Here is a 196,280-nt window from a genome sequence, read left to right as displayed (position 1 = left end):
CTTCCGTGTACTTCGATGGACGCCCCAACGGGGGACACCCCTTCCTCTGGACCAACATCCAGTCTCAGGGTGTCCACATCTCAGGGGGAAGCCCAGCCTGCCGTTGTTCGTACCGACGCCGCGGGGCGTGGAGAGATAGGAGGCCCCACATGAAGGATCGCCTGTCGGCGAGTTGAGCCGCCGCACCACCTGAGCGCTTCTGCGGCGCTGTCGGTGGTGAGTCCTGATCTGGTGTGGCTCGGCTTGGCCGTCTGCCCCTGTGTCCGCGCGTTGACCACAGCCTGCTGTGCGGGTTGTGGCGACGCCTGCTGCCCTGGTGCCTGCCCCTGCGCGGGGTCTGGCGTGTTCGTTGACTCGACCATAGTGACCTTTTGTCGTCCCCTGCACGCACCAGGGGTCCGCCCGGCCGGGCGTCACCCGGCAGGGTCGCGCCTGCCCGGAAACCAACCGGAGCCGGGCAGGCGCGACCTGGGACGGAACCCCAACCACCTGAAGTCGAACCCTTCAACCAACCCGTTTGGAGTACGAACGTGACCTCACACATCAACCCCATGGAGGCGGCGGCTGTCGTCGCGGTTCGCCTCCACCCGACAACGCCGAACGCGGCCGTGCACGCGCCGCCTGGATCCAGGTGGTGGGCCGTTGGCGACACCTGACCAGCGACGCTCCGGCTCGCCGGGGCAGGTGGGCGCGAGGCGGGAGCGGTGGGAGAACCGGGCCCAGGTGGCGATCATGCTGTTGATCGGCGGCGCGGCCGGCGCGGCGTCCTTCACGCACGTGCATGACGTCGCCGCCGGACACGGCCAGCCGGGCTGGCTGGCCTGGGCCAACTCCGTCGTACTGGAGCTGATGTCGATCGCCGCCGGGCTGGAGTTGCGGCGCAACCGGCGCCTGGGCAAAAGCGTCGCCTTCCCCGCCACGGTGCTCGTGGTGGCGGTGTCGCTGTCGCTGGCTGCGCAGGTGGTGGAGGCGGAGGCGTCGGTGATCGGCTGGATCGCCGCCGCCCTGCCGGCCCTGGGCTTTCTGGCCATGGTGAAGATCGCCCTCGGCCGCGCCGACCCCGCCCCACCCCACCCGACCGCCCAGCCCGCGCGTGGATCGGCGCTGACCGTCGACGCGTCGGTCCCGGACACCCGCCCGCCGGTCCCCGTCGCCGCTGCCGCGGTCCGGGACTCCGCGACGGCGGTCCCCGCCGTCGCGGACCAGCCTCCAGCGGTCCCGGACCGCCGGGACGACGAGGCGTCGACCGGCGAGTGCGGTCCGGAGGTCGCCGCGCTGGTCCCGGCCGCCCGGACCGCCGCCCGCACCCTCACCGCCGAGGGAACGCCGCTGTCCCGCAAGGCCCTCGCCCAACAGCTCCGCGCGGACGGGCACCAGTTGTCCAACGCCACCGCCTCGGCGCTCGTGCGCGTCCTACGCGCCGAGACCACCCCACCCACACCGGATCTGTCACCGCGGGAGGCCGCGTGACAGAACCACCCCTGCGACATCTGTCAGACCGAGCCGCCGCTGTCAGACCAGCCCACCTGTCTGTCAGCAAGCCCGCGACCTGACAGAACCCGACCCACCTGTCAGCGCGTTCCCGCCGCCCCTCCGATATCCCGCAGCGGCGGCAGGTGCGCCCCCCTCACCCCCACCCACACCCCTGACCAAGGAGCAACAACGATGATCACCCAGCAGAGTGGCCGGCACCTGCACCGCCGGCACCATCACCGGCCAGACTCACAGCGGCTCTCACGGCATCGTCACACAGGATCCGGTGTGGCCGACCATGTCGGTGTCAGCGTGGCTCCCCGTTCTACCGTCCGTCTTGATCCCGACCCCCGAACCGACCCCCGGACTCCGCTCACAGCCCAGGTCAACCCCGCTCACACCGGCTTCGATCGGCTCCAGACACACCCTCATGTGTGGGGTGTCTCCCCAGGGGCCGCCCATGCGTAGTAGATCGCTGCCGGCTCCGGATGCGCTGCTGCGGCTGCAGGCCAGCATCACCGCCCGCGACGACCGGCTCCTCGGCTGGCTCTACGACCACGGCGTGCTCACCACCGACCAGATCGCCGCCGCCCTGTTCCCGTCCCTGGACTTCGCCCAACGCCGGCTGCGCCGCCTCACCGTCTTGCGGGCGGTGGACCGGTTCCGGCCCAACAAGCCCGACGGTGGCTCCTACCCGTACCACTACGTCCTGGACCAGCTCGGCTACGAGCACGTCCACGCCCAACGCGGGCTCGGACCGCCGCGCCGGGACCAGGCCCGCCGCCGCAAGCAGTCCCTGACCTCCCGGCCGGACCTGCCGCACCTGCTCGGCGGCAACCAGGTCTTCATCGACCTCGCCGCTCACGCCCGCACCCACCCCGATGCCAGCCTGGTCCGCTGGCAGCCCGCATCCGCCTACCACGACCCAGGCGTGTTCTACCGCGAAGGCGGCAACCCGCAGATCATGGTCCACGGACCCACCGGACTGCCCCGCCCCGACGGCGCTGGCGTCTGGACCGAGCGCGGACGGTCCGTGCCGTTCTTCCTCGAGTACGACACCGGAGGCGAACGCCTCGACATCCTCACCGAGAAGATCGCCAAGTACGAACGGCTCTACGCCATGAGCACCTGGGCGTGGCCGGTGCTGTTCCACCTCCCCTCCGCCCGCCGAGAGGCGAACCTGCACCACCGCCTCGCCGACGTCCCCGGCCTGGAGACGGTCATCGCCACCACCACCGCCGACCTGCGCACCGCACTTGGTGCCAGCCCCGCCGACCAGGTTTGGCAACTGACCGGCCGCAGCGCCGGCCGTCACCGCCTGATCGACCTGCCCTACACCGACACCCGCCATGACGACGAGTTCCCCACCCACCCCGCGCCGAGCCCCGACCGGCGGGCCGCCTGATGGCCGACGGGACAGGCGGCGCGTCGCGCGGCTGTGCGGCCCACACACCGCCGAACCCGCCCACGCCCGCCCGAGCCCGGGGCGGCGGCTGTCCGCCCGTCGAAACGGCCCACACCGAGACAACATGCCGGACGGCGCGTCGGAGGCGCGGGGGCAGATCCTCGCCATCTCTCACCGGTCTGTCAGCGGTAGTCCTTCGGCGACAGAGCCGGCCACCGTCCCCGCACTCACACCAACCGAGCACCGTGACAGTTCCTGTGAGTGGCCCACGTCTTCACTTCCGAGGCCACCGGAGTTACAGTCCGCGGCCCCCTCCACCCGTCGCCGGCCTGATGCCGCCTGCCCAACGGCACGACCCGGCGATCGATCTTCAGCGAGTCCCTACGTCCGTAAAGGAGATGCCCATGGCCCGACACGTCGACCTCACGCCACGAGCCGTCCTGGGAGGGACATGGCCACACGCCGTGACCAGCAATCACGCGCGACCACACCACACCCGTCGCCGCCGACCCCGCCCACGCGGGCAGCCGACGGCGAGGCCCCGACCGCACACCCCGACACCGAACCTGCAGTCCTGCCGGGAACGCTGTCGATGGCCCGCTACCTGACCGACCCCGAAACCGAGACCGAGATCCAAGCCCTCGCCGCCGAAGCCGGCCTCCCCACCGTCGACCAAGCCACCAAACTCGCCCGCCTCCTCCGCCTGCACCAACCCGCCCCGCCACGCGCCGCCTGACCTGCGCCCGCCCCGCTTGGGCGGGCGCAGCCCGGCTTCCAGCGCCCGACGCCACCGGAACAACTCACCCCGCCCACGCTCCCGGGCCGCAGCAGCAGGACCCAACCCGAGGAAGAACTCGTTAACCACAAAACGTCCAGACACCAGCCCAACGCCACCGGCGCCGCCCGGTCCGCCTGGCGTAGCTGAGCAGTCAACGCCTCCGCCTCAGCCGCGCTCAGCTCGGCTTCTGAGCCGCCGTGCGTAGCGGTTAGGCGCTACCGCCATCCGCTCAGGCGTAGCGGCGTGCCGTCGCGCCAGGCGGCTACGCAGGCGGCGGTGTAGGGGTAGGTGTGGGACGGCAGCATGTCAGCCGGGAACCATTCGATCTTGGCGCACTTGTGCGGTTCATTGTTGACTGGTTCGCCGTGACGGGCCGGGTCGTGCGGGGCGGCGAAGACGAGGCCGACGCGGGCGGCTCCGGCGCTGTTTCGGTGGTGCACCGTGGCGACCATGCGTGCCTCGTCTTGGTCCAGGTGCACGCCGATTTCCTCGGCCGCTTCGCGGACGAGCGCGCTGATCGCGTCTTCGCCGATTTCTAGTTTGCCGCTGGGCAGGTTCCACTGGCCGTCGGCGTATCCGGTGCTGTCCCGTAGCGCGAGCAGAACGTGATCGCCGTCGGTGAGGATGAGCAGCACGTCAACGGGGTGCGTGGGGGCCGGGGTCACGGAGGTCGAGGCTATCGCCGGTGGGGTTGAGCAGGGCGTCGACTCGCCGGGCGAGGTGGGCGACTCGTTCGGCCAGGTCCAGGCCGGGCGGCACGTCGTGCAGCGGCACTCCGGTCTCGGCGCACGCCGCGCGGACCGCGATCGCGGTTTCGTCTTGGAGGTGGGCGACCTTGGCGCGCATCGGGTCGGCCGGGTCGGTGTAGGCGTCGGGCAGGAAGAACACCGCGTCGTAGGTGCGCGGTGCCCATGCCCGGCAGAAGGCTGCCATCGCTTGCAGCACGGCGGCCTCGTGGCTGCCGGGCGGCGTGGCGAGCACGAGGCGGGCGTAGGCGAGGACGTTGATCGCTGTCTTGTCGCAAATCAGCAGGTCGTGGTGGCGGGCGGCGCGCAGCGTGGTCGACAGTTGCGCGCCGAACAGGTCAACTTCGGTGGCGAGGTCGAAGGCGCCCTTGCCGTGGATGACGGTTTCCTCGATGAACGGGCTGGTGCGGGCTGGTTCCGGGGTGCACGCGACGAGCACGCCGCGCGCCCGGTAGTGAGCGGTCAGCGCGTGGACCAGGGTGGTTTTTCCGGCGGCGTGGGTGCCTTCGATGCCGACCACGACACAGGTGCGGATCGTCACGACGGCCGCCTTTCTGGAAGTAGGGCCCGGAAGGTGGGGTGGTCCAGCCAGCCGACTCGCCCGGCGAGCGCTGTTGCGACCATCGTGTTGACGTTGACCGGCTTGGGCCAGGTCAGCTCCCCGGCCGCGCGGAGGCCCACCAGTGCGGTGGACAGGCTGTGGCGCAGGTTGAGCACGGTGATCCGCTCCCGCGCCTGGACGTCGCGGTTGGTGAGCCAGTCGCGGTGCAGCGCGGTCATGGACTTACGGGCGAGTTCGGGTTGGGCCACGTCGAGGTCGAGTTCGCCGCACACGTCGACCAGCCGGCGGGAGCGCCCGAACAGCACGTGATCGGCGTCGAAGCGAGTGTCGAGCACCTGCCGCGCCGTGTCGGTGCGCCGGTCGCGCCACGCCTGCCGCGCCGCGAGCAGCGCGGCTGGGGGGCGGGGGCCGGCGTTGGCGGCCAGCACGGCGAGGTCGCTGCACAGTTGGTGGCCGGTGATCAGGTCGGCGGCCTCGGTGGCGGCGGCGATGTCGGCCGCCGCTGCCGCAACGAGGTCGCCGCGTTCGGCGTCGCTGTCCAAGTAGAGGCTCGTGCAGGCCACCGGCAGTCGGCCGGTGTCCAGGAGCACCGGAGAGCCGTCGCCGATGGGCACGGTGAGCCACACGATCGAGTAGCAGAACGCCTGGTTGCCGTTCTTGATCCGGTAGTTCTTGCTCCACTCCACGTCGATCGAGGCGACGAGCCGGGTTCCGGGCAGCCGGGCTGGCACGCCGCCGGGTCCGTCGAGATCGCTGATCACATGCACAACCGGTCCTCCGCCTGTCGTGGTTGTCCTTCGATGTGTGCCGGGTGGTGCCGGTGGCCGCCGCCCGCGCGTGCGGGCGGCGGCCACCGACGTTAGCGCCGTCTATGTCTCGACGGGGGTAGGCGCTCGCCCGGTCGTGTCGGGCGGCGTGGTCACCGTGTTGGCGGGATCGAGCACGTCCCAGGCGGCCCGATCGATCGCGTCGGCGACGGGAAAGGTTCCCTCCCAGCGGTAGCGGCCGGCGTGGACGGCCGCAGTGAGCCCGATCGCCAGTGCCCGCGCCAACACGGTCCTTGCCGCCGTGGCGGCCCTCGCCGGCTCGTCCGGCATCGGCGCGGGCAGCGGGGCGGTGGGCATGTCCAGTGCCGCCCCGGTCTGGCTCGCCTCCGCCGAGGTGTCGATCATCAGGGCTAGCCCGCGCCCCTTGGCCGACCGGTCGGTCCACGCCTCGGCCACTCCGGCCGCGCCGCGCAGAGGCGTGGTCGACAGCAGCATCATGCGGGTCAGATCCTCACCGAGCGCGTGCCCGGCGAGGATGACCGCGTGCCGACGGGCGCGGGTCAAGGCCCGGTCGGTCAGCGCGAGCAGGTTCGTCGCCTCGGCCAAGTGGTCGAGCACCGCGGCGCGGAACCCGATCTGCAGCGTGTCGCCGCTGATGTCGTAGGCCGAGCCGTGCCTGCGCACCCGCAGGTAGACCGTCGCCGCCGCGACCGGCACCTCCCGCAATCCGGGTGCCTGCTCGGACCAGTCGATGGCGAACGCGGCGAGCATGTCCCAACGCCGGCCGAACGGGCGCTGCTCGGCCCCGAACGGCGCTTCAGGCCATTGCAGGTTGCTGAAGTCACGCACGGGCGTGCCCGCCCGTCCCGGCGGCCGTGCCGGCGTTGGCGACGGTGCGGATGCTCTTGCCGAGGTACTTGGCGAAGTGGTTGCGCTTGAACCGGTACCGCTTCCAGATCTCCGTCACCGGCTCCTCAAGGAGGTTGCCCAGCGGTTCCAGCAGGTCGGGCGCGTCGTAGACCGGCCACGCCGACGCCTTGCCGGTCACCTCCACCAGGATCATGTGGCCCTCGGTCTGCGGCGTCCAGGTCGTCATGCGCAGCGCTGGCCGCCAGTCGTGCACCGCCCGCGCCTCGGTCAGCCGGTCGAAGGTCTGTCCGGCCTCGTCGAGGCTGATGAACTCGTGTTCTTCCAGGTCGAGCGCGTTGCCCTTGCGCAGCGGCAGGATCAGCTTGAGCTTGCCCGCCCCGATCACGTCGGCGATCTGGTACGTGAACGGCAGAGCGTGCAGCGTCGATCGGTACACCACCGCTGACAGCGACAGCGGCAGGCCGTGCTCAAGGAACGCCCGGATACCGGACATCACCTCGTCGTAGTCGCCGCGTACCCGGTTGGTCGTGGCGCGCGGACCCTCCAGGCCGACGTTGACGAACGCGACCTTGCCGACCATCGACTTCGCGTGCTGCAAGCCGCGGGTGGCGTTGGTTGGGATTCCGAGGATGAAGTCTCCGGCGTACATGTCCACGACATCGCCGAAGTCGCGGCGCAGCAGCGGTTCCCCGCCGGAGAGGAACACCCGTTGTACGCCGGCGAGGTTGCCTCGGATCGTGTCGAGTTGCGCCAACGTCGGATCGGGCAGCTGCAACGTCTCGGAGCAGAACGAGCAGTCGAAGTTGCATCGCTTGGTGATCTGCAGGATCACTGACAGCGGCACCGTCGCTGCCTCGGCCAACTCCTCCACGGAAGCGGCGCTGCTTACTGCGAAGTGGTGGCCGGCGGTGAAGGCCACCGGACCGGAGGCGCGCTGCGGCACCGCCGCCGGCACCGCGGGCATTCCAAGCATGGTCATGACGTCGTCTCCTTGCACGGTGTGGTCGAGCAACGGCTCGACCGGATCGAGGGGCAAAGCAAGGTGCGTTGGTGGGCGCCGTATGAGGTCTTCCGGCAGGAGGTCCGCGCGCCCGGCGAGCGGCCCGCGCCGGCCCGCCCCTCACCGCGTCTCCGACGGACCGCCGGGTGACCTGCCGTAGTGCTGCAGCACGGCCGCCGCCCACCGTGCTTGTTCGCATGGCGACGGCACCAGGCGTGACCAACCGGCCAGGCAGCCGCCGCACGCTCCGTCGCCCGGGTACGGATGCGCGTCGAGCACCTCGCGCGCCTGCTCCAGCAACCGGCGCACTCCGGCGGCGTCCGGTTCGGGCGGCTGCACAGTCATCCCGGCCAGCCCGCCCTGACCGGCACCAGGACCCATGCTCCCCCGCACGGGCCTCGCTGCGCCGGTCGCGGCGCGAGGGGTGGCGCGGTCTGCTCGGCCGCCACCTGTTCGCGGTATCGGCGGGTCAGCCAGTCCACGTAGTCGGACACGCCGAGCAACTCGCCATGTGCGGACAGTACTCCGTCGCAGTCTTGCCAGAAAGCACGCGGAACGTTCTGCCGACCCATCTCGACGTTGGCGATCGTGCTCCGCGACCACGGCACCAGCCGGGTAAGACGCACTTGCGTGACTCCGATGGCGCGCCGCCGCGCTGACAGCGTTCGGTCCAGGGCGCGCCGCGCCTCGACCAGCTCGACGGGCGTCAGCACCGGCCCGCCACCAGCTTCAATCGGCGTGAATGCGTTCACCACGAGTGCCGCCGGGGTCACCGGGGGGTCCGCATGTCAGCTCGCCTTGCCGAACCAGCCGGGTTCGTCAGCGCGGCGAACGCCGATCAAGTGCGGTTGCGTCGCGCCAGGCACCCGCCGGGGCAGTCGCAGCGACACCTGGAACACCTTCGCCGCTCGTTCGTGTTGTTCGCACGGTCCGGGCACCCTGCACGCCAGACACAGGCCGTCCGCGCTGGAGACGGCATGCCGGTCCAGCACCGCCTGAGCGTGGTCGACCTGTTCGCCACCGAGATACGTCGTCACGTCTTCCCCTACGTGTCGAGGTGGGTGGGAGCGCCGTGCGGCGTGCACGCCTGGGAGCGCGCGGCGACGCCGCACGGCGCGCCCGACCCGATCACCCGCCTGCCACGGAGTCCGCTGTCGCATAGCGGCGGGGAGTCAACAGAGCAGCATGCGCACCGACCCGCTGTGCGCCGCCCGCCGCGCGCTTCAGCCGCGCGGCGCACCGAATCTCACCAGGACGACGCCGGCCACGGCCCGCAGGCGGGCGTCGGGTACGTCGTAGCGTCGCGGGTCGTCCGAGTACGCCTCGATCACCGACACCGCGTTGCGGCGGGTTCGGCACGGGCTGGACTCGCCGCACGCGGAGCATGATCCCCTGCCGTCGTCGCGATGCTTCCGGTACGCGGCGACGCACACCGCGCGCACCGTCGCCCGCGTCGCCGCGCGTCTCGGTGGCGCTCCACTGCTGTTAGCCACGGTTCGTGATCACCTCCAACGGCAAGGGGACGCATGGGCGCGACACGCTTCCGGTCAATCGACCAGCGGCTGGCCGATGCGCCATCCCATAGACCACCATCGTGCCGCCGCAATTGATGCTTGGCAAGCCGTACCATGCTCACGTGATGCGCCGCTGGATGGCTAGTCCGCAAGCTCACAACATCAAAGTCACGCTCAGCTAGGAAGAGGGGCGCAACATGCGGGAGGATTCAGGCGTGGCTCGCTTTACACCGCCGACTCCGCGCTCACGTCGTCTTGGCCGTGAGCTGCGGAAGCTACGCGAGGCCAAGAGTTGGACGATGGACGAGGCGGGCAAGCACATCGGTTGCTCTACGTCACGGATCAGTCGCATCGAATCCGGCGAGATCAAGCCGCGGACCGGCGACGTCATCGAACTCCTGATGGCCTACGACGTTCCACTGGAGGGAGAACCCGGCAAGTCACTCCTCGCTCTCACCCGAGAACTACGACAGTCCGGCTGGTGGCAGCGCCTCGACGCCCTCACCGGTCGTTACGCCACGTTCATCGCCTACGAGGCCGAAGCCATCGAGCTGCGCAACTTCGAGCCCACCCTCGTACCGGGACTGCTGCAAACCCCGGACTACGCCAGGGCGGTCAACAGCGTCGGACGGGAGACAGACGCCGAGGCCATCGAGCAACGGGTGCAGGCGAGGCTCACCCGACAGGAAGTACTGACCCGGAAACCCTCGCCGCTGCGGCTGCACGCGATCGTCTCGGAAGCGACGCTGTTGTTCGAGGTTGGCGGCCCAGACGTGCTGCGAGCCCAGCTCGACCACATCGTCAGCCTCGCCGGCCTGCCCAACATCACCGTCCAGGTGCTGCGCTTCGCCGCCGGTGCCACACTGGCTGACAGAGGCGGCTTCGCCATCCTCAGCTTCGAACGCGACGAACCACCGCTCGGCTACGTGGAGACGCCAGCCGGCGAGCTGTTCCTGGAGTCGCCGCGCGAGATCGGCCGGCTCACCGCCGTATTCGATCACCTCAAGACCCTGGCCATGTCGCCAGCGGAATCGGTCAAATTCATCAGGGAGCGAGCAAGTGGAACTTAACGTCTGGCGCAAGTCCAGCCGTTCCGGAAGCAACGGCCAGTGCACCGAAGTCAAGGACACCGGCGCCGACGTGCTGGTGCGCGACAGCAAGAACCCCAGCGGCCCCGTGCTCGCCTTCACCCGCGACGAGTGGCGCGCCTTCGTAGACGGCGTGCGGGCGGGCGAGTTCGACATCACCAACTAAGCGCGGGGCACCTGCACCACGCAGGTGCCCACAGCGTCGGGCGCAAACGGCGATATCTCCGTCTTGCGCCGAACATCGTCCACGCCCAACCCACCTCGCACCGACAGCAGCAGCCTGCCTCATGGACGTCGGGGTCGCAGCAGGCTCCCCGACCCCTTGATCGCACCCAACGATGTGCCGATCATGAGCAAGCGCCAACAGGCGGTCCGCAAGAAGCTGCGATCATGTCTCCGTCAAGCGGATGCCAAGCAACCCATTCGGCTCACGGTGCCCCAAAACAACCAGCCCGACCGATGCCCGCTCAAGGTGCCGACCGCACCACGTTCACACCAACGGCGTCTGGCAGGATTCGCTCCTCAACTCGATCCTCGATCACGAGTGGAAGAATCAGCGGGACGCAAGCGGCGCCTAACCTCGATCGTTCACGGCTGATGTCGGCCGCTTCGGTTCCGCGCCTGTGATCGCTGGTGTTCGATGCGATCCGGCCGGGGGCATGGTGAGGGGCCGTCTGTCGCGGCGGTGGGCGTGGTCTCCTTGGATCCTCCGGTCGTCGGGACAGGGCTGAGCTGGTCAGCCGGGGGCGGGGATGGCCGCGATCCGGTGGAAAGCGGCGGTGATCTGGTCTGCCCAGGGCCAGGTCGATGGGATGCGTAGCCGGCGGCGGCGTTGGCCTCGGATCAGGCGGGCGGCGGTGTGCAGCAGGCGGTAGCGCAGTCGTTTCGGTTCGGCTTTGGCCAGGTCGCCGTTGAGGGTGAGCAATTGCAGCCAGGCGATCAGGTCGCAGGCCATGGCCGCGATCTGGCACCAGGCGGCGTTGATGGCGAACTCGCGTGACGGTAGCCGGCGCAGGCCGGTGTCTTTGGCGCAGCGGATCCGGTCTTCGACGCGGGCGTGGGCGCGGTGGCGGGCTTCCAGCCACTGCAAGGCGCCGGTGGTGGTGTTGGTGACGAACGCGGTGTAGCGCCAGCCGTCGCGTTCCTCGAACAGTGACAGCTGGGCGCCGGGGTGCGGCCGTTCGCGACGCACGATCACCCGCATTCCGGGCGGCCAGCCGGCCAAGGCCAGCAGCCCGGTCAGTTCGGCGACCTGCGCGCCGTCGCGGATGCCGCCGTCGGCTGCCAGGGCCGGTGACCAGGCCCCGGCCGGCAGCACACGGATGGCGGCGCGTTCCGCCTCGCCGATCGACCAAACCGAGCGAGTACTCCACGCGTCGGTCGCGCTTGGCGTCCTGCGCGGTCAGCCATTCCAGCACGGCGTGGGTGCCGGCGGCCGAGTCGCCGCGGATGAGCAGGTGCCGCCGGTGCGCGACCGGGACCTGCGCGACCGCCTCGGTCAGCACGGTGAGGTGGTCGGCGGCGGTGTTGGCTCCGGCGTTGCCCGGCCGCAGTTTGATCGTCAACAGTTCGCCGGTGTTGTCACAGGTCACCATGATCGGATGAAAGCCGTACGTGTGCTTGTAGGTGGCCGCCGCGCCGTCCTTGTCGCTGTGCGCGAGCACGATCGTGGAGTCCACATCCAGCACCACCACGCCCTCGCCGAGATCCCGGCCCGCGGCACGAGCAGACGGCACCGACCCGATCAGGCCCCATACCCGGGCACGGACTTTCGCCCGCGTCCTGGCGATCCGCCGCAGCCCGACATCACTGATCTCATCGAGGGCCCGCCAGCACGTCGCCGGCGACGCGACCTGGCCGAACACCTCGCTCTGGTGGCGCAGCACCTCGATATCCGCGATCGCCTCACCGCCATCGGCGATCATCACCGCCAGATCGACCAACACCCGGCCCCGGTCCCGGCCGGGGCTGAACCCGCGCCGGCTCAGCGCGGCCGACAACGCCTGCGTCAGCCCGCTGCGATCAGCCAGCAGCCGCAACAGCGCCGCTCCGACGTGCGAGACCACGCCATGACCGCCGACCTCGACTGACAATCCCTTGGACCACTGGGTAACCTGCACCTACGAAGTGCCTTCCGCGCGGGAACTCTGCACGACTCGACACCGGGCAGTTTCCCTTACGTGGCAGGCACTTCGCCATATCTACCGACCCGCCAGACATCCAAGATCACGGCTGCCGTGAAAGGCCGAGGCTAACCAGGCCGAGTGTCCCAGTCGGTGGCTTTGGCGGCGGTCAGTGCCGCTGACGCTGGGCGCGGCCGGCTAGGTCCCGACGGGAGGCGAGCGCCTTTTTTATCGCTGGTAGCGGGTTGGGGAGTGCTAGCTTGCATTGGGAGCAATTCCTCTGCCGGACGTCTTGGTAGCCGAGTCCACAGTATTGGCAGGTCGCCTGAAGTTCGGTCCGCAATGCTTCCTGTAGGGCCTGTACGATGCCGCTGTGGGTAATATCGGCGTCCGCGATGTGCTCTACTGCGTAGCTTTTAACCAGTGCGTCGTTGTGTTTCAGTCCTTCCGTAAGGATGGCCTGTCGCTCGGGGTCGTTGCGGACCCAAGCCATGACGGCACTGAGTAGCACTGGGTTATCGGCGTGCCGCCACCGCCGCACGAGGGTGTCTCGGTCAAGAAAGAGCGCGAGGTGGGCTGCGAGGAAACGATTTCGGGTGGGCACTGTCGTGTCCGCTGCTGCCATTTCGGCATGGCGGCTCGCTTGTGGCCTGTGTTCGGCGGGGGCCTGCGCAAGGGCAAGCTGTGCTTGTCGCGCGAGCAGATAGCTTGTCTCGAACAAAGTGCCTAGCCAGTCGATTGTTGCCGGGACGTCGGTCCTTTCCCAACGTGTCAGCCGGCAGGAAGGCAGGTCGTGATCGAGTCCGATGCGAAGGTCCTGCGTTATCGCAGGCTCCGCCAATCGCGCAGTGGCTTCCGAGGAAAGCGCGTCTTTGTCGATACCACCGCACTGGACGACGAACGCCATCATCCGTGAGAGGTTGGCCGGATCCGCGGCGATCGCTCTCTCTAGCGCTCCAGCCTCCAGTGTCATAAAGGCAAGGCCGCTGACGAGCATCCCAAGGTTGCCCAACCGGCGCCGCTCCACTGGCCTCAGGCTACGCTGGGTTCCCAACTCCTGTGCCCGCTGAAGTAGCCATTGGTGGGCCGTACGGCTGCGTCCGGCCCAGTCTTCCATGCCTTTCATGTCGTACCGCGAGCCGCGTTTACTGGGAACGTATCCCTGTTCAACCAACACGGCTTGTATTTTCTCGAAAGTGGTATGAGAGCAGCGGCGATAGGCGACTTCTTCGATGGTGTCAGCGATATCGGGCTTCCCGGTCGCAAGGCGGACTGCTGCTCCGAGGACGACCTCAGAGAAGGCGACCTTGTGCGGACTGGTTGTGCCGAGGTCGAGAACCCCTTCCTCGTTGACGTACGGCTGATCAGAGTCATCGACGGGGGGTACAGACATTGCCACCGAGAGGCACGCGGTGAACGCGTGTGGCTCGTTCCACCGGTGCGCCAGCAGCGCCTCCCACGTGGGCAGGTGGTCGGGCGGCACCACTCGCTGCACAAGTGTCCGTATCTGCTCGCTAGACCCTGGAGGGGAGGGAACACGCGCGACTGCTTCGACGATGTCCATCGCGCGTTCCTCGTGTGCGGTCGCCTTCCCTCCCAACTTTGCTATGAGGGCCGCGGTGGCTCGCTCCGGTGCGTCCTTTCGACCGGGAATGCCGCGGGCCAGGGCTAGCAGCAGGTCGACGTCGTCGTTTCGGTCGGCCACGTCAGCAAGTGGGATAAGCAGGTCCGGTTCGAGCGAGACTGCTAGAGACAGAATCTGCGTCATCGACGAATCAGCGGCGGCCTGGAGCAGCAGATCACGGCGCACGGGCTCGGGTGACTCGGCGAGATGACGGGCGGCAGATACCTCAATGACGTTGCGGGCCCGCGGATCGATTCCATCGTTGTCGTCCCGGACGAGCACACCAGCTTCGTCCCAGAAGTCAAGGCAGCCGCCGGAGAGGGCGCGCGCCACCCCCGGCACCAGGCCGTGTTCGGTTTGGAACCGACCCGCGAGCAGGTGGGCGACGCTTCTCTCCGATGGTGGAGACGCCCTCATGACGCTCTCCCAGCCGACTATGGCCAAGGCGTCGAGGAGCGCCTCCTCGATTTGGTTGGAGGGCAGCGTCGGCATGCCGACCCCCCGGCGGCCGGTCCGACGCTCCCAATCGTGCGCCACCCGGCGGATCACCGCGTCCATCAGCGCAGCCGCTCCAGCATGTTTCGCCGACTTCCCGTGCTCAGCCGTCTCGAGCGCTAGAGCCGTGACAAGCAGCGGCGTCTCCCCCAGGTAGGGCGTCTCCCGTATGCGGCCGTCGATCTCCCGCAGGCGGTCGTCAATCCACGCGCCGTCGCGGCCGGCGCGGCGCGCGATCGCCCGAACGATCGGCTCGCTGATCGCCCGTGGCCAGACCGGAGGCAGCACGGTCGCTTCCCGCCAGCCGAGTACAGCCGCGGAGGCATAGGCACTGGTCCGAGTCGCCAGCAGTACATCGCAGTCAGGGTGCAGTTCAGTCAGGAGGCGACGGACCCAGCGGACAACCTCACGCCGGTGTTCGCGCGTCTCGTCAAGCGAATCCAGACACAGCAGCAACCAGCCCTCGTCGGCTGCCCGGTGGATTGCCTCTATCAACAGTCCACGATCCGCCGGTTCAACCATCTCGGCGGCGATCCCCGCGAGCTGCTCGAGTGGGTGTCGCTCGGCGACGAGATCTGGCAAATAGGAACTGCCCGGATCGCCGGAGCGAAGCAGGGACCGGAGGTCCACGAGGACGGGCAGGGTCCACCGGCGTTCCGCCTCCTGCCGCACCATCTCTCGCAAGGCCGTGGATTTCCCCGATCCCGGGGCACCGAGCAGCAGGACCCGCCCGTAGCGCCGGAAGAAGATGTCGAGATCCACCCGGTCGCTATCTCCGTCGGAGGGCCGGACATCGCAACAGATGGAGGCGTCGATAAGCGGCAGGTCCGCGCCGAAGGCGAGTAGATCGATCCCGCTGGAGCCTCCGATGCGCTGGTAGTACCGGTCGATCGCGGCACGCTCCGCGACCCTGCGCGCCGACGCGCTCGCGGCTGAATCACTGACTAGGTCGAACGGCGGGCGGCCGAGACGGTCAATCCACTGATCGAGGTCCAGCCCCGTGCGAAGCGATGCGGATCGGCGATGAGCCTTTGCCAACTCCGAGGCGGCGGCCTCGCCCTGCCCGGCTGCCACCACGTTGCCGTCCAAGAGAGCGGCAGCGACCGGCGGACCGCCCCGCCGAGCATGCCATGGAAAGGTTGCGACTGATGCGCGGGCCAGCACTGCATCCCGAACTTCGGGCGTCACCTGCGACAAGGCGTCGGTCAACTTGGCTAGTGCCTTGTATTCGCTCGGGGAAGGTAGGCCCGCGTGACAATCCCGCCTGCGGTCCAGGGCACCGGCCAGATGCTCGATCTCGTCATCAGCGGTCGCCGCAAGCGCCACCAACGGGGTGCGACCACCAGGATCCGTCGTGACCTGCTCCACCCACTGATCGATCACCTTGCGCAACGGGCTACCGTTCGCCGTGGTCAGCTTCAACGACTTCTTCAGCTGAAGTAGGACCCGCCGTCCATCGGTGAAGGTGACCTCGAGGTCGTCCACCGCCTCGTCGACCTCCGCCCGGATCACACACGGCAACCCATGCGTTCGCTCATCCCCGCTCACCTTGATGCTCATCCCGCGGAGACCGTGAGCGGCGACGTAGGCGGCATAGTCCGCGCGGAAGTCGCCACCTAGCTCGTTCTCGGCACCCCCGCGCGGGCCCCGGCCTGCAACTCCGGTCGGCATGGCGCAATGATGCAGCACGAGGGCGGTGTCGGTCGACAGGCGATCAGCCAGTCCGATCGAGTGCGATGACTGCGGGGTCATCGGTGATCCACCAAGCGGGAGGCTACCCCGGACGAGGAGGTGCATCGGCAACGTGCGATGCCATCCTGACTTTGCGGGCGTGGTGGCATGACGAGTCTCAGCGCCTTGGGCAACGCCACGGTCGCAGTACGTCGAGACGACAGGCCGGAGCGCCGTAGCCGCGGGGGCCGCCAGTTGCCCGACTACCGTCCGCTCTCATCTGGAGCCCGATGACCCAGCGCCAACCAGGTTGCCCAAGGTGCTAAGGATGATGCCGGCGACCAAGAAGAAGGCGGTCAAGCCGGCGCTCAGAGCGGCGGCGCGGCTCACGGCGTACGTGATCAAAGTACGAACGAACTGGAGGTCGTCCATGACCATGTCCGGCTCGACGCCACGCTGGCGTCGATAGTCCGCTAGCTCCATAGCGGCCGTCCTCTCATCCACACCTCCGCCTTCTGCGCCTTGTAGCGCTCGAAGGATTCGCGGAGAACGACCACGCGGGCTCTGGCTTTCCTGTAGCCGAGCCAGCCAGAGACCGTTGCGATAGCGACGGCCGCGAGTTCCAGCACGCCCCTGATGAGCGAGAGCCACATTGCCAAGGTCACGACCTATGGTCACTAATGGAGGCGAATGCTACGGACTCTCGGTCAACGTGCCCGTTACACGCCCCGAGGGAACGGAGGCTGAGGGTCAACAGTGTCGCGCGGCGAGCCAAGGTCAGCTAGCCGCTCCGACGGTCTTGGCAAGGGCAGTTCCCGCCACGTCCACGGCGATGTCCCGGCCAGCGGAACCGAGCCAGTCTGCGGTCTTGCGCAGCCATCCGCGCTTCTCCTCGTCCGGCTCCTGGTCAGCCGCCTGCTGCATGGCTTGAACCAAGCGGTCGGCCAAGGTCTCCGGGGTAGGCCAAGTGCCAACTGTTCTGCGAGCATGCCCGCTTGGTTCGCGGATCAGGCACATGTCGCGTCCGTCAAAATCGCTCGCGTCTTCGTACTTGAAGAGCAGTGGGCGCTCACCAGCGAGAGCAAACAGGGCGACCAGGGTGGTTTCTAGGTCGAGGCCTACACGCTTGGCGACATCCCGCGAGTCCATGTCCCTCGCGCCCTCGTCAGAGATCTCCACGATCGCGCGCAGGACCGGGAGCTCTCGGCTCTCCCAGGTGTCCTTCATCATGGCCCGGACAGTAATGCAGGGGTGCGACAGGGACACCCGTCCGCGTTGGTGCCAGCCTCGGCGTGAACCGGAGGTTTCGGGGCCGTCTGCCCTGCGGGTGGGCGTGGCCCCGACGACCTGGGAGCGTTCCCGTGCCCCGGAGATGAACGAGAGGTAAAGCGCCCGGCTCATCTGGAATCAATCCAGAACTGCAAGTTACTTACTGGTACGCTTCGACTCCACCACGTGATCATCTCTTACGTCCGAGCAAACCGATCGATAAATGCGCAGGTCACGGGCCTATGTGGACCCGAGGGCTCCGCTCCTCCCATCCACCGGCCTGATTAGAACGTGTGTCCAAAATTTGGACGATCGATTTAGAGAGATCTCACGATGCGGAACGTGAAGGGGGTCGATGCAGAAGGCCGCGGCAGCCGCAAGATCAGTGTCGTCCCGTAACCTAGACTCTGATCTCGGCACGTCAACGTGAGGTGCCTGCGCAAATAGACAGACCCCGAGCACGGACGTCCGTGACCGTAGGTCTGAACGTCGAGCCGGGGTCCGTTCTCATTGGCGTGAGGCGGCTACGGTAACAGGCTTCAGTCTTCCAGCGTGGGTGATTGGTCCTTCTCGGCGTTTGGCGCAAACGTTATGAGGAGGTATTGCCTTATGGCAGTCGGAAGGCGAGCGAAGACGGGCGAGCGCTGCCCGGAGAGCGGTGTGTGGAAGGTCGTGGGCACGCCGTCCACGACGGCCCCCATCGCGGTGAACAACGTCATGCCGCCGTACAACGGCCAGGCCGTGACGTGGGAGCTCATCCGCCTCGCGTGATGAGTAAGTGACTCGGGGCCGCCTGCAGATGCGGTGGGCGGCCCCGAGTGCTTTCCATAGAAGGCGTGTCGGCTACGTCCAGCGCCCGTCGTTGCGGCCCGCCTTGGCCATGTCGAGCAGATGGGCCAGGCGGTACCGCAGTACCCGCGCCTGCCCGGTCGACAGGACCGAACTCGCTGCCGCAATCCCCTCCATACTGGTCAGCCGCACCATCGGTTCGGCTGCTGGGTGTAGCGCTTGCACCAGCGCCACGTCGAGGATGAACGTCTCCGGCCCGTTGGTATCAAGGTGGGGGCGCGTGAGCGGTGCTGATCCCCTCCTTGAAGGACGCTGTCACCGCCTCGATCCCGATCACTCCCGGCGGTTCAGCGCAGCAGGACCCGGTCCGGCGTCGATGCGGGTGCGGGACGGGGCGTACGGCTTGCGCCGCAGGTCGCTGCTGGAGTTCTTTGCCGGCCGCGACGCCACCGGCGCCACCCGAGCTGGCAGCGTCGCCGTGGACTGGAACATGCGCAACGTCGCTGCTGGTGCGACATTCCTGCGCGAGCCGTCCGTGCCGACTGACCACCGCGATCAGCCGTGCCGCCCTGCTGCCCGACACCGACGTCGTCGCCGCGGCGATGCGCACCGCCGAGGCCGCCATCGCCGTCATGACCGCCTACGGCGCCGACAACCTGTACCGACCCCGCGCCACAGCCACTGCCGCGCCACCGCCACCACCGCACTGCACGAGGCGATCGCCGACCTCGTCACCACCGTCCAACGACACCTCCACCCCGCCGATCCGCCACCCACGCCCAAGTGGCGGCAATCCTGCGCCGACGCAGGCGATACCCGAGCACCCCGGACGGGCCGCTACCCAGCGACTGGCAGGAGCGCGTATTCGATCAGTGCGAATTCTCAGTGCCGGGCCGCTGAGCCTGGCAGAGCGTCAATCGGCGGATTCCCCGTCATCCTGCTCTGCGGTGTTCTTAACTGCCGGCTCATCCGGCGCCTCAGGCGACCGCACCGGTGCGCCCTCGAACGCTCGGATCACTTCGGCCGGATCAATCTGAACGCCCTGCTCGACGGCCTTTTGCACCACGAACTTGGCGAACGCTCGACGACCGTGGAGGTTGAGGACCGATGCGGTCGCAGCAGCGAGCGCGGCGATGCCACCCGCGGTACCGAGGTGCGCGATTAAGTCGCCGCCTCCGCCGTTGTAGACGTTGGGCCACTCGGGGTGTTTCTCGCGCTCATCCAGGTACTGCTCTACCGCCTGGCGGTCGTTCCAATCAACTGGCCGTGCCCACTCAGGCATCGGACCCTCCGCCAGGGCGTGCATGCTGGCTAGACACTCATCGACCGGTTTCCCGCCAAGGCGGGCCAGGATCGCGCTGGCGAAGCGGAAGTCACGGGCGGTGCCTGAGGTCAAGGCCACGGGACGCCCGCCCTTCCCAGCGCCGAGTAGTTGAAATCCATCCGGTACGGGGATACCCAGCTCGGCCGCGGCGCGGCTGACGCGGGCGGCGTAGTCGGCGGCGCTCTCGGCCTGCGATCCGGTGTCTTCCATAGACGCCATTGTCCTGCGTGCTTGCCGTAGACGAGCGACCTGGGGTGGTGGACTGGCAGGAGTGCAGATCCGACTTGATGCGACTCCCCTGCTGCCGCGCCAAGTTTGAGCTACCGCACATAGTCTCCTCGGCCGCGGTGAGCAGCGTCGCGGCTAGCCTAGCGGGCCTCGTGCCAGGCCACCGCTGGCGCGTACAGAGAGGTCGCGGCCACCGGGCGTGGTCTTGACGCGCAGCGCCAGGACCGCCCGGCATGCCTTGTGGTAGACCACCTTAGTCGGCGCATCGCCGATCGCCACCGCGAACCCGCTACCGCTGATCCGTCCGATCCGGTAATCGGGCGAGGGGAAGAACGCCCGCAGTCGGCGTGCCAGCTCGGCTAGCAGTCCGTCTCCCGCGCTGCGTTCCAATGTCTCGTTGATGAGGCGTAGGTTCTCCAGCCCGATCACCAGAACATGGACCTCGGGACCCTTGAGGTGAGCGATGGAGGCCGTGAAGGACGGACGGTTCAGCAAACCGGTCAGCCCGTCATGTGTCGTGGGCGCCGAACAGCTCGACAGCACCACGAGCAGCAGTGTGCACGGCGGAATCGAGATCTCTTGAGGCCAGCGCGTCGCCAGTGCCGCGTGCCGCTCCCAGGCCCTCCGCTCCTCACCTGTCGGCTCCGCCTGACACCTGACAGTGGTTCCGGCTGAATCGGGACCACCTCCTGAAGCATCGGGCGGTGCTGAGCGTGGAGGACTGGGCGGAGATCCGGCGGCTGCGGCGATCGGAGGGCATGTCGATCCAGGCCATCGCACGGCGGTTGAGGATGTCTCGCAACATCGTGAAAGGCATTGGCCAGTGATGAGCCGCCGCGGTATCGGCGGGCGGCGAAGGGCTCGCTCGTGGACGCGGTCGAGCCGCAGATCAGGGCGTTGTCGGCGGAGTTCTCGGATATGCCCTCGACGGTGATCATGGAACAGGTCACCGGCCATCCGTGCGGCCATTGAGGGGCTGCGCCGGCGGTGAGTTGGCGACGGGCGATGGCTGACCGCTGCTATGGGCGGCGGCGGAATCGACATCCGCCAACTGGCTTCTATCGATGCTTGACTACGGTGAAGAGCCAGACGTCGCACGGTTTGGCCACGTTGCGCCGGCTGCTCGGCGAGCGGGCGGCGGAGCTTGCGCCGGGCAGGGCGCCCGTGGCGCCGACGAGGGGAAGGTACGCGGGATGACTGAGCACGACGACGACCGGGGACTGCTGCGGCTGCTGGACCACGACCCGCCCGGTACGTCCGCTGTGGACGTCCGGCGGGCGATGACGGAGGGCCGCCGGCGGCGCCGGATCCGGCGGGCTTTCACGTACGCCGGTGCGGCCGGGATGAGCATCGCCGTGGTGGCCGGCGGCACGCTCGCCGCCGGCCCGTTGCGGACCGGGACGCCCGACCGGTGGGCGACCGCGCCGGCCGGCGTCGGATCGAGCCCGAGCGACGCGCCACCGCCGGTGGTCACCGGTGACGCGCCGCTGGCGCCGACGCGGTGCGCGATCTCGAAGCTCCCGGTTCCGGATGGCGTGACGATGGCGTTGGTGACCGGCGCCGACCCGAGCGGGCGGATTCTGCTCGGCCGCTCGTACCCGCGGGGCGGCGCGTACCAGGTTCTGGTCTGGGTGGCCGGCGAGCCGACGAAGGTGCGGATGCCGGGCGACCAGACGTTGCGTGACGTCACCACGGACGGGCTCGCGGTGGGCACGACCTACCAGCGGCTCGGCGCCGGCGAGGAGGGGTTCGGGCCGGTCCCGTACGCGTACTCCGGCGGGACGCTGACCCGACTGCGCGGCGTGACCTTCGGTGAGGCGAACGCCGTCAACGAGGCCGGGAAGATCGTCGGGAGGGATGAGCGGACCGACCGCCCGGTGGCTTGGACTTCCCCGGTGAGCGAGGCGGTGCCGCTGCCGCTGCCCGCGGGGGCGAGGAGCGGCACCGCGCACGCCGTCGACGAGGACGGGACGGTGGTCGGCTCCGTCCTCACCGACGGCGGCCGGTCCGGCCGGCCGTACGTGTGGTTCCCGGACGGGACGCACCGTGAGCTGCCGATGCCGACGACCGTGGGAGCGACCGATGGGCGGGCCTTCACGATCCGCAACGGGTGGGCGACCGGTGTGCTCTCGAAGGACCCCGCGAGCAGCCCGTCGGCGGTGCGCTGGAACGTGCGCACCGGCGAGGTACGCGTCTTCCCGGAGTTCAACATCCGGGCCAGCACCGCGAACGCCCACGGGTGGCAGGTCGGGACGGACCGGCAGGGCAGGGCCATGTTGCTCGCCGACGGGGGGCCGGTGACGCTACCGGACCTGGCGAAGCACGAGCCGGGTGGGCTGACCAACATCGCGGAGACGGTGAGCGACGACGGTCGTACCATCGGCGGCCAGTCGGACGACGCGTCCGGCACCATCCGCGCGGTGGTGTGGCGCTGCACCTGATCGGACCGCCGGGGTGTCGTCAACCACTGGTTGACGACACCCCGGCGTCAACCTATGGTTGACGCATGACCGAGCCAGTGCAGATGACAAACGTCGTACGCCTCGACGACCTGATCGAGGCCATCAAGAAGGTCCACACCGACGCGCTCGACCAGCTCTCCAGCGCGGTCGTCGCCGCCGATCACCTCGGCGAGCTCGCCGACCACCTCATCGGGCACTTCGTCGACCAGGCCCGCCGCTCGGGCGCCTCCTGGACGGACATCGGCCGCAGCATGGGCGTCAGCAAGCAGGCCGCCCAGAAGCGATTCGTGTCGAAGTCGAGCGACGCGCCGGTCGACCCGCAGCAGGGCTTCAACCGGTTCACGCCCCGGGCACGCAACGTGGTGATGGCCTCGCAGAACGAGGCCCGGGCGACCGGACACACGGAGATCCGCACCGAGCACATCGTGCTGGGCCTGCTGGCCGAGCCGGAGGCGGTCGCCGCGAAGGTCCTCGTGGCGCAGGGTGCCACGCTGGACCGGGTGCGGGAGGTGGCGACCGCCGCCCTGCCGCCGGCGTCCGGCGACCAGGTGCCGGCGCTGATCCCGTACGACGCGCCGGCCAAGAAGGTGCTGGAGCTGACGTTCCGGGAGGCGCTGCGGCTGGGGCACAACTACATCGGGACCGAGCACATCCTGCTCGCGCTGCTGGAGCAGGAGGACGGCAGCGGGGTGCTGTCGAGCCTGGGCGTCGACAAGGCCGAGGCCGAGGCCGGCATCGCGGCGGCGATCGCCGCAGCCGTCCAGCAGTCGGCCGCCGCCGACTGACTCCGGTACGCCCGCCGCCGACCGGGCTCAGGCCGGCACGACCGGGAAGCCGTACCGGGCGGCGTGCTCCGGGTCGGCCGGGTCGATCTGGCGCAGCCCGGCGTCGGCGAGGCGCTTGTTGACCTCCTCGAGGCGCTCCCGCACCAGTCGGGCCTCCTCCTCGGTGACCCGGCCCCGGTGCGGTCTGCCCGCGTGCTCGATGGTGCCGTAATCGACTCGCTCGGCGGCCCGGCGGGTCTTCGGCGGGCGGACCCGCTCGGCCGTCCTCAGCAGCTGCGCCATCGGCACGTCGGTGGCCATCGCGTCGAACTCGCTCGCGGTCAGCACCACCCGGCGTGGCTCGCCGCCGCCGTGCCGGTCGTGGATCTCGACGACCGCGACGTCCAGGGCGGCGTCGTCGATGCTCTCCACCTCGACCGGGGTGGCGTCCAGCCGCACGGGCCCGGCCACCAGATCAGGGTGTTCCAGGACGACGACGCGGACGGCCTCGTCGTCGGGCTGCAGCACCGTGCCGCTGAAGTCGGAGACGCGGATCGTCTTCTTGCCCATGCGCGGAGCTTCTCCTGTCGTAGACCGGTCGGAGGACCAGGAGACGTTACCCGACAGGTGTGCGAAAGGCCGCGCTGGCTCGCCGCGTACGTCAGCGGGTGTTGAGGTTGCGGGTGGAGGCGCCGGCGGGCAGGCGGTTCAGCTCACCCCAGGTGAGCGTCGAGGCGCGGTTGCCCCGGTACGGCGGCTGGGCCGGAAACCGTCCCGCGACGACCCCGGAGGTGGTCCAGAGCAGGTCGGGGTCGTGCTGGTATCGGTCCTTCGGCTGATTCGGCATGACCATACCGTCCCAAACAAAGTTGTACGTCTATGGAAATAGATATGACGGTCGATTGATCACGTCGGTTCCCGAGGGCGGTCACCGGACATCAGGCCGACATCTCTCATCGATGTGTCCCACCTGTACCCGGCCCTCGGGCATCGCAACCGCCCCGTACGCGACCGGTTGGCCCGCCGCAGTGACCGCCGTCTCTTGGCATATACCCCCATGGGGTATATGGTCGCGCTCATGGTGGACAACAACCTGACCCGGCTGGCGATCAGCGCGACCCTGCACTGCCTCACCGGCTGCGCCATCGGCGAGGTCCTCGGCATGGTGATCGGCACGGCGCTCGGCTGGTCCGATGCGGCCACCATCGCGCTGGCGGTCGGCCTCGCCTTCCTGTTCGGGTACGCGCTGACCGTCGGCCCGGTGCTGCGCTCCGGTGTGCCGCTGCGTACGGCGATCCGGGTCGCGCTGGTCGCCGACACGGTGAGCATCACCGTGATGGAGATCGTCGACAACGGCGTCATGCTCGCCGTTCCGGGAGCGATGGAGGCCGGCCTGGCGAGCTGGCTCTTCTGGGGCAGCCTCGCCTTCGCCCTGGGCGTCGCCTTCGTGGTCACCGTGCCGGTGAACCGGGCGCTGATCGCCCGCGGTCGCGGGCACGCGATCGTGCACCGGCACCACCACGCCGGCCACGGCGACCCGGCGACCGGCGCGCACCAGCATGCCGACGACGGTGACCACCGCGGGCATGCGGCAGGTGCCGCGCACGGCGGGCGTTAAGAAGGGGCCCCTCCTCTACCGGAGGCGTTAAGAAGGGGCCCTTCCTTACCCGCGGTCCGGCGTACGGTGATCGCCGGGCGAGCAGTCGGGTCGGAGGGAGGGGGTCATGGGCGACCGCCGGCTCCACCTGCACCTGGCAACCTGGCTGGGCCAGTGGCCGGCCGGCCCCGGGCTGCACGTCGTGGGCTCCCACCGGCGGGCCCGGCCCGCCTGGGACGGCCGGCTCCGGCCGGCGATCGCCGTCTGCGCCGGGGCGAGCACCGTGCTCTCCGTGGCGCCGGACCGGGTGACCGCCGTCCGGGACCTGGCCGGGGGTTCCGTACGGCGGCTGCTGTCCGGGCTGCCGGCGGCGGTCGGCCACCCGGGCTGGGCGGTGCACGACGACGTGTTCCGGTGGAGTTCGGCTCCCGCGCCGCTGCCGGACGTCGGCGAGTGGGTTCCGCCCGCCGCGCCGGGACTGCCGCCCTGGTTGCGGCTGTTCGACCGGCCGGTGCTCGTGGTGCGCGACGACCGCGGCCGGTACCTGGCCGGGGTCGGTGTCAAGCGGCACGACGCGTACGGCCAGGAGCTGGCCGTGGGGACGGTCCCGGCGGCCCGGGGGCGCGGCCTGGCCCGGCGGCTTGTCGCCCAGGCCGCCCGACGGGTGCTCGACGAGGGCGCGGTGCCGACGTACCTGCACGACCGGCGCAACGCGGCGTCCGCCCGGGTGGCCGAGGCGGCGGGATTCCCGGACCGGGGCTGGCGGTCGTTCGGGGTCTACCCGAGCTAGGCACGTTCCGCGGGGCTGGCAGGGCGCGGACCGGAACTCCCGGGCCGGATCCCCGGTCCGCGCCCTTCCCCCCAGGCCCCGTGCGGTGCCCGACGGTCGGGCCGGGCACCGGATGTACCGATCACGCTACGTATCGACGGGGCCGTCGGCAAGGGGCAGCGGCGCGGGTCGGAGTGTCGAGAAGTGGACTCTGACCTGCGGAGGTGTGACCCGGAGCGGCGACTGTGTCGGTGACGCAGCGTGGAGGCGGGTTAGCCGGCCAGGCCGAGTGTCTCGGCCGCCGCGCGTCCGTTGGCGTGGCTGGCGCCGTACGTGGTGACGAACGCGCGGACCCCGGCCGGACGCCAGCGCGCCGGCCAGCCCATCTCGACCACCGTCACCGGGTGCTGGGCGGCCAGCGCCGTCACCAGGTCGGCGGCGCCGGGTAGGCGGTGCAGATGCCGGCCGACCAGGACGATCGGCCGGTCCCCGGCGAGCCGGCGCAGGGTCGCCGGGTCCGTCTCGGTGGCGACGACCCGCAGCTCCTGGGCGTCGGCGAGGTGCGGGCCGAGACCCCACGGCACCCGTCCCTCGGCGATCGTCGAGGTCGAGTGCAGCTGTACGACGAGGGGCCGGGTCAGTCCGGTCAGCACGCCCTCGACCCGGACCGCCCGGCGGGCGGCGGCGTACCCGAGGTCGGGCGGCGCCGCGTCGACGGCGCCGGTGGCCCGGGTCCAGGCGGCGAGGTCGGCGGCGCGGGCGGCCGCCTCCTCGACCCGGGTCCGTTCCAGCCGGCCGTCGCCGAGGGCCGTGACGATCTCCGCGGCGACGTGTTCGACCAGGTCGGCGTCGACCTTCGCGCCGATGCAGAGGAGGTCCGCGCCGGCGGCGAGGGCGCGGACGGCGGCCGGGCCGACACCACCCGCCGCCACCGCGGCGCCCTTCATCTCCAAGGCGTCGGTGACGATCGCGCCGGTGAAGCCGAACTCGCCGCGCAGCAGGTCGACCAGGACCGCCCGGCTGAACGTGGCCGGACCGTCGCCGGTCAGCACCGGAACCCGGATGTGGGCGGTCATCACGGCCCGTGCTCCGGCGGCGACCACCGCGGCGAACGGGGGCAGGTCCCGCTCGCGGAGGACCGCCAGGGGTACGTCCACCGTGGGCAGCTCGTGGTGGGAGTCGGCGACGGTGGCGCCGTGACCGGGGAAGTGCTTGGCGCAGGCGGCGACGCCGGCGGCCTGCAGGCCGGCCACGGCGGCGGCGCTGTGCGCGGCGACCTTCACCGGGTCCGCGCCGAACGACCGGGTGCCGATCACCGGGTTCTCGTCGGCGCTGTTCACGTCGACGGTCGGGGCCAGGTTCACGGTGATGCCGAGGCCGGCCAGCTCGGCGCCGATCGCCTCGTGCACGCGCCGCGTCAGCGCCACGTCGCCGATCGCGCCGAGCGCGGCGTTGCCCGGGTACGGGCTGCCGGTGGCGTGCGCCAGCCGCGTGACGTCCCCGCCCTCCTCGTCGATGGCGATCAGTACGTCGGAGCGGGCGGCGCGCAGCGCGGCGGTGCTGGCGGCCACCTGCGCCGGATCGTGCACGTTGGTGCCGAACAGCGTGTGCCCCGCCAGCCCGTCGTCGACGAGGTCGACCGCCCAGTCCGGCGGGACCGGGCCCGGGTACGCGGCGAGCAGCGTGCGCAACGCGAGCCGGCGGAGTCCTGGATCCAACCCCACTGATCCTCCCTTTCGGTGCCGTCCGGCACGGACCTCGTACCGGAGGCGGTCGACCGGCGTACCGGGTCGGCCGAACACTCCGGTCCCGGGTGGCCGATACGCTACGGCTACCCGTTCGCAGCCCAACTTACAGTTAGCAAACTTTATAGAATCCTGAGGATGGCATGAGCGCGACCCGGCTCCCCGGCACCCCCCGTCTGTTGCGGGCACTCAACGACCGCGCGGCGCTGGAGCTGCTGTTGGAGCGCGGCCCGCTCACCCGGGCGCGCCTGGGTGAGCTGACCGGCCTGTCCAAGGTCACCGCGTCGCAGCTGGTCGAGCGCCTGGAGGAGCGCGGGCTGGTCACCCGGGTCGGCGAGCAGGCCGGCGGGCGGGGCCCGAACGCCCAGCTCTACGCCGTGCGGCCGGGCAGCGCCCACGTCATCGGCGTCGACGTCGGGGCCGACCGGGTGGTCGCCGCGTGCGCGGACATCACCGGGGCGGTGATCGGCCGGGTCGAGCAGTCGACGCGCGACACCGACGATCCGGTCGGCGTGGTGCACAACGCGGTCGTCCAGGCCGCCAGCAGCGCCCAGGCGCAGCTGTCGAGCGTACGGCGGATCGTGCTGGGCACCCCCGGCCTGGTCGACCCGACCACCGGGGACATCACCTTCGCGTTCAACCTGCCGCGCTGGCACGCCGGTCTGCTCGGCGCGCTCCGGGAGGACCTGCACACCCCGGTGGTCTTCGAGAACGACGTCAACCTGGCCGCGGTGGCCGAGGCGCAGTCCGGAGCGGCGCAGGGCGTCACCGACTTCGTGCTGGTCTGGGTCGACGCCGGCGTCGGCCTGGCGATCGTGCTGGGCGGGCGGCTGCACCACGGCAGCAGCGGCGCCGCGGGCGAGATCGGCTACCTGCCGGTTCCCGGCGCACCCATCCCGCGCGACGTCTCCCGTCGGGCGAAGCCCGCCTTCCAGCAGCTCGTCGGCGGGGATTCGGTCCGTGCCCTGGCCCGCGAGCACGGGTACCCGGACGACACGGCGGCCGGCGCGGTGCGCGCGGCGATCGCCGACGGGGCGGCCGGTGGCCCGATGCTCGACGAGCTGGCCCGCCGGCTCGCGCTCGGCGTGGCGAGCACGTGCGTGGTGCTGGACCCGCCGCTTGTGGTGCTCGCCGGTGAGGTCGGCCGGGCCGGCGGGACCGCGCTGGCCGAGCGGGTGCAGCACGAGGTCGCGGCGATCACCCTGGTCCGGCCCCGGGTGGTGCCGACCGGGCTGACCGAGGAGCCGATCCTGCGCGGCGCCCTGCACAACGCCCTGATGGCCGTGCGGGACGAGGTGTTCGGCTCCACGGTCGGCTGACCGGGTGCCGCCGACGTCCGCCATGTGAAGGAATATTTCACCAGTGGCCCGGATGCTGCAAGGAGTTGCCGCATCCGGGCCGGTTCGACGGACGACCCGACCTCGCGGGACGCCGGTCAGATCAGGTCGCGGCGACGGAATGTGGTGAAGGCCGCCGCCGCCAGGCCCCCGGCGAGCAGCAGCAGGACCACCAGCCCGGCCTGCCAGGTCAGCAGGTACGTCCCGTCGCACGGCCCGGTGGTCGGCCCGGTGCAGGCGCTGGCGTCCCAGAGCTGCACCCCGCCGGACAGCCAGGCGCCCACGTAGCTGGAGAGCATCAGCTGGTCGACGCGGGGGATGTCCAGGATCTGCAGCACCACCTGGGCACCCAGCTCCCAGAACACCGCGTACGCGGCCACCGCGCCGAGCGCGGCCGACGTGTGCCGGCCCAGCGTGGCGATGGCGAAGCCGACGACGGTGGCCACCAGCACCACGACCACGCCGCGCCCCCAGGTGGCGCCCAGGTCGGACCAGAACGCCCCGTCCACCGGGCCGACGTAGCCGTCGAGGAGGGCGATCAACCAGAACGTGACCAGGTACACCGCCGTGGCCACCACGGCGAGCAGCAGTACCGCCGCCAGCAGGGTGCCGAGCTTGGCGGCCAGCACGGTGACCCGCCGGGGCCGCCACAGCAGCAGGTTCACCACCCCGCCCGAGGTGAGGTCGGCGCCGATGTAGGAGGCGCCGACCAGGAAGCCGAAGAGCACCAGGAAGGCGATGAGGATGTACAGCAGCTCGGTCGCGTCGCCGAAGACGAAGACCCCGCTGAGATGGTCGGCGGCGATCGGCATGCGCTCCCGCTGGGCCGGGTCCAGGACGCTGCAGTCCTCCGGGTAGTAGTACTCGTCGCCGAGCGGGTCGGAGATGTCGCGGTGCTCCCGGGCCAGGCACTGGTTGTGCCGCAGCTCCATCTCGCGTATCTCGGCGGCGGCCTTCTGTTGCGCGGTGGAAACTTCGGCGGCGGTGGGCCGGTGGGAGACGGCCACGTTTGTCGCCGCCGTGATGATGAACGCGAAGGCCAGCAGGACGAGCATCAGCTGGACGAAGCGCCGCGCCCCGAGACGCTCCAGTTCGGCACGGACGAGATTCACGCGTCCACTCCTCTGCGCTCCAGGTCGATCATGTCGTGGGGCCCGGTCGTGGACACCGTGGAACCGTCCACCTGCCAGGGCACCGCCGGGTGGTCGCCCGGCCCGGTCAGCTCGAGGAAGACGCTCTCCAGGTCCGGCCGCAGCGGCGTCAGCTCGCGGACCCAGACGCCCTGCTCGCCGAGGGTGCGGCTGACCGTGGTGGTGTCGTCCACGCCGGTCACCACGAGGTGGTCGGCGTGCTCGGTGACCGCGAGCCCGGCCGCGCCAAGCAGCTCCACCGCGCGCGCCGGCTCGTCGACCCGGACCAGGACCTCGTGCTGGTCGAAGCCGGCCAGCACCTCGTCCACGCGGCCCGCCGCCACCCGGCGACCACGCGAAATGATCGTCACGTGGTCGCAGATCAGCTGGATCTCGGCGAGGATGTGGCTGGAGACCAGCACGGTCACGCCCGAGTCGGCAAGCGTCCGCATGAGGTCGCGCATCTCCCGGATGCCGGCCGGGTCCAGCCCGTTCGCCGGCTCGTCGAGGATCAGCAGCTCCGGGCCCTTGAGCAGGGCCGACGCCACCGCAAGGCGCTGCTTCATGCCCAGCGAGTAACCCTTCACCCGCTCGTGGCCCCGGTCGCGCAGGCCGACCTGCTCCAGCACCTCGTCGATCCGGGCCGTCGGCACGCCTCCCGCGCGGGCCAGCAGCCGCAGCGTCCGGTGCGCGGTGAAGTTGCCGAAGAACTGCGGGCTCTCCACGATCGCGCCGACCCGTCCGGCGACGCGGGGCAGGTGCTCCGGGGAATCCTCGCCGAGGACCCGCATCCGTCCCTCGTCGGCGCGCACCAGGCCGAGCAGCGCACGCAGGGTGGTGGTCTTGCCCGAACCGTTGGGCCCGAGGAACCCGTGGTTCTGACCGGACTCCACGAGCAGGTCGAACCCGTCGACCGCGATCCGGCGCCCGCGCCGGAGGCTGTGGAACGTCTTGCGCAGGCCCTCGATCTCGATGACCGCGCTCATCCGCGCGGCTCCGTGCTCGGAACTGGCATCGGTCATCCTCCGGTGGGGGTGATCAACGACACGGTGCCTCAGGGTACGGCGGGGACGCCGCCCATAGGGGGCAGCTCACCGGTGCGTGGTTTGATGGGGCGCGTGAGTGTGGACGCGGATCTGGTGGTCAGCCTCGACAGCGTCGGCGTACGCCGCTCCGGCACGGCCCTGCTGCACGACGTCGGCTGGCGGGTCGAGCTGGACGAGCGCTGGGTCGTGCTGGGCCCGAACGGTGCCGGCAAGACGACCCTGCTCAACCTCGCCGCCGGGCGGCTGCACCCGACCACCGGGGTCGCGCACGTGCTCGGTGAGCGGATCGGCCGCACCGACGTGACCGAGCTGCGTACCCGGATCGGGCTGTCGACCGCCGCTCTCGCCGAACGGATCCCCGCCGACGAGCGGGTCGTCGACGTGGTGGTCACCGCCGCCTGGTCGGTCGTGGGCCGCTGGCGGGAGAGCTACGACAGCAGCGACGAGGCCCGGGCGCGGGCCCTGCTCGGCCAGTTCGGCGTCGGCGCACTGGCCGACCGCCGCTACGGCACGCTCTCCGAAGGTGAGCGCAAGCGGGTGCAGATCGCCCGCGCGCTGATGACCGACCCGGAGCTGCTGCTGCTCGACGAGCCCGCCGCCGGGCTCGACCTGGGCGGCCGCGAGGATCTCGTGGGCCGGCTCGCCGAGCTGGCGTCGGACCCGGACGCCCCGGCCCTGGTGCTTGTCACCCACCACGTGGAGGAGATCCCGCCCGGCTTCACCCACGCGCTCCTGCTACGCGAGGGCGGCGTGGTGGCGCAGGGTCTGCTGGCCGACACCCTCACCGGGGACAACCTTTCCAAGGCCTTCGGCCTGCCACTGCTCGTGGAGCGGCACGGCGGCCGCTACACCGCCCGCGCCGCCTGAGCGCAGGGGTGGGGCGTCCGATGCCGCAGACCCGGGTCGTGGTGGTGGGCAGCGCCAACATGGACCTCGTGGCGACCGCCCCGGCGCTGCCCCGGCCGGGCGAGACCCTGCTCGGCACGGACTTCGTCATGGTCCCGGGCGGCAAGGGCGCCAACCAGGCGATCGCCGCGGTGCGCGCCGGGGCCGCCTGCGCGTTCCTGGGCGCCATCGGCTCCGACTCGTTCGGCGTCACGATCCGCGCCCGCATCACCGCGGCCGGGGTGGACAGCACCGGGCTCCGGGTCGTCTACGGCACCTCGGGGGTGGCGCTGGTGATGGTCAACGCCGAGGGCGAGAACGCGATAGTGGTAAGTCCGGGAGCCAACGCATCGATGACCGGGCTGACCGAGCCGGAGCTGACCGTCGTACGCGAGGCGGACGTGTTGGTCGCCCAGCTGGAGATCCCGGTGGAGACGGTCACCGAGGCGGCCGTCGCGGCGCGGGCGGCCGGCACCCGGGTGGTGCTCAACGCGGCCCCCGCCCGGTCGCTGCCGCGGGAGCTGCTCGACGCCACCGACGTCCTCGTGGTCAACGAGAGCGAGGCGCAGGCGCTCACCGGCCGGGGCCTGGACGAACCGCAGGCCCTGCTGGACCTGGCGCCCCGCGCGGTGCTCACGCTCGGGGCGGCCGGCGCCTGGTACGGCGACCGGGACGGCACGTCGGTGCACGTCCCGGCGGTCCGTGTCGAGGCGGTGGACTCGACCGCCGCCGGGGACGCGTTCACCGCGGCTCTCGCCGTCGGCTGGGGTGAGGGGCGGGACGTCGTGGACGCGGTCCGGTGGGCGGCGGCGGCCGGCGCCGCCTGTGTCCGGCGACTCGGCGCCTCGGTGGCGCTGCCCCACCGAGCCGAGATCGACGAGCTGTACCAGCCGGGCTGAGCCGGCGCCCGCTACGCCGGCCGCTCACCCGCCGTCCCGGTCCGGAAGGCCCGCCGGTACGCCGACGGTGAGGTCCGCATGGCCCGGGTGAAGTGGTGCCGGTACGTGGCCGGCGCGTCGAAACCGACGGCGGCGCCCACCTCCTCCACCGGCGCGTCGGTCGTCTCGAGCAGGGCCAGGCTGGCACGGACCCGCTGCTCGACCAGCCACCGGATCGGGCTGGCGCCGGTGGCCCGGGCGAAGTGCCGCAGGTAGGTGCGGGGCGACATGCGCGCCTGCGCGGCCAGCCGGGCGACGGTGAGCGGCTCGGTGAGGTGGGCCAGCGCCCAGGCCAGGCTGCCGGCGATCCGGTCGTCGTCCGGGTCGATCGCCACCGGCGCCTCGACGAACTGCGCCTGACCGCCGTCGCGGTGCGGCGGGATCACCAGCCGCCGGGCGACCGCGTTGGCGATGGCCGCGCCGTGGTCCCGGCGGACCACGTGTACGCACAGGTCCAGGCCGGCGGCGCTGCCGGCGCTGGTCAGGACGTCACCGTCGTCCAGGTAGAGCACGTCCGGGTCGACGGTGACGCGGGGGTGGCGGCGGGCCAGCAGGTCAGCGTACCGCCAGTGGGTCGTCGCGCGCCGGCCGTCGAGGAGGCCGGCGCCGGCCAGCGCGAACGCACCGGAGCAGATGGACATCAGCCGGGTGCCGGCGGCGTGCGCCCGGCGTAGGGCCGCGACCAGTTCGGGCGAGGGGTCGGCGGTCACGTCGGCCACCCCCGGGACGATGACGGTGGCGGCGCCGGCGAGCACGTCCAGGCCGTACGGGGTGTGCAGGCTCGCGCCGCCGACCAGCGGCACCGGGCCGGGCCGCTCGGCGCAGACCGTGAGCGCGTACCAGTCGACGTCGAACTCGGGGCGGGGCAGGCCGAACACCTCGGTCACGATGCCGGTCTCGAACGCCGACATGCCCGGGTACGCGAGGACGGCGACACTGCGGTCGGCCGGTGCGCGCAGGTGCATGGCGGGATGTTAGCGGAGATCGGCGTTCGTGCCACTCGCGTCCGGGGGCGCGGTGCCCGCACGATCGACGGTATGACGCAGACCTTCGCCGTGCCGGCCGCCGCACCGGACCTGGCCGCCGCCCACCTCCTCGCCCGACTCGCCATGGAGACCGACGTGAGCGACGTGCACGCCGACCTGGAGGCGCGGGTCGCCGGCCTGGTGGTGGTGGACTCGCGGGGTGCCGCCGGGTGGGACCAGGGGCACCTGCCGGGCGCGGTGCACCTGCCGACCGCCCGGATCGCGGCCGACGCCGCACGGTTGGTGCCGGCCGGGTCGCGGGTCGTCACCTACTGCTGGGGGCCCGGGTGCAACGGCGCGACTCGGGCTGCGCTGGAGTTCGCCCGGCTCGGGTACCCGGTGAAGGAGATGCTCGGCGGCTACGAGTACTGGGTCCGGGAGGGGTTCCCCGTCGTCACGGCGACCGGGCTGGTCCGGCGGCCGGTCGACGACCGCACCGCCCCGCGTACCGCCGTCACCTGCGACTGTTGACGCTCACTCCGGCTCGTCGGTGAGCCGTTCGCCGCGGCGGCGCAGCATGTTGAGGCCGGGGATGCCGGCGACGGCGAGTTTGAGGTCGCGGGTGACGTCGAGCAGGTCGTGCAGGTCCGGCCCGACCCGGTCCAGGGTGGCCAGGATGGGCAGGACGTCGGAGGTGAGGTGCTGTCGCAGCTTCGGCAGTTCGTCGACGAGCCGGATCGCGGCGTTCACCTCCTCGTGGCTGAGCTGCTCGACGAAGTGGTTCGCCATCGGAGCGCCCCGGCGCAGCGCCGGCTCGTACGCCGCCAGCAGCTCGGCGGCCTTGGCCGTCGCCTTCGCCGCTTCGCCGACGACCGCGGTCGCGGCCGCCGTCACCTCGGTCGCCTTCTCGATGGCGGTGGCCGCGGCAGTGCTGATCACCGCCACCTCGGTCACGGCGGTCTCGGCGTCGCTGAGCACCCGGTCGGTGCGCTCCAGCGTCTCCTCGACCCGGTCCACGACGCCGTTGATCCTCGTCAGCAGCGCCTCGACGCCGTCCAGGACCGCGAAGGCGCGGGCCGGGATGGCGGCGAACGACGTCGCCGAGCCGAGGGCGGAACGGGTGAGGCCGACCACCGATGAGGGCCGGGGGAGGGGAATCGCCATGGCACCAAGTGTGCGTCGGCCGCGCCCGTGCCGCCTGCCGGGGCGATCCGGGTCCGGAGCGGCGCCGGCGCTGGCACCGAGGGGAGCGGGGAACATCGGGGTGAGGACGGCCGCGCCGGCGACGATGAGCCCTGTCAGCATGGCGGTTACTCCGATCGACAACTATCCATTGAATAGCAAGGAGAGCACCGATCAACCGCGCCGCGCACAGCCCGTTTCGGCAATCATGGCGGTGTTATGACCGGCCGTCCACGTGCCGCTCCACGGCGCGCTGCACCGCCCGGTAGATCTGCCCGAACCGGAGCGCGTCCGGTGTCCGCAGCAGCAGCACCTCGCGGCCGTGCGCCTGCACCCACAACTCGTGCACGCGGTTGCCGCGTTCGTAGGAGCGGTCCAGCCAACTGAGCGGGATCTCCAGGAACGGAGTCAGGGCCAGCGCGACCACCAGGCACGCGACGAGCGCGAGGAGCACCGGCTGCCAGCCCCGCTCCGGCACCGACCAGGCGAGGGCGAGCGCGCAGACCACGGCCACCAGCGGCGGCAGCGACAGCAGCAGCACCAGCACGCCGCGGCCCAGGATCCGCCCCCGGACGGCGAGGGTGCTCCGGCCCTTGGCGTGCCAGACGTACGTCACGTCCGCGATCGCCACCGCCAGCCCGCCGACCCGGATCGACTCGGAGGTCACCTGCACCACGTCGTCCCGGTAATAGACGGCCATCATTCAGCCTAACCGGCCCGGTGGGCCGTGGTGCTGGGCGGATCTGTGGGGGCAGAGTGCTCGTCGGCCGCCTTTGGAACTGAGCAGTCCGGAACATCAGGGGTCCGCCCGTCCGGCGCGGTCCCCGGGCGGCACGGTCACCTGCCGCGATGAGGGTGATCCGCCACCGACATCAGATCCACAGCGGCGTGGCGTAACCCGGGCGTGGGGACCCGGAGAAGAAGGCCATCCGGCAGGCGGCGGCGCGACCGCCCGGCGAGCGGCCCGCGCCGGCCGGACGTGGAGAGCTACGGGTCGGGAACGGCGGTTCGGGACCGCTACGGCCTGCGGGGCCCAGGGCCGCCACCGGACGAGCCGGTGGCGTCGTGAACGGCGCGTCGGGTCGGGACGGGCCGCGGCCGCCGCGCCACCGGCTGGCCGGCCTCGACGGCCCGCTGCACCGCCCGGTAGATCTGCCCGAAGCGCAGCGCGTCCCCGGTGGCCAGCAGCCGGACGGGGCGGCCCCGCCAGCGGGCCCAGATCTCCAGGTGCCGGCTGCCCCGGGCGTACGAGCGGTCGAGGTGTTCGAAGAGGAAGTCGGCGACCGGCCCGACGGCCAGCCCGACCAGCACCGAGGTGCCGATGATCGCGATCGTGACGGTGGGGGAGCGGCCCAGCCAGAGCGCGAACGCGATGCCCAACCCGGCGGCGACCAGGGGGCCGGCCAGGGCCGCGCCGATCGCGCCCCGGCCCGCGAGCACCCGCCAGGAACGGCTGCCGCGGTGGTGCCACACCGCGCTGATCTCGGCCAGGGCGAACGTCCGGCCGTCCACGCGGACGGCGGCGGAGGTGACCTGGACGGACCTGTCGTCGTAGTACGTGACCATCGCGGAACTCCCGGTGGCGGGCCTGACACCAGACTACGTACCCCAACGACCCGCGCCGTAAGGTTGGCACGCGACTTCGACGAGGAAGTGAGGGTCAGCGTGGGCGAGTTCGTGCGGCTGGAGACCAAGGACGGCATCGGCACCATCCGGCTGGAGCGGCCGCCGATGAACGCGCTGAACACCCAGGTGCAGGAGGAGCTGCGCGCGTCGGCGGCGGAGGCCACCTCCGACCCCGGCGTCCGCGCCGTCATCGTGTACGGCGGAGCGAAGGTCTTCGCCGCCGGCGCGGACATCAAGGAGATGGCCGACATGTCCTACGTGGACATGGCCGATCGTGTCGCCGCCCTCTCCAGCTCGCTGGGTGCGATCGCCCGGATCCCGAAGCCGGTGGTGGCGGCGATCACCGGGTACGCGCTCGGCGGCGGCTGCGAGCTGGCCCTCGCCTGCGACTGGCGGGTCGTCGCCGACGACGCCAAGCTCGGCCAACCGGAGATCAAACTGGGCATCATCCCCGGTGCGGGCGGCACGCAGCGGCTGGCCCGCCTGATCGGCCCGGCCCGCGCCAAGGACCTGGTCATGTCGGGTCGGATGATCGACGCGCAGGAGGCGCTGCGCATCGGGCTGGCCGACCGGGTGGTACCGGCCGCCGAGGTGTACGACGCGGCGGTGGCGCTCGTCACGCCGTACCTGAACGGGCCGGTCCAGGCGCTGCGCGCGGCGAAGCTCGCGGTCGACGGCGGCCTCGACATGGACCTCAACTCCGGCCTCGCCTGGGAGAGCCAGCTCTTCGCCGCCCTCTTCGCCACCGAGGACCGGCGCGAGGGCATGGCCGCGTTCGTCGAGAAGCGCAAGCCGGACTTCACCGGGCGCTGAACCGAGAGCGGTTCACATTTTCCCTACCGATGAGTAGCGTGTGACACCGGTCATCCGGATGAAGGGGAACGGCATGTCGGAGCGGATCGAAGGTCACGGCGGGGAGCTCGCGCTCGCGGCGCTGCGCGCGTACGGGGTGCGGGAGATGTTCACGCTCTCCGGCGGGCACGTCTTCCCGCTGTACGACGCCGCGCACAAGGGCGGCTTTCCGATCTACGACGTCCGGCACGAGCAGTCGGCGGTCTTCGCCGCCGAGGCGGTGGCGAAGCTCCAGCGCCGCCCCGGTCTCGCCGTCCTGACCGCCGGTCCCGGTGTCACCAACGGCATCTCCGGGCTGACCAGCGCCTACTTCAACGCGTCGCCGGTGCTGGTGCTCGGTGGGCGGGCGCCGCAGTTCCGGTGGGGCTCGGGCAGCCTCCAGGAGATGGACCATCTGCCGCTGGTCGCCCCGGTGACCAAGCACGCCGAGACGGTCTTCAGCACCGACGACATCCCGCGGGCGGTGGCCGGCGCGCTGACCACGGCGCTCACCCCGCACCGCGGCCCGGTCTTCCTGGACCTCCCGCTCGAGGCGGTCTTCTCGGTGGCCGACGCCGACCTGCCCGCGGTCACCCCGGTCGCCCCGATCGAGGCGGACCCGGAGGAGGTCGCCAAGGCCACCGCCCTGATCGCCGGGGCTCAGCGGCCGGTGATCATCGCCGGTTCCGACGTTTACGCCGGTGCCGCCGTCGACGCGCTGCGCGAGGCGGCCGAGGCGCTCCAGGTGCCGGTCTTCACCAACGGCATGGGGCGCGGGTCGCTGCCGCCGGAGCACCCGCTCGCCTTCGCCAAGGCCCGCCGGGTCGCGCTCAAGGGCGCGGACGTGGTCGTGGTCGTCGGCACCCCGCTCGACTTCCGGCTCAACTTCGGCGACTTCGGCGACGCGAAGGTCGTCCACGTCGTCGACGCGCCGAGCCAGCGCGCCGGGCACGTCCAGCCGGCCGCCGCTCCGGCGGGTGACCTGCGGCTGATCCTGTCCGCGTTCGCCGGGTACTCCGGCGACCGGGCCGACCACGCGGACTGGATCGCGGGTCTGCGTACGGCCGAGGACGCCGCGAAGGCCCGCGACGCCGAGGAGATGGCCGCCGAGACCGACCCCATCCGCCCGGCCCGGGTCTACGGCGAGCTGCGCAGGGTGCTGGACCGCGACGCCATCACCATCGGCGACGGCGGCGACTTCGTCTCGTACGCCGGGAAGTACCTGGAGCCGGCCCAGCCCGGCACCTGGCTGGACCCGGGCCCGTACGGCTGCCTCGGCACCGGCATGGGCTACGCCATGGGCGCGCGGGTCACCCACCCGGACCGGCAGATCTGCGTCCTGATGGGCGACGGCGCGGCCGGCTTCTCGCTGATGGACGTCGAGTCCCTGGCCCGGCAGAAGCTGCCGGTCGTGATCGTGGTCGGCAACAACGGCATCTGGGGCCTGGAGAAGCACCCGATGCGGGCCATGTACGGCTATGACGTCGCCGCCGACCTCCAGCCGGAGCTGCGCTACGACGCGGTGGTGGCGGCTCTGGGTGGCGCCGGCGAGACCGTGGCCAAGGCCGCCGACCTGGGGCCGGCGCTGAAGCGGGCGTTCGACGCGGGCGTGCCGTACCTGGTGAACGTGCTCACCGACCCGACCGACGCGTACCCCCGCTCGTCGAACCTGGCCTGACCGGAACGGCCCGGCCGCCGGCGCCACCGCGCCGGCGGCCGGTCACACCTCGGGGCTCTTCTCCTCGCGCGGCGGCTCGCCGTCGCGGCGGCGGAGGTCGTCCTCGCGCCGCCGCAGGTCGTCCTCCCAGCGGCGGAACAGCTCCTGGTCCTGCTGGCGGGAGCGCTCCTCGATCGAGCGGAGGAACTCGGGGTCGTCGTCCGGCGCCACCGGGCGGCGCCGGCGCTGGGCGAAGCCGCCACCCGCCGGCCGTGGCGTCCGCGGGCGGCCGGCGCCGGACTCGCGGCCGGCCACGAACCAGGCGATCGAGCCGACCAGCGGGAAGAAGAGGATGATCAGCACCCAGGCGATCCGGGGCAGGGCGCGGATGTCGCCCTCCTCGGCGGAGAGGCAGCTGATCAGCGCGCAGACGGCGAGGACGACCTGCGCGAGGAAGATGAGGATGTACAGCCGGGCCATGGTTCCATCATGGCGCACCCGTGCCGACTACCACATCCCACGGATGACGAGCACGGCACCGAGCGTGGCGTACCCGGCCGTGGCCAGCGCGGCCAGCGGGAGCGCCCGGCCGTGTGCGGCGGCGGGACCGGCGCCGGTCGCGCGCCGCCAGCAGAGCCGCAGCGCCGCGCCCCACAGCAGGACCGCCAGCCCGACGACCACCGCGCCGGTCAGGCCCCGGGTGTACGCGAGCCGCGCGGTCAACACCATGATCACGGTCATCGCCAGCGCGGTGCGCTGCCAGGCGAGCCGGGTCCGTTCCGGTTGCAGGCCGGGGTCCCGCCGACCGGCGTCGGTCGGGTCAGTCACGGAAGCCGACCGCTCCGGCCAGCACCGCGGCGACGAGCACCAGCGCGCCGACGCCGACGGAGAGGGCCAGCACCGCCGGGAACCGGGACGGCGGCAGCTCCACGCCGAGCCGCATCGCGCGCTCGGTGCGGGCCCAGCGGTCGAGCGCCCGGACGGCGACGGTGCCACCGAGCAGGAGCAGCGCGACGGCGATCACCTCGCGCAGGTGGGCCCACGACAACGGCGGCAGGAACTGCGCGGCGGCCAGCCCGCCGGCGACCAGCGCCAGGCTGGTGCGCAGCCAGGCCAGGAAGGTGCGCTCGTTGGCCAGGGAGAACCGGTAGTCCGGGGTGGTGCCCACGGAGCGCAGCTCCCGCGGGTCGAACCAGCGCCTGATCGCCTGCCACACGAGGCCGATTATCCGCTTCCGTCCGGTCGTAGCCTGGACCGATGACGGACCTCGACGCGACGACGCTCCGGGACTCCTACGACCGGCACCTGCGCGCCCACGTTCCCGACCCGCTGCCGGCCGGCGTGTCGGTCGAGCGGGACGGCCCCCTGCTGCGGTTCCTCGGCTTCGACGAGGGCGGCTTCCTGACGTACCGGGACCTGGGCGGCCTGACCGGCGACGCGCTGGACGAGCTGATCGGGCGCCAGGTGGCGATCTTCCGGGACCGGGGCGAGCCGGTCGAGTGGAAGTTGCACGGCCACGACGAGCCGGCGGACCTGCCGGAGCGGCTGCGCGCCGCCGGATTCGTGCCGGCGGAGCGAGAGACGGTCGTGATCGGGCCGGCCGCGCCGCTCGCGGCGGCGCTCCCGGTCGTGCCCGAGGGGGTACGGCTGCGCGAGGTGACCGCCCGCGCGGACCTGGACCGGATCGTGGTGATGGAGGAGGCGGTGTGGGGCACCGATCGCGGCCACCTCGCGCCGGGGTTGGCGAAGGAGATCGCGGCCGACCCGCAGTCGATCACCGTCGTTGTCGCCGAGGCCGGCAACGAGGTGGTCTGCGCCGGTTGGGTGCGGTATCTGCACGGGTCCGGGTTCGCGACGCTGTGGGGCGGTTCGACCCTGCCGCAGTGGCGGCGCCGCGGGGTCTACCGGGCCCTGGTGACCTACCGCGCCCGGCTCGCCGTTCAGCGCGGCGCCACGCTGCTGCAGGTGGACGCCTCCGAGGACAGCCGCCCGATCCTTCAGCGGCTCGGCTTCGTCGCGGTCACCACCACCACGCCGTACGTCTACACTCCGTGATCATGGAGCAGCGGTTGACAGCCGACGAGCGGCTGACTCTCAAGACGGGCGCCTTCGGTGCGGTGTTCCTGGTGTCCAACGCCGACCCGGGCATGCTGGCGCTGATCCGGGAGAGCTTCGCCGCCTCCGGCGCGATGGCCGACAGCAGCGGCGTGGTGAAGGAGGCGCTGACCAGCGGCCCCCTGCCGAAGCTGCCTCGTGACTCGGAGCTGGAGATCGCCTCGGTGGTGCTCCCCGCGCTGACCCGGGCGGTGGCGATCCTGCGGGAGAAGTCGCCGCCGGACGTGGCGACCTACCGCGACGTGGTGCTGGCGGCGGCCGACCGGGTGGCCCGGGCGCACGGTGGTGTGACCCCGGAGGAAACGGCCATGATCGAGCGGATCCGGGGTGCGCTCGCCGAGGCGGCCTGAGTGACCCTGGTGAGCTGTGTCACTGTAGGGTCGACGAGAGCCGAAGCTACTTGCGGGTAACATTGCGCCGTGGGCAACGGCACAAGCGCCCGCGGTTGACCGAGCGTTAAGTCACGCGGGAGGCTGCGCCCCAGACCGGGCGAGCGAATCGCAACAACCACAGGAGGGGTCGTCGAAGCGCGATGAACATCGTCGTACTCGTCAAGCAGGTGCCCGACTCGGGCGCGGACCGCAACCTGCGCAGTGACGACAACACCGTCGACCGCGGTTCGGCGAACAACGTCATCAACGAGATGGACGAGTACGCCATCGAGGAGGCGTTGAAGATCAAGGAGGCGCACGGCGGCGAGGTCACCATCCTGACCATGGGTCCGGACCGGGCGACCGAGTCGATCCGCAAGGCGCTCTCCATGGGCGCGGACAAGGCCGTGCACGTCGTCGACGACGCCCTGCACGGATCCTGCGCCGTGGCGACCTCGAAGGTCCTCGCCGCCGCGCTCGGCCAGCTGAACGCCGACCTGGTGCTGTGTGGTGCGGAGTCGACCGACGGCCGCGTCCAGGTGCTGCCGCACATGATCGCCGAGCGGCTGGGCGTCGCCGCGCTGACCGGCGCGCGCAAGCTCACCGTCGACGGGGCCACGCTGACCGTCGAGCGGCAGACCGAGGAGGGCTACGAGGTGGTCTCCGCCTCGACCCCGGCCGTGGTCTCCGTCTGGGACACCATCAACGAGCCGCGCTACCCCTCCTTCAAGGGCATCATGGCCGCCAAGAAGAAGCCGGTGCAGACCCTGTCCCTGGGCGACCTCGGTGTCGCACCGGCCGAGGTGGGCTTCGAGGGCGCGACCAGCGCCGTGCTGGAGCACAGCAAGCGCCCGCCGCGCTCCGGCGGCGCGAAGGTCACCGACGAGGGCGAGGGCGGCGTGAAGCTCGTCGAGTTCCTCGCCACCGAGAAGTTCGTGTGAGAGGTCTGAGTCATGTCTGAGGTTCTCGTCGTCGTCGAAGCCACCCGGGAGTTCGGCGTCAAGAAGGTCACTCTGGAGATGCTCACCCTCGCCCGCGGCCTGGGCGCGCCCAGCGCGGTCGTGCTCGGTGGTCCCGGCGCCGCCGAGGCGCTGAGCGCGAAGCTGGGCGAGTACGGCGCGGAGAAGATCTACGCCGCCGAGAGCGAGGAGATCGACGGCTACCTGGTCGCCCCGAAGGCGACCGTGCTCGCCGAGCTGGTCGGTCGGGTCCAGCCGGCCGCCGTGCTGCTGGCCTCGTCGCAGGAGGGCAAGGAGATCGCCGCCCGCCTCGCCGTCAAGCTCGACAACGGCATCCTGACCGACGTGGTCGGGCTCGACGCCGACGGCACCGCCACCCAGGTCGCGTTCGCCGGCTCCACCATCGTGAAGTCCAAGGTCACCCGCGGCCTGCCGCTGGTGACGGTGCGGCCGAACTCGCTCAACCCGACCCCGGCCGCGGCCAGCCCGGCGGTCGAGCAGCTGTCCGTCTCGGTCACCGACGCCGACAAGCTGGCCACGGTCGTCGAGCGGGTCGCCGAGCAGAAGGGTTCCCGCCCGGAGCTGACCGAGGCCTCGGTGGTGGTCTCCGGTGGCCGCGGTGTCGGCAACGCCGACAACTTCAAGCTCGTCGAGGAGCTGGCCGACCTGCTCGGCGGTGCCGTCGGCGCGTCCCGCGCCGCGGTCGACTCGGGCTTCTACCCGCACCAGTACCAGGTCGGGCAGACCGGCAAGACGGTCTCCCCGCAGCTGTACATCGCGCTCGGCATCTCCGGCGCGATCCAGCACCGTGCCGGCATGCAGACCTCCAAGACGATCGTCGCGGTCAACAAGGACGGCGAGGCGCCGATCTTCGAGCTGGCCGACTTCGGCGTTGTCGGCGACCTGTTCAAGGTCGTACCGCAGGCCGCCGAGGAGATCCGCAAGCGCAAGTGACGGCACCGGGGCGCCGCCTCCGGGCGGTGCCCCACCCCGGCACGTACGACGAGGGGCCACCCGGGAACGGGTGGCCCCTCGTCGTGGTGTCGCGGCCCCTCCCATGCGGGGAAAGGGGAGCTGATCGGCGGGCCGGGGAGCTGAGCCGGCCCGCCGATCAGCCCGTCAGGGTGCCCCTCAACAGGCTGTCGCCGGAGTGGGCGGTGTTGTTGTCGTACGCCTCGGCGGAAACGTCGACAACCGAGTATGCCTCAAGGTCCACGTTCGGTGGCAACGGGAGCAACTCGTCATCTGCGCCACCGAGAACGCCGACCGAGAACATCTCCATGGTGCCCGGGTTGATGAGCCACACCTCGTAGTACCCGGACACGTCCGGGAGATTCGCGACGTGCAGGTGCAGCCGGCCGTTGTCGAACACCCGGGCCTCGCCGTTCGCCTCCGGTGGCGTCGAGCCGTACGCCGACAGCGGCGCCGAGGCGAGCACCTCCCGCTGCGGCTCCGGCTCCGGACCGGTGCCGGTCACGTTCAGCACGGCGAGCGTGCCGACCACGCCGAGCACGGCGGCGGCCACCGCCGTGCCCACGGTGGCCGCCCAACGCGGCACCCGTGCAAGGAAGGGCCCCTTCTTAACGCCTGCGGTAGAGGAAGGGCCCCCTGTTAACACCTCCACCGGTGGGGCGGCCCGCTCGACCGCTGACGTAGCCCGGCGCTGCTCGGCGATCGACGGCAGCTCCTCGGCGGCCCGGATCTCCGCCACGATGCCCTGCCACACGTGCTCCGGCGGGTCGGGCAGGTCCCGCAGGTCCTGGGTGCCGGCGCCCAGGCCGGCTACGTGCCGGAGGGTCGCGATCTCGTGGCGGCAGGGCTCGCAGGTGTCGAGATGGGTGCTCTCCCCGTTGTCCGCCTCGCTCTCACCGAGTGCCAGAAAGACCAGCCGCTCGTGGTCCAGGTGCTGCACCGTCCACCTCCCATCTGCGTTTCAAGCTCTGCATGCCGCGCCGGATGTGACTCTTCACCGTGCCGAGCGGCACGCCGGTCACGGTCGATATCTGCTGGTGGGTCAGGTCGTCGAAGAACGCCAGCTCAAGCATGCGTCGCTGGTCCTCCGGCAGTCGAGCCAGCTCGTCCGCGACGACCAACCGGTCGACCACCGTGTCCGGATTCGGGCCGGCCGGCGCCGGGTCGGGCAACTGCCGGACGGTCTCGACCACCCGGCTCTCCCGGGCCGAGGCCCGCAGCCGGTCGATGACCTTCCGCCGGCCGATGCCGAGCAACCAGCCCAGCAGGGACCCTTTGGCCGGGTCGAAGGTCTCCCGGCCCAGCCAGGCGGCCACGAACGTCGCCTGGGTCACATCCTCGGCGTCGCTGCGGTTGGCCAGCGTGCTGCCGGCCAGGTGCAGCACCGCGCGGCCGTACCGGTCGTACGCCTCCCGCAACGCCTGCTCGTCACCGTCGCGGAAACGGGCGGCCAGATCGTCGTCGGGTGGGTCCGGTGCCTGCCGCAACCCGGTCACGGGGCGGCTCGACTTCCTCGGGGCATGCCCGACTGTAGCGCCCATCGGCCTCGCCCCACCTCTCCGGTCGCGCCGCTCACGTCAGTCCTTCGCTGCGGCGGCCGCCGGCGGATGCGGTCGGGCGACGAAAAAGAAAACTGCCTCCGGCCGCATCCGCCGGGCGCGGGCCGGGCGTAACCCGTTCTGCAAGCCCAAGCCCGACGAATCAGCACCAATCATCAGGAGGCAGACAATGCAGTCCTCGTACTTCCGCCGGGCGGCCGCCGGTGGCGCGGTCGTCGCGCTGGCGTTCACCGGCGTCGGTGCCCTCACCGCGACCCCCGCGTACGCCGCCACGTCGAAGGTCTCGGTGGTGCACGGCATCCCGGACACCCCGGTCGACGTCTACGTCAACGGCGAGAAGACCCTCGACAACTTCGCGCCCGGCGACGTCGCGGGCCCGCTGGACCTCGAGGAGGGCGCGTACGACATCGCGCTGACCAGGCCGGGCGAGCCGGTCGGCAGCGCGATCCTCACCGTGGACGACGCCCAGGTGCCGGGTGGAGCGAACATCAGCATCGCCGCGCACCTGGACGCGAGCGGCCAGCCGAAGATCACGCCGTTCGTCAACGACACGTCGAAGGTCGACGCCGGCAAGGCCCGGCTGATCGTCCGGCACACCGCCGCAGCCCCCGCCGTGGACGTACGGGCCGGTGGCAGCCCGGTGTTCGAGGACCTCACCAACCCGAACGAGGCCAAGGCGGACGTCGACGCCGGCGCCGTCGAGGCGGACGTCGTGCTCGCCGGCACCGAGACCGTGGCGATCGGCCCGGCCGACCTGAACCTGCGCGAGGGCACCGCCACGATCGTGTACGCCATCGGCTCGGCGGAGGCGAACAACCTGCGGGTCGTGGCGCAGACGATCACCGGTCTGCACTCGGCTCCGGCCGGTGTGCCCAGCGGGGACGGCGGCCTCGCCGACACCGGCCTGGGCACGTGGTGGTACGCGCTGGCCGGCGTCGGCGTACTCCTGCTCGTCGGCGGCGGGGTGCGGGCCGCGACCGCCCGGACGGGTCGCAGGTGACGGTGCGCAACCGCGGGGCGCTGGCGGCGATGGCCGCCGGCGCCGCCGCGCTCACCGTCGCCGCGCTGGTGGCCTGCGGTTCGCAGCCGAACGGGACCGTCGGCGCGGACGAGGCGGTCGCCCTCGCCAGCCCCTCCGCGCCGGCCGCCGGCCCGCCGGTGCCGGTGACCGGCGGCGACCTGCCCGCCGGCCCGGAGATCGTCCCGCCGGTGCGGCTGGAGATCCCCGCGATCGAGGTGGCCGCGACGGTGAACGCGGTCGGCGTCAACGAGCGGACCGGCGAGTTCGAGGTGCCGCCCAGCGTCGACCAGGTCGGCTGGTACCGGTTCGGTCCCGGGCTGGAGGCGCCGGCCGGCTCGGTGGTGATCGCCGGGCACGTCGACAGCTCCACCCAGGGCGAGGGGGCCTTCTTCCGGCTCCGGGACCTCGACCGGGACGACCGGATGACGGTGACCGGCGACGACGGGAAGGTGCGTACCTACCGGGTGGTCGCCCGGGAGGAGTACCGCAAGACGAGGATTCCCCTGGAGCGGTACTTCGCCCGGGACGGCAGCCCACGGCTGACGCTGATCACCTGTGGCGGGCCCTTCGACGCGGAGACCCGCCGGTACCGGGACAACGTCGTGGTCACCGCCGTACCGGTGTGACCGCAGCGGCCCGCCGGCATCCGACGGCGGACGGCGCCGCGGCCGGGGCGGACTCCGCGCCGGCCGCGGCGGCCGGGTCGCGTCTCCGGCCGTCGCACTCCGGGGTCCGGGTGCCGACCGGCCGGTCGTAGGCTGAACAGTGATGGCTTACCTGGATCATGCCGCGACCACTCCGATGCTCGACGAGGCACTGGAGGCGTACGTCGCCACCGCCCGCGAGGTCGGCAACGCGTCCTCCCTGCACGCGGCGGGTCGCCGTGCCCGCCGCCGGGTGGAGGAGTCGCGGGAGCGGGTGGCGGCCGCGCTGGGCGCCCGGCCCTCCGAGGTGATCTTCACGGGTGGCGGGACGGAGAGCGACAACCTCGCGGTGAAGGGCGTCTTCTGGGCCCGGCGGGCCGCCGACCCGCGGCGGACTCGGGTGGTCGCCAGCGCGGTCGAGCATCACGCCGTGCTCGACGCCGTCGACTGGCTCGTCGCGCAGGAGGGGGCCGACGTGGGGCTGCTCCCGGTCGACCCGGTCGGGCGGGTCGACCCGGCCCGGCTCCGCGCCGAGCTCGACGCCCACGCCGCCGAGGTGGCCGTGGTGACCACGATGTGGGCGAACAACGAGGTGGGCACGGTGCAGCCCGTCGCCGAGCTGGCGGCGGTCGCCGCCGGGTACGGAGTGCCGTTCCACACCGACGCGATCCAGGCGATCGGCCAGGTGCCGGTCGACTTCGCCGCCAGCGGCGTGTCCGCGCTCACCGTGACCGGGCACAAGCTCGGCGGGCCGGCCGGGGTGGGGGCGCTGGTGCTCGCCCGGGACGTCGCCGCCACGCCGCTGCTGCACGGCGGCGGCCAGGAGCGGGACGTCCGCTCGGGCACGCTTGACGCCGCCGGCATCGTCGCCTTCGCCGTCGCTGTGGAGACCGCGGTCAAGAGCCAGCAGGAGTACGCCGCCCGCGTGGCCGCGCTCCGCGACGAGCTCGTGGAGCGGGTCCGGCGGGCGGTGCCGGAGGCGGTGTTCAACGGCGACCCGGCCGAGCGGCTGCCGGGCAACGCGCACTTCTCGTTCCCCGGCTGCGAGGGGGACGCCCTGCTGCTCCTGCTCGACGCGCAGGGCATCGCCTGCTCCACCGGCTCGGCCTGCTCAGCGGGGGTGGCCCAGCCGAGTCATGTGCTGCTCGCGATGGGTGCCGACGACGCCCGTGCCCGCTCCTCGCTGCGCTTCACACTGGGCCACACCAGCACCGCCGACGAGATCGACGCCCTGATCGCCGCCCTCCCCGCCGCGGTCGACCGGGCCCGCCGCGCCGCCACCCCCCGCACCCCCCGCTGACCCCCACCCCACCCCACCCCACCCCACCCCGTGCCGTCGATCATGGAGTTGTGGTGCCCGAAACATCCGCGTTGCGCATTGTTCGTGCCCACCACAACTCCATGATCGACGGAGGTGGGGCGGGGCGGCTCGCGGGTGGTTACGCTCTTGGGTGGGGTTGAGTGGGAAGGGTGGTGGAAGCGGTGCGGGTGCTGGCGGCCATGTCGGGCGGCGTGGACTCGGCCGTCGCGGCGGCACGGGCCGTCGAGGCGGGACACGACGTGACCGGGGTGCACCTGGCGCTGTCCCGCAACCCGCAGACGTACCGCACCGGTGCCCGGGGCTGCTGCACCCTGGAGGATTCGCGGGACGCCCGCCGGGCCGCCGACGTGATCGGCATCCCGTTCTACGTGTGGGACATGGCCGAGCGGTTCCACGCCGACGTGGTGGACGACTTCGTGGCCGAGTACGCGGCGGGCCGTACCCCGAATCCCTGCCTGCGCTGCAACGAGAAGATCAAGTTCGCCGCGGTGCTGGACCGGGCGGTCGCCCTCGGGTTCGACGCCGTGGTCACCGGCCACCACGCCCGGCTCGGTCCCGACGGGCTGTTGCGGCGCAGCGTCGACCTGGCCAAGGACCAGTCGTACGTGCTCGCCGTGCTCACCCGCGAGCAGCTGGACCGGTCGATGTTCCCGCTCGGGGACTCGACGAAGGCGCAGGTACGCCAGGAGGCGGCGCGCCGCGGGCTGGCCGTGGCCGACAAGCCGGACTCGCACGACATCTGCTTCATCGCCGACGGCGACACCCGCGGCTTCCTCGCCCAGCGGCTCGGCGAGACACCCGGCGACGTGGTCGACGCCACCACCGGCGCCGTCGTGGGCACGCACGCGGGGGCGTACGCGTACACCGTCGGCCAGCGTCGCGGCCTGCACCTGGAGCGGCCGGCGCCGGACGGCCGCCCCCGCTACGTCCTGTCGATCACGCCGAAGACCAACACCGTGACGGTCGGTCCGGCTGAGGCCCTGGAGGTCTCCCGGGTGCACGCCGAGCGCCCGGTGTGGACCGGTGGGGTTCGCCCGGACGGGCCGGTGGAGTGTGAGGTGCAGTTGCGTGCCCACGGCGACGTGGTGCCCGCGACCGTCGCGGTGACGGCCGACGGCCTGGACGCCGAGCTGCGCCGGCCGGTCCGGGGGGTGGCCGCCGGGCAGGCGATCGTGGCCTACCGGCCCGACCCGGCCGGCGACGTCGTGCTCGGCTCCGCCACCATCGCCGGCTGATCGCCCGGACCCGTGCGGACCTGCGCCGACCCGCGCAGACCTGCACCGACCCGCGCGGACGTGCGCCCACCCGCCCCGACCTGCGCGGACCCGCCCCGACCCGCGCGGACCCGCCTCGATCGGCGGCCCGGTCCGGCGGTCCGGGCGGCCCCGGTCCGCGTACCCGATAGTCTTCCGCCGTGACTGATCAGGCGTGGCCGTGGCCCGCGGGCGCGGCGACCGGCATCGGGTCGCTGCCCGGCACCGACATCGCGGAGGCCCAGCGGATCGTCCTCGGTGAGCTGCCCGCCCTCCCGCACCTGCCGGAGCTGCCCGCCCGCGGTCCCGGCGCGGAGCTGATCGGCCGCACCGCCGGCCTGCTCGTGGAGCTGCCCGTCGAGCTGTACGCGGCCCGCTGGCGCGTCGCCCCCCGTCCTGGCCGGGACCTGCGCCGGGCGCGCGACCTGATGGAGCGGGACCTGGACCAGCTCGCCGAGCAGGCCGAGACGTACGCCGGGCCGGTCAAGGTCCAGGTGGGCGGGCCGCTCACGCTCGCCGCATCCCTGGAGCTGCCGATCGGGGGGCGGATGATCCGTGACCCGGGGGCGGTGCGGGACCTGACCGGGTCCCTCGCCGAGGGGGTACGCGAGCACGTCGCCGCCGTCGCGCGTCGCCTGCCGCAGGCGTCGGTGCTGCTGCAGATCGACGAGCCGTCGCTGCCCGCGGTGCTCGCCGGACGGGTGGCGACCGAGAGCGGCTTCGGCACGTACCGGGCGGTGGAGCCCGGCGTGGCCGCCGCCCTGCTGGGCGATGTCGTCCAGGCCGCCGGAGTGCCCGTCGTGGTGCACTGTTGCGCGCCGGAGGTGTCGCTCGAGGTGGTCCGCCAGGCCGGTGCGGTCGGCGTGGCCTTGGACCTCGGGCTGGTGACCGACCTGGACCGGCTGGGCGAGGCGATCGACGCCGGTCTGGGCCTGCTGGCCGGTGCCGCGCCCACGCAGCCGCCGTCGGCCGGTCGCGCGCCGACGTCCGCCCAGGTCGCCGACCGGGTACGCCAGCTCTGGGACCGTCTCGGGTTTCCCCGCCGCCGGCTCGCCGAGCAGGTCGTGGTCACCCCGGCCTGCGGGCTGGCGAACGCCACCCCACAGCATGCCCGTTCGGTGCTCGCCGCCTGTCGCGACGCCGGCCGGCGGCTCGCCGAGGAGTGAGGTTTCCTGCCGCACCGCCTGGGCACCATGACGGCATGATTGGACAGCTGCGTTCGGTGGTGATCGACTGCCCCGACCCGCGGGCCCTGGCGACGTTCTACTCGGAACTGCTCGGCCTGCCGCTCGACGAGAAGGGCTCCTCCGGTGACGGCTGGGTGGTGATCTCCGGGGCCGGGCACCGACTCGCCTTCCAGGAGGCGCTCAACCTGCGCCCGCCGACCTGGCCGGAGCCGGTGGTACCCCAGCAGTTCCATCTCGACGTGCAGGTCGACGACGTGGAGGCGGCCGAGAGGCAGGTGCTGGCGCTCGGGGCCCGGCGACTGCCGGGCGGCGGCGACGACTTCCGGGTCTACGCGGATCCGGCCGGCCACCCGTTCTGCCTGGTCTTCGACGTCGACTGACCATCGCGGGAGGCTGCCGGTGCGGGGTTGCCGGCGGGCGGCATGATCGCGGCATGATCGACCCCTCGCTCCGGCGGGCCGCGGGCTCGCTCTTCGGCCTCGCCTACGGTGACGCGCTCGGCAAGCCGACCGAGTTCCTGACCGTCACCGAGATCCTCCGGCGCTACGGTCCGGCCGGTCCGCGCGAGCTGACCGGCGATCCGGCCCTGGTCACCGACGACACCCAGATGGCGCTGGCGGTCGGCTGGGCGCTGCACGAGGCGCCGAAGCTCACCCCGGAGGCGGTGGAGCCGTTGCTGCGACGTCGCTTCGTCGACTGGTCGGTCAGTCCGGACAACAACCGGGCCCCCGGCATGACCTGCCTGCGGGCCTGCGCCGAGCTGGCGCGGGGCGTGCGCTGGCAGGAGGCGACCGTCGCCGATTCGAAGGGCTGCGGGGCGAACATGCGGGTCACCCCGGTCGGGCTGCTCGACGTCGACCTCGACACGCTCGCCGGCCTGGCTCAGCTGCAGGCGGGGCTGACCCACGGCCACCCGACGGGCCTGGCGGCCAGCGAACTGACCGCGTACGCGGTGCGGCTGCTGTGCGACGGAGCCGCGCTGGTCGACGTGCCCGCAGCGCTCGTGGAGCGGGCCCGGGAGCAGCGCGGGATCTACCGGGAGGAGTGGCTCGGCGACCTGTGGCGGGTGGCCGGCGCCGCCGGTCCGGTGGCCTTCATCGCGCCCGGCTGGGACGAGTGCGCCGCGATCCTCGACCGGCTCCGGGTGGCACTGGCCGCGCCGGACGACGGCGGTGACCCCTGCCGGCTCACCGGCGAGGGCTGGGTCGCCGAGGAGGCGCTCGCCACGGCCCTGTACTGCGCCGTCCGGCACGCCGGCGATCCGGTCACCGCGCTGGCCCGGGGCGCCACCACCGCCGGCGACTCCGACTCGATCGCCGCGCTGGCGGGCGCGTTCGTCGGCGCGGCCCTCGGCATGCCCGCCTGGCCCGCCGGCTGGGCCGCCCGCATCGAGTACGCCGACCAGCTGGCCGCCCTGACCACCCCCCGAACCCGCTGACCCCACCCGAACGCGCCGCCGCCCGGGCCCCGCGCCCGGTGATCAAGAGGTTTTCGGGCCGTCGTGGCGGTGTCGAGGACGAAAAGCTCTTGATCAACTGGGTGAGGGCGGGGATCGGGGCGGTCAGTGGGGGAGGCGGCGGAGGCGGCGCCAGAGGGCGGGGTCGCAGGTGCCGGCGTGGTCGGCGAAGGCGGCGAACGGGATGCGGGCCGGCTCGGCGAGGTTCAGGAAGCTGTCCTGGTCGGCGTCCGGGTCCCAGTCGCGGGTCGGGATGCGCACGTGGTCGTCCCGGTCACTCTTGTCCCGGCTGGTGATCTTCAGGACGTCGGCGCCCCGCGCGTCGACGTGCAGCACCAGGCAGGGGCGGACCTTCGAGCCGGTGCCGTCGGCGTACGGCACGTCGGCCCACCAGATCTCCCCGGGGCGCGGGGTGGGCACCTCGCCGGCCGGGCGTGGACGGGGCGCCGTGGTGGCCCGGGCCCGACCGGAGCGGGTACGGGTGCCGGCGCCCCGACCGCCGGGGTGCCCGGCGCCACGGGTGCCCGGGGCGCCACGCTTCTCCTGGACGCGCTCAGCCCGCTTCTCGCGGGCGCCCCGGTCGGCACGTCCCTCGCGGCTGCCCCCGGGTGCCTCGGGCCGGCCGCCGACCCGGCCGGCGGAACGGCGACCGGACGCGCGGTGCCGCCACTCGTTCCACGACCAACCGGCCGCCACGGCCAGCACGATCGCCACCGCCCAGAGCAGCCAGTCGGGCACGCGTACCCCTCTCGGTCACAGTCGGCGCGGTCGCCGCGCACGCGACACCGTCCGTGCCGCGATCCTCGCACGGCCGGGGCAGGTCGCCCAGCGCACGCGGCGGGTGGGCGGCGCGATGTCCCACCCTCCCGATACCGTTCCAGGTAGCGGAACAACGGGAGGTCACGGCGTGTCCGAGGATGTCATCGGCCAGCAGCTCAGTCCGGCGCAGGTGGCGGCGGCCGGCGCCGAGCCGACCCCGGAGGCGCGGGAGCGGCATGCGACGCTCAGCCGGGAGCTGACCGAACACCAGTACCGCTACTACGTGCTCGACGCGCCGACCGTCTCCGACGCCGAGTTCGACAAGCAGCTGCGGGAGCTGGAGGCGCTGGAGGCGGAGTACCCGGCACTGCGCACGCCGGATTCGCCGACCCAGCGGGTGGGCGGCACCTTCTCCACCGACTTCACGCCGGTCGCGCACGCCGAGCGGATGATGTCGCTCGACAACGCCTTCGCCGACGAGGAGCTGGCCGCCTGGGCCGAGCGGGTCGAGCGGGACGCGGGCGGCCCGGTGCCCTACCTGTGCGAGCTCAAGGTGGACGGGCTCGCCATCAACCTGACCTACGAGAAGGGGCACCTGGTCCGGGCGGCCACCCGGGGCGACGGCCGCACCGGCGAGGACCTCACGGCCAACGTCCGCAGCATCCGGGACGTGCCGGGCAGGCTGACTCCGTCGGCCGAGTTCCCGGAGATTCCCGACCTCCTCGAGGTGCGGGGCGAGGTCTACTTCCCGGTCGCCGCCTTCGCCGACCTCAACGCCGGGCTGGTCGAGCAGGGCCGGGCGCCGTTCGCCAACCCGCGCAACGCGGCCGCCGGCAGCCTCCGGCAGAAGGATCCGCGGATCACCGCGTCGCGTCCGCTCCGGCTTGTCGTGCACGGCATCGGTGCCCGGCGGGGCTGGCAGCCGAGCGCCCAGTCCGAGTCGTACGCGGCGCTGAAGGCGTGGGGTCTGCCGACCAGCGACCGGTGGCGGGTCGTGCCGGATCTGGCCGGCGTCGCGGAGTACATCGCCCACTACGCCGCGCACCGGCACGACGTCGAGCACGAGATCGACGGTGTGGTGGTGAAGGTCGATCCGGTCTCGATCCAGGGCCGCCTCGGCTCGACGAGCCGCGCGCCCCGGTGGGCGATCGCCTTCAAGTACCCGCCGGAGGAGGTCAACACCAAGCTGCTCGACATCGACGTCAACGTCGGGCGCACCGGCCGGGTCACCCCGTTCGCCGTCCTGGAGCCGGTCCGGGTGGCCGGGTCGACGGTGGCGCTCGCCACCCTGCACAACGCCCGGGAGGTCGAGCGCAAGGGCGTGCTGATCGGCGACACGGTCGTGCTCCGCAAGGCCGGCGACGTCATCCCGGAGGTGCTCGGCCCGGTGGTCGAGCTGCGCCCACCGGACGCCCGGCCGTTCGTCATGCCCACCGCCTGCCCGGCCTGCGGCACCCCGCTGGCGCCCGCGAAGGAGGGCGACGTCGACATCCGCTGCCCGAATTCGCGCAGCTGCCCCGCGCAGCTCCGGGAGCGGGTCTTCCACCTCGCCGGGCGCGGCGCGTTCGACATCGAGGTCCTCGGCTACAAGGGCGCCGCCGCGCTGCTCGACGCGCAGGTCATCACGGACGAGGGCGACCTCTTCGCGCTCGACGCGGACCAGCTCGCCCGGTCGCCGTTCTTCGTCAACAAGGACGGCAGTCTCGGCAGCAACGCCGTCAAACTGCTCGACAACCTGGCTGTGGCCAAGGAGCGCGACCTGTGGCGGGTGCTGGTCGCACTCTCCATCCGGCACGTCGGGCCGACCGCCGCCCAGGCCCTCGCCCGGCACTTCCGGTCGATCGATGCGATCGACAAGGCCGCCGAGGAGGAGCTGTCGTCCGTCGACGGCGTCGGGCCGACCATCGCCGCCAGCATCCGCGAGTGGTTCGCCGTCGACTGGCACCGCGAGGTGGTCCGCAAGTGGGCCGAGTCGGGCGTACGGATGGCGGAGGAGGCGGTCGACGAGGGGCCGCGCCCGCTGGAGGGGGTGACCGTCGTGGTGACCGGGACGCTCGCCGGCTACTCCCGCGACCAGGCGGCCGAGGCGATCCAGTCGCGCGGCGGCAAGGTCAGCGGCTCGGTCTCCAAGAAGACGGCCTTCGTGGTGGTCGGCGACAACCCGGGTTCCAAGGCGGACAAGGCGGCGAGCCTCAAGGTGCCGGTGCTGGACGAGGACGGCTTCCGGGTGTTGCTCGACTCCGGCCCGGACGCGGCCCGGGAGGTCGCCCGCGTCGAGGGTTGAACGAGGATCTTGCGTGCGTATACCAACTTAATTACGACTACGACCGATTCGTGACTGTCGTACGGGGGAATCCGGCACCCGGGGCGTTTCATTGTGGCACGGCGTACAGACGGGTACGCCGTTCGTGACCGCCGGAGGTGTGATGGAGACCGCCGACCCGCGCAACTCCGTCCCACCAGGACGGATCGCGCCGTTCTCCGCCTTCGTGGCCGCGGTCATCGCCGTGGCCGCAATGGTGTCGGCGGGTCCCCTGCTGGCGCTCGTCGACCAGGTGCCGCGGCTGCCCGCCGCGTTCTGGACGATGGCCGTGCTGGCCGTCGGCTGCGACGCCCGCCCGTTCGTCCCGCCGGGGCGGCGCCAGTCGTCGGCGGTGTTCCCGTCGACCTGCTTCACGTTCGCCATCCTGCTCGGCTGGGGCCTGGGTCCGGCGGTCGCTGTGCAGGCGGTGGCGGTCGTCGTGTCGGGTGCCCGGCTGGGCTACGCCGGCTGGCGGACCGCCTTCAACGCCGGGCAGTACGCCTGCGCGCTCGCCGCCGCGTACGCCGTGACCCGGCTCGGCGCGGGTGACCTGTTCGGCGGTGGCGGTCTGGGGTGGACGGACGTGGCGGCCGTGGGCGGCGCCATGCTGGCCTGGTTCGTCGTCAACTACGGGCTGGTCAGTTCGGCCGTGCGGCTGCGGTTCGGTGACCGCTGGCTGCCCGGCCTGCGGCAGGGTCTCGGGTTCGAGCTGCTGTCCACCGGGTCGCTGCTGCTGCTCGCTCCGGTGCTGGTCACCGCGGCTCGGGCGAGCGCGGCGCTGATTCCGCTGGTGCTGGTGCCGCTGTTCGCGGTCTACCGGATGGCCCGGCTCAGCGTCGAGCAGCAGCAGCTCGCCTCTCTCGACCCGCTCACCGGCCTGCCGAACCGCAAGGCGCTGCTCGCCGAGGTGGGCGAGCAACTGCACCTGCACGCGGAACGGGCGGCGCGGGGTGAGGCGGGCGCCCGGTTGGCGCTGCTGCTGATCGACCTGGACCGGTTCAAGCACGTCAACGACGCGCTCGGGCACGCGGTGGGGGACCGGCTGCTGGTCGAGGTGAGTGGCCGCCTCACCGAGGTCGTCGGCGAGGACATGGTCGCGCGGCTCGGTGGCGACGAGTTCGCCATCGTGATGACCCGGCTGAGCGACGTCGACGAGGCGCGGGAGCTGGCCGACCGGGTGGTGGCCGCCCTGGCCGAACCGGTCCCGCTGGACGGGCTGCCGCTGGACGTGGGTGGGTCGATCGGCATCGCGCTCTTCCCCGATCACGGCGAGGATTTCGCCACGCTGATGCGTCACGCCGACGTGGCGATGTACGACGCGAAGCACCGCAACGACACGGTGGCCGTGTACACGGCCGAGTCCGACCACAACTCCGCCGAGCGGCTCGGCCTCCTGGCCGACCTGCGCCGGGTTCTCGAGTCCGGCCCGAGCGCGGCGCAGCAGGGCGCGGCGGTGCCGGGCACGGCAGGTCCAGGCACGGCAGGTCCAGGCACGGCAGGTCCAGGCACGGCAGGTCCGGGCACGGCGGGCGTGAGCGCGGCCGACGCGGAATCGGTTCCGGCCGAGACCGCGGGTGCCGACGGTTCCGGCGTGGACGCCGGCGTGATCGCTCCGGTGGCCGGCCCGGCCGCGGACGGTGGTCCCGACGGGGCCGAGGAGGGCACCGCGGCGGGGCCGGGACGGGACGGAACCCGACCGGCGCTCACCCCCGGCGGACCGGCGCTGACGGCGGTCCCGGCCGCCCGGGGCGGTGACGGCGCCGCGCTGCCGGCCCGGGAGGCGCGCGCCGGCCGGTGGTGGCGGCGCGGCCGACGGCAGCGGGCCGACCTGGCCGGCGCCGACGAGCTGATCCAGCAGATCGTCACCGCCGCCGACCCGATCCGCCGGCGCGCCGCCCGGGCGGCCGACGGCACCACCGGGCACCCGGCCGCCGGCCGCGTCGCCGACCGCCCGACCCGGCCCGCCGCCCGGGCGGGCCGACCGGACCGCGGCGAGGTGCTGGAGCGCGGCCGTACGGCGGAGCCGGACCGGGCCGCCGAGCCCGCCGGCACCGGGGCCGCGGGGCGCGGCGAGGGGCCCGGCCGGGACGACCGGCCGCCGGCCGGGCGCTGGAACGGGGCACGCCGGCCCGGTGCGCGGGACACCGTGCGCGGCGCGGCCGACCGGCACTCCGGCGCCCCGGCCGCCGACGCCGGTGAGATCACCATGTACTACCAGCCGCAGATCGCCATCGCGACCGGCGAGGTGGTCGGCGTCGAGGCGCTGCTGCGCTGGCGGCACCCCCGCCGCGGGATGGTCGACCCGGAGGAGCTGATCCGGGTGGCCGAGCAGAGCGCCGTGATGCGCCTGCTCACCTTCCGGGTCGTCGACGACGTCGTCGAGCAGTTGGCGAAGTGGCGGGCCGCCGGGGTCGGTCTGCGGGCGTCGCTGAACGTCAGCGTGCGGGACCTGCACACCGGCGAGATCGCCGACCGGATCGCGGACCGGCTCACCCGGTACGGCGTACCGCCGCGGCTCCTGCAGGTGGAGATCACCGAAGGGGCGCTGATGGCCGACCCGCGCCGGGTGCTGGCCACCATCACCCGGCTGCACCAGCTCGGCGTCGGGATCGCCCTGGACGACTTCGGCACCGGGTACTCGTCGTTGCAGCACCTGCGCCGGCTGCCGCTGTCCGAGGTGAAGGTGGACCGCTCCTTCGTCCTCGGCATGGCGGAGGACACCGACGACGCGGCGATCGTCACCTCGATGATCGAGCTGGCCGGTGCGCTCGGGCTGCGGGTGGTCGCCGAGGGCGTGGAGGACGAGCGGACCTGGCGGATGTTGTACGCGGCCGGCTGCGACGCCGCCCAGGGTTGGTTCTACGCGCGGCCGATGCCGGCCGAGGAACTCGCCGCCTGGCTGACCCGCTACCGCCCGGTGCGCCCGTCCACCGACCCGCCCCGCCGCCCCGCCCGCTGACCCCCGTGATCCGCGCACGCGGCGGCGGGAGGGGAGTCGGAAGCGGGCCACCGGGGGCGGAACAATAGACTCGCTCCGGTCACCGCGCGTCACGCAGCACCGCCGCGCGGTCGGCGTGGACCGACCCAGCAGGACAGCCACGAAGGGGGCACCGATGGCCGCCATCTCCCGCGAGGAGGTCGCGCACCTGGCGCGACTGTCGCGGCTCGCCGTGACGGAGGAGGAGCTGGACACCTTCGCCGGCCAGCTCGACGTGATCCTCCAGGCGGTCGCCCAGGTCGGCGAGGTCGCCGCGGCGGACATCCCGCCCACGTCCCACTCCGTGCCGCTGACGAACGTGCTGCGCGAGGACGTGGTGACGCCGTGCCTGACCCCCGAGGAGGCGTTGTCGGGCGCGCCCGACGCCGAGGAGCAGCGGTTCCGCGTCCCGCGGATCCTGGACGAGGATGTGGCATCGTGACCGACCTGACGAAGCTCAGCGCCGTCGAACTCGCCGGCCTGGTGGCGAAGGGCGAGACCTCCGCCGTCGAGGTCACCCGGGCCCACCTGGACCGGATCGCCGCGGTCGACGACCGGGTGCACGCGTTCCTGCACGTCGACAGCGAGGGCGCGCTGGACGCCGCGCGCGCGGTGGACGCCCGGCGGGCGGCCGGTGAGCCGCTCGGCCCCCTCGCGGGCGTGCCGGTCGCGGTGAAGGACGTGCTCACCACGAAGGGCGTGCCGACCACCGTCGGGTCGCGGATCCTGGAGGGCTGGCGCCCGCCGTACGACTCGACGATCGTGGAGCGGTTGCGCGCGGCGGGCACGGTGATGCTCGGCAAGACCAACATGGACGAGTTCGCGATGGGTTCCTCCACGGAGTACTCGGCGTACGGGCCGACGCACAACCCGTGGGACCTGAGCCGGATCCCGGGCGGGTCGGGTGGCGGCAGCGCCGCGGCCCTGGCGGCGTACGAGGCGCCGCTGTCGATCGGCTCGGACACCGGTGGCTCGATCCGCCAGCCCGGCGCGGTCACCGGCACCGTCGGCGCGAAGCCGACGTACGGCGGGACCTCCCGGTACGGGCTGGTGGCGTTCTCGTCCTCGCTGGACACGCCCGGCCCGTGCGCGCGTACGGTGCTGGACGCCGCGCTGCTGCACGAGGTGATCGGCGGCCACGACCCGCGGGACTCGACCTCGATCCCGGCCCCGGTGCCGGACGTGGTCGCCGCCGCGCGGCTCGGCGCGTCCGGCGACCTGACCGGCGTGAAGCTTGGTGTGGTCAAGGAGTTCACCGGCGAGGGCGCCGAGCCGGGCGTCATCGCCGCGTTCCGCGAGGCGGTCGACACGCTCACCAAGCTGGGCGCCGAGATCGTCGAGGTGTCCTGCCCCCACTTCAAGTACGCGCTGCCGGCGTACTACCTGATCGCGCCGAGCGAGTGCTCCTCCAACCTGGCCCGCTTCGACGGGGTCCGGTTCGGCCTGCGGGTCGGCGACGACGGCAACCGGTCGCTGGAGGAGGTCATGTCGCTGACCCGCGAGGCCGGCTTCGGCCCGGAGGTCAAGCGGCGCATCATGATCGGCACGTACGCGCTCTCGTCGGGCTACTACGACGCGTACTACGGCCAGGCGCAGAAGGTCCGCACGCTCATCACCCGCGACTTCACCGCCGCGTTCGAGCAGGTCGACGCGCTGATCTCGCCGACGACGCCGTTCGTGGCGTTCCCGATCGGGGCGCGCACCGCGGACCCGTACCAGATGTACCTGGCCGACCTGTTCACCATCCCGACCAATCTGTACGGCGGGCCGGGCATCTCGGTGCCGTGCGGCCTGTCCGAGGGGCTCCCGGTCGGTCTCCAGGTCATGGCGCCGACGATGGCCGACGACCGGATGTACCGGGTCGCGGCCGCGCTGGAGAGCGCCGTCGGCACGTTCACCCCACCGGCACTGTGAGGCAGGAGCACCGATGACGACGACACTGCCCGCGTACGACGAGGTCGTCGCGCGCTACGAACCGGTGATCGGCCTGGAGACCCACGTCGAGCTGGGCACGAACACCAAGATGTTCTGCGGCTGCCCGACCGACTTCGGCGGCGCGCCGAACACCCGGGTCTGCCCGGTCTGCCTGGGCCTGCCGGGCTCGCTGCCGGTGGCGAACAAGGCGGCCATCGAGGCGACCATCCGGATCGGCCTCGCGCTGAACTGCTCGATCGCGACGTGGTGCCGGTTCGCCCGGAAGAACTACTTCTACCCGGACATGCCGAAGAACTTCCAGATCAGCCAGTACGACGAGCCGCTCTGCGTCGACGGCTACCTGGACGTCGAGGTGAACGGCGAGACCGTGCGTATCGGCATCGAACGGGTGCACCTGGAGGAGGACACCGGCAAGACCCTGCACGTCGGGGGTGCGACCGGCCGGATCCACGGTGCGACCGAGTCGCTCGTCGACTACAACCGGGCCGGCATCCCGCTGGTGGAGATCGTCACCATGCCGATCCCGGGCACCGGGGCGCTGGCACCGGACGTGGCCCGGGCGTACGTGACCGAGCTGCGGGACGTGATCCGCTCGCTGGGCGTCTCCGACGTCCGGATGGAGGAGGGCTCGCTGCGCTGCGACGTGAACACCTCGCTCAACCGGCCGGGCGAGGAGTGGGGCACGCGCACCGAGACGAAGAACGTCAACTCGCTGCGGTCGGTGGAGCGGGCCGTGCGCTCCGAGATGCTGCGCCAGGCCTCGGTGCTCGACGCCGGCGGCCGGATCACGCAGGAGACCCGGCACTTCCACGAGGACACCGGGGACACCACGCCCGGCCGGTCCAAGGAGACCGCGACCGACTACCGCTACTTCCCGGAGCCGGATCTGGTGCCGCTGGCGCCGGACCCGGCCTGGGTCGCCGAGCTGAAGGCGGAGCTGCCCGAGCTGCCCCGGCTGCACCGCCGCCGCCTCCAGCAGGAGTGGGGGCTGTCGGACCTGGACATGCAGTCGATTTTGAACGCCGGTGCGGTCGAGCTCATCGAGGCGACCGTCGCCGCCGGGGCCACCCCGGCCGCCGCCCGCAAGTGGTGGCTGGGTGAGCTGTCCCGCCGGGCCAACGAGACCGGCGTGGAACTGGCCGACGTCGGGGCGACGCCGGCCCAGGTCGCCGAGCTGCAGAGCCTGGTCGACGCCGGCAAGCTCAACGACAAGCTGGCCCGGACCGTCCTGGAGGGTGTGGTGGCCGGCGAGGGCTCGCCGACCGAGGTGATGGCGAACCGCAACCTGGAGGTCGTCTCCGACACCGGCGCGTTGACCGCCGCGGTGGACGAGGCGATCGCCGCCAACCCGGACATCGCCGAGAAGGTCCGCAGCGGCAAGGTCGCCGCGGCCGGCGCGCTTGTCGGCGCGGTCATGAAGAGCACCCGCGGCCAGGCCGACGCGAAGACCGTCCGCGACCTGATCCTGGACCGCCTCGGCGCCCAGAGCTGAAAGGAAGGGTCCCCTCTTAACGCCTGGTGCATAGGAGGGGACCCTTCTCAACGCCCCACCCCCGCAGCAGGGCGTCAACGGCGACGCCCGGATGGAGTCACCGTGAACCAGCACGACCTCGACGTCCTCGACGAGATCCAGCGGCGGGTGCTCTGGCTCGCCACCCGCATCGTCGACGCGGCCAACCACGACCGGAACACCGGCGACGGCGTCAAGGTCGGCGGGCACCAGGCGTCAAGCGCGTCGCTGGTCACCGCCCTGACGGCGCTGTGGTTCGCGCACCTCGACGCCGAGGACCGGGTCGCCGTCAAGCCGCACGCGTCCCCGGTGTTCCACGCCATCCAGTACCTGCTCGGCAACCTGGACCGGTCGTACCTGACGCGGCTGCGCGCCCGGGGCGGCCTGCAGTCGTACCCGTCGCGCACCAAGGACCCCGACGAGGTGGACTTCTCCACCGGCTCGGTCGGTCTGGGCGCGGCCGCGCCGCTGTTCGCGGCGGTCACCCGCCGCTACGTCGACGCCCACTTCGGCGAGCGCCCGCGCTCCCGCTTCGTCGCGGTCATCGGCGACGCCGAACTGGACGAGGGCAACATCTGGGAGGCCGTCGCCGACCCGGCCACCAAGGGGCTGGGCAACGTGATGTGGCTTGTCGACTTCAACCGCCAGTCGCTGGACCGGGTCGTCCCGGGCATCCGGATCGACCAGTGGCGCGGGCAGTTCGAGGCGGCCGGCTGGCACGTCGTCGAGGTCAAGTACGGCCGCCGGCTCGCCGAGGCGTACGCCCGGCCCGGCGGCGAGGCGCTGCGCGACTGGATCGACGCGATGCCCAACGAGCAGTACCAGTCGCTGTTCGGCCTCGCCGGGCCGGCGCTGCGCAAGCAGTTCCTCGACGGCGCCCCGGCGGGCATCGCCGAGTTCATCGCCGACATCCCCGACGACGAACTGGGCCCGCTCGTCACCGACCTGGGCGGGCACGACCTGGCGGCGATGCTCGACGCGTACGCGCAGTGCGACGCGGTCACCGACCGGCCCAGCGTCGTCTTCGCGTACACCGTGAAGGGCTGGGGACTGCCGATCGCCGGCAACCCGCGCAACCACTCGGCCCTGCTCACCCCGGAGCAGGTCGACGCGCTGCGCGCGGCGCACGGCCTCACCCGCGACACCGAGTGGGACCGCCTCGATCCGGCGTCCCCGGCCGGCATCCGCGCCGGCGAGCGCCGGGAGGCGCTGTCCCGGGCGCCCCGCACGCGTGCGCTGGGGGTCGCCGTTCCGGAGACCACGAGGGTACGCGCGAACAAGCCGATCTCCACCCAGGAGGTCTTCGGCCGGGTGCTTGTCGACCTGGCCCGGGACCCGCAGGTCGGGCGTTACCTGGTGACGACCGCGCCGGACGTCGCGACCTCCACCAACCTGGCCGGGTTCATCAACAAGACCGGGGTGTTCGCCCCGACCGAGCAGCGTTCCTGGTCGGAGGACCGGATGCTGCGCTGGACCGAGAGCCCGGCCGGCCAGCACATCGAGCTGGGCATCTCGGAGATGAACCTGTTCCTGCTGCTCGGTCAGCTCGGCCTGGCGTGGGACCTGTCCGGGCAGCCGCTGCTGCCGGTCGGCACCGTGTACGACCCGTTCGTGCTGCGCGGCCTGGACGCCTTCCTCTACGGCACCTACTCCGGCTCCCGGTTCGTCGTCGCGGGCACCCCGTCGGGCATCACCCTCGCCCCCGAGGGCGGCGCCCACCAGTCCACGATCACCGCGAGCGTGGGCCTGGAACTGCCCGGAGTCACCTTCGTCGAGCCCGCGTACGCGGCCACGCTGGACTGGCTGCTGTGTGACGCCCTCGGCCAGATCGCCGGGGGAGCGGCGCCCGCCGCGACCGCCGCACCCGCCGACGACGGCGCCTACTACTTCCGGCTCAGCACCCGCCCGGTGGACCAGGCGCCGTTCGAGGCGGCCCGCACCCGGCTCGGCGACGCGGTGCTGCGCCGCCAGGTGCTCGCCGGCGCGTACCGCCTGGTCGACGCGCACCAGGCGCACCCGCACCTGGCCGACGCCCCGGTCGTGCAGCTCGCCGCCTCCGGCGCGGTGCTGCCGGAGGTGCTCGCCGCCGCCGCCGAACTGGCCGAGGAGGGCATCGCCGCGCACGTCGTCGACGTCACCAGCCTGGACCGCCTGTACCGGGCGTGGCAGCGCACCCTGCGTCAGGGGGTCCGCACGGCCACCGTCCCGAGCGTCCCCGGCGCCCTGCGGTCGGCCTTCGCCGACCGGGTGCCGGTGGTCACCGTGCACGACGCCGCGTCGCACGCGATGGCCTGGCTCGGCTCGGCCGTCGGGGCCCCGGCGGTGCCGCTCGGCGTCGACGAGTTCGGCCAGTCCGGCAGCGTCACCGAGCTGTACGAACTGCACGACCTGCTGCCGGGCAGCATCGTCAACGCCGCCCTCGCCGCCCTGTCGCTGCGCTGACCGCGCCACCCGGCGCCGGTAAGTCCGGCGCCGGGTCAGCGGGTCGGGGTGGGGGTGACCGGTGCGGAAGGACCGGCCTGCGGGTCCTCCACGATGTGCCGCTGGAGGTTCACCTGGGCCTGGCCGGTCCCGCCGACGGTGATGTCGTCGTACGCCTGGAGCAGCTTGTCCTCGTCGAAGTACAGGACGGTCATCGACAGCGGGGTGGGCTGCTCGCCCTCCAGGCCGCGCAGGCCGGCGCCGCCGGTCGAGCCCTGCACCATCAGCAGCGTGGGTGGCTGGCCCTTCTCCTGGGGCAGCCGGGACACCTCACGTCGGTGGGTGTGCCCGGCGAGCACCAGGGGGCTGGCGCCGGCGAGCGGGCCGGCCGACGCGGGGTCGTGCACCAGCGCGAGGTTCACCGGGCGGGGCGCGCTGCGCGCCGTGGCGGCGAGCTGGTCACCCGTCCCGATGAGCTGGTCGGCGGTCTCCCTGGTCAGGCCGCTGCCCGCCGGCGAGGTGCTCTTGTCCGGGGTGAAGCGCGGGTCGCCGATGCCGGCGATGGTCAGGCCGGCGACGGTGGCGGTCGTGTTGTCGAGCACGACGGCGTTGGGCTGGCGGGCCACCGCCGCGGCCGTACGCCCCGAGTCGTGGTTGCCGCGGATGTAGACGTACGGCTTGCCGAGCAGCCCGATGGAGGCGACGTAGTTCGCCTCCGGCTCGCTGCCCCAGTCGGTGATGTCCCCGGTGTCGACGACGACGTCGATGCCGAACTGCTCCACCACCGTGCGGATGACCTGCCAGGCGGCCGGGTTGAGGTGCAGGTCGGAGATGTGCAGCACGCGGGTGGTGCCGGGCGCCGGCTCGTACACCGGCAGGGTGGAGACGGTGGTGTAGAGCTGGCTGACGTTGCCGACGATGCGCTGGAGTTGCTCGGCGTAGCGGGTGTAGTCGTTGGCGATCCGCCGCGCGTCGCCGACGATCGCCGGCGCGTTGACCAGCAGTCCTTCGTAGCGCGGCTCCTCGATCGACTGGGGCCGCATGGTGGCCGCCGCGGTGCCCAGGCTGCCCGCGGTCACCACCAGGGCGAGCGTGCCCGCCCAGGCGGCCCGCCGGGTGTCGCGGAACACCAGCAGGGCCAGCACCAGGGTGACCAGCACGGCCGCGGCGACGGTCCGGACCCCGAGCCGCATCACCCCCTCGCGGACGTCGTCGACGGCCGTGGCGCTCGCCTGGCTGAGGCTGGCCGGGTCGTGCAGCAGAGCCTCGGTGCGGCTCTGGTCGAGCGCGCCCAGATCCACGGTCAGGTGGGTCGGGCCGCTATGGCTGTCGAGCTGCAGCGCGCCGAGCGGCGGGACGTCGACAGTGGTGCCGCCGTGGAGGGCCGGTGTCACCGTGAGGTCCGCCTGGAACGGCCCGATGTCGGTGCTCACCCGACCGCCGGCGAGCGCTCCGAGGGTGACCCCGGTCAGGGTCACGGTGAGCACGGCCAGCGTCACGCCGGTGGCGCGCAGCGCCCGCCGACGGGTCGAGCCTCCGCCGGCGCGCCACGGCCGGCGCAACGGGAACCACCGGATCCGGCCGGGCTCGGGGGCCCGGCCGTGCTGCTGCTCGTTCTGCTCGCCATCCATGCTGAAATTCTGACCTGCCCGTCTCGGGATCTTGGCAAACCTGGGCCCGGTGTCCCCGGACGTCAGCTTCGTCCGGCTCCGCCGTCAGCGAACACCAGGCGCAGGAGCCGATCGTCCTCCGGGGCCGGATCACCGCGCCCGTCGTGGTTGGAGGTGCTCACCCAGAGCGAGCCGTCCGGTGCGGCGGCGATCGCCCGCAGCCGGCCGTAGCGGTTGGTCAGCAGGTCCCGCGGCTGGCCGAGCGTCGTGCCCGTGGCGGTCAGCTCGACCAGCCAGAGCCGCCGTCCGCGCAGGCAGGCGGTGGCGAGGACGTTCTCCGCCCGGGCCAGCCCGGAGCAGGAGGCGTCCGAGGTGGGCCACTGGACGATCGGGTTGACGTACCGGCGGTCGTCGGAGCGCCCCTCGACCTGCGGCCACCCGTAGTTGCGGCCCTTGACGATCTCGTTGATCTCGTCCCAGGTGTTCTGCCCGAACTCGACCGCGTACATCTTCCGGTCGGTGGTCCAGGTGAACCCCTGGACGTTGCGGTGCCCGACCGACCAGACCGGTGACCCCGGGTACGGGTTGCCGGGCGCCGGTTTCCCGTCCGCGGTGATCCGCAGGATCTTGCCGCCGAGGCGCTTCACGTCCTGCGACTGCGCCCGGTCGCCGGCGTCGCCGGTGCTGGCGTAGAGCTGACCGTCCGGCCCGAATCCCAGGCCGCCGCCGTTGTGGATGCCGGCCTTCGGGATCCCGGTGAGGACCGGCTGCGGCCGCTCGCCGAGCCGGAGCCGGGCGATGCGGTTGTCGCGCTCGGCCGTGTAGTAGACGAAGACCGTACGGTCCCGCTGGTAGCCCGGCGACACGGCGATGCCCAGGAGGCCGCCCTCGCCGCCCGCCGACACCTCGGCGATGGTCTGCACGACGGTCACCTTCAGCCCGTCGGGCCCCGACTCGGGGCCGACCTGGAGGATCCGGCCGCTGTCCCGCTCGGTCACCAGCGCGCCGCCGTCGGGGAGGAAGGCGATTCCCCACGGGACGCGCAGGCCCTTCGCCAGCACCGTCGCCACGACCTCCTGGCCGGCGCCGCCCGCGCTCGCGGTGGCCGACGGGGTGGGGAAGGTGGGTGGCTGGCCGGCTTCGTCCGGCTCCGGCTCGCCGAAGCTGCAACCGGTGGTCACCAGCAGCGCCGCGCACGACGCCGCGAGGGCCGCCCGGAGGCGGCGGGTGCGAGGGTACGGGGGACGGGCGCTCACCCGGCCCAGCCTAGCCCGACCCGGCGGGCATCCGGGTCCGTCGGACGCGGCCGGTTCCGTGCGGCGGCGTCACCGGGCCCGGACCGCCAGCAGCGCGACGTCGTCCTCCCGGTGGTGCGCCGAGGCCAACAGCAGCTCGCACAGCCGGTCGAGGGGGACGGTGTCGGTGCCGTGGAGCCGGTCGGCCAGCCCGGCCAGGCCGACGTCGATGGCCCGGTCCCGTCGTTCGACGAGACCGTCGGTGAACAGCAGCAGGGTGTCGCCCGGCGCCAGCCGGGCGTGGTGGGTGGTCCGGCGGACCGGCCGGGTGAGACCGAGCAGGGGCTCCGGTGGCGCCGCCAGCGGCTCGACCGCCCCGCCCACCCGCACCACAAGCGGCGCCGGGTGGCCGGCGTTGCACCACGCGAGCGACTGCCCACCCGTCCCGTCCGGCCGGAGGCGGGCCAGCACGGCCGTGGCGGCACCGGTGATCCGCAGCCCACGCATGGTGTCGTCCAGGTGGCGCATCAGGTCGCCGGCGGTGTCACCGCGGCCGTAGGCGTTTCCCCGGACCAGGTTGCGCAGTTGCCCCATGGTGGCCGCCGCCTCGATGTCGTGCCCGGCGACGTCTCCGATCGCGGCGACGAGGTCGCCGTCCGGCTGATGGAAGGCGTCGTACCAGTCGCCGCCGACCTCCACCCGGTCCGCGGCCGGCTGGTACCGGGCGGCCAGCTCCAACCCGTTCGAGGTCGGCAGCGGCGACAGCATGCTGTCCTGGAGGACGTGGGCGACGTGCCGCTGCTCCCCGTACACCGAGCTGTTGCCGATCGCCTGCCCGGCCCGGCGGCCGATCTCCACGGCGGTGAGCAGGTCGCTGTCGTCGAAGTGCCGCCGGTCCGGCCCGTTCACAAGCGTGATGGTCCCGAGCACGCGTCCCCGGCCGACGTCGCTGATCGGCACGGTGAGGTGCGAGGCGAAGCCGAGTCGCTCGGCGATCTCGGGCAGCTCCGGTCCGCGGGTCCCGCGCCGGACGTCGGCGATCGTCGCGGCGCTCGCGAGCACCGGTTCGCCGGTGCGCAGAACGGCCCGGGTGACCGACTCCGGACCGAGACGGGTGCGCATCAGGTGGGCGAAGCGCACCATGTCCGCCGCCTGCGCCGGGTCCCGGTGCACGGCCGCCACGTCGCGTACCTCGCCGTCCGGGCCGACGACGCTGACCAGGCACCAGTCGGCGAGCAGCGGGACCATCGTCGCGCCGAGCTGGCGCAGCGCGGTGCCGACATCGAGGCTGCCGGCAAGCGTCTCGCTCAGGCCGGCCAGCAGCGCGAGCCGTTCGTGCGCCTCCTCGGCCTGGCGCCGGGCCTGCTCGGCGCCGTCGAGCGCGATCCGCAGCCGCAGCTCCGAGGTGCAGGCCGCCGCCAGGTCCGCGAGGGTCTGGAGCTGGGCTGCCGTCCAGGCCCGGGGCTTGCCGTCGATCGCGCACAGCGACCCGAGGACCCGGCCGTCCAGGTCGGTCAGCGGCACCCCGGCGTACGCGACCACGCCGAGGTCCGGAACGGCCAGGTTGTCCTGGACCCGGGGATACAGCCGCGCGTCCGGAAGCACCATCGGTGCCTCCAGGTCGACCACGTGCTGACAGAACGAGTGGCTGAGCGGTGTCTCCCGACGCCGCGCCCAGGGTTGCGGCAACCCGGTCGCGCCGGGGAAGAACTGCCGGTCGGCGTCGACCAGGGAGACCAGCGCGACGGGCACGTCGAGCAGGTCCGCGACCAACCGGGCGAACCGGTCGAAGGCCTCGTCGGGCCGCGCCCCCAGCCGGGTGTCGGCGAGCGACCGGAGCCGGTCCGGGTCGGCCAGCGCCGCGCTCGGCCCGGCCCGGCCCCCGGGGGTGGGGGTGGAGCCGTCGCTCATCGAACCACCTGTCTGCGAGGGGCGGGCGGAGACCGGCTGGTGCTGCCGGCTTCCCGTTATACCCACTGAGTCAGATCATCCATGCCGTGGCGTGGATCGCCCGTCCCCTTCGGGTACGCGGACCGACCCCGCTGGGCGGAGGGTCGGCCGAGGGCCTAGTGTCGGCGGGCGTGAAGGTGTGGATCCCGCACGAGAACGGCCCTGCTCTGCTCGGTGACCTGCCAGCGGGCGTCACGGTGGAGGTGGCGCCGGACCTGGCCCGGCTTCCGTCCGCGACCTCCGACGTCCGGTTCTGGGTCCCACCCTTCCTGGCCGGGTCGGCGGGTCCGGCCCTGCTGCGCGAGTTCCCGGATCTCGAGGTGGTGCAGCTGCTGTCGGCCGGCGCGGACGCGTGGGTCGGCCGGATGCCGCCGGGGGTGACGCTCTGCGACGCACGCGGCGTGCACGACCCCGCCACGGCCGAGTGGGTGGTGGCCGCGATCCTGTCCCACCTGCGGGCCTTTCCGGCGCTCGCCCGTTCGCAGGCGCGGCGCGAGTGGGCGTACGCCGACGTGACGCCCACCGACGAGCTGATCGGCAAGCGGGTGCTCATCGTCGGGGCCGGCTCGATCGGCACCGCCGTCCAGGCCCGCCTCGCTCCGTTCGAGGTGAGCGTCACCCTGGTCGCGCGGACGCCCAGGCCCGGCGTCCACGCCGTGGCGGAGCTGCCCCGGCTGCTGCCCGAGGCCGACATCGTGGTGCTGCTGGTGCCGCTGACCGACCAGACCCGGGGACTGGTCGACGGGACGTTCCTCGCGGCGCTGCCGGACGGCGCCCTCCTGGTCAACGCGTCCCGGGGCCCGGTGGCGCGCACCGAGGCCCTCGTCGCCGAGTTGCGTACCGGCCGGATCTCGGCCGCGCTGGACGTCACCGACCCCGAGCCGCTGCCCGCCGACCACCCGCTGTGGGCGATGCCGAACGTGCTGCTCACCCCGCACGTGGCCGGCACGGTACGGGGTCTGCTGCCCCGGGCCTACCGGTTGGTCGGCGACCAGATCCGCCGGCTCGCCGCGGGCGAGCCGCTGCTCAACGCGGTGGTCGACGGCTACTAGGCCGGCGCCGATCACTCCGCCGACTCGGTCGTGCCGGGCAGGGTCTGGCCGGTGGCGGCGACGAGCCGGGGCAGGTCGCCCCGGCGGACGGCGGGCAGTTGGACCTCGTGGCCGTCGTCGAGGCGGGCCACCGCCCGGCCGCGTCCGTCGGCGGACAGCTCGACCACCCGGTCCCAGCCGACGCGGCGCTGCCCGGTCAGCGCCCGCAGGCGCAGTTCCCGGGAGTCGGCGTCGGTGCCGGCCCGCCACGCCCACACGCCCACGGAGAGAGGCACGAGCAGCACCGGCAGCAGGTACCACCGGGCGGCGGCCAGGGGCAGGGCACCGAAGAAGGCGATCACGGCGGCGACCACGATGGCCTGGTTGTGCCGGAACCGGACGACGTCGGGACTGCTCACCCCGCGATGATCCCACCCGGGCCGGGCCCGGGCCCCGCCGGGTTGCCCGCGCGGGCCGACTGCCGGATGGTGATGTAGGTCACGCTGAATTCAGCGTCACCGCCCGGGCGTCGGCTCGTTGTCGACGATTGGGCGGCGGACCCGTCGTCCGTGCCCCGCACCGCCGCACCGCCCCCGTGCCCCCTCACGAAGGCGATCGCCGTGCCCCTCGCGTACCCGCTCCGTGCCCCGGCCCGCCGACCGGCCCTGCCGGAGACCGTCGTCCTCGCGGCGGTCTCGCTGCTCCTGCTCGCCGCGGCCGCCGGACCTCTGCCCGCCCTCGGCGTGGTGGCGCTCACCGCCGCGGCGGGCAGCGCGCTCGCCGGCACCCGGCTGTCGCGGCTCGCCGCCGACCCGCACCGGCCTGTCCTTCAGGACGGCGACACCCGTGCCGCCGCCCGGCGCCGCGCGGCGCGGCCCCGGCGGGTCGCCGCCCTGCTCGACGCGGCCGTCGTCGCGGCCGGGCTGACCGCCGCCGTCCTGCCCCTCACCGGCCCGCCGCACCGGCCGGTCGTCGCCGTCACCGGGCTGGTCGTCGCCGCCGTGCTCTTCGCCGCCGGCCTGACCGCGCTGACCGGGCGGGCGGGTGCGCCGATCCGGCTGCGTCGCCTCGCCGACGCGGCCGGGCCGGGTGCCGGCCTGGCGCTGGCCGGGTGGCTGCTGCTGCCCCGCAACGCCGCCGCCGCGCCGGCCCGCCTCGGTGCGGCGGTCGCCATCGGCGCGCTTGTCGTCGCCGCGCTGGCCGCGCTGACCGGGCCGCGCCGGTCCGGCGGCACGGCCCGCTGCCGGAGCGGCGCGGCCCTGACGCTGACCGGGCTGGTGCTGCTCGCCACGCTGACGGCGGGTGACCTGCCCGATCGGGCCGGGTTGCTGGCCGTACCGCCGCTGGTGAGCGGGATGCTGTTGACCGCGGCGGGCGCGCGGCGCGCGCTGCGTCCGGAGCCGGCCCCGCCCCCGCGGCCGACGGTGGTGTGGCCGAGGGCCGTGGTACCGGCCGCCGCCGTCGTGGCGGCGACCGCCTGGTGGCTCGGCTCCGGTCTGGCACCCGATCCGGTCGCCGTGCTGCTCGCTCTCGCCGCGGTCCCGCCGCTGGTGCTCCGGGAGTTGCTGCGCCCCGGCCGCCGGCCCTTCGTGCCCGAACCGGCGACGACCCCGAACGACGACTCCCGGCCGTCGGCGCCGACCGGTGGAGGTGGTCCGGCGTCCGCGCACCGGCCCGTCCGGACCGGCGACCGCGGCGCGCTGCTGCGGGCACTCGCCGCGCTGCGGGACGTGCCCCCGCCGTCCGGTGCCCTGCTGCTTGTGGAGCTGCACGCGCCGGCCGGCGGGTCGGCCGAACACCTCACCGCTGCCGGGGTGGTGGACGAGGTGGCGCGGCGGACCCGGGCGGTGCTCGGCCCGGGCGACCTGGTGGCCGACGTGACCGGCGCCGGGTTCGCGGTGGCGACCGACGTCGGGCCGGTGCTCGCGTACGCGCTGGGGACCCGGCTGGTCGCCGCCCTGAATCAGCCGTACCAGGTGCCCGGTGCGGTGCTGCGCCCACAGGTGAGCATCGGGCTGGCCGAGACCGGCGGAACCGACCCGCAGGACGTGCTCCGCCAGGCCGAGCTGGCCCGCCGGCGCGCCGTGCAGCTCGGCCGGGACCGGGTCGAGTGGTACGACGCCTACCTGGAGGAGCAACTGGTCCGCCGACTGGACCTGGAGCGGGAGCTGCCGGGTGCGGTCGCCCGGGGCGAGCTGGACCTGGTGTTCCAGCCGGTGCTCGGGCTGGCCGACCGGCATCCGGTGGGGGCGGAGGCGCTGCTGCGCTGGCGCAGCCCGGTCCTCGGCACGGTGTTGCCGGCGGAACTGCTGCCCGTGGCGGAGGACCTCGACGTGCTGGGCGAGCTGGGCTGCTGGGTGCTGGAGCGGGCCTGCCGGCACCTGGCCACCTGGAGCGGGAGCGGGCGGGAACTGTGGATGGCGATCAACGTGGGCGTCCGGGAACTGACCGGGCCGGACTTCGTGCCCCGGACGGCGGCGGTGCTCGACGCGTACGGGCTGGCGCCGGAGCGCCTGGTGATCGAGGTGACCGAGCCCGCGGTGGCGGCGGAGCTGCCGACGGTGGTGGCGCGGTTGGCCGGGCTGCGGTCGCTGGGCGTACGGACGGCGCTTGACGACTTCCGGGCCGAGCACGCCTCCCTCGCCCAGCTCCGCCGGCTCCCGATCGACCTGCTCAAGGTCGGGCCGCAGCTGGTGGACCGCACCGCCGACCGCCCGCTGATCGACGTGGTGGTGAGTGTCGGCGAGCGGCTCGGGCTGGAGATCGTGGTGGAGGAGCTGGAGTCCGAGGAGCAGGTGGAGGCGGCCCGCCTCGCCGGTTGCCGCTACGGGCAGGGGTTCGCCCTCGCCCGCCCGGCGACCGCGGAGCGGGTCGAGGCGTACTTCGAGGAGTTCCCGTTCGCGTCCCGGTGACGCTCGGCTGAATCGGTTCAGCCGGTGCGGGGCGGCGCCGCGGTGCTGCCGCGAGGGGTGAGGTGGGCGGTCTCGTCCTGGACCCCGCCGACGGTCGCCCCACCGATCACGGCAAGCAACTGCCGCGCGGCGTGCGCGCCGTAGGCCGGGATGTCCCGGCCGAGCGCCGTGAGCGGCGGGTGCACCAACCGGCAGAGCGGCGAGTCGTCCCAGGCCACGATGGACAGATCGGTCGGAACGGCGAGCCCCATCTCCTGTGCCACCGACAGCCCGGCGATCGCCATCACGTCGTTGTCGTAGACGACCGCCGTGGGTCGGGCCGGTGAACTGAGCAGCCGGCGGGTGGCCCGGGCGCCCTCCTCGCCGGTGTAGTCCGAGGTCACGGTCACCGCGTCGGCCAGGTCGAGCCGCCGGCACACCTCGGTGAACGCCTCGGTGCGGATCGCGGTGTGCAGCAGTTCCGGAAGCCCGCCGACCCGGGCGATCCGGCGGTGGCCGAGGGCGACCAGGTACTCGACGGTCTCCACCAGGGCGGCGGCGTCGTCGGACCACACGTTGGCGAGTTCACCCGTGCCGCCGGGACCGCCGATCACCACGGCCGGCAGGCCCAGCTCCGCCAGGGCCGGCACCCGCCGGTCGTCGGTGCGCAGGTCGCACACGAGGACGCCGTCCACCCGCCGCTCGCCCCACCAGCGGCGGTAGACCGCGATCTCCGCGTCCTGGTCGGCGACCATCTGCAGGGTCAGCGCGTACGACCGGGCGGACAGTTCCGCCTCGACGCCGCTGATCAGCTCCATGAAGAACGGCTCGATCCCGAGTGTGCGCGCCGGCCGGCACAGCGCCAGGCCGACGGCGTCCGAGGTGGCCCCGGAGAGCGCCCGCGCGGCGCTGCTGCGGCTGAAGCCGATCTCCGCCGCGACGGCGAGGATGCGCTGGCGGGTCGCCTCCGAGACGCCGGGCTGGCCGTTCAGCGCGTAGGAGACCGCGCCCTTCGACACGCCGGCGCGCCGTGCCACGTCGGCGATTGTCGGCCGCTTCACCGGCGCCCCCTGGGTGTCCCGCCGGCCCCGCCGGCGGCATTGATCACTTGCTCGGTTCAGCCTACGACAGGGCAGGCGCGCGCGGAATGCCGGCCGCCGCGCGCCGCCGCCGCAGATGCCCCGCCTCCGCTCTTGTTCCGTGCCGGGCAGGTCGCGAGCAGGTTACCGGCGGACCTCCCGGTTGATCGACCGTTGACACGGTGGCAGGGTGCTCGTACGGTGGCGTCACTTATCCGGTTCAGTAGACGTCTCTCGATGACGGGAGCGTTTCCAAGATTGCTGTGGAGGATGTGATGACGCGATCCCTGACCCGGTGGGCCGGGACAGCCGCGGTCGGCGCGGTGAGTCTGGTCCTGGTGGCGGCGTGCAGTGGCAACAGTGGCGGCGGCGGCTCCGAGCCCGGCGGCCCGGTCACCCTCAAAATCAACTTCTGGGGCGACTTCGGACTCGACGAGCTCAAGGCGAAGTACGAGGACGCCAATCCGAACGTCAAGATCAGCCTCAACACCGGCGAGTACAACGCCCAGCACGAGGACCTCCAGAAGAAGCTCATCGCCGGGTCGGGCGCGCCCGACATCGCCGCCATCGACGAGGGCTTCGTGATCCAGTTCCGGGGCCAGGCGGACAAGTTCGTCAACCTGCTCGACAAGGGCGCCGGCAAGTACGAGAGCAGTTACCTGCCCTGGAAGTGGAAGCAGACCTTGACGCCGGACGGCAAGACGCAGATCGGTCTCGGCACCGACGTCGGCGGCCTGGCCATGTGCTACCGCACCGACCTGTTCAAGGCCGCCGGCCTGCCCACCGAACGGGACCAGGTGTCCGCCCTCTGGCCCAGCTGGGACCAGTTCGTCGCGGTCGGTCAGCAGTACACCGCCAAGAGCGGCAAGAAGTTCATCGACTCGGCCACCAACATCTTCAACCCGGTCCTCGGGCAGCAGCAGGTCGGCTTCTACGACGAGAACGAGACCCTGCGGATGGACGGCGGCCCGAAGGTCGCCTTCGACGTGGCGGCGAAGATGATCGCCGCGGACCTGTCGGCCAACCTCGCCGCGTTCTCGCCCGAGTGGAACAGCGGCTTCGTGAAGGGCAACTTCGCCGTCCTCGCCTGCCCCGCCTGGATGCAGGGGCACATCAAGAACACCGCGCCCGGCACCAGCGGCAAGTGGGACGTCGCCGCGATCCCGGGCGGCGGCGGCAACTGGGGTGGCTCCTTCCTCACCATCCCGAAGCAGGGCAAGAACGTCGACGAGGCGTACAAGTTCCTGGAGTGGCTGATCCAGCCCGAGCAGCAGATCGAGATCTTCAAGCAGGTGGGCAACCTGCCCTCGCAGCCGGCGCTCTACCAGGACCCGGCGATCAAGGACTTCACCAACCCGTTCTTCAGCAACGCCCCGGTCGGCCAGATCTTCGCCAAGACGGCGGAGAACCTGACCCCGCAGTACCTGGGCAAGAAGAACGGCCCGACCCGGGTCGCGGTGGAGAACGTGATCAACCGCCTGGCCACCGGCAACCTGAAGGGCAAGCCCGACCAGGCGTGGGCCGAGGCGGTCAAGGAAGCCGAGAAGGCCGCCAAGTCCTGACCGTACGCGTCCCGGCCGGGCGGATCCCCGGATCCGCCCGGCCGGCCGCCCTGCCTGGAGGTCCCGATGTCCACCACCCGAGCCGTCCCGCCCGCCGCGCGGCGGACCGCGCCGGCGGCGCCCGGCGGGCAGCGCGCGCCGGTGTCCCTGCGCGACCGCCTGTACCGCTTCGACACGCGGTACGTGCCGTACCTGCTGATCGCCCCGTTCTTCCTGCTCTTCGCGGTCTTCGGGCTCTTCCCGATCGCGTTCAACGCGGTCGTCGCGTTGCGCAACTGGCGGCTGGACGACCCGACGTTGACCGGCTGGGCGGGGCTGGCGAACTTCGAACGGCTGCTGACCGACGGCGACTTCTGGAACGCCCTCTACAACACGTTCGGCATCTTCCTGCTCTCCACCGTGCCGCAACTGCTGCTCGCGCTGGTCGTGGCGTCCCTGCTCAACCGGCGGCTGCGGGCGCAGACCTGGTTCCGGGTGGGCGTGCTGCTGCCGTACATCACGCCGGTCACCGCCTCGACGCTGATCTTCTCGGTGGTGTTCGCCCGGGACACCGGCATCGCCAACTGGGCGCTGTCGCTGCTCGGCATCGGTGAGACCGAGCCGATCGACTGGCGCTCGGCCAAGTGGTCGTCCTGGATCGCCATCGCCACGATGGTCAACTGGAAGTGGATCGGCTACAACGCACTGCTCTACCTGGCCGCCATGCAGTCGATCCCGCGCGACGTGTACGAGGCCGCGGCGGTCGACGGTGCCGGGCCGTGGCGGCAGCTGTGGCGGATCACCGTGCCGATGATCCGGCCAGTAGTGATCTTCACCGTGGTGCTGTCCACAATCGGCGGGCTCCAGCTGTTCACCGAGCCGATGCTCTTCGATTCCAATCCGGCACTCGCCACCGGTGGCGCGGACGGGGAGTGGCAGACCATCGCGCAACTCATCTACAAGGTCGGCTGGCGCGATCTCAATCTCGGGTACGCCGCCGCGATGTCCTGGGCTCTCTTCCTGATCATCCTGATCGTCGCGGCCGGAAACGCGCTGATCACCAACCGCCTGGGAGGTGGCCGGTGAGCGCGAGGAGTGAGCTTGCGAGCCCCGCAGTCGCGAACGAGAGGGGGACAGCGATGACGGCCACCGTGTCGGGCCGCCGGGACCGGCGGCGGGCCGCCCTGATGGGCCGGGCCCCGCAGAACACGCCGGGCAGCGGCTGGAGCTACCTGTTCCTGGCGGTGGTGATCGCCTTCTCGGCGTTTCCCCTGTACTGGATGTTCGTCATCGCCACAAACACCGACGAGGCGCTGGCGAAGATCCCGCCGCAGGTGCTGCCGGGCGGGCAACTGCTGACGAACCTGCGCGAGGTCTTCTCGATGCAGGACGTCTTCTTCATGCAGTCCCTGGTCAACAGCGTGATCGTCTCGTCCGTGGTCACCGCCTCGGTGCTCTTCTTCTGCTCGCTGGCCGGGTTCGCGTTCGCCAAACTCCGCTTCAAGGGGCGGCACGCGCTGATGGTCATGGTGATCCTGACCATGACGGTGCCGAACCAGCTCGGCGTGGTGGCGCTCTACATCCTGATGGGGAAGATGCCCGGCGAGGGCGGCTGGAACGGCACCCTGCTCGCCGTCATCGTGCCCGGCCTGGTCAGCGCCTTCGGCGTCTTCTACATGCGGCAGTTCATCCTCGAGGCGGTCCCCGACGAACTCATCGAAGCCGCCCGGGTGGACGGCGCCACCACCATGCGGATCTTCTGGAGCGTGGTGGTGCCGGCCGTCCGGCCGGCCATGGCGGTGCTCGGGCTGCTCACCTTCGTCGCCACCTGGAACGAGTTCCAGTGGCCGTTGATCACCCTCGGCGGCACCGACTACCCGACCTCGATGGTGGCCCTGTCCGACCTGGCCAGCGGCAACTACGTGCTCTACCGCCGGGTGCTGGCCGGTGCCCTGATCGCCACCCTGCCCCTGCTCGTCATGCTGTTCATCGGTGGACGTCAGATCGTCCGCGGAATCATGGAAGGTGCGGTGAAGTCGTGATCCCGTTGCACGAGGGCTGGACCCTGCGGGCGCTACCCGGGCCGCAGGTGCCGGCCGGCATCGCCGACCGGGCGGTGCCCGCCACCGTCCCCGGCTGCGTCCACACCGACCTGCTTTCGGCCGGGCTCATCCCGGACCCGTACCTGGACGACAACGAGACGCGCCTGGCCTGGATCGGGCGCACCGACTGGGTGTACGAGACCACCTTCGACCGGCCGTCGGGGGACCACCAGCGGCTCGACCTGGTCTGCGCCGGCCTGGACACCGTCGCCACGGTGACCCTCAACGGCGTCGAGGTCGGCCGAACCGAGAACATGCACCGCGGCTACCGCTTCGACGTCACCGCGCTGCTGCGGGCGACGGAGAACCGGCTCGCGATCCGCTTCGACTCCGCCTACCGGTACGCCGAGGCGCACCGCGACCGGCTCGGCGACCGGCCCAACGCCTACCCGGAGCCGTTCCCGTTCATCCGCAAGATGGCCTGCAACTTCGGCTGGGACTGGGGGCCGACCCTGGTCACCGCCGGTATCTGGCGGGAGATCGGCCTGCACGGCTGGTCGACCGCGCGGCTGGCGACCGTCCGCCCACTAATCACAGTGGACGGTGGGCACGGCAGGGTCGACCTGCACGTCGAGGTCGAGCGGGCCGCCGACCGGCCGCTGCGCGTCCGGGCCACCGTCGGCGGGACCGGCGCCGAGGCGCGGATCGAGGCGGGGGAGCGCACGGCCGTGCTGGCCCTCACCGTCCGCGACGCCGAGCTGTGGTGGCCCCGAGGGTACGGCGACCAGCCGCGCTACGCCCTGGACGTGGTTCTCGACGACGGCGACGGCGCGGTGCTCGACACCTGGTCGCGGCGGATCGGGTTCCGGTCGGTGCGGATCGACACCACCCCGGACGCGCACGGCGCGCCGTTCGCGCTGCACGTCAACGACGTGCCGGTCTTCGTCCGGGGGGCCAACTGGATCCCGGACGACGTCTTCCCCACCCGGATCACCCGGGACCGGCTGGCCCGGCGGTTCGACCAGGCCGCCGACGCCAACGTCAACCTGCTGCGGGTCTGGGGCGGCGGCCGGTACGAGTCGGAGGACTTCTACGACCTCGCCGACGAGCGCGGCCTACTGGTGCAGCAGGACTTCCTCTTCGCCTGCGCCGCGTACCCCGAGGAGGAGCCGTTCGCCGGCGAGGTGGCCGCCGAGGCGGCCGAGCAGGTGGTCCGCCTCGCCCCGCACCCGTCGCTGGTGCTGTGGACCGGCAACAACGAGAACATCTGGGGCTGGCACGACTGGGACTGGCAGGAGCCGCTCGCCGGGCGCACCTGGGGCCGGGGCTACTACCTGGACCTGCTGCCCCGGACCGTCGCCGACCTGGACCCGACCCGCCCGTACTGGCCGGGCAGCCCCTGGTCCGGCAGCGAGCAGATCCACCCCAACGACCCGGCGTACGGGACCACGCACATCTGGGACGTCTGGAACACCGACGACTACACGAAGTACCGCGCGTACGTGCCCCGGTTCGTCGCCGAGTTCGGCTGGCAGGCGCCGCCGGCGTACGCGACGCTGCGCCGGGTGCTGTCCGACGAGCCGCTGGCACCCGACTCGCCCGGGATGGCCCACCACCAGAAGGCCACCGACGGGGACCGCAAGCTGCGGCGGGGCATCGAGGCCCACCTGCCGCCGCCGCGGGACTTCGCCGACTGGCACTACCACACCCAGCTCACCCAGGCCCGGGCGATCCAGGTGGGGGTGGAGCACTTCCGCGCCCACCGGGACCGCTGCGCCGGCACGATCGTCTGGCAGCTCAACGACTGCTGGCCGGTCACCTCGTGGTCCGCCGTCGACGGCGACGGGCGCCGCAAGCCGCTGTGGTACGCGCTGCGCCGCGCGTACGCCGATCGGCTGCTCACCGTCCAGCCCCACGACGGCGGGCTGGCGTTGGTGGCGGTCAACGAGACCGGGGAGCCGTGGCGCGTCACCGCCACCGTGACCCGGCTGACGCTGGCCGGGGAGCCCCGGGCCAAGGCGGCGGTCGAGCTGGCGGTGCCCGCGTACTCCTCCGGGGTGCGGGCCCTGGCGGCGGAGCTGGCGCGGCCGGACGAGCCCCGGGCGGAGTTGCTGCTCGCCGAGACGGACGAGGAGACCGGACGGGCGCTGTGGTTCTTCGCCGAGGACCGCGACGTGATGTGGCCGGCGGCGGAGTACGACGCGACGGTCGAGCCGGCCGGCGGCGGCCTCCGGGTCCGGGTGACCGCGCGCACGATCCTGCGCGACCTCACCCTGTTCCCGGACCGCCTCGACCCGGCGGCCGAGGTCGACGAGGCGCTTGTGACCCTGCTCCCCGGCGAGTCGGCGACGTTCACGGTCCGCGCCGCCGGCCCGCTGGACGCCGCCGCCCTCACCACCCACCCCGTCCTCCGCTGCGTGAACGACTGAAAGGAAGGGTCCCTTCTTAACGCCTCCGGTAGAGGAGGGGCCCCTTCTTAACAACCCTCGACGGCTGCCGACTTGAAGAATTCCGCAACTGCTAAAGTTGCCAAGTCGTTGGGGAGGGGATCACGTGTCGGTGCCGCTGTACCAGGCCAAGGCGGAGCTGTTCCGCACTCTCGGCCACCCGGTCCGTATCCGGGTGCTCGAGCTGCTGCAGGACGGCCCGCAACCCGTCCGCGACCTGCTCGCCGCCATCGACGTCGAGCCGTCCAACCTGTCCCAGCAGCTGGCCGTGCTGCGGCGCGCGGGCATGGTGACGTCGTACCGGGACGGCTCGCTGGTCATGTACGCGCTCAGCACCCCCGACGTGGCCGACCTGCTGGCCGCCGGGCGGCGCATCCTCGGCGCGGTGCTCACCGACCGGGACGCGCTCCTCGACGAGCTGCGCGGCGAGGACCGGTGACCCGGTTCCTCGGGCTGCTGCCCGGCCGGGCCGACTGGGCGGCCGTGCGCCGCTCGCCGAAGCGCGACCTGCTCGCCGGCCTGACGGTGGCGGTGGTGGCGCTGCCGCTGGCGCTGGCGTTCGGCGTCACCTCCGGCCTCGGCGCCGAGGCTGGGCTGGTCACCGCCGTCGTCGCCGGCGCGGTGGCCGCGATCTTCGGCGGGTCCAACCTCCAGGTTTCCGGCCCGACCGGCGCGATGACCGTGGTCCTGGTGCCGGTGGTGCACCAGTTCGGCGCCGCCGGCGTCCTGATGGTGGGCGCCATGGCCGGGATGCTGCTGATCGCGCTCGCGTTCGCCCGCCTGGGCCGGTACGTCCGCTACCTGCCGACCCCGGTGATCGAGGGCTTCACCGCCGGGATCGCCGTGGTCATCGCCCTGCAGCAGGTCCCGGCGGCGCTCGGGGTCACCGACGCGCACGGCGAGAAGGTCTGGGCGGTGGCGGCCGACGCGGTCGCCCGGTTCGTCGCCGACCCGCGGCCGGCGGCCCTGGCCGTGGCGCTCGGCGTGGCGGCCCTGATGCTGCTGGGCGCCCGGTGCCGGCCCGGTCTGCCGTTCTCCCTCATCGGCGTCGCCGCCGCGACGCTCGTCGCCGAACTCGTCCCGGTCGACCTGGTCCGCATCGGCGCGCTGCCGCAGGGGCTGCCAGCGCCCTCGCTGGGCTTCCTCGACCTGGGCGCGCTGGGGGTGCTGCTGCCCAGCGCGCTCGCGGTGGCCGCGCTCGCCGCGCTGGAGAGCCTGCTCTCGGCGACGGTCGCCGACGGGATGACGGTCGGCGAGCGGCACGACCCCGACCGGGAGCTCTTCGGGCAAGGGCTGGCCAACCTCGCGGCACCGGTCTTCGGCGGCATCCCGGCGACCGCCGCCATCGCCCGCACCGCCGTCAACGTACGCGCCGGTGCCGCGTCGAAGCTCGCCGCGCTCACCCACGCGGTCGCGCTGGCGTTCATCGTGCTCGCGGCGGCCCCGCTGGTCGGTCGCATCCCGCTCGCCGCGCTGGCCGGCGTACTGCTGGCCACGACGGTCCGGATGGTCGAGGCCGGGTCCCTGCGGGCGCTGCTGCGTGCCACCCGGGCCGACGCCGTGGTGCTGGTGCTGACCTTCGCCGTCACGGTCGTCTGGGATCTGGTCACCGCGGTGGTGGCCGGACTGGCCGTGGCGGTGGTCCTGGCCCTGAGGGCGGTGGCCCGCAGTGCCAGGCTCGAACAGGTGCCGCTCGACCCGGGCGAGCACAGCGCCGAGGAACACGCCCTTCTGGCCGAGCACATCGTCGCCTACCGGCTCGACGGGCCGCTCTTCTTCGCCGCCGCGCACAACTTCCTGCTGCAACTCGCCGAGGTGGCCGACGTCCGCGTCGTGATCCTGCGGATGTCCCGGGTGTCGACCATCGACGCGACCGGGGCGCAGGTGCTCGGCGACGCCATCGACCGGCTGCGGGGGCGCGGCATCGTGGTGCTGGTCTCCGGCATCACCCCGGGCCACGACCAGGTGCTCAGCGCCCTCGGAGTGGCCGACCGGCTGCGCCGCGAGGGGCTGGTCTTCGCGGACACGCCCGCCGCGATCGGGTACGCCCGGGCGGTCGCGCTCGGGCACCTGCCGGCACCCGACCCGGCGCGTCAAGAAGGGGCCCCTGCTCTACCGGAGACGTTAAGAAGGGGCCCTTCCTTTCACTCGGGGACGCGGCGGTAGGCGCCGTCGCTGGCCGAGGTGGCCATCGAGGCGTACGCGCGCAGCGCCGCCGAGACCGGCCGCTGCCGGTCGATCGGCGTGTACGGGCGGTCCCGCTTCTCCTGGGCGATCCGGCGGGCCTGGAGCACGTCGTCGGGCACGTTCAACTCGATGGAGCGGGCCGGGATGTCGATGACGATCTCGTCACCCTCCTCGACAAGCGCGATCAGGCCGCCGGAGGCCGCCTCGGGGGAGACGTGCCCGATGGACAGGCCGGAGGTGCCGCCGGAGAACCGCCCGTCGGTCAGCAGTGCGCAGGCCCGCCCCAGCCCGCGCCCCTTGAGGAACGAGGTGGGGTAGAGCATCTCCTGCATGCCCGGCCCGCCCCGGGGGCCCTCGTACCGGATCACCACCACGTCCCCGGCGACGATCTCCTTCGCCAGGATCGCCGACACCGCGTCGTCCTGGGACTCGTACACCTTGGCCGGACCACGGAACGTCAGGCACTCCTCGGGCACGCCGGCGGTCTTCACGACGCAGCCGTCCGGCGCCAGGTTGCCGTGCAGGATGGCGAGCCCGCCGTCGGCCGTGTACGCGTGCTCGCGGTCCCGGACGCAGCCGCCCGCGGCGTCGGTGTCCAGCGACGACCAGCGGTTGGTGGTGGAGAACGGTTCGGTCGTACGGACCCCGCCCGGGGCGGCGTGGAACAACTCCACCGCCTCCGGTGTCGCCGACCCGCCGCGCACGTCCCAGTCCGCCAGCCACTGGGACAGGCCGGGCGAGTGCACGGCGCGCACGTCCCGGTTGAGCAGGCCGGCGCGGTCCAGCTCGCCGAGGATGGCCGGGATGCCGCCGGCGCGGTGCACGTCCTCCATGTGGTACTGCGGCGAGTTCGGCGCGACCTTGGCCAGGCAGGGCACCCGCCGGGAGATGGCGTCGATGTCCGCGACGCCGAAGTCCAGCTCCGCCTCCCGGGCGGCGGCGAGCAGGTGCAGGATCGTGTTTGTCGACCCGCCCATCGCCACGTCCAGGGCGACCGCGTTCTCGAATGCCGGCCGCCCCGCGATCGACCGGGGCAGCACCGAGGCGTCGTCGCCCTCGTACCACCGCTTGGCGATCTCCACGACGGTGCGGCCGGCCTCGACGAAGAGCGACCGGCGCGCGGCGTGGGTGGCCAGGGTCGACCCGTTGCCCGGCAGGGCCAGGCCGATCGCCTCGGTGAGGCAGTTCATCGAGTTGGCGGTGAACATGCCCGAGCAGGAGCCGCAGGTCGGGCAGGCCGAGCGCTCGATGGCGTCGAGCTGCTCGGAGGTGACGGCCTCGTTGGACGCCGCGACCATCGCGTCGATCAGGTCGATCTTCGAGTGCACCACGCCCTCGATCGCGACCGTCTTGCCGGCCTCCATCGGGCCGCCGGAGACGAACACGGTCGGAATGTTCAGGCGCAGCGCGGCCAGCAGCATGCCCGGGGTGATCTTGTCGCAGTTCGAGATGCAGACCAGGGCGTCGGCGCAGTGCGCGTTGACCATGTACTCCACTGCGTCGGCGATCAGCTCCCGGCTGGGCAGCGAGTAGAGCATCCCGCCGTGGCCCATCGCGATGCCGTCGTCGACCGCGATCGTGTTGAACTCGCGGCCCACCCCGCCGGCCTCGGCGACCGCGTCGGCGACCAGGCCGCCGAGGTCCTTGAGGTGTACGTGACCCGGGACGAACTGGGTGAAGCTGTTGGCGATGGCGACGATCGGCTTGCCGAAGTCGTCGTCGGTCATCCCGGTGGCCCGCCACAGGGCCCGGGCGCCGGCCATCGTCCGACCGTGGGTGGAGGTCCTCGACCGCAGCTCAGGCATGCGTACCAGTCTGGCACTCCCGCCCGGGTGGTGGTTCCCCGCGCACGCCGTGTCCCAACAGATGCACACCCGGTATCCCACGAAGGGCGGCGATCCGGCACAGTTGAGGGCGTGCTGTCACCCCCGGGCATGCTCGCCGTAGCGGTGCTGAGTGCGCTCGTCGCCGTGTCCGCCGTGGCGCTGCTGGCCGTCGGCGCGCGTCGGCGGTCCGGCGGGCCGCGCCAGGCGTACGTGCTCCTCGCCGCAGCCGCCGGCGTCGGGCTGGTAGCGGTGCTGGTCGGGTGCGCCGTGGCGCTGGAGGCGGCCGGGCACGTCCACCACGGGCAGGCCCGGCGTACCGGCTGGGCCGAGGTGGTGGCGCTGATCACGGCGGCCAGCGGGCTCGTCTTCGCGGCCGGCGTGCTGCGGCTGCCCGGCGTGGCGCCCACCGGCGCGACGGCCGCCCGGCTGGCGCTGGACGGCGTGATCATCGCCACCGCGTTCTGGTTCGTCGGCTGGGTGCTCCTCTCCGAGCCGACCCGGCTGCTCGGCGACGCCACCCCGATGGCCTGCCAGCCGATCCTGTTCGCCACGGTGAGCGCGGCGCTGACCGCCGGCCTCGCCGTCATCGTGGTCTTCCGCTCCCCGCCCCCGCGGCTCCGGCTCGCGCCGCTCACCGGCGGCGTCAGCGCGGTGACCGTCGGCGGGCTCGGCATCGCCACCGGGCTCTGCCAGGCCGGCCCGGCGTTCGCGCTGGTGGGGGCCCTGGTGCTCGCCGCCGGGCTGCTGACCGTCGCGCTGTCCGCCCGCCGGCTCGACCCGCCCTGCCGGTTCGACGTCGACGTGATCCGCCGCGACAGCGACTACGCGTTCCTGCCGATGTTCGCGATGGCCGCCTCGGCGATGTACCACCTGCTCCAGGACGGCCGCTTCGACGCGTTGAGCATCGTCGCCGGCAGCGTGGAGGGCTTCGCGCTGGTGGCCCGCCAGTACCTGACCCTGCACGACGTCCGCAGGTACGCCGGCCGGCTGGCCGAGCGGGAGGCCCATTTCCGGGAGCTGGCCCACACCGACCCGTTGACCGGCCTGGCCAACCGGCGGGGTCTGCTGCGGGCCCTGCACCACTGCGCCGAGGCCGGCACCGCCTGCGTCCTGCTCACCCTCGACCTGGACGGCTTCAAGAACGTCAACGACATGCGCGGCCACGACGCGGGCGACGCCGTGCTGGCCGAGGTGGGCCGGCGGCTGCGCGGCAACCTGCGCCCGGGCGACGTGGCGGCGCGCCTCGGCGGTGACGAGTTCGCCGTGCTGATGCCCGGCCGCCCGGCCGACGGCGACCGGGTCGGCGAGCGGCTGCTGGGGGTGCTCGGCGCGGCGTACGACCAGCCCGAGGGGCCGGTCTTCCTGTCGGTGAGCATCGGCACCGCGGGCTGGGCCGGCGAGCCGGACGTCGAGCTGCTGCTGCGCCACGCGGACCTGGCCCTGCGGTACGCCAAGCAGCGCGGCAAGAACCGGATCGAGCGGTACGACGCCGCGTACGACAAGCTGCTGCGCCGGCGTACCACGCTCGAGCACGAGCTGCGCGGCGCGATCGAGCGCGACGAGCTGCGGCTGGCGTTCCAGCCGGTCGCCTCGTTGCCCTCGGTGCGTCCGGTCGGCGCCGAGGCGCTGCTCCGGTGGCACCACCCGGAGCTGGGCAACGTCCGTCCGGACGAGTTCATCCCGCTCGCCGAGGAGTGCGGGATGATCGCCAAGCTGGGGGAGTGGGTGCTGCACCAGGCCTGCCACCAGCTGTCCCGCTGGCTCGCCGACGGCCACGACGTGTGGGTGTCGGTGAACGTCTCGCCGCGGGAGCTGCACGCTCCGGAGTACGTGGTCCAGGTCGCCGAGGCGCTGCGCGCCCACCACGTCCCGCCGCAGCGTCTGGTGCTGGAGGTCACCGAGCACGCCGTCGCCACCGACCTGGACGAGCTGATCCGCCGGCTGACCGCGTTGCGGCGGACCGGGGTCCGGATCGCGCTCGACGACTTCGGTGCCGGCTACTCCTCGCTCGGGCAGTTGCGCCGCCTCCCGATCGACATCCTCAAGATCGACCACAGCCTGGTCGCCGAGCACGAGCCGGTCCGGCCGGTCGGCACCGACGGGCCGGCCTTCGCCCCGATGGTCGACATCGTCATGCGGCTGGGGCACCAGCTCGGCCTGGAGGTGATCGCGGAGGGCGTCACGAGCCCGACCGAGCTGGCCGCGGTCGTGGCGGCCGGTTGCCGCTTCGGTCAGGGCGCGGCCTTCGGCTGGGGGGTTCCGGCCGAGCACCTGGAGGCGATGCTGGAGGCGGCCACGTCGCCGAACGCGCGCCCCGCGCCGACCTCGGCGCCGCCCGCCCCACCGGGCGGTCCGACACCGCCCCGGCGGCTGCCGGCTCTTCCCGGTCCGCGGCCGCCCGTCTCTGAGCAGGCCGAACAGGGTGCTACGAGCCACCCGAACGGGGGATTTCGCAAGATCCATTAACCAACATGTGGGATCAGTTGACTCATCGCGTGAGATCCGTCAGGCTTGACCACATGTCGTCGTACCGGTCGCTGCGAGTACTTACCTGAGCGCGCTCTCCCTCACCGAGAGTGCGCTGGCCCCGTGCATCCTGCACGAGGGCTTTTTTGTTGCCGTCAGACCCCGTCGGTGCGGGCCCCGCCCGCGTTCCACCGCATGACAAAGCCGCACCCACTCCAGCCGAAGGCCTGAACCGCCATGACGAGACCCACGCCCGAGACCCTCGCCAACTCCGCCCGGCGGGCCCGCGCGGCCGCCGAGCCGGCGCGCGACGCCGACCAGGCCGTCCGCGCCGCGGCCGCCCCGACCGTCCCGGGGGTACGCACCCCCGCCCCGGCCCAGGTCTCCGGCGCCGGCTCCCTCGTGCGGTCCCTCGAAGCGCTCGGCGTCGACGTCGTCTTCGGCATCCCCGGTGGCGCGATCCTGCCGGCGTACGACCCGCTCTACGACTCCACCGTCCGGCACATCCTGGTCCGGCACGAGCAGGGCGCCGGGCACGCGGCCACCGGCTACGCCCAGGCCACCGGTCGGGTCGGCGTCTGCATCGCGACCTCCGGCCCCGGCGCGACGAACCTGGTCACGCCGATCGCCGACGCGTACATGGACTCGGTGCCCCTCGTCGCGATCACCGGCCAGGTCGCGCGGCCCTCGATCGGCACGGACGCGTTCCAGGAGGCGGACATCCAGGGCATCACCCTGCCGATCACCAAACACAACTTCCTGGTCCAGGACGCCGACGAGATCCCCCGGGTCCTCGCCGAGGCGTTCCACCTCGCCTCGACCGGCCGACCCGGCCCGGTCCTGGTGGACATCCCCAAGGACGTCCTCCAGGCCGCCACGACGTTCGCCTGGCCGCCGGCGCTCGACCTGCCCGGCTACCGGCCGACGCTGCACCCGCACGGCAAGCAGATCCGGGAGGCGGCCCGGCTGATGGCCGGCGCCCGCCGGCCGGTGCTCTACGTCGGCGGCGGTGTGCTCAAGGCCGGCGCCACCGAGGGGCTGCGCAAGCTCGCCGAGTCGACCGGCATCCCGGTGGTCACCACGCTGATGGCGCTCGGTGCGTTCCCCGACTCGCACAAGCAGCACCTGGGCATGCCCGGCATGCACGGGACGGTGGCCGCGGTCTACGGCCTGCAGAAGGCGGACCTGATCGTCGCGCTGGGCGCGCGGTTCGACGACCGGGTCACCGGCCGGTTGGACTCGTTCGCCCCGGACGCGACGGTCGTGCACGCCGACATCGACCCGGCCGAGATCGGCAAGAACCGCCACGCGGACGTGCCGATCGTGGGCGACGCCAAGCACGTCATCGACGAGCTGATCGCGGCGGTCACCACCGAGCAGGCGGCCGGGCACCGCCCGGACCTCGCCGACTGGTGGACCCAGCTCGACGACCTGCGCAAGCGCTACCCGCTGGGGTACGAGGAGCCGGCCGACGGCACCCTGTCGCCGCAGTACGTGATCAAGCGGCTGGGCGAGATCGCCGGCCCGGACGCGATCTACGTGGCCGGCGTCGGCCAGCACCAGATGTGGGCCTCCCAGTTCATCTCGTACGAGAAGCCGTATACCTGGTTGAACTCCGGCGGTCTCGGCACGATGGGGTACGCGGTGCCGGCGGCCATGGGCGCCAAGGTCGGCAAGCCGGACACGGTGGTCTGGGGCATCGACGGCGACGGCTGCTTTCAGATGACCAACCAGGAGCTGGCGACCTGCGCGCTGGAGGGCATCCCAGTCAAGATCGCCGTCATCAACAACGGCAACCTGGGCATGGTGCGGCAGTGGCAGACCCTGTTCTACGGGGAGCGCTACTCGAACACCGACCTCGGCACGCACAAGCACCGCATCCCCGACTTCGTGAAGCTGGCCGAGGCGCTGGGCTGCATCGGCCTGCGCTGCGAGACGGCCGAGGACGTCGACAAGACGATCGAGGCCGCGATGGCCATCAACGACGCCCCGGTGGTCATCGACTTCGTGGTCGGCAAGGACGCCATGGTGTGGCCGATGGTCGCCGCCGGCACCAGCAACGACGAGATCATGTTCGCCCGTGGCGTCCGCCCGGCCTTCGACGAGGATGACATCTGATGACCATGCACACCCTCAGCGTGCTCGTGGAGAACAAGCCCGGTGTCCTGGCCCGGGTGTCCGGCCTGTTCTCCCGGCGGGGCTTCAACATCGACAGCCTCGCCGTCGGCGAGACCGAGAACCCGGACGTCTCCCGGATCACCATCGTGGTCAACGCCGAGTCGTCCCCGCTGGAGCAGGTCACCAAGCAGCTCAACAAGCTGGTAAACGTACTGAAGATCGTCGAGCTGGACCCGCAGGTGTCGGTCGCCCGCGAACTCCTGCTGGTCAAGGTCCGCGCCGACCGCAACGCCCGGGGACAGGTGCTGGAGACGGTCAACCTGTTCCGCGCCCGGGTGGTGGACGTCGCACCGGACACGCTGACCATCGAGGCGACCGGCACCCCCGACAAGCTGGACGCGCTGCTGCGCGACCTCGAACCGTTCGGCATCAAGGAGATGGTCCAGTCCGGCACCGTCGCCATCGGGCGGGGCTCCCGCTCCATCACCGCCGGTCCGGCGCTCCGGGCCGCCTGACCCTCCACACCGACCACGACGGGCCGCCCGGGCCGCCGTACGAAAGGGAATTCCATGAGCGTTGAGGTGTACTACGACGACGACGCCGACCTGAGCCTGATCCAGGGCCGCAAGGTCGCGGTGATCGGCTACGGCAGCCAGGGCCACGCCCACGCGCTGTCGCTGCGGGACTCCGGCGTCGACGTGGTGATCGGCCTGAAGGAGGGCTCCAAGAGCCGGGCCAAGGCCGAGGAGCAGGGGCTGCGGGTGGTCACTCCCGCCGAGGCGGCGGCCGAGGCCGACGTCATCATGATCCTCGCTCCGGACACCGCGCAGCGCAGCCTGTACGCCGAGTCCATCGCGCCGCACCTGACCGCCGGCAAGGCGCTGTTCTTCGGCCACGGCTTCAACATCCGCTACGGCCTCATCACGCCGCCCGCCGACGTGGACGTGGCGATGGTGGCCCCGAAGAGCCCGGGTCACCTGGTCCGCCGCCAGTACGCCGACGGCAAGGGCGTGCCCTGTCTGGTCGCCGTCGAGCAGGACGCCAGCGGCAACGCCCTCGCGCTGGCCCTGTCGTACGCGAAGGGCATCGGCGGCACCCGGGCCGGTGCGATCCGCACCAGCTTCAAGGAGGAGACGGAGACCGACCTGTTCGGCGAGCAGGCGGTGCTCTGCGGCGGTGCCGCCGCGCTGGTGCAGACCGGTTTCGAGGTGCTCACCGAGGCCGGCTACGCGCCCGAGGTGGCGTACTTCGAGTGCCTGCACGAGCTGAAGCTCATCGTCGACCTGATGTACGAGGGCGGCATCGCGAAGATGCGCTACAGCATCTCCGACACCGCCGAGTACGGCGACCTCTCCCGCGGCCCGCGCGTCATCGACGCCCGGGTCAAGGAGGAGATGCGCAAGATCCTGGGCGAGATCCAGTCGGGCGAGTTCGCCCGCGAGTGGGTCGCCGAGGACGAGGCGGGCCGCCCGAACTTCAGCAAGTGGCAGGCCGAGGGCGCCGCGCACCCGATCGAGGAGACCGGTCGCAAGCTGCGCGGGATGATGAGCTGGGTGGACCGCCCGATCACCGAGACCGCCTGACCACGACCGCTCGTACGCCCGCGGCCCGACGCTCTCCCTCCCCGGCGTCGGGTCGCGGGCGTTTCGCGAGTCGCATCGTTCATCCGCACGTCATGTGCCGTTTGTGAGGGCACTCACCCCACGGTCCGCGACATGCCGGCCGGCCGGCCCCCTACGATCGCGGGTAGGTGCGTAGCCGGCACCTGACGGCAATGGCCCGGACAGGGCGGGGCGCAGTGCCGCCCCCCGCCGCCCGGCCGACCGCTCTGACGACACCTAGAGGACCGATGAATCCTGTCGTACTGATCGCCGAAGAACTCGCTCCCGCCGCCATCGAGGTGCTCGCCCACGACTTCGACGTCCGGCACGTGGACGGCACCGACCGACCGGCCCTGCTCTCGGCGCTCTCCGAGGCCGACGCCGTCATCGTGCGCAGTGCGACGCAGATCGACGCCGAGGCGATCGCGGCCGCGCCGCGCCTGAAGGTCGTCGCCCGGGCCGGCGTCGGCCTGGACAACGTCGAGGTGCCGGCGGCCACCGCCCGGGGCGTGATGGTCGTCAACGCGCCCACCTCGAACATCGTCTCGGCGGCCGAGCAGGCGGTCGCGCTGCTGCTCGCGGTCGCCCGCAACACCGCCAGCGCCAGCGCCGCGCTCAAGGCGGGGGAGTGGAAGCGGTCGAAGTACACCGGCGTGGAGATCCAGGGCAAGACCGTCGGCGTGGTCGGCCTCGGCCGCATCGGCGTTCTGTTCGCGCAGCGGATCGCCGCGTTCGGCACCCGGCTCATCGCGTACGACCCGTACATCCAGCCGGCCCGGGCGGCGCAGCTCGGCGTCCGTCTCGTCGGGCTGGAGGAGTTGCTGCGGGAGAGCGACTTCATCTCGATCCACCTGCCGAAGACGCCGGAGACGGTGGGTCTGATCGGCGAGAAGGAGCTGGCGGTCGTCAAGCCCGGCGTGCGGATCGTCAACGCCGCCCGTGGTGGCCTGATCGACGAGCAGGCGCTCGCGGACGCGATCGCCGAGGGGCGGGTCGCCGGCGCCGGCGTCGACGTGTATGCCAAGGAGCCCTGCACCTCCTCGCCGCTGTTCGCGTTCGACAACGTGGTGGCCACCCCGCACCTGGGTGCCTCCACCCACGAGGCGCAGGACAAGGCCGGTCTCGCCGTCGCCCGCAGCGTCAAGCTGGCACTCCAGGGCGAGTTCGTGCCGGACGCGGTGAACGTGCAGGCGGGCGGCGTGGTCGCCGAGGACGTCCGGCCGCTGCTGCCGCTGGCCGAGAAGCTGGGGCGGGCCTTCACCGCGGTGGCCGGCGGGATCGCCGCCAGCGTCACCGTCGAGGTCCGCGGCGAGATCGTCAGCAACGACGTCTCGGTGCTCAAGCTCGCGGCGACCAAGGGGCTGTTCAGCTCGGTCGTGGAGGAGCAGGTCACCTACGTCAACGCGCCGCACCTCGCCGCGGAGCGGGGCGTCGAGGTGTCGCTCGGCACGCAGCCGGAGACGGCCGACCACCCGGTGCTGGTCACCGTCCGCGGCGCCCTGCCCGACGGTCGCACGGTCAGCGTCTCCGGCACCGTGACCACGGCCGGCACCCGCGACATCATCAAGCTGACCGAGGTGGACGGCTTCGACGTGGAGATCGGCGCGGAGGGCATCCTCGTCTTCCTCCGCTACGCCGACCGTCCCGGCGTCGTCGGCACCGTCGGCACGCTGCTCGGCGAGGCCGGCATCAACATCGCCGCGATGCAGGTGGCGCGGCGGGAGGCCGGCGGCGAGACGCTTATGACGCTCACCGTCGACCAGGCGCTCGGCGCCGACCTGCTGACCTCGGCCGCCGACTCGATCGGCGCGACCTCGGCCAGCGCCGCCGACCTGCGCGACGAGTGACCGGTAGGCACGACGGCGGGGGGCCCGGCGGATCCGCCGGGCCCCTTCGTCGTCGCGTCGAGCCTCAGGTGTTGACGCGGGCGGGCGGCGGGTAGACCGACCCGTCCTGGGCGTCGAACAGCATCAGCCCGTGCTCGCCGGCCAGCCGTTCGATGTCCAGCAGCACCTGGTCCTCGCAGGTCGGGTGCAGGTTCAGCTCGACGTGGTCGCCGGCCGTGTGCAGCGGCGCCACCGCCCAAGGGGTCTCCGCGGGCGTCGGCCGGTCCGGGTACGCGGCGGTGATCGCCTGGTAGAACCCGACGACCCGGGGGTCGGGCTGGCGATCGGCGTGGTGCCCCTCCCGGCACCGCCGCACCGCTGTTCGCACGTCCTCGGGCGTCGCCCCGTCGGCCAGGGCCCACACGCTCAGATCGAAACTCACGGCGGACAGCGTGCCATCCGCCGTTCACGATGTCGAAACCACCCCGCCGCAGGCCAGCCGCATTCTTGTCGGGAGTCTCCCCAGTGGAGCCTCTTGCGTCGAGTTGCGTCGATTCGCTAGCGTACCGGTGCGGTCGCTGGCCGAGTCCGTGATGTGGGCCCGTCTTCGGGTGGCGGCGCCGACGTCCCGGCCCGACCGGCCCGCACCCCTCGGTTGCGCGAGCCACGCGCACTCGTCGCTGACCGGCCCTCACGGTCGTTGCCGAGATCGTGAGGGCCGATCACGGCCCTGGTGCCCCGCTGCCCGGCCGCCTCAGCGGCGGTCGGCGAGGAGGGCGTGATAGTCGGAGCCGTCGCGGAACCAGGCGAGCCCGACCGGGCCGGCGGCGTAGAGCGCGGTGGCGTAGGCGTCGGCGACGGCGAGGTCCGGCCCGACGACGGTGGCGGCGGCGAAGCGGTCGGCCGGCTCCCCGGTGTGCGGGTCCACCACGTGCCCCTGCCTCCCGGTCACCCCGGACGTGCCGACCGCGCCAGCGGTCATCTCCAGCACCAGCGGCGGCCGGCGCCGATCGGTGGGGTGGTGCACGGCCACCCGCCACGGGCCGCCGTGCGCCGCCTGGCCGCGTACGACGAGGTCGGCGCCGGTGAGCACGGCGTAGTCGTGGATGCCGGCGGCGCGCAACCGGGCCGCTGCCCGCTCCACCGCCCAGCCGCCGAGCAGGCCGCCCGGGTCGAAGCCGCCGGGCACGGCCCAGGCGTCGAACCAGCCGTCCGTCGCCGCCCGCATCGCGGCGCAGCGGTCCACCAGGTCGGCCAGCGGCGGGTACGACTCGGGGCCGATCTCACCGCGGCGCAGCCGGGAGACCAGGCTCTCCGGCCGGGCGGGCCCGTAGGTCAGGTCGATGGCGCGCAACTCCGCCACCGCGTCCCGCAGCGCCTCGCCGACGCCCCGGCGGCCGAGCCACTCCGGCGCGTTGAACAGCAGCGAGTACTCCGCGGTGGCGGTGCGGACGGTGTGCTGGACGACGATGCGGTCACCGGTCGCCGTGCCGATCCGGTCGATGCGGTGGTGGCGTGCACCCAGACGCAGGTCCGGGCGGGGCCGGGGCTGGAAGAGCGACGGGTCGATCCACCGGGTCCGTGGCTGCTCGTCGATCCGCATTCCTGCCCCCGTCCCTGGCACCCGGCTCCGCCCCGTCGCGGCACCGGTCGCGAGCCCGTGACCCGCCGGCCATCAGGCTAGGCAGCGCAGATGACCGCACCATGAATGTCACCTGGAAGCCTCCTGTGCATTCCGGTTTCCCGCATCGTGGAAGGTTCGTACCGGGAGACGGGACGGCGGCGTACCGTCGGTGCCTACGGCGAGGCGAGGGAGCGGACGTGGCACGGATCGCGGTGGTGGCCGGGGACGGCATCGGCCCCGAGGTGGTCGCACAGGCCCGCAAGGTCGTCGACGCGGTGCTCCCCGGCGTGGAGGCCACCGAGTACGACCTCGGCGCGGCACGCTACCACCGCACCGGCGAGGTGCTGCCCGACTCGGTGCTCGCCGAGCTGGCCGGCCACGACGCCATCCTGCTGGGCGCCGTCGGCGACCCGAGCGTCCCGCCCGGCGTGCTGGAGCGGGGCCTGCTGCTGAAGCTGCGCTTCGCCTTCGACCAGTACGTCAACCTGCGCCCCTCCCGGCTCTGGCCCGGCACGGCCGGCCCGCTCGGCGGCGTCAAGCCCGGCGAGGTCGACCTCGTCGTGGTCCGCGAGGGCACCGAGGGGCTGTACGCGGGCGCGGGCGGCTCGCTGCACCGGGGCACCCCCGCCGAGATCGCCACCGAGGAGAGTTTGAACACCCGGCACGGCGTCGAGCGGGTGATCCGGGACGCGTTCGCCCGGGCGCGGCGCCGCGAGCGGCGCAAGGTCACGCTCGTGCACAAGACGAACGTCCTCACCCACGCCGGCTCCCTGTGGGCCCGCGCCTTCGACGAGGTCGCCGCCGGGCACCCGGACGTGACGACGGAGTACCAGCACGTCGACGCCGCCGCGATGTTCCTGGTGACCCAGCCGCAGCGGTACGACGTGGTGGTCACCGACAACCTGTTCGGCGACATCCTCACCGACATCGCCGCCGCCGTCACCGGCGGCATCGGGCTGGCCGCCAGCGGCAGCATCAACCCCGACGGGACGTACCCGTCGATGTTCGAGCCGGTGCACGGCTCCGCGCCGGACATCGCCGGTCGTGGCGTGGCCGACCCGGTGGCGGCGGTGCTCTCCGCCGCGCTCCTGCTCGACCAACTCGGCCACGCCGAGGAGGCGTCCCGGATCACCGCCGCGGTCGCCGCCGAGCTGGCCGGTCGGACGCCCGGCGTCCCGGTACGCACCGAGGAGGTCGGCGACCGGCTGGCCGCGCACGCGGCCGGCTGAGCGACGCGTCCGGTCGCCGCGCCGTCTCCTTTCCCGCACCGCGGCCGGCCACCCGCCGGCCCGCGATCCCGGTACCCGGGCCGGACCCGCGCCCGTGACCACCGCTCGACCGGCACGCCCCGCGACCAGCGAAGGTGCCGGCGGCGGCCGTCGGGCGGCGCCCGCGCGCCCCGGCGGCGCTACCCGCTGAACGACCGTTCGGGGTAAGTTTCTCGCACCAGTTTCTTCGGCACGCGGCCCCGCGTGCCGTCGTTCCCGCAGGGAGGTCAGCGCGATGAGCGGTGGTGACAAGCTCGACTTCGAGATCCGTCCGAATCCCGCGCCGGTATCCACCGCCGACCGGGCCGCCCTGCTGGCCAACCCCGGCTTCGGGCGCGTCTTCACCGACCACATGGTCACCATCCGCTACGCCGACGGCAAGGGCTGGTACGACGCCCGGGTCGAGGCGCGGGCTCCGATCCCGATGGACCCGGCCGCCGCCGTCCTGCACTACGCGCAGGAGATCTTCGAGGGGATGAAGGCCTACCGGAGCGCGGACGGCGGCGTGACGATGTTCCGTCCGTACGCCAATGCCGCCCGGTTCGCGATGTCCGCGCGGCGGATGGCGATGCCCACGCTGCCCGAGGAGACCTTCGTCGACTCCCTGCAGCGACTGATCGAGATGGACCGGGAGTGGATCCCCGAGGGCGAGGACGGCAGCCTCTACCTGCGGCCGTTCATGTTCGCCAGCGAGGTGTTCCTCGGCGTCCGTCCCGCCAACGAGTACCTGTACGCGGTGATCGCGTCCCCGGTCGGGGCGTACTTCTCCGGCGGGGTGAAGCCGGTGACGGTGTGGGTCTCGCCGGACTACACCCGGGCCGCCCCCGGCGGCACGGGCGCCGCGAAGTGCGGCGGCAACTATGCCGCCTCGCTTGTCGCGCAGGCCGAGGCGATCGAGCACGGCTGCGACCAGGTCGTGTTCCTGGACGCGGTGGAGCGCCGGTTCGTCGACGAACTGGGCGGCATGAACGTGTTCTTCGTGTACGACGACGGAAGCGTGGTCACCCCGCCGCTCACCGGCACCATCCTGCCCGGCATCACCCGGGAGTCGGTGCTCGCGCTCGCCGCCGACGCCGGCCACCGGGTCGAGGAGCGGCCGGTGACGTTCGCCGACTGGCAGGCCGACGCGGCCAGCGGGCGGCTGCGCGAGGTCTTCGCCTGCGGCACCGCCGCCGTGGTCACGCCGATCGGCACGGTCCGCTTCCCGGACGGCGAGTTCCTGATCGGCGGCGGTGAGCCGGGCCGGGTCACCATGGCGCTGCGTCAGCAGCTGGTCGACCTTCAGCGCGGCAAGGCCGAGGACCGGCACAACTGGGTCCACCGCGTGCTGTGAAAGGAAGGGCCCCTTCTTAACGCCTGGCGTAGCGGAGGGGCCCCTTCTTAACAGCCGCCGCGCCACCGCGAGCGGCCGCGCGGGTCACCGTGTTCGGCCGCGCGGGTCACTCGAGCAGATGGTCGTGGAGAGCGGCCAGTTGGGCGTCGGTGACGCCGGCGTGGCGCAGGTACCCCTCGACCGAGCCGTAGCCCGCGCGCAGTTCGGCCAGGAACAGCAGCATCGCCTCTTCGGGGCAGGTCAGCGGCGGTAGCCCCGGCCGTATCTCCCTGCCGGTGGAGCGGAACCAGGCCAGGAACCGCTCGCCGGCCGCGGTGCTCAGCGCGTAGTCGGCCGCGATCTCGTCGTCCGGGACACCGAGCGCGGCGAGGGTGAGGCCGCAGACGATGCCGGTGCGGTCCTTCCCGGCCACACAGTGCACCACGACCGGGGCGTTCACCTCGTCGGCGATCAGCCCGATCGCCCGGCCCAGCCCGACCGTGCCGGTCCGCGCCATGTCGGCGTACCGGTCCGCGAGGTAGCGGGCCAGGTCGGCGTCGGGCCGGTACGGGGTCTCGTCCCACTCGGCGTGCTCCGGGTGGACGTGCTGCCAGGTCAGGCCGTCGAGGTCCGGCACGCGGCCGTCGCGCTCGACTTCGTACGGGCGGCGCAGGTCGAGCACGGTCCGGACGCCGAGCGCGGCGAACGCCTCCCGGTCCGTGCCGTCAAGTCGGTGTGGTGAGTCGGAGCGGAACAGGCGCCGCCGGCGGACCGTGCGCCCGCCGTGGCCGACCGGGCCACCGACATCGCGGAAGTTGAACAGGGTGGTGAAACGGGTCTCCTCGATGGCGTCCACCCTGACACGGTAACGGCCGGTGGGGCGGAGCCCCACCGGCCGTCAACAGGATCACCGTTACCGGGCGGTACCCGGCGGGATGGCCGAGTACGTGTCGCCGTAGTAACCACCGAGCTTGTCCCGGTAGGCCGGGTCGGTGTCCGCGGTCTCGTCGAACTCGGGCGCGGCCTTGATCTGGTCCTTGCTCCGGTCGACGTAGACCTTCCGCTCATCGTGGTCGACGTGGTTGACGGTGCCGGCAGGGATCATGACCTTCTTGCCGAAGATCCACGGACCGGTGTCGACCACGAGGTAACTGGAGTTGACCTCGTGGCTTGCCGAGTCCACCTTGCCGATGCTGCCGTCGGCCGCCTCGACCTTGTAGCCCACCAGGTCGACGCCGGTCACCCCGGCGTCGTCCCGGTACCGCCACGGGTCGAAGGTCCCCGCGGGCGCGTCGCCCGCGAAGGCTCCCTGACCACCGGCAACGAGCGGGTCCGGCGTCCCGTGGGTCGTTCGAGGGTCGAGCCGCTCCATGGCGTTTCATCTCCTCTACTCGACTGATCGGGGGTTGGTGCCTGTCAGCCTCGTGTTCTACCCGATGTCGAGATCGATACACCTGGCGTACGCGAGGAGGGGCCGGCCGGTGCGACCGGCCGACCCCTCGTCGACGGCGCTCAGGCCAGCGCGGCCTCGGCGTCCAGCGTGACCGCGGCGGCGTGCACGACGGCGGCGATGCGCAGCCCCTCGTGCACCTGCTCCCGGCTGAAGCCGGCCCCGCGCAGCGTCTTCTCGTGCGACTCGAGGCAGACGCCGCAGCCGGTGATCGCCGAGACGGCGAGGCACCACAGCTCGAAGTCGGCCTTGTCCACGCCCGGCCGGGCGATGATCTGCATCCGAAGCCGGGCCGGGACCGACTGGTACTGCTCGTCGCCGATCAGGTGCTTGGCCCGGTAGTAGACGTTGTTCATCGCCATGATCGCGGCGGCGCCCTTGGCCGCCTCGACCGCCGCGGGCGCGAGGTGCGCGGACGCCTCCTCGGCGACCTCGCGCAGCACAAGCGGGTTGCGTGCGGCGACCGCGCAGGCCAGGGCGGTGCCCCAGGCCTGCTCCGGCTTGAGCGTCGAGGTGCCGATGGTCGAGCCGAGGTTCAGCTTGATGTCCTTGGCGTACTCGGGAAGAGCCGCCTTGACCGTGTCCAGGCCCATGCTCAGGCCCCGGCGGCCGCGAGGAGCGCGGAGGCGTCGAGGGTCTCGCCGCCCTTGTTCCAGTTGCACGGACACAGCTCGTCGGTCTGCAGGGCGTCGAGCACCCGCAGCACCTCCGAGACGTTGCGGCCGACCGAGCCGGCGGTCACCATCGCGAACTGGATCTCGTTGTCCGGGTCGACGATGAAGGTCGCCCGCTGTGCCACGCCGTCCTCGCCGAGTACGCCGCAGGCCTCGCTCAGCTCGCGCTTGATGTCGCTCAGCATCGGGAACGGCAGGTCGCGCAGGTCCGGGTGGTCCTTGCGCCACGCGTAGTGGACGTACTCGTTGTCCACCGAGACGCCGAGAACCTGGACGTCCCGGTCGGCGAACTCGCCGTTGAGCCGGCCGAACTCGGCGATCTCCGTCGGGCAGATGAAGGTGAAGTCCTTCGGCCAGAAGAAGACCACCCGCCACTTGCCCTCGTGGGACTTGTGGTGGAGCGTCTCGAACGCCTTGTCGGCGTCGAGGGACACGCAGGCGGTGAGTTCGTACTCGGGGAAGCGGTCACCGACAGTGAGCACAGGTCCTCCTTGACGACGGCACGAGGCCGGTAACTGGATCGGTTCCAGATGCTTCCGTAGCGTCGTCTTCGCCGGAGAGCGGCCGGGTGGTTTGTGAAGCTGATCACCAACTGCCGGTTTCCGCCGAGGGCCGTACTCCGATCGGGTATGCGACGGTCCGTCACCGTCCCGGGATGTGGGTAGTGCCTCCCAGAACCGACCGCCGGGTGGCAGAGTGGCGACCGTGAGCAGCACCGTCCTGATTATTGGCACCTAGCGCGCCGGCCACCCCTCCGCCGAGCGCGCAGACCTCCCGCATCCCGCGGGGGGTCTTTTTGTTGGCTTAGAAAGGATCCCGATGACCTTCCAGGTCTACGACACGACCTTGCGCGACGGCGCCCAGCGCGAGGGGCTCAGCTACTCCGTGGTCGACAAGCTCGCGGTGGCCCGGCTGCTCGACGAGTTCGGCGTCGGCTTCATCGAGGGCGGATGGCCGGGCGCGGTGCCCAAGGACACCGAGTTCTTCCGCCGGGCGCGCACCGAGCTCGACCTCAGACACGCGGTGCTTGTGGCGTTCGGGTCCACCCGCCGCGCCGGCGTGGCGGTCGCCGACGACCCGCAGGTGCGCGGCCTCCTCGAGGCGGAGACACCCGCGGTCGCCCTGGTCGCCAAGGCCGACCTGCGCCACGTGGAACGGGCGTTGCGCACCACGGCGAAGGAGAACCTGGCGATGGTCCAGGACACCGTGGCGCACCTGGTGGCGCAGGGCCGGCGGGTGTTCGTCGACGGTGAGCACTTCTTCGACGGCTACCGGTACGACCCGGCGTACACGTCGGCGGTCGTCGAGACCGCGCTCGCCGCGGGCGCCGAGCGGTTCGTGCTCTGCGACACCAACGGCGGCATGCTCCCGTCCCAGGTCACCGCCGCGATCGAGGACCTGGCCGCCCGGCTCGGCGTCGCACCGGACCGGTTCGGCATGCACGGCCAGAACGACACCGCCTGTGCCGTGGCCAACACGATCGCCGCGGTGGAGGCGGGCGTGCGGCACGTCCAGGGCACCGCGAACGGGTACGGCGAGCGCCCCGGCAACGCCGACCTCTTCGCCATCGTGGCGAACCTCCAGCTCAAGCTCGGGCTGCCGGTCCTACCGGAGGGCTGCCTGGAGCAGATGGTGCGGGTTTCCCACGCCATCGCCGAGATCGCGAACATCGCCCCCGACACCCACCAGGCCTACGTCGGGGCGGCCGCCTTCGCTCACAAGGCGGGGCTGCACGCGAGCGCGATCAAGGTGGATCCGCTGCTCTACAACCACGTGGACCCACAGGTGGTGGGCAACGACATGCGGATCCTCGTCACCGAGATGGCCGGCCGGGCCAGTGTGGAGCTCAAGAGCCGCGAGCTCGGCCTGAACCTGGCCGGCCATCCGGAGACGCTGACCCGGGTCACCAACCGGGTGAAGGAACTGGAGGCCGGCGGCTGGTCGTTCGAGGCGGCGGACGCCTCGTTCGAGCTGCTGGTCCGCTCGGAACTGCCGGACTCGACGCCCGCGCGGCCGTTCGCGCTCGAGTCGTACCGCGTGCTGGTCGAGCACCGCGAGGACGGCGCGGTGGTCTCCGAGGCGACCGTCAAGATCCGGGTACGCGGCGAGCGCGTGATCGCCACCGCCGAGGGCAACGGCCCGGTCAACGCGCTCGACGAGGCGCTGCGCGTCGGCCTGGCCCGGCACTACCCGGAGCTGCGTGACTTCGAACTGGCCGACTACAAGGTCCGGATCCTGGAGGGCAGCCACGGCACCGGCGCGGTCACCCGGGTCCTGGTGGAGACGTCCGACGGGGCCGGCCGGGACTGGACCACGGTGGGCGTGCATCCCAACGTGGTGGAGGCGAGCTGGCACGCGCTTGTCGACGCCCTCACGTACGGGCTGGACCGGGCGCGGGTCTGAGCTGCGGCGAGCGGTCGTTAAGGGGGGCCCCTTTTACAACGCGAGGCGTTAAGAAGGGGCCCTTCCTTACCGCTCGGCCGGGAGGCGGAGGTCGGCGAGCACGGCGCGGTGGTCGCTGTCGGGGATCGCGTGCACGGAGACGGCCCGCACGGCGATCCGCCGGTCCACAAGCACGTGGTCGATGGTCACCGGTGGAATGGGGTCGCCGTCGTACGGCCCCCACGTACCGGTGAGCCCGGCACCCGCGGCGTCGGCCGCGTCGACGTACCCGGTGTCGAGCAGGGCCCGCAGCGGCGCGTGGTCGAGGGTGGCGTTGAAATCCCCGGCCAGGATGCTCAACTGGCCGTCCGGAGTGGCCGGCGGCTGGGCCGCCAGATCCGCGCGCCAGTGGCCGACCTGGTCCAGGGCGTACGGCGCCGAGGGGTGCGCCGACTCGACCCGGACCGGCGGCGCGCCGGGCACGGCGACGGTTCCGTACGCCTGGTCGAAGCCCCAGCCGCCCCGGTTGTGCCGGACCCCGCCCGAGCTGATCGGGTGACGTGCGTACAGTCCGGAGCCGACCGTGCCGTCGGCCGGGTGCAGTTCGCGGTGGGGGAGCAGCCGGTCGAGGCCCAGCCGGTCCAGCTCGGCCGCGATCTGCGGGGTGAACTCCTGCACGGTGAGCACGTCCACCCGGTGCCGCCGGACCAGGTCGACCAGGACCCGCGCGTCGGCGGTGCCGGCGAGCAGGTTGGCGGTCAGCAGCCGGGCCGCCGGGCCGTCGACGGGCGGAGCCGCCGAGCCGAATGCCCGTGGCACCACCACGGCGAGCAGCGCCACGGTCGTCGCGGCCGCGACCACCGCCGGCCACCGGCGCCGCAGCCCGAGCGCCAGCACCAGGGGGAGCAGGCTGCCCGCCGCCACGTACGGGGTGAACGCCAGCAGCTGCACGAGCGGCCCCCGGTCGAACCCGAGCAGCCGGACGAGCGCCCACGCGGCGGCCGGCGCGACGACCAGCCAGCAGCCGGCCGTGGCGGCCCGTCGCCGGCCCGCCCCGCTTGTCACGAGCACGGCAGAAGCTTAGCGGAGCGGCGGCCGGAAGTGATTCGTGAATGCGGAAGGGCTCGCATTTCACAATTGATTCCGGCCGCCCGTGAAGTGTGATCGACTATTGACGCCCGGCTTTTTATGATGCTACTTTCCACCTGGTTGGGACACCAAAACTCTACGTAGTAATCCCAGCTCGCAGGCGGTCAGAAGCGTTGAGCGGTCCACATTCGCGGTGCGCTCGGAAAGCTTGGTTCCGTAGCGAATGACGGTCGCCCGTACTGGCTGAAAAATTGTCAGCAGAACCGTCCCGCAATCCGGGTCGGTCGGAAGTCCACGGTCCAAAAAGGGAGCCTCGTCATGACCTCGATCCTCAGACGCAAGGCCGCGACGGTCGCCTTCGTCGTCCTGGCCCTCACCCTCGCCGGCGGCGGAATGGCCGTCGCGAAGCCGATCGCCCAGTCGCCCACCGAGGCGGTCCAGGCGGAACGGCAGCCGCGGGGCAACACGCAGCCGCCGGTGACCGCCGCGGAGCGGGTCGCGGCGCGGGCCGCCCTCGCCAAGGGCGAGGCCGGCATCGCCGCCGTGGGCACCCTGTACGCGGTCGTGGTCGAGCAGAACGCGGTGACCGGCGTGTGGCAGGTCACCCGCTCGTCCCACCCGGGCGTCACCGTCACCCAGGTCGGCGTCGGCTGGTACTCGGTGAACTTCCCGGTCAACGTCTCGACCGCCGTCTACCACGCCACGCTCGGCACGACCAACGCCTACCTCGTGCCGCCGACCGGCGAGGTCGCCGTGGCGCCCCGGCGTGACCTCGTCAACTCGGTCTTCGTGGCCACCCGCAATTCCGGAGGCGGCGCGCGGAGCCTGCCGTTCCACCTGGTGGTCCACCAGATCGTCTGACGAGCCCCCGCCCGACCGGCCCCCGGTGCCCCCGCCGCCCGGGGGCCGGTCCCCGGCCCGCACCGCCTGGGCGGCTTGTCCCGCTCCGAGCCGCGATCGTGCTGATTGGGCCTGCTCCGTGCGGTAATTCCGACGTTTGTCCGACCGCCGGCCCGGGAAGCAAGCACCGTGACGGACATCTCGGACACCCTGGCCAGCGTGCCCACCACGGTCGATCCCGACGCGACCGGCGACGAGCTGCAACAGACCCTCGCCGAGGTCAGACGCGTGATCGTCGGGCAGGACCGGCTCGTCGAGCGCCTGCTCACCGCTCTGCTCGCCAACGGCCACTGCCTCCTGGAGGGGGTGCCCGGCGTCGCCAAGACGCTTGCCGCGCAGACCCTCGCCACCGTCGTCGGCGGCAGCTTCTCCCGGATCCAGTTCACCCCCGACCTGGTCCCGTCCGACATCGTCGGCACCCGCATCTACCGCGCGTCCCGGGAGGCCTTCGACATCGAGCTCGGCCCGGTCATGGCCAACCTGGTCCTCGCCGACGAGATCAACCGGGCCCCGGCGAAGGTGCAGTCCGCCCTGCTCGAGGCCATGGCCGAACGGCAGGTGTCCATCGGCGGACGGAGCTGGGACGTACCGGCGCCGTTCCTGGTGCTGGCCACGCAGAACCCGATCGAGTCGGAGGGCGTCTACCAGCTACCGGAGGCCCAGCGCGACCGGTTCCTGATGAAGGTCGTCGTCGACTACCCGAGCGACGCCGACGAACTCGCCATCCTCTACCGGATGAGCGCCGACCGGCCGACCCCCCACCGGGTGCTCGACCCGCAACGGCTCCTCGACCTGCAGGCCCGGGCGTCCCGCGTCTTCGTGCACCACGCGCTCGCCGAGTACGTGGTCCGGCTCATCCTGTCCACGCGCGATCCCGGCCGGTTCGGTGTGCCCGACGTCGCGCCGCTGCTCGCGTACGGGGCGAGCCCGCGCGCCACGCTCGGGCTGGTCGCCGCCGCCCGGGCCCAGGCGCTGCTGCGCGGCCGGGAGTACGTGCTGCCCGAGGACGTCCGTGAGCTGGCGGTGGACGTGCTCGCCCACCGACTGGTGCTCTCCTTCGACGCGGTCGCCGACGGCGTGTCCGCCGAGTCGGTGGTCCGGCGTCTGGTCGACGCCGTTCCACCACCCCGGGTCGCCTCCGGTCAGCCCGAGCAAGCAGCCGACCTGGCGGCGGCATGAGGCGGTGGGGGAGGAACGCGGCGGTCGTGCCGCCGGATCCCGGCCTCGCCGACCTCGCCGGGGACCGGCGGCTGCGCCGGCTGGAACTGGCTGTGACGCGCCGGCTCGACGGCCTCCTGCAGGGCCAGTACCAGGGGTTGCTGCCCGGGCCGGGCAGCGAGCCGGCGGGCAGCCGCGAGTACCGGCCGGGGGAGGACGAGATCCGGCGGATGGACTGGGCGGTCACCGCCCGGACGACGGTGCCGCACGTCCGTGAGGTCGACGCCGACCGGGAACTGACCACGTGGCTGCTGGTCGACGCCAGCCCCAGCATGGAGTACGGCACGGCCGAGCTGGACAAGCGGGAACTCGCGGTGGCCGCCGTCGCGGCGGTCGGCTTCCTCACCGCCGGCGTGGGCAACCGCCTCGGCGCGCAGGTGCTCACCCCGACCGGGCTGCGCCGGTTCCCGCCCGGCAGCGGTCGTTCCCACCTGTTCGGTCTGCTCCGGACGCTGCTGGCGGCTCCGCGCCACGGGGCGTACGACGAGGACACCGCGCCGCTCGCCCCGCCCGACCTGGCCGAGGCGCTGGCCGCCGTGCACCGCGTCGCCACCCGCCGCGGGCTCGTCGTGGTGGTCTCGGACTTCCTCGACGGGCTCCCCGACGACCCGGGACGGGCCGCACCCTGGGAGCGGGCGCTGCGCCGGCTCGCCGTCCGCCATCAGGTGCTCGCGGTGGAGGTGACCGACCCGCGCGAGTGGGACCTGCCGGACGTCGGCCTGGTCACCCTTGTGGACCCGGAGAGCGGCCGGCGGCGCGAGGTCTGGACCGGCGACGTGCGGTTGCGGGAGCGGTACGCGGCCGCCGCAACGGCCCAGCGCGACCAGGTGCGCCAGGTGTTGCGGCGCAGCGGGGCGGCGCACCTGCCGCTGCGTACCGACCGGGACTGGGCCGCGGACATCGTGCGGCACGTCCACCAACAGCGCCGGCTGGCCGCCGCGCCGTCCGGGGCGGCCCGGGGAGGTGCCGCGTGATCTGGCTCTCGCCCGCCCGTCTGTGGCTGCTGCTCGGCGTTCTCGCCCTGGCTGCCGGCTACGTCCTGCTGCAGCGCCGCCGCAGCCGGTACGCGGTGCGCTTCACCAACCTGCGGCTGCTCGACCGGGTGGCTCCGCAGCGACCGGCCTGGCGGCGGCACGTGCCCGCCGGGCTGTTCCTCGCCATGCTGGCGTTGCTGGTGGTCGGGTTCGCCCGGCCGACGGCCGAGGTGCGGGTGCCCCGGGAACGGGCCACCGTGATGGTGGCCGTGGACGTCTCCACGTCGATGCTCGCCGGGGACGTGGAACCGGACCGGCTCACCGCCGCCAAGGACGCCGCCCGTCGCTTCGTCGACGGGCTGCCCGACGAGTTCAACGTCGGCCTGGTCGCGTTCGCCGGCAGCGCGGCGGTGCTGGTGCCGCCGGGTACCGACCGCGAGGCGTTGCACGACGGAATTGACCGGCTGGTCGAGGGCGCGACCGGGGTGCAGGGCACCGCGATCGGGGAGGCGATCAGCACGTCTCTCGGTGCGGTGCTGGCCCTCGACGGCGAGGCGGCGAAGGACCCGCCGCCGGCCCGGATCGTCCTGCTCTCCGACGGCGCCAACACCTCCGGCATGGACCCGATGGAGGCGGCGACCGACGCGGTGGCGATGGAGGTGCCGGTTCACACAATCGCCTTCGGCACCGCCTCCGGGTACGTGGACCGCGGCGGCCGGCCGATCCAGGTGCCGGTGGACGGGCAGACGCTCGACGCGGTCGCCCGGGAGACCGGCGGCCAGTTCCACGAAGCGGGCAGCGCCAAGGAGTTGCGCGCGGTGTACGAGGACATCGGCAGCTCGGTGGGTTACCGCACCGAGCGGCAGGACGTCGCGGCCCGGTTCATCGGCCTCGGTCTGGTGTTCGCGATGGGAGCGGCGGCCGGCTCGATGCGCTGGTTCTCCCGCCTGCCCTGATCCCGACCCGGACCCCGACCGCGGGGCCGGCCGGGATGCGGCCCGATCGACACGTGAGGAGCGTACGCATGGCAGTGCAGACCGGGCTCGGCGAGCCGCGCGGCCCGTGGTTCATCTCGCCCGAGCTGGGGCCGGACGGGCGGCCCCGCTGGGACGCGCCCGGCGCCGACCGGGAGGGTGCCGGACGCCGCTGGCACAACCGGCTGCTGGCCGGGCTGGCCGTCGTCGCCATCTCCAGCGCCTCCGGCGCCGCGGCGGGTGGCCTGGTGGCGAGCCGGGACGGTACCCCCGGACCGGCGGCGGCCTCGGCGGCGCCGGTGCCGGCCGAGCTGGTGACCGCCGCCGAGAAGACCGTTCCGGGTGTGGTGTCGGTGCTGGTGGGCGGTGCCGGCGGCGCCGCGGCGACCGGCTCCGGTTTCGCCGTCGACGACCAGCAGCACATCATCACCAACGACCACATCCTGGCGAAGGGCCGGAGCGGTTCGGTGACCGTGGAGCTGCCGGACGGGCGGCGGTTCGCCGCGGAGGTGGTCGGCCGGGAGCCCCGCAGCGATCTCGCCGTACTGCGGGTGCCGCCGTCGGCCGGCCTGTCGGCGTTGCCGCTGGCGAAGCCCGGGTCCACGCGGGTCGGCGAGCCGGTCCTGGCGGTGGGGTCGCCGCTCGGCCTCGCCGGCACCGTCACCGCCGGCATCGTGAGCGCTCTGGACCGGCAGGTGCGGCTTGGCGACAACCGGCACACGGCGGTCCAGACGGACGCCTCGATCAACCCGGGCAACTCCGGTGGCCCGCTGGTGAACGCCCGGGGCGAGGTCGTCGGCGTGAACACGGCGATCGCCACCATCGACGGGAACGGGTCGATCGGCATCGGCTTCGCCATCCCGATCGAGCAGGTCCAGCAGACCGCGGACACGATCATCGGCAAGGGCGGCTGAACTACCGACAGTGACTGACCGATTACGCAGGGAACGGGGTATGTGTCGGATTTCAGCGGAGGCATGATCGGGGCATGGAAATATTACGCTGAGTATGCATACTCGGCGGGGTGGAGCGTCCTCTCGTCGTGGTCCTCCTCCTGGTGGGCCTGGTCATCGGAACCGGTGTGGGGTCCTCGTACGCCCGAGCGCGGCGCGGGTGGAAGGACTACCAGACCGTGAAGAAGAGCGTGCCCGGAGCGCGCCGCACCGCGTGGCTGCTGATCCGGCTGGTCACCACCAAGGTGGGCGTGATCGCCCTGTTACTGGTCGGCGCCGTCGCGTACGCCGCCGTGGGCTCCGACGGCGAACCGGAGCGGGCCGGCCCGAGCCCGTCGGCGACGACCCCGGCCCCTCGCTGACTCCCCGCGCCGGCCGGTGGTCCCCGCAGGTTCGGGGAAACTGCTGCCTCCGCTGCTTCCGAGGCCGCACTTTCCCCGAAACTGCTTGCCTCCTGAGCCGCCGCCGGCCCCGGACGTTAGCCTCAGGGCATGGACGGTGGGTTGCGGGTGACCGACCGGTGGGTCGTCCCCGACGCCGAACTCCGGGAGCGGTTCTCCCGGTCGTCGGGCCCCGGCGGGCAGGGCGTCAACACGACCGACTCGCGGGTGGAGCTGAGCTTCGACCTGGCCGCCTCCCCCGGGATCCCGGACCGGCTCCGGGCCCGGGCCCTGGACCGCCTCGCCGGACGGCTCGTCGACGGGGTGCTGACCGTGACCGCCAGTGAGCACCGGGCGCAGCTCGCCAACCGCGAGGCGGCCCGGGAACGCCTGGCCGTGCTGCTCCGCGAGGCGATCGCCCCACCGCCCAAGCCCCGCCGCGCGACCCGGCCCTCCCGGGCGGCCAAGGAACGCCGCCTGGCCGAGAAGAAGCGACAGTCCCAGCGCAAGCGCGACCGCCGCGTCGACGGCGACTGACCGGCCCGCCGTGCACCCGCCCTACGGCAGGGCGTCGAGCAACCGCGCGCGCAACGCGGCGGCCCGCTCCGCGAAGCCACGCTGCGCGGTCGCGTACTCCGCCCGGCCCTCCGGGGTCTCCACCCGCACCGGCGGGTAGCCCAGGTCGGCGAGGTCGTAGGGGCTGGCCCGCATGTCCAGCGTGCGGATCTCTCTCGCCAGCTCGAAGCAGTCCGCCACGAGCTCGGACGCGACGAGCGGGGAGAGCTTGTACGACCACTTGTAAAGATCCATGTTGGCGTGCAGGCAGCCCGGCTGCTCCAGGTCGTGCTGGCCCTCACGGGTCGGGTTGAGGACGTTCAACGGCCGGGCCGGCGCGGTGAAGAACCGGTACGCGTCGAAGTGGCTGCACCGCACGCCGCGCTCCGCGACGACCGCGGCCGTGCGCTCCGGGCTCAGGCGCAGCGGCCAGGCGTTGTGCCGGACCTCCTCCTGGGTCTGCCGGTAGACCATCGCCCACTCGTGCATGCCGAAGCACCCGAACTGCGCCGGCCGGCCCGCCGTCGCCGCCAGCAGCCGCCGGATCCAGGCGATGGACTCGGCGCGCCGGGCGCGTACCCCCTCGGTGTCGAGGGTGACCCGGGCGGCGCCGGCACGGTAGTCCCGCCCGAACCCGGCCGGATCCGCGCCGCGCAGCACCACCCCGGCGCCCGGGTGCCAGCGGCGCAACTGCGCCGGCCGGTACGAGTAGTAGGTGAAGAGGAAATCCTCCACCGGGTGCTTCTCGCCGCGCCGGCGGCGCGCCAGGTGCGGGGCGAGCCAGCTGTCCACCCGCTGCTCGTGCGCCTGCCGCCGGGCCCGCCAGACCTCCGGATCGAGCACGGTCGTCGGTGGGGCGAGGGCGGCGGTCACGCCCCAAGGGTACGACCGCCGCCCGCGCGCCCGGTCAGGGCACGTCCACCCGTACGCCGGCGGAGAAGACCCCGCTGCGCAGCTCGAGCTGGGTCGGTGGCTCCTTGCCGTGCACCGTGAAGACCAGCGGCAGCACCATCCGGCTGCCGCCCGCCATCGGCTGCGCGAACACGTCCCGTCCCTGGTTCGCCCGCCGGGTCGCCTGCTCGTCGGTGCTGACGAAGTTGCCGTCGGCGAGGTACGCGCGCTGGAGGCGTCCGTGCCAGCTCTGCTGCTCCGGCGTGAGGTTGCGCACCCCGACGGTCGCCGCGCACTGCCGCGCGCCCCGGCCCGGCTCGCACGCCACGCGGTACACGGTGAACTCGAACGCCGCCTCGCGCAGCGGCTCACCGACACCGCCGATGACCCCGCCGCCGACCCAGGCGCCACTGGTGGGCCGGGAGTCGGTGTCGACACCGGCGACCTTGCGGGTGGCCGTCCAGGCGGCCGTGCCCACCGTGCTGGCCAGCACCACCACGGCGACCGGAACGATCAGCCAGGTCGAGGGCCGGCGGCGGCGTGGCGGGACCCCGGGTACCGCGGGTCGCGGGTAGAGGGTGCCCCGGCCACCCGGGTCGGCGGCCAGCGGACGGGGCCGGCGCCGGTGCCGCCAGGCCCAGAGGCCGCCGGCCGCGATCGCGGCGACCCCGCCGAGGCCGGCCAGCAGGGCGGCCGGTCGCCGCCACACCGGCGGCTCCTCCGCCCGGGCGGTGGGTGCGGCGGCGGCCTGCCAGGTCGCCGTCGCACAGTCGTACGGGCGGTCGCCGTCGGTGGCGAAGGCGCAGGCGGGTGCGGTCAGCGGCCGCCCGGGCGCGGCGGTGATCGCGGTACCCAGGGTGGTGGTGCTGCGGGCCGGCAGCCGCAGGTTCCACGTCACCTCGGTCACGTCCTGGCCCCCGGCGCGGCTGGCCCGGCCACCATCGGTGATCGCGGTCGGCGACGTACCCGGGGGCAGCTCCTGGCGGACGGTGGTGGACACCGGCCGGTTGCCGTCGTTGCGGACCTGGATCCGGTACCGGGGCGCGGGCGTGTTCTCCGGCGCGACCCGTACCGAGACCGGTGGCTTCGGCGGCGGGACGGCCGCCCGGGTCGGGGTCGGCAGCGCCGGCGGCGCCGCCGGCCGGCCCGGCTCCTCGCTCGCCCCGGCGGACGGTCCCGGGGTGGCCGCCGGCGCTGCCGCCAGGTGCGGCGCGGGCGCCGGATGACGCGCGGCGACCGGCCGGGCGCCGGCCGCCGGGTTCCCGGCAGGTGGCTGCGCGACGGCCGGCTGGGTGGCGGCCGGTGGCTGCGCGGCGGCCGGGTCGGGCGCCGCCGTGGGCAGCGCCGGCACGGCGGCGAGGACGCCGAGGCAGTGGACGAGCACTGCGAGGGCTCTGTGGTGTCGTGTCGATGCAGGCATACGAACGAACCTCCGGAGCCGACGCTAGGTGCGGCGTCACGCCGAGCGGGTACGAAGTGGCGAATCCCGCCCCGCCGGAGCGGTGATGGCGTAGAGTGCCGACTCCCCGGTACGCCGGCGGCGCCGTCTCGGGGTACCGCGCGGCGCGGCGTCCGGCCAGCGGTCGTGCTCCGCCGGTCCGGGGATAGATTGGCCGGGTGCGTATCGCTCGTTTCGCTCATGCCAAGGGAATGTCGTTCGGGGTCGTCGAGGGGGAGCTGGCGGCGGGCCCGCAGGGCCTGACCATCGCCGAGATCGAGGGGCACCCGTTCGGGCAGATCTCGTTCTCCGGCGCGCGCTGGGCCCTGTCCGACGTCCGTCTGCTCTCGCCGATCCTGCCCAGCAAGGTGGTCTGCGTCGGCCGCAACTACGCCGAGCACGCCGCCGAACACGGCAGCGAGGTGCCGAAGGAGCCGCTGCTCTTTCTCAAGCCGTCCACCTCGGTGATCGGGCCGCGGGACGCGATCCGGCTGCCGGTCTTCTCGAAGCAGGTCGAGCACGAGGCCGAGCTCGCCGTGGTGATCGGCGCGCCCGGCGCCCGCCGTGCCGACCGGGCCGCCGCGGAACGCGCCGTCTTCGGCTACACCTGCGCGAACGACGTCACCGCACGGGACCTGCAGCGGGCGGACGGGCAGTGGACCCGGGCCAAGGGCTTCGACTCGTTCTGCCCCATCGGCCCCTGGATCACCACCGGTCTCGACGTCACCGACCTGGAGGTCCGGTGCGAGGTGGGTCGCGGCCCGGACGAGATGGAGGTCCGACAGCTCGGGCGTACCCGGGACATGGTGTTCGACGTGCCGGCCCTGGTGTCGTACGTCTCTCACGTGATGACGCTGCTTCCCGGTGACGTCATCCTGACCGGCACGCCGGCCGGGGTTAGCCCGCTCGTGGACGGGGATACGGTCACCGTGCGGATCGAGGGGATCGGCGAGCTGACCAACCCGGTCGTGCCGGTGGCCTGATCCTCCTCGCGTGGCCCGTATCCGCAGCTCACCGGCGGTGTGCGGGGCTCGATTTGGCCTCGTGGCGCAGGGAAGGTATGGTTTGTACCCGGTGCCGCGAGGTGCCGATGGGGTATGGGGTAATTGGCAGCCCGACTGATTCTGGTTCAGTTAGTCTAGGTTCGAGTCCTGGTACCCCAGCGCAGTCGCGATTCGACGAGAATCGCGGTCGCTGGATTCTGACGGAGGTCCGTTCCTCTGATAGAGTCCGCCTTCCCGTCCGCGAGGGCGGGAGCAGCAGGTTCTGGCCCCGTCGTCTAGCGGCCCAGGACGCCGCCCTCTCAAGGCGGTAGCGCCGGTTCGAATCCGGTCGGGGCTACAGCACTGACAGCCCGTCCCACAGGTTGGGGCGGGCTTCGTCGTTTTCGTGGCCGGCCGGGTCACCCGTGGTGGGCCCTGCCGACGGCGTCGGGGCCACGCACCCCCGCGTTGGCCCGCCGGTCCGGTGCCGCTAGACTACTGCCGCACCGCCCGACCGGGCGGTGTAGCAGGAAAGTTCCTGGCCCCGTCGTCTAGCGGCCCAGGACGCCGCCCTCTCAAGGCGGTAGCGCCGGTTCGAATCCGGTCGGGGCTACAACCCGAGTGGGCCCCTCTCGCGCCGCGAGAGGGGCCCACTTTTCACATCCGGGATCGGGGCGAGCCGGCGGGGTCACAGGCCGCTGAGGCGCTGACCGGCCCGCACCACCGCCATGGCGTGGCGCTCGCCCGGGCGGCGGCCCAGGCGCTCGATCGGGCCGCTGATGCTGATCGCCGCGATCACGCGACCGGTGCGGTCACGGATGGGTGCCGAGACGCTCGCCACTCCGGCCTCCCGCTCGGCCACGCTCTGCGACCAGCCGCGCCGGCGGACCTCCGCCAGGGTGCGGCCGGTGAACTTGGACCGGGGCAGCAGGGGCATGACCGCCTCCGGCGGCTCCCAGGCGAGCAGGATCTGCGCCGCGGAGCCGGCCGTCATGGGCAGCACCGACCCGACCGGCACCGTGTCGCGCAGCCCGCTGGCCCGCTCGGCGGCGGCCACACAGATGCGCTCGTCGGCGCGGCGCAGGTAGAGCTGCGCGCTCTCGCCGGTGGCGTCGCGGAGGGCGGCGAGCAGCGGCTCGGCCGCGGTCAGGAGCACGTCGGGGGCCGCGTTCGCCAGTTCGCCCAGTCGCGGGCCGGGACGCCACCGACCCTGCGTGTCGCGTACCAGCATCCGGTGGATCTCCAGTGCCTGTGCCAGCCGGTGCGCCGTTGCCCGGGGCAGCTTCGTGCGTTCAACGAGTTCGGCCAGGCTGGCGCCGTCGACGCAGGCGGCCAGGATGACCACCGCCTTGTCGAGAACGCCGACACCGCTCATACTGTGTCCCACAAGCCGAAACATACCTCCCAGAATTTAGGAAGTCCAGATGGTGGGAGTCACTCCTGAACCGAGGACCCTGGCCGAGAAGGTCTGGGACGCGCACGTCGTACGGTCCGCCGCGGGCGAGCCCGATCTGCTCTTCATCGACCTGCACCTGCTGCACGAGGTGACGAGCCCCCAGGCGTTCGACGGGCTGCGCCTCGCCGGCCGCCGGGTCCGCCGCACCGACCTGACGATCGCGACCGAGGACCACAACACCCCGACCGGGTACGCCGACCCGTCGTTCCGGTCCCGCCGCGGCGACCTCCTCACCATCGCCGACCCGACCTCGCGTACGCAGATCGAGACGCTGCGCCGCAACTGCGCCGAGTTCGGTGTGAAGCTGCACCCGCTGGGTGACGAGAACCAGGGCATCGTGCACGTCATCGGCCCGCAGTTGGGCCTCACCCAGCCCGGCATGACGATCGTCTGCGGCGACTCGCACACGGCCACCCACGGCGCGTTCGGTGCCCTGGCGTTCGGCATCGGCACCAGCGAGGTCGAGCACGTGCTCGCCACCCAGACGCTGCCGCAGGCGCGGCCGAGGACGATGGCGGTGAACGTCGTCGGCGACCTGGCCCCGGGCGTCACCGCCAAGGACCTGGTGCTCGCGCTGATCGCCCAGGTGGGGACCGGCGGCGGGCGCGGCCACATCGTCGAGTACCGCGGCGAGGCGATCCGGAACCTCTCCATGGAGGGCCGGATGACCATCGCCAACATGTCCATCGAGTGGGGCGCCAAGGCCGGCATGATCGCCCCGGACGAGACCACCTTCGCTTACCTCAAGGGGCGACCCAACGCCCCGACCGGCGCCGACTGGGACGCGGCGCTCGCGTACTGGCGGACCCTGCCCACCGACGAGGGCGCGACCTTCGACTCCACGGTGACGCTCGACGCCAGCCGGATCACGCCGTTCGTGACCTGGGGCACCAACCCGGGCCAGGGTGCCCCGCTGGACGCGTCCGTACCGGACCCGGAGGAGTTCGTCACCGAGCCGGAGCGGGCCGCCGCGCGCCGGGCGCTGGAGTACATGGACCTCGCCCCCGGCACCCCGCTGCGTGACCTGGCGGTCGACGTGGTCTTCGTCGGCTCCTGCACCAACGGGCGGATCGAGGACCTGCGGGCCGCCGCCGACGTGCTGCGCGGGCACCGGGTGGCCGATGGCGTACGGATGCTTGTGGTGCCCGGCTCCGCCGCCGTCCGGGAGGTCGCCGAGGCCGAAGGACTGGACAAGATCTTCACCGACGCCGGCGCCGAGTGGCGCTTCGCGGGCTGCTCGATGTGCCTGGGCATGAACCCGGACACGCTCTCCCCCGGGCAGCGCGCCGCCTCGACGTCCAACCGCAACTTCGAGGGCCGCCAGGGCCGGGGTGGACGTACCCACCTGGTCTCCCCGCCGGTCGCCGCCGCCAGCGCGGTGGCGGGCCGGCTGGCCGCTCCCGCCGACCTGTAGAAGGGGACACCGCTGATGGAGAGGTTCACCACCCACACCGGCACGGCCGTGCCGCTGCGCCGTTCCAATGTGGACACAGATCAGATCATTCCCGCCGTGTACCTCAAGCGGGTGACCCGAACGGGTTTCGCGGACGGCTTGTTCAGCGCGTGGCGGGAGGACCCGGAATTCGTCCTCAACGATCATTCCTATTCAGGGGCGTCGATTCTCGTGGCCGGGCCGGAGTTCGGCACCGGCTCGTCCCGGGAGCACGCCGTGTGGGCCCTGCGGGACTGGGGGTTCCGGGCGGTCATCGCCCCGCGTTTCGGTGACATCTTCCGGGGCAACGCCCTCAAGGAGGGTCTGCTGCCGGTCGAGCTGGAATTGAAAGCCGTCGAGGAGATCTGGGCCCGCGTCGAGGCCGACCCGACCACTCCGGTCACCGTCGACCTGGCCGCCCGCCAGGTCCGCCTCGATGACGCAACCTGGTCGTTCCCCCTTGACGACTTCAGCCGCTGGCGGCTGATGGAGGGCTTGGACGACATTGGACTCACCCTCCGCCGCGAGGCCGAGATCAGCGACTTCGAGGCGTCCCGGCCGTCGTTCCTGCCGACCGTGGCATAGCCGAACACGCCGTACCCACACGGATTGTCGCCCCCGCCGGTCCCACCGGCGGGGGCGAATCCGTTGCGACACAAGGGCTTTTTTCCTCCGAATGTTTGTGTAGCGGCAGCACAGGGCATACCGTGCGCGCAGAATGGCTCGCGTCGAGTCAGTTGCACATTCGGGAGGAAGTCGTGAACAAGGCCGAGCTCATCGAGGCGCTCGCCGTTCGCCTGGGGGACCGGAAGACGGCGACGGCCGCTCTCGACGCGGTCCTCGCTGAGGTCCAGGCGGCGGTCACCAAGGGCGAGAAGGTGGCGATCACGGGATTCGGAGCGTTCGAGAAGCGCGTCCGAGGGGCCCGAACAGCGCGCAATCCGCGGACCGGAGAGACGGTGAAGGTCAAGAAGACCTCCGTCCCGACCTTCCGCGCCGGCGCCGGGTTCAAGGAGATGGTGGCCAGCGGCAAGGTGCCGAAGGCCACGGCGGCGGCGAAGAAGACCACCGCCGCCGCCGCGAAGGCGGCCGGAACGAAGGCGGCCGGAACGAAGGCGGCCGGTACGAAGGCCACCGGTGCCGCGGCCAAGAAGACCGCGGCGGCGAAGGCGACGAAGAGCACCGCGACCAAGACCGCCGCGGCGAAGAAGACCACGGCGAAGAAGACCACGACCAAGGCCGCACCGGCGAAGAAGAGCGCCGCGGCGAAGAAGACCGCGGCGAAGAAGACCACCGCCGCGGCCAGCAGGAGCGCGGCGGCCAAGAAGGCCCCTGCGAAGAAGACCGCCGCCAAGAAGACGGCGACACGGCGCTGATCCGGCCGTACGGAGGGCGTCCACCGACCCGGTGGGCGCCCTCCGTCGTACCCGGGTCGAATCGTCGACCGGGCCGCCCGCTTGGCGATTGACCGGGACCGCCCGCCTCCCGGACAATCGCCGGACGATCGGTCGGCGAAAGGCAGGCCGTGCGCAACCGCCACCTCACCACCGTCACCCTGGCCCTCGGGGTGCTCCTTCTGACCGACGTGCTGCGGGTCTTCCTGCCGGCGGTCATCACCATCTTCGGGCAGGCCGCGTCGACCCCGGCCGAGTTGCTCGGCGCGTTCGCGCTGGGCTGGTTCGTGCTCGCCCTCGGCGCGCCACCGCTGGTGCGCCGGCTCGGCGCCCGGTCGGTGGCGCTCGTCGCCGCCGTGGCGCTCGCCGTCCTCCGGCTCGCCGTCGTCGGCCAACCGGGCGGCGGGCTCCAGCTCTGGTTGGCCGCGGCCGGTCTGTTCGCCGGCCTGGTGTGGCTGGCCGCCGTCGCCGCCCGTACCGACCGGCCGGTGCCCGGCTGGGCCCTCGGGCTCGTGCTCGCGGCCGTCGTGCACACCGCGCTGGACACGTACCGTCCGGCCGGTGTCGGACCCTGGATCCAGTGGCTCGCCGCCGCCGTACCGGCCCTGCTCTTCGTGGCCCTGCACGTCCGGGCCGGACGGGCGCCGGCCGGCCCCGGCGGCGTACGCGGCTGGCTGCTGGCCGGGCCGGTGCTCCTGCTCGCCGGCATGGTCGCCCTGTCGCCGGCGGTGGCCCGGACGGCGTCGACCTTCCAGTTCGGGCTGCTGCGGGACGACGCCGACGGGGTGGCGACGGTTCCACTGGCCGGGGCCGCGCCCGTGGCGCTGTCCGCCGGCGGATTCCTGCTGGCCGCGCTCGCGCCACCACGGGGCACGGCGGGACGCTGGCTCGGGCCGGTGACGCTGCTCGCCGGCGCCGTGCTCTTCGCCGCCGGCCGTGGGGACCTGCTGCTGCCGGCCGTCCTGCTCACCGCGGTCGGCCTCGGTGGCTGCCTGGCGCTGGCCGGAGCGGCCGACGAGCGCGCCGCCGAGACCGGCGGGGACCGGAGCGTCCGCCGCGGGTACGCCGTCGTGGGCGGAATGCTCGTCTTCGCCGTCGCCGCGGTGCTCCACTACGCCGCCTACGACCTCGGCTACCCCAACGCCTTCGTACCGGTGGCGGTGGCGGTGCTGGTCGCCGGCACGGCGCTGGCCGGCGGGCCGCCGAGCGGTCGGGCCCGGCCGGCGCTGCCCCCGGTCCGCGTCGCCGCCGCCGCGACCGCGCTCGCGCTTGTCGCGGCGCTGGCCACCGACGAGCTGCTCGGGTCGACCAACCGGGACGGTCCGCCGGAACGGGTACGGGTGGTCGCCTACAACATCCGGATGGGCTTCGGGATGGACGGGCGGTTCGACCCGGACGCGCTGGCGCGGGTGGGCCGCGACGCCGACGTGGTGGTGCTGGGTGAGGTCGACCGGGGCTGGCTGCTCAACGGCGGCCACGACACCCTGGACCTGCTGGCCGAGCGGCTCGACATGCCGTACGTCTTCGCGCCGGCCGCCGACCCGCTGTGGGGCGACGCGGTGCTCAGCCGGTGGCCGCTGGAACGTACGCGCACCCGGCCGTTGCCGGCGGTGGGCGCGCCGACCGGGGCGCAGGTCCTGGGGACCACGCTCGACCTGGGCGCCGGTGTCCGGCTCGCGATCGTCGGGACGCACCTGCAGCCGCCACCGGGCCGGGAGCCGGTCGTGCAGGCCCGTGAGGTGACCGCGTTCGCCCTCGACTACGCGGACGGGCTGCCGCTGGTGGTCGCGGGGGACCTGAACACCGAGCCCGGCGCGGCCGCGTTCGCCGAGTTCACCCGGGCCGGTCTGGTCGACGCGCTGGCCTCCGCCCGCCCGCTGCCCACCAGCCCTTCGGACGAGCCACGCAACGAGATCGACCACGTCTTCGTCACGCCCGGCCTCACCGCCACGGACGTCGCCGCACCGCCCGGTACGGCCAGCGACCACCTTCCGGTCGCGGTGACCCTGACGCTGCCGTGAGCCGGCTGCGCCGGGGCGGCCAGTGTTAAGAAGGGGCCCCTGCTCTACCGCAGGCGTTAATAAGGGGCCCTTCCTTACAGGCGGTCGGTGGCGGTGAGGATTTCGCCGGAGAAGGCGAGCAGCCAGCCGCCGCCCTTCGGGGTGGTGAAGTCGTCCGCGCGGCCGGTGAGGCGCTCCAGCGCCCCCGGGATCACCGCGCCCTGGCTGCACACGGCCGCCGGTTCGCCGGCCGCGCCGAGCGCGGCGAGCCGTGCCGCCGCGGCCAGCACGCACTCGTCCCGATCCTGTCCCGGCCGGGGCTCGTCCAGGTCGCCGTCGACCTCGATCGGCAGGTCGAGCAGGGCCGCCGCCGGGTCGAGGGTCTGGACGCAGCGCCGCGCCGACGCGGAGCGCAGCCGTACCGGGCGGACCAGCGCCACAAGCGGCGCGAGCGCGTACGCCTGCGCCCAGCCCTCGGCGTCCAGCGGCCGGCCGCTGTCCGGACCGGACCAGGTGCCCCGCTTGCCGGCGTGCCCGTGCCGGACCAGGACCAGTGCCACCGTCACCGGGGGCAGGGCCGCGAAGGCGGCCAGCACCTCCGCGTCGTGCGGGTAGCTGACCAGCCGCACCGCCTCGTCGACGGCCACCCAGCGCACCTCGTCGACCTCGGTGCCAGGTTGGAAGCCGCCGTTGGCGACCGCACGCATCGACCAGTAGTCGACGACCTTCGGCCGGCCCTCGCTGCGGTAGCCGGCGCTCGGCAGGCGCACCTGCGGCACCGCCCGCACGTCGGTCTCCTCGGCCACCTCGCGTACGGCGGCGCGCAACGGGTGCTCGCCCGGCTCGAGCTTGCCCTTCGGCAGGGACCAGTCGCCGTACCGCGGTCGGTGCACCAGGCAGACCTCGGTGCCCTGCGGGCCCGGCCGCCAGACGACGCCACCGGCCGCGCGGATGCCCGCCGGGTCGCCGTCCCGCGCCGGGTCGCCGTCCGTCATCCCGTCAGCGTAGGCGGTCAGCCGGCCGTGCCGCCGACGCGCCGCAGCAGCAGCTCCTGGAGGTGCGCCAGGGGCGTCTCGCCGGTGCCGGACCGCCGGTGCCACGTGCCGTCCGCGGCCAGCTCGAAGGCGTCCACTTCGGGGCTGAACGCGGCGGTCAGCACATGGTCCAGCTCGGCCCGGGCCACCGGATCGCTCACCTGCACCAGCGCCTCGACCCGGCGGTCGAGGTTGCGGTGCATGAGGTCCGCCGAGCCCATCCAGAACTCGGCGTCGCCGTCGTTGCCGAACCGGAAGATCCGGGAGTGCTCCAGGAACCGGCCGAGGATCGAGCGGACCCGGATGTTCTCCGACAGCCCGGGCACCCCCGGGCGGAGCGTGCACATCCCGCGGATCAGCAGGTCCACGTGCACGCCGGCGCGGGAGGCGCGGTAGAGCGCGTCGGTGATCTCCTCGTCCACCAGCGCGTTCACCTTGATCTGCACCAGCCCCGGCACGCCCAGCCGGACGTGCGAGATCTCCCGCTCGATGCGCTCGATCAGGCCGCTGCGGATGCCCTGCGGCGCGACCAGCAGCCGCCGGAACGCGGTCTGCCGGCTGTAGCCGGTGAGCACGTTGAACAGGTCGGTCAGGTCGGCGCCGATCTCCGGGTCGGCGGTGAGCATGCCGAAGTCCTCGTACAGCCGGGCGGTCTTCGGGTGGTAGTTGCCGGTGCCGATGTGGCAGTACCGGCGGATCTGGTTGCCCTCCTGGCGGACCACGAGCGCGGTCTTGCAGTGGGTCTTGAGGCCCACCAGGCCGTAGACGACGTGGCAGCCCGCGCGCTCCAGCGTACGGGCCCAGCCGATGTTGGCGATCTCGTCGAACCGGGCCTTCAGCTCGACAAGCACCACCACCTGCTTGCCGGCGGCGGCCGCCTCGACCAGGGCGTCGACGATCGGGGAGTCGCCGCTGGTGCGGTAGAGGGTCTGCTTGATGGCCAGCACGTTCGGGTCGGCGGCCGCCTGCTCGATGAAACGCTGCACGCTCGTGGCGAACGAGTGGTACGGGTGGTGCACCAGCACGTCGCCGTCGCGCAGGGTGGCGAAGACACTCCGAGGCACCTCGCCCTCCGTGAGCCGCGGGTGGGTGGCCGGCACGAACGGCGGGTCCTTCAGGTCCGGCCGGTCGGCCTCGCCGTACAGCTGCCACAGGGCCGACAGGTCGAGCAGGCCCCGCACCCGCAGGACGTCCTGGGTGTCCATGTCCAGTTCCCGGACGAGCAGGTCGAGCATGTGCTCGGAGATGGAGGCGGCCACCTCCAGCCGCACCGGCGGGCCGAACCGGCGCCGGGCCAGCTCCCGCTCGAGGGCCTGGAGCAGGTCCTCGTCACGGTCCTCGTCGACCTCGACCTCGGCGTTGCGGGTCACCCGGAACAGGTGGCACTCCACCACCTGCATGCCGGAGAAGAGCTGGCCCAGGTGCACCGAGATCAGGTCCTCGACCGGCAGCACCCGTACGCCCGGCCGGTCCCGGTACACCCGGACGAACCGGGGCACGTTGTTGGGCACCTTGACCCGGGCGAACAGCTCCGCTCCGCCGTCGGGGTCGCGGACCGACACCGCCAGGTTCAGCGACCGCCCGGAGATGTACGGGAACGGGTGCGCCGGGTCGACGGCGAGCGGGGTGAGCACCGGGAAGATCTGCTCGCGGAAGTACGTGCGCAGCCGCTCGCGTTCGCGCTCGTCCAACTCGCCCCAGCCGAGGATCCGGATGTCCGCCTCCGCCAACGCCGGCAGCACGTCGTCGACGAAGCAGGCGGCGTGCCGGGTGACCAGCGCGGCGGTCCGTTCGGCGATCAGCTCGAGCTGGGTGCGCAGCGGTAGCCGGTCACCGCCGCGGACCGGCAGCCCGGCGGAGAGCCGGCGCTTGAGCCCGGCCACCCGCACCATGTAGAACTCGTCGAGGTTGCCGGCGAAGATGGCGAGGAACTTGGCCCGCTCCAGCAGCGGCGTGCGGGGGTCCTCGGCGAGCGCGAGGACCCGCGAGTTGAAGTCCAGCCAGGAGAGCTCCCGGTTGAGGAAACGGTCCTCGGGCAGCGGCTCGGCGGCGGGCGGCTCGTCATCGGCAGCGGCCGGAGCGGCCGGAGCGGCCGGCGACGCGGAGCGCGCGGACGCCGGGTCCAGCACCTCCTCCAGGCCGGCCGACGCGGCCGCGGCGTCGGTGCCGGCGGTGTCCGGGCGCGCGTCGGCCGTCTCGGTGGACCGTGCGGCGAGGAAGCGGCCGTCGTTGCCGCGGGGGCGGGTGCCGTTGCCGGACCCGGCGGGCCGGATGGCGGGCGGGTCAGCGGGGTCGCGAGGGGTGCTCACCCAGTCATCTTCACCCGGAGCGGGTTAACGCAAAATGAACTTGGCCGGGTCGTTCAGGCCATCGTCGGCAACGTCACGCGTACCACCGCGCCGGCCTCGTCGGTCTCGACGCGTAGCCGCTGGCCGAGGCGGAGCAGTCGGAGCCCGGAGGCGTCGAACGCCCGCGCCGGGAACGCCAGCTCCGTGCCGTCGTCGAGGAGGAGCACGCCGCTGCGGGTCGCCGCGTCGTAGGTGGCCACCGTGCCCTGCATGACGGGAACGCTACACCGGCCGGCCGGCGGTCGAGGCCCCCGCCTCGCACAGCGCGGCCGTGCGTGGACCCAGCCCCAGACGGGCCGCGGCGGCCAGGTCTTCGGCCGTGTCGACGTCGCGACGCAGGCTCGGCCCGGCGTCGGGCAGGGCCAGCGCCCCGCTGGCCGCGTGCGCCGCGGCCGAGCCGACGCCGAAGCGCGGATCCAGGGGTACGCCGGGCGGCGCCGCCAACAGCACGGTGCCGTCTCCCGGGGTGTCGGGGACGTACCGGCGTACCGGGTTCGGCCCGGTCCGGGCCGCCTCCAACGCCGCCGCCAGCTCGGCCGGGCGCAGCGCCGGCAGGTCGGCGGTGAGGCCGGCGACCCAGCCGCCGCCGACGGCGGCTGCGCCGTGCCGCAGGGCGGCGTTCAGCCCGGCGCCGGGATGGTCCGGCACCACCCGGGCGCCGGCGGCGGCGACCTCCGCCGCCACCCGCGGATCGTCGGTGACCACCAGCACCTCGGCGACGACCGGACAGGCGCGTACCGCGCCGACCGTGTCGGCCGCCAGCGCCAGAGCCAGCTCCTCATGGGGTACGCCCGGCAGCGCGCCGCGCAGCCGGCTCTTCGCGCCGCCCAGCCGCTTCACCGGCACCACCACGGTCCACACCTGGGTCACCCCGCCATCCTGCCAGCCGGGGCGGTACCCCTCGCTGGCCGGACCCGGGGCGAGCAGGCATGATTTCACCTCGCGGGTGTCCCCCGGGCAGGGTGGACCGGCGGGGGTCGTACGGCGGCAGGAGGAGGCGCGGTGGCGCGGCGCAGGATCGGGTTCTGGCCACGGGTCGCCGTGGTGCTGGTCAAGCCCGTGATGACCGGATGGACACGGCGCACCTGGCGCGGCACGGAGCACCTGCGGCATCCCGGCGGGATGATCCTGGTCCCGAACCACATCTCGCACGCCGACCCGCTGGTCGCCGCGCATTTCATCTACGACTCCGGGCGCTGGCCGCAGTTCCTCGGCAAGGCCAGCGTGTTCCGGGTGCCGCTGATCGGCTGGATCCTGCACCGCTGCCGGCAGATCCCGGTCGAGCGCGGCACGGTCGACGCGGTGAAGTCGCTGGACGCCCTGGTCGACGCGTTGGGCAAGGGCGGCGCGGTGGTGATCTATCCGGAGGGCACCACGACCCGGGAGCCCGCGCTGTGGCCGATGAAGGGCAAGACCGGCGCGGCCCGGCTCGCCCTCGCCACCGGCGCCCCGGTGGTCCCGGTGGCCATGTGGGGTCCGGAACGCCTGTTCGACCCGCGGAACAACCGGCTGAGCCTCCGCCCCCGGATCCCGGTGACCGTGGTCGCCGGGCCGCCGGTCGACCTGAGCCGGTGGACGGGCGCCACCCCGACGAAGGCGGTACTCGAGGAGATGACCGACGAGATCATGCTGCGGCTGCGGGACCTGCTGGCCGAGATCCGGCAGGAGAGCCCGCCCCCGCTGTGGGAGCGCCCCGGCCGCGCCCAGCGCCCCGGAGCCGCCGCGTGAGCGGGCAGGTGGCGGTGCTGGGGGCCGGCTCCTGGGGCACCGCCTTCGCCAAGATCCTCGCCGACGCCGGCCGGGACGTCACCGTCTGGGCCCGCCGGCAGCCGGTCGCGGACGTGATCCGGGCCGAGCACCGCAACCCCGAGTACCTGCCCGAACTGGTGCTCCCCGGGCGGGTCACCGCGACCGGGAACGCCGTGGAGGCCATCAAGGGGGCCGAGCTGGTGGTGCTCGCGGTGCCGTCGCAGACGCTGCGCGGCAACCTCGCCGAGTGGGCGCCGCACCTGCACCCCGACGCCACGCTGGTCTCCCTGATGAAGGGCATCGAGCTCGGTACGACCAAGCGGATGAGCGAGGTGATCGTGGAGACCGCCGACGTCGCGGCGGACCGGGTGGTGGTGGTCTCCGGTCCGAACCTCGCCCCCGAGATCGCCGCCGAGCAGCCGGCCGCCACGGTGGTCGCCTGCACCGACGTCGACCGGGCGACGCTCGTGCAGCGCGCGATCACCACGCCGTACTTCCGCCCGTACACGAACGACGATGTGATCGGCTGCGAGCTGGGCGGCGCGGTGAAGAACGTGATCGCTCTCGCGTACGGGATCGCGACCGCGATGGGTTTCGGCCACAACACGCGGGCCATGCTGGTCACCCGGGGACTGGCCGAGACCGCCCGGCTGGGCGTCGCGCTCGGCGCCGACCCGCTCACCTTCGCCGGCCTGGCCGGCATGGGAGACCTGGTGGCGTCCTGCTCCTCCCCGTCGGCCCGCAACCGCACCTTCGGGGAGCACCTCGGCCGGGGCGCGACCCTGGAGGAGGCCCGGATCGCCACCCGGCAGACCGCCGAGGGCGTCAAGAGCGCCCTGGCGATCCGTGACCTGGCGCGGGCGCACGGGGTGGAGATGCCGATCACCGAGCAGGTGGAGCTGGTCTGCCACGAGGGCGTGGACCCGCGTCGCGCCGTGCAGGCGCTGATGAGCCGTACGACGAAGCCGGAGTGAGTGACATGGCCGACGACCACGACGGCACCCGCTGCGTGCACGCCGGGCTGCCGCCCGCCGTGCCCGGGCAGCCCTTCCTGCCCGGCCCGGTCCTCGCCGCGCCGTACCACCTCGACCCGACGGCCGGGCCGACGGCGGCGCCCAACGGATACGGCCGCCCGGACAACCCCACCCGGCGACTGCTCGAGGCGGCGATCGCCGAGTTGGAGGCCGGCGACTGCCGCGTCTTCGCCAGCGGGCAGGCGGCGATCACCGGACTGCTGCTGACGGTGCTGCGCCCAGGAGACACCGTGGTGCTCCCCGCCGACGGCTACTACCCGCTGCGGGCCTTCGCCACGGACACCCTGGCCGGCATCGGGGTCCGGGTGCTCTTCGCGCCGACCGTCGGGCCGTACCCGGACTTCGACGGCGTACGCCTGGTGCTCGTGGAGACCCCGGCCAACCCAGGCCTGGACGTCGCCGACGTGGCGGCGCTGGCGGCCCGGGCGCGGGCGGCGGGTGCCCTGCTGGCGGTGGACAACACGACCGCGACACCGCTCGGCCAGCGCCCGCTGGACCTCGGGGCGGACGTGGTGGTGGCCTCCGGCACCAAAGCCCTCACCGGTCACTCAGACCTGCTGCTCGGGTACGTCGCCACCCGCTCGGCCCGGCTGCTGGAGGCGGTGACGGGATGGCGGAACATCGCCGGGGCGATCCCGGGCCCCTTCGACGCCTGGCTGGCACACCGGTCGCTGGCGACCCTGGACCTGCGCCTGGCCCGGCAGACCGCGAACGCCGAGGCGCTCGCCCGGCTGCTGGTCACGCGCCCGGACGTGACCGGCGTGCGCTGGCCCGGCCTGCCGGAGGATCCGGCGTACCCGGTGGCGTCGGTCCAGATGCGACGGATGCCCGGCGTGCTCTCGTTCGACCTCGGTGACGCCGACCGGGTCGCCCGGTTCCTCGGCGCGGCCCGGCTGGTGGCGGCGGCCACCTCGTTCGGTGGCCTGCACACGAGCGCCGACCGGCGGGCCCAGTGGGGCGACGACACGGCACCGGGCTTCCTCCGCTTCTCCTGCGGTGTCGAGGACACCGTCGACCTGGTGGCCGACGTCACCGCCGCGCTGGACGCCGGCCGCCGGTGACGGCGGCGGGGGACCGGGCGGCCCTGGTGGCCCGGCTGCGCGCCGCCGGCTGCGTGTACGCCGAGGACGAGGCCGAGCTGCTGCTGGCCGCCGCCGACCGCCCGGAGGCGCTCGCCGACCTGGTCGACCGCCGGGTGGCCGGGCAACCGCTGGAGCATCTGCTGGGCTGGGTCGAGTTCGGCGGGACCCGGGTCGCGGTGGCCCCCGGCGTCTTCGTGCCGCGGGCGCGCAGCCTGCTGCTTGTGAAAGCGGCGGTCGAGGTGGCCGGGCCGGAGCCGGCCGTGGCGGAGCTGTGCTGCGGCTGCGGGGCGCTCAGCGTCCTGCTCGTCGAGCGCCTCGCGCCCCGGTTCCTCGCCGCCGTGGACGTCGACCCGGCGGCGGTGGCGTGCGCCCGGCGCAACCTCGCCGGGCGCGGCGTGCCGGTGTTCGCCGGTGACCTGTTCGACCCACTGCCCGAGGCGTGGCGCGGCCGGCTTGATCTCGTGGTGGCTAACGCGCCGTACGTGCCGACGGACGCGGTCGGCCTGATGCCGCCGGAGGCGCGGCTGCACGAGGCGCGGGTGGCGCTCGACGGTGGCCCGGACGGGCTGGCCGTGCTACGCCGGGTCGCAGCCGGTGCGGCGCGCTGGTTGGCGCCCGGTGGGCACCTGGTGGTGGAGGCCGGCGAGAGTCAGGTGCCGGCACTGAGTGGTGCGCTCGTCGACGCCGGGCTGGAGCCCACGGTGCTCCGCGACGACGACCTGGACGCCGTGGCCCTGACCGCCCGCCGTCCCACCTGACCCACCCACCCCACCCCTCACCCACCCCCACCCCCCGCCCCCCGCCCCCGCCCCCGCCCCCCCACCCCCGCCCCCCACCCCCACGATCTTGCAGTTATGGCCCTCGTCTTGCGGCTTTTGTTGAATATGTCGGGGCAGAAAGTGCAAGATCACGGGAGAGGGGGTGGAGGGCCGCGGGAGGGTTGGGCGTGGCGGGGGGCTGGTAGGCGAACTAGCCTCACCACATCGTCTCGAGGGTGGGAGGGCGCGGTGGGCAGCGCAGGGGTGCCGGTGGTCGTCGGCCTGGACAACGGCGGCACCAGCAACAACGCCACCGTCCTCACTGTGGACGGGCAGTTCCTCGTCGACGGCCTGATGGAGACACCGAGCGAGGTGCAGGCGGGCCCGGAGGCGGCGATCGAGGCCCTCGCGCGCGCCTTCGACGGGGTGCTGGCGTCGACCGGCGTGCCGCGCGGTCTGGTCCGCGCCGTCGGGCTGGACACCCCCGGCCCGGCCAGCGCCGTCGGGGTCATCTCCTCGCGCGGCTCGACCAACTTCTCGCAGCCCGCCTGGCGGGGGTACGACGTGCGGGGTGCCCTGGAACGGCGGCTCGGCCTGCCGGTGGTGTACCTCAACGACGGCAACGCCGCGGCCCTCTACGCGCACCACACGTACTTCGGGGCCGACGCGATGCGTCGTTCCTCGGTCTCCGCGATCGTCGGCACCGGCCTCGGTGGCGGGCTGGTCGAGGGCGGCCGGGTGATCGCCGGGGCGGCCGGCATGGCCGGTGAGCTGGGGCACGTGCACCTGCCGCTCACCGGGCTGCTCGCACCCGGCCAACCCGAGCCGGTCTGCGCCTGCGGTTTCGTCGGGGACGCCGAGAGCATCGCGTCCCTGACCGGGATCGCGCGCAACCTGCTGCCCTACTGGCTGACCCGCTTCCCCGGGCACCCGCTGGCCGTGGAGCCGGCGCCGCGCGCCGCGAAGCTGGTGCGCGGGCTCGGCGAGCAGGGCGACCCGCTGGCCTTGGAGATCTTCACCCAGCAGGCGATGGCGATCGGGCGGCTGTTCACGCTCGCCGCCAACTTCACCGACCCGCACGCGTACTTCGTCGGGGGCGGCGTGGTGGAGGCGGCGCCGGCGTTCCGCGACTGGTTCCTCGGCACCGTCCGCGAGCACACGGTGCTGCGGGAGGAACAGGCCGCCGTGGCGGCGTTCGCCCTGGTGCCGGACCGGGACATGGCCGGCGCCCGGGGGGTGGCCCTCGCGGCGCTGGAGGCGCTGCGGGCCGAGCCCGCGCCGGAACCGCTTGTGAACGGCTGAGGCACGGGCCCGGCCCGGCGGGTCGGGCGGCGACGGGACCTGGTTGCCGACGCCCGACCGGTCCGTGGTCAGCCGCGGGGTGGCGCGGCGGCGAAGGCCGCCCAGGCGTCCGGCGCGAAGAGCAGCACCGGGCCGTCCGGGTCCTTCGAGTCGCGGACGCCCACCGTCCGGGGCGACGTCGCGATCTCGACGCACGCTCCCTCGTCGCCGCTGTGGCTGCTCTTGCGCCAACCGGCCCGGGCCAGCCCGGTGCTGATCGTCGGGGTCATCGTCCTACCGTCCCTTCGCGAGTTGCCGGAGCTGGTCGCGGCTGGCCGCCGGACTGAGGGCCACGCTCCGCAGATGCTCCATGATCTTGGTGCAGGTACGCAGGTCGCCCGGCCGGTCGAGGACCATCTGGCCGGCGACGGTCTCCACCGAGGCGATGATCGGGTCCTCGGGGTCGGCGAACTCCAGGATGTGCAGGGAGCCCCGGGTGCCCCGGTGGTAGCCGGCGGCCAGCGGGATCACCTGGACGGTGACGTTCGGCAGCTCGCCCATCTTCAGCAGGTGCTGCAGCTGGGCCTCCATCACCGTCCGGTCGCCGACGGGTCGCAGCAACGCACCCTCGTCGATGATGGCGTCGAAGATCGGCGGATCCGGCGCGGTGAGGCGCTGCTGCCGGTCGAGCCGGAACTGCACCCGCTGCTCGACCTCGTCGTCCGGCAGGGTGTGCGGGCCGCCCCGCATCACTCCGCGGACGTAGTCGGCGGTCTGGAGCAGGCCGGGGACCACCGAGGGCTCGAAGTTGGCGATGCCGGTCGCCTCGGCCTCCAGCGCGATGAAGTCGATGGTGCGCCGGTCGAGCAGGTACGAGTAGGACACCCACCAGCCGGGCTTGCGCGCGTCCTTGGCGAGCTGCACGGCCGCCGCCACCTCGTCCGGCGCGACGCCGTAGAGGGTGAGGAGGGCACGGACGGTCGCGGGGCTCACCAGCGTCTGCGCGTTCTCGTAGCGGGACAGCGTGCTGCGGGTGCTGTTGATCTCGTCCGCCGCAGCCTCCAGGGTGAGCCCGGCGGCCTCCCGGTGCTGACGCAGGGCGATGCCGAGCCGGCGGGCGCGGGCGGTCTTCGGAGCCATGCATCGATCCTCGCACATCTCCGGGAAGCTGTACATGAGAGAACGCGGTTGAGAGTTGCATTCACGGGCGTCTTGATGCCAATCTGTCATCAGGTCCTCACCGGCGGTTGTCGTGGCGACGGCGGCGGTGAGTGACCGGAGGGGATGGGGCGCGCGGCGATCGGGTTTCTCCCCCGTACCCGATCGCCGCGTGCCACGCCCGGTGGCCCGCCACCAGAAGGGACTCGACGTGCGTGCAGCCCAGCAGCTCCGAAACGAGCGCGCCAACGGCTCGGCGCTGACCCGGTTCCTGGTGGTCCTCACGGACGTGCGTGCCGACGACGGTGGCCGCGACGAGCGGACCAGCCCGGAGCGGCGGCGTCAGGTGGTGGGCGCGAGCAGTCGAGAGGCGGCCGACCGCATCGCGGGAGCGTTCATGGCGCTGGGCATGGTGCGGGCAGGCCGGCAGCGGGTCAAGGTCATCGCCATCGGCCGGCGGAACGCCCGCGGATAGACGACGGCCCGGCGGGCTGCCGGAGCCCGCCGGGCCGTCCCCAACGGGCCGCTCAGAGCAGCTTGCGCATCTTCAGGTACGCGACCAGGTCGTCGTAGACGCCGCCCTCGTTGGCGAACATCGCCACATTGCGGGCGGTCGCCATCCACGGCCGCGTCGACGGCCGCACCTCCTTCAGCGCCCGCTCCAGGTCGCGCTGCTCGATCATCCGCACCTCGCCGGTGCGCACCGAGTCCGCCATCGCGAACTCGGCGGCCGTCTCGCACAGGTGCGCCAGGTCCGCGCCGGAGAATTCCTCGGTGGCCGCGACCACCTTGCGCAGGTCGATGCCGGCGATCGGGCGCTCCCGCAGGTGGTACTCGAGGATGGACCGGCGCGCCTCGGCGTCCGGCGGCAGCACCAGCACCACCCGGTCGAGCCGCCCGGGGCGGCGCAGCGCCGGGTCCACGTCCCACGGTGTGTTTGTGGCCGCCAGCACGAACACGCCCTCGTTGCTGCCCTCCATGCCGTCCAGTTCGGCCAGCAACTGGTTGCCGAGCGTCCGCATCGAGCTCGAGCTGACCTGCGACCGCTTGTGCCCGAGCGCGTCGACCTCGTCGAGGAAGAGCACGCACGGGGCGTTGCGGCGGGCCGCCTGGAACAGCTCGTGCAGGTTGCGCTCCGAGTTGCCCATCCACATGTCCAGCACGTCCACGATCGACAGCGAGATGAACCGGGCACCCATCTCGCCGGCGACCGCCCGGGCCAGGAAGGTCTTCCCGCAGCCGGGCGGCCCGTAGAGCATCAGGCCGCCGCGCAGGCTCTTGCCGTACATCTTCCGCAGCTGCGGGTTGCGCAGCGGGCCGAGGAAGGCCAGCTCCAGCCGCTCCTTGACGGCCGCCATCCCGCCGACGTCGGCCAGCCGGATCCCGGAGACCTCGACGTCGTAGATCCGGTCGGCGTCCCCCGCCACCGGCTCCGGCTCGTCGCCGGCCCGCGCGAAGCGCGGCGGCACGATGTCGGCCAGCTCCCGCTCGTACGCGGCGAGCGGATCGGCCGTCCCGTCCGCGTGCTGCCCCGGCGGCGGGCCGGCCGGGGCCGGCGGCGTTACCCCGCCGGTGAGCGCCCGCTGCATGAGCGCCTGCGCCTCCTCGCTGCCCGGCTCCCGGGCGAGCGCCTGGCCGATCTGCGCGATCGCCTCGCCGCCGCGGCCGGCGTCCAGCAGCAGCGTGGCCAGGTGCAGGCGCAGCGGCAGGTCGTCCGGGCGGGCGTCCAGGGCCGCCGCGAGCGAGTCGATGAGGGCGTCGGAGCTCATAGGACGAGCAGCGTAACGGGCCACCGAGCTACGCGGTGGACCGCACGTCCGGTGACGCACCGTGTATGCCCTGTCGACCGGTTGCTGACCTCTCCGGCTCTACCCGGGTATCGGCCGCCGAGTCTCGCCACGCACAGTAAGGTCAACCGGGTGAGCGCACCGGCGGATTCGACGAGCCGACGAAGAGGTGAGGGCCGATGACCACCACAGGCAGGACCCGCGTGGCGATCGTCTTCGGCGGACGCAGCCCGGAGCACGGCATCTCCTGCGTCAGCGCGGGCAGTGTGCTGGGGGCGCTCGACCCGGACGAGTACGAGGTCGTCCCGGTGGGCATCACGCGCGCCGGCCAGTGGGTCCTGACCAGTGGCGACCCGGCCCAACTCGCGATCAACTCCCGGCGGCTGCCGGAGATCACCGCCGAGTCCGGCGCCGACATCGTGTTGCGCGCCGACCCGACCGGCAACGGGCTGATGGTGCTCGACCCCGCCGAGGGTCCCCGGGCCCTCGCCGACGTGGACGTCGTCTTCCCGGTCCTGCACGGCGCGTACGGCGAGGACGGCACCATCCAGGGAATGCTGGAGATGGCCGGCATCCCGTACGTCGGGGCGAACGTCTTCGCCTCCGCCGCCGCCATGGACAAGGAGTTCACCAAGAAGCTCTGCGCCGCCGAGGGCATCCCGGTCGGCCCGTACGCGGTGCTGCGCAGCGGAATGACGCTCAGCGAGGAGGACAAGCAGCGTCTCGGCCTGCCCGTCTTCGTCAAGCCCTCCCGGGCCGGCTCCTCCTTCGGGATCACCAAGGTCAGCGACTGGGCGGACCTGGACGACGCGGTCGCCGTCGCCCGGCAGATCGACCCCAAGGTCCTCGTCGAGGGCGCGGTGATCGGCCGGGAGATCGAGTGCGGCGTGCTGGAGGGCGAGGCCGGTGGTGCACCGGAGGCCTCCGTGCTCGCCGAGGTCCGGGTCGTCGGCGACTACGACTTCTACGACTTCGAGGCCAAGTACATCGACGCCGACTCGGCCTGCGAGTACGACATCCCGGCCAACCTGCCGGAGCGGGTGACCCGTCAGGTGCAGGAGTACGCGGTCCGGGCGTTCACCGCGCTCGACTGCGCCGGCCTGGCCCGGGTGGACTTCTTCGTCACACCGGAGCTGGACGTCTACCTCAACGAGATCAACACGATGCCCGGCTTCACGCCGTCGTCGATGTTCCCCCGGATGTGGGCGGCCGCCGGCCTGGAGTATCCGAAGCTGGTCAACCGCCTCATCCGTACCGCCCTGCACCGCGGCGTCGGCCTGCACTGATTCCCTGTCGGGGATCGGGGACGCGGCGCGGGCGGGTCAGCCGGCGCAGCCGGTCGGGGCGGCCCCGCCGGACGGGACCGAGGCGACGATCGTGTCCGAGATGGGGGAGATCCACTGCAGCGGCTGCTCGTAGGCGCCCGGCACCCGGACGGTCACCGCGGTCTCGCGGTCGAGCGTGGTGAGCACCGTGACGTCGCTCTCCTGCTGCGCGTACCAGCAGACCTTGTTGACCGACCAGACGTCGTCGGTGGCGCCCACGGCCGGCTCGGCGCCGCCGCAGGCGACGGTGAGCGCCGGGTCGCCGTACGCGGCGTTCTGCTCGGCGCCGGCGGTGACCGGCCGCTGCGGCAGGTCCCGAATGGTCTGCGGCAGCTGCGACAACAGCGCGCGACAGACGACGGCGGGGCGCTCGGCCAGCGGCGGGGCCGCCATCTCGACCGGTGCGGTGGACTGCGCCCGCGGCGCCGTCGCCGACGGGCTCGGCTCGGCCGCCGGCTGGTCCGGGGCGAGCCGCGCGAACGCCAGAGCGCCGGCCAACACGGTCACCGGCAGCGCGACCGCGGTCGCGATCAGGGCGGCGCTGCGGCTGGACCGGTCCCGGCGGGGCCGACCGGAGCCGGTGGCCTCGTCGCGGGGTGCGTCGGTCACGGAGGATTCGGTCATCTTGTCCACTTACAGGCGCACCACCGAACACGTGAGGGTGCGGGTGATGCCGGGCACCATCTGCACCTTGCTGACAATGAGTTTGCCCAGCTCGTCGACCGTGTTCGCCTCGGTGAGGACGACCACGTCGTAGGGCCCGGTGACGGCGTCGACGCGGGCCACGCCGGGCATGTCCGCGATCTCACCGGCCACGTCACGCGCCCGGCCGACCTCTGTCTGGATGAGGATGTACGCCTGAACCACGACTAGACCTCCGTCCGTCGCCGCTGCGTGAGCGGCCCGAAGGGAGAAAGTACCTTACGGACCAGGTCTGATCCCGATCGGTGGTCAAGGAGAAGCGGTGAGCGAGCACGGCAGCAGCGTCGTGGGGGTGGGGGAGTTCGGCCTCATCGAACGGGTGACCGCCCGGTTGTCGTACGGATCGACCGTTCTGCTCGGTCCCGGCGACGACGCGGCGGTCGTGGCCGCCCCGGACGCCCGGGTCGTCGCCTCGACCGACGTGCTGGTCGAGGGGCGGCACTTCCGCCGCGACTGGTCCGGGGCGCGGGACATCGGCCACCGGGCGGCGGCGGCCAACCTCGCGGACATCGCCGCGATGGGAGCCCGGCCGACCGCCCTGCTCGTCGCCCTCTGCATCCCCCCGGACCTGCCGGTCACATGGGCCGAGGAACTGGCGGACGGCCTGGGTGCCGAGGCGGCCACGACCGGTGCGAGCGTGGTCGGCGGGGACATGTCGGCGAGCCCCACGCTGACCGTCGCGGTGACCGCGCTCGGCGACCTCGAAGGCCGGGCGCCGGTGACCCGGGCCGGGGCCGGCCCCGGCGACGTGGTGGCCATCGCCGGCCGGACCGGGTACGCGGCCGCCGGGCTCACCGTGCTGTCCCGGGGCTTCCGGACGCCGCGGCTGCTGGTCGAGGCGTACCGGCGGCCCGAGGTGCCGTACCCGGCCGGGCCGGCGGCCGCCGCCGCGGGGGCGACCGCCATGATCGACGTCTCGGACGGGCTGCTGGCCGATCTCGGCCACGTGGCGCGGGCCAGCGGCGTCGCCGTCGACGTACGCCGGGACGCCTTCGAGGTGCCCCCGCAGATGCGGGACGCCGCCCAGGCGCTCGGCGTCGACCCGTACACCTGGTTGCTGGCCGGGGGTGAGGACCACGCCCTCGCGGCGACCTTCCCCCGGACGGCGGCGCTGCCCCCCGGCTGGCGGCCGATCGGCGAGGTCACGGCGGGCTCCGGGGTGACCGTCGACGGCCGGCCGTGGGAGGGCGCCGCCGGTTGGGACCACTTCCGGTAAGGGCCCGCGGCGGTCGTACCCTTTACTGGTGCAGAACCTGGAGATCCACGCCGCCCGCTTCGACGCGCCCGAGTCGCAGGCACTGATCCGGGCGGCCCTGGCCGACCTCGGCCAGCGGTACGGCGGCAGCGGCGACGACACCCCGGTGGACGCGACCGAGTTCGAGCCGCCCACCGGGACGTTCCTGATCGCCCTGCTCGACGGCCGACCGGTGGGCTGCGGCGGCTGGCGCAGCCACGGTGCGGACGGCGACGTGGCGGAGCTGAAGCGGATGTACGTGGCGCCGCAGGCCCGGGGGCGGGGCGTGGCGCGGGCGCTCCTGGCGGCGGTGGAGCGCTCGGCGCGCGAGCAGGGCCGCAAGCGGATCGTGCTGGAGTGCGGCGACCGGCAACCCGAGGCGATCGCCCTGTACGGCTCGTCCGGCTACGAGCGCATCCCGAACTTCGGCTTCTACAAGGACGCCCCCGGCTGCATCTCCTTCGCCCGCACCCTGTGAAAGGAAGGGCCCCCTGTTAACGCCTGGTGCACTGGAAGGGCCCCCTTTTAACGCCCGGCGAGGACGGGCCCGGGCACGGCGAAAGCCGGCGGACCCCCGAGGGGACCGCCGGCTTCGACGAGTTCGGTTACCGCGTCAGGCGCGGGTGACCTTGCCGGCCTTGATGCAGGACGTGCAGACCTTCAGCTTCTTGGTGTTGCCGCCACCGGCCGGGGTACGCACCGACTGGATGTTCGGGTTCCAGCGGCGGTTGGTCCGCCGGTGCGAGTGGGACACGTTGTGGCCGAAGCCCGGCCCCTTGCCACAGACGTCGCACACGCTAGCCACGGGATACTCCTGGGATTGATACGTTCATGAGGTCGCCGCCAGGCGCTGCCCGGGCAACCTGGCCAGGTTACCCGATACACCGACCCGGCGACCAATCGCCCCCGGCGCGGCCGGACACGCCGGGCGGGTCCCCGCCGACCCCGGCACGTGTCGGTGCGCGCCAGTAGGCTACTCGCCGTGCTGGACACCCTCGACGCCGCCGCGGTCCGCCGCTGGTGCGCGGTCGGGCTGGCCGCCCTGAAGCGTCACCAGGGTGAGATCGACGAGCTGAACGTCTACCCGGTGCCCGACGGCGACACCGGCACCAACCTGGTGCTCACCCTCACCTCGGCGCAGGCGGCGCTCGCGATGGACCTGGAGACCCTGCCCGACGACGGGCCCACCCCGCACGGGCACGCGCTGCGGCTGATGGCCCGGGGCGCGCTGCTCGGCGCCCGGGGCAACTCGGGGGTGATCCTGTCGCAGATCCTGCGCGGCTTCGCCGACGCGGTGGCCGCCCGGTCGGTGGTGCGGGGCCGCGAGCTGGCGGCGGGGCTGCGCGAGGCCACCACCGCCGCGTACGCCGCCGTCGCCACCCCGGTCGAGGGAACCCTGCTCAGCGTCGTCGCCGCGGCGGCCGGTGCGGCCGAGCGGGCGGACACCGACGACCTGCGCACGGCGGCCCGGGCCGCGGCGGGGGAGGCGGCCCGCGCGCTGGGCCGGACCCCCGAGCAGTTGCCGGCGCTCGCCCGGGCCGGCGTGGTCGACGCCGGCGGGCGGGGGTTCTGCCTGTTGCTCGACGCCCTGGTGGAGGTCGTCACCGGCGAGCGCGCCGAGCACGAGGAGCCCGTTCTGCGCACCGCCCGCCCACCGGCCACCACCGTCCGCGAGACCGGCTCCGACGCGTACGCCTATGAGGTGCAGTATCTGCTCGACGCCGAGCCGGCGGCGGTGGCCCGGCTCCGGGAGGAGCTGGCCGCCCTGGGCGACTCGCTCGTGGTGGTGGGTGACGGTGCGGCCTCGGTCGGCACCTGGAACGTCCACGTCCACGTCAACGACGTCGGCGCGGCGATCGAGGCGGGCGTCGTCGCCGGCCGTCCGCACCGGATCGCCGTGACCCGCTTCGCCGACCAGGTCGCGCCCCCGGTCCCCCGGCCCGTGGTGCCCAGCGTGGCCGATGGCCGGGCCGCGGTGGTGGTGGCGACCGGCGCCGGCATCGCCGAGCTGTTCGCCGCCGAGGGGGCGACGGTCGTGCCGGGCAACCCCTCGACCGGCGAGCTGCTGGACGCGATCCGCGCAACCGGCGCGGCCCGCGTGGTGGTCCTGCCCAACGACCCGAACACGCAGGCCGTGGCGAGCAACGCCGCCAAGGAGGCGCACGATCTCGCCATCAAGGTCAGCGTCGTACCGACCCGGTCGCCGGTCCAGGCCCTCGCCGCCCTCGCGGTCCGCGACCCGGGCCGGCGCTTCGAGGACGACGTGATCGCCATGGCCGAGGCCGCCGGTGCCTGCCGGTACGCGGAGGTCTGCCACGCCAGCCGGGAGGCGCTCACCGTCGCCGGCCCGTGCTCGCCGGGGGACGTGCTCGCCCTGGTCGACGGGGAGGTGCACCTCATCGGATCGGACCTGCTCGACACCTGCACCGCGGTGGTCGACCGGATGCTCGGCGGCGGCGGCGAGCTGGTCACCCTGCTCGCCGGGGCGGACGCCCCGCCCGGCCTGACCGACGCGGTACGCGAGCACGTGACCCGGGCCTGGCCGTTCGTCGAGGTGAACGCGTACCCGGGCGGCCAGCCGCACTACCCGCTCCTGGTGGGGGTCGAATGACATCCGAGCAGGCAACGGTCGACACCCCGCTGAAGAAGCTGGTCGGCGAGAAGACGGCGAAGGCGCTCGCCACCCACCTCGACCTGCACACCGCGGGCGACCTGCTCTACCACGTCCCCCGCCGGTACGACGAGCGCGGCGAGCACACCGACATCCGCTCGCTGGACGTCGGCGAGCAGGTCACCGTGCTGGCACAGGTGCAGCGCACCGCCGTACGCCCGATGCGGCAGCGCCGGGGCAACCTGTTGGAGGTGACCGTCGGCGACGGCTCCGGCGGCACGCTGACCCTGACGTTCTTCGGCAACCAGGCCTGGCGCGAGCGGGACCTGCGCCCCGGCCGGTGGGGGCTGTTCGCCGGCAAGGTCACCGAGTTCCGGGGCAAGCGGCAGCTCAACGGCCCGGAGTACGTGCTGCTCGGCTCCGGCGGCGAGGGCGAGGCGGCCGCCAACGAGGAGGTCGAGGAGTTCGCCGGGGCGCTGATCCCGGTCTACCCGGCCGCGGCGGCGGTGCCCACCTGGGTGATCGCCCGTTGCGTCCGCGTCGTGCTGGACACGGTCGCCCCGCCGGAGGATCCGCTGCCGGCGACCGTGCGGGCCAGCCGCAACCTGGTCGGGCTCGGCACCGCGCTGCGGGAGATCCACCGGCCGTCCAGCAAGGAGGCGCTCTACCGGGCGCGGCGCCGGCTCAAGTGGGACGAGGCGTTCGCCGTGCAGCTCACCCTGGTGCAGCGCAAGCACCAGGCCGCCGCCCGCCCGGCGCGGCCCCGGCCCGCGGTGGCCGGCGGCCTGCTCGACGCGTTCGACGCCCGCCTGCCGTACGAGCTGACCCCCGGCCAGCGGGACGTCGGCGCCGAGATCGCCGCGGACCTGGCCACCGCCCACCCGATGCATCGACTGCTGCAGGGCGAGGTCGGCAGCGGCAAGACGGTGGTCGCGCTGCGCGCGATGCTCCAGGCGGTCGACGCCGGCGGGCAGGCGGCCCTGCTCGCCCCGACGGAGGTGCTCGCCGCGCAGCACCACCGGGGCATCCTCGACCTGCTCGGGCCGCTCGGGCGGGCCGGCGAGCTGGGTGCGGCCGAGCACGCCACCCGGGTCGAGCTGGTCACCGGGTCGCTGGGCGCGGCCGCCCGTCGCCGGGCCCTCGACGAGGTGCGCAGCGGTGCCGCCGGCATCGTGCTGGGCACGCACGCCCTGCTGTACGAGGGCGTCGACTTCGCCGACCTCGGCCTGGTGGTGGTCGACGAGCAGCACCGGTTCGGTGTCGAGCAGCGGGACGCGTTGCGGGCCAAGGCCGAGCAACCCCCGCACGTGCTGGTCATGACGGCGACGCCGATCCCGCGCACGGTGGCCATGACCGTCTACGGCGACCTGGAGGTCTCCACCCTCTCGCAACTACCGCGCGGGCGTTCACCGATCGCCTCGCACGTGGTGCCGGCCGCCGAGAAGCCGGCGTTCCTGGAGCGGGCCTGGCGGCGGTTGCGCGAGGAGGTCGCCGCCGGGCACCAGGCGTACGTGGTCTGTCCGCGGATCGGTGACTCGGGCGCCGCGGCCGAGGAGGAAGCGCCTCGGGAGGACGACACCGGGCGGCGGCCGCCCCTCGCGGTGACCGAGGTGGCGCCGCTGCTCGCCGAGGGTCCCCTGCACGGGCTGCGGATCGGGGTGCTGCACGGCCGGCTGCCCGCCGACGAGAAGGACGCCGTGATGCGCTCCTTCGCCGCCGGCGACCTCGACGTGCTGGTGGCCACCACGGTTGTCGAGGTCGGCGTGGACGTACCGAACGCGACCGTGATGGTCGTGCTCGACGCCGACCGGTTCGGCGTCTCCCAGCTGCACCAGCTGCGCGGCCGGGTCGGCCGGGGGGCCGCGCCCGGGCTGTGCCTGCTTGTCACCGAGGCCACCGACGGCACCCCGGCCCGGGAGCGCCTGGACGCGGTGGCGTCCACGACGGACGGGTTCAAGCTGGCCGAACTCGATCTGGAGCAGCGCCGGGAGGGCGACGTGCTCGGGGCGACGCAGTCCGGCCGCCGTTCGCACCTGCGGCTGCTGTCGCTGCTGCGCGACGCGGACCTGATCCGCGACGCGCGCGCCGAGGCGATCGAACTGGTCGAGGAGGATCCGGAGCTGGCCCGCCACCCGGCCCTGGCCGCGTCGGTGGCCGCCCTGGTCGACGCCGACCGCGCCGAGTACCTGGAGAAGGGCTGAAAGGAAGGGCCCCTTACTAACGCCTGCGGTAGCGCAAGGGACCCTTCTTAACGTCCGCCGCCGGCCGAGAACGGCAGGAGGCGCGCCGGCCGACGGGCCGGCGCGCCTCCGCGCGTCAGGTGCTCTCCGGTCAGGCGGTGAACCGGAGCTTCCGGCGGCGAGCCAGGACGAACAGGCCGGCACCGGCGGCCAGCAGGACGGCGGCGCCGCCCGCGATCAGCGTGGTGTTCGCGCCGGTGACGGGCAGGCCCCCGCCCTCGCCGCCGCAGTCCTGCGGCTCGGTGTACTCGATGGTCTCGCTGCCCTCGACGACGTCGTACGAGACGGTGACCTTCAGGCCCGGGTACGCGTCGAAGCTGACCGAAGCCGTCTCACCCGGCTTCGACTCCAGCTTCTTGGTGACGCCCTTCTCGGTGACCAGCGTGGCGGTGAACGGGATGCCCTTGGCCGGATTCTCCACCGTGAAGATCATCTCGTCGCAGGTTTCTTCGAGCCGGAACACTGGCTCCTCCGGCTCAGCCGGCGTGGGGGTGGCGGTCGGCGGCTCGGTCGGGGTGGGCGACGGCTGTTCCGGAGTCGGCGTGGGCTCCGGGGTCACTGTCGGCGTGGGCGTGGGGGTCTCCTCGCCCTTGCAGTCGCCCGCCGGCGTGGCCGTGACGCTGCGTTCCTCGGTGACGTTGCGGTCACCGCGCTGCCACTTCGCCTCGACGGTGAGCTTCAGCTCCGGCAGCGCGCCCTCGAACGAGTGGGTCTGGGTGGCGGTCAGCGGACCGTCGCCCTTCTTCGGCAGAGTGGCGTCGAGAGCGAGCGTGCCGGCGAAGTCGGCCGGGATGGTCGACTCGAGCTTGCTGATGGTGCCCTCGAGATCCCGCTCGCTGTTGCCGACGGTCCAGGTGACCTCGACCTGGCTGTCGCCGCGCAGGCAGAAGGTGCCGGCGGGCTCGGGGTGGTGGGCGCTGGCGGGGGCGGCGAGGATCGCCACGCCGCTGAAGCCGAGCAGCGTTCCGGCGGCGACGGCCGTGACGCGCCGGAACGTTGGCTTGAGACGGTTCACGTCTGCTCCTGATGAGGGGGTCGGACGAGATGCCGGGCGGAACGGGAGACAGCGGTGACCGAGATGGCCACCGGCTCATCGACGCTCGCCCGGACGCAGGGGGTGCGCCCGTTGCGGCGGACGCAGGGGGTGACTGTACTGATCGGTGATGAATCGCGGGGATCCGGATGAAGGCGACCACGTGATGTTGTGCATTCGTGATCATTGATATACGAGCGGTCATCCGGTGATGACGCTCCGGTGTGGATGGGTGCCCCCTCGTGCGGTCGGCGGACGGTGGCGTCGTCCGGCCGGACGAGGTGGCGGAGTGCCGGTCCGGGCGGTGCCGGTGCGGGCGGTGCCGGTCCGGGCGGTGCCGGTCCGGGCGGTGCCGGTCCGGGCCGCGTGACGTAGCGTCATCACCATGACCGGGAGCAGGCGGTGACGCGGATCGTGGCCGGCACGCTGGGCGGGCGCCGGATCGCCGCCCCGGCCGGCGCCGGCACCCGGCCGACGTCCGACCGGGTCCGGGAGGCGCTGTTCAGTGCGGTCCAGGCGGAGGTCGATCTCGACGGCGCCCGCTTCGCCGACCTCTATGCCGGCTCCGGGGCGGTGGGGCTGGAGGCGCTGTCGCGGGGCGCGGCGCACGTGCTGCTTGTCGAGTCCGACCCGCGGGCGGCCCGGGTGATCCGGGAGAACATCGCCGCCCTGCGGGCCGGCCCGGCCGTCCGGTTGGTCACCGGGAAGGTCGCCACGGTGCTCGCCGCCGGCCCGGACGCCGAGCCGTACGACGTGGTCTTCGCCGACCCGCCCTACGGGGTGCCCGACGAGGAGGTGTCGGCGATGCTCGGCGCGCTCGCCGCGAAGGGCTGGCTGGCCCCGGACGCGCTGGTGGTGGTGGAGCGTTCCAGCCGGACCGGGCCGGTGGCCTGGGTGCAGGGCGTCACTGGCGAGCGCAGTCGCCGCTACGGCGAGACCACCCTTTGGTACGGTCGCCGATCATGAGACGTGCGGTGTGCCCCGGCTCGTTCGATCCGGTCACCAACGGTCACCTCGACATCATCGGCAGGGCCAGCCGGTTGTTCGACGAGGTGATCGTCGGCGTGCTGGTCAACCAGTCCAAGACCGGCCTGTTCACCGTCGAGGAGCGCATCGACATGCTTCGCGACGTGACCAAGTCGTACGACAACGTGCGGGTCGAGTCCTTCCGCGGCCTGCTTGTGGACTTCTGCCGGGCCCAGCAGGCGAGTGTCCTGATCAAGGGCCTGCGGGCGGTCAGCGACTTCGACTACGAGTTGCAGATGGCCCAGATGAACATCGGCCTGGCCGGCGTCGAGACCCTCTTCATGCCGACCAACCCGCTGTACTCGTTCCTCTCCTCCAGCCTGGTCAAGGACGTGGCGAAGTGGGGCGGCGACATCTCCGCGCACGTCCCCGACGTCGTCCGCGAAGCCCTGACGTCCCGCCTCCACCCCCCACCCCGCCCCTGACCCCACCCCGTCACGCTCCCGCGATCTTGCAGTTTGTGCCCCCGTTCCGCCCTGATTCGCGTGCCTTGTCCGGGCCGAAAGTGCAAGATCGACGGTGGGAGGGGCGCGGGAGGGCGCGGGGGAGGGAAGGGGGGCGGGGATGGCGACGCGCCGGGGTGGGGTCATGGTGTGGACGTGGACGGCGCACCGCATCATGTGTGGGAGCGCCGAATCCGGGTTCAGCCCGCATCATTGAGGTCGGCCGACGAACGACAGGAGTGAGGTACCGGTGGACCCGCTCGATCGCATCGACGAACTGATCGCCATGGTGGAGCAGGCCCGCTCCGTCCCGATGTCGCGCAACAACTGCATGGTCGACCGGGGCGAGATGATCGCCGCCCTCGACGAGCTGCGCGCCGAGCTGCCCGCCGACCTGCGCCGGGCCGCCGCGCTGCTCGAGGAACGCGACAAGATCATGGAGGCCGGCAAGCGCGAGGCCGACCGGATCATCAGCGAGGGTGAGGCGGAGCACGCCCGCCTGGTGTCGGTGAACGAGATCACCGTCTCGGCCGAGCACGAGGGCGCCCGGATCATCGCCGAGGCGCGGGCCGAGGCGCAGCGGCTGCGCGAGGAGGTCGACGACTACGTCGACACCGCGCTGGCCAACTTCGAGCAGTTCCTCACCCGTGCGCTCGCCTCGATCGAACGCGGCCGGGACAAGATGCACGCGCTGCGGGAGATCGGCACGTTCGCCGGGGACGAGGCCGAACGCCCGCTACCCTTCTGAGGTCATGGCGGGCCGGCCCCGATTCGACGCTGCGGCGATCGCCCAGGTAACCTCGTATGTCGGCCTCTCACCGGCCGGAGTCTGACTATGCCCAAACACACGCCTTCACCACTCGACCCCAGGTCGCCGCTGGTCCTCGACACGAGGGACCTGCCGCGTCGGCCTGGTGCGTTGCGTACGGTCAAGCGGGTCGTACCGGCACCGGCGGACCTCGGCGTGGAGTTGATCGGCGTGCCGGAGGGCGCGGACCTCGACCTCGACCTGAGGTTGGAGTCGGTGTCCGAGGGTGTGCTCGTCTCCGGGACCGTCACCGGTGCCGTCAAGGGCGAGTGCAGCCGCTGCCTGCGCGAGATCGACGACTCGGTGGCCGTGCGGATCCAGGAGCTGTACGCGTACGCGAACAGCACCACGGACACCACGACCGACGAGGACGAGGTGGGCCGGATGCAGGGCGATCTGATCGACCTGGAGCCGGCACTGCGGGACGCGGTGGTGCTCACGCTGCCGACCAACCCGCTCTGCCGGGAGGACTGCCCAGGCCTGTGCCCCGACTGCGGGGTGCGCTGGGACGAACTGCCGGCCGACCACAGTCACCAGCAGGTCGACCCGCGTTGGGCGGCCCTGTCGCAACTGAACCGTAAAGAGGAGTAGGAACCGTGGCCGTCCCCAAGCGCAAGATGTCGCGCAGCAACACCCGGGCCCGTCGGGCGCAGTGGAAGACCTCGGCGGTCGCGACCGTGGCCTGCCCGCAGTGCAAGTCCGCGAAGCTGCCCCACGCCGCCTGCTCGGTCTGCGGCACCTACAAGGGCCGTCAGGTCCTCGAGGTCTGACCCGGACGACGAGTGACGCCCCCGACCCCCGGTCGGGCGGCGCGCGCGCCCCGGCGATCGCCCGGCGCTCCGGCTCCCTCCGACGCCGGCCGGCCCGTACCGGCCGGCGTTCCGGTGGAGCCGGGCACCGCGCGGATCGCCGTCGACCTCCTCGGCGGGGACGAAGCTCCCGCCGTCGTGGTTGACGGCGCTCTGCGGGCCGTCCGCGCCGACCTCGATCTGCACCTGCTGCTCGTCGGTCCGGCCGAGGCCGCCGGCGAGCTGATCGCCGCCCTCGACCCGGCCCAGCGCGCCCGGGTCGCCGTCCGCCCGGTGGACGCCGCCGTGGGCATGGGCGACCATCCCGCGTCGGCCCGCGCCGAGAGCACCGTCCGCGCCGCCGTGCACGCCGTCCGCGAGGGCGCCGCGGACGCCCTCGTCTCCGCCGGCTCGACCGGCGCCACCGTCACCGCGGTCGCGCTCGGTCTCGGCCGCTGGCCGGACGTCCGGCACCCGGCCCTGGTGGCCACCCTCCCGGCCGTCGACGGCCCGGTCGTCCTGCTGGACGTCGGTGGCTCGTTGGAGCCCCGCCCGGCCACCCTCACCCGGCACGCGGCGATCGGTGCCGCGTACGCCGCGGTCACGCACGCCGTCGGGTCGCCGCGCGTCGGGCTGCTCTCCGTCGGCACCGAGACCGGCAAGGGCGACCGCGCCCGCCGTCTCGCCGATCCGGCGCTCGCCGCCGCGCCGCTGCCGTGCGGCGGTCGCTACGTCGGCCTCGTCGAGGGGTACGACGTCTCCCTCGGCGCGCGCGCGGATGTGGTGGTGACCGACGGGTTCACCGGTAACGTGCTGCTCAAGGCGATCGAGGGCGCGTACGCGATGGCCGGCGGCCCGCCGGCCCGCGGCGGCGCCCCCCGGGCCGCCGCCCTGCTCGGCGTCGCCGGCACGGTGGTCGTGTGCCACGGCGCGGCCCGGGGCGACGACGTCGCCTCCGGCATCGCGCTGGCCGCCCACCTGTGGCGGCGCCGGGCCACCGACCAGGTCCGCGCACTGCTCGCGGGCATCGACGCGGGGGACTTCACGGACCGCACCGACCGCATCACCGACACCGAGGTACGCACATCATGAGCAACGACAAGCGCCGGCGCCCGTCCGTCGGCCACCTGGAGGCGGCGTTCGGCGTGACGCTGGAACCGGAGCTGCTGGAGCGTGCGCTGACCCACCGTTCGTACGCGTACGAGAACGGCGGCCTGCCCACCAACGAGCGGCTGGAGTTTCTCGGCGACTCGGTACTCGGCGTGGTGATCACCACCGCGCTCTTCCACAACCACCCGGACCTGCCCGAGGGCCAGCTGGCCAAACTGCGGGCCAGCGTGGTCAACATGCGGGCCCTCGCCGACGTGGCCCGAGGGCTCGGCCCGGACGGGCTCGGGCAGTACCTGCTCCTCGGCAAGGGGGAGGAGACCACCGGCGGCCGGGACAAGGCGAGCATCCTCGCCGACACGCTGGAGGCGCTGCTCGGCGCGATCTACCTGCAGTACGGGCTGGACACCGCGGCGATCGTCATCCACCGCCTGTTCGACCCGTTGATGGCCGAGTCGGCGCGGCGCGGCGCCGCCCTCGACTGGAAGACCAGCCTGCAGGAGCTGACCGCCGCGCAGGGGCTGGGTGTCCCGGAGTACCGCATCGAGGGCACCGGCCCGGACCACCTGAAGACGTTCACCGCGTGGGTGGTGGTGGCCGGCAACCGCTACGGCGGCGCTGAGGGGCGGAGCAAGAAGGAGGCCGAGCAGCGGGCCGCCGAGTCGGCCTGGCGCATGCTGACCGCGCACGCGGAGAGCGAGCACGCCGACGGCGCCGGGGCGACCGACCCGGTCGAGGCCGGGGTCGCCGGAGAGCGCAACAGTGCCTGAGCTTCCGGAGGTCGAGACCGTCCGGCAGGGCCTGGCCCAGTGGGTCATCGGCCGGCGGATCGCCGGCGTGCAGGTCCTGCACCCCCGGGCGGTACGCCGGCACACGGCCGGCGGCGCCCACTTCGCCGACGTGCTGGCCGGTGCGACCATCCTGGACGTCCGGCGGCGGGGCAAGTACCTGTGGCTCCCGCTGGACAGCGGTGACGCGGTGATCGGGCACCTCGGCATGTCGGGGCAGCTGCTGCTGCAACCGGCCGAGGCGCCCGACGAGACGCACCTGCGGGTCCGGTTCCGGTTCGCCGACGACGGCCCGGAGCTGCGCTTCGTCGACCAGCGCACGTTCGGCGGGCTGTCGGTGAGCGAGGGCGGCGCCGAGCTGCCGGCGGAGATCGCGCACATCGCCCGGGACCCGATGGACCCGGAGTTCTCCGACGTGGACTTCGCCGCCGCGCTGCGCCGCCGTCGTACCGAGGTCAAGCGCGCGCTGCTGGATCAGACGCTGCTCTCCGGCGTCGGCAACATCTACGCCGACGAGGCGCTCTGGCGGGCGCGGCTGCACGGCGCGCGGCCCACCGACGCGCTGACCCGGCCCGCGGCGCTGCGCCTGCTCGGGCACGTCCGCGACGTCCTCGGCGAGGCGATCAAGGAGGGCGGGACGAGCTTCGACGCCCTGTACGTCAACGTCAACGGCGAGAGCGGCTACTTCGACCGCGCGCTGAACGTCTACGGCCGTGCGGGCCAGCCGTGCCGGCGGTGCGGCACGCCGATCCGCCGCGAGTCGTTCATGAACCGGTCGTCGTTCAGCTGCCCGCGCTGCCAGCCGCGGCCTCGGGGGGCTCTCCGGGTCCGACCCTGACCGCCCTCGGGGGACGGTACGGCGTGCCGCACCCGGTCCGTCCGGGACCGCCCCGGACCGGGTGCGGCCGGCGGGCCGGGGAAGCGCGTACGGGCCGCCGGGCGCGCCGGTGATCCGCTCCGGGGCGGACCGGGGCCGTTCCCGGATGTCCCCGTCTCGTCCCGTCCCTAGCGTCGACTCCGTTGTGCTGGGGGTTGACGTGACAGGGGGACCCGGAATGGGGACAGGACCGGTGGGCACGGGGGCGAGACCGGTGACGGTACGGCTGGCGCGTTGGAGCGCCGAACACCCGTGGCGCGCGATCGCGCTGTGGGTGGTGTTCGTGGCGGTGTGCTTCGTCGGCGGGAGCGCCGCGGGCCTGAACGAGGCGGACCAGTCCGACCAGGCGATCGGCGAGTCGGGCCGGGCGGTGCTCATCGTCGACTCGGGTGACTTCGCCGATCCGGCGGTGGAGAACGTCCTGATCACGCCGCGCGACGGCACGCTTGACATGACGGCGGCCCGGGCCGCGGCCGACGACGCCGCCGGCCGGCTGCGGTCGCTGGTGGGCGTCGCCGCCGTCGGTGAGCCGGTGCCGGCCCGCGACGGCTCGGCGCTGCTGCTGCCGGTGACCATGTCCGGCGATCCGGAGACCGCGGCCGACCGGGTGCAGCCGCTGCGCGACGCCACCGCCACCGTGCAGGAGGACCACCCGGGCCTGCGGGTCGAACAGGTCGGCGGGCCGTCGATCAACAAGGCGCTCGACGACACGCTCGGCGCGGACTTCAAGCGCGCCGAGCTGCTCAGCCTGCCGGTGACCCTGGGCATCCTGATCGTCGCGTTCGGCGCGCTGATCGCCGCCGGCGTGCCGGTCCTGCTGGCCCTGTCGTCGGTGGCCGCCGCGCTCGGGCTGTCCACGCTCGCCTCGCACCTGGTGCCGGCCACGGACACCACGGCCAGCGTGATCCTGCTGATCGGCATGGCCGTCGGCGTCGACTACTCGCTGTTCTACGTCCGGCGGGAGCGCGAGGAACGCGCCAAGGGGCGGTCCGGGCTGGACGCGGTGGAGATCGCCGCGGAGACCTCCGGTCACGCCGTGGTGGTGTCCGGTTTCGCCGTCATCATCTCGATGGCCGGCCTGCTGCTGGTGAACGACGTGGTCTTCTCCTCGCTGGCGGTCGGCTCGATCCTGGTGGTCGCGGTCGCCGTGATCGGCTCGCTGACCGTCCTGCCGGCGCTGCTGGCCAAGCTGGGCCGCTGGGTGGACCGGCCCCGGGTGCCGCTGCTGTGGCGGCTGACCGCGCCGCGTACCGGGCGGCACGGCCGGCCCGCGAAGCCGCGGTTCTGGCCGGCGGTGCTGACGCCGGCGCTGCGGGCGCCGGTGGCGACCCTGGTCGTCTCGGTCGGGCTGCTGCTCGCTCTCGCCGCCCCCGCGCTTGGCATGAAGCTGAAGTTCCCCGGCATGGAGGACCTGCCCCGCACCACGCCGGCGATGCAGGCGTACGACCGGCTCACCGCCGCCTTCCCCGGCAACGGCACCAGTCACACCGTGGCGGTCCGGGCCCCGGCGGGCGACGCCGACCGGGTGCGGGCGGCGCTGACCGACCTGGCCGGCCGGGCGTCGGCCGACCCGCTCTTCGCGCCCACCGAGGCGGACGGCCCGAAGATCCGGGTGTCGGCCGACGGGCGGGTCTCGGTGCTGGACGTCGCGACCCCGTACCCGAGCCGCGACGAGCGGTCGGTGCGCTCGCTGGAGAAGCTCCGCGCGGAGTTCGCCCCGGCGGCGCTCGGGGCGGTCCCGGGTGTGGAGTACGCGGTGGGCGGCGACGTCGCCGACAGCGAGGACTACGCGGGGCACATCCGGCAGAAACTGCCGCTCGTCATCGGCTTCGTGCTGGCGCTCACCTTCCTGGTGATGGCGTGGACGTTCCGTTCGGTGGTGATCGCGCTCAGCTCGATCCTGCTCAACCTGCTCTCCGCGGGCGCGGCGTACGGGCTGCTGGTGGTGGTCTTCCAGGGCACCTGGGCCGAGGACCTGCTCGGCTTCACCTCGATGGGCGCGATCGTCACCTGGCTGCCGCTGTTCCTCTTCGTGGTGCTGTTCGGGCTCTCGATGGACTACCACGTCTTCGTGGTCAGCCGGATCCGCGAGGGTATCCGGGCCGGGATGTCGAACCGGGAGGCCGTGGCGCACGGCATCACGTCCTCGGCCGGCGTGGTGAGCAGCGCGGCGATCGTGATGGTCGGCGTCTTCGCCATCTTCGCCACGCTCAGCACGATCGACTTCAAGCAGCTCGGCATCGGTCTCGCGGCGGCGATCCTGCTGGACGCCACGATCATCCGCGCGGTGGTGCTGCCGTCGTTGATGACGATGCTCGGGGACCGGAACTGGTGGGCGCCGCGCTTCCTGCGGGCCCGGTCCGCGCCGGCGCCGACCGACCCGCCCGCGCCCGCGCCGGAGCTGGTCGGCGTGCGCTGACCGCACCTGTCCCCACGGCCGGGTCGCCGGGTGGCGGCCCGGCCCCCGGGCCGGTCAGGGTGCGGGGCAGGACTGCCGCCAGGCGTCCAGGCTCCGCTGCTTGCGGATGGACGCGAACCCGTAGCCCACGGTGGTGACGCAGAAGTCGTCGGTGGAGCCGGTGTACTCGACGTGGAACACGGGCTTGCCGGCCTCGGCGAAGGGCAGCAGCTTCTCGCACTGACCGAGGCGTACGCACTCCTCGTTCACCGCGAAGTCGAAGTCCGGCGCGAGCGCCGCGACCTGCGGAACCGCGTTGACCAGGCCGGGGGACAGGTCGAGCGAGCGGGCCAGCTCGGCGAGGTTCCGGTTGAAGCGCAGCTGGTGGTCGAAGTCGAGCGGGAACCCGGAGCGGTGGGCGTACGCGTCCGCGTCGGCGATCGCCACGGCCGCGAAGCCCTTCCCGCGGCAGAGCCGGAACCGGTCGGCCAGCACCGGGCGCAGGGTGTCCCACTGCCGTACGTCCAGCCAGCGGCTCTGCGGTCGGTCGGCGGGCATCCCCTGCACCCGGACCGGGAACCGGGCCGCGTCCGGGTCGGCCGGCAGCACCGAGCCGACGTGCACCTGGCAGATCAGGCGCCGGTCCCGGTCGTGGTCGCGCAGCTCGGCGGTCTGCGCCGTGGTCGTGGTGACCGGGTCGAGCAGGAAGACGTCCGCCGGCACGGCCGGGTCCAGCACCCCGCTGAGCTGCCACTGCCACTGCCAGTGACGGATCTCGGCGGCCGGCCACGTGGTCGTGGCGCCGGGTCGGGAAAGTTCGACGTCGCAGGCGTACACCGGGGCCAGGAGCAGCAGCGCGACGGCGGCCGGCAGGGCCCGGCGCGGGCCCTGCCCGACGGCGCGTGTACGCGGCCGGATCCGCATCGGCAGCTCCGCAGGTCGCGGACGGCCGGTCGCCGCCCGGGCGGGTACGCCGCTGCGGCGTACCTCACCCGGTCAAACGAGGACGGACCCGACGACGATTCGCGCCTAGCGGGGCGCGGCGAAGACCTGGGTCCAGTACGGCCCGTTGCTGCTCGCGATGCCCACGCCGATCTCGGTGAAGGCGCAGTTCAGGATGTTGGCCCGGTGGCCGGAGCTGTTCATCCAGGCGTCCATCACCGCGGCCGGGGTCTTCTGGTTCCAGGCGACGTTCTCACCGTAGGTGCGCCACTGGTAGCCGACCCGGTTGATCCGGTCGCCGGGGTCGCTGCCGTCGCTGCCGGTGTGCGACATGTTCTGGTGGTCGGCCTGGTCCTGGCTGTGCCGCTGGGCGGCGGTCATCAGCTTGTCGTCGATGCTGAGCGCGCCGCAGCCGGCCTTCGCACGCTCGGCGTTGACCAGGTTGACCACCTCGCGGGCCTGGGCGCTGACGCTGCCGCCCCCGGAGGGTGCGGTGGCGCCGCCGGTGGCCGGCGCGGTGGTGCGCGGCGCCTGGTTGCGGCGGGCCGTCGCCGTGGAGCGGGACGCCGCCGGGCTCGGCTTGCGGCTGGGCGTGGCCGACGGGGAGGGCTTCGCGCTGGTCGGCGCCGCGCTCGGGCTGGTGGGATCGAGCAACTCGGCCGGCGCCTCGCCGCCCTCGGGCAGCGCGGGCGCGGTGGCCACGGTGTCGTCGACGGCGGAGGTGGGGGTGGCGTCGTCGCCGCCGGAGAGCGCGACCGCGCCGATCCCGAGGCTCACCACAAGCGTGGCTGCCGCAGCTGCGCCGCCGATCAGCACGGGGCGCTTGAGCCGGCGGTTCGGGCGGTTCCCGGCGTCGGCCGGCGCGGTGAGGTGCGCCGCCGGCATCGGGTGGGTGACCGGCTCGTCGGCGTACGCGCCGGTGGCCGTGCCCGCCCAGCCGGCCGTCTCGTCGTGTCGCCACCCACCGGTGGGCTCCTGCCATCCGCCGGCGTTCGCCGCGCCGTGGGCGGTCGCCTCGCCCCGCCAGCCGCCGGGCTCCTCGCGGTGCCAGTGCTCGGTCGGCTCCTGGTGCTGCCAGGCCGGTTCCGCGTCCCGCCAGTGCTCCGTGGCCTCCTGGTGCGGCCAGGCGGGCGCCGGCTCCCAGTGCTGCGCGGGCTGGTCCCGGTAGGCGTCCGCGGCCGGTGCGTGCTGCCCGTAGCCCGGCTCGGGCTGCCAGCGCGCGGTCGGCTGCTCGCGGTGCCACTCGTCGGCGGGCCGGTCCGGCTCGTCACCGAAGAGGTACGCCGAGCGCGGCTCGGGACGGTCGGTCAGCCAGGCGGGCTCGTCGGCCGCCGGTTCGGGTCGCCGGGCGGCGCCGTCCGGGTCGATCGGGTCGTTCCAGCCGTACACGCCGGTAGCCTCCACGGGTCGGTTGCGGGCCGGGGTGACGCTACGTGTCGGTCGGGACGCGCGGCAACGTGGCTAAGGAAGAGTTAAGGGGAACCGGGACGCGGAGGTAGCGACTTCCGGAGATCCGGAGCGTACAGTTAAGGCGTCCGGACAGAGCGTGTCCGCGCCGTGTGGCAGCCCCCCGCCAAGTGGACAGGTCGACGTGGAGATGATCTACGGCCTGCGGGAACTTGACGAAGGAGGGGGTATCGGCTCAATATGGAGGTGTCGCCAGTCGCGCCCGGTCATGCCCAGAAATCGTCTGGAAATGACAGTCGCGTACTAATGGGCGCGCGTTGGCCGGCCTTTCCGGCAGCGCATATCAAGGAGTCAACATGGCGAAGGCCCTGTACGGCCACGTAGGTGCGGCGCCCGACCGGCGCCTGCTCGACGAGGTCACCCGACTGCGTGCCACGGTTCAGGCACTGGAGTTCGAGATCACGCGGCTGCGTGCCGAGAATGATCGGCTCGCGGCGGCGGCGGCAGAGGCGGACGACCTGCTCCGCATCGCCGAGCCCGCTCTGACCTGATCCGGGTCCGCAAAAACTGAATCGCACCACGCGAAAAGGCGCGCCGACACATATGTGCCGGCGCGCAACTCTGTGCGCACCATTTCCGCCGCCGCCGCTGCACCGTCCCGACGGTCCCCCGGACGGCGCGCCGTCGACCGGAAAGCGCCGCGGTCCCCCCGGAGACGTGACGCGGGTGCGGCCGGCGGACGCCCGTCCAGGCGGGTCGCGTGCTGAACCGTCACCGGCCGCGGGTTAGTCTGCGGGTTCACCAGGTCCGCGCAGCCGGCGACGGTACGGCGGCCACCGGACGAGGATCGAGAAGGTGCATCTCAAGAGCCTGACGGTAAAGGGCTTCAAGTCCTTCGCCTCCGCGACGACGCTGAAGCTGGAACCGGGCATCACCTGCGTGGTGGGCCCGAACGGCTCCGGCAAGTCCAACGTCGTCGACGCCATCGCCTGGGTCCTCGGTGAGCAGGGCGCCAAGGCGCTGCGCGGCGGCAAGATGGAGGACGTCATCTTCGCCGGCACCGCCGGCCGGGCGCCCCTGGGCCGGGCCGAGGTGACCCTCACGATCGACAACACCGACGGCGCGCTCCCGATCGAGTACACCGAGGTCTCCATCACCCGCCGGATGTTCCGCTCCGGCGAGAGCGAATACGAGATCAACGGCGACTCCTGCCGCCTGCTCGACATCCAGGAGCTGCTGAGCGACTCCGGCATCGGCCGGGAGATGCACATCATCGTCGGGCAGGGCCGGCTCGACGGGATGCTGCACGCGAAGCCGGAGGACCGGCGCGCGTTCATCGAGGAGGCGGCCGGCGTCCTCAAACACCGCAAGCGCAAGGAGAAGGCGCTGCGGAAGCTCGACGCGATGCAGACCAACCTCAACCGGCTCACCGACCTCACCGCGGAGCTGCGCCGCCAGCTCAAGCCGCTCGGACGGCAGGCCGAGGTGGCCCGACGCGCCGCGGTCATCCAGGCGAACCTGCGCGACGCCCGGCTCCGCCTGCTCGCCGACGACCTCGCCACCCTGCGCTCCACGCTGGACAAGGAGATCGCCGACGAGACGGCGCTGCGGGAGCGGCGCGAGCAGGTGGAGGCCGAGCACACCGAGGTGCAGGCCCGGCTGGGCGAGCTCGAAGCCGCGCTCGCGGAGGACGCGCCGCTGCTCGCCGCCGCGCAGGACACCTGGTACAAACTCTCGGCGCTGCAGGAACGGTTCCGGTCGATCGAGCAGCTCGCCCGCGAGCGGCTGCGTCACCTCAGCGCCACGCCGGACGACGAGCGGCCGGGCCGCGACCCGGACCAGCTGGAGGCGGAGGCGGAGCGCGTCCGCGAACAGGAGGAGGAGCTGCGCGCCGCGCTCACCGACGACCAGATCCGGCTCGCCGAGGCCTTGGAGCACCGCCAGGAGCTGGAGCGGCAGCTCGCCGCCGCCGAGCGGGAACTGGTCGCCGCCGCCAAGGCCATCGCCGACCGTAGGGAGGGGCTGGCCCGGCTGACCGGGCAGGTCAACTCGGCCCGCGCGCGGACCGCGACCGCAGGTGAGGAGATCGAACGCCTCGCCGCCGCGCACGCCGACGCCCTCGCCCGGGCCGAACGGGCGCAGGCCGAGCTGGACGCCGTCGCGGAGCAGTCCACCGAGGCGGACCGGGACAACGCCGACCTGGACGCGCGGCACGCCGAGGCGGCGGCGGCGCTGGAGAAGGCACAGTCGACACTCCGGTCGCTCAGCGACGCCGAGCGGGCCGCCGAGAAGGACGCCGCCACCTGGAAGGCCCGCGAGGAGGCGCTCGCCCTGGGCCTGCGCCGCAAGGACGGCGCCGGCGCCCTGCTGGCCCGCGCGAACGAGGTGCCCGGCCTGCTGGGCAGCCTCTCCGGGCTGCTCACCGTGTCGCCCGGCCACGAGGCCGCGCTCGCCGCCGCGCTGGACGGGCTCGCCGACGCCGTAGCGGTCAGCGGGGTCGACGAGGCCGTCGAGGCGATGCGGATGCTCAAGATCGCCGATGCCGGGCGGGCGGGCCTGCTGGTCGGCAGCCCGGCCGGCCCCGGCATGGACGGCTCCGCCGACGCGCTGCGCCCGAAGCTGCCCGACGGGGCACGCTGGGCGCCCGACCTGGTGGAGTGCGCGGCGCAGATCCGCCCCGCCGTGCACCGCGCGCTGCGCGACGTCGTCGTCGTCGACGACCTCGCCGCCGCCATCGAGGTCGTCGCCGGCAACCCGGAGCTGCGCGCGGTGACGCCCGAGGGGGACGTGCTCGGGGCGTACGCGGCGGCCGGCGGGTCGGCCAAGGCGCCGAGCTTCATCGAGGTCCAGGCCGCCGTCGAGGAGGCCCGGACCAACCGTGCCGCCGCCGAACGGACCGCCGCCGAACTGCGCGACCAGCTTGTCGACGCGCGGGCCGAGGTGGCCGCCGCCAAGGAGACGGTGCAGCACGCCGCCGCCGCGAAGCGGGAGGCGGAGAGCCACCGCAACGCCGCCGCCCGCCGGCTCGCCGAGCTGGGCGCCGCCGCCCGGTCGGCGAAGGCGGAGACCGACCGGCTCGGCGAGTCCCGCGCCCGTGCCGAGGCGGCCCGCGAGCGCGACCTCGCCGCCCTGGCCGAGCTGGAGGAACGGCTGCGGCTGGCCGAGGCCACGCCGATCGACGCCGAGCCGTCGACCGAGGAGCGCGACCAGCTCGCCGCGATGGTGCCCCGCGCCCGGCAGAACGAGATGGAGGTGCGCCTCGCCGTGCGTACCGCCGAGGAGCGGGTCTCCTCGATCGCCGGCCGGGCCGACTCCCTGCGCCGGCAGGCGACCGCCGAGCGGGCCGCCCGGGAGCGGGCGGCGGCCCGGCGCGCGGCGCGGACCCGCGGCGCGGCGATCGCGCGGGCGGTGGCCGGCGGTGCCCGCGAGGCGCTGACCCGGCTCGGCACGTCGATCGCGCAGGCCGAGGAGCACCGCGACGCCGTGGCGCGCGAACGCGCCGCCCGGGAGGCCGAGCTGTCCGAGGTACGCGGCGCGGCCAAGCGCCTCGGCGCGGAGCTGGAGCGCCTGACCAGCCAGGTGCACCGGGACGAGGTGGCCCGCGCCGAGCAGCGGCTGCGCATCGAGCAACTGGAGGCGAAGGCCGCCGAGGACTTCGGGCTGGACGTGGCGACGCTTGTCGCCGAGTACGGTCCGGCTCAGCCGGTCCCGCCGACCGACGCCGACGTGGCGGCGGCCGAGCGGGACGGCTCGCCGGTGCCGGAGCCGGTGCCCTACGAGCGGCCGGTGCAGGAGAAGCGGGCCGCCAAGGCGGAGCGGGAGCTGGCCCTGCTCGGCAAGGTGAACCCGCTCGCGCTGGAGGAGTTCGCGGCGCTGGAGGAGCGGTACAAGTTCCTCTCCGAGCAGCTGGAGGACCTGAAGGCGACCCGCCGCGACCTGCTGACCGTGGTGAAGGACGTGGACGAACGGATCCTGGAGGTCTTCGCCAGCGCGTTCGCCGACACCGCCCGCGAGTTCGAGCAGGTCTTCAGCGTGCTGTTCCCCGGCGGCGAGGGCCGGCTGGTGCTCACCGACCCGGACGACCTGCTCACCACGGGTGTCGAGGTGGAGGCCCGGCCGCCGGGCAAGAAGATCAAGCGGTTGTCGCTGCTCTCCGGCGGCGAGCGGTCCCTCACGGCGGTGGCGATGCTGGTGGCGATCTTCCGCGCCCGGCCCAGCCCGTTCTACATCATGGACGAGGTGGAGGCGGCGCTCGACGACGTGAACCTCGGCCGGCTGATCACGCTGCTGGCGCAGCTGCGGGAGAAGAGCCAGCTGATCGTCATCACGCACCAGAAGCGGACCATGGAGGTCGCGGACGCCCTCTACGGCGTGACCATGCGTAACGGGGTCACCCAGGTGATCAGCCAGCGGCTCAACCGGGCCGACGACGACGGGCAGGAGAACAACGAGTGAGTCGGGAACGCGCGACAGCGCTCCTGGTGGACTTCGACGGCGTGCTGCGCCGCTGGGACCCGGCGGTGGCCGCCGGCGTCGAGCGGAAGTACGGGCTCACCGAGGGCGTACTCGGCGAGATCGCGATGTCGTGGGGGCTGCTCCAGCCGGTACTCACCGGCAAGGTCAGCCATGCCGACTGGATGACAAGCGTGGCCGAGGCGCTGACCCCGTCGGTGGGCGACCCCGCGCGGGCCCGCGCCGCCGTCGACGAGTGGCAGCGCTACCGGGGCGAGGTCGACCCGGACGTGCTGGCGTTCGTCCGGGAGGCCCGGGCGGAAGGCGTACGGGTCGGGCTGGGCACCAACGCGACCGACCTGCTCGACGCCGACCTCGCCGCGCTGGGGCTCACCCACGAGCTGGACGTCGTGGTCAACTCGTCGGTCGTCGGGGTGCACAAGCCGGCGAAGGAGTACTTCCAGGCGGCCTGTGACGCCCTGGCGACCCCGCCGTCGCGGGTGCTGTTCGTCGACGACGAGGACCGCGCGGTGGCCGGGGCCCGGGTGGCCGGGCTGTCGGCGCACCGCTGGAGCGGCCCCGGCGACCTGCGCTACCTGCGCGCCGCCCTGGCGTACTGAGCCGTGTCACTCACCGGTGACGCCGTCGAGGCGTTCCCGGATCAGGTCGGCGTGGCCGTTGTGCCGGGCGTACTCCTCGATCATGTGGACGTAGACCCAGCGCAGGTTGACGCGGTGCTCGCTGCCGTCGCGGCGGCGCAGCGTGAACTCCTCGTCGAGGTCATGGCCGGCGGCGGCCGCGTCGGCGGCCTCGGTTTCGGCCCGGAACGCCGCGAAGTCGGCCTCCGGGTCGGCTGTCGCCACGGTGTTGAACTCGGCGTCCGGGTCCGCCGACCAGTCGTACAGCTCGGGCACGTCCGCGCCGGCGAAGCGTTGGCGGAACCAGGACCGCTCGACGACGGTCATGTGCCGGACCAGGCCGATCAGGGTGAGCCCGGACGGCTCGACACTCGCGGTGCGTAGCTGCTCGGCGGTCAGTCCCGCGCACTTCTGCAGCAGGGTGTCGCGGTGGTAGTTGAGCCAGCCCTCCAGCATGGTGCGCTCGTCACCGAGGTAGGGCTCGTTCCGGCGGTCGATCTCGGGTGCTCTCCAGGTCATGCCGGCCATCGTGCCAGGGTCGGCACCCGGCGACCCGAGCGGCGCCGACGGTGATTGGAGGGGACCCTTCTACAACGCCAGGCGTTAACAAGGGGCCCTTCCTTCTCGCCTCAGAAGTACGTCTCGTTGAAGCGGTTGAGCAGCCGGGCGAAGTCCTCGACGTCCTGCGCGGGCCAGCTGCTCAGCGTCCCCCGGAACCGCTCCAGGCGACCGGCCGAGGCGGCGTCGAAGCGGCGCTGCCCCTCCTCGGTGAGGCTGAGCTGGAACGCTCGCCGGTCGGCCGGGTCCGGGTCACGCCGGACCAGGCCGAGCGCCTCCAGCCCGTTGATCTGCCGGCTCATGGTGCCCTTGCCGATGCCCAGCTTGCTGGCCAGCTCGGTGAGCCGGATCGAGCCCGAGCGGCGTAGCCAGAGCAGCAGCCCGTACGCGTTCGGCTCCAGGCTCGGGTGCACCTCCCGGGCGATCTCCCAGGACACCGCGCGGCTGCGCCGCAGGAGGGCGGTCAGCTCGTGCTCGACCGCCCGTACGGTCTCCGGGGGGTGCTCGTCCACGGTGATGGAGCGTACGGCCGGGTCAGTGCTCCCCGGTCAGCCGGTGGTGCATCACCGGGCGCAGTTCGCCCTCGCTGCCGGTGCCCTCGATGGTCACCTCGGCCGAGCGCCCGTCGTGCACCAGGATGCCCACCGCGTTGCCGAAGTACGGGCCGGCCAGCTTCCGCCACCGCACCGGCGAGCGGCGGACACCGGCCGAGCGCGCCAGCGCCCGGGTTGCTCCGGACGGACCGGGCGACCAGCCGAGCCGCATCAGCGGGCGCAGCCCGACCGGCACCTGGTTGTGGATGGGGGAGCAGGTGAGCTGGTGCACCGGGGTGACCACTCCCGGGTCGTCGAACCGGGCCCGGGCCACGTACGAGTGGTGCACGTCCCCGCCCAGGACGCTGATCGAGGCCGGCGGCGCGTACGCCGGCCCGGCACCCACGCGCTCGCCGGGCTCGCCTGGCGTGCCGCTGCCGATCCGGGCGAACAGCGCACCGAGGGCCTCGAACGAGCGGCGGAACGCCGCCCAGTGCTCCAGGTCCAGGCCGCGACGCAGCTTCTCCGCGGCGCTCGCCACCCAGCGCCGGCGTGAGTCGGCGAGCCTCTCGTTCCACGCCTCCACGTGGTGGATGCCCGGCGGGAGCAGCCACGGCAGCGAGGAGCCGACGACCAGGTGGTCGTACGTGCCGTGGGCCTGGTCGACGAACCACGACCACTCGCCCGGCGGCAGCATCGCCCGCAGGCCGGGCTCCAGCACCCGGCTGCACCGGTTGTCGAGCATGACCAGCCGGGTCCGGCCCAGGTCCAGGGCGTAGCTCCACTGGTACTGCACCGCGCGCCACCGCTCGGTGTCGTGCGCGAGGTCGGACTCCTGGTCGACCCGCTGCCCGAACTCGCGCAGCACACCGGTGGCGTCCTCGGCGGCGGTCACCTTCGCGTAGACCGGGTCGGCGGCGATCTCGTCCGGGGAGAGGTTGCCGAGGTGCTGGTAGACCCAGTACGACGCGAGGCCGCTGCCGATCCGCTCGGCCCACCAGGGCTGGCTACGGGCGTCGGCCCGCCACGCTGCGGAGGTGTTCCAGTCGTCGATGATCTCGTGGTCGTCGAAGATCATCACACTCGGCACGGTGGAGAGCAGCCAGCGGATCTCCGGATCACGCCACGACTCCAGGTACAGCTTCGTGTATTCGTCGAAGCTGACCACCTGGTCGGCCGGGGCGCCCTTCGGCCGGCGGCGGCGCCGCTTGAGCAGGCGCCGCACGGTCGGCGAGGTCTCGTCGGCGTACACCTGGTCGCCGAGGAGCACCAGCAGGTCGGGCAGGCCCGCCGGGTCGAAGTCGCCGGCCAGCCGCCGGGCGTACGCGTCCAGCGCGTCCGGGGGCAGCTTCCGGGCGGTGGCGTGCTGGGTGGTCTCCCGGCACGAGCCGAAGAGCAGGCGGACCGCCTGGTCGCGGTCGTCGGCCGCGCGGGTGCGGATGACGCTCGGGGGAAACTCGCTGCGCGGCTCCGGCCAGGCGACCTGGTCGTCGATCAGCACCTCGTAGGCGGTGGTGCGGTCGGGCGTCAGCCCGGAGACCACGACCAGCGCGTAGTGGTGGTCGTACGCCGAGAAGGTCGGCGCGGTGCCGGTGGCCCCGTCGGCCGTGCGGACGGTGACCACCGCGGGCGCGCTGGTCTCCACCCAGATCGTGGCGCGCGTGCCGACCACCCGCCGCAGCAGCGGACCGACGAGCAGGTGGGCAGCGGGCATGGGGGGACCTCCGAGGGTGAGCGAACTTCATCCTTACTACCCGGCCGGCGGTCGCACCACTGCAGGCTGCGACGAGCTTACCGCCGGCGCCCCGCGGGCGGGCGGTGGTGCGGTGGTGAAGACGCCGTCGCCCGCGTCTGACAGGATTTCGGGCATGACGGAATACCTCCTCATCGCTCTGGCTCTGCTCGGCGTGCTGATCCTCGGCGCCCTCGGGCTGGTGGTGCCGAAGCTGCGTCGCCGTCCCGAACCGCCGCTGCCGACGACGGAGGTCGAGACCCGCGCCGAGGAGGACCTCGCCGGGCCGCCCGTCGAGGCGCCCGAGGCGGAGGTGTCCACCGGCATCCTGGTCGAGCCGCCGGTGGTCGAGGCGCCCCCGCTGGAGATCCCGGAGCCGACCGCCGGTCGGCTGGTCCGGCTCCGGTCCCGGCTGTCCCGCTCGCAGAACGTCTTCGGCAAGGGTCTGCTGGGCCTGCTCAGCCGGGATCGTCTCGACGAGGACACCTGGGAGGAGATCGAGGACAGCCTGATCACCGCCGACGTCGGCATCGACGCCACCCGGGAGATCGTCGACCGGCTCCGCGAGCGGACCCGGGTGCTCGGCACCCGCACCGCCGGCGAGCTGCACGCGCTGCTCGCCGCCGAGCTGGTCGAGGCCCTCGACCCGAACCTGGACCGGTCGCTGCGGACCGCCCCCAAGGACGGCGTGCCGGCGGTGGTGCTGGTGGTCGGCGTCAACGGCGCCGGCAAGACCACCACCTGCGGCAAGATCGCCCGGGTCCTGGTCGCGGACGGGCGCAGCGTGCTGCTCGGTGCGGCCGACACCTTCCGGGCCGCCGCCGCCGACCAGCTGGAGACCTGGGCCGGGCGGGTCGGCGCCGAGACCGTCCGGGGCCCGGAGGGGGCCGACCCGGCCAGTGTCGCGTTCGACGCGGTCAAGCGGGGTATCGACACCGGCGTGGACACCGTGCTCATCGACACCGCCGGCCGCCTGCAGAACAAGGTCGGCCTGATGGACGAGCTCGGCAAGGTCAAGCGGGTGGTGGAGAAGCACGGCCCGATCGACGAGACGCTGCTGATCCTCGACGCCACCACCGGCCAGAACGGCCTGGAGCAGGCGCGGGTCTTCACCGAGGTGGTAAACGTCACCGGGGTGGCGCTCACCAAGCTCGACGGCACCGCCAAGGGGGGCATCGTGATCGCGGTGCAGCGCAAGCTGGGCATCCCGGTGAAACTCGTCGGGCTGGGCGAGGGCAAGGACGACCTGGCGCCGTTCGACCCCGCGCAGTTCGTCGACGCGTTGCTGGGCACCGAGGCCCCCGGACGGGACGCGTAATCTCGCAGTGACGACCGACGATCGCGCCTACGTCGGGTGGCGCGACCCCCACCACCCGGCGCCCCGCCTCGGGAGACCGTACGTGACTTCGCAGGAGATTCCGCTGCACGGCGGCAACGTCAGCACCGTGGTGCGGGTCGGCGACACCGTGCGGCGCAACGCCGGCCCGTGGACCCCGTCGGTGCACGCCCTGCTCCGGCACCTGGAGTACGTGGGGTTCACCGGAGCCCCCCGCGCGCTGGGGATGGACGAGCGCAACCGCGAGGTGCTGTCGTACCTGGAGGGGGAGTGCGGGGAGTACCCGCTGGCCCCGCACTGGGTCACCGACGAGGCGCTGGTCACCGTCGCCACCATGCTGCGGATGTTCCACGACGCCCAGTACGGCTTCGTGCCGCCGCCGGGGGCGGTGTGGCGCTCGTTCGGGCCACCGCCGCCGGACACCGAGGTCATCTGCCACCACGACGCCGCACCGCACAACGTCATCTGGCGCCCGGACGGCACCCTCGGGCTGATCGACTTCGACCTCGCCTCGCCGGGTGCCCGCATCTACGACGTCGCGTACGCGGCCTGGACGTGGGTGCCGATCTTCTCCGACCGGGACTCGGTCACCCTCGGCTGGAAGCGCCCCGACCGGCCCCGGCGGCTGCGCCTCTTCGCCGACGCGTACGGGCTGATCCCGCGGGACCGGCACCGGCTGATCCGCACCATCCGCAAGCGGATCGTCGACCACGTGGAGGGCATCCGCCGGATGGCCGCCGCGGGTGATCCGGCGTTCGTGCGGATCGTGCACAAGGGGCACCTCCGCCGCCCGATGCGGGACCTGCGGCTGCTCGACTACGAGCGGCACGTCCTCGAGGACGCGTTGCGCTGACCGGTTCGTCCGGTTCCCGGCGCCTACCCGGGCCGGCTGTGAAGTTCTCGTCACACGTCCGAAACAAGCCGTCACCACCCGGAAATCGACGGGTGACGCTGGGGGAAACAGGGAGCGAGCAGGCTTCCGCCCTACCGGCGTACGGGCGACGCTGCCCCGGAAGCCGGGAAGGAGGGAACTTCACCTTTAGGAGGCCAGCGTGCCTGAAGCACCGACCATCGACACCGGCAACACCGCCTGGTTGCTCGTGTCGAGCGCGATCGTGTTGCTCATGACGCCCGGACTGGCGCTGTTCTACGGCGGCCTCAACCGGGCCAAGGGCGTCCTCAACATGATTATGATGAGCTTCTCCGCGATCGGGCTCGTCAGCATTCTGTGGCTGTTCTACGGCTTCTCCGCCGCTTTCGGCGACGATCAGGGCGGGGTCATCGGCGACCTCGGCCAGTACGTCGGCACCAAGACGTTCATGGCGGAGACCGACCTGTGGGGCGAGACCGGCATCCCGCTCTACGTGTTCATGGCGTTCCAGATGATGTTCGCCATCATCACCGTCGCGCTGATCAGCGGCGCGATCTCCGACCGGGCCAAGTTCTCCGGCTGGCTGCTGTTCGCCTTCGGCTGGGCGACGCTCGTCTACTTCCCGGTCGCCCACTGGGTGTGGGGCGGCGGGTTCATCGGCGCCAAGCTCGGCGCGCTGGACTTCGCCGGCGGTACGGCGGTGCACATCAACGCCGGGGCGGCAGCGCTGGCCCTGGTGCTGGTGCTCGGCAAGCGGCTCGGGTGGCCCCGGGAGACCATGAAGCCGCACAACGTCCCGATGGTCGCCCTCGGCGCCGGGCTGCTCTGGTTCGGCTGGTTCGGCTTCAACGCCGGCTCCGAGCTGACCGCCGACTCGACGACCGCCCTGGCCTTCCTCAACACGCAGGTCGCCACCGCCGCGGCCGTCCTCGGCTGGCTGGTCGTGGAGAAGGTGCGAGACGGCCGGCCGACCCTGGTCGGCGCGTCCTCCGGCGCAATCGCCGGCCTGGTCGCGATCACCCCGGCGTGCGCCTTCGTCACGCCCTGGGCCGCGGTGCTGCTCGGCCTGGTCGCCGGCGCGGTCTGCGCGCTGGCGGTGGGCCTGAAGTACCGGCTGGGCTACGACGACTCGCTCGACGTCGTCGGCGTCCACTTCGTCGGCGGCTGGATCGGCTGCCTGTGGATCGGCCTGTTCGGCACCTCCTCGGTGAGCTCCCTGGTCAGCGACGAGGGCCTGTTCTACGGGGGCGGCGTGACCCAGCTGGGCGTGCAGGCGCTCAGCGCGCTTATCGTCACCGTCTACTCGTTCGTGGTGGCGTTCGTCCTCGGCTTCGTCATCCAGAAGACCATCGGTTTCCGGGTCTCCGCGGAGGCCGAGATCGAGGGCATCGACATCACCGAGCACGCCGAGAGCGGCTACGACCTCTCCCCGGCCGCCGGCTCCGCCGGTGGCGGCGCGTTCGCGATGGCCGGCCTGGCCGGCGGGAAGCCGGCGGCCGACGCCGCCGCGCCCAGCACCGAGCCGGCCGCCGAGCCGGTCAACGAGAAGGTCGCCGGTTAACGTTCCTGGGATGGAGGGGTTGGACATGAAGCTGGTGACCGCGGTCATCAAGCCGTACCAGCTGGACGCGGTGAAGGAGGCCCTGCACGCCCTCGGCGTGGCCGGCCTGACCGTCAGCGAGGTCCAGGGCTACGGCCGGCAGAAGGGGCACACCGAGGTCTACCGGGGTGCCGAGTACACGGTCGAGTTCCTGCCCAAGATCCGGGTCGAGGTACTCACCGACGAGATGGACGTCGAGAAGATCGTCGACGCGATCGTGGCCGCCGCCCGGACCGGCAAGATCGGCGACGGCAAGGTGTGGGTGACCGGGGTCGAGGAGGTCGTCCGCGTCCGTACCGGCGAGCGCGGCCTCGACGCCCTGTAGGAGAACGCCACCGATGACCTCGTTGATCAAGCAGCCAGACCTCTTGATCAACGAGGTCGTCGGCGTTCCCGGTGGGATCGGCGCGGCCGCCCGGGCGGCGCGGGCGGCGGCCGTCGACCGGTGGCTCGCCGGGCTGCTGCCCGAGCGGGAAGGCGTCGCGCTCGTCGCCGTCGGCGGGCTCGGGCGGCGCCAGTGCGCGCCCTACGGGGACCTCGACCTGCTGCTGCTGCACGCCGGCGTGCCCGGTGTCGACGAGCTGGCAGCTGGCATCTGGTACCCGGTCTGGGACGCCGGCCTGCGGCTCGACCATTCGGTGCGTACGGTCGCCGAGGCGCTGTCGGTCGCGCAGGACGACGTCAAGGTCGCCCTCGGCCTGCTCGACGCCCGCTTCGTCGCCGGTGACGAGGCGCTCGCCGGGCAGCTCGTCCGCACGGCCGCCGACCACTGGCGGCGCACCGCCGTCCGGCAGCTGCCCGGCCTGCGGGAGATCACCGCCGCGCGGTGGCAGACCCACGGGGAGCTGGCCTTCCTCCTCGAAGGCGACCTCAAGGAGGCCGCCGGCGGGCTGCGGGACGTGGGCATCCTGCGGGCCGTCGCGATGGCCGGCGTCACCGACGCCCTGCGACCGGCGGTCCGTGCCGCCCACCTGCGGCTGCTCGACACCCGCGACGCCCTGCACACGCAGATCGGCCGCCGCCTCGACCGGCTGCTCGCCCAGGAACGGGACGGTGTCGCCGCGCTGCTCGGCCTACGTCAGCTGCAACCCGACGCGGCACCGGGGGACGAGGGCGACGCCCTGCTCCGCCGGGTGGCGAGCGACGCCCGCACGGTCAGCCACGCCCTCGACGACGCCTTCCGGGCGGCCGAGCGGCTCCGCGCCGGCCGTCGCCGGGGCACCACCGGCCAGTCGGTCCGCCGGCCGGTCGCCCGCGACGTGGTGGAGCACGACGGCGAGCTGGTGCTGGCCCGCACCGCCATCGGCGCGCGGCCGGACCCGAGCCTGTCGCTGCGGGTCGCCGCCGCGGCGGCGACCACCCGGCTGCCGATCGCCCGGGCCACCTGCGAATGGCTGGCGACGTACTGCCCGCCGCTGCCGGCGCCGTGGCCGGCCGAGGCACGCGCCGCCCTGATCACCCTGCTCGGCGCCGGTCCGGGCCTGGTGGCGGCCTGGGAGACCTGTGACCGGTACGGGCTGGTCGACGGGTGGCTGCCCGAGTGGACCCGGATGCGGAGCCTGCCGCAGCACAACCCGGTGCACCGGTTCACCCTCGACCGGCACCTGGTGCAGACCGCGTACGAGGCCAGCCGGCACACCCGCGACGTCGACCGGCCGGACCTGCTGCTGCTGGCCGCTCTCCTGCACGACGCCGGCAAGGGACTTCCCGGGGACCACAGTGTGGTCGGCGCGCCGGTCGCGGAGGCGGTCGCCGCGCGGATCGGGCTGCCGGAGCCGGAGGTCGCGCTGATCGGCACGCTGGTCCGGCTCCACCTGCTCCTGCCCGACGTGGCCACCCGCCGCGACCTCGCCGACCCGAAGACCATCGCCGACGTGGCCGCCCGGGTCGGCGACACGAGCACCCTCGACCTGCTGCACGCCCTGGTCCGCGCCGACGCCGCGGCGACCGGACCGGCCGCCTGGTCGGACTGGAAGGGGCGGCTCGTCGCCGAACTGGTCGCCCGGGTCCGCACCACGCTTGACACCGGTGTGCTGCCCGAGCCGCCCGCTCCCGATCCGGCGCTGGTCGCCGGCCCGCTGCCGGTCGTACACCTGACCGGGGACCGGGTGGCGGTGGCCGCGGCGGACCGGCGCGGCCTGCTCGCGACGGTGGCCGGCTGCCTGGCCCTGCACCGGCTCGACGTGATCGCCGCGGACGCCTCCAGCGTCGACGGGCGCGCGTTGGTGGAGTTCCGGGTGCAGCCCCGGTACGGTCTCGCGCCCGACCCGATCGCCCTCAGCGCCGACCTGCGGCGCGCGGTGACCGGCGACGTGTCGGTGATCCAGCGGCTGCGGGGGCGGGCCCTGGCCGCCCGGGCCGAGGGCGCCGCGCCACGGGTCGTGTGGCACCGCGAGGCGGCCACCGACGCGGTGGTGCTGGAGTTGCGGGCGGCCGACGCCGCCGGCCTGCTCTACCGGGTCGCCGGTGCGCTGGACGAGGCCGGCGCCCACGTCCGCGCCGCCCGGATCTCCACGCTCGGCGCGGACGTGGTGGACGCCTTCTACCTGGTCGGCGGCTGGCCCGGCGAGGATGAGCGGGCCCGCGTCGAGGCCGCGGTCCTGGCCGCGGTGTGACCATGGCCGCTCTGTGCCGGATTCGTCCCAGGTCCGGTCGGTCTGACGGGCACCCACGCCCGGACCGCCGGTTGACGTGGATCAACGCCGTCACCACAATCTGCTTGGTCAGCTGCCGCAGCCCCGGTCCGTGCTCGTGGGCGATGACGAGCGGCCGGAAAACGGGGGAAGTCGGTACGCCCTTGCCGCGTACCGCTGAAGGGAACGTCCCAGATGCGTGACCCGCTGCGATCCATGTCGCTCGGCGGTGGCGAGAGCGTGCCCGACGAGGAGATCGTCTACCTGCCGCACCCACCCACCGACGAGGAGAAGTACAGCTACTTCCAGAAGCCCCGGCCGTGGATCTTCGCGTGGATCTTCGTCAGCGCGCTCGGCATCCTCTACGGGTACGCGATGGTGGCGATCAAGGCGCCGTGGACCACTCCCGCGCTGCTGTTCCTGCCAATCATGATCATGCCGGTGGTGGTCAACTTCTGGCTCCGCAGTCACCGACCCCGGCTCACCCTGGACGAGCACAAGGCGGTGATCGCGCGGTACCGGCCGGACCCGGCCGACACCGTCGACATCTGGGTTCCGATCTGCGGGGAGCCCGTCGTGGTCCTGGAGAACACGTGCCGCGCCGTGGCGAGCATCGAGTGGCACGCCCCCGTGATGCGGTACCTCCTCGACGACGGCGAGCGGCGCGCGGAGGTCGAGGAACTCGCCCTCAAGTACGGCTTCGTCTACGTGCGTCGGCGGGAGCCGGTGCCGGGGCGGCCCCCGCAGGAGGGCGAGCGCGGCTGGCTGAAGAAGGCCGGCAACATGATCAACGCGTTCGAGTTCTCGATGGGCCGCTTCGGCGTGGTCTTCGACGCCGACTTCGCCCCCCGGCGCGACTTCCTCTACGAGACCGTCCCGTACATGCAGGCCGACCCCAAGGTCGGCATCGTGCAGACCGCTCAGTACTTCGACATCGACCCGTGGATGAACTACGTCCAGCGTGGTGCCGGCAGCCTCCAGGAGGTCTTCTTCCGCTGGATCCAGCCGGCACGGGACGTGTTCCGCGCCGCCATCTGCGCCGGCACGAACGTCGTCTACCGGCAGGACGCGGTCGCCTCGGTCGGCGGCTTCGCCCGGGTACCGCTCGGTGAGGACGTCAACTCCGGGGTGAAGCTCTGGACCGGCGGGTGGGAGACGCGGTATCTGCCGCTGGCGCTGGCCAAGGGCGTCGCGCCGGACACCTGGGCGGCGATCACCAACCAGCAGCAGCGGTGGTGCCGATCGTCGATGCTGCTGATGACCGAGAAGCACTTCCGCGACGCCCGGTTCGACTGGAAGCAGCGGACGGCCTTCTGGGCGGCCTTCCTCTACTACATGGCGTCGGCCGGCCTGCTCATCACGGGACCCTTCCCCAGCATCACGATGCTGTGGTTCTTCCCGGACCGGGTCTTCCCGCACAACTACCTGCCGATGGTCCCGGCTCTGCTGGCCACCCTGCTGGTCTTCCCGATCATGGCGCGCGGCTGGAAGCCGAGCATCTTCCGGCTGTGTCTGATCAACTCCGCGTGTCACGTCATCGCGATCTGGGACGCGCTGCGCGCCAAGGTGCAGGAATGGGTGCCCACCGGCGCGGCCACCAACACGTCCAAGGTGACGAAGAAGAAGGGCGCTCCCGAGCGGGTGTCCCGTCTGCTGCGTACCTGGATCGTCGTGGTCCAGGTCCTGCTCTGGGGCGGTCTCGCGATCCGCTTCCCCGAGTACGGGATCGGTCCGCTCTGGACGACCGCCCTGCTGGCCGCGGTGCAGCTCTACTTCGTCGCGCCGCTGCTCCTGCCCTCCTACGGGATCAAGACCGGCGTCCCGCCGAAGGAGAAGCGGGTCCTGGTCGACGCGCCGGAGCCGCAGGCGACCCCGAGCCCGGTCGTCCCGGTCTCCCCGGCCGTGCCGCGGCAGGCTCCTCCCGCCCGCCGCCCGGTCCACGCCGGGGCGCCGGGCCAGCGCGTGCCGGCCGCGCAGCCGGCGGCAGCGCGGCCGTACCAGCCCGCCGGGCAGTCGTACCCGGCCGGCCCGCAGCAGTATCCGCCGGCTGCGCAGCCGTATCCGCCGGCTGCGCAGCCGTACCCGCCGGCCGCAGCCGCGCAGCCGTACCCGGTCGCCGCACCGGCCGCCCAGCCGTACCAACCGGGCAACGCGGGATACCCGGCTGCCGCGGCGGCGCAGTCCTGGGCGCCCCCGGCGGCACCGGTGCCGCCCGGCGGCCACCCGCATGCGGTGCCGGCGCCCCGCGACCCCGGACACGACTCGTGGGCGGGTCGGCGAGCGGCCGGATATCCGCCGCCGGGGCCGGTCGAGCCGTCGGTGCCGCACCACCCGGCCAGCCACGAGCCGCGACGCCCCTCGGAGTACTGATCATGACGCTGTCCCCACGACGGCGCCGCGCACTGGCGTTCGGTGCGGCCGTCCTTTTCGCCCTTCCCGCCTGCACCGCCGGTGGGACGGAGGAATCACCGGTGCCGGGGGCGCCGGACGGCGCCGGCGGGCCGGCCGTCCCCGCCGGACCGGCGGTGGCGAAGGTCGAGGACATCCTCGGCGGCGGCGTGCTGTTCGGCATGACCCTGCACGACCGGACCGAGGCGGCGGTCACGGCCGTCGAGGAGCAACTCGACTGCCGGCCCTCCGTACTGCAGCTCTTCGCCTCGGTCGACCGGGGGATCTCGGTCGAGACGCTGAACGCCGTGCCGGGCACCCCGATGCTGTCGATCGAGCCCTGGGCGGGCGCCGCCGCCGGCCGCGAGCAGCCCGACTGGTCGCTGTCGGCGACCATCGAGGGCCGGTACGACGAGAAGTACGCGGCCCTGGCCGAGGCGGTGGTCGCGTACCGGCACCCCATGCTGATCCGGTTCGGGCACGAGATGAACGGCCACTGGTACCCGTGGGGCACCCGCAACGGGAACCGTAAGGGCGAATTCGTCAAGGCCTGGCGGCACGTGGTGGACATCTTCCGGGAGGCCGGCGCCACAAACGCCCTCTGGGTCTGGTCGCCCAACATCATCCGGGGCGCCGACAGCCGCACGATCAAGGAGTTCTGGCCCGGCGAGGAGTACGTGGACGTCGTCGGGGTGACCGGCTACGGCGTGCGGGAGAAGAGCCCCGAGACGACCTACCGGTCGACGCTCAAGCTGGTGTACGCGCTCACCGACAAGCCGTTGCTGCTGACCGAGGTCGGCGTGCAGCCCGGTGCCGAGAAGAAGGCCTGGCTCAAGCGTTTCGGCCCGTGGTTGACCGAGAACCCGCGCATCGCCGGGTTCGTCTGGTACCAGGTCATCCGCCAGGGTGACTGGCGCTTTGACGACACCCCGGCCAACCTGGCCGCGTTCAAGTCGGGCCTGTCATCGGTGGATTTGAAGTGCTGAGCGACGACGAGTCCCCGTTCAAGCCGCAGCCGCGGGTCAGCCCGGACGCGCCGACGTTCTTCCTGCCGACCACCCGCGCCGGCACCATGATCATGCCCAAGGTGTCCCGGCCGGCGGGGCCTGCCGAGGAGGCCGGCCCGGCACCGGACGCGCCGGTCGGCCGTCGCTTCCCGTGGTGGCAGCAACTGCTGGCGTTCCTCCTGCCGGCGGTGGTGATGTTCACGGTCGGCTGGCAAGGGTTGAGCGGTCGGCAGCTCTGGAACGACGAGCACGCGACCTGGCACGCCGCGACCGTGGACTGGGACGCCTTCACCCGGCTGCTCGACCGGATCGACCGGGTGCTCGCCCTGTACTACCTGTTCATGCGGGGGTGGGTGGCCCTGCTGGGTGACACGCCCACCAGTCTCCGGCTGCCCTCCCTGATCGCGATGGCCGCCGCGGCGGGGCTCACCGCGCTGGTCGGTCAGCGGCTGCTGGGGACCCCCGCGGGGCTGGTCGCCGGCCTCGTGTTCGCGGTCATCCCCGGTGTCAGCCGGTACGCCCAGGAGGCGCGCCCGTACGCGTTCGCCGTGGCGGCGGCGGTCCTGGCGACGCTGCTCCTGCTGCTGGCCCTCGACCGGCCGCGCTGGCCCTGGTGGTTCGCGTACTCCGCGGCGGTGGCCCTGACCGCCTACTTCCACATCGTGGCGGTGCTGGTGCTGGTTCCGCACGTGCTGCTGGCCTGGCTGCGTTACCAGCGGTCCGAGCGGGACGTCCGGCTGTGGAAGTTCCTGGGGGCGCTGGGGCTGATCACCGCCGCGGTGATGCCGCTGGCCTACACGGGCTCGGGCCAGTCCGGAGCGATCGAGTGGATCAAGGCCGACCGGGCGGCCGTCGTCGAGCTGCCGATGCGGCTCTTCGGCTCGTACCCGGTCGCCCTGGCGGTCTGTGCCACGGCGCTGGTCGGCATTCCACTCCTGGCGGTGCTGCGCAACCGCGGGGTGACCGCGGCGCTTGTGGCGTGGGCGGTGTTCCCGCCGGTGTTCACCTTGGCGACCTTCCCGCTGTTGCATCTCTTTCTCTTCCGCTATTTGCTGTTCACGCTGCCGGCGTGGGCCCTGCTGGCGGCGGGCGCGCTGCACGGCGCGAGCCGGTTGCTGTTCCGGCGGGCCTGGCCGCAACTGCTGATCGCGGTGGGTGCGCTGCCGGCGCTGGCGCTGCTGACCCTGCCCACGCAGCAGGAGCTTCGCGGCCCGCTGGTGGACGGGGAGCCGGACTACCGCGCCGCCGCCGAGGTGATCTCGGCCAACCTGCGGCCCGGCGACGGCGTCATCTTCGCCGGCCGGACGCGGCCGCCGCGGATGGGCATGGCGTACCAGATGCGTGACGTTCCCCGGCCGGACGACATCCTGCTGGTCCGCTCGGCGGCCGAGATCGGCGACTTCGGCGTCGAGGAGTGCCCGGTCACCCTGCCCTGCCTGGTGAACCGGGACCGGATCTGGGTGGTCAGCACGAGCTACAGCCGGGAGGCCTTCGCGGAGATGGCGGAGGAGCGGGCCGCCACGTTGAACCGGCTCTACCAGGTCGAGCAGGAGAGCGCCTTCACCCGCATCCACGTCCACCTGCTGGTGCCACGGCGATGACCGGCACGGCCGGGGTGACCGACTGGCCGCCCCGGCCCGACCGGCGCCAGGGTGTCCCGGCGCGGAAGCGGGGGTGTGGTGGGCCGGTTAGGCTTACCGGGTGGCCGGTCCTCGTGTCCGGCCGCGTCGTGCTTGCCGGAACACTGACAATCGGGATGTTCGCGTGTTTGACACCTTGAGTGACCGCCTGTCCGGGATCTTCACCAAGCTCCGCGGCAAGGGCCGGCTCACCGACGCCGACATCGACGCCACCGCACGCGAGATCCGTCTCGCGCTGCTGGAGGCGGACGTCGCGCTGCCGGTGGTCAAGGGCTTCATCACGAACGTCAAGGAACGGGCGCGCGGTGCCGAGGTCTCCCAGGCGCTGAACCCGGCCCAGCAGATCATCAAGATCGTCAACGAGGAGCTGATCAACGTCCTCGGCGGCGAGGGGCGGCGGCTCCAGTTCGCCAAGCAGCCGCCGACCGTGATCATGCTCGCCGGTCTCCAGGGTTCCGGCAAGACCACCCTCGCCGGCAAGCTGGCCCGCTGGCTCAAGGCGCAAGGCCACCAGCCGCTGCTGGTCGCCGCCGACCTCCAGCGTCCCAACGCCGTGGGGCAGCTCCAGGTGCTCGGTGGCCGCGCCGGCGTCGAGGTGTACGCCCCGGAGCCCGGCAACGGTGTCGGCGATCCGGTGCAGGTGGCCCGCGCCTCGATCGAGCACGCGCGCCGCGCCGCCCGGGACATCGTCATCGTCGACACGGCCGGGCGGCTCGGTGTCGATGCCGAGATGATGCAGCAGGCCGCCGACATCCGCGACGCGGTCGACCCCGACGAGGTCATCTTCGTCATCGACGCGATGGTCGGTCAGGACGCGGTCCGCACCGCCGAGGCGTTCCGCGACGGCGTGGGCATCACCGGTGTGGTCCTCTCCAAGCTCGACGGCGACGCCCGAGGCGGCGCGGCGCTGTCGGTCCGGGAGGTCACCGGGCAGCCGATCCTGTTCGCCTCCACCGGCGAGAAGCTGGAGGACTTCGACGTCTTCCACCCCGACCGGATGGCCAGCCGGATCCTCGGCATGGGCGACGTCCTCACTCTGATCGAGCAGGCCGAGCAGGCCTTCGACGCCGATCAGAAGGAGAAGATGACCGCCAAGCTGATGGGCGGCGAGCAGTTCACCCTTGAGGACTTCCTCGACCAGCTCATCGCGGTACGGCGGATGGGCCCGATCGCCAACGTGCTGGCCATGATGCCCGGCATGGGGCAGATGAAGGACCAGCTCGCCGAGCTGGACGACAAGCACTTCGACCGGGTCACCGCGATCATCCGGTCGATGACCCCGGCCGAGCGCACCAACCCGAAGATCATCAACGGCTCGCGGCGGGCCCGCATCGCCACCGGCTCCGGCGTCACCGTGATGGACGTCAACCAGCTGCTCAACCGCTTCGCCGACGCGCAGAAGATGATGAAGCAGATGGGCGGCATGATGGGTCTGCCGGGCGGGGGCCGCCGGAAGGCGACCAAGTCGCCGAAGAACAAGCGCAAGGGCACCAAGGGCGGCGGCCGGCCGCGGACCGGCGCGGGAGCGGGACTGCCGGGTGGCTTCCCCGGCGGCGGCATGCCGCAGCTCCCGCCGGGCATGGGCCCGGACGACCTGGCCGGCCAGGGCCTGCCGCCGGGCTTCAAGCTCCCGAAGATCGACTTCAACAAGCTCGGCAAGGGGGACAAGGGCCCCCGCTGAGCGCCACGCTGACGGTGGGCGATGTGATCGCCGCATAGGATCACGCCACCCCCGGTCGACCTGCCGGCGCTCACCGCCCGCCGGGACGCCCTGCTCGCCGCCGACGGGAAGTGATCCGGTAGGACTGAGCACATGGCTCTGCACGTACGCGGTGTGCTTCTGCCGGACGACGAGGTCCGGAACCTGTGGCTGGTCGGCGACCGGGTGACCTTCGACCCGGTGCCCGACGCGGAGACGATCGCCGACGGCGGCTACGTGCTGCCCGGCCTGACCGACGCGCACTGCCACATCGGCATCGCCCGTGGCGGCGCCCCGATCGACTCCCTCGACCAGGCCCGCGAGTTGGCCCGCACCGACCGGGACGCCGGCGTCCTCGCCATCCGGGACGCCGGCTCGCCGTACCCGTACCCGGAACTCGACGACGACCCGGACCTGCCGCGCCTGGCGCGCGCCGGCCGGCACATCGCCCCGCCGAAGCGGTACCTGCGCGACATCGGGGTGGAGGTCGGGGCGGCGGAGGTGGCCGCGACGGTCGCCGAGCAGGCCCGGGCCGGCAACGGCTGGGTCAAGCTGGTCGGCGACTGGATCGACCGCGGCACCGGCGACCTGGCCCCGGCCTGGGACGCGGCCACCATGACCGCGGCGGTGCAGGCCGCGCACGCCGCGGGGGTACGCGCCGCGGTGCACACCTTCTCCGAGACCGCAGTCGAGATCATGGTGCGGGCCGGGGTGGACTCGGTGGAGCACGGCACCGGACTCAGCCTGGACCTGATCGACCTGATGGTCCGGCAGGGCACCGCGCTGGTGCCCACAATGATCAATATTCAGACCTTCGGGGGGATCGCCGAACAGGCCCGCGCGAAGTTCCCCGGATACGCCGACCACATGCTCGCCCTGCGCGACCGCTTCCCGGACGTGGTGCGTGCCGCGTACGAGGCCGGGGTGCCGATCTACGTGGGCACGGACGCCGGCGGCGGCATCGACCACGGCCTCGCCGCCGAGGAGATGCTGCTGCTGCACGAGCGGGCCGGCTTGTCCACGGTGGACGTCCTCGCCGCCGCGTCCTGGCGTGCCCGCGAGTGGCTCGGCTTCCCCGGACTTGTCGAGGGTGGCCTGGCCGACCTGGTCGTCTACCCCGAGGACCCGCGCCGTGACCTCCGGGTGGTCCGTGCCCCCGCCCGCGTCGTCCTCCGCGGGCGCGTCGTCCGCTGACCCCACCGGGGTCCGCCGCCCGCGCCCTGAGAGTGCCCGTGCCCGCGCCGGCCGTGCCCGCGCCGGCCGTGCCCGCGCCCGCCGCGCGACGCCGGCTGCAAGATCGCGCTCGAGGTGCGAAGTAGTGGCCTCGCGCGCAACAGCAGGGCCCTACATCGCACATTGAGCGTGATCTTGCAGGGCGCGGCCGGGCCGGGGCCGGGCCGGGCCGCGGCGGAGGCGCGGCCGGGGCAGGCGTCAGGCTGCCGGGGCGAAGGCCGCGCCGAAGAGGCGGACCGCGAGGCGGGCGAGCGCCTCGGCCGTGTCGTCGACCGGCGCCTGCGGCAGGACGATGTGGCTGACCACCAGCCGCACGACGGAGTCGGCGGCGAACGCCAGGGCCGCCGGGTCAGCACCCGGAAGGCGCTGCCCGGTCCAGTCGATCAGCACCGCGGACGCCTCGGCGAGCACCAGGTCGCCGCGGGTGGTGAGGTAGGGCAGCAGCTCCTCGGAGCCGCCCCGGGTGCTGGTGAGGATCGCCTTGACCAGCGGGTTGTCGGCCGCCGAGGCGAGCGTGTGCCGGATCGCCGCGTACGTGGCGGCGCGGACGTCGTCGCCGTGCCCGGCCAGCGCCGCGCGGACCTCGGAGACGAACCGGTCCACCTCCCGCCGGGCCAGCGCCTCCGCCAGACCGGCCTTGCTGCCGAACTCGTTGTAGACGGTCTGCCGGCTGACCCCGGCCGCGGTGGCCACCGCGCCCATCCGTACGCCGTCCCACCCGGTCGCGATCGTCAGTGCCCGCGCCGCGTCGACGATCCCGTCGCGCAGCCGGGTGGCGGCCCTCGATTCACCCATGATGGTCGAAGTCTACGGCGTGTCGGCGTGCCCGCCGGGACGCGCGGGACGCACCGGCCGCCCGCTGACGGGGACCGGCCCGGCGGCGCATAGGATGTGCGGTCATGGCGCGCGTGCTCACTCCCCGTGCGGAGGACTTTCCCCGCTGGTACCAGGACCTGATCGCGAAGGCGAAGCTGGCCGACAACGGCCCGGTCCGGGGGACCATGGTGATCCGACCGGCCGGCTACGCCATCTGGGAGCGGATGCAGGCCGAGATGGACGCCCGGATCAAGGCGGCCGGCGCGGAGAACGCGTACTTCCCGCTCTTCATCCCGGAGAGCTACCTCAAGCGCGAGGCCGAGCACGTCGAGGGCTTCTCCCCGGAGCTGGCGGTGGTCACCCACGGCGGCGGCAAGCAGCTCGCCGAGCCGGTGGTGGTGCGGCCGACGAGCGAGACGGTCATCGGCGAGTTCATGGCCAAGTGGGTGGACTCGTACCGGGACCTGCCGCTGCTGCTCAACCAGTGGGCCAACGTGGTCCGCTGGGAGCTGCGCCCGCGTGTCTTCCTGCGTACCAGCGAGTTCCTCTGGCAGGAGGGGCACACCGCCCACGCCACCCGCGCCGACGCCCGGGCCTACGCCCGCCGGATCCTGCACGAGGCGTACGAGGACCTGATGGTCAACGTGCTCGCCATCCCGGTGCAGGTGGGGCTCAAGACCGCCCGGGAGCGGTTCGCCGGGGCCGCCGCCACGTACACGCTCGAGGGCATGATGGGCGACGGCAAGGCGCTCCAGCTGGGCACCAGCCACGAGCTGGGCCAGAACTTCGCCAAGGCGTTCGACATCAGCTACTCCTCGGCCGAGGGCGGCCGGGAGCACGCCTGGACCACCTCGTGGGGCACGTCGACCCGCATGCTCGGTGGGCTGATCATGTGCCACGGCGACGACAACGGCCTGCGGGTGCCGCCGAGGCTCGCGCCGGTCCAGGCGTACGTCATGGTCGTGAAGGACGGCGAGGGTGTCGTCGAGGCGGCGGCCAAGCTGGTCGACGGCCTGCGCGACGCCGGGGTCCGGGTGGCGCTCGACGACCGCACCGACACCCCGTTCGGCCGCCGGGCCGTCGACGCCGAGCTGCGTGGTTACCCGGTTCGGGTCGAGGTCGGCCCCCGCGACCTGGCCGCCGGCAACGCGGTCGTGGTCCGGCGTACGGACGGCTCGAAGTCCCCGGTGCCGGTGGCGGACGTGGTCGACGCGGTGCGGGCGGCCCTGGCGGCCGACCAGCAGGCGCTGTACGACGAGGCGCTGGCCAACCGGACGGCCCGTACCCGCGAGGTCGGCACGCTCGCCGAGGCGATCGAGGCGGCATCGACCGGCTGGGCCCGGGTGCCGTGGTCGGCTGTCGGCGTCCAGGGGGAGACCGAGGCGAACGCTCAGGGTGTCACCGTGCGCTGCCTGGTCCGCGCCGACGGGTCGGTGCCCGACTCCGAGGACGAGCCCGACCTGGTCGCCATCCTGGCCCGCGCCTACTGAGGTGCAAGGAAGGGCCCCTTGTTAACGCCTGGTGTTGTAAAAGGGTCCCTTCCTAACACCGTCGCCCGTGCCGAGTAGGAGCAACGCGTGAGGTTCGAGCCGGGCCGGTCGATCGTGCACCGCAACGTCCGGCGGGGGCGGATCGGCTGGGTCCGCCCGGCGCGGGTGGTAAGCGACGACGACCGGGGCCTGCTGCTGTGGATCTCCCGGGGTTCGGCGGTGGCGAGCGAGGTCACCGCGGCCGGGCTCGGCATGCGGGCGGTTCCGTTCGCCGAGTGGGTCGTCTCGTCGTACCGGCTGGCGACCGGCCGCTGGCAGGGCCCGCCCCTGCTGAAGTTCCTGCCCACCGGGGCGGCGCACTCCGTCTGGTGGTTCCGGGACGAGCAGGAACGGTTCGCCCACTGGTACGTGAACCTGGAGGAACCGGGCGTACGCTGGGACGACGGTGATCTCGCCGGGGTCGACGTGGTCGACCAGGACCTCGATGTGCTGGTCCGGCCGGATCGCGGCTGGCAGTGGAAGGACGAGGACGAGTTCACCGAGCGGCTCGACTTCCCGGAGCACTACTGGGTGGCCGACGAGAAGGCGGTCCGGGCCGAGGGGGAGCGGGTGATCGCGCTCGCCGAGGCGGGCGAGTTCCCCTTCGACGGCACCTGGTGCGACTTCGAGCCGCCGCCCGGCTGGGCCGCGCCGCAGGAGTTGCCGCCCGGCTGGGACCGGCCGCCGGTGCGCTGACTTCCCGGTGTTTCCGGTCACTTTCGGGGGTCGCCGGGTGACCCGGGGCGGTCCGGTGTGAGAGTTCCCGACCGGATCTGGCAGAATGGCTGGCTGGTATCCGGCGTGTGTCCGGCGCCCTCTACCCCGGGCACCGCGCCAGTCCACCGAGCAGTCTCCGGCCCAAACCCCACTGTGCCGGTGGGCGCTCACCCGTGCACCGCCCGTTCCGGGACGGTGAGATCGCAACAGGAGCGAAAGAACTGTGGCCGTAAAGATCCGGCTCCTGCGGATGGGCAAGATCCGCAACCCGCAGTACCGCATCGTCGTCGCCGACTCGCGCACCAAGCGCGACGGCCGCGCGATCGAGTTCGTCGGGATCTACCAGCCGAAGGAGGACCCTTCGGTGATCGAGGTCAAGTCGGACCGGGTGCAGTACTGGCTCTCCGTGGGCGCGCAGCCGAGCGAGGCGGTGCAGCGCCTGCTGGAGAAGACCGGCGACTGGCAGAAGTTCAAGGGCCTGCCGGCCCCCGAGCCGCTGAAGGTCGCCCCCGAGCGGGCCGACCGCAAGGCGGCGTACGAGGCCGAGGCGAAGGCCGCCGCCGGCCTGACGGAGGCGCCGGCCAAGCCGGCCAAGAAGGCCGCCGCGAAGGCCGAGCCGGCTGCGAAGGCCGAGCCGGCCGCCGAGGCGGCGCCGAAGACCGAGGAGCAGGCCGGTGCGGACTCCGGCGAGCAGGCCTGACGTGGCGCTTCGTCCGGCGCTGGAGCACCTGGTCAAGGGCATCGTCGATCACCCCGACGACGTCCGGGTCCGGCTTGTCGACTCCCGCCGGGGCAAGCGGCTCGAGGTCCGCGTGCACCCGGAGGACCTCGGCACGGTGATCGGGCGGTCCGGCCGGACCGCCAAGGCGTTGCGCCAGGTCATCGGCTCCATCGGTGGGCGCGGCGTACGCGTCGACATCGTCGACTCGTACTGATGCTGCTCATCGTCGGACGGATCGGCAAGCCGCACGGGATCCGCGGTGAGGTCACCGTGGAGGTGCGGACCGACGAGCCCGAGGCACGGTTCGCACCCGGGTCGGTTCTCCGGACCGACCCGGGTGCGAACGCACCCGCCGAGCCGGGGGCGTACCAGGTGCCGGCGGAGCTGACCGTCGAGTCCGCCCGCTGGCACCAGAGCCGCCTGCTCGTCGCGTTCGAGGGCGTGCTGGACCGCGACGTCGCCGAGGCGCTGCGCGGGACCCTGCTCGGGGTGGACAGCGCCGGCGTCACCCCGCCGGAGGACCCGGAGGAGTTCCACGACCACCAGCTGGTCGGCCTGGCCGCGGTCACCCCGGCGGGCGAGCGGCTGGGCGAGGTGGCCCGGATCGACCACGCGCCCGCCTCGGACCTGCTGGTGCTGCGCCGCCCGGGCGGCCGGGACGCGTTGATCCCGTTCGTCAAGGCGATCGTCCCCGAGGTCGACCTCGCCGGCGGCCGCGTCGTCATCGACCCGCCCGGCGGCCTGCTCGACCTCTGACGGGGGTCGGCGGTCCGGCCCGCACAGCTGTTGGAGCCTCCCGCATGCGCGTCGACATCGTGTCGATCTTCCCGGAGTACTTCGCCCCGCTGGACCTGTCGCTTGTCGGCAAGGCCCGCGCCAACGGCACGCTGCGGCTGGCCGTACACGATCTGCGGACCTGGACCCACGACGTGCACCGCACGGTCGACGACACGCCCTACGGCGGCGGACCGGGCATGGTGATGCGGCCGGAGCCCTGGGGGGAGGCCCTGGACGCGCTCGCCCCGCCGGAGCTCGCCCCGCCCCGGCTGCTGGTGCCCGCGCCGACCGGCGTGCCGTTCACCCAGGCGCTCGCCCACGAGCTGGCCGCCGAGCAGCACCTGCTCTTCGCCTGCGGCCGGTACGAGGGCATCGACCAGCGGGTGCTCGACCACGCGGCGGCCCGGATGCCGGTCACCGAGGTCTCCCTCGGCGACTACGTGCTCTTCGGCGGTGAGGTCGCGGTGCTGGTGATCCTGGAGGCCGTCACCCGGCTGCTGCCCGGGGTGCTCGGCAACGCGGGTTCGCTGGACGAGGAGTCGCACGCCCACGGGCTGCTGGAGGCCCCGATGTACACCAAGCCGGCCGTCTGGCGGGACCTGGCGGTGCCGGAGGTGCTCCGCTCCGGCGACCACGGCCGGATCGCCCGCTGGCGGCGCGACGAGGCGCTGGTGCGTACGGCCGTCCGCCGGCCCGACATGATCGCCGCCCTGCCGCCGGAGAGCCTGGACAAGCGGGACCGGGCGGCCCTGGAACGGGCCGGATTTCAGCCGCCGCCGGGGGATGTGGCAAAGTAGAGGGGTTGCCGCAGTCGGCCGCGCCGCGGGCGGCTGCGAGGACCCTCGACCGGGGTCGGCGAGTGCCGACGACCACCCGGGGGTCAGAATCACCCATCCGCGCACCGACTGACGGTGCGCCGTGAGCCTCACGAGGACGCAGCGATGAACATCCTGGACGCTCTTGACGCCCAGTCGAAGCGGGTCGACATTCCCGACTTCCGCGCCGGTGACACCGTCAAGGTGCACGCGCGGGTCGTGGAGGGCAACCGGTCCCGGGTCCAGATCTTCCAGGGCGTCGTCATCCGCCGCCAGGGTGCCGGTCTGCGGGAGACCTTCTCCGTCCGCAAGGTCAGCTTCGGTGTTGGCGTGGAGCGCACCTACCCGGTCAACAGCCCGGCGATCGACCGCATCGAGGTCGTGACCCGTGGTGACGTCCGGCGCGCGAAGCTCTACTACCTGCGTGAGCTGCGCGGCAAGAAGGCGAAGATCAAGGAGAAGCGCGAGAAGCAGCCGAGCTGACCTCGCGCTGCGCCACGCCGCCCGAGCTGCGCGTATGCCGTACGGTCCGGACCGCACTACCCTGGTCGTACGGGCGCAGCCGGCCGGACCCCCGCCCCGCGGTGGGGAAGACGTCCACTGCCGCCCGGGGAGCCTCGATGGGGCTCCCGGGCGGTAGTGTCATTTCTGCGGACCGGGGAGTGGCGTGGTGCAGACGCTCGACGAGGACGGCACGGTCGACCCGTGGCGTCGGCGGACCCGTCGTACCCGCCGCCAGATGCCGCTCTGGCAGGAGCTCCCGCTGCTGCTGATCGTCGCGTTCTGCCTCGCGGTCCTGATCCGCACGTTCCTGCTCCAGGCGTTCTTCATCCCCTCCGGTTCGATGGAGGACACGCTCCTCGTCGGTGACCGGGTGCTGGTCAACAAGGTCGTCTACGACGTACGGGACCCGGTGCGCGGCGAGGTGGTCGTCTTCCGGGGCACCGACCGCTGGGCGCCGCAGGTCGACGAGCAGCCCGAGCCCGGCTTCGTGGGCAAGCTCGGCGCCACGGTCGGCGACCTGGTGGGCGTGAGCCGCCCCGGTGAGAAGGACTTCATCAAGCGGGTCGTCGGCCTGCCCGGTGACCGGGTGAAGTGCTGCGACGAGCAGGGCCGGGTGCTGGTCAACGGCACTCCGCTGGACGAGCCGTACGTCCTGCGGGACTCGCCGCTGGAGGTGCCGCCGAACCCGCGCGAGTGTCGCGCGCGGCGCTTCGACGAGATCGTGGTCCCGCCGGGGCAGATCTTCGTGATGGGTGACCACCGGCTCGTCTCGCAGGACGCCCGTTGCCAGGGCCCGGTGCCGATCGACAACGTGGTCGGCCGGGCGTTCGGCATCGTGTGGCCGTCGTCGCGGTGGACGTCGCTGTCCGTTCCGGAGACGTTCGCGAACGTCCCGCCGCCGGCGAGCGTCTCGACGGGCCCCGCGCCGGTCCGGCCGACGCCGGAGGGCGGTGTGCTGCTGCTCCTCCCGCTATCGGCGGCTCTGCTCGGTTCTCGCGCGTTCCGGACGGTGGCTCCCGGCCGGGCAACGTAGGCTCCATCCCGTGATTGACGAGCAGACCGACAAGTCCCGTAGCTCCTTCTGGAAGGAGCTGCCGATCCTCCTGGGCGTGGCGATCCTGGTCGCGGTGCTGGTGCGAGCCTTCGTGCTGCAGACCTTCTTCATCCCCTCGCCATCCATGGAGAACACCCTTCAGATCGACGATCGGGTGCTGGTCAACAAGCTGGTCTACGATTTCCGCTCGCCGCACCGCGGTGAGGTGATCGTCTTCAAGGCGCCGACCGCGTGGAGCGGCAACCCGGACGGTGAGGACTTCATCAAGCGGGTCATCGGCGTCGGCGGGGACCATGTCGCCTGCTGCGACGAGCAGGGGCGGATCACGATCAACGGCGCGCCGCTTGACGAGCCGTACCTCTACTCCGCCGACGGCGAGCGGGACAAGCCCGCCGACCAGGAATTCGACATCACAGTGCCGCAGGGGCGGCTCTGGGTGATGGGCGACCACCGGTCCGCCTCGGGTGACTCGCTGCAGCACTGGCAGCAGTCCGGGCAGGACATCAACGAGGCGACCATCCCGGAGGACGACGTCGTCGGTCGCGCGTTCACCGTCTTCTGGCCGTTCGACCGGGCGCGCTGGCTGAGCGTGCCCGAACAGTACGACGGCATCCCCCAGCCGCGGTCCTGAGCCGGCCGGCCGCGGTGGGGGCGTGGGCGTTGTCGGTCGCGTCTGGCAGGCTGGGGCGGTGACCGTCTACACCCCTCGTCGTGCCGCGCGGGTGCTGCTCGTGGACGCCGCCGGCCGCGTCCTCCTCTTCGAGGGCACCGACCCGGCCCGGCCCGGGCACCGGTACTGGTTCACGCCAGGAGGCGGGCTCGACCCGGGCGAGAGCTCGGCGGCCGGAGCCGCCCGCGAGCTCGCCGAGGAGACCGGCCTGCGGCTCGGCCCGGCCGACCTCGGCGCGCCGGTGTGGTCAGAGACGGTCGAGTTTCCGTTCGACGGCGTCTGGTACCGGCAGGAGCAGGAGTTCTTCCTGGTCCGGGTGGCCACGTGGGACGTCGACACGGCCGGCTTCAACGCCGTCGAGCGGGCCAGTGTCGCCGGGCACCGCTGGTGGTCACCGGCCGATCTGGCGGTCAGCGGTCAGCGTTACTACCCGCCGGACCTGCCGTCGGTGCTGGCCCGCGCGCTGGCGGCCGTGCCGCCGGCCGGTCCCGGGGGTCAGCCCGCCGCGGGTGGGGTCGCGCCGTGCTGACGCCGCCGCGCACCGTCGTCCGCCGCGACGGCGGGCTGTACGCGTTGGAGCGTGCCCTGCAGCGGCGCGGCTTCCGGCACGTGGCCGGCGCCGACGAGGCCGGCCGGGGCGCCTGCGCCGGCCCGCTGGTGGCCGCGGCCGCGATCCTGCCCGAGGGGCGGCGCGGTGAGATCGACGGGCTCGCCGATTCCAAGCTGCTCACCCCGGCCAGCCGCGAGCGGGTGTACGAGGAGGTCGTGGCCCGCGCCCTGGCGTACGCGGTGGTGGTGATCCCGGCGGAGGAGGTCGACGCCCGGGGTCTGCACGTGTGCAACCTCGCCGCGATGCGGCGGGCGCTGGCGTCGCTGAGCACCCCACCGGAGTACGTGCTCACCGACGGCTTCGGCGTGGACGGCCTGGACGTGCCCGGGCTCGCGGTGTGGAAGGGTGACCGCGTCGCGGCCTGCGTCGCGGCGGCGAGCGTGCTGGCCAAGGTCACTCGGGACCGGATCATGGTCGAGCTGGACGGTGCGTTTCCCGGTTACGGGTTCGCGGAGCACAAGGGTTACATCACGACCGAGCACTCGGCCGCCCTGCGAGAGCTGGGTCCGTGTGCCGAGCACCGTTTCTCGTACGTCAATGTCGCGACGGTCTCGGGCCGGCACGAGGCTCCGCCCCGGGCCCGTCGGCCACTGGGTGCAAGGCCGGACGAGCCGATGGAGCGCTCCGGCGCGCCAGGGGGTACCGTCGGCGTGGCGTTGGGCGAGCGGCCTCGGCCCTCGACGCCGGTGGGGGAAGATGTGGTCATGGAAGGCGGAATGGGATGAGCGCGGAAGATCTCGAAAAGTACGAGACAGAGATGGAGCTGCAGCTCTACCGGGAGTACCGCGACATCGTCCGCCAGTTCTCCTACGTGGTGGAGACCGAGCGCCGGTTCTACCTGGCGAATCAGGTCGACCTGCACGTGCGCAACTCGGACGGCGAGGTCTACTTCGAGGTTGAGATGCACGACGCCTGGGTGTGGGACATGTACCGCCCCGCCCGGTTCGTCAAGAACGTCCGAGTGATGACGTTCAAGGACGTCAACGTGGAAGAGCTGGAGAAGCCGGACATCTCGCTTCCTGCGGACTCGGGCTTCGGCGGCTGACCTCCCGGCCGGCGCGTCTGCCGCCGGCACGCGGACACCACGGTCCCCCACCGTGCCCGTCACCCCTCCAGCACCACCACCTCGACCCGCTGGACGAGGTTGTTCGCGAACCCGCCCCGGTTCCACGGCTGCTCCACCGGCTGGGTCCGGCCGGAAGCGTCGGTGGCGCGGGCGCTCAGCACGTACCGGCCCGGCGTCGCCGTCCACTCGTGCCGCCAGCGCCGCCACGCGTACGGGCCGTCCGAGCTTCCCGCCAGGTCGGCCGCCGTCCAGGTCGTACCCCCGTCGATGGTCACCTCCACCGAGACCACCGGGGCGTGGCCGGACCAGGTGCGGCCGTCCAGGACGCACGGGCCGGGGCGGAGCACGCGGGTGCGGGACATGAAGTCCGGGAAGCCGGGCGGACGGACCAGGGCGCGTGGCTCGATCCGGGTCACCGGCACACCCGGATCCTCGGCGTCCTGCCGCAGCCGGTAGGCCACCGCGTTCTGGTAGCCGGTGAACTCCTCGGTCAGCACGCTGACCGAACGCAGCCACTTGACGTGCGCCATGCCGTACCAGCCGGGCACGATCAGCCGCAGCGGCGCGCCGTGCTGCGGCAGCAGGGGAGAGCCGTTCATCTCGTACGCGAGCAGCACCTCCTCGCGCAGCGCCTCCGCCACCGGGAGCGCCCGCTGGTAGTCCTGCTCGACGCCGCGCTCCACGCCGTGATCGGCGCCGGTGAAGACCACGTCCACGGCGTCGGCGGGCAGCCCCGCCTCCCGCAGCAACGGTGCGAGCGGGGTGCCCGTCCACTCCGCGTTGCCGACCGCCTCCACCAGCCAGGGCTGGCTGACCGGCCGCGGGTGCAGCAGAGCCCGCCCGTTGCCGGCGCACTCCAGGGTCACCCGGTGGCTGACCCGGGGCCGGGCCCGCAGGTCGGCCAGGCTGACGGCGAGCGGCCGGTCGACCGCGCCGTCCACGGTCAGCACGTGGGCCGCCGGGTCGAGGTCCGGGATGTCGTAGTGGATCAGCAGGTAGTGCAGTCCGGCCGGGGTGACGTCGTAGCGCAGCGCCTCCAGCGGGATGCCGTGGTTGCGGGCGGCGAGCTGGAGCTCCTCGGCGCTGATCGCCTCGTCCGGCTCGGCCAGTCGCGACGGACCGCTGACATCGTCCACTGTGGTCATGCGCACTCCCCGGCCCCGACGGCGGCGGCCCCGCCGTCACCCGGACCCAGCCTAGAGCTGCCGCCGTCGGACCGTCATCACCGCTCCCGCCGACGTCTGCTACCGGTCGGTGAACTCGAACATCGTCACTCCGGCCGGCAGGGGACGCGACGCGGTGCGGAGGCGGTGCACGCCCACGCCCACCCGGTCCGCCGGGGTGCTCACCGCCACCGCCTCGAACCCGGCCCCGGCGAACCAGTCGCAGATCGCCGGCACGAGGTCCGGCGCACCCCGGTGCCGGGTCCAGATCACCGTGCCGCCGGTGGCGCAGAGGGCGGCGCAGTGCCCGACGGCGGCGCGGATGTCGGCCTCCGGGACGTTGCCGAAGATCCCGCAGGCCAGGACCAGGTCGGCCGGGGCGAGATCCGCGTACGCGTCGGTGCGCGCCGCGTCACCGACGACCACCTCGACCGCCGGCAGCCCGGCCGCCGTCGCCGCCGAGCGGGCGACCTCGGCGTTGCGGGGATCCAACTCGACCAGCCGGGCGGTCACGTCCGGCCCGCGGCGGTGCGCGGCGAGGACCGGTATGAGGTCCCGGCCCTGGCCGGCGCAGAGGCTGATCGCACGCAGCGGGCCGGATGGAGCCTGGTCCAGCGCGTCGGCCACCCGGCGGCGGACCTCCCCGAGCCGGCGGGACAGCGCCGAATCGGGATCGTCGTAGTCCGCGTGCCAGCCGTACCAGTCCTTGGTCATCCGGCCAGCCTAGACATGTGGCCGGCGGCTGGCGTCCCGGCGCCGCCATAGCAGATCAACTCCGCTCGCGGGGTCTGTCCACAGGGCGGCCGTCGTCCACAGCGGGCGGGTCGCGGGGTGGCGGCCGGGCGGGACGGTTCGGAAGGGTGCCGGGTATGCGACCCTTCCCGATCCTCGCCGCCGTGCTCGGCATCGTGCTGGCCGCCGCGCCCCCGGTCGCCGCAGCCGGGCCTCGTGCTACCGCGACCGTCGCCGCGCCGGTCCCCGACGCCGGCGTGCACGTGTCCTTCCGTTGGCCGCTGCCCGGGACGCCGCCGGTCGTGCGGCGGTTCGACCCGCCACCGCAGCCCTGGCTGCCCGGCCACCGCGGCGTCGACCTCGCCGCGGCGCCGGGTACGCCGGTGCTGGCGGCCGGCACCGGCACCGTCACCTTCGCCGGTGCGGTCGCCGGCCGGCCGGTGGTCACCGTGGGGCACGACGACGGCCTGCGAACCACCTACGAGCCGGTACGGCCCGGCGTCGAGGTCGGTGTCCGGGTCGCAGCGGGCACCCCGATCGGTCTCCTGCGGGCGGGCCACCCGGGCTGCGCGGCCACGGCCTGCCTGCACTGGGGTCTGCGCCGGGGCGACACCTACCTCGACCCGCTGGCGCTGCTCGGCCGGGGACCGGTGCGGCTGTTACCGCTCGACGGCGTGCTCCGGTAGGGCGGCCGGTCGCTGCCCGCTCGGCGGTCGCCGACGTGCGGCGGTCGCCGACGTGCGGCGGTCGCGGGTCGTGCGGCGGTCGCGGGTCGCGTGGCGGTCGTGGGCCGTTCAGCGGTTGCCGGCGTTCGGCGGTCGCGGGTCGTTCGCCGGGTCAACGCTGGGCTAGCAGCGGCGGAAGCGACACCGCGAGCCGCTCGTACTCCGCCGCCGAGTTGTACACCTGACCGCACAGCCGCAGCCAGCCCCGCCCGTCCCAGGCCATCACGGCCACCTCGGCGGCCAGCCGCTCGGCGATCCGGGCGCGCAGGGCCCGCGCGGTGTCCAGCGTGGTGGCGAGCCCCGGTGGCAGCGGGACGATCCGCATGGCGACCCCCGGCCCGCCGGGGTCGGGCAGGTCGGCCGGGCGCACCCCGAGCGCGTCCCCCAGCACCCGTTGGCCGTACGCGGCCAGCGCGGCGTTGTGCGCGCGTACCCGGTCGGCACCGAGGCTGCGCAGCGTGAACAGACCCACCGGCGCGGCCAGCCACGGCGTGTAGTCGGCCGTCGCCTGCCACTCCACCCGGCCCGGGAAACCGGACTCCTGCTCCCACGAGACGGCCAGCGGCTCAATGCGCTCCCGCCACGACGCGGCCGCCACGAGCGCGGCGGTGCCGCGTGGCGCGTACGCCCACTTGTGCAGGTTGCCCACCCAGAAGTCGGCGCCGATGCTCGCGACCGGCGCGGCCAGCATGCCCGGCGCGTGCGCCGCGTCGACCAGCACCGCCACCCCTGCCGCGCGACCGACCTCCGCGATCGCGGCGACCGGGAAGAGCCGGGCGGTGGGCGAGGTGAGCTGGTCGACGACGAGCAGCCGGGTGCGGCCCGGGCGCAGCCCTTCCCGGACGATCTGGAGGACCTCCTCGTCGGTCGCCTCCAGTGGCACGCGCAGCGCGCGGGTGACCGCGCCGGTGCGGCGGCACTCCCGGTCGATGGCGAAGTCGACCGCCCCGTACCCGTGGTTCGTGGTCAAGACCTCTTCGCCCGCGCGCAGCCCGAGCGACTGGAGCACCACCGCCACCCCGGTCGTGGCGTTCGGCACCAGCGCGGTGCCGTCCGGGTCGGCGCCGAGGAAGCTCGCCAGGTGCCGGCGGGTGTGGGTGATGCGGTCGACCAGCCCGGCGGTGAAGAAGCGCAGCGGGTTCGCCTCCATCTCGTCCCGCAGGCGCTGCTGGGCGCGTTGCACGCCGATCGGCACCGCGCCGAACGACCCGTGGTTGAGGTGGCTCACCGCGGGATCGAGGGAGAACAGCAGGCGCGCTCCCGGGATCGGCTCGGGCGGCCGCACAACGCTCACCCGATGATCGTAACCGTCCGTCGATCTACCGCTTGTCACCTACGGCGGGGCGCTCCCCGGCCAGGACGCCGGGTTGTCCGGTCAGGCGCGGGGATGCGCCTGCCGGTACGCGGCCCGCAGCCGCTCGACCGACACGTGCGTGTAGATCTGAGTGCTGGCCAGCGAGGAGTGGCCGAGGAGTTCCTGCACGGCACGCAGATCCGCGCCGCCCTCGAGCAGGTGGGTCGCCGCCGAGTGGCGCAACCCGTGCGGGCTGACCTTCGGCAGGCCGGCCGCCGCCGCGTACCCGCTGACGATGCGCCGCGCCGTCGTCGCGTTGAGCCGCCCGCCCCGCGCGCCGAGCAGCAGCGCGTCCCTCGATCGCGGGCCGGCCAGGCTCGGCCGGCCGTGGCGGAGCCAGGCGTCGAGCGCCCGTTGCGCCGGAACGCCGTACGGCACCGTGCGTTCCCGGCCGCCCTTGCCGAGCACCCGGAGCAACCGCCGGCCCGGGTCCACGTCCGCGACGTCAAGCCCGCACGCCTCGCTGACCCGCACCCCGGTCGCGTAGAGCAGCTCCAGCAGCAGCACGTCCCGCAGCCGCACCGCGTCGTCGCCGCCGGCCGCCGGTCCGACGTTCGGCGGGGTACCCATTCGCCCGCCGGTCGGCTCGCCACCCGCGCGCTCACCGGTGGTCGCATGCTCACCGGTGGTCGCGTGCTCACCGGTGGTCGTGGGGTCGGTGGTCGCGGGGTCGGTGGTGGTGGGGTCGGTGGTGGTGGGGTCGGTGGTGGTGGGGTCGGCGGTCGCGAGCAGAGCGGCGGCCTGGTCGGCCCGGAGCACCGTGGGGAGTTTCCGGTGCGCGCGGGGACTGGCCAGCGGCGCGGCCACGTCCGCCGGAAGCAGGCCGCCGCGGTGCGCCCAGGCGCTGAAGGTGCGGGCCGCCGCGGCGCGCCGGGCGAGCGTGGACCGGGCCGCCCCGGTCATCCGCTGCCGGGCGAGCCAGCTGCGGACCACCGCGAGATCCAGGTCGGCGGGACTGCGGCCACCTGCCCGTACGGCATGATCGAGCAGGGAGACCACGTCCGTGACGTACGCCCGGACGGTGTGAGCGGAGCGGTTGCGGACCTGGGCCAGGTACGCGGCGAACTCGTCGACCGCCTCGCGCATGGCCGGCGGCAGGGCAGCGTGCAGCGCCCGCGTGGCCCGGCTGTCTGGCCGGCTCACCGGCCGGCCCCGTACCGGCCGGCCCCGTACCGGCCGGCCCCGTACCGGCCGGCCCCGTACCGGCCGGCCCCGGTCCGGCCGGTGCCGGTTCGGGGCGACGGCGGGTCCGCCGGTGCGGTTCCGGAGTGCTTGTCGGCGCGCACCCGTTCAGCTTACGGTCGCTGCAACCGCCGCCGAAGGTGCCGGCGGTCGCTGGTGGAGCGCGTCATGCCGCGCGTCCACCAGGGACCGTGCGGGCACGGCCTGCCGCGCGGTCCGGCACGCGGTCGGACGCGACGGAACGGGGCAGCAGTGGGACTGGACGTCGTTCTCTACCGGACGCTGCGGGCGAGCAGCCGGGGCGTCTCGTACGTGCCCGTCCGGGTCGTGCCGGACGACGACGACACGCTGCGGGGGCTCCTGGACCGGCACCGGGGCGCCGGTCGTACGCCCCTGCTGGACCGGCTGGACCGGGTCGGTGAACAGGCCTTCGACGCGCAGTCGGTGCCGACCCTCCTCACCGAGCTACGGAGCCTCGCGGAGGTGGCCGGCTCCGACGTGGAGGTCGCGCACGTCCGCGACGTCGCGGCGCTCGCCCGGCGCTGCCTGCAGGAACCGGGCACCGAGCTGCGGTTCGAGGGCGACTGAACGACACTGCGCTCACCTCCCGCTGCCGAGCCGGGTGAGGAGCGCGTACCCGTTGCCGCGCCGGACGACGAACCCCAGCTCTTCGAGCAGGGCCAGCTTGCGCAACGCCGTCCGGACCGCCACCCCCGACCGGGCGGCGATGTCGTCCACGCCGGTCACCCCCCGCCGGGGCAGCGACTCCAGCACCGTCGTGGCGTCGTCGTCGAGCCGATCCCGCGCCCGCTCGGGTCCCCGGGCCGGCGGCGCCAGGTCGCCGCCGATGCGGCCCACCTCCTCCAGCACGTGCGCGACGGACGCGACCAGCCGCGCGTGCGGGTACTCCCGCAGCAGCTCGTGTGCCCCGACCGACATCGCGGAGGTCACCGGGCCGGGGACCACCATCGCCCGGCGTGCGATGGCGAGGGCCCGCCGCATCGTCTGCGTGGCGCCGCTGCGTGCGGACGCCTCCACCAGCACGCTGCCACGGGTCGCGGCCGCGATCACCCGGTTACGGATCAGGAACCGGGGCCGGAACGGCTCCGCTCCGGGCATCCACTCGCTGACCAGCAGCCCGGTGTCGGCGATCCGGTCGAAGAGGGCGGCGTTACCCATCGGGTACGGCCGGTCCAGGCCGCACGCGAGCACGGCGACGGTGAGCCCGCCCGCGTTCAACGCGCCCCGGTGGGCGGCGGCGTCGATGCCGAAGGCCCCGCCGGAGACCACCGTCCAGCCCCGCTCGGCCAGCCCGTACGCGAGCTCCGTGCTGACATGGAGGCCGTACCCGGTGGCCGCCCGTGCTCCCACGACCGCGACCGACCGGTCCAGCGCCTCGGCCAGCGGCCACCCGCCCCGCACCCAGAAGCAGAGCGGCGGAGCGGTTTCCCGATCGACCTTGCGGGTCGCGTCCGGGAGGACCAGCCGGCGCAGGCCGTCCACCGGCGCCGGCCACTCCTCGTCGGCCGGCGTCACCAGGCGGGCGCCGTGGCGGTCGGCCCGCTCCAGCGCCTCGGCCGCCGTCGCCAGCGGGTCCCCGGCCGCGAGCCGCGTCGCCACCGCCTCCCGCAGTGACTCGTCGGGGGCGCCGCCGTCCCGCAACAGCGCCAGCGCGTCGACCGCGCCGTGCCGCTGGACGAGGTGGAACACCGAGCGGGTGCCCGGCTCGGTGAGCCAGGTCAACGCCACCCGGGCCAGCCGGTCGGCCTCCGTCCCCGCAGGTCGCACGTCCGTCATGGCAGTCTCCTCGTCCGGACCGATCCGGTCCGCTCCGGCGGTGCCTCCGCCCAACCCGGTCACAGCGCCTCCCCGGTGCGCAGGCCGATCGCCTCGCCGACGTCGTCGATGTCGGGGCGGTCGCGGCCGTCCAGGTCGGCGACCGTCCACGCGAGCCGGAGGACGCGGTCGAAGCCCCGGGCCGAGAGGGAACCGCGGTCGAGACGACCCCGCAGCTCCCGGGTGACCCGAGCGGGAAGGCACCAGGGTGGCCGGCGCAGCACCGGGCCGGGCAGCTCCGCGTTGATCCGCCGGCCGACGCTCGACCAGCGGGCGGACGCCGCCGCACGGGCCGCCGCGACCCGGGCGGCCACCACGGCGGACGGCTCGGCGCAGCCCGCCACCTCGGTCAGCTCGGCCGCACGGATCGGCTGGACGGTGACCTGCACGTCGATCCGGTCGAGCAGCGGCCCGGAGAGACGCCCGAGGTAGCGGCGGCGGGTCAGCGGTGTGCACTCGCAGGAGGTGTCCCCGGACGGCTTGGCGCACGGGCAGGGATTGGCCGCGAGGACGAGCTGCACCCGGGCCGGGTACTCGGTGCCGCCCCGGGCCCGCGCCAACCGGATCCGCCCATGTTCGAGCGGCTGCCGCAGGGCGTCCAGGGCGCCCTTGGTGAACTCGGGAGCCTCGTCCAGGAAGAGCACCCCGCGATGGGCCAGCGAGACCGCGCCCGGACGGGCCAGGCCGGAGCCCCCACCGACAAGCGCCGCGACGGTCGCGGTGTGATGCGGCGCCTGGAACGGCGGCCGGCGGATCAACTGCCCGCCGGGCGGCGTCAGCCCGGCGATCGAGTGCAGGGAACTCACCTCCATCGCCGCGTCGTCGTCGAGTTCGGGCAGCACCGACGGGAGTCGTTCGGCGAGCATCGTCTTGCCCGCGCCGGGCGGGCCGAGCAGCGCGAGGTGGTGCCCGCCGGCGGCGGCCACCTCCAGCGCCCGCCGACCCAGGGCCTGACCGGCCACGTCGGCCAGATCGGGTACGGACGGGGGCGCCGCCGGCGCGGGTCGGGGCGGCTCCAGCAGCGGGCTGCCGTCGGTGACGAAGGAGACCAGCCGGTGCAGGGTGTCCACGGCGCGAACCCGCACCCCGGGGATCACGGCTGCCTCGGCGGCGTTGTCGATCGGGACGACCACCCGGTCGTGACCGGCGCGGGCCGCCGCCGCGACCATCGGCAGCACCCCGCGTACGGGGCGGACCGTGCCGTCGAGCCCCAGCTCGCCGAGGACCACCACCCCGTCCAGGGGCAGCAGCGGCAGCTCCCCGGCGCTGCCGAGCACCGCCGTGGCGATGGCCAGGTCGAATGAGGATCCGAACTTGGGGAGGGTGGCGGGAAGGAGGTTGATGGTGATCCGGCGGTTGGGCCAGGCCCGGCCGGAGTTGACCACTGCGGCGCGGACCCGGTCCCGCGCCTCGTGCAGGGCGGTGTCCGGCAGGCCCGTGATCGCCACGGTGGGCAGGCCGGGCGCGAGATCCGCCTCGACCTGCACCACGTGCCCGGTCACCCCGACCAGACCGACGCAGTGCACCCGCGCGTAGCTCACCGGCGCGCTCCCATCTCAGAACGCTCCCTTGACGTGCTCGACCTGCGCCGGGCCGCCGGTGAGGCGGACCGCGAGCACGTCGAACCGCACCTCGTCGGCGGTCGTCCCGGTCTCCGCCAACCAGCGGGCCGCGAGGCCGCGCAGCCGGCGGGCCTTGGCGCGGACGACCGCCTCGGCGGGCGTGCCGAAGTCGTCGGTGCTGCGGGTCTTCACCTCGCAGAACGCCAGGATCGGGCCGTCCCAGGCGATGATGTCGATCTCGCCTGCGGTACAACGCCAGTTGCGAGCCACGGGCCGCAGGCCCGCCGCGATCAGGTGCCGAAGGGCGCAGCGCTCCCCGTACGCGCCGACCGCCTGGTTCCGTGTGGTCATGCCGGGCACGGTGCCCGGTGCGCGGGCCCGCCGCCGTCCCGGCAAGCCGAGCTGTGGACAACGGGTTCCCCTGTGGACGAGCGGACGATCATGCCCCTGGTGTGCTATGGCGCGGGCTGTCTTCCCAGGCGGCGCGATGTATCGACGAACATGAGCGGTGATTGTCCGTGCGCCCCGCCCGACGAAAGTCGTTAGCGTCGCGGGCATGACAACCGACTGGCGGGCCGACCGGGTCCGCGCCGCCCTCGACGGCCGCAACCCGACGGTGCTGCGCCGGCTCAACGCCGGTTTCGCCGTAATCGGTGATGTCCAGCATCTGCCGGGATACTGCGTCCTCATCACCGATGACCCGGCCGCGGACCGCCTCGCTGACCTACCGCGCGACCGTCGCCTCGCGTTCCTGGCCGACCTGGACCTGCTGGGCGCGGCGGTCGCGGCCGTGTGCGCCCGGCGCGACCCCGGCTTCAGGCGGATCAACTACGAGATCCTCGGGAACCGGGACGGATTCCTGCACGCGCACGTCCGTCCCCGGTACCACTGGGAGCCGGTCGAGGTGCGGGACTGGCCGGTCTACCGGTACCCCGACGAGGTGTGGCGCGATCCGGCGTACGCCCTCGGGAGCCGGCACGACGACCTGCGGGCGCAGTTGGCGACGGAGCTGGACCGGCTCGCCGACGACGCAGGGTGACGTCCGGTCGAGCGTCCTCGCGGAATCGGCCCAGGTTGGGCCTGTCCAGCCGGCGAATGGCGCGCTCGCGGCCGGTCGCATACGGTGCCCGCGTGGACGGACGACGGAGTTTTCCCGAAGATCAGGAGTCGCGTTGGTATCCCGCTGACCGGGAGCCGGGTTACGGGGAGTCGACCTGGCGCGGCGCGGGCGAGAGCCGGTACCGCGAGGACGACCTGCGCGTGCCCGAGCAGGGCGGCGCGGAGGCCCGGTACGGGGACCCCGGCCGGGGGCAGTTTCCCAACCCGGAGGACTCCGGCGCGTTCCGGATCGGCGAGGACGACTCGGGGCGCTTCAGCTCGGTGGGCGGCTATGCGGACGGCCGGTCGGAGGCCGACGCGTACCGATCGAGCCGGTCGCGACGGGCCGAGACCAGCCCGGAGGTCTCCGGCGAGCTCCCGGCCGACCGGCCGGGGCGGCGTTCCCGGGAGGCGCGCGACGGGTTGTCGGCCTCCAGCGCCGACGCGCTCGGTGGGGTCGGTCCGCTCGCCGATCCGGCCCGGCCGGCGGGCCCGCTGGGCGGGTACCCGATCGTGGAGCCCAACCGCCCGCTGGCGGAGCCCAACCGTCCGGCCGCCGAGGCGCCGAACCCGCTGGAGCTGCCGACCGGGCCGATGCCACCGGTCGGGCCGCGGGGTGACCTGGCGCCCGGGGCGCTGCCGGCTCCGGCGTCCGGCGACGGTGTCTACCGGACCCGCCGACCGGCGCTGGCGGCGCTGCTCGCCCTGCTGGTGCTGGTCTTCGAGGTGCCGGCGTTGCGGGTGCTGCTCACCGGGGTGACCGGGGATCCGGTGTCGGCGGCGAACGTGATCGCCGGAACGTTCCTGGTCTGCGGTCTGCCGATCTTCGCGACGGGGCTGTACGGGCTGCGTACCGGTGGGCTGTCGCTGGCCGATGGCTGGTTGCGTCCGCCGACCGCCTACCTGACCGTCGGCCTGGTGCTCTTCGTCGCGGCGGCGCTCGCGGTGGGCTGACCCCAGGTGTTAACAGGGGCCCCTTTTACAACGCCAGGCGTTAACAAGGGGCCCTTCCTTGCTCCCGGGCACGGGGTGGCCGGGAGGGGGCGTACACTGGTCGACTGGCGACCGCCTCGTGCGGTCGACCTCGCGCGCCCTCTCCACGCCCTGTCGTGGGGCGACGGCCTCCCTGGTCCCGATCTTGGTCGGGCCCACCATGGCCGGCGACCGGGCGCCAGGACGCCCGGCCGCCGGCCGGGCGTGACAACCAGGGACGCAAGGAGTACCCCATGGCCGTCGTGACCATGCGTCAGCTGCTGGAGAGCGGTGTCCACTTCGGGCACCAGACCCGGCGCTGGAACCCGAAGATGAAGCGCTTCATCTTCACCGAGCGCAACGGCATCTACATCATCGACCTGCGCCAGACCCTCGACTACATCGAGAAGGCGTACGACTTCGTGCGCGGGACGGTCGCCGAGGGCGGCTCGATCCTCTTCGTCGGTACCAAGAAGCAGGCCCAGGAGGCGATCGCCGAGCAGGCGACCCGGGTCGGCCAGCCCTACGTCAACCACCGCTGGCTCGGCGGCATGCTGACCAACTTCCAGACGGTGTACAAGCGGCTCCAGCGGATGAAGGAGCTGGAGGCGCTGGGTGACCTGAGCGGCACCGCCGCCGGCTACACCAAGAAGGAGACGCTGCAGCTCTCCCGCGAGAAGGAGAAGCTGACCCGTACCCTCGGCGGCCTGCGGGACATGCAGAAGCTCCCGGCCGCGATCTGGGTGGTCGACACCAAGAAGGAGCACATCGCCGTCGACGAGGCCCGCAAGCTGGGCATCCCGGTCATCGCGGTCCTCGACACCAACTGCGACCCGGACGAGGTCGACTACCCGATCCCGGGCAACGACGACGCGATCCGGTCGGCCGAGCTGCTGACCAAGGTCGTGGCCGCCGCCGTCGCCGACGGCCTGATCGCCCGTTCCGGCCGTCGTCGGGGCACCGACGAGAAGCCGGAGGCGGGTGTCGCCGCCGACGAGCCGCTGGCCGAGTGGGAGCGCGAGCTGCTCGAGGAGCCGAAGAAGGGCGACGAGCAGCCGGCGGCCGCCACCGCGGAGTGACCCCGCGCCGCGGTCCCGCCGTCCGGTCCGCCCGGGCGGCGGGGCGCGGCGGACGGGCCGGGCAGATCCGGCCCGGATCCGGGTAAACCGGGACCTCAGACCATCCCACCCGCAGTCTCAACACCGAAGAGAGAGCCATGTCCAACTTCACCGCCGCGGACGTCAAGAAGCTCCGCGACCTCACCGGCGCCGGCATGATGGACAGCAAGAAGGCGCTGACCGAGGCCGAGGGCGACTTCGACAAGGCCGTCGAGATCCTGCGCGTCAAGGGCGCCAAGGACGTCGGCAAGCGGGCCGGCCGGACGGCCGCCAACGGCCTCATCGCGCACTCCGGCAAGGCGCTGCTGGAGCTCAACTGCGAGACCGACTTCGTCGCCAAGAACGACAGCTTCATCGCGCTGGCCCAGCAGCTGGTCGAGCACGGTGAGCGCAGCGGCGTGAGCACCGCCGAGGAGCTGCTGGCCACCGAGATCGACGGCCGGACCGTCGCCGACCTGGTCCAGGAGCAGTCGGCCAAGATCGGCGAGAAGCTGGTGCTCAACCGGTTCGCCAAGGTCGACGGCAACGTCGCGGTCTACCTGCACCGCAAGGCGCAGGACCTGCCGCCGGCCGTCGGCGTGCTGGTGCAGTACGCCGGCAAGACCGACGAGGCGGGCGACGCCGACGCGCGGGGCGCCGCCATGCAGATCGCCGCCATGCGGCCGCAGTACCTCACCCGCGACGAGGTCCCGGCGGAGGTCGTCGAGTCCGAGCGGCGCATCGCCGAGCAGACCGCCCGCGAGGAGAACAAGCCCGAGGCGGCGCTGCCGAAGATCGTCGAGGGCCGGGTCAACTCCTTCTTCAAGGACTACGTCCTGCTGGAGCAGGCGTCGGTCACCGACAACAAGAAGACGGTGCGGCAGGTGCTGGCCGAGGCCGGCATCGAGGTCACCCGCTTCGTCCGGTTCGAGGTCGGCCAGGCCTGAGCCGCACCGCGGGGGTGAATCCGCCCGCGGGAGGGAATCTTGACGAGGAGGTCGCCGGTGTACGTGTCAGGCACCGCGGCCTCCTCGTCACATAGGGTCGGTCACGGCAGTTTCGCGGTACGCGGCGCGCGGGGCGCACGCATGGTGAAGGGCGGGGCGGATGACGCAGGTTGTGAGTGACCGGAGTCTGGCGGCGGACGATCCGACGGCGCCGCCTCCCGGTCGGGCCCGCCGGGTGGTGCTGAAGCTCTCCGGCGAGGTGTTCGGCGGGGGCGCGATCGGTGTCGACCCGGATGTCGTCCAGGCCATCGCCCGGCAGATCGCGACAGTGGTCCGGCGCGGCGTGCAGGTCTCCGTTGTGGTCGGGGGAGGCAACTTCTTCCGCGGCGCCGAGCTGCAGAAGCGCGGCATGGACCGGGCCCGGGCCGACTACATGGGCATGCTCGGCACGGTGATGAACTGCCTCGCCCTTCAGGACTTCCTGGAGAAGGAGGGCATCGAGACCCGGGTGCAGAGCGCCATCACCATGGCCCAGGTCGCCGAGCCGTACATCCCGCTGCGCGCCATCCGGCACCTCGAGAAGGGTCGGGTGGTGATCTTCGGCGCCGGCGCCGGCATGCCGTACTTCTCCACCGACACCGTCGCCGCCCAGCGCGCCCTGGAGATCCGGGCCGACGTGGTGCTGATGAGCAAGAACGGCGTGGACGGCGTCTACACCGCCGATCCGCGCATCGACCCGACCGCCAGCAAGTTCGACTCGATCACCTTCTCCGAGGTGCTCCGCCGCAACCTGCGGGTCGCCGACGCCGCGGCCTTCAGCCTCTGCATGGAGAACGGCCTGCCGATGCTGGTCTTCGGCGCCCAGGGCGACGACACCATCATCCGGGCGGTGGGTGGCGACAAGATCGGCACCCTGATCACCACCTGAGCGAGCCGACCTCGACGGTCCTCCGACACGACCAGCCACGACGAGCACAGAAGGAGGCGAGGAGACCGGTGATCGACGACACCCTCCTCGAGGCCGAGGAGAAGATGGAGCGTGCCATCGAGCACGCCAAGGAGGAGTTCGGCGCCATCCGTACGGGTCGCGCCAACGCCGCCATGTTCTCCAAGATCATCATTGACTACTACGGCAGCCCGACCCCGCTGCCGCAGATGGCGTCCATCGGCGTGCCCGAGCCCCGCATGGTCATCATCAAGCCGTACGACAACTCGCAGATCAACGCCATGGAGAAGGCGATCCGCGACTCCGACCTCGGCGTGAACCCGAACAACGAGGGCAACCAGCTGCGCATCCTGCTCCCGCAGATGACCGAGGAGCGGCGCCGCGAGATGATCAAGGTGGCCCGGCACAAGGGCGAGGAGGCCAAGGTGGCGGTCCGCAACATCCGCCGCAAGGCCAAGGAGGAGCTGGACCGGCTGGTCAAGGACGGCGAGGTCGGCGAGGACGAGGGACGCCGCGCCGAGAAGGAACTGGACGACCTGACCCACCGCTTCGTCGCCACCGTCGACGAACTGGTCAAGCACAAGGAAGCGGAGCTGCTCGAGGTCTGACCTCGACGCCCGGTCGCCGAAGCGGCACCGGCCCACGACCCGGGTGCGGGGCGTGCGCCGGTGCCGCTTCGACGTAACCGCCGGTCCGGCCCGTAGCGGTCCGGTCGGCCCGCCAACGGTCCCGGGTGCCCCGGCGGCGGGTGCAGTAGGCTCGGCACGATTCCCGGGCCACCCGGCGGTGAACGGCGGGGATCGACCGGTTTACGGGCCGGTCAACCGGAGGAAGGTCACTCGGGTAGGGGAATGGTCTTGGTTGTGCGTCTGGTCGTCGGTTCCGTGTCCCGCCCCACCGGTGCGTGATGTCCTCCGTCGACCCCTACGGCAGCGCCGAACCCCGCAACTGGGAGCGGCCGGACCGGCCCGCCCCCGCCCTGCCCTGGCCGGACCGGGACCTCGAGCCCGGGTCGTGGACCAACGGCTCCGCCGTCGCACCCGACCACTACGCCGACCCGCGCACCGGCCCGCCCGCCGACACCGGTGCGGCCTACCCGGGCCACGCCCCCGGTGGCACGGGCCGGTTCCGCGAGCCGGGCGACCCGGCGTATGCCGACCGGCGGGCCCCGGTGAACGGGCGCAACGGCCACCGCGGCCCCGACGAGGACGCCGACTACCCGACCGCGCAGTTGGAGCCGGTCCGGGACGACCCGGCCGGCTCGGAGTACCCGACGACCCAGCTCGAACCGGTGCGGGACGACGCGACCCCGGCCGGGCAGGAGCCGCCCCGGGGCCGCCGCCAGCCGGGACGGCGCCGGGCCACCGGCGCCGCGGCGCGGCAGCCGTCCGGGCGGGCCGGCCGTAACCTGCCGGCGGCGATCGGTGTCGGGGTCGCGCTCGGTGCCCTGATCCTCGTGCCGCTCTTCCTGTACCCGCCGGCCTTCCTGCTGGTCATCGCTGGCGCGGTGGCCGTCGGCTGCTGGGAGACGGCGCGGGCCGTCGGCCGCGCCGGCGCGCACCCGCCCCTGGTCCCGTTGATCGCCGGTGGTGTGCTCACGGTCGGGCTGGCCTGGTTCGCCGGGCCCGACGCGCTCACCCTCGGCCTGGCCGTCACACTGCTCGGCACGCTGGTGTGGCGCCTGGGCGACGGGCCGGCCGGGTTCCGGCGGGACGTCACCGCGGCCGCCCTCATCGCCGTCTACGTGCCGTTCCTGGGCGGTTTCGCCGCGCTGCTCACCGCCGCGCCGGACGACGGGCCGCTGCGGGTGCTGGTGACCCTGGTCGCGGTGGCGCTCTCCGACACCGGGGGGTACGCGGCCGGCGTCAACTTCGGCCGGCACCCGATGGCCCCGACGATCAGCCCGAAGAAGTCCTGGGAGGGCTTGGCCGGGTCGCTCGGGGCGGCGGCGCTGGGCAGCGCCCTGCTGATCTGGCTGCTCTTCGACGTCGCGCCCTGGTGGGGCGCGCTGTTCGGCGTGGCGGTCTCGGCCGCGGCCGTCATCGGCGACCTCGCCGAGTCCATGCTCAAGCGGGACCTGGGCGTGAAGGACATGAGCAACCTCCTCCCCGGGCACGGCGGCCTGATGGACCGGCTCGACTCGGTCCTCTTCGCCCTGCCGACGGCGTACCTGCTGCTCGCGGTCTTCGCCCCGGTGGCGGGCTGAGTCGTGAATCACCCTCCGCTGGTGTCCTCGTCCGTGCGGTCGGGCAGGATTCGGCACCTCCGGACGGGTGCGTCCCGGTCCGGGCGTGACAGACTGGACCCGCCATGACGAGCCTGCCCCTGACCCCGGTCAACCTCGACGCCCCCGCACGCCGTGCGGCGATGCCTCCGCAGCATCTCGCCGATCTCGACCTCGCCGGCCGCCAGGCGCTGGTCGCCGAGCTGGGCGAGCCACGGTTCCGGGCCCGGCAGGTGTCGACCCACTACTTCGGCCGGCTCGTCC

At 73.1% G+C, this 196,280-nt stretch carries 186 protein-coding genes, 3 tRNA genes and 4 pseudogenes (1 of these 193 only partly in view); 120 read left to right on the top strand and 73 right to left on the bottom strand.

Translation table 11 applies throughout. From position 1 onward, the window contains the following. Positions 1-732 precede the first annotated feature (732 nt). The 3 genes from ABTW87_RS04745 to ABTW87_RS04735 all read left to right on the top strand — a co-directional run bounded on the left by ABTW87_RS04745 (position 733) and on the right by ABTW87_RS04735 (position 3,614). On the top strand, positions 733-1,470 hold the full coding sequence (locus tag ABTW87_RS04745) for a DUF2637 domain-containing protein (protein WP_502891525.1): 738 nt from the start codon (positions 733-735) through the stop codon (positions 1,468-1,470). Between the two features lie 463 nt (positions 1,471-1,933). Beyond that, positions 1,934-2,878: a replication-relaxation family protein gene (locus ABTW87_RS04740; protein ID WP_350648507.1), complete on the top strand. Its 945-nt coding sequence runs from the start codon at positions 1,934-1,936 to the stop codon at positions 2,876-2,878. Between the two features lie 451 nt (positions 2,879-3,329). Next, positions 3,330-3,614: a hypothetical protein gene (locus tag ABTW87_RS04735; RefSeq protein ID WP_350648505.1), complete on the top strand. Its 285-nt coding sequence runs from the start codon at positions 3,330-3,332 to the stop codon at positions 3,612-3,614. 257 nt (positions 3,615-3,871) lie between these two features. Here ABTW87_RS04735 and ABTW87_RS04730 read toward each other — a convergent pair whose 3' ends face one another. From ABTW87_RS04730 to ABTW87_RS04695, 8 genes are all read right to left on the bottom strand, one after another. Beyond that, positions 3,872-4,291, bottom strand: a complete 420-nt coding sequence (locus tag ABTW87_RS04730) for an NUDIX domain-containing protein (RefSeq protein WP_350648503.1) — start codon at positions 4,289-4,291, stop codon at positions 3,872-3,874. A gap of 1 nt (position 4,292) precedes the next feature. Further along, a complete protein-coding gene (locus ABTW87_RS04725; RefSeq protein ID WP_350648502.1) occupies positions 4,293-4,943 on the bottom strand; it encodes an ATP/GTP-binding protein in 651 nt (216 codons plus the stop codon). Next, positions 4,940-5,731 carry a hypothetical protein gene (locus tag ABTW87_RS04720; protein ID WP_350648500.1) on the bottom strand — a complete coding sequence of 264 codons (792 nt, stop codon included), beginning with the start codon at positions 5,729-5,731 and terminating at the stop codon, positions 4,940-4,942. Before ABTW87_RS04720 ends, ABTW87_RS04725 begins: the two co-directional genes overlap by 4 nt. 102 nt (positions 5,732-5,833) lie before the next feature. Beyond that, positions 5,834-6,580 carry a hypothetical protein gene (locus ABTW87_RS04715; protein WP_350648499.1) on the bottom strand — a complete coding sequence of 249 codons (747 nt, stop codon included), beginning with the start codon at positions 6,578-6,580 and terminating at the stop codon, positions 5,834-5,836. Continuing rightward, entirely contained in the window at positions 6,573-7,580 is a 1,008-nt protein-coding gene (locus tag ABTW87_RS04710) for a radical SAM protein (protein ID WP_350648498.1), read from the bottom strand. Before ABTW87_RS04710 ends, ABTW87_RS04715 begins: the two co-directional genes overlap by 8 nt. 141 nt (positions 7,581-7,721) lie before the next feature. Beyond that, positions 7,722-7,946 (bottom strand): hypothetical protein, encoded by a 225-nt coding sequence (locus ABTW87_RS04705; protein WP_350648497.1) that lies wholly within the window; start codon positions 7,944-7,946, stop codon positions 7,722-7,724. Then, positions 7,943-8,374 (bottom strand): helix-turn-helix domain-containing protein, encoded by a 432-nt coding sequence (locus ABTW87_RS04700; protein ID WP_350648496.1) that lies wholly within the window; start codon positions 8,372-8,374, stop codon positions 7,943-7,945. Before ABTW87_RS04700 ends, ABTW87_RS04705 begins: the two co-directional genes overlap by 4 nt. Before the next feature lie 15 nt (positions 8,375-8,389). Further along, positions 8,390-8,638 carry a hypothetical protein gene (locus tag ABTW87_RS04695; RefSeq protein ID WP_168003152.1) on the bottom strand — a complete coding sequence of 83 codons (249 nt, stop codon included), beginning with the start codon at positions 8,636-8,638 and terminating at the stop codon, positions 8,390-8,392. Positions 8,639-9,312: 674 nt separating this feature from the next. Here ABTW87_RS04695 and ABTW87_RS04690 point away from each other — a divergent pair. Both ABTW87_RS04690 and ABTW87_RS04685 read left to right on the top strand, forming a co-directional pair. Beyond that, complete coding sequence (locus ABTW87_RS04690; protein WP_350648495.1) at positions 9,313-10,185, top strand: helix-turn-helix domain-containing protein; 873 nt, start codon at positions 9,313-9,315, stop codon at positions 10,183-10,185. Continuing rightward, complete coding sequence (locus tag ABTW87_RS04685; protein ID WP_168003154.1) at positions 10,175-10,369, top strand: DUF397 domain-containing protein; 195 nt, start codon at positions 10,175-10,177, stop codon at positions 10,367-10,369. Before ABTW87_RS04690 ends, ABTW87_RS04685 begins: the two co-directional genes overlap by 11 nt. A gap of 570 nt (positions 10,370-10,939) precedes the next feature. On the opposite strand, the pseudogene ABTW87_RS04680 reads toward ABTW87_RS04685, so the two are convergent. From ABTW87_RS04680 to ABTW87_RS04665, 4 genes and pseudogenes are all read right to left on the bottom strand, one after another. Beyond that, a pseudogene (locus tag ABTW87_RS04680) lies at positions 10,940-12,323 on the bottom strand (IS1380 family transposase). A 172-nt stretch (positions 12,324-12,495) separates the two neighbouring features. Further along, positions 12,496-16,197, bottom strand: coding sequence for an NACHT domain-containing protein (locus ABTW87_RS04675; protein WP_350648494.1), 3,702 nt, complete (start codon positions 16,195-16,197; stop codon positions 12,496-12,498). Between the two features lie 195 nt (positions 16,198-16,392). Then, on the bottom strand, positions 16,393-16,599 hold the full coding sequence (locus ABTW87_RS04670; protein WP_350648492.1) for a hypothetical protein: 207 nt from the start codon (positions 16,597-16,599) through the stop codon (positions 16,393-16,395). A gap of 294 nt (positions 16,600-16,893) precedes the next feature. Continuing rightward, entirely contained in the window at positions 16,894-17,346 is a 453-nt protein-coding gene (locus ABTW87_RS04665) for a hypothetical protein (protein WP_350648490.1), read from the bottom strand. 648 nt (positions 17,347-17,994) lie between these two features. Between ABTW87_RS04665 and ABTW87_RS04660 the strand changes: the two genes are divergently transcribed. Then, the gene (locus ABTW87_RS04660) at positions 17,995-18,156 is read left to right on the top strand and encodes a hypothetical protein (RefSeq protein WP_350648488.1); all 162 of its coding nucleotides are present in this window, start codon (positions 17,995-17,997) and stop codon (positions 18,154-18,156) included. 72 nt (positions 18,157-18,228) lie between these two features. Here the strand turns inward: ABTW87_RS04660 and ABTW87_RS04655 are convergent, their stop codons facing one another. From ABTW87_RS04655 to ABTW87_RS04640, 4 genes are all read right to left on the bottom strand, one after another. After that, positions 18,229-18,369, bottom strand: a complete 141-nt coding sequence (locus ABTW87_RS04655) for a hypothetical protein (RefSeq protein ID WP_350648486.1) — start codon at positions 18,367-18,369, stop codon at positions 18,229-18,231. A 138-nt stretch (positions 18,370-18,507) separates the two neighbouring features. Continuing rightward, positions 18,508-18,666, bottom strand: coding sequence for a hypothetical protein (locus tag ABTW87_RS04650; RefSeq protein WP_350648485.1), 159 nt, complete (start codon positions 18,664-18,666; stop codon positions 18,508-18,510). 421 nt (positions 18,667-19,087) lie between these two features. Beyond that, positions 19,088-19,708 (bottom strand): hypothetical protein, encoded by a 621-nt coding sequence (locus tag ABTW87_RS04645; RefSeq protein WP_350648483.1) that lies wholly within the window; start codon positions 19,706-19,708, stop codon positions 19,088-19,090. A 153-nt stretch (positions 19,709-19,861) separates the two neighbouring features. Next, positions 19,862-20,272, bottom strand: coding sequence for a diguanylate cyclase domain-containing protein (locus tag ABTW87_RS04640; protein WP_350648481.1), 411 nt, complete (start codon positions 20,270-20,272; stop codon positions 19,862-19,864). 158 nt (positions 20,273-20,430) lie between these two features. Between ABTW87_RS04640 and ABTW87_RS04635 the strand changes: the two are divergent. From ABTW87_RS04635 to ABTW87_RS04625, 3 genes and pseudogenes are all read left to right on the top strand, one after another. Beyond that, positions 20,431-20,674 (top strand): annotated as a pseudogene (locus ABTW87_RS04635) (IS21 family transposase); the annotation flags it as partial. Positions 20,675-20,919: 245 nt separating this feature from the next. After that, positions 20,920-22,167, top strand: coding sequence for a hypothetical protein (locus ABTW87_RS04630; protein WP_350648480.1), 1,248 nt, complete (start codon positions 20,920-20,922; stop codon positions 22,165-22,167). 65 nt (positions 22,168-22,232) lie between these two features. Next, complete coding sequence (locus ABTW87_RS04625) at positions 22,233-22,973, top strand: Clp protease N-terminal domain-containing protein (protein ID WP_350648478.1); 741 nt, start codon at positions 22,233-22,235, stop codon at positions 22,971-22,973. A gap of 27 nt (positions 22,974-23,000) precedes the next feature. Here the strand turns inward: ABTW87_RS04625 and ABTW87_RS04620 are convergent, their stop codons facing one another. Both ABTW87_RS04620 and ABTW87_RS04615 read right to left on the bottom strand, forming a co-directional pair. Then, a complete protein-coding gene (locus tag ABTW87_RS04620; RefSeq protein ID WP_350648477.1) occupies positions 23,001-23,522 on the bottom strand; it encodes a hypothetical protein in 522 nt (173 codons plus the stop codon). A 91-nt stretch (positions 23,523-23,613) separates the two neighbouring features. Then, positions 23,614-23,799: a hypothetical protein gene (locus ABTW87_RS04615; protein WP_350648475.1), complete on the bottom strand. Its 186-nt coding sequence runs from the start codon at positions 23,797-23,799 to the stop codon at positions 23,614-23,616. Positions 23,800-24,030: 231 nt separating this feature from the next. Here ABTW87_RS04615 and ABTW87_RS04610 point away from each other — a divergent pair, with 231 nt between their 5' ends. Together ABTW87_RS04610 and ABTW87_RS04605 are read left to right on the top strand one after the other, a co-directional pair. Then, positions 24,031-24,570 (top strand): DUF4396 domain-containing protein, encoded by a 540-nt coding sequence (locus ABTW87_RS04610; protein WP_350648474.1) that lies wholly within the window; start codon positions 24,031-24,033, stop codon positions 24,568-24,570. Positions 24,571-24,676: 106 nt separating this feature from the next. After that, the gene (locus ABTW87_RS04605) at positions 24,677-25,339 is read left to right on the top strand and encodes a GNAT family N-acetyltransferase (RefSeq protein WP_350648472.1); all 663 of its coding nucleotides are present in this window, start codon (positions 24,677-24,679) and stop codon (positions 25,337-25,339) included. Between the two features lie 251 nt (positions 25,340-25,590). Here ABTW87_RS04605 and ABTW87_RS04600 read toward each other — a convergent pair whose 3' ends face one another. Beyond that, entirely contained in the window at positions 25,591-27,042 is a 1,452-nt protein-coding gene (locus ABTW87_RS04600) for a glycoside hydrolase family 3 N-terminal domain-containing protein (RefSeq protein WP_350648470.1), read from the bottom strand. Between the two features lie 164 nt (positions 27,043-27,206). Here ABTW87_RS04600 and ABTW87_RS04595 point away from each other — a divergent pair, with 164 nt between their 5' ends. Then, a complete protein-coding gene (locus tag ABTW87_RS04595) occupies positions 27,207-28,382 on the top strand; it encodes an ROK family transcriptional regulator (RefSeq protein WP_350648468.1) in 1,176 nt (391 codons plus the stop codon). Between the two features lie 116 nt (positions 28,383-28,498). On the opposite strand, the gene ABTW87_RS04590 is transcribed toward ABTW87_RS04595, so the two are convergent. Both ABTW87_RS04590 and ABTW87_RS04585 read right to left on the bottom strand, forming a co-directional pair. Beyond that, positions 28,499-29,512, bottom strand: coding sequence for a DUF2705 family protein (locus ABTW87_RS04590; RefSeq protein WP_350648467.1), 1,014 nt, complete (start codon positions 29,510-29,512; stop codon positions 28,499-28,501). Further along, on the bottom strand, positions 29,509-30,516 hold the full coding sequence (locus ABTW87_RS04585; RefSeq protein ID WP_350648465.1) for an ABC transporter ATP-binding protein: 1,008 nt from the start codon (positions 30,514-30,516) through the stop codon (positions 29,509-29,511). Before ABTW87_RS04585 ends, ABTW87_RS04590 begins: the two co-directional genes overlap by 4 nt. Before the next feature lie 132 nt (positions 30,517-30,648). Between ABTW87_RS04585 and ABTW87_RS04580 the strand changes: the two genes are divergently transcribed. Then, positions 30,649-31,443, top strand: a complete 795-nt coding sequence (locus ABTW87_RS04580; RefSeq protein WP_350648463.1) for an ABC transporter ATP-binding protein — start codon at positions 30,649-30,651, stop codon at positions 31,441-31,443. Positions 31,444-31,463: 20 nt separating this feature from the next. Then, positions 31,464-32,360, top strand: coding sequence for a ribokinase (locus ABTW87_RS04575; RefSeq protein ID WP_350648461.1), 897 nt, complete (start codon positions 31,464-31,466; stop codon positions 32,358-32,360). Between the two features lie 11 nt (positions 32,361-32,371). Here the strand turns inward: ABTW87_RS04575 and ABTW87_RS04570 are convergent, their stop codons facing one another. After that, positions 32,372-33,364 (bottom strand): helix-turn-helix domain-containing protein, encoded by a 993-nt coding sequence (locus ABTW87_RS04570; RefSeq protein ID WP_350648460.1) that lies wholly within the window; start codon positions 33,362-33,364, stop codon positions 32,372-32,374. Between the two features lie 72 nt (positions 33,365-33,436). Here ABTW87_RS04570 and ABTW87_RS04565 point away from each other — a divergent pair, with 72 nt between their 5' ends. Beyond that, on the top strand, positions 33,437-33,895 hold the full coding sequence (locus ABTW87_RS04565) for a rhodanese-like domain-containing protein (RefSeq protein ID WP_350648458.1): 459 nt from the start codon (positions 33,437-33,439) through the stop codon (positions 33,893-33,895). 3 nt (positions 33,896-33,898) lie between these two features. Here the strand turns inward: ABTW87_RS04565 and ABTW87_RS04560 are convergent, their stop codons facing one another. From ABTW87_RS04560 to ABTW87_RS04550, 3 genes are all read right to left on the bottom strand, one after another. Beyond that, positions 33,899-34,528, bottom strand: a complete 630-nt coding sequence (locus ABTW87_RS04560; RefSeq protein ID WP_350648457.1) for a hypothetical protein — start codon at positions 34,526-34,528, stop codon at positions 33,899-33,901. Positions 34,529-34,763: 235 nt separating this feature from the next. Next, the gene (locus tag ABTW87_RS04555) at positions 34,764-35,246 is read right to left on the bottom strand and encodes a DUF6232 family protein (protein ID WP_350648532.1); all 483 of its coding nucleotides are present in this window, start codon (positions 35,244-35,246) and stop codon (positions 34,764-34,766) included. A 317-nt stretch (positions 35,247-35,563) separates the two neighbouring features. Further along, entirely contained in the window at positions 35,564-36,112 is a 549-nt protein-coding gene (locus tag ABTW87_RS04550; RefSeq protein ID WP_350648456.1) for a DUF6232 family protein, read from the bottom strand. Positions 36,113-36,211: 99 nt separating this feature from the next. On the opposite strand from ABTW87_RS04550, the gene ABTW87_RS04545 reads away from it, so the two are divergent. Both ABTW87_RS04545 and ABTW87_RS04540 read left to right on the top strand, forming a co-directional pair. Then, a complete protein-coding gene (locus tag ABTW87_RS04545; RefSeq protein WP_350648455.1) occupies positions 36,212-36,985 on the top strand; it encodes an enoyl-CoA hydratase-related protein in 774 nt (257 codons plus the stop codon). Positions 36,986-37,058: 73 nt separating this feature from the next. Beyond that, positions 37,059-38,681 carry an acetolactate synthase gene (locus tag ABTW87_RS04540; protein WP_350648454.1) on the top strand — a complete coding sequence of 541 codons (1,623 nt, stop codon included), beginning with the start codon at positions 37,059-37,061 and terminating at the stop codon, positions 38,679-38,681. Between the two features lie 42 nt (positions 38,682-38,723). Here ABTW87_RS04540 and ABTW87_RS04535 read toward each other — a convergent pair whose 3' ends face one another. From ABTW87_RS04535 to ABTW87_RS04525, 3 genes are read right to left on the bottom strand one after another with little or no spacing between them, the layout of a single operon-like run. After that, positions 38,724-39,140 (bottom strand): PLD nuclease N-terminal domain-containing protein, encoded by a 417-nt coding sequence (locus ABTW87_RS04535; RefSeq protein WP_350648452.1) that lies wholly within the window; start codon positions 39,138-39,140, stop codon positions 38,724-38,726. A gap of 27 nt (positions 39,141-39,167) precedes the next feature. After that, on the bottom strand, positions 39,168-39,488 hold the full coding sequence (locus ABTW87_RS04530; RefSeq protein ID WP_350648451.1) for a DUF202 domain-containing protein: 321 nt from the start codon (positions 39,486-39,488) through the stop codon (positions 39,168-39,170). After that, complete coding sequence (locus ABTW87_RS04525; protein ID WP_350648449.1) at positions 39,481-39,876, bottom strand: YidH family protein; 396 nt, start codon at positions 39,874-39,876, stop codon at positions 39,481-39,483. Before ABTW87_RS04525 ends, ABTW87_RS04530 begins: the two co-directional genes overlap by 8 nt. 41 nt (positions 39,877-39,917) lie before the next feature. Between ABTW87_RS04525 and ABTW87_RS04520 the strand changes: the two genes are divergently transcribed. The 4 genes from ABTW87_RS04520 to ABTW87_RS04505 all read left to right on the top strand — a co-directional run bounded on the left by ABTW87_RS04520 (position 39,918) and on the right by ABTW87_RS04505 (position 43,059). Further along, entirely contained in the window at positions 39,918-40,715 is a 798-nt protein-coding gene (locus ABTW87_RS04520) for a GNAT family N-acetyltransferase (RefSeq protein WP_350648448.1), read from the top strand. Between the two features lie 2 nt (positions 40,716-40,717). After that, on the top strand, positions 40,718-41,125 hold the full coding sequence (locus ABTW87_RS04515; protein ID WP_502891522.1) for a hypothetical protein: 408 nt from the start codon (positions 40,718-40,720) through the stop codon (positions 41,123-41,125). A 182-nt stretch (positions 41,126-41,307) separates the two neighbouring features. Next, entirely contained in the window at positions 41,308-42,087 is a 780-nt protein-coding gene (locus ABTW87_RS04510; RefSeq protein ID WP_350648444.1) for an electron transfer flavoprotein subunit beta/FixA family protein, read from the top strand. A 12-nt stretch (positions 42,088-42,099) separates the two neighbouring features. Further along, entirely contained in the window at positions 42,100-43,059 is a 960-nt protein-coding gene (locus tag ABTW87_RS04505; protein WP_350648443.1) for an electron transfer flavoprotein subunit alpha/FixB family protein, read from the top strand. A 157-nt stretch (positions 43,060-43,216) separates the two neighbouring features. Here the strand turns inward: ABTW87_RS04505 and ABTW87_RS04500 are convergent, their stop codons facing one another. Both ABTW87_RS04500 and ABTW87_RS04495 read right to left on the bottom strand, forming a co-directional pair. Further along, a complete protein-coding gene (locus ABTW87_RS04500; protein ID WP_350648441.1) occupies positions 43,217-44,017 on the bottom strand; it encodes an anti-sigma factor in 801 nt (266 codons plus the stop codon). After that, the gene (locus ABTW87_RS04495; RefSeq protein ID WP_350648440.1) at positions 43,971-44,573 is read right to left on the bottom strand and encodes an RNA polymerase sigma factor; all 603 of its coding nucleotides are present in this window, start codon (positions 44,571-44,573) and stop codon (positions 43,971-43,973) included. The genes ABTW87_RS04500 and ABTW87_RS04495 overlap by 47 nt, the downstream gene beginning before the upstream one ends. A gap of 232 nt (positions 44,574-44,805) precedes the next feature. On the opposite strand from ABTW87_RS04495, the gene ABTW87_RS04490 reads away from it, so the two are divergent. The 7 genes from ABTW87_RS04490 to ABTW87_RS04460 all read left to right on the top strand — a co-directional run bounded on the left by ABTW87_RS04490 (position 44,806) and on the right by ABTW87_RS04460 (position 51,500). After that, the gene (locus ABTW87_RS04490) at positions 44,806-45,636 is read left to right on the top strand and encodes a DUF4397 domain-containing protein (protein ID WP_350648439.1); all 831 of its coding nucleotides are present in this window, start codon (positions 44,806-44,808) and stop codon (positions 45,634-45,636) included. After that, positions 45,633-46,283: a class F sortase gene (locus ABTW87_RS04485; protein ID WP_350648437.1), complete on the top strand. Its 651-nt coding sequence runs from the start codon at positions 45,633-45,635 to the stop codon at positions 46,281-46,283. The genes ABTW87_RS04490 and ABTW87_RS04485 overlap by 4 nt, the downstream gene beginning before the upstream one ends. Before the next feature lie 142 nt (positions 46,284-46,425). Further along, entirely contained in the window at positions 46,426-47,601 is a 1,176-nt protein-coding gene (locus ABTW87_RS04480; RefSeq protein ID WP_350648435.1) for a cysteine desulfurase family protein, read from the top strand. 182 nt (positions 47,602-47,783) lie between these two features. Next, positions 47,784-48,857, top strand: coding sequence for a tRNA 2-thiouridine(34) synthase MnmA (mnmA, locus tag ABTW87_RS04475; RefSeq protein WP_350648531.1), 1,074 nt, complete (start codon positions 47,784-47,786; stop codon positions 48,855-48,857). A gap of 179 nt (positions 48,858-49,036) precedes the next feature. Beyond that, complete coding sequence (locus tag ABTW87_RS04470; protein ID WP_350648433.1) at positions 49,037-50,041, top strand: methionine synthase; 1,005 nt, start codon at positions 49,037-49,039, stop codon at positions 50,039-50,041. 35 nt (positions 50,042-50,076) lie between these two features. Continuing rightward, entirely contained in the window at positions 50,077-50,442 is a 366-nt protein-coding gene (locus tag ABTW87_RS04465) for a VOC family protein (RefSeq protein ID WP_350648431.1), read from the top strand. Positions 50,443-50,495: 53 nt separating this feature from the next. Beyond that, positions 50,496-51,500 (top strand): ADP-ribosylglycohydrolase family protein, encoded by a 1,005-nt coding sequence (locus ABTW87_RS04460; RefSeq protein ID WP_350648429.1) that lies wholly within the window; start codon positions 50,496-50,498, stop codon positions 51,498-51,500. Between the two features lie 123 nt (positions 51,501-51,623). Here the strand turns inward: ABTW87_RS04460 and ABTW87_RS04455 are convergent, their stop codons facing one another. Continuing rightward, complete coding sequence (locus ABTW87_RS04455; protein WP_350648427.1) at positions 51,624-52,256, bottom strand: type II toxin-antitoxin system PemK/MazF family toxin; 633 nt, start codon at positions 52,254-52,256, stop codon at positions 51,624-51,626. A gap of 169 nt (positions 52,257-52,425) precedes the next feature. Between ABTW87_RS04455 and ligA the strand changes: the two genes are divergently transcribed. The 6 genes from ligA (at position 52,426) to ABTW87_RS04425 (ending at position 63,443) form a co-directional block, all read left to right on the top strand. Continuing rightward, positions 52,426-54,561 carry an NAD-dependent DNA ligase LigA gene (gene ligA, locus ABTW87_RS04450; RefSeq protein WP_350648425.1) on the top strand — a complete coding sequence of 712 codons (2,136 nt, stop codon included), beginning with the start codon at positions 52,426-52,428 and terminating at the stop codon, positions 54,559-54,561. A gap of 142 nt (positions 54,562-54,703) precedes the next feature. Then, positions 54,704-57,538, top strand: a complete 2,835-nt coding sequence (locus tag ABTW87_RS04445) for a GGDEF domain-containing phosphodiesterase (RefSeq protein WP_350648423.1) — start codon at positions 54,704-54,706, stop codon at positions 57,536-57,538. Positions 57,539-57,692: 154 nt separating this feature from the next. Beyond that, complete coding sequence (gene gatC / locus ABTW87_RS04440; RefSeq protein WP_088995614.1) at positions 57,693-57,998, top strand: Asp-tRNA(Asn)/Glu-tRNA(Gln) amidotransferase subunit GatC; 306 nt, start codon at positions 57,693-57,695, stop codon at positions 57,996-57,998. Beyond that, complete coding sequence (gene gatA / locus ABTW87_RS04435) at positions 57,995-59,470, top strand: Asp-tRNA(Asn)/Glu-tRNA(Gln) amidotransferase subunit GatA (protein ID WP_350648421.1); 1,476 nt, start codon at positions 57,995-57,997, stop codon at positions 59,468-59,470. The genes gatC and gatA overlap by 4 nt, the downstream gene beginning before the upstream one ends. A 13-nt stretch (positions 59,471-59,483) precedes the next feature. Then, positions 59,484-60,983 carry an Asp-tRNA(Asn)/Glu-tRNA(Gln) amidotransferase subunit GatB gene (gatB, locus tag ABTW87_RS04430; protein WP_350648420.1) on the top strand — a complete coding sequence of 500 codons (1,500 nt, stop codon included), beginning with the start codon at positions 59,484-59,486 and terminating at the stop codon, positions 60,981-60,983. Positions 60,984-61,085: 102 nt separating this feature from the next. Beyond that, positions 61,086-63,443, top strand: a complete 2,358-nt coding sequence (locus ABTW87_RS04425; protein ID WP_350648419.1) for a thiamine pyrophosphate-binding protein — start codon at positions 61,086-61,088, stop codon at positions 63,441-63,443. A gap of 35 nt (positions 63,444-63,478) precedes the next feature. Here ABTW87_RS04425 and ABTW87_RS04420 read toward each other — a convergent pair whose 3' ends face one another. From ABTW87_RS04420 to ABTW87_RS04410, 3 genes are all read right to left on the bottom strand, one after another. After that, positions 63,479-65,053 carry a metallophosphoesterase family protein gene (locus ABTW87_RS04420; protein WP_350648417.1) on the bottom strand — a complete coding sequence of 525 codons (1,575 nt, stop codon included), beginning with the start codon at positions 65,051-65,053 and terminating at the stop codon, positions 63,479-63,481. A gap of 62 nt (positions 65,054-65,115) precedes the next feature. Then, a complete protein-coding gene (locus tag ABTW87_RS04415; protein ID WP_350648415.1) occupies positions 65,116-66,288 on the bottom strand; it encodes a PQQ-dependent sugar dehydrogenase in 1,173 nt (390 codons plus the stop codon). Positions 66,289-66,357: 69 nt separating this feature from the next. Next, positions 66,358-68,178, bottom strand: coding sequence for a SpoIIE family protein phosphatase (locus ABTW87_RS04410; RefSeq protein WP_350648414.1), 1,821 nt, complete (start codon positions 68,176-68,178; stop codon positions 66,358-66,360). 170 nt (positions 68,179-68,348) lie between these two features. Between ABTW87_RS04410 and ABTW87_RS04405 the strand changes: the two genes are divergently transcribed. Further along, on the top strand, positions 68,349-69,269 hold the full coding sequence (locus ABTW87_RS04405; protein WP_350648412.1) for a 2-hydroxyacid dehydrogenase: 921 nt from the start codon (positions 68,349-68,351) through the stop codon (positions 69,267-69,269). Between the two features lie 11 nt (positions 69,270-69,280). Here the strand turns inward: ABTW87_RS04405 and ABTW87_RS04400 are convergent, their stop codons facing one another. Continuing rightward, positions 69,281-69,667 (bottom strand): PH domain-containing protein, encoded by a 387-nt coding sequence (locus ABTW87_RS04400; RefSeq protein WP_350648411.1) that lies wholly within the window; start codon positions 69,665-69,667, stop codon positions 69,281-69,283. Positions 69,668-69,868: 201 nt separating this feature from the next. Between ABTW87_RS04400 and ABTW87_RS04395 the strand changes: the two genes are divergently transcribed. Continuing rightward, the gene (locus ABTW87_RS04395; RefSeq protein ID WP_350648409.1) at positions 69,869-72,160 is read left to right on the top strand and encodes an EAL domain-containing protein; all 2,292 of its coding nucleotides are present in this window, start codon (positions 69,869-69,871) and stop codon (positions 72,158-72,160) included. Positions 72,161-72,177: 17 nt separating this feature from the next. On the opposite strand, the gene ABTW87_RS04390 is transcribed toward ABTW87_RS04395, so the two are convergent. Then, complete coding sequence (locus ABTW87_RS04390; RefSeq protein ID WP_350648408.1) at positions 72,178-73,200, bottom strand: LacI family DNA-binding transcriptional regulator; 1,023 nt, start codon at positions 73,198-73,200, stop codon at positions 72,178-72,180. A gap of 293 nt (positions 73,201-73,493) precedes the next feature. On the opposite strand from ABTW87_RS04390, the gene ABTW87_RS04385 reads away from it, so the two are divergent. From ABTW87_RS04385 to ABTW87_RS04360, 6 genes are all read left to right on the top strand, one after another. Continuing rightward, positions 73,494-74,780, top strand: coding sequence for an ABC transporter substrate-binding protein (locus tag ABTW87_RS04385; protein WP_350648406.1), 1,287 nt, complete (start codon positions 73,494-73,496; stop codon positions 74,778-74,780). A gap of 66 nt (positions 74,781-74,846) precedes the next feature. Further along, on the top strand, positions 74,847-75,845 hold the full coding sequence (locus ABTW87_RS04380) for a carbohydrate ABC transporter permease (protein WP_350648405.1): 999 nt from the start codon (positions 74,847-74,849) through the stop codon (positions 75,843-75,845). A gap of 53 nt (positions 75,846-75,898) precedes the next feature. Then, on the top strand, positions 75,899-76,801 hold the full coding sequence (locus ABTW87_RS04375) for a carbohydrate ABC transporter permease (protein WP_350648403.1): 903 nt from the start codon (positions 75,899-75,901) through the stop codon (positions 76,799-76,801). Further along, positions 76,798-79,230, top strand: coding sequence for a glycosyl hydrolase 2 galactose-binding domain-containing protein (locus ABTW87_RS04370; protein ID WP_350648401.1), 2,433 nt, complete (start codon positions 76,798-76,800; stop codon positions 79,228-79,230). Before ABTW87_RS04375 ends, ABTW87_RS04370 begins: the two co-directional genes overlap by 4 nt. A 124-nt stretch (positions 79,231-79,354) precedes the next feature. Continuing rightward, positions 79,355-79,687 (top strand): ArsR/SmtB family transcription factor, encoded by a 333-nt coding sequence (locus ABTW87_RS04365; RefSeq protein ID WP_350648399.1) that lies wholly within the window; start codon positions 79,355-79,357, stop codon positions 79,685-79,687. Beyond that, positions 79,684-81,414, top strand: coding sequence for a SulP family inorganic anion transporter (locus tag ABTW87_RS04360; protein WP_350648397.1), 1,731 nt, complete (start codon positions 79,684-79,686; stop codon positions 81,412-81,414). The genes ABTW87_RS04365 and ABTW87_RS04360 overlap by 4 nt, the downstream gene beginning before the upstream one ends. Here ABTW87_RS04360 and ilvD read toward each other — a convergent pair. After that, entirely contained in the window at positions 81,393-83,240 is a 1,848-nt protein-coding gene (gene ilvD / locus ABTW87_RS04355) for a dihydroxy-acid dehydratase (protein WP_350648395.1), read from the bottom strand. The two genes, ABTW87_RS04360 and ilvD, sit on opposite strands and share 22 nt — an antisense overlap. Positions 83,241-83,351: 111 nt before the next feature. Here ilvD and ABTW87_RS04350 point away from each other — a divergent pair, with 111 nt between their 5' ends. The 5 genes from ABTW87_RS04350 to serA all read left to right on the top strand — a co-directional run bounded on the left by ABTW87_RS04350 (position 83,352) and on the right by serA (position 91,293). Further along, on the top strand, positions 83,352-85,727 hold the full coding sequence (locus ABTW87_RS04350) for a putative bifunctional diguanylate cyclase/phosphodiesterase (RefSeq protein ID WP_350648393.1): 2,376 nt from the start codon (positions 83,352-83,354) through the stop codon (positions 85,725-85,727). A 237-nt stretch (positions 85,728-85,964) separates the two neighbouring features. Next, on the top strand, positions 85,965-87,845 hold the full coding sequence (locus tag ABTW87_RS04345; protein WP_350648391.1) for an acetolactate synthase large subunit: 1,881 nt from the start codon (positions 85,965-85,967) through the stop codon (positions 87,843-87,845). Beyond that, positions 87,845-88,360 (top strand): acetolactate synthase small subunit, encoded by a 516-nt coding sequence (ilvN, locus tag ABTW87_RS04340; protein WP_073832451.1) that lies wholly within the window; start codon positions 87,845-87,847, stop codon positions 88,358-88,360. The genes ABTW87_RS04345 and ilvN overlap by 1 nt, the downstream gene beginning before the upstream one ends. A gap of 54 nt (positions 88,361-88,414) precedes the next feature. Then, on the top strand, positions 88,415-89,428 hold the full coding sequence (gene ilvC, locus ABTW87_RS04335; protein WP_350648389.1) for a ketol-acid reductoisomerase: 1,014 nt from the start codon (positions 88,415-88,417) through the stop codon (positions 89,426-89,428). A gap of 266 nt (positions 89,429-89,694) precedes the next feature. Further along, positions 89,695-91,293, top strand: coding sequence for a phosphoglycerate dehydrogenase (gene serA / locus ABTW87_RS04330; protein ID WP_350648387.1), 1,599 nt, complete (start codon positions 89,695-89,697; stop codon positions 91,291-91,293). Between the two features lie 64 nt (positions 91,294-91,357). On the opposite strand, the gene ABTW87_RS04325 is transcribed toward serA, so the two are convergent. After that, positions 91,358-91,714 carry a hypothetical protein gene (locus ABTW87_RS04325; protein ID WP_350648386.1) on the bottom strand — a complete coding sequence of 119 codons (357 nt, stop codon included), beginning with the start codon at positions 91,712-91,714 and terminating at the stop codon, positions 91,358-91,360. A gap of 312 nt (positions 91,715-92,026) precedes the next feature. Next, the gene (locus ABTW87_RS04320; protein ID WP_350648385.1) at positions 92,027-92,875 is read right to left on the bottom strand and encodes an FAD:protein FMN transferase; all 849 of its coding nucleotides are present in this window, start codon (positions 92,873-92,875) and stop codon (positions 92,027-92,029) included. A 218-nt stretch (positions 92,876-93,093) separates the two neighbouring features. Between ABTW87_RS04320 and ABTW87_RS04315 the strand changes: the two genes are divergently transcribed. Then, a complete protein-coding gene (locus tag ABTW87_RS04315; RefSeq protein WP_350648383.1) occupies positions 93,094-94,125 on the top strand; it encodes a 3-isopropylmalate dehydrogenase in 1,032 nt (343 codons plus the stop codon). Positions 94,126-94,399: 274 nt separating this feature from the next. Then, a complete protein-coding gene (locus ABTW87_RS04310) occupies positions 94,400-95,497 on the top strand; it encodes a branched-chain amino acid aminotransferase (RefSeq protein WP_350648382.1) in 1,098 nt (365 codons plus the stop codon). A gap of 106 nt (positions 95,498-95,603) precedes the next feature. On the opposite strand, the gene ABTW87_RS04305 is transcribed toward ABTW87_RS04310, so the two are convergent. The 4 genes from ABTW87_RS04305 to ABTW87_RS04290 all read right to left on the bottom strand — a co-directional run bounded on the left by ABTW87_RS04305 (position 95,604) and on the right by ABTW87_RS04290 (position 98,082). After that, on the bottom strand, positions 95,604-96,332 hold the full coding sequence (locus ABTW87_RS04305) for a tyrosine-protein phosphatase (RefSeq protein ID WP_350648380.1): 729 nt from the start codon (positions 96,330-96,332) through the stop codon (positions 95,604-95,606). A 57-nt stretch (positions 96,333-96,389) separates the two neighbouring features. Then, positions 96,390-96,848 carry a PRC-barrel domain-containing protein gene (locus ABTW87_RS04300; RefSeq protein WP_350648378.1) on the bottom strand — a complete coding sequence of 153 codons (459 nt, stop codon included), beginning with the start codon at positions 96,846-96,848 and terminating at the stop codon, positions 96,390-96,392. Positions 96,849-96,988: 140 nt separating this feature from the next. Next, a complete protein-coding gene (gene ahpD / locus ABTW87_RS04295) occupies positions 96,989-97,519 on the bottom strand; it encodes an alkylhydroperoxidase, AhpD family (protein WP_350648376.1) in 531 nt (176 codons plus the stop codon). Between the two features lie 2 nt (positions 97,520-97,521). Continuing rightward, entirely contained in the window at positions 97,522-98,082 is a 561-nt protein-coding gene (locus ABTW87_RS04290) for a peroxiredoxin (protein WP_350648375.1), read from the bottom strand. Positions 98,083-98,419: 337 nt separating this feature from the next. Here ABTW87_RS04290 and cimA point away from each other — a divergent pair, with 337 nt between their 5' ends. Beyond that, positions 98,420-100,003 (top strand): citramalate synthase, encoded by a 1,584-nt coding sequence (cimA, locus tag ABTW87_RS04285; RefSeq protein WP_350648373.1) that lies wholly within the window; start codon positions 98,420-98,422, stop codon positions 100,001-100,003. 66 nt (positions 100,004-100,069) lie between these two features. Here the strand turns inward: cimA and ABTW87_RS04280 are convergent, their stop codons facing one another. Further along, positions 100,070-101,053, bottom strand: coding sequence for an endonuclease/exonuclease/phosphatase family protein (locus ABTW87_RS04280; protein WP_350648371.1), 984 nt, complete (start codon positions 101,051-101,053; stop codon positions 100,070-100,072). A gap of 336 nt (positions 101,054-101,389) precedes the next feature. Between ABTW87_RS04280 and ABTW87_RS04275 the strand changes: the two genes are divergently transcribed. From ABTW87_RS04275 to arfB, 7 genes are all read left to right on the top strand, one after another. Continuing rightward, complete coding sequence (locus ABTW87_RS04275) at positions 101,390-101,932, top strand: hypothetical protein (RefSeq protein ID WP_350648369.1); 543 nt, start codon at positions 101,390-101,392, stop codon at positions 101,930-101,932. A 168-nt stretch (positions 101,933-102,100) separates the two neighbouring features. After that, positions 102,101-103,150 carry an AAA family ATPase gene (locus tag ABTW87_RS04270; protein WP_350648368.1) on the top strand — a complete coding sequence of 350 codons (1,050 nt, stop codon included), beginning with the start codon at positions 102,101-102,103 and terminating at the stop codon, positions 103,148-103,150. Between the two features lie 26 nt (positions 103,151-103,176). Beyond that, a complete protein-coding gene (locus ABTW87_RS04265; RefSeq protein WP_350648366.1) occupies positions 103,177-104,163 on the top strand; it encodes a DUF58 domain-containing protein in 987 nt (328 codons plus the stop codon). Beyond that, positions 104,160-105,119: a VWA domain-containing protein gene (locus ABTW87_RS04260; protein ID WP_350648364.1), complete on the top strand. Its 960-nt coding sequence runs from the start codon at positions 104,160-104,162 to the stop codon at positions 105,117-105,119. Before ABTW87_RS04265 ends, ABTW87_RS04260 begins: the two co-directional genes overlap by 4 nt. 68 nt (positions 105,120-105,187) lie before the next feature. Further along, a complete protein-coding gene (locus tag ABTW87_RS04255; protein ID WP_350648363.1) occupies positions 105,188-106,051 on the top strand; it encodes a S1C family serine protease in 864 nt (287 codons plus the stop codon). A 110-nt stretch (positions 106,052-106,161) separates the two neighbouring features. Continuing rightward, positions 106,162-106,452, top strand: coding sequence for a hypothetical protein (locus ABTW87_RS04250; RefSeq protein ID WP_350648362.1), 291 nt, complete (start codon positions 106,162-106,164; stop codon positions 106,450-106,452). A 129-nt stretch (positions 106,453-106,581) separates the two neighbouring features. Next, on the top strand, positions 106,582-107,007 hold the full coding sequence (gene arfB / locus ABTW87_RS04245; RefSeq protein ID WP_350648360.1) for an alternative ribosome rescue aminoacyl-tRNA hydrolase ArfB: 426 nt from the start codon (positions 106,582-106,584) through the stop codon (positions 107,005-107,007). Positions 107,008-107,028: 21 nt separating this feature from the next. Here arfB and ABTW87_RS04240 read toward each other — a convergent pair whose 3' ends face one another. Both ABTW87_RS04240 and ABTW87_RS04235 read right to left on the bottom strand, forming a co-directional pair. Continuing rightward, positions 107,029-107,898, bottom strand: coding sequence for a 3-methyladenine DNA glycosylase (locus ABTW87_RS04240; protein ID WP_350648358.1), 870 nt, complete (start codon positions 107,896-107,898; stop codon positions 107,029-107,031). Between the two features lie 34 nt (positions 107,899-107,932). Beyond that, positions 107,933-109,336 carry a hypothetical protein gene (locus ABTW87_RS04235; RefSeq protein WP_502891521.1) on the bottom strand — a complete coding sequence of 468 codons (1,404 nt, stop codon included), beginning with the start codon at positions 109,334-109,336 and terminating at the stop codon, positions 107,933-107,935. A gap of 197 nt (positions 109,337-109,533) precedes the next feature. Here ABTW87_RS04235 and ABTW87_RS04230 point away from each other — a divergent pair, with 197 nt between their 5' ends. The 4 genes from ABTW87_RS04230 (at position 109,534) to ABTW87_RS04215 (ending at position 110,950) form a co-directional block, all read left to right on the top strand. Further along, positions 109,534-110,337, top strand: coding sequence for a fumarylacetoacetate hydrolase family protein (locus tag ABTW87_RS04230; RefSeq protein ID WP_350648355.1), 804 nt, complete (start codon positions 109,534-109,536; stop codon positions 110,335-110,337). A 108-nt stretch (positions 110,338-110,445) separates the two neighbouring features. Beyond that, a tRNA-Gln gene (locus ABTW87_RS04225) sits at positions 110,446-110,517 on the top strand. Between the two features lie 105 nt (positions 110,518-110,622). Next, a tRNA-Glu gene (locus tag ABTW87_RS04220) sits at positions 110,623-110,695 on the top strand. A gap of 182 nt (positions 110,696-110,877) precedes the next feature. Continuing rightward, positions 110,878-110,950: transfer RNA gene (locus ABTW87_RS04215), tRNA-Glu, on the top strand. Positions 110,951-111,025: 75 nt separating this feature from the next. Here ABTW87_RS04215 and ABTW87_RS04210 read toward each other — a convergent pair. Then, the gene (locus tag ABTW87_RS04210) at positions 111,026-111,712 is read right to left on the bottom strand and encodes an IclR family transcriptional regulator (protein WP_130322559.1); all 687 of its coding nucleotides are present in this window, start codon (positions 111,710-111,712) and stop codon (positions 111,026-111,028) included. Positions 111,713-111,761: 49 nt separating this feature from the next. Here ABTW87_RS04210 and leuC point away from each other — a divergent pair, with 49 nt between their 5' ends. The 4 genes from leuC (at position 111,762) to ABTW87_RS04190 (ending at position 116,640) form a co-directional block, all read left to right on the top strand. Next, positions 111,762-113,207, top strand: coding sequence for a 3-isopropylmalate dehydratase large subunit (gene leuC / locus ABTW87_RS04205; protein ID WP_350648353.1), 1,446 nt, complete (start codon positions 111,762-111,764; stop codon positions 113,205-113,207). 15 nt (positions 113,208-113,222) lie between these two features. Next, positions 113,223-113,810, top strand: coding sequence for a 3-isopropylmalate dehydratase small subunit (gene leuD, locus ABTW87_RS04200; RefSeq protein WP_350648351.1), 588 nt, complete (start codon positions 113,223-113,225; stop codon positions 113,808-113,810). Between the two features lie 173 nt (positions 113,811-113,983). Next, positions 113,984-114,601 (top strand): HU family DNA-binding protein, encoded by a 618-nt coding sequence (locus ABTW87_RS04195; RefSeq protein ID WP_350648349.1) that lies wholly within the window; start codon positions 113,984-113,986, stop codon positions 114,599-114,601. Positions 114,602-114,750: 149 nt separating this feature from the next. After that, entirely contained in the window at positions 114,751-116,640 is a 1,890-nt protein-coding gene (locus ABTW87_RS04190; RefSeq protein ID WP_350648347.1) for an endonuclease/exonuclease/phosphatase family protein, read from the top strand. Positions 116,641-116,714: 74 nt separating this feature from the next. Here ABTW87_RS04190 and ABTW87_RS04185 read toward each other — a convergent pair whose 3' ends face one another. From ABTW87_RS04185 to cofC, 4 genes are read right to left on the bottom strand one after another with little or no spacing between them, the layout of a single operon-like run. Further along, positions 116,715-117,614: an NUDIX hydrolase gene (locus ABTW87_RS04185; RefSeq protein WP_350648345.1), complete on the bottom strand. Its 900-nt coding sequence runs from the start codon at positions 117,612-117,614 to the stop codon at positions 116,715-116,717. Positions 117,615-117,631: 17 nt separating this feature from the next. Continuing rightward, positions 117,632-119,962, bottom strand: a complete 2,331-nt coding sequence (locus ABTW87_RS04180) for an RNA degradosome polyphosphate kinase (RefSeq protein WP_350648343.1) — start codon at positions 119,960-119,962, stop codon at positions 117,632-117,634. Positions 119,963-120,015: 53 nt separating this feature from the next. Further along, positions 120,016-120,213, bottom strand: coding sequence for a cold-shock protein (locus ABTW87_RS04175; RefSeq protein WP_350648341.1), 198 nt, complete (start codon positions 120,211-120,213; stop codon positions 120,016-120,018). A gap of 10 nt (positions 120,214-120,223) precedes the next feature. After that, positions 120,224-120,871: a 2-phospho-L-lactate guanylyltransferase gene (gene cofC / locus ABTW87_RS04170; RefSeq protein WP_350648340.1), complete on the bottom strand. Its 648-nt coding sequence runs from the start codon at positions 120,869-120,871 to the stop codon at positions 120,224-120,226. A 132-nt stretch (positions 120,872-121,003) separates the two neighbouring features. On the opposite strand from cofC, the gene ABTW87_RS04165 reads away from it, so the two are divergent. The 5 genes from ABTW87_RS04165 to ABTW87_RS04145 all read left to right on the top strand — a co-directional run bounded on the left by ABTW87_RS04165 (position 121,004) and on the right by ABTW87_RS04145 (position 125,926). Beyond that, complete coding sequence (locus ABTW87_RS04165) at positions 121,004-121,729, top strand: lysophospholipid acyltransferase family protein (RefSeq protein ID WP_350648339.1); 726 nt, start codon at positions 121,004-121,006, stop codon at positions 121,727-121,729. Next, positions 121,726-122,724 (top strand): NAD(P)H-dependent glycerol-3-phosphate dehydrogenase, encoded by a 999-nt coding sequence (locus ABTW87_RS04160; protein ID WP_350648338.1) that lies wholly within the window; start codon positions 121,726-121,728, stop codon positions 122,722-122,724. Before ABTW87_RS04165 ends, ABTW87_RS04160 begins: the two co-directional genes overlap by 4 nt. 5 nt (positions 122,725-122,729) lie before the next feature. Next, positions 122,730-123,845, top strand: coding sequence for a cystathionine gamma-lyase (locus ABTW87_RS04155; protein WP_350648529.1), 1,116 nt, complete (start codon positions 122,730-122,732; stop codon positions 123,843-123,845). Further along, positions 123,842-124,624: a putative protein N(5)-glutamine methyltransferase gene (locus ABTW87_RS04150; RefSeq protein WP_350648336.1), complete on the top strand. Its 783-nt coding sequence runs from the start codon at positions 123,842-123,844 to the stop codon at positions 124,622-124,624. The genes ABTW87_RS04155 and ABTW87_RS04150 overlap by 4 nt, the downstream gene beginning before the upstream one ends. Before the next feature lie 249 nt (positions 124,625-124,873). Then, positions 124,874-125,926, top strand: coding sequence for an ROK family protein (locus ABTW87_RS04145; RefSeq protein ID WP_350648335.1), 1,053 nt, complete (start codon positions 124,874-124,876; stop codon positions 125,924-125,926). Between the two features lie 68 nt (positions 125,927-125,994). Here ABTW87_RS04145 and ABTW87_RS04140 read toward each other — a convergent pair whose 3' ends face one another. Together ABTW87_RS04140 and ABTW87_RS04135 are read right to left on the bottom strand one after the other, a co-directional pair. Continuing rightward, complete coding sequence (locus ABTW87_RS04140; protein ID WP_350648334.1) at positions 125,995-126,195, bottom strand: DUF397 domain-containing protein; 201 nt, start codon at positions 126,193-126,195, stop codon at positions 125,995-125,997. A gap of 4 nt (positions 126,196-126,199) precedes the next feature. After that, positions 126,200-127,045, bottom strand: coding sequence for a helix-turn-helix domain-containing protein (locus ABTW87_RS04135; RefSeq protein WP_350648332.1), 846 nt, complete (start codon positions 127,043-127,045; stop codon positions 126,200-126,202). Between the two features lie 229 nt (positions 127,046-127,274). Between ABTW87_RS04135 and ABTW87_RS04130 the strand changes: the two genes are divergently transcribed. Then, the gene (locus tag ABTW87_RS04130; protein WP_350648330.1) at positions 127,275-127,538 is read left to right on the top strand and encodes a hypothetical protein; all 264 of its coding nucleotides are present in this window, start codon (positions 127,275-127,277) and stop codon (positions 127,536-127,538) included. Positions 127,539-127,590: 52 nt separating this feature from the next. On the opposite strand, the gene ABTW87_RS04125 is transcribed toward ABTW87_RS04130, so the two are convergent. Continuing rightward, positions 127,591-128,832 (bottom strand): ATP-binding protein, encoded by a 1,242-nt coding sequence (locus ABTW87_RS04125; RefSeq protein ID WP_350648328.1) that lies wholly within the window; start codon positions 128,830-128,832, stop codon positions 127,591-127,593. Between the two features lie 197 nt (positions 128,833-129,029). Between ABTW87_RS04125 and ABTW87_RS04120 the strand changes: the two genes are divergently transcribed. Beyond that, on the top strand, positions 129,030-130,136 hold the full coding sequence (locus tag ABTW87_RS04120) for a D-alanine--D-alanine ligase family protein (RefSeq protein WP_350648326.1): 1,107 nt from the start codon (positions 129,030-129,032) through the stop codon (positions 130,134-130,136). A 36-nt stretch (positions 130,137-130,172) separates the two neighbouring features. Here ABTW87_RS04120 and ABTW87_RS04115 read toward each other — a convergent pair whose 3' ends face one another. Both ABTW87_RS04115 and ABTW87_RS04110 read right to left on the bottom strand, forming a co-directional pair. Continuing rightward, positions 130,173-130,799, bottom strand: a complete 627-nt coding sequence (locus ABTW87_RS04115; RefSeq protein ID WP_350648324.1) for a DUF3515 family protein — start codon at positions 130,797-130,799, stop codon at positions 130,173-130,175. A 9-nt stretch (positions 130,800-130,808) separates the two neighbouring features. Beyond that, positions 130,809-131,042: an Lrp/AsnC ligand binding domain-containing protein gene (locus ABTW87_RS04110; protein WP_350648322.1), complete on the bottom strand. Its 234-nt coding sequence runs from the start codon at positions 131,040-131,042 to the stop codon at positions 130,809-130,811. A gap of 97 nt (positions 131,043-131,139) precedes the next feature. Here ABTW87_RS04110 and ABTW87_RS04105 point away from each other — a divergent pair, with 97 nt between their 5' ends. Beyond that, positions 131,140-132,093 (top strand): thiamine-phosphate kinase, encoded by a 954-nt coding sequence (locus ABTW87_RS04105; RefSeq protein WP_350648320.1) that lies wholly within the window; start codon positions 131,140-131,142, stop codon positions 132,091-132,093. Positions 132,094-132,121: 28 nt separating this feature from the next. Beyond that, positions 132,122-132,589 (top strand): GNAT family N-acetyltransferase, encoded by a 468-nt coding sequence (locus ABTW87_RS04100; RefSeq protein ID WP_350648318.1) that lies wholly within the window; start codon positions 132,122-132,124, stop codon positions 132,587-132,589. A 135-nt stretch (positions 132,590-132,724) separates the two neighbouring features. Here ABTW87_RS04100 and rpmB read toward each other — a convergent pair whose 3' ends face one another. Beyond that, positions 132,725-132,916 carry a 50S ribosomal protein L28 gene (rpmB, locus tag ABTW87_RS04095; RefSeq protein WP_011905179.1) on the bottom strand — a complete coding sequence of 64 codons (192 nt, stop codon included), beginning with the start codon at positions 132,914-132,916 and terminating at the stop codon, positions 132,725-132,727. 177 nt (positions 132,917-133,093) lie between these two features. Here rpmB and ABTW87_RS04090 point away from each other — a divergent pair, with 177 nt between their 5' ends. Together ABTW87_RS04090 and recG are read left to right on the top strand one after the other, a co-directional pair. Then, complete coding sequence (locus tag ABTW87_RS04090; protein ID WP_350648317.1) at positions 133,094-134,722, top strand: DAK2 domain-containing protein; 1,629 nt, start codon at positions 133,094-133,096, stop codon at positions 134,720-134,722. Next, positions 134,719-136,923, top strand: a complete 2,205-nt coding sequence (recG, locus tag ABTW87_RS04085) for an ATP-dependent DNA helicase RecG (protein WP_350648315.1) — start codon at positions 134,719-134,721, stop codon at positions 136,921-136,923. The genes ABTW87_RS04090 and recG overlap by 4 nt, the downstream gene beginning before the upstream one ends. A gap of 130 nt (positions 136,924-137,053) precedes the next feature. Here recG and ABTW87_RS04080 read toward each other — a convergent pair whose 3' ends face one another. Then, positions 137,054-137,977, bottom strand: coding sequence for an LPXTG cell wall anchor domain-containing protein (locus ABTW87_RS04080; protein ID WP_350648313.1), 924 nt, complete (start codon positions 137,975-137,977; stop codon positions 137,054-137,056). A gap of 420 nt (positions 137,978-138,397) precedes the next feature. Between ABTW87_RS04080 and rsmD the strand changes: the two genes are divergently transcribed. From rsmD to ABTW87_RS04035, 9 genes are all read left to right on the top strand, one after another. Then, positions 138,398-138,961: a 16S rRNA (guanine(966)-N(2))-methyltransferase RsmD gene (gene rsmD, locus ABTW87_RS04075; protein WP_350648311.1), complete on the top strand. Its 564-nt coding sequence runs from the start codon at positions 138,398-138,400 to the stop codon at positions 138,959-138,961. After that, on the top strand, positions 138,958-139,446 hold the full coding sequence (gene coaD, locus ABTW87_RS04070) for a pantetheine-phosphate adenylyltransferase (RefSeq protein WP_350648309.1): 489 nt from the start codon (positions 138,958-138,960) through the stop codon (positions 139,444-139,446). Before rsmD ends, coaD begins: the two co-directional genes overlap by 4 nt. A 268-nt stretch (positions 139,447-139,714) precedes the next feature. Then, on the top strand, positions 139,715-140,212 hold the full coding sequence (locus tag ABTW87_RS04065) for an SPFH domain-containing protein (protein ID WP_130322613.1): 498 nt from the start codon (positions 139,715-139,717) through the stop codon (positions 140,210-140,212). Positions 140,213-140,299: 87 nt separating this feature from the next. Beyond that, a complete protein-coding gene (locus ABTW87_RS04060; RefSeq protein ID WP_350648307.1) occupies positions 140,300-140,863 on the top strand; it encodes a YceD family protein in 564 nt (187 codons plus the stop codon). Positions 140,864-140,868: 5 nt separating this feature from the next. After that, complete coding sequence (gene rpmF, locus ABTW87_RS04055; protein WP_350648305.1) at positions 140,869-141,042, top strand: 50S ribosomal protein L32; 174 nt, start codon at positions 140,869-140,871, stop codon at positions 141,040-141,042. A gap of 114 nt (positions 141,043-141,156) precedes the next feature. Next, positions 141,157-142,152 (top strand): phosphate acyltransferase PlsX, encoded by a 996-nt coding sequence (locus tag ABTW87_RS04050; protein ID WP_350648303.1) that lies wholly within the window; start codon positions 141,157-141,159, stop codon positions 142,150-142,152. After that, the gene (rnc, locus tag ABTW87_RS04045) at positions 142,149-142,937 is read left to right on the top strand and encodes a ribonuclease III (RefSeq protein WP_350648301.1); all 789 of its coding nucleotides are present in this window, start codon (positions 142,149-142,151) and stop codon (positions 142,935-142,937) included. Before ABTW87_RS04050 ends, rnc begins: the two co-directional genes overlap by 4 nt. Further along, the gene (mutM, locus tag ABTW87_RS04040) at positions 142,930-143,793 is read left to right on the top strand and encodes a bifunctional DNA-formamidopyrimidine glycosylase/DNA-(apurinic or apyrimidinic site) lyase (RefSeq protein ID WP_350648300.1); all 864 of its coding nucleotides are present in this window, start codon (positions 142,930-142,932) and stop codon (positions 143,791-143,793) included. Before rnc ends, mutM begins: the two co-directional genes overlap by 8 nt. 217 nt (positions 143,794-144,010) lie before the next feature. Further along, complete coding sequence (locus ABTW87_RS04035) at positions 144,011-146,251, top strand: MMPL family transporter (protein WP_350648298.1); 2,241 nt, start codon at positions 144,011-144,013, stop codon at positions 146,249-146,251. 54 nt (positions 146,252-146,305) lie between these two features. Here ABTW87_RS04035 and ABTW87_RS04030 read toward each other — a convergent pair whose 3' ends face one another. Further along, positions 146,306-147,154, bottom strand: coding sequence for an endo alpha-1,4 polygalactosaminidase (locus ABTW87_RS04030; protein WP_350648296.1), 849 nt, complete (start codon positions 147,152-147,154; stop codon positions 146,306-146,308). Positions 147,155-147,259: 105 nt separating this feature from the next. Beyond that, positions 147,260-148,561, bottom strand: a complete 1,302-nt coding sequence (locus tag ABTW87_RS04025; RefSeq protein ID WP_350648294.1) for a CAP domain-containing protein — start codon at positions 148,559-148,561, stop codon at positions 147,260-147,262. 374 nt (positions 148,562-148,935) lie between these two features. Here ABTW87_RS04025 and ABTW87_RS04020 point away from each other — a divergent pair, with 374 nt between their 5' ends. From ABTW87_RS04020 to ABTW87_RS04010, 3 genes are all read left to right on the top strand, one after another. Beyond that, entirely contained in the window at positions 148,936-149,130 is a 195-nt protein-coding gene (locus ABTW87_RS04020; RefSeq protein ID WP_130322629.1) for a hypothetical protein, read from the top strand. A 304-nt stretch (positions 149,131-149,434) separates the two neighbouring features. Further along, entirely contained in the window at positions 149,435-153,034 is a 3,600-nt protein-coding gene (gene smc, locus ABTW87_RS04015; protein ID WP_350648292.1) for a chromosome segregation protein SMC, read from the top strand. Beyond that, complete coding sequence (locus tag ABTW87_RS04010; protein ID WP_350648290.1) at positions 153,031-153,651, top strand: HAD family hydrolase; 621 nt, start codon at positions 153,031-153,033, stop codon at positions 153,649-153,651. Before smc ends, ABTW87_RS04010 begins: the two co-directional genes overlap by 4 nt. A 6-nt stretch (positions 153,652-153,657) precedes the next feature. Here the strand turns inward: ABTW87_RS04010 and ABTW87_RS04005 are convergent, their stop codons facing one another. The 3 genes from ABTW87_RS04005 to ABTW87_RS03995 form a co-directional block, all read right to left on the bottom strand. Next, positions 153,658-154,188 carry a DinB family protein gene (locus tag ABTW87_RS04005; RefSeq protein ID WP_350648288.1) on the bottom strand — a complete coding sequence of 177 codons (531 nt, stop codon included), beginning with the start codon at positions 154,186-154,188 and terminating at the stop codon, positions 153,658-153,660. Positions 154,189-154,298: 110 nt separating this feature from the next. Beyond that, a complete protein-coding gene (locus ABTW87_RS04000; protein WP_350648286.1) occupies positions 154,299-154,739 on the bottom strand; it encodes a MarR family winged helix-turn-helix transcriptional regulator in 441 nt (146 codons plus the stop codon). A 22-nt stretch (positions 154,740-154,761) separates the two neighbouring features. Further along, complete coding sequence (locus ABTW87_RS03995) at positions 154,762-156,474, bottom strand: alkaline phosphatase D family protein (RefSeq protein WP_350648284.1); 1,713 nt, start codon at positions 156,472-156,474, stop codon at positions 154,762-154,764. 154 nt (positions 156,475-156,628) lie between these two features. Here ABTW87_RS03995 and ftsY point away from each other — a divergent pair, with 154 nt between their 5' ends. From ftsY to ABTW87_RS03945, 10 genes are all read left to right on the top strand, one after another. Beyond that, positions 156,629-157,810 carry a signal recognition particle-docking protein FtsY gene (gene ftsY / locus ABTW87_RS03990; protein WP_350648283.1) on the top strand — a complete coding sequence of 394 codons (1,182 nt, stop codon included), beginning with the start codon at positions 156,629-156,631 and terminating at the stop codon, positions 157,808-157,810. 7 nt (positions 157,811-157,817) lie between these two features. Beyond that, a complete protein-coding gene (locus tag ABTW87_RS03985; protein ID WP_350648281.1) occupies positions 157,818-158,681 on the top strand; it encodes an aminoglycoside phosphotransferase family protein in 864 nt (287 codons plus the stop codon). 199 nt (positions 158,682-158,880) lie between these two features. Beyond that, positions 158,881-160,260 carry an ammonium transporter gene (locus tag ABTW87_RS03980; RefSeq protein WP_350648279.1) on the top strand — a complete coding sequence of 460 codons (1,380 nt, stop codon included), beginning with the start codon at positions 158,881-158,883 and terminating at the stop codon, positions 160,258-160,260. Positions 160,261-160,285: 25 nt separating this feature from the next. Beyond that, complete coding sequence (locus ABTW87_RS03975; RefSeq protein ID WP_170839442.1) at positions 160,286-160,624, top strand: P-II family nitrogen regulator; 339 nt, start codon at positions 160,286-160,288, stop codon at positions 160,622-160,624. Positions 160,625-160,637: 13 nt separating this feature from the next. Further along, entirely contained in the window at positions 160,638-162,914 is a 2,277-nt protein-coding gene (locus ABTW87_RS03970; protein WP_350648277.1) for a [protein-PII] uridylyltransferase, read from the top strand. Between the two features lie 213 nt (positions 162,915-163,127). Beyond that, a complete protein-coding gene (locus ABTW87_RS03965; RefSeq protein WP_350648276.1) occupies positions 163,128-165,302 on the top strand; it encodes a glycosyltransferase family 2 protein in 2,175 nt (724 codons plus the stop codon). Positions 165,303-165,304: 2 nt separating this feature from the next. Further along, positions 165,305-166,306, top strand: coding sequence for a glycoside hydrolase family 26 protein (locus tag ABTW87_RS03960; RefSeq protein WP_350648274.1), 1,002 nt, complete (start codon positions 165,305-165,307; stop codon positions 166,304-166,306). Next, positions 166,300-167,928 (top strand): glycosyltransferase family 39 protein, encoded by a 1,629-nt coding sequence (locus ABTW87_RS03955; protein ID WP_350648272.1) that lies wholly within the window; start codon positions 166,300-166,302, stop codon positions 167,926-167,928. The genes ABTW87_RS03960 and ABTW87_RS03955 overlap by 7 nt, the downstream gene beginning before the upstream one ends. Positions 167,929-168,091: 163 nt before the next feature. After that, entirely contained in the window at positions 168,092-169,648 is a 1,557-nt protein-coding gene (ffh, locus tag ABTW87_RS03950) for a signal recognition particle protein (RefSeq protein WP_350648271.1), read from the top strand. A 132-nt stretch (positions 169,649-169,780) separates the two neighbouring features. Next, a complete protein-coding gene (locus ABTW87_RS03945) occupies positions 169,781-170,860 on the top strand; it encodes an amidohydrolase family protein (protein ID WP_350648269.1) in 1,080 nt (359 codons plus the stop codon). Positions 170,861-171,097: 237 nt separating this feature from the next. Here ABTW87_RS03945 and ABTW87_RS03940 read toward each other — a convergent pair whose 3' ends face one another. Continuing rightward, positions 171,098-171,694: a TetR/AcrR family transcriptional regulator gene (locus ABTW87_RS03940; RefSeq protein WP_350648267.1), complete on the bottom strand. Its 597-nt coding sequence runs from the start codon at positions 171,692-171,694 to the stop codon at positions 171,098-171,100. Between the two features lie 104 nt (positions 171,695-171,798). Between ABTW87_RS03940 and proS the strand changes: the two genes are divergently transcribed. From proS to ABTW87_RS03880, 12 genes are all read left to right on the top strand, one after another. After that, positions 171,799-173,205, top strand: coding sequence for a proline--tRNA ligase (gene proS / locus ABTW87_RS03935; RefSeq protein WP_350648265.1), 1,407 nt, complete (start codon positions 171,799-171,801; stop codon positions 173,203-173,205). 87 nt (positions 173,206-173,292) lie between these two features. Next, on the top strand, positions 173,293-173,940 hold the full coding sequence (locus ABTW87_RS03930; protein WP_350648263.1) for a ribonuclease FAU-1 family protein: 648 nt from the start codon (positions 173,293-173,295) through the stop codon (positions 173,938-173,940). A 244-nt stretch (positions 173,941-174,184) separates the two neighbouring features. After that, positions 174,185-174,661: a 30S ribosomal protein S16 gene (gene rpsP, locus ABTW87_RS03925; protein ID WP_350648261.1), complete on the top strand. Its 477-nt coding sequence runs from the start codon at positions 174,185-174,187 to the stop codon at positions 174,659-174,661. Then, positions 174,636-174,896, top strand: coding sequence for an RNA-binding protein (locus ABTW87_RS03920; protein WP_174242547.1), 261 nt, complete (start codon positions 174,636-174,638; stop codon positions 174,894-174,896). Before rpsP ends, ABTW87_RS03920 begins: the two co-directional genes overlap by 26 nt. Before the next feature lie 2 nt (positions 174,897-174,898). Continuing rightward, positions 174,899-175,438, top strand: a complete 540-nt coding sequence (gene rimM, locus ABTW87_RS03915) for a ribosome maturation factor RimM (RefSeq protein WP_350648527.1) — start codon at positions 174,899-174,901, stop codon at positions 175,436-175,438. A gap of 44 nt (positions 175,439-175,482) precedes the next feature. Next, positions 175,483-176,256, top strand: coding sequence for a tRNA (guanosine(37)-N1)-methyltransferase TrmD (gene trmD, locus ABTW87_RS03910; protein WP_350648259.1), 774 nt, complete (start codon positions 175,483-175,485; stop codon positions 176,254-176,256). A gap of 144 nt (positions 176,257-176,400) precedes the next feature. Further along, positions 176,401-176,757: a 50S ribosomal protein L19 gene (gene rplS / locus ABTW87_RS03905; protein WP_350648257.1), complete on the top strand. Its 357-nt coding sequence runs from the start codon at positions 176,401-176,403 to the stop codon at positions 176,755-176,757. Positions 176,758-176,941: 184 nt separating this feature from the next. Continuing rightward, complete coding sequence (gene lepB, locus ABTW87_RS03900; protein WP_350648255.1) at positions 176,942-177,811, top strand: signal peptidase I; 870 nt, start codon at positions 176,942-176,944, stop codon at positions 177,809-177,811. 10 nt (positions 177,812-177,821) lie between these two features. Beyond that, a complete protein-coding gene (gene lepB, locus ABTW87_RS03895; protein ID WP_350648253.1) occupies positions 177,822-178,463 on the top strand; it encodes a signal peptidase I in 642 nt (213 codons plus the stop codon). Positions 178,464-178,521: 58 nt separating this feature from the next. Then, the gene (locus ABTW87_RS03890; RefSeq protein WP_350648251.1) at positions 178,522-179,031 is read left to right on the top strand and encodes an NUDIX hydrolase; all 510 of its coding nucleotides are present in this window, start codon (positions 178,522-178,524) and stop codon (positions 179,029-179,031) included. Further along, positions 179,025-179,837 carry a ribonuclease HII gene (locus tag ABTW87_RS03885; protein WP_350648249.1) on the top strand — a complete coding sequence of 271 codons (813 nt, stop codon included), beginning with the start codon at positions 179,025-179,027 and terminating at the stop codon, positions 179,835-179,837. Before ABTW87_RS03890 ends, ABTW87_RS03885 begins: the two co-directional genes overlap by 7 nt. After that, on the top strand, positions 179,834-180,157 hold the full coding sequence (locus ABTW87_RS03880) for a DUF2469 domain-containing protein (protein WP_007075222.1): 324 nt from the start codon (positions 179,834-179,836) through the stop codon (positions 180,155-180,157). Before ABTW87_RS03885 ends, ABTW87_RS03880 begins: the two co-directional genes overlap by 4 nt. 59 nt (positions 180,158-180,216) lie before the next feature. Here the strand turns inward: ABTW87_RS03880 and ABTW87_RS03875 are convergent, their stop codons facing one another. Together ABTW87_RS03875 and ABTW87_RS03870 are read right to left on the bottom strand one after the other, a co-directional pair. Beyond that, the gene (locus ABTW87_RS03875) at positions 180,217-181,323 is read right to left on the bottom strand and encodes a sulfite oxidase (RefSeq protein WP_350648244.1); all 1,107 of its coding nucleotides are present in this window, start codon (positions 181,321-181,323) and stop codon (positions 180,217-180,219) included. Between the two features lie 99 nt (positions 181,324-181,422). Beyond that, positions 181,423-182,055: a methyltransferase domain-containing protein gene (locus tag ABTW87_RS03870; RefSeq protein WP_350648242.1), complete on the bottom strand. Its 633-nt coding sequence runs from the start codon at positions 182,053-182,055 to the stop codon at positions 181,423-181,425. Between the two features lie 155 nt (positions 182,056-182,210). Here ABTW87_RS03870 and ABTW87_RS03865 point away from each other — a divergent pair, with 155 nt between their 5' ends. Further along, a complete protein-coding gene (locus ABTW87_RS03865) occupies positions 182,211-182,759 on the top strand; it encodes a murein hydrolase activator EnvC family protein (protein ID WP_350648240.1) in 549 nt (182 codons plus the stop codon). Between the two features lie 151 nt (positions 182,760-182,910). On the opposite strand, the gene ABTW87_RS03860 is transcribed toward ABTW87_RS03865, so the two are convergent. The 4 genes and pseudogenes from ABTW87_RS03860 to ABTW87_RS03850 all read right to left on the bottom strand — a co-directional run bounded on the left by ABTW87_RS03860 (position 182,911) and on the right by ABTW87_RS03850 (position 185,438). After that, positions 182,911-184,092, bottom strand: a complete 1,182-nt coding sequence (locus ABTW87_RS03860; RefSeq protein ID WP_350648239.1) for an aminotransferase class V-fold PLP-dependent enzyme — start codon at positions 184,090-184,092, stop codon at positions 182,911-182,913. 81 nt (positions 184,093-184,173) lie between these two features. Further along, a pseudogene (locus ABTW87_RS30180) lies at positions 184,174-184,680 on the bottom strand (tyrosine-type recombinase/integrase); the annotation flags it as partial. Positions 184,681-184,868: 188 nt separating this feature from the next. Continuing rightward, positions 184,869-185,238 (bottom strand): annotated as a pseudogene (locus ABTW87_RS30175) (site-specific integrase); the annotation flags it as partial. A gap of 53 nt (positions 185,239-185,291) precedes the next feature. Then, positions 185,292-185,438: a hypothetical protein gene (locus ABTW87_RS03850; protein WP_350648237.1), complete on the bottom strand. Its 147-nt coding sequence runs from the start codon at positions 185,436-185,438 to the stop codon at positions 185,292-185,294. Between the two features lie 148 nt (positions 185,439-185,586). On the opposite strand from ABTW87_RS03850, the gene ABTW87_RS03845 reads away from it, so the two are divergent. Then, positions 185,587-185,922, top strand: coding sequence for a hypothetical protein (locus tag ABTW87_RS03845; RefSeq protein WP_350648236.1), 336 nt, complete (start codon positions 185,587-185,589; stop codon positions 185,920-185,922). A gap of 12 nt (positions 185,923-185,934) precedes the next feature. On the opposite strand, the gene ABTW87_RS03840 is transcribed toward ABTW87_RS03845, so the two are convergent. The 3 genes from ABTW87_RS03840 to ABTW87_RS03830 are packed head-to-tail and all read right to left on the bottom strand — an operon-like array spanning position 185,935 to position 189,083. Continuing rightward, entirely contained in the window at positions 185,935-187,131 is a 1,197-nt protein-coding gene (locus ABTW87_RS03840; RefSeq protein ID WP_350648235.1) for a DNA-processing protein DprA, read from the bottom strand. 59 nt (positions 187,132-187,190) lie between these two features. Further along, complete coding sequence (locus tag ABTW87_RS03835) at positions 187,191-188,711, bottom strand: YifB family Mg chelatase-like AAA ATPase (RefSeq protein ID WP_350648234.1); 1,521 nt, start codon at positions 188,709-188,711, stop codon at positions 187,191-187,193. A 15-nt stretch (positions 188,712-188,726) separates the two neighbouring features. Further along, entirely contained in the window at positions 188,727-189,083 is a 357-nt protein-coding gene (locus ABTW87_RS03830) for a YraN family protein (protein WP_350648232.1), read from the bottom strand. A 205-nt stretch (positions 189,084-189,288) separates the two neighbouring features. Between ABTW87_RS03830 and ABTW87_RS03825 the strand changes: the two genes are divergently transcribed. The 8 genes from ABTW87_RS03825 to rlmN form a co-directional block, all read left to right on the top strand. Beyond that, positions 189,289-189,771, top strand: a complete 483-nt coding sequence (locus ABTW87_RS03825) for a diadenosine tetraphosphate hydrolase (RefSeq protein WP_350648231.1) — start codon at positions 189,289-189,291, stop codon at positions 189,769-189,771. Between the two features lie 56 nt (positions 189,772-189,827). After that, positions 189,828-190,784, top strand: a complete 957-nt coding sequence (locus ABTW87_RS03820; RefSeq protein ID WP_350648229.1) for a hypothetical protein — start codon at positions 189,828-189,830, stop codon at positions 190,782-190,784. 272 nt (positions 190,785-191,056) lie between these two features. Then, positions 191,057-191,881, top strand: coding sequence for a 30S ribosomal protein S2 (rpsB, locus tag ABTW87_RS03815; RefSeq protein WP_350648228.1), 825 nt, complete (start codon positions 191,057-191,059; stop codon positions 191,879-191,881). A 137-nt stretch (positions 191,882-192,018) separates the two neighbouring features. Further along, a complete protein-coding gene (tsf, locus tag ABTW87_RS03810; protein ID WP_350648227.1) occupies positions 192,019-192,846 on the top strand; it encodes a translation elongation factor Ts in 828 nt (275 codons plus the stop codon). A 160-nt stretch (positions 192,847-193,006) separates the two neighbouring features. Next, positions 193,007-193,774 carry a UMP kinase gene (gene pyrH / locus ABTW87_RS03805; RefSeq protein ID WP_350648226.1) on the top strand — a complete coding sequence of 256 codons (768 nt, stop codon included), beginning with the start codon at positions 193,007-193,009 and terminating at the stop codon, positions 193,772-193,774. Between the two features lie 68 nt (positions 193,775-193,842). Next, entirely contained in the window at positions 193,843-194,400 is a 558-nt protein-coding gene (gene frr, locus ABTW87_RS03800; RefSeq protein WP_155333591.1) for a ribosome recycling factor, read from the top strand. Positions 194,401-194,699: 299 nt separating this feature from the next. Then, a complete protein-coding gene (locus ABTW87_RS03795; RefSeq protein WP_350648224.1) occupies positions 194,700-195,998 on the top strand; it encodes a phosphatidate cytidylyltransferase in 1,299 nt (432 codons plus the stop codon). A gap of 104 nt (positions 195,999-196,102) precedes the next feature. Then, positions 196,103-196,280: the beginning of a dual-specificity RNA methyltransferase RlmN gene (gene rlmN / locus ABTW87_RS03790; protein WP_350648222.1), read on the top strand. It continues 968 nt past the right edge of the window; only the first 178 of its 1,146 coding nucleotides appear in the window; the start codon lies at positions 196,103-196,105; its stop codon lies off the right edge, out of view.

The organism is Micromonospora sp. NPDC126480 (assembly GCF_040302465.1).
Lineage (GTDB): Bacteria > Actinomycetota > Actinomycetes > Mycobacteriales > Micromonosporaceae > Micromonospora.
The sequence above is the reverse complement of the archived record's forward strand: the minus strand, read 5'-3'. Positions and strand labels throughout refer to the sequence as shown.

Bases quoted from the DNA above. Each gene is read 5' to 3' on its own strand.
- ABTW87_RS04255 (WP_350648363.1), top strand. From the start codon at position 105,188: ATGGCAGTGCAGACCGGGCTCGGCGAGCCGCGCGGCCCGTGGTTCATC.
- ABTW87_RS04745 (WP_502891525.1), top strand. From the start codon at position 733: ATGCTGTTGATCGGCGGCGCGGCCGGCGCGGCGTCCTTCACGCACGTG.
- ABTW87_RS04515 (WP_502891522.1), top strand. From the start codon at position 40,718: ATGGAGCAGCGGTTGACAGCCGACGAGCGGCTGACTCTCAAGACGGGC.
- ABTW87_RS04550 (WP_350648456.1), bottom strand. From the start codon at position 36,112: ATGGTCACGTACTACGACGACAGGTCCGTCCAGGTCACCTCCGCCGCC.
- ABTW87_RS03830 (WP_350648232.1), bottom strand. From the start codon at position 189,083: ATGACCACACGGAACCAGGCGGTCGGCGCGTACGGGGAGCGCTGCGCC.
- rplS (WP_350648257.1), top strand. From the start codon at position 176,401: ATGAACATCCTGGACGCTCTTGACGCCCAGTCGAAGCGGGTCGACATT.
- ABTW87_RS04740 (WP_350648507.1), top strand. From the start codon at position 1,934: ATGCGTAGTAGATCGCTGCCGGCTCCGGATGCGCTGCTGCGGCTGCAG.
- ABTW87_RS04535 (WP_350648452.1), bottom strand. From the start codon at position 39,140: ATGGCCCGGCTGTACATCCTCATCTTCCTCGCGCAGGTCGTCCTCGCC.
- ABTW87_RS03940 (WP_350648267.1), bottom strand. From the start codon at position 171,694: ATGGGTGAATCGAGGGCCGCCACCCGGCTGCGCGACGGGATCGTCGAC.
- ilvD (WP_350648395.1), bottom strand. From the start codon at position 83,240: ATGCCTGAGCTGCGGTCGAGGACCTCCACCCACGGTCGGACGATGGCC.
- ABTW87_RS04660 (WP_350648488.1), top strand. From the start codon at position 17,995: ATGGCAGTCGGAAGGCGAGCGAAGACGGGCGAGCGCTGCCCGGAGAGC.
- ABTW87_RS04675 (WP_350648494.1), bottom strand. From the start codon at position 16,197: ATGACCCCGCAGTCATCGCACTCGATCGGACTGGCTGATCGCCTGTCG.
- ABTW87_RS04320 (WP_350648385.1), bottom strand. From the start codon at position 92,875: ATGCGGATCGACGAGCAGCCACGGACCCGGTGGATCGACCCGTCGCTC.
- ABTW87_RS04345 (WP_350648391.1), top strand. From the start codon at position 85,965: ATGACGAGACCCACGCCCGAGACCCTCGCCAACTCCGCCCGGCGGGCC.
- ABTW87_RS04460 (WP_350648429.1), top strand. From the start codon at position 50,496: ATGATCGACCCCTCGCTCCGGCGGGCCGCGGGCTCGCTCTTCGGCCTC.
- ABTW87_RS04690 (WP_350648495.1), top strand. From the start codon at position 9,313: ATGCGGGAGGATTCAGGCGTGGCTCGCTTTACACCGCCGACTCCGCGC.
- ftsY (WP_350648283.1), top strand. From the start codon at position 156,629: ATGACGGAATACCTCCTCATCGCTCTGGCTCTGCTCGGCGTGCTGATC.
- ABTW87_RS04505 (WP_350648443.1), top strand. From the start codon at position 42,100: ATGTCTGAGGTTCTCGTCGTCGTCGAAGCCACCCGGGAGTTCGGCGTC.
- gatB (WP_350648420.1), top strand. From the start codon at position 59,484: ATGACGACGACACTGCCCGCGTACGACGAGGTCGTCGCGCGCTACGAA.
- ABTW87_RS04385 (WP_350648406.1), top strand. From the start codon at position 73,494: ATGACGCGATCCCTGACCCGGTGGGCCGGGACAGCCGCGGTCGGCGCG.
- ABTW87_RS04570 (WP_350648460.1), bottom strand. From the start codon at position 33,364: ATGCACCTGCGCGCACCGGCCGACCGCAGTGTCGCCGTCCTCGCGTAC.
- ABTW87_RS04020 (WP_130322629.1), top strand. From the start codon at position 148,936: ATGGCGAAGGCCCTGTACGGCCACGTAGGTGCGGCGCCCGACCGGCGC.
- arfB (WP_350648360.1), top strand. From the start codon at position 106,582: ATGGACGGTGGGTTGCGGGTGACCGACCGGTGGGTCGTCCCCGACGCC.
- ABTW87_RS04175 (WP_350648341.1), bottom strand. From the start codon at position 120,213: ATGCAGGGCACGGTGGCCACCTACGACGCGGCGACCCGCAGCGGCGTG.
- ABTW87_RS04300 (WP_350648378.1), bottom strand. From the start codon at position 96,848: ATGGAGCGGCTCGACCCTCGAACGACCCACGGGACGCCGGACCCGCTC.
- gatC (WP_088995614.1), top strand. From the start codon at position 57,693: ATGGCCGCCATCTCCCGCGAGGAGGTCGCGCACCTGGCGCGACTGTCG.
- ABTW87_RS03965 (WP_350648276.1), top strand. From the start codon at position 163,128: ATGCGTGACCCGCTGCGATCCATGTCGCTCGGCGGTGGCGAGAGCGTG.
- ABTW87_RS04620 (WP_350648477.1), bottom strand. From the start codon at position 23,522: ATGGGCAAGAAGACGATCCGCGTCTCCGACTTCAGCGGCACGGTGCTG.
- ABTW87_RS04135 (WP_350648332.1), bottom strand. From the start codon at position 127,045: ATGGCTCCGAAGACCGCCCGCGCCCGCCGGCTCGGCATCGCCCTGCGT.
- ABTW87_RS04410 (WP_350648414.1), bottom strand. From the start codon at position 68,178: ATGAGCGACGGCTCCACCCCCACCCCCGGGGGCCGGGCCGGGCCGAGC.
- ABTW87_RS04595 (WP_350648468.1), top strand. From the start codon at position 27,207: ATGAGCGCGACCCGGCTCCCCGGCACCCCCCGTCTGTTGCGGGCACTC.
- ABTW87_RS04625 (WP_350648478.1), top strand. From the start codon at position 22,233: ATGACCGAGCCAGTGCAGATGACAAACGTCGTACGCCTCGACGACCTG.
- ABTW87_RS04540 (WP_350648454.1), top strand. From the start codon at position 37,059: ATGTCGGAGCGGATCGAAGGTCACGGCGGGGAGCTCGCGCTCGCGGCG.
- cimA (WP_350648373.1), top strand. From the start codon at position 98,420: ATGACCTTCCAGGTCTACGACACGACCTTGCGCGACGGCGCCCAGCGC.
- ABTW87_RS04560 (WP_350648457.1), bottom strand. From the start codon at position 34,528: ATGGCGATTCCCCTCCCCCGGCCCTCATCGGTGGTCGGCCTCACCCGT.
- ABTW87_RS04005 (WP_350648288.1), bottom strand. From the start codon at position 154,188: ATGACCTGGAGAGCACCCGAGATCGACCGCCGGAACGAGCCCTACCTC.
- ilvC (WP_350648389.1), top strand. From the start codon at position 88,415: ATGAGCGTTGAGGTGTACTACGACGACGACGCCGACCTGAGCCTGATC.
- ABTW87_RS04585 (WP_350648465.1), bottom strand. From the start codon at position 30,516: ATGAGCGCGGTCATCGAGATCGAGGGCCTGCGCAAGACGTTCCACAGC.
- trmD (WP_350648259.1), top strand. From the start codon at position 175,483: ATGCGCGTCGACATCGTGTCGATCTTCCCGGAGTACTTCGCCCCGCTG.
- ABTW87_RS04555 (WP_350648532.1), bottom strand. From the start codon at position 35,246: ATGGCCGTCTATTACCGGGACGACGTGGTGCAGGTGACCTCCGAGTCG.
- ABTW87_RS04445 (WP_350648423.1), top strand. From the start codon at position 54,704: ATGGAGACCGCCGACCCGCGCAACTCCGTCCCACCAGGACGGATCGCG.
- ABTW87_RS04120 (WP_350648326.1), top strand. From the start codon at position 129,030: ATGACCACCACAGGCAGGACCCGCGTGGCGATCGTCTTCGGCGGACGC.
- ABTW87_RS04605 (WP_350648472.1), top strand. From the start codon at position 24,677: ATGGGCGACCGCCGGCTCCACCTGCACCTGGCAACCTGGCTGGGCCAG.
- ABTW87_RS04565 (WP_350648458.1), top strand. From the start codon at position 33,437: ATGACGCAGACCTTCGCCGTGCCGGCCGCCGCACCGGACCTGGCCGCC.
- ABTW87_RS03870 (WP_350648242.1), bottom strand. From the start codon at position 182,055: ATGACCAAGGACTGGTACGGCTGGCACGCGGACTACGACGATCCCGAT.
- ABTW87_RS04375 (WP_350648403.1), top strand. From the start codon at position 75,899: ATGACGGCCACCGTGTCGGGCCGCCGGGACCGGCGGCGGGCCGCCCTG.
- ABTW87_RS04705 (WP_350648497.1), bottom strand. From the start codon at position 7,946: ATGACTGTGCAGCCGCCCGAACCGGACGCCGCCGGAGTGCGCCGGTTG.
- ABTW87_RS04520 (WP_350648448.1), top strand. From the start codon at position 39,918: ATGACGGACCTCGACGCGACGACGCTCCGGGACTCCTACGACCGGCAC.
- ABTW87_RS03975 (WP_170839442.1), top strand. From the start codon at position 160,286: ATGAAGCTGGTGACCGCGGTCATCAAGCCGTACCAGCTGGACGCGGTG.
- ABTW87_RS04155 (WP_350648529.1), top strand. From the start codon at position 122,730: ATGGCCGACGACCACGACGGCACCCGCTGCGTGCACGCCGGGCTGCCG.
- ABTW87_RS03840 (WP_350648235.1), bottom strand. From the start codon at position 187,131: ATGACGGACGTGCGACCTGCGGGGACGGAGGCCGACCGGCTGGCCCGG.
- proS (WP_350648265.1), top strand. From the start codon at position 171,799: ATGGCGCGCGTGCTCACTCCCCGTGCGGAGGACTTTCCCCGCTGGTAC.
- ABTW87_RS03960 (WP_350648274.1), top strand. From the start codon at position 165,305: ATGACGCTGTCCCCACGACGGCGCCGCGCACTGGCGTTCGGTGCGGCC.
- ABTW87_RS04710 (WP_350648498.1), bottom strand. From the start codon at position 7,580: ATGACCATGCTTGGAATGCCCGCGGTGCCGGCGGCGGTGCCGCAGCGC.
- ABTW87_RS04380 (WP_350648405.1), top strand. From the start codon at position 74,847: ATGTCCACCACCCGAGCCGTCCCGCCCGCCGCGCGGCGGACCGCGCCG.
- ABTW87_RS04210 (WP_130322559.1), bottom strand. From the start codon at position 111,712: ATGAGCGGTGTCGGCGTTCTCGACAAGGCGGTGGTCATCCTGGCCGCC.
- coaD (WP_350648309.1), top strand. From the start codon at position 138,958: ATGAGACGTGCGGTGTGCCCCGGCTCGTTCGATCCGGTCACCAACGGT.
- pyrH (WP_350648226.1), top strand. From the start codon at position 193,007: ATGACGCAGGTTGTGAGTGACCGGAGTCTGGCGGCGGACGATCCGACG.
- ABTW87_RS04480 (WP_350648435.1), top strand. From the start codon at position 46,426: ATGGCTTACCTGGATCATGCCGCGACCACTCCGATGCTCGACGAGGCA.
- ABTW87_RS04140 (WP_350648334.1), bottom strand. From the start codon at position 126,195: ATGACCCCGACGATCAGCACCGGGCTGGCCCGGGCCGGTTGGCGCAAG.
- rpsB (WP_350648228.1), top strand. From the start codon at position 191,057: ATGGCCGTCGTGACCATGCGTCAGCTGCTGGAGAGCGGTGTCCACTTC.
- ABTW87_RS03945 (WP_350648269.1), top strand. From the start codon at position 169,781: ATGGCTCTGCACGTACGCGGTGTGCTTCTGCCGGACGACGAGGTCCGG.
- ABTW87_RS04115 (WP_350648324.1), bottom strand. From the start codon at position 130,799: ATGACCGAATCCTCCGTGACCGACGCACCCCGCGACGAGGCCACCGGC.
- tsf (WP_350648227.1), top strand. From the start codon at position 192,019: ATGTCCAACTTCACCGCCGCGGACGTCAAGAAGCTCCGCGACCTCACC.
- ABTW87_RS04420 (WP_350648417.1), bottom strand. From the start codon at position 65,053: ATGGATGGCGAGCAGAACGAGCAGCAGCACGGCCGGGCCCCCGAGCCC.
- ABTW87_RS04060 (WP_350648307.1), top strand. From the start codon at position 140,300: ATGCCCAAACACACGCCTTCACCACTCGACCCCAGGTCGCCGCTGGTC.
- ABTW87_RS03970 (WP_350648277.1), top strand. From the start codon at position 160,638: ATGACCTCGTTGATCAAGCAGCCAGACCTCTTGATCAACGAGGTCGTC.
- ABTW87_RS04185 (WP_350648345.1), bottom strand. From the start codon at position 117,614: ATGACGGACGGCGACCCGGCGCGGGACGGCGACCCGGCGGGCATCCGC.
- ABTW87_RS03795 (WP_350648224.1), top strand. From the start codon at position 194,700: ATGTCCTCCGTCGACCCCTACGGCAGCGCCGAACCCCGCAACTGGGAG.
- ABTW87_RS03875 (WP_350648244.1), bottom strand. From the start codon at position 181,323: ATGACCACAGTGGACGATGTCAGCGGTCCGTCGCGACTGGCCGAGCCG.
- ABTW87_RS04490 (WP_350648439.1), top strand. From the start codon at position 44,806: ATGCAGTCCTCGTACTTCCGCCGGGCGGCCGCCGGTGGCGCGGTCGTC.
- leuD (WP_350648351.1), top strand. From the start codon at position 113,223: ATGGAGAGGTTCACCACCCACACCGGCACGGCCGTGCCGCTGCGCCGT.
- ABTW87_RS04645 (WP_350648483.1), bottom strand. From the start codon at position 19,708: ATGGAAGACACCGGATCGCAGGCCGAGAGCGCCGCCGACTACGCCGCC.
- ABTW87_RS04630 (WP_350648480.1), top strand. From the start codon at position 20,920: ATGACTGAGCACGACGACGACCGGGGACTGCTGCGGCTGCTGGACCAC.
- ABTW87_RS04235 (WP_502891521.1), bottom strand. From the start codon at position 109,336: ATGCCTGCATCGACACGACACCACAGAGCCCTCGCAGTGCTCGTCCAC.
- ABTW87_RS03865 (WP_350648240.1), top strand. From the start codon at position 182,211: ATGCGACCCTTCCCGATCCTCGCCGCCGTGCTCGGCATCGTGCTGGCC.
- ABTW87_RS04275 (WP_350648369.1), top strand. From the start codon at position 101,390: ATGACCTCGATCCTCAGACGCAAGGCCGCGACGGTCGCCTTCGTCGTC.
- leuC (WP_350648353.1), top strand. From the start codon at position 111,762: ATGGTGGGAGTCACTCCTGAACCGAGGACCCTGGCCGAGAAGGTCTGG.
- ABTW87_RS04670 (WP_350648492.1), bottom strand. From the start codon at position 16,599: ATGGAGCTAGCGGACTATCGACGCCAGCGTGGCGTCGAGCCGGACATG.
- ABTW87_RS04510 (WP_350648444.1), top strand. From the start codon at position 41,308: ATGAACATCGTCGTACTCGTCAAGCAGGTGCCCGACTCGGGCGCGGAC.
- ABTW87_RS04575 (WP_350648461.1), top strand. From the start codon at position 31,464: ATGCCGCAGACCCGGGTCGTGGTGGTGGGCAGCGCCAACATGGACCTC.
- ABTW87_RS04655 (WP_350648486.1), bottom strand. From the start codon at position 18,369: ATGGTGCGGCTGACCAGTATGGAGGGGATTGCGGCAGCGAGTTCGGTC.
- ABTW87_RS04030 (WP_350648296.1), bottom strand. From the start codon at position 147,154: ATGCGGATCCGGCCGCGTACACGCGCCGTCGGGCAGGGCCCGCGCCGG.
- ABTW87_RS04665 (WP_350648490.1), bottom strand. From the start codon at position 17,346: ATGATGAAGGACACCTGGGAGAGCCGAGAGCTCCCGGTCCTGCGCGCG.
- ABTW87_RS04735 (WP_350648505.1), top strand. From the start codon at position 3,330: ATGGCCACACGCCGTGACCAGCAATCACGCGCGACCACACCACACCCG.
- recG (WP_350648315.1), top strand. From the start codon at position 134,719: ATGACATCCGAGCAGGCAACGGTCGACACCCCGCTGAAGAAGCTGGTC.
- ABTW87_RS04650 (WP_350648485.1), bottom strand. From the start codon at position 18,666: ATGTTCCAGTCCACGGCGACGCTGCCAGCTCGGGTGGCGCCGGTGGCG.
- ahpD (WP_350648376.1), bottom strand. From the start codon at position 97,519: ATGGGCCTGGACACGGTCAAGGCGGCTCTTCCCGAGTACGCCAAGGAC.
- ABTW87_RS04615 (WP_350648475.1), bottom strand. From the start codon at position 23,799: ATGCCGAATCAGCCGAAGGACCGATACCAGCACGACCCCGACCTGCTC.
- ABTW87_RS04310 (WP_350648382.1), top strand. From the start codon at position 94,400: ATGAGCGGTGGTGACAAGCTCGACTTCGAGATCCGTCCGAATCCCGCG.
- serA (WP_350648387.1), top strand. From the start codon at position 89,695: ATGAATCCTGTCGTACTGATCGCCGAAGAACTCGCTCCCGCCGCCATC.
- ABTW87_RS03995 (WP_350648284.1), bottom strand. From the start codon at position 156,474: ATGCCCGCTGCCCACCTGCTCGTCGGTCCGCTGCTGCGGCGGGTGGTC.
- ABTW87_RS04035 (WP_350648298.1), top strand. From the start codon at position 144,011: ATGGGGACAGGACCGGTGGGCACGGGGGCGAGACCGGTGACGGTACGG.
- ABTW87_RS03820 (WP_350648229.1), top strand. From the start codon at position 189,828: ATGGCGCGCTCGCGGCCGGTCGCATACGGTGCCCGCGTGGACGGACGA.
- ABTW87_RS03880 (WP_007075222.1), top strand. From the start codon at position 179,834: ATGAGCGCGGAAGATCTCGAAAAGTACGAGACAGAGATGGAGCTGCAG.
- rnc (WP_350648301.1), top strand. From the start codon at position 142,149: ATGAGCAACGACAAGCGCCGGCGCCCGTCCGTCGGCCACCTGGAGGCG.
- ABTW87_RS04610 (WP_350648474.1), top strand. From the start codon at position 24,031: ATGGTGGACAACAACCTGACCCGGCTGGCGATCAGCGCGACCCTGCAC.
- ABTW87_RS03825 (WP_350648231.1), top strand. From the start codon at position 189,289: ATGACAACCGACTGGCGGGCCGACCGGGTCCGCGCCGCCCTCGACGGC.
- ABTW87_RS04465 (WP_350648431.1), top strand. From the start codon at position 50,077: ATGATTGGACAGCTGCGTTCGGTGGTGATCGACTGCCCCGACCCGCGG.
- ilvN (WP_073832451.1), top strand. From the start codon at position 87,845: ATGACCATGCACACCCTCAGCGTGCTCGTGGAGAACAAGCCCGGTGTC.
- ABTW87_RS04125 (WP_350648328.1), bottom strand. From the start codon at position 128,832: ATGAGCTCCGACGCCCTCATCGACTCGCTCGCGGCGGCCCTGGACGCC.